The sequence below is a fragment of the Pararoseomonas sp. SCSIO 73927 genome, assembly GCF_037040815.1.
Lineage (GTDB): Bacteria > Pseudomonadota > Alphaproteobacteria > Acetobacterales > Acetobacteraceae > Roseomonas.
This window is the reverse complement of sequence record NZ_CP146232.1, coordinates 3487215-3705892: the sequence shown is the minus strand read 5'-3', so window position 1 is coordinate 3705892 and position 218678 is coordinate 3487215. Positions and strand designations below refer to the sequence as shown.

General features: G+C 72.6%; 216 protein-coding genes, 1 tRNA gene, 2 other RNA genes and 2 pseudogenes (2 of these 221 cut by a window edge). 116 read left to right on the top strand and 105 right to left on the bottom strand.

From position 1 onward, the window contains the following. The 4 genes from VQH23_RS17465 to VQH23_RS17450 all read left to right on the top strand — a co-directional run. Nucleotides 1-920: the 3' portion of a sensor histidine kinase gene (locus VQH23_RS17465; protein WP_338662006.1), read on the top strand. 793 nt of this gene lie to the left of the window's left edge; the window shows 920 of its 1713 coding nt (coding positions 794-1713); the start codon falls outside the window, past its left edge; its stop codon occupies nt 918-920. 13 nt (nt 921-933) lie between these two features. Then, on the top strand, nt 934-1527 hold the full coding sequence (locus VQH23_RS17460) for a hypothetical protein (protein WP_338662005.1): 594 nt from the start codon (nt 934-936) through the stop codon (nt 1525-1527). A 62-nt stretch (nt 1528-1589) separates the two neighbouring features. After that, the gene (locus VQH23_RS17455; RefSeq protein ID WP_338662004.1) at nt 1590-2273 is read left to right on the top strand and encodes an HAD family hydrolase; all 684 of its coding nucleotides are present in this window, start codon (nt 1590-1592) and stop codon (nt 2271-2273) included. 3 nt (nt 2274-2276) lie between these two features. Next, nucleotides 2277-2651: a hypothetical protein gene (locus VQH23_RS17450; protein WP_338662003.1), complete on the top strand. Its 375-nt coding sequence runs from the start codon at nt 2277-2279 to the stop codon at nt 2649-2651. A 114-nt stretch (nt 2652-2765) separates the two neighbouring features. Here the strand turns inward: VQH23_RS17450 and VQH23_RS17445 are convergent, their stop codons facing one another. Then, nucleotides 2766-3506, bottom strand: a complete 741-nt coding sequence (locus VQH23_RS17445; protein ID WP_338662002.1) for a choice-of-anchor K domain-containing protein — start codon at nt 3504-3506, stop codon at nt 2766-2768. 316 nt (nt 3507-3822) lie between these two features. After that, a complete protein-coding gene (pbpC, locus tag VQH23_RS17440) occupies nt 3823-5868 on the bottom strand; it encodes a penicillin-binding protein 1C (protein WP_338662001.1) in 2046 nt (681 codons plus the stop codon). 163 nt (nt 5869-6031) lie between these two features. Between pbpC and VQH23_RS17435 the strand changes: the two genes are divergently transcribed. Continuing rightward, a complete protein-coding gene (locus tag VQH23_RS17435; RefSeq protein WP_338662000.1) occupies nt 6032-6505 on the top strand; it encodes a CAP domain-containing protein in 474 nt (157 codons plus the stop codon). Between the two features lie 49 nt (nt 6506-6554). On the opposite strand, the gene VQH23_RS17430 is transcribed toward VQH23_RS17435, so the two are convergent. The 3 genes from VQH23_RS17430 to bdcA all read right to left on the bottom strand — a co-directional run bounded on the left by VQH23_RS17430 (nt 6555) and on the right by bdcA (nt 14227). Continuing rightward, nucleotides 6555-11762 carry an alpha-2-macroglobulin gene (locus VQH23_RS17430; protein ID WP_338661999.1) on the bottom strand — a complete coding sequence of 1736 codons (5208 nt, stop codon included), beginning with the start codon at nt 11760-11762 and terminating at the stop codon, nt 6555-6557. Nucleotides 11763-11894: 132 nt separating this feature from the next. Beyond that, the gene (locus tag VQH23_RS17425) at nt 11895-13364 is read right to left on the bottom strand and encodes an MFS transporter (protein ID WP_338661998.1); all 1470 of its coding nucleotides are present in this window, start codon (nt 13362-13364) and stop codon (nt 11895-11897) included. A 149-nt stretch (nt 13365-13513) separates the two neighbouring features. After that, on the bottom strand, nt 13514-14227 hold the full coding sequence (gene bdcA, locus VQH23_RS17420; protein WP_338661997.1) for an SDR family oxidoreductase: 714 nt from the start codon (nt 14225-14227) through the stop codon (nt 13514-13516). 89 nt (nt 14228-14316) lie between these two features. On the opposite strand from bdcA, the gene VQH23_RS17415 reads away from it, so the two are divergent. The 3 genes from VQH23_RS17415 to VQH23_RS17405 all read left to right on the top strand — a co-directional run bounded on the left by VQH23_RS17415 (nt 14317) and on the right by VQH23_RS17405 (nt 16491). Further along, complete coding sequence (locus VQH23_RS17415) at nt 14317-14895, top strand: helix-turn-helix domain-containing protein (protein WP_338661996.1); 579 nt, start codon at nt 14317-14319, stop codon at nt 14893-14895. A 98-nt stretch (nt 14896-14993) separates the two neighbouring features. Beyond that, nucleotides 14994-15818 carry a type I methionyl aminopeptidase gene (gene map / locus VQH23_RS17410; protein ID WP_338661995.1) on the top strand — a complete coding sequence of 275 codons (825 nt, stop codon included), beginning with the start codon at nt 14994-14996 and terminating at the stop codon, nt 15816-15818. A gap of 10 nt (nt 15819-15828) precedes the next feature. Then, nucleotides 15829-16491 carry a carbonic anhydrase gene (locus tag VQH23_RS17405; RefSeq protein ID WP_338661994.1) on the top strand — a complete coding sequence of 221 codons (663 nt, stop codon included), beginning with the start codon at nt 15829-15831 and terminating at the stop codon, nt 16489-16491. A gap of 80 nt (nt 16492-16571) precedes the next feature. On the opposite strand, the gene VQH23_RS17400 is transcribed toward VQH23_RS17405, so the two are convergent. Then, the gene (locus tag VQH23_RS17400) at nt 16572-18506 is read right to left on the bottom strand and encodes an EAL domain-containing protein (protein ID WP_338661993.1); all 1935 of its coding nucleotides are present in this window, start codon (nt 18504-18506) and stop codon (nt 16572-16574) included. A 526-nt stretch (nt 18507-19032) separates the two neighbouring features. On the opposite strand from VQH23_RS17400, the gene radC reads away from it, so the two are divergent. Then, nucleotides 19033-19782: a RadC family protein gene (gene radC, locus VQH23_RS17395; RefSeq protein WP_408904344.1), complete on the top strand. Its 750-nt coding sequence runs from the start codon at nt 19033-19035 to the stop codon at nt 19780-19782. Nucleotides 19783-19826: 44 nt separating this feature from the next. Then, nucleotides 19827-20822, top strand: a complete 996-nt coding sequence (locus VQH23_RS17390) for a serine protease (protein WP_338661991.1) — start codon at nt 19827-19829, stop codon at nt 20820-20822. A gap of 228 nt (nt 20823-21050) precedes the next feature. Here the strand turns inward: VQH23_RS17390 and VQH23_RS17385 are convergent, their stop codons facing one another. Further along, the gene (locus VQH23_RS17385; protein ID WP_338661990.1) at nt 21051-22055 is read right to left on the bottom strand and encodes a zinc-dependent alcohol dehydrogenase family protein; all 1005 of its coding nucleotides are present in this window, start codon (nt 22053-22055) and stop codon (nt 21051-21053) included. 121 nt (nt 22056-22176) lie between these two features. On the opposite strand from VQH23_RS17385, the gene VQH23_RS17380 reads away from it, so the two are divergent. After that, the gene (locus tag VQH23_RS17380) at nt 22177-22542 is read left to right on the top strand and encodes a helix-turn-helix domain-containing protein (protein ID WP_338661989.1); all 366 of its coding nucleotides are present in this window, start codon (nt 22177-22179) and stop codon (nt 22540-22542) included. A 149-nt stretch (nt 22543-22691) separates the two neighbouring features. Here the strand turns inward: VQH23_RS17380 and VQH23_RS17375 are convergent, their stop codons facing one another. The 3 genes from VQH23_RS17375 to VQH23_RS17365 form a co-directional block, all read right to left on the bottom strand. Continuing rightward, nucleotides 22692-23387: a hypothetical protein gene (locus VQH23_RS17375; protein WP_338661988.1), complete on the bottom strand. Its 696-nt coding sequence runs from the start codon at nt 23385-23387 to the stop codon at nt 22692-22694. Further along, entirely contained in the window at nt 23332-23964 is a 633-nt protein-coding gene (locus VQH23_RS17370) for a TerC family protein (protein WP_338661987.1), read from the bottom strand. Before VQH23_RS17370 ends, VQH23_RS17375 begins: the two co-directional genes overlap by 56 nt. A 239-nt stretch (nt 23965-24203) precedes the next feature. After that, nucleotides 24204-24863, bottom strand: a complete 660-nt coding sequence (locus tag VQH23_RS17365; RefSeq protein ID WP_338661986.1) for a TerC family protein — start codon at nt 24861-24863, stop codon at nt 24204-24206. 341 nt (nt 24864-25204) lie between these two features. Between VQH23_RS17365 and purB the strand changes: the two genes are divergently transcribed. The 3 genes from purB (at nt 25205) to VQH23_RS17350 (ending at nt 28195) form a co-directional block, all read left to right on the top strand. After that, nucleotides 25205-26560, top strand: coding sequence for an adenylosuccinate lyase (purB, locus tag VQH23_RS17360; protein WP_338661985.1), 1356 nt, complete (start codon nt 25205-25207; stop codon nt 26558-26560). A 190-nt stretch (nt 26561-26750) separates the two neighbouring features. Further along, the gene (locus tag VQH23_RS17355; protein ID WP_338661984.1) at nt 26751-27062 is read left to right on the top strand and encodes a hypothetical protein; all 312 of its coding nucleotides are present in this window, start codon (nt 26751-26753) and stop codon (nt 27060-27062) included. A gap of 119 nt (nt 27063-27181) precedes the next feature. Next, nucleotides 27182-28195: a peptidoglycan-binding domain-containing protein gene (locus VQH23_RS17350; RefSeq protein WP_338661983.1), complete on the top strand. Its 1014-nt coding sequence runs from the start codon at nt 27182-27184 to the stop codon at nt 28193-28195. Nucleotides 28196-28324: 129 nt separating this feature from the next. On the opposite strand, the gene VQH23_RS17345 is transcribed toward VQH23_RS17350, so the two are convergent. Both VQH23_RS17345 and VQH23_RS17340 read right to left on the bottom strand, forming a co-directional pair. Next, nucleotides 28325-29221: a general stress protein gene (locus VQH23_RS17345; protein WP_338661982.1), complete on the bottom strand. Its 897-nt coding sequence runs from the start codon at nt 29219-29221 to the stop codon at nt 28325-28327. Between the two features lie 45 nt (nt 29222-29266). Beyond that, entirely contained in the window at nt 29267-29842 is a 576-nt protein-coding gene (locus tag VQH23_RS17340) for a hypothetical protein (protein WP_338661981.1), read from the bottom strand. A 268-nt stretch (nt 29843-30110) separates the two neighbouring features. Here VQH23_RS17340 and purC point away from each other — a divergent pair, with 268 nt between their 5' ends. The 5 genes from purC to VQH23_RS17315 are packed head-to-tail and all read left to right on the top strand — an operon-like array spanning nt 30111 to nt 32701. Then, complete coding sequence (purC, locus tag VQH23_RS17335; protein WP_257717947.1) at nt 30111-30875, top strand: phosphoribosylaminoimidazolesuccinocarboxamide synthase; 765 nt, start codon at nt 30111-30113, stop codon at nt 30873-30875. A gap of 2 nt (nt 30876-30877) precedes the next feature. Next, nucleotides 30878-31117: a phosphoribosylformylglycinamidine synthase subunit PurS gene (purS, locus tag VQH23_RS17330; RefSeq protein WP_338666119.1), complete on the top strand. Its 240-nt coding sequence runs from the start codon at nt 30878-30880 to the stop codon at nt 31115-31117. A 19-nt stretch (nt 31118-31136) separates the two neighbouring features. Further along, the gene (locus tag VQH23_RS17325; protein ID WP_338661980.1) at nt 31137-31394 is read left to right on the top strand and encodes a hypothetical protein; all 258 of its coding nucleotides are present in this window, start codon (nt 31137-31139) and stop codon (nt 31392-31394) included. Beyond that, nucleotides 31391-32065, top strand: a complete 675-nt coding sequence (gene purQ, locus VQH23_RS17320) for a phosphoribosylformylglycinamidine synthase subunit PurQ (protein ID WP_338661979.1) — start codon at nt 31391-31393, stop codon at nt 32063-32065. Before VQH23_RS17325 ends, purQ begins: the two co-directional genes overlap by 4 nt. A gap of 36 nt (nt 32066-32101) precedes the next feature. Further along, the gene (locus tag VQH23_RS17315; RefSeq protein WP_338661978.1) at nt 32102-32701 is read left to right on the top strand and encodes a hypothetical protein; all 600 of its coding nucleotides are present in this window, start codon (nt 32102-32104) and stop codon (nt 32699-32701) included. A gap of 86 nt (nt 32702-32787) precedes the next feature. Here the strand turns inward: VQH23_RS17315 and VQH23_RS17310 are convergent, their stop codons facing one another. After that, nucleotides 32788-33207, bottom strand: coding sequence for a hypothetical protein (locus tag VQH23_RS17310; RefSeq protein WP_338661977.1), 420 nt, complete (start codon nt 33205-33207; stop codon nt 32788-32790). Between the two features lie 90 nt (nt 33208-33297). Here VQH23_RS17310 and VQH23_RS17305 point away from each other — a divergent pair, with 90 nt between their 5' ends. Beyond that, on the top strand, nt 33298-33861 hold the full coding sequence (locus VQH23_RS17305; RefSeq protein WP_338661976.1) for a helix-turn-helix domain-containing protein: 564 nt from the start codon (nt 33298-33300) through the stop codon (nt 33859-33861). Between the two features lie 37 nt (nt 33862-33898). On the opposite strand, the gene VQH23_RS17300 is transcribed toward VQH23_RS17305, so the two are convergent. Continuing rightward, a complete protein-coding gene (locus tag VQH23_RS17300) occupies nt 33899-35026 on the bottom strand; it encodes a class I SAM-dependent RNA methyltransferase (protein ID WP_338661975.1) in 1128 nt (375 codons plus the stop codon). Nucleotides 35027-35289: 263 nt separating this feature from the next. On the opposite strand from VQH23_RS17300, the gene VQH23_RS17295 reads away from it, so the two are divergent. Then, nucleotides 35290-35985: a hypothetical protein gene (locus VQH23_RS17295; RefSeq protein WP_338661974.1), complete on the top strand. Its 696-nt coding sequence runs from the start codon at nt 35290-35292 to the stop codon at nt 35983-35985. Between the two features lie 124 nt (nt 35986-36109). Further along, nucleotides 36110-37201, top strand: a complete 1092-nt coding sequence (locus tag VQH23_RS17290; protein WP_338661973.1) for an SMP-30/gluconolactonase/LRE family protein — start codon at nt 36110-36112, stop codon at nt 37199-37201. Nucleotides 37202-37287: 86 nt separating this feature from the next. Here the strand turns inward: VQH23_RS17290 and VQH23_RS17285 are convergent, their stop codons facing one another. The 3 genes from VQH23_RS17285 to VQH23_RS17275 all read right to left on the bottom strand — a co-directional run bounded on the left by VQH23_RS17285 (nt 37288) and on the right by VQH23_RS17275 (nt 40848). Further along, entirely contained in the window at nt 37288-38385 is a 1098-nt protein-coding gene (locus VQH23_RS17285) for a calcium-binding protein (protein ID WP_338661972.1), read from the bottom strand. 234 nt (nt 38386-38619) lie between these two features. Further along, nucleotides 38620-39633 carry an SDR family NAD(P)-dependent oxidoreductase gene (locus tag VQH23_RS17280; RefSeq protein ID WP_338661971.1) on the bottom strand — a complete coding sequence of 338 codons (1014 nt, stop codon included), beginning with the start codon at nt 39631-39633 and terminating at the stop codon, nt 38620-38622. Between the two features lie 186 nt (nt 39634-39819). Beyond that, a complete protein-coding gene (locus VQH23_RS17275) occupies nt 39820-40848 on the bottom strand; it encodes an amino acid ABC transporter substrate-binding protein (RefSeq protein WP_338661970.1) in 1029 nt (342 codons plus the stop codon). A 293-nt stretch (nt 40849-41141) separates the two neighbouring features. Between VQH23_RS17275 and VQH23_RS17270 the strand changes: the two genes are divergently transcribed. The 3 genes from VQH23_RS17270 to VQH23_RS17260 all read left to right on the top strand — a co-directional run bounded on the left by VQH23_RS17270 (nt 41142) and on the right by VQH23_RS17260 (nt 42470). Beyond that, nucleotides 41142-41348 carry a cold-shock protein gene (locus VQH23_RS17270; RefSeq protein WP_338661969.1) on the top strand — a complete coding sequence of 69 codons (207 nt, stop codon included), beginning with the start codon at nt 41142-41144 and terminating at the stop codon, nt 41346-41348. A gap of 167 nt (nt 41349-41515) precedes the next feature. Then, nucleotides 41516-41752, top strand: a complete 237-nt coding sequence (locus VQH23_RS17265; RefSeq protein WP_338661968.1) for a hypothetical protein — start codon at nt 41516-41518, stop codon at nt 41750-41752. A 16-nt stretch (nt 41753-41768) separates the two neighbouring features. Continuing rightward, the gene (locus VQH23_RS17260; RefSeq protein WP_338661967.1) at nt 41769-42470 is read left to right on the top strand and encodes a PAQR family membrane homeostasis protein TrhA; all 702 of its coding nucleotides are present in this window, start codon (nt 41769-41771) and stop codon (nt 42468-42470) included. 19 nt (nt 42471-42489) lie between these two features. On the opposite strand, the gene VQH23_RS17255 is transcribed toward VQH23_RS17260, so the two are convergent. The 3 genes from VQH23_RS17255 to VQH23_RS17245 all read right to left on the bottom strand — a co-directional run bounded on the left by VQH23_RS17255 (nt 42490) and on the right by VQH23_RS17245 (nt 45218). Further along, on the bottom strand, nt 42490-42759 hold the full coding sequence (locus tag VQH23_RS17255; RefSeq protein ID WP_338661966.1) for a hypothetical protein: 270 nt from the start codon (nt 42757-42759) through the stop codon (nt 42490-42492). 99 nt (nt 42760-42858) lie between these two features. Continuing rightward, nucleotides 42859-43926, bottom strand: coding sequence for a M20/M25/M40 family metallo-hydrolase (locus VQH23_RS17250; RefSeq protein ID WP_338661965.1), 1068 nt, complete (start codon nt 43924-43926; stop codon nt 42859-42861). Nucleotides 43927-44186: 260 nt separating this feature from the next. After that, nucleotides 44187-45218 (bottom strand): DUF4238 domain-containing protein, encoded by a 1032-nt coding sequence (locus VQH23_RS17245; protein WP_338661964.1) that lies wholly within the window; start codon nt 45216-45218, stop codon nt 44187-44189. A 103-nt stretch (nt 45219-45321) separates the two neighbouring features. On the opposite strand from VQH23_RS17245, the gene VQH23_RS17240 reads away from it, so the two are divergent. The 6 genes from VQH23_RS17240 (at nt 45322) to VQH23_RS17215 (ending at nt 51255) form a co-directional block, all read left to right on the top strand. Further along, nucleotides 45322-45933, top strand: a complete 612-nt coding sequence (locus VQH23_RS17240; protein ID WP_338661963.1) for a transposase — start codon at nt 45322-45324, stop codon at nt 45931-45933. Nucleotides 45934-46013: 80 nt separating this feature from the next. After that, nucleotides 46014-48257 (top strand): phosphoribosylformylglycinamidine synthase subunit PurL, encoded by a 2244-nt coding sequence (gene purL, locus VQH23_RS17235; RefSeq protein WP_338661962.1) that lies wholly within the window; start codon nt 46014-46016, stop codon nt 48255-48257. A 70-nt stretch (nt 48258-48327) separates the two neighbouring features. Continuing rightward, the gene (locus VQH23_RS17230; RefSeq protein WP_338661961.1) at nt 48328-48561 is read left to right on the top strand and encodes a BolA family transcriptional regulator; all 234 of its coding nucleotides are present in this window, start codon (nt 48328-48330) and stop codon (nt 48559-48561) included. A gap of 11 nt (nt 48562-48572) precedes the next feature. Beyond that, on the top strand, nt 48573-48914 hold the full coding sequence (gene grxD / locus VQH23_RS17225) for a Grx4 family monothiol glutaredoxin (RefSeq protein ID WP_338661960.1): 342 nt from the start codon (nt 48573-48575) through the stop codon (nt 48912-48914). Between the two features lie 20 nt (nt 48915-48934). Beyond that, nucleotides 48935-50209, top strand: coding sequence for an MFS transporter (locus VQH23_RS17220; RefSeq protein WP_338661959.1), 1275 nt, complete (start codon nt 48935-48937; stop codon nt 50207-50209). A 74-nt stretch (nt 50210-50283) separates the two neighbouring features. Then, the gene (locus VQH23_RS17215) at nt 50284-51255 is read left to right on the top strand and encodes a tripartite tricarboxylate transporter substrate binding protein (RefSeq protein WP_338661958.1); all 972 of its coding nucleotides are present in this window, start codon (nt 50284-50286) and stop codon (nt 51253-51255) included. Nucleotides 51256-51295: 40 nt separating this feature from the next. On the opposite strand, the gene VQH23_RS17210 is transcribed toward VQH23_RS17215, so the two are convergent. The 4 genes from VQH23_RS17210 to rpsD form a co-directional block, all read right to left on the bottom strand. After that, nucleotides 51296-52327, bottom strand: coding sequence for an amino acid ABC transporter substrate-binding protein (locus VQH23_RS17210; RefSeq protein ID WP_338661957.1), 1032 nt, complete (start codon nt 52325-52327; stop codon nt 51296-51298). Nucleotides 52328-52446: 119 nt separating this feature from the next. Continuing rightward, on the bottom strand, nt 52447-53673 hold the full coding sequence (locus tag VQH23_RS17205) for an MFS transporter (protein ID WP_338661956.1): 1227 nt from the start codon (nt 53671-53673) through the stop codon (nt 52447-52449). 99 nt (nt 53674-53772) lie between these two features. After that, a complete protein-coding gene (locus VQH23_RS17200) occupies nt 53773-54549 on the bottom strand; it encodes a hypothetical protein (protein ID WP_338661955.1) in 777 nt (258 codons plus the stop codon). A 112-nt stretch (nt 54550-54661) separates the two neighbouring features. After that, the gene (gene rpsD / locus VQH23_RS17195; RefSeq protein WP_338661954.1) at nt 54662-55279 is read right to left on the bottom strand and encodes a 30S ribosomal protein S4; all 618 of its coding nucleotides are present in this window, start codon (nt 55277-55279) and stop codon (nt 54662-54664) included. A 238-nt stretch (nt 55280-55517) separates the two neighbouring features. Between rpsD and VQH23_RS17190 the strand changes: the two genes are divergently transcribed. Beyond that, nucleotides 55518-55736: a hypothetical protein gene (locus VQH23_RS17190; protein ID WP_338661953.1), complete on the top strand. Its 219-nt coding sequence runs from the start codon at nt 55518-55520 to the stop codon at nt 55734-55736. A gap of 10 nt (nt 55737-55746) precedes the next feature. After that, nucleotides 55747-56202: a DUF3237 domain-containing protein gene (locus VQH23_RS17185; protein ID WP_338661952.1), complete on the top strand. Its 456-nt coding sequence runs from the start codon at nt 55747-55749 to the stop codon at nt 56200-56202. Between the two features lie 4 nt (nt 56203-56206). Here the strand turns inward: VQH23_RS17185 and VQH23_RS17180 are convergent, their stop codons facing one another. The 4 genes from VQH23_RS17180 to VQH23_RS17165 all read right to left on the bottom strand — a co-directional run bounded on the left by VQH23_RS17180 (nt 56207) and on the right by VQH23_RS17165 (nt 59322). Further along, nucleotides 56207-56671 (bottom strand): hypothetical protein, encoded by a 465-nt coding sequence (locus VQH23_RS17180; protein WP_338661951.1) that lies wholly within the window; start codon nt 56669-56671, stop codon nt 56207-56209. Nucleotides 56672-56705: 34 nt separating this feature from the next. After that, a complete protein-coding gene (locus tag VQH23_RS17175) occupies nt 56706-57680 on the bottom strand; it encodes a tripartite tricarboxylate transporter substrate binding protein (protein WP_338661950.1) in 975 nt (324 codons plus the stop codon). A 144-nt stretch (nt 57681-57824) separates the two neighbouring features. Continuing rightward, entirely contained in the window at nt 57825-58772 is a 948-nt protein-coding gene (locus tag VQH23_RS17170) for an amidohydrolase family protein (RefSeq protein ID WP_338661949.1), read from the bottom strand. A gap of 82 nt (nt 58773-58854) precedes the next feature. Beyond that, complete coding sequence (locus tag VQH23_RS17165; RefSeq protein WP_338661948.1) at nt 58855-59322, bottom strand: MarR family transcriptional regulator; 468 nt, start codon at nt 59320-59322, stop codon at nt 58855-58857. 56 nt (nt 59323-59378) lie between these two features. On the opposite strand from VQH23_RS17165, the gene VQH23_RS17160 reads away from it, so the two are divergent. After that, nucleotides 59379-60644 carry a flavin-dependent oxidoreductase gene (locus VQH23_RS17160; RefSeq protein WP_338661947.1) on the top strand — a complete coding sequence of 422 codons (1266 nt, stop codon included), beginning with the start codon at nt 59379-59381 and terminating at the stop codon, nt 60642-60644. Between the two features lie 28 nt (nt 60645-60672). Here the strand turns inward: VQH23_RS17160 and VQH23_RS17155 are convergent, their stop codons facing one another. Genes VQH23_RS17155 through VQH23_RS17145 form a run of 3 tightly spaced genes read right to left on the bottom strand, consistent with a single transcriptional unit; the run spans nt 60673 to nt 63055 of the window. Beyond that, complete coding sequence (locus VQH23_RS17155) at nt 60673-61389, bottom strand: lysophospholipid acyltransferase family protein (RefSeq protein ID WP_338661946.1); 717 nt, start codon at nt 61387-61389, stop codon at nt 60673-60675. Continuing rightward, nucleotides 61389-62375, bottom strand: coding sequence for a phosphatidate cytidylyltransferase (locus VQH23_RS17150; protein ID WP_338661945.1), 987 nt, complete (start codon nt 62373-62375; stop codon nt 61389-61391). The genes VQH23_RS17155 and VQH23_RS17150 overlap by 1 nt, the downstream gene beginning before the upstream one ends. Next, on the bottom strand, nt 62372-63055 hold the full coding sequence (locus tag VQH23_RS17145; protein ID WP_338661944.1) for a CDP-alcohol phosphatidyltransferase family protein: 684 nt from the start codon (nt 63053-63055) through the stop codon (nt 62372-62374). Before VQH23_RS17145 ends, VQH23_RS17150 begins: the two co-directional genes overlap by 4 nt. A gap of 102 nt (nt 63056-63157) precedes the next feature. Here VQH23_RS17145 and VQH23_RS17140 point away from each other — a divergent pair, with 102 nt between their 5' ends. After that, a complete protein-coding gene (locus VQH23_RS17140) occupies nt 63158-64126 on the top strand; it encodes a tripartite tricarboxylate transporter substrate binding protein (RefSeq protein ID WP_338661943.1) in 969 nt (322 codons plus the stop codon). Between the two features lie 19 nt (nt 64127-64145). Here VQH23_RS17140 and VQH23_RS17135 read toward each other — a convergent pair whose 3' ends face one another. The 4 genes from VQH23_RS17135 to VQH23_RS17120 all read right to left on the bottom strand — a co-directional run bounded on the left by VQH23_RS17135 (nt 64146) and on the right by VQH23_RS17120 (nt 67227). Continuing rightward, nucleotides 64146-65099, bottom strand: coding sequence for a DUF305 domain-containing protein (locus tag VQH23_RS17135; protein ID WP_338661942.1), 954 nt, complete (start codon nt 65097-65099; stop codon nt 64146-64148). A gap of 97 nt (nt 65100-65196) precedes the next feature. After that, nucleotides 65197-65943, bottom strand: coding sequence for a sulfite exporter TauE/SafE family protein (locus tag VQH23_RS17130; protein WP_338661941.1), 747 nt, complete (start codon nt 65941-65943; stop codon nt 65197-65199). Nucleotides 65944-65977: 34 nt separating this feature from the next. After that, the gene (locus tag VQH23_RS17125; RefSeq protein WP_338661940.1) at nt 65978-66811 is read right to left on the bottom strand and encodes an RNA methyltransferase; all 834 of its coding nucleotides are present in this window, start codon (nt 66809-66811) and stop codon (nt 65978-65980) included. Between the two features lie 77 nt (nt 66812-66888). Beyond that, complete coding sequence (locus VQH23_RS17120) at nt 66889-67227, bottom strand: DUF6525 family protein (RefSeq protein ID WP_338661939.1); 339 nt, start codon at nt 67225-67227, stop codon at nt 66889-66891. 68 nt (nt 67228-67295) lie between these two features. Between VQH23_RS17120 and VQH23_RS17115 the strand changes: the two genes are divergently transcribed. After that, nucleotides 67296-67901 (top strand): DUF1826 domain-containing protein, encoded by a 606-nt coding sequence (locus tag VQH23_RS17115; RefSeq protein WP_338661938.1) that lies wholly within the window; start codon nt 67296-67298, stop codon nt 67899-67901. A gap of 137 nt (nt 67902-68038) precedes the next feature. Here the strand turns inward: VQH23_RS17115 and VQH23_RS17110 are convergent, their stop codons facing one another. From VQH23_RS17110 to VQH23_RS17065, 10 genes are all read right to left on the bottom strand, one after another. Next, nucleotides 68039-68413 carry a DUF1488 family protein gene (locus VQH23_RS17110; RefSeq protein ID WP_338661937.1) on the bottom strand — a complete coding sequence of 125 codons (375 nt, stop codon included), beginning with the start codon at nt 68411-68413 and terminating at the stop codon, nt 68039-68041. Between the two features lie 74 nt (nt 68414-68487). Beyond that, a complete protein-coding gene (locus VQH23_RS17105) occupies nt 68488-69093 on the bottom strand; it encodes an exopolysaccharide biosynthesis protein (RefSeq protein ID WP_338661936.1) in 606 nt (201 codons plus the stop codon). A gap of 24 nt (nt 69094-69117) precedes the next feature. Beyond that, nucleotides 69118-69321: a hypothetical protein gene (locus VQH23_RS17100; RefSeq protein WP_338661935.1), complete on the bottom strand. Its 204-nt coding sequence runs from the start codon at nt 69319-69321 to the stop codon at nt 69118-69120. A gap of 96 nt (nt 69322-69417) precedes the next feature. After that, nucleotides 69418-69936: a GNAT family N-acetyltransferase gene (locus VQH23_RS17095; RefSeq protein ID WP_338661934.1), complete on the bottom strand. Its 519-nt coding sequence runs from the start codon at nt 69934-69936 to the stop codon at nt 69418-69420. Next, nucleotides 69921-71363, bottom strand: a complete 1443-nt coding sequence (cysS, locus tag VQH23_RS17090; protein WP_338661933.1) for a cysteine--tRNA ligase — start codon at nt 71361-71363, stop codon at nt 69921-69923. Before cysS ends, VQH23_RS17095 begins: the two co-directional genes overlap by 16 nt. Before the next feature lie 72 nt (nt 71364-71435). After that, nucleotides 71436-72140: a DJ-1/PfpI family protein gene (locus tag VQH23_RS17085; RefSeq protein ID WP_338661932.1), complete on the bottom strand. Its 705-nt coding sequence runs from the start codon at nt 72138-72140 to the stop codon at nt 71436-71438. A gap of 120 nt (nt 72141-72260) precedes the next feature. After that, nucleotides 72261-73592, bottom strand: a complete 1332-nt coding sequence (gltX, locus tag VQH23_RS17080; protein WP_338661931.1) for a glutamate--tRNA ligase — start codon at nt 73590-73592, stop codon at nt 72261-72263. Beyond that, entirely contained in the window at nt 73589-73990 is a 402-nt protein-coding gene (locus tag VQH23_RS17075) for a hypothetical protein (RefSeq protein WP_338661930.1), read from the bottom strand. Before VQH23_RS17075 ends, gltX begins: the two co-directional genes overlap by 4 nt. Continuing rightward, a complete protein-coding gene (locus VQH23_RS17070; protein ID WP_338661929.1) occupies nt 73987-75396 on the bottom strand; it encodes a nitrilase-related carbon-nitrogen hydrolase in 1410 nt (469 codons plus the stop codon). Before VQH23_RS17070 ends, VQH23_RS17075 begins: the two co-directional genes overlap by 4 nt. 112 nt (nt 75397-75508) lie before the next feature. Then, nucleotides 75509-76528: an SDR family oxidoreductase gene (locus VQH23_RS17065; protein WP_338661928.1), complete on the bottom strand. Its 1020-nt coding sequence runs from the start codon at nt 76526-76528 to the stop codon at nt 75509-75511. A 263-nt stretch (nt 76529-76791) separates the two neighbouring features. Between VQH23_RS17065 and VQH23_RS17060 the strand changes: the two genes are divergently transcribed. Next, the gene (locus VQH23_RS17060; RefSeq protein ID WP_338661927.1) at nt 76792-77244 is read left to right on the top strand and encodes a hypothetical protein; all 453 of its coding nucleotides are present in this window, start codon (nt 76792-76794) and stop codon (nt 77242-77244) included. 7 nt (nt 77245-77251) lie between these two features. On the opposite strand, the gene VQH23_RS17055 is transcribed toward VQH23_RS17060, so the two are convergent. Both VQH23_RS17055 and VQH23_RS17050 read right to left on the bottom strand, forming a co-directional pair. Then, nucleotides 77252-78406, bottom strand: coding sequence for a nicotinate phosphoribosyltransferase (locus tag VQH23_RS17055; RefSeq protein WP_338661926.1), 1155 nt, complete (start codon nt 78404-78406; stop codon nt 77252-77254). 15 nt (nt 78407-78421) lie between these two features. Further along, complete coding sequence (locus VQH23_RS17050; RefSeq protein WP_338661925.1) at nt 78422-79801, bottom strand: class II 3-deoxy-7-phosphoheptulonate synthase; 1380 nt, start codon at nt 79799-79801, stop codon at nt 78422-78424. Nucleotides 79802-79984: 183 nt separating this feature from the next. Between VQH23_RS17050 and VQH23_RS17045 the strand changes: the two genes are divergently transcribed. Both VQH23_RS17045 and VQH23_RS17040 read left to right on the top strand, forming a co-directional pair. Then, the gene (locus VQH23_RS17045; RefSeq protein WP_338661924.1) at nt 79985-80359 is read left to right on the top strand and encodes a DUF6152 family protein; all 375 of its coding nucleotides are present in this window, start codon (nt 79985-79987) and stop codon (nt 80357-80359) included. Nucleotides 80360-80365: 6 nt separating this feature from the next. Continuing rightward, nucleotides 80366-80839, top strand: a complete 474-nt coding sequence (locus tag VQH23_RS17040) for a DUF2214 domain-containing protein (RefSeq protein WP_338661923.1) — start codon at nt 80366-80368, stop codon at nt 80837-80839. 4 nt (nt 80840-80843) lie between these two features. On the opposite strand, the gene gorA is transcribed toward VQH23_RS17040, so the two are convergent. Then, complete coding sequence (gorA, locus tag VQH23_RS17035) at nt 80844-82235, bottom strand: glutathione-disulfide reductase (RefSeq protein WP_338661922.1); 1392 nt, start codon at nt 82233-82235, stop codon at nt 80844-80846. A gap of 121 nt (nt 82236-82356) precedes the next feature. After that, nucleotides 82357-83829: an NAD-dependent succinate-semialdehyde dehydrogenase gene (locus VQH23_RS17030; RefSeq protein ID WP_338661921.1), complete on the bottom strand. Its 1473-nt coding sequence runs from the start codon at nt 83827-83829 to the stop codon at nt 82357-82359. A 278-nt stretch (nt 83830-84107) separates the two neighbouring features. Between VQH23_RS17030 and VQH23_RS17025 the strand changes: the two genes are divergently transcribed. Further along, complete coding sequence (locus VQH23_RS17025; protein ID WP_338661920.1) at nt 84108-84323, top strand: hypothetical protein; 216 nt, start codon at nt 84108-84110, stop codon at nt 84321-84323. A gap of 113 nt (nt 84324-84436) precedes the next feature. On the opposite strand, the gene VQH23_RS17020 is transcribed toward VQH23_RS17025, so the two are convergent. Then, nucleotides 84437-85129, bottom strand: coding sequence for a GntR family transcriptional regulator (locus VQH23_RS17020; protein ID WP_338661919.1), 693 nt, complete (start codon nt 85127-85129; stop codon nt 84437-84439). A gap of 56 nt (nt 85130-85185) precedes the next feature. Between VQH23_RS17020 and fahA the strand changes: the two genes are divergently transcribed. The 4 genes from fahA (at nt 85186) to VQH23_RS17000 (ending at nt 89274) form a co-directional block, all read left to right on the top strand. Then, a complete protein-coding gene (gene fahA, locus VQH23_RS17015; RefSeq protein ID WP_338661918.1) occupies nt 85186-86484 on the top strand; it encodes a fumarylacetoacetase in 1299 nt (432 codons plus the stop codon). A 35-nt stretch (nt 86485-86519) separates the two neighbouring features. After that, complete coding sequence (locus tag VQH23_RS17010; RefSeq protein ID WP_338661917.1) at nt 86520-87308, top strand: cyclase family protein; 789 nt, start codon at nt 86520-86522, stop codon at nt 87306-87308. Nucleotides 87309-87310: 2 nt separating this feature from the next. Then, nucleotides 87311-88264, top strand: coding sequence for a tripartite tricarboxylate transporter substrate binding protein (locus VQH23_RS17005; protein WP_338661916.1), 954 nt, complete (start codon nt 87311-87313; stop codon nt 88262-88264). 65 nt (nt 88265-88329) lie between these two features. Next, entirely contained in the window at nt 88330-89274 is a 945-nt protein-coding gene (locus VQH23_RS17000) for a tripartite tricarboxylate transporter substrate binding protein (RefSeq protein WP_338661915.1), read from the top strand. Here the strand turns inward: VQH23_RS17000 and VQH23_RS16995 are convergent, their stop codons facing one another. The 4 genes from VQH23_RS16995 to glmU form a co-directional block, all read right to left on the bottom strand. Next, complete coding sequence (locus VQH23_RS16995) at nt 89275-89898, bottom strand: methyltransferase domain-containing protein (RefSeq protein ID WP_338661914.1); 624 nt, start codon at nt 89896-89898, stop codon at nt 89275-89277. It lies immediately after the preceding gene. Then, on the bottom strand, nt 89895-90794 hold the full coding sequence (locus VQH23_RS16990; protein ID WP_338661913.1) for an oxygenase MpaB family protein: 900 nt from the start codon (nt 90792-90794) through the stop codon (nt 89895-89897). The genes VQH23_RS16995 and VQH23_RS16990 overlap by 4 nt, the downstream gene beginning before the upstream one ends. Before the next feature lie 61 nt (nt 90795-90855). Beyond that, the gene (gene glmS / locus VQH23_RS16985) at nt 90856-92679 is read right to left on the bottom strand and encodes a glutamine--fructose-6-phosphate transaminase (isomerizing) (protein WP_338661912.1); all 1824 of its coding nucleotides are present in this window, start codon (nt 92677-92679) and stop codon (nt 90856-90858) included. A 3-nt stretch (nt 92680-92682) separates the two neighbouring features. Then, on the bottom strand, nt 92683-94002 hold the full coding sequence (gene glmU, locus VQH23_RS16980) for a bifunctional UDP-N-acetylglucosamine diphosphorylase/glucosamine-1-phosphate N-acetyltransferase GlmU (RefSeq protein ID WP_338661911.1): 1320 nt from the start codon (nt 94000-94002) through the stop codon (nt 92683-92685). A 93-nt stretch (nt 94003-94095) separates the two neighbouring features. On the opposite strand from glmU, the gene gph reads away from it, so the two are divergent. After that, nucleotides 94096-94746, top strand: a complete 651-nt coding sequence (gph, locus tag VQH23_RS16975) for a phosphoglycolate phosphatase (RefSeq protein WP_338661910.1) — start codon at nt 94096-94098, stop codon at nt 94744-94746. A gap of 40 nt (nt 94747-94786) precedes the next feature. On the opposite strand, the gene VQH23_RS16970 is transcribed toward gph, so the two are convergent. Continuing rightward, entirely contained in the window at nt 94787-95599 is an 813-nt protein-coding gene (locus VQH23_RS16970; protein WP_338661909.1) for a DUF3108 domain-containing protein, read from the bottom strand. Between the two features lie 185 nt (nt 95600-95784). On the opposite strand from VQH23_RS16970, the gene VQH23_RS16965 reads away from it, so the two are divergent. Further along, nucleotides 95785-95859: transfer RNA gene (locus VQH23_RS16965), tRNA-Val, on the top strand. Between the two features lie 109 nt (nt 95860-95968). Here the strand turns inward: VQH23_RS16965 and VQH23_RS16960 are convergent. Next, on the bottom strand, nt 95969-96493 hold the full coding sequence (locus VQH23_RS16960) for an EF-hand domain-containing protein (protein WP_338661908.1): 525 nt from the start codon (nt 96491-96493) through the stop codon (nt 95969-95971). A 226-nt stretch (nt 96494-96719) separates the two neighbouring features. On the opposite strand from VQH23_RS16960, the gene VQH23_RS16955 reads away from it, so the two are divergent. Continuing rightward, complete coding sequence (locus VQH23_RS16955; protein ID WP_338661907.1) at nt 96720-98495, top strand: solute carrier family 23 protein; 1776 nt, start codon at nt 96720-96722, stop codon at nt 98493-98495. Nucleotides 98496-98526: 31 nt separating this feature from the next. Here VQH23_RS16955 and VQH23_RS16950 read toward each other — a convergent pair whose 3' ends face one another. From VQH23_RS16950 to VQH23_RS16930, 5 genes are all read right to left on the bottom strand, one after another. Further along, a complete protein-coding gene (locus VQH23_RS16950; protein WP_338661906.1) occupies nt 98527-99924 on the bottom strand; it encodes a M20/M25/M40 family metallo-hydrolase in 1398 nt (465 codons plus the stop codon). A gap of 70 nt (nt 99925-99994) precedes the next feature. After that, a complete protein-coding gene (gene chrA, locus VQH23_RS16945; RefSeq protein ID WP_338661905.1) occupies nt 99995-101203 on the bottom strand; it encodes a chromate efflux transporter in 1209 nt (402 codons plus the stop codon). 28 nt (nt 101204-101231) lie between these two features. After that, nucleotides 101232-102257: a tripartite tricarboxylate transporter substrate binding protein gene (locus VQH23_RS16940; RefSeq protein WP_338661904.1), complete on the bottom strand. Its 1026-nt coding sequence runs from the start codon at nt 102255-102257 to the stop codon at nt 101232-101234. Nucleotides 102258-102335: 78 nt separating this feature from the next. Further along, a complete protein-coding gene (locus VQH23_RS16935) occupies nt 102336-102704 on the bottom strand; it encodes a hypothetical protein (RefSeq protein WP_338661903.1) in 369 nt (122 codons plus the stop codon). Between the two features lie 82 nt (nt 102705-102786). After that, complete coding sequence (locus VQH23_RS16930) at nt 102787-103950, bottom strand: acyl-CoA dehydrogenase family protein (RefSeq protein ID WP_338661902.1); 1164 nt, start codon at nt 103948-103950, stop codon at nt 102787-102789. Between the two features lie 16 nt (nt 103951-103966). Between VQH23_RS16930 and VQH23_RS16925 the strand changes: the two genes are divergently transcribed. Together VQH23_RS16925 and VQH23_RS16920 are read left to right on the top strand one after the other, a co-directional pair. Continuing rightward, nucleotides 103967-104581 carry an NMCC_0638 family (lipo)protein gene (locus VQH23_RS16925; RefSeq protein WP_338661901.1) on the top strand — a complete coding sequence of 205 codons (615 nt, stop codon included), beginning with the start codon at nt 103967-103969 and terminating at the stop codon, nt 104579-104581. A gap of 111 nt (nt 104582-104692) precedes the next feature. Beyond that, the gene (locus VQH23_RS16920; RefSeq protein WP_338661900.1) at nt 104693-104962 is read left to right on the top strand and encodes a hypothetical protein; all 270 of its coding nucleotides are present in this window, start codon (nt 104693-104695) and stop codon (nt 104960-104962) included. An 11-nt stretch (nt 104963-104973) separates the two neighbouring features. Here VQH23_RS16920 and VQH23_RS16915 read toward each other — a convergent pair whose 3' ends face one another. Beyond that, complete coding sequence (locus tag VQH23_RS16915; RefSeq protein ID WP_338661899.1) at nt 104974-108366, bottom strand: indolepyruvate ferredoxin oxidoreductase family protein; 3393 nt, start codon at nt 108364-108366, stop codon at nt 104974-104976. Between the two features lie 147 nt (nt 108367-108513). Here VQH23_RS16915 and VQH23_RS16910 point away from each other — a divergent pair, with 147 nt between their 5' ends. After that, nucleotides 108514-108966: an Lrp/AsnC family transcriptional regulator gene (locus VQH23_RS16910; protein WP_338661898.1), complete on the top strand. Its 453-nt coding sequence runs from the start codon at nt 108514-108516 to the stop codon at nt 108964-108966. Between the two features lie 6 nt (nt 108967-108972). Here the strand turns inward: VQH23_RS16910 and VQH23_RS16905 are convergent, their stop codons facing one another. Continuing rightward, nucleotides 108973-112461, bottom strand: coding sequence for a hypothetical protein (locus tag VQH23_RS16905; protein ID WP_338661897.1), 3489 nt, complete (start codon nt 112459-112461; stop codon nt 108973-108975). Nucleotides 112462-112569: 108 nt separating this feature from the next. After that, on the bottom strand, nt 112570-112887 hold the full coding sequence (locus VQH23_RS16900; protein ID WP_338661896.1) for a hypothetical protein: 318 nt from the start codon (nt 112885-112887) through the stop codon (nt 112570-112572). A gap of 123 nt (nt 112888-113010) precedes the next feature. Here VQH23_RS16900 and VQH23_RS16895 point away from each other — a divergent pair, with 123 nt between their 5' ends. Together VQH23_RS16895 and serA are read left to right on the top strand one after the other, a co-directional pair. Next, nucleotides 113011-113664: an SCO family protein gene (locus VQH23_RS16895; RefSeq protein ID WP_338661895.1), complete on the top strand. Its 654-nt coding sequence runs from the start codon at nt 113011-113013 to the stop codon at nt 113662-113664. A gap of 86 nt (nt 113665-113750) precedes the next feature. Then, nucleotides 113751-115013 carry a phosphoglycerate dehydrogenase gene (gene serA, locus VQH23_RS16890; protein ID WP_338661894.1) on the top strand — a complete coding sequence of 421 codons (1263 nt, stop codon included), beginning with the start codon at nt 113751-113753 and terminating at the stop codon, nt 115011-115013. A gap of 279 nt (nt 115014-115292) precedes the next feature. Here serA and VQH23_RS16885 read toward each other — a convergent pair whose 3' ends face one another. The 3 genes from VQH23_RS16885 to hflK form a co-directional block, all read right to left on the bottom strand. Further along, on the bottom strand, nt 115293-116822 hold the full coding sequence (locus VQH23_RS16885) for a Do family serine endopeptidase (RefSeq protein ID WP_338661893.1): 1530 nt from the start codon (nt 116820-116822) through the stop codon (nt 115293-115295). Between the two features lie 218 nt (nt 116823-117040). Continuing rightward, on the bottom strand, nt 117041-117916 hold the full coding sequence (hflC, locus tag VQH23_RS16880) for a protease modulator HflC (protein WP_338661892.1): 876 nt from the start codon (nt 117914-117916) through the stop codon (nt 117041-117043). After that, nucleotides 117913-119154: an FtsH protease activity modulator HflK gene (hflK, locus tag VQH23_RS16875; protein ID WP_338661891.1), complete on the bottom strand. Its 1242-nt coding sequence runs from the start codon at nt 119152-119154 to the stop codon at nt 117913-117915. Before hflK ends, hflC begins: the two co-directional genes overlap by 4 nt. Nucleotides 119155-119335: 181 nt before the next feature. Here hflK and VQH23_RS16870 point away from each other — a divergent pair, with 181 nt between their 5' ends. Beyond that, nucleotides 119336-120508: an Mrp/NBP35 family ATP-binding protein gene (locus tag VQH23_RS16870; RefSeq protein WP_338661890.1), complete on the top strand. Its 1173-nt coding sequence runs from the start codon at nt 119336-119338 to the stop codon at nt 120506-120508. Nucleotides 120509-120564: 56 nt separating this feature from the next. Beyond that, nucleotides 120565-121695, top strand: coding sequence for a hypothetical protein (locus VQH23_RS16865; protein WP_338661889.1), 1131 nt, complete (start codon nt 120565-120567; stop codon nt 121693-121695). Nucleotides 121696-121697: 2 nt separating this feature from the next. Here VQH23_RS16865 and VQH23_RS16860 read toward each other — a convergent pair whose 3' ends face one another. The 5 genes from VQH23_RS16860 to VQH23_RS16840 form a co-directional block, all read right to left on the bottom strand. Beyond that, complete coding sequence (locus VQH23_RS16860; protein ID WP_338661888.1) at nt 121698-122582, bottom strand: PfkB family carbohydrate kinase; 885 nt, start codon at nt 122580-122582, stop codon at nt 121698-121700. A 43-nt stretch (nt 122583-122625) separates the two neighbouring features. Then, nucleotides 122626-123381, bottom strand: coding sequence for an SDR family oxidoreductase (locus tag VQH23_RS16855; protein WP_338661887.1), 756 nt, complete (start codon nt 123379-123381; stop codon nt 122626-122628). 131 nt (nt 123382-123512) lie between these two features. Next, on the bottom strand, nt 123513-123830 hold the full coding sequence (locus VQH23_RS16850) for a hypothetical protein (RefSeq protein WP_338661886.1): 318 nt from the start codon (nt 123828-123830) through the stop codon (nt 123513-123515). A 19-nt stretch (nt 123831-123849) separates the two neighbouring features. Further along, complete coding sequence (gene thyX, locus VQH23_RS16845) at nt 123850-124788, bottom strand: FAD-dependent thymidylate synthase (protein ID WP_338661885.1); 939 nt, start codon at nt 124786-124788, stop codon at nt 123850-123852. 109 nt (nt 124789-124897) lie between these two features. After that, the gene (locus VQH23_RS16840) at nt 124898-125104 is read right to left on the bottom strand and encodes a hypothetical protein (protein ID WP_338661884.1); all 207 of its coding nucleotides are present in this window, start codon (nt 125102-125104) and stop codon (nt 124898-124900) included. Nucleotides 125105-125297: 193 nt separating this feature from the next. Between VQH23_RS16840 and VQH23_RS16835 the strand changes: the two genes are divergently transcribed. Both VQH23_RS16835 and VQH23_RS16830 read left to right on the top strand, forming a co-directional pair. Beyond that, nucleotides 125298-125657, top strand: a complete 360-nt coding sequence (locus VQH23_RS16835) for a hypothetical protein (RefSeq protein WP_338661883.1) — start codon at nt 125298-125300, stop codon at nt 125655-125657. Between the two features lie 122 nt (nt 125658-125779). Further along, nucleotides 125780-126283, top strand: a pseudogene (locus VQH23_RS16830) (dienelactone hydrolase family protein); the annotation flags it as partial. Nucleotides 126284-126659: 376 nt separating this feature from the next. On the opposite strand, the gene VQH23_RS16825 reads toward VQH23_RS16830, so the two are convergent. After that, nucleotides 126660-127916 (bottom strand): helix-turn-helix transcriptional regulator, encoded by a 1257-nt coding sequence (locus VQH23_RS16825; RefSeq protein WP_338661882.1) that lies wholly within the window; start codon nt 127914-127916, stop codon nt 126660-126662. Between the two features lie 205 nt (nt 127917-128121). Between VQH23_RS16825 and ssrA the strand changes: the two genes are divergently transcribed. The 3 genes from ssrA (at nt 128122) to VQH23_RS16810 (ending at nt 131130) form a co-directional block, all read left to right on the top strand. Next, nucleotides 128122-128497: a transfer-messenger RNA gene (ssrA, locus tag VQH23_RS16820) on the top strand. Nucleotides 128498-128620: 123 nt separating this feature from the next. Continuing rightward, nucleotides 128621-129145, top strand: coding sequence for a ClpXP protease specificity-enhancing factor SspB (locus tag VQH23_RS16815; protein WP_338661881.1), 525 nt, complete (start codon nt 128621-128623; stop codon nt 129143-129145). A gap of 338 nt (nt 129146-129483) precedes the next feature. Then, nucleotides 129484-131130 carry a fumarate hydratase gene (locus VQH23_RS16810; RefSeq protein ID WP_338666118.1) on the top strand — a complete coding sequence of 549 codons (1647 nt, stop codon included), beginning with the start codon at nt 129484-129486 and terminating at the stop codon, nt 131128-131130. Nucleotides 131131-131170: 40 nt separating this feature from the next. Here the strand turns inward: VQH23_RS16810 and VQH23_RS16805 are convergent, their stop codons facing one another. Then, nucleotides 131171-131923 carry a carbonic anhydrase gene (locus tag VQH23_RS16805; protein WP_338661880.1) on the bottom strand — a complete coding sequence of 251 codons (753 nt, stop codon included), beginning with the start codon at nt 131921-131923 and terminating at the stop codon, nt 131171-131173. Nucleotides 131924-132081: 158 nt separating this feature from the next. Here VQH23_RS16805 and VQH23_RS16800 point away from each other — a divergent pair, with 158 nt between their 5' ends. The 7 genes from VQH23_RS16800 (at nt 132082) to VQH23_RS16770 (ending at nt 137799) form a co-directional block, all read left to right on the top strand. Then, nucleotides 132082-132477, top strand: a complete 396-nt coding sequence (locus tag VQH23_RS16800; protein WP_338661879.1) for a RidA family protein — start codon at nt 132082-132084, stop codon at nt 132475-132477. A 52-nt stretch (nt 132478-132529) separates the two neighbouring features. Then, a complete protein-coding gene (locus VQH23_RS16795) occupies nt 132530-132934 on the top strand; it encodes a VOC family protein (RefSeq protein ID WP_338661878.1) in 405 nt (134 codons plus the stop codon). After that, entirely contained in the window at nt 132931-134070 is a 1140-nt protein-coding gene (locus VQH23_RS16790; RefSeq protein ID WP_338661877.1) for an alanine racemase, read from the top strand. The genes VQH23_RS16795 and VQH23_RS16790 overlap by 4 nt, the downstream gene beginning before the upstream one ends. Before the next feature lie 39 nt (nt 134071-134109). Beyond that, nucleotides 134110-135522 carry a class II fumarate hydratase gene (locus VQH23_RS16785; protein WP_338661876.1) on the top strand — a complete coding sequence of 471 codons (1413 nt, stop codon included), beginning with the start codon at nt 134110-134112 and terminating at the stop codon, nt 135520-135522. Nucleotides 135523-135576: 54 nt separating this feature from the next. Continuing rightward, nucleotides 135577-136227, top strand: coding sequence for a LysE family translocator (locus VQH23_RS16780; protein WP_338661875.1), 651 nt, complete (start codon nt 135577-135579; stop codon nt 136225-136227). 12 nt (nt 136228-136239) lie between these two features. After that, nucleotides 136240-136461, top strand: a complete 222-nt coding sequence (locus VQH23_RS16775) for a ribbon-helix-helix domain-containing protein (protein ID WP_338661874.1) — start codon at nt 136240-136242, stop codon at nt 136459-136461. Between the two features lie 345 nt (nt 136462-136806). After that, on the top strand, nt 136807-137799 hold the full coding sequence (locus tag VQH23_RS16770; RefSeq protein WP_338661873.1) for a 2-oxoglutarate and iron-dependent oxygenase domain-containing protein: 993 nt from the start codon (nt 136807-136809) through the stop codon (nt 137797-137799). 67 nt (nt 137800-137866) lie between these two features. On the opposite strand, the gene VQH23_RS16765 is transcribed toward VQH23_RS16770, so the two are convergent. Then, nucleotides 137867-140737: an AsmA family protein gene (locus VQH23_RS16765; protein WP_338661872.1), complete on the bottom strand. Its 2871-nt coding sequence runs from the start codon at nt 140735-140737 to the stop codon at nt 137867-137869. Nucleotides 140738-140985: 248 nt separating this feature from the next. On the opposite strand from VQH23_RS16765, the gene VQH23_RS16760 reads away from it, so the two are divergent. The 25 genes from VQH23_RS16760 (at nt 140986) to VQH23_RS16640 (ending at nt 169579) form a co-directional block, all read left to right on the top strand. Next, a complete protein-coding gene (locus VQH23_RS16760; RefSeq protein ID WP_338661871.1) occupies nt 140986-141771 on the top strand; it encodes a TerB family tellurite resistance protein in 786 nt (261 codons plus the stop codon). 130 nt (nt 141772-141901) lie between these two features. Further along, a complete protein-coding gene (locus VQH23_RS16755; protein ID WP_338666117.1) occupies nt 141902-142621 on the top strand; it encodes an N-acetylmuramoyl-L-alanine amidase in 720 nt (239 codons plus the stop codon). A gap of 45 nt (nt 142622-142666) precedes the next feature. Next, nucleotides 142667-143073, top strand: an RNA gene (gene rnpB / locus VQH23_RS16750) — RNase P RNA component class A. A 286-nt stretch (nt 143074-143359) separates the two neighbouring features. Then, the gene (gene mraZ / locus VQH23_RS16745; protein WP_338661870.1) at nt 143360-143872 is read left to right on the top strand and encodes a division/cell wall cluster transcriptional repressor MraZ; all 513 of its coding nucleotides are present in this window, start codon (nt 143360-143362) and stop codon (nt 143870-143872) included. 62 nt (nt 143873-143934) lie between these two features. Beyond that, nucleotides 143935-144846, top strand: a complete 912-nt coding sequence (gene rsmH / locus VQH23_RS16740; protein ID WP_338666116.1) for a 16S rRNA (cytosine(1402)-N(4))-methyltransferase RsmH — start codon at nt 143935-143937, stop codon at nt 144844-144846. Continuing rightward, complete coding sequence (locus tag VQH23_RS16735; RefSeq protein WP_338661869.1) at nt 144843-145862, top strand: hypothetical protein; 1020 nt, start codon at nt 144843-144845, stop codon at nt 145860-145862. Before rsmH ends, VQH23_RS16735 begins: the two co-directional genes overlap by 4 nt. After that, nucleotides 145859-147922: a penicillin-binding protein 2 gene (locus VQH23_RS16730; RefSeq protein ID WP_338661868.1), complete on the top strand. Its 2064-nt coding sequence runs from the start codon at nt 145859-145861 to the stop codon at nt 147920-147922. Before VQH23_RS16735 ends, VQH23_RS16730 begins: the two co-directional genes overlap by 4 nt. After that, nucleotides 147909-149387, top strand: coding sequence for a UDP-N-acetylmuramoyl-L-alanyl-D-glutamate--2,6-diaminopimelate ligase (locus VQH23_RS16725; RefSeq protein ID WP_338661867.1), 1479 nt, complete (start codon nt 147909-147911; stop codon nt 149385-149387). The genes VQH23_RS16730 and VQH23_RS16725 overlap by 14 nt, the downstream gene beginning before the upstream one ends. Then, nucleotides 149384-150763: a UDP-N-acetylmuramoyl-tripeptide--D-alanyl-D-alanine ligase gene (murF, locus tag VQH23_RS16720; protein ID WP_338661866.1), complete on the top strand. Its 1380-nt coding sequence runs from the start codon at nt 149384-149386 to the stop codon at nt 150761-150763. Before VQH23_RS16725 ends, murF begins: the two co-directional genes overlap by 4 nt. Next, entirely contained in the window at nt 150760-151845 is a 1086-nt protein-coding gene (gene mraY, locus VQH23_RS16715) for a phospho-N-acetylmuramoyl-pentapeptide-transferase (protein ID WP_338661865.1), read from the top strand. Before murF ends, mraY begins: the two co-directional genes overlap by 4 nt. Next, on the top strand, nt 151845-153203 hold the full coding sequence (murD, locus tag VQH23_RS16710; RefSeq protein ID WP_338661864.1) for a UDP-N-acetylmuramoyl-L-alanine--D-glutamate ligase: 1359 nt from the start codon (nt 151845-151847) through the stop codon (nt 153201-153203). The genes mraY and murD overlap by 1 nt, the downstream gene beginning before the upstream one ends. After that, complete coding sequence (locus VQH23_RS16705) at nt 153200-154345, top strand: FtsW/RodA/SpoVE family cell cycle protein (RefSeq protein ID WP_408904343.1); 1146 nt, start codon at nt 153200-153202, stop codon at nt 154343-154345. The genes murD and VQH23_RS16705 overlap by 4 nt, the downstream gene beginning before the upstream one ends. Then, nucleotides 154342-155472, top strand: coding sequence for an undecaprenyldiphospho-muramoylpentapeptide beta-N-acetylglucosaminyltransferase (gene murG, locus VQH23_RS16700; protein WP_338661862.1), 1131 nt, complete (start codon nt 154342-154344; stop codon nt 155470-155472). The genes VQH23_RS16705 and murG overlap by 4 nt, the downstream gene beginning before the upstream one ends. A 3-nt stretch (nt 155473-155475) precedes the next feature. Continuing rightward, nucleotides 155476-156918, top strand: coding sequence for a UDP-N-acetylmuramate--L-alanine ligase (gene murC, locus VQH23_RS16695; protein ID WP_338661861.1), 1443 nt, complete (start codon nt 155476-155478; stop codon nt 156916-156918). Next, entirely contained in the window at nt 156915-157820 is a 906-nt protein-coding gene (murB, locus tag VQH23_RS16690) for a UDP-N-acetylmuramate dehydrogenase (protein ID WP_338661860.1), read from the top strand. The genes murC and murB overlap by 4 nt, the downstream gene beginning before the upstream one ends. Next, nucleotides 157817-158770, top strand: a complete 954-nt coding sequence (locus tag VQH23_RS16685; protein WP_338661859.1) for a D-alanine--D-alanine ligase — start codon at nt 157817-157819, stop codon at nt 158768-158770. The genes murB and VQH23_RS16685 overlap by 4 nt, the downstream gene beginning before the upstream one ends. Continuing rightward, nucleotides 158760-159656 (top strand): cell division protein FtsQ/DivIB, encoded by an 897-nt coding sequence (locus tag VQH23_RS16680; RefSeq protein WP_338661858.1) that lies wholly within the window; start codon nt 158760-158762, stop codon nt 159654-159656. The genes VQH23_RS16685 and VQH23_RS16680 overlap by 11 nt, the downstream gene beginning before the upstream one ends. After that, nucleotides 159653-160954, top strand: coding sequence for a cell division protein FtsA (ftsA, locus tag VQH23_RS16675; protein ID WP_338661857.1), 1302 nt, complete (start codon nt 159653-159655; stop codon nt 160952-160954). Before VQH23_RS16680 ends, ftsA begins: the two co-directional genes overlap by 4 nt. Nucleotides 160955-161011: 57 nt before the next feature. Beyond that, nucleotides 161012-162610, top strand: a complete 1599-nt coding sequence (gene ftsZ, locus VQH23_RS16670; protein WP_338661856.1) for a cell division protein FtsZ — start codon at nt 161012-161014, stop codon at nt 162608-162610. Nucleotides 162611-162828: 218 nt separating this feature from the next. Further along, on the top strand, nt 162829-163782 hold the full coding sequence (gene lpxC, locus VQH23_RS16665) for a UDP-3-O-acyl-N-acetylglucosamine deacetylase (protein ID WP_338661855.1): 954 nt from the start codon (nt 162829-162831) through the stop codon (nt 163780-163782). A 79-nt stretch (nt 163783-163861) separates the two neighbouring features. Further along, a complete protein-coding gene (locus VQH23_RS16660; protein WP_338661854.1) occupies nt 163862-164710 on the top strand; it encodes an outer membrane protein assembly factor BamD in 849 nt (282 codons plus the stop codon). Between the two features lie 92 nt (nt 164711-164802). Beyond that, nucleotides 164803-166482: a DNA repair protein RecN gene (gene recN, locus VQH23_RS16655; RefSeq protein ID WP_338661853.1), complete on the top strand. Its 1680-nt coding sequence runs from the start codon at nt 164803-164805 to the stop codon at nt 166480-166482. A gap of 161 nt (nt 166483-166643) precedes the next feature. Next, nucleotides 166644-168302 (top strand): DUF2491 domain-containing protein, encoded by a 1659-nt coding sequence (locus tag VQH23_RS16650; protein WP_338661852.1) that lies wholly within the window; start codon nt 166644-166646, stop codon nt 168300-168302. A 30-nt stretch (nt 168303-168332) separates the two neighbouring features. Further along, the gene (locus VQH23_RS16645; RefSeq protein ID WP_338661851.1) at nt 168333-168746 is read left to right on the top strand and encodes a DUF350 domain-containing protein; all 414 of its coding nucleotides are present in this window, start codon (nt 168333-168335) and stop codon (nt 168744-168746) included. A gap of 35 nt (nt 168747-168781) precedes the next feature. After that, a complete protein-coding gene (locus VQH23_RS16640; protein ID WP_338661850.1) occupies nt 168782-169579 on the top strand; it encodes a hypothetical protein in 798 nt (265 codons plus the stop codon). On the opposite strand, the gene VQH23_RS16635 is transcribed toward VQH23_RS16640, so the two are convergent. Beyond that, nucleotides 169576-170307: an endonuclease V gene (locus VQH23_RS16635; RefSeq protein ID WP_338661849.1), complete on the bottom strand. Its 732-nt coding sequence runs from the start codon at nt 170305-170307 to the stop codon at nt 169576-169578. The two genes, VQH23_RS16640 and VQH23_RS16635, sit on opposite strands and share 4 nt — an antisense overlap. Before the next feature lie 88 nt (nt 170308-170395). Here VQH23_RS16635 and ligA point away from each other — a divergent pair, with 88 nt between their 5' ends. After that, complete coding sequence (ligA, locus tag VQH23_RS16630) at nt 170396-172555, top strand: NAD-dependent DNA ligase LigA (RefSeq protein ID WP_338661848.1); 2160 nt, start codon at nt 170396-170398, stop codon at nt 172553-172555. 60 nt (nt 172556-172615) lie between these two features. Here the strand turns inward: ligA and VQH23_RS16625 are convergent, their stop codons facing one another. The 4 genes from VQH23_RS16625 to VQH23_RS16610 all read right to left on the bottom strand — a co-directional run bounded on the left by VQH23_RS16625 (nt 172616) and on the right by VQH23_RS16610 (nt 178055). Next, nucleotides 172616-173620 (bottom strand): TAXI family TRAP transporter solute-binding subunit, encoded by a 1005-nt coding sequence (locus VQH23_RS16625; RefSeq protein ID WP_338661847.1) that lies wholly within the window; start codon nt 173618-173620, stop codon nt 172616-172618. Nucleotides 173621-173634: 14 nt separating this feature from the next. Further along, nucleotides 173635-175257, bottom strand: coding sequence for a hypothetical protein (locus VQH23_RS16620; protein ID WP_338661846.1), 1623 nt, complete (start codon nt 175255-175257; stop codon nt 173635-173637). Nucleotides 175258-175692: 435 nt separating this feature from the next. Then, nucleotides 175693-176631 carry a hypothetical protein gene (locus VQH23_RS16615; protein ID WP_338661845.1) on the bottom strand — a complete coding sequence of 313 codons (939 nt, stop codon included), beginning with the start codon at nt 176629-176631 and terminating at the stop codon, nt 175693-175695. A 107-nt stretch (nt 176632-176738) separates the two neighbouring features. After that, nucleotides 176739-178055, bottom strand: a complete 1317-nt coding sequence (locus VQH23_RS16610; protein WP_338661844.1) for an MFS transporter — start codon at nt 178053-178055, stop codon at nt 176739-176741. A 209-nt stretch (nt 178056-178264) separates the two neighbouring features. Here VQH23_RS16610 and VQH23_RS16605 point away from each other — a divergent pair, with 209 nt between their 5' ends. Next, nucleotides 178265-178897: a LysE family translocator gene (locus tag VQH23_RS16605; RefSeq protein ID WP_338661843.1), complete on the top strand. Its 633-nt coding sequence runs from the start codon at nt 178265-178267 to the stop codon at nt 178895-178897. Between the two features lie 3 nt (nt 178898-178900). Here the strand turns inward: VQH23_RS16605 and VQH23_RS16600 are convergent, their stop codons facing one another. From VQH23_RS16600 to VQH23_RS16585, 4 genes are all read right to left on the bottom strand, one after another. Continuing rightward, nucleotides 178901-180070, bottom strand: a complete 1170-nt coding sequence (locus tag VQH23_RS16600) for a glutathionylspermidine synthase family protein (RefSeq protein ID WP_338661842.1) — start codon at nt 180068-180070, stop codon at nt 178901-178903. Then, nucleotides 180067-180774 carry a DUF1190 domain-containing protein gene (locus tag VQH23_RS16595; protein ID WP_338661841.1) on the bottom strand — a complete coding sequence of 236 codons (708 nt, stop codon included), beginning with the start codon at nt 180772-180774 and terminating at the stop codon, nt 180067-180069. The genes VQH23_RS16600 and VQH23_RS16595 overlap by 4 nt, the downstream gene beginning before the upstream one ends. An 85-nt stretch (nt 180775-180859) precedes the next feature. Further along, the gene (locus VQH23_RS16590; RefSeq protein WP_338661840.1) at nt 180860-181831 is read right to left on the bottom strand and encodes a tripartite tricarboxylate transporter substrate-binding protein; all 972 of its coding nucleotides are present in this window, start codon (nt 181829-181831) and stop codon (nt 180860-180862) included. Between the two features lie 103 nt (nt 181832-181934). Beyond that, on the bottom strand, nt 181935-182243 hold the full coding sequence (locus VQH23_RS16585) for an EscF/YscF/HrpA family type III secretion system needle major subunit (RefSeq protein WP_338661839.1): 309 nt from the start codon (nt 182241-182243) through the stop codon (nt 181935-181937). A 286-nt stretch (nt 182244-182529) separates the two neighbouring features. Here VQH23_RS16585 and VQH23_RS16580 point away from each other — a divergent pair, with 286 nt between their 5' ends. Continuing rightward, nucleotides 182530-183276 carry an SDR family oxidoreductase gene (locus tag VQH23_RS16580; protein WP_338661838.1) on the top strand — a complete coding sequence of 249 codons (747 nt, stop codon included), beginning with the start codon at nt 182530-182532 and terminating at the stop codon, nt 183274-183276. A gap of 6 nt (nt 183277-183282) precedes the next feature. Here VQH23_RS16580 and VQH23_RS16575 read toward each other — a convergent pair whose 3' ends face one another. Next, complete coding sequence (locus tag VQH23_RS16575; RefSeq protein WP_338661837.1) at nt 183283-185070, bottom strand: aminopeptidase P family protein; 1788 nt, start codon at nt 185068-185070, stop codon at nt 183283-183285. Nucleotides 185071-185231: 161 nt separating this feature from the next. Here VQH23_RS16575 and VQH23_RS16570 point away from each other — a divergent pair, with 161 nt between their 5' ends. The 3 genes from VQH23_RS16570 to VQH23_RS16560 all read left to right on the top strand — a co-directional run bounded on the left by VQH23_RS16570 (nt 185232) and on the right by VQH23_RS16560 (nt 186747). Then, on the top strand, nt 185232-185588 hold the full coding sequence (locus tag VQH23_RS16570; RefSeq protein WP_338661836.1) for a DUF1127 domain-containing protein: 357 nt from the start codon (nt 185232-185234) through the stop codon (nt 185586-185588). Nucleotides 185589-185800: 212 nt separating this feature from the next. Next, on the top strand, nt 185801-186004 hold the full coding sequence (locus VQH23_RS16565) for a hypothetical protein (protein WP_338661835.1): 204 nt from the start codon (nt 185801-185803) through the stop codon (nt 186002-186004). A gap of 203 nt (nt 186005-186207) precedes the next feature. Next, nucleotides 186208-186747: a L,D-transpeptidase family protein gene (locus VQH23_RS16560; RefSeq protein ID WP_338661834.1), complete on the top strand. Its 540-nt coding sequence runs from the start codon at nt 186208-186210 to the stop codon at nt 186745-186747. A 150-nt stretch (nt 186748-186897) separates the two neighbouring features. Here the strand turns inward: VQH23_RS16560 and VQH23_RS16555 are convergent, their stop codons facing one another. After that, complete coding sequence (locus VQH23_RS16555) at nt 186898-187263, bottom strand: hypothetical protein (RefSeq protein WP_338661833.1); 366 nt, start codon at nt 187261-187263, stop codon at nt 186898-186900. Between the two features lie 81 nt (nt 187264-187344). Here VQH23_RS16555 and VQH23_RS16550 point away from each other — a divergent pair, with 81 nt between their 5' ends. After that, nucleotides 187345-187950: a TetR/AcrR family transcriptional regulator gene (locus tag VQH23_RS16550; protein ID WP_338661832.1), complete on the top strand. Its 606-nt coding sequence runs from the start codon at nt 187345-187347 to the stop codon at nt 187948-187950. A gap of 136 nt (nt 187951-188086) precedes the next feature. Here VQH23_RS16550 and VQH23_RS16545 read toward each other — a convergent pair whose 3' ends face one another. Both VQH23_RS16545 and VQH23_RS16540 read right to left on the bottom strand, forming a co-directional pair. Next, nucleotides 188087-188992, bottom strand: coding sequence for a 50S ribosomal protein L11 methyltransferase (locus tag VQH23_RS16545; RefSeq protein WP_338661831.1), 906 nt, complete (start codon nt 188990-188992; stop codon nt 188087-188089). A 25-nt stretch (nt 188993-189017) separates the two neighbouring features. Continuing rightward, complete coding sequence (locus VQH23_RS16540; RefSeq protein WP_338661830.1) at nt 189018-191261, bottom strand: UvrD-helicase domain-containing protein; 2244 nt, start codon at nt 191259-191261, stop codon at nt 189018-189020. Nucleotides 191262-191325: 64 nt separating this feature from the next. Here VQH23_RS16540 and VQH23_RS16535 point away from each other — a divergent pair, with 64 nt between their 5' ends. Next, entirely contained in the window at nt 191326-192264 is a 939-nt protein-coding gene (locus VQH23_RS16535) for a hypothetical protein (protein WP_338661829.1), read from the top strand. Between the two features lie 9 nt (nt 192265-192273). On the opposite strand, the gene VQH23_RS16530 is transcribed toward VQH23_RS16535, so the two are convergent. Beyond that, nucleotides 192274-192606 (bottom strand): hypothetical protein, encoded by a 333-nt coding sequence (locus tag VQH23_RS16530; protein WP_338661828.1) that lies wholly within the window; start codon nt 192604-192606, stop codon nt 192274-192276. A 280-nt stretch (nt 192607-192886) separates the two neighbouring features. On the opposite strand from VQH23_RS16530, the gene VQH23_RS16525 reads away from it, so the two are divergent. Further along, nucleotides 192887-193708, top strand: a complete 822-nt coding sequence (locus VQH23_RS16525) for a VacJ family lipoprotein (RefSeq protein ID WP_338661827.1) — start codon at nt 192887-192889, stop codon at nt 193706-193708. Nucleotides 193709-193879: 171 nt separating this feature from the next. After that, nucleotides 193880-194506, top strand: a complete 627-nt coding sequence (locus tag VQH23_RS16520) for an ABC transporter substrate-binding protein (protein ID WP_338661826.1) — start codon at nt 193880-193882, stop codon at nt 194504-194506. A 287-nt stretch (nt 194507-194793) separates the two neighbouring features. On the opposite strand, the gene VQH23_RS16515 is transcribed toward VQH23_RS16520, so the two are convergent. The 5 genes from VQH23_RS16515 to VQH23_RS16495 all read right to left on the bottom strand — a co-directional run bounded on the left by VQH23_RS16515 (nt 194794) and on the right by VQH23_RS16495 (nt 199542). Then, nucleotides 194794-195972 (bottom strand): M20 aminoacylase family protein, encoded by a 1179-nt coding sequence (locus VQH23_RS16515; RefSeq protein WP_338661825.1) that lies wholly within the window; start codon nt 195970-195972, stop codon nt 194794-194796. 181 nt (nt 195973-196153) lie between these two features. Then, complete coding sequence (locus VQH23_RS16510; RefSeq protein ID WP_338661824.1) at nt 196154-196681, bottom strand: GNAT family N-acetyltransferase; 528 nt, start codon at nt 196679-196681, stop codon at nt 196154-196156. An 8-nt stretch (nt 196682-196689) separates the two neighbouring features. Next, nucleotides 196690-198369, bottom strand: coding sequence for an energy-dependent translational throttle protein EttA (gene ettA, locus VQH23_RS16505; RefSeq protein ID WP_338661823.1), 1680 nt, complete (start codon nt 198367-198369; stop codon nt 196690-196692). A 143-nt stretch (nt 198370-198512) separates the two neighbouring features. Continuing rightward, nucleotides 198513-199070 (bottom strand): hypothetical protein, encoded by a 558-nt coding sequence (locus VQH23_RS16500; RefSeq protein WP_338661822.1) that lies wholly within the window; start codon nt 199068-199070, stop codon nt 198513-198515. Nucleotides 199071-199179: 109 nt separating this feature from the next. Then, a complete protein-coding gene (locus VQH23_RS16495) occupies nt 199180-199542 on the bottom strand; it encodes a restriction endonuclease (protein WP_338661821.1) in 363 nt (120 codons plus the stop codon). 104 nt (nt 199543-199646) lie between these two features. Here VQH23_RS16495 and VQH23_RS16490 point away from each other — a divergent pair, with 104 nt between their 5' ends. Continuing rightward, a complete protein-coding gene (locus VQH23_RS16490) occupies nt 199647-200222 on the top strand; it encodes a LysE family transporter (protein ID WP_338661820.1) in 576 nt (191 codons plus the stop codon). 42 nt (nt 200223-200264) lie between these two features. On the opposite strand, the gene VQH23_RS16485 is transcribed toward VQH23_RS16490, so the two are convergent. Beyond that, the gene (locus tag VQH23_RS16485; protein ID WP_338661819.1) at nt 200265-200951 is read right to left on the bottom strand and encodes an SH3 domain-containing protein; all 687 of its coding nucleotides are present in this window, start codon (nt 200949-200951) and stop codon (nt 200265-200267) included. A gap of 63 nt (nt 200952-201014) precedes the next feature. Then, nucleotides 201015-201470 (bottom strand): GNAT family N-acetyltransferase, encoded by a 456-nt coding sequence (locus VQH23_RS16480; RefSeq protein WP_338661818.1) that lies wholly within the window; start codon nt 201468-201470, stop codon nt 201015-201017. 55 nt (nt 201471-201525) lie between these two features. On the opposite strand from VQH23_RS16480, the gene VQH23_RS16475 reads away from it, so the two are divergent. Continuing rightward, on the top strand, nt 201526-201951 hold the full coding sequence (locus VQH23_RS16475; protein WP_338661817.1) for an OsmC family protein: 426 nt from the start codon (nt 201526-201528) through the stop codon (nt 201949-201951). Nucleotides 201952-202045: 94 nt separating this feature from the next. Next, the gene (locus VQH23_RS16470; protein WP_338661816.1) at nt 202046-203635 is read left to right on the top strand and encodes an ABC transporter substrate-binding protein; all 1590 of its coding nucleotides are present in this window, start codon (nt 202046-202048) and stop codon (nt 203633-203635) included. 80 nt (nt 203636-203715) lie between these two features. Here the strand turns inward: VQH23_RS16470 and VQH23_RS16465 are convergent, their stop codons facing one another. Beyond that, complete coding sequence (locus VQH23_RS16465) at nt 203716-204378, bottom strand: PEP-CTERM sorting domain-containing protein (RefSeq protein WP_338661815.1); 663 nt, start codon at nt 204376-204378, stop codon at nt 203716-203718. A 297-nt stretch (nt 204379-204675) separates the two neighbouring features. Between VQH23_RS16465 and VQH23_RS16460 the strand changes: the two genes are divergently transcribed. After that, nucleotides 204676-205920, top strand: a complete 1245-nt coding sequence (locus VQH23_RS16460; RefSeq protein ID WP_338661814.1) for an aminopeptidase — start codon at nt 204676-204678, stop codon at nt 205918-205920. A 55-nt stretch (nt 205921-205975) separates the two neighbouring features. Here VQH23_RS16460 and VQH23_RS16455 read toward each other — a convergent pair whose 3' ends face one another. Beyond that, nucleotides 205976-206947: a tripartite tricarboxylate transporter substrate binding protein gene (locus VQH23_RS16455; RefSeq protein WP_338661813.1), complete on the bottom strand. Its 972-nt coding sequence runs from the start codon at nt 206945-206947 to the stop codon at nt 205976-205978. A 192-nt stretch (nt 206948-207139) separates the two neighbouring features. Here VQH23_RS16455 and VQH23_RS16450 point away from each other — a divergent pair, with 192 nt between their 5' ends. Genes VQH23_RS16450 through VQH23_RS16430 form a run of 5 tightly spaced genes read left to right on the top strand, consistent with a single transcriptional unit; the run spans nt 207140 to nt 211502 of the window. After that, nucleotides 207140-207817, top strand: a complete 678-nt coding sequence (locus VQH23_RS16450; protein ID WP_338661812.1) for an RraA family protein — start codon at nt 207140-207142, stop codon at nt 207815-207817. Next, nucleotides 207814-208905 carry an Ldh family oxidoreductase gene (locus VQH23_RS16445; RefSeq protein ID WP_338661811.1) on the top strand — a complete coding sequence of 364 codons (1092 nt, stop codon included), beginning with the start codon at nt 207814-207816 and terminating at the stop codon, nt 208903-208905. Before VQH23_RS16450 ends, VQH23_RS16445 begins: the two co-directional genes overlap by 4 nt. A gap of 31 nt (nt 208906-208936) precedes the next feature. After that, the gene (locus VQH23_RS16440; RefSeq protein ID WP_338661810.1) at nt 208937-209905 is read left to right on the top strand and encodes a tripartite tricarboxylate transporter substrate binding protein; all 969 of its coding nucleotides are present in this window, start codon (nt 208937-208939) and stop codon (nt 209903-209905) included. Nucleotides 209906-209907: 2 nt separating this feature from the next. Next, the gene (locus VQH23_RS16435; protein WP_338661809.1) at nt 209908-210810 is read left to right on the top strand and encodes an NAD(P)-dependent oxidoreductase; all 903 of its coding nucleotides are present in this window, start codon (nt 209908-209910) and stop codon (nt 210808-210810) included. Next, nucleotides 210807-211502: a substrate-binding domain-containing protein gene (locus VQH23_RS16430; RefSeq protein ID WP_338661808.1), complete on the top strand. Its 696-nt coding sequence runs from the start codon at nt 210807-210809 to the stop codon at nt 211500-211502. Before VQH23_RS16435 ends, VQH23_RS16430 begins: the two co-directional genes overlap by 4 nt. 3 nt (nt 211503-211505) lie before the next feature. Here VQH23_RS16430 and VQH23_RS16425 read toward each other — a convergent pair. Further along, a pseudogene (locus VQH23_RS16425) lies at nt 211506-211724 on the bottom strand (tripartite tricarboxylate transporter substrate binding protein); the annotation flags it as partial. Nucleotides 211725-211967: 243 nt separating this feature from the next. Between VQH23_RS16425 and VQH23_RS16420 the strand changes: the two are divergent. The 4 genes from VQH23_RS16420 to VQH23_RS16405 all read left to right on the top strand — a co-directional run bounded on the left by VQH23_RS16420 (nt 211968) and on the right by VQH23_RS16405 (nt 213133). Further along, entirely contained in the window at nt 211968-212303 is a 336-nt protein-coding gene (locus VQH23_RS16420) for a hypothetical protein (protein WP_338661807.1), read from the top strand. Continuing rightward, a complete protein-coding gene (locus VQH23_RS16415; protein WP_338661806.1) occupies nt 212300-212551 on the top strand; it encodes a hypothetical protein in 252 nt (83 codons plus the stop codon). Before VQH23_RS16420 ends, VQH23_RS16415 begins: the two co-directional genes overlap by 4 nt. 88 nt (nt 212552-212639) lie before the next feature. Further along, nucleotides 212640-212840, top strand: coding sequence for a hypothetical protein (locus VQH23_RS16410; RefSeq protein WP_338661805.1), 201 nt, complete (start codon nt 212640-212642; stop codon nt 212838-212840). Next, a complete protein-coding gene (locus VQH23_RS16405; protein WP_338661804.1) occupies nt 212837-213133 on the top strand; it encodes a hypothetical protein in 297 nt (98 codons plus the stop codon). Before VQH23_RS16410 ends, VQH23_RS16405 begins: the two co-directional genes overlap by 4 nt. A gap of 37 nt (nt 213134-213170) precedes the next feature. Here the strand turns inward: VQH23_RS16405 and VQH23_RS16400 are convergent, their stop codons facing one another. From VQH23_RS16400 to VQH23_RS16385, 4 genes are all read right to left on the bottom strand, one after another. Then, on the bottom strand, nt 213171-213626 hold the full coding sequence (locus VQH23_RS16400) for a type II toxin-antitoxin system HicB family antitoxin (protein WP_338661803.1): 456 nt from the start codon (nt 213624-213626) through the stop codon (nt 213171-213173). 475 nt (nt 213627-214101) lie between these two features. Further along, on the bottom strand, nt 214102-214272 hold the full coding sequence (locus VQH23_RS16395; protein WP_338661802.1) for a hypothetical protein: 171 nt from the start codon (nt 214270-214272) through the stop codon (nt 214102-214104). Nucleotides 214273-214330: 58 nt separating this feature from the next. Then, on the bottom strand, nt 214331-214795 hold the full coding sequence (locus VQH23_RS16390) for a hypothetical protein (protein WP_338661801.1): 465 nt from the start codon (nt 214793-214795) through the stop codon (nt 214331-214333). Between the two features lie 388 nt (nt 214796-215183). Beyond that, nucleotides 215184-215420 carry a hypothetical protein gene (locus VQH23_RS16385; RefSeq protein ID WP_338661800.1) on the bottom strand — a complete coding sequence of 79 codons (237 nt, stop codon included), beginning with the start codon at nt 215418-215420 and terminating at the stop codon, nt 215184-215186. A 441-nt stretch (nt 215421-215861) separates the two neighbouring features. On the opposite strand from VQH23_RS16385, the gene VQH23_RS16380 reads away from it, so the two are divergent. Then, nucleotides 215862-216116 carry a hypothetical protein gene (locus VQH23_RS16380; protein WP_338661799.1) on the top strand — a complete coding sequence of 85 codons (255 nt, stop codon included), beginning with the start codon at nt 215862-215864 and terminating at the stop codon, nt 216114-216116. A 1702-nt stretch (nt 216117-217818) separates the two neighbouring features. Further along, nucleotides 217819-218007: a hypothetical protein gene (locus tag VQH23_RS16375; protein ID WP_338661798.1), complete on the top strand. Its 189-nt coding sequence runs from the start codon at nt 217819-217821 to the stop codon at nt 218005-218007. 189 nt (nt 218008-218196) lie between these two features. Here VQH23_RS16375 and VQH23_RS26635 read toward each other — a convergent pair whose 3' ends face one another. Both VQH23_RS26635 and VQH23_RS16370 read right to left on the bottom strand, forming a co-directional pair. Next, nucleotides 218197-218439: a helix-turn-helix transcriptional regulator gene (locus VQH23_RS26635; protein WP_408904222.1), complete on the bottom strand. Its 243-nt coding sequence runs from the start codon at nt 218437-218439 to the stop codon at nt 218197-218199. A 31-nt stretch (nt 218440-218470) separates the two neighbouring features. Further along, on the bottom strand, nt 218471-218678 hold the 3' end of the coding sequence (locus VQH23_RS16370) for a hypothetical protein (RefSeq protein WP_338661797.1). Its footprint extends 299 nt past the window's final position; only the last 208 of its 507 coding nucleotides appear in the window; the start codon falls outside the window, past its right edge; its stop codon occupies nt 218471-218473.

Sequence of the window (218678 nt, the reverse complement as noted above, 5' to 3'; positions counted from 1 at the left end):
AGGCCCGCGCGACGGACGACCTCTCCCTCGTCGCCGCCTTCCCGGAGAGCGCGATCCGCGCCGGCGCCCCGCTGGAGGTCGCGCTGCCGCCCCTCCTCCTCGCCCTCGTGCTGCTGGCCGGCATGGGCGCCCTCTTCTGGTCCGTCCAGCGCTTCGTCGTCGCCCCGCTCGAGGCCGCGACCCGCCGGCTGGAGGCCCCGGACGGCGGCCTTCCCGCCGAGGCCATCGCCGAGGCCCCCTCGGACGTCGCCGACCTCATCCGCCGCCTCGGCGCCACCCGCGCCACGCGGGACGAGGCCATCCACCTGCGCGACCTGCTCCTGCGGGAGGCGCACCACCGCATCAAGAACCACCTCGCCCTTGTCACCTCCTTCCTGCGCCTGCAGGAGCGCCAGCTCTCCGACCATGCCGCGCTGCAGGCCCTGCGGACCGCCCAGGGCCGCATGGTCGCGATCGGCATGACCTACGAGCTGCTGCATGACGGCCCCGGCCAGCGCGTCGCGCTCGACACCATGCTGGACCGCTTCGCCCGCGCCCTGGAGGCGCGCGACCTGACGGAGGGCAGCGCCTCCGCGAGGGTGGAGACCGACCTCGCGGCACTGGAGGTGCCGGCCGACGTGGCCGTGAAGATCGCCCTGGTGGTGAACGAGCTGGCGACGAACGCCCTAAAATACGCCTTCACCGGCCGCGGCCCCGGCACCGTGCGGATCACCCTTCGCCCCGCGGGCGAGGACGGCTTCACCCTCCGCGTCGCGGATGACGGCAACGGCATGGCGGAGGAGCCTCGCCGCGGCCTCGGCATGACGGTGGTGGACAGCCTTCTCCGCGGCATCGACGCGACGATCGGTCGCGAGCCCGGCCCCGGCACCGCCTTCGTCATCACCTGGCTGCCCCGCCCCGCCGCGCGTCCCACCCGCTGAGGCGCACGCCCTGATGTTCTCCCGCCTGGACGCCCGCCGCGCCGCCCTGCGCGCCCGGCTGGCGGAGCCGCACCGCGCCTACCACGCCCAGTCCCACGTGGATTCCATGCTGCGCGGCATGGCCGCCCTTCCCGGCCCCCTTGCCCACGCCGCCGCGATGGAGCTCGCGATCTGGTACCACGACGCGGTCTACGACCCCGCCGCGCGCGATAACGAGGCCCGCAGCGCCGCCCTGCTGCGCGCCGATCTCTCCGGCCTAGTCCACCCGCAGGTGATCGGCGTCGCGGCCGAGATGATCCGCCTCACCGCCACCCACGAGATCCCGCCCGACCTGCCGGAGAACTGGCACCAGGACGTCGCGCTCTTTCTCGACCTCGACCTCGCGGTCCTCGGCGCCGGCCCGGCGGAGTACGACGCCTACGAGCGCGGCATTGCCGCCGAGTACGAGCCCGTGCACGGCCGCGACGCCTACCGCACCGGCCGCGCCGCCTTCCTCCGCGCCCTGCTCGGCCGCCCCCGCCTCTTCCACACGGACGGGTTCCACGCCGCGCTGGACGGACAGGCCCGCGCCAACATCCGCCACGCCCTGGAACAGCTTTCAGCTTGAATCTTCCGGGCTGAACGAGGACCCCGGCCCCGCGTTACCCGCCGGCAGAGGGGAGTCGCCGCATGATTCAGGCCGTGATCTTCGACGTGGACGGCACGCTGATCGATTCCGTCGATCTCCACGCCCGCGCCTGGGTCGACGCCTTTCGCGAGATCGGCCACGACATCCCCCACCTCACGATGCGCGACAGGATCGGCAAGGGCGGCGACCAGCTCATCCCCGAATTCCTTCCCGCCGGGGAGCTGGAGGAGAAAGGGGAAGCGCTGGAGAAGCGCCGCGGCATCATCATGAGGGAGCGCTACACCCCCCTCATCCGCCCCTTCTCCTGCGTGCCAGAGCTCTTCCGCCGCATCCGCGCGGACGGCACCCGCCTCGTCCTCGCCTCCTCCGCCAAGGCGGAGGAGTTGCAGGTCTTCAAGCGCGTCGCCGGGATCGAGGAGCTGGTGGACGCCGAGACCTCCTCCGACGACGCGGAGCGCTCCAAGCCCCACCCCGACATCTTCGAGGCCGCCTTCGCCCTCTGCGGCACCGAGGACCGCGGCGCCGTGGTCACCGTCGGCGACACCCCCTACGACGCCGAGGCGAGCGTGAGGGCCGGCCTCCGCCCCGTCGGCGTCCGCAGCGGCGGATGGGCCGACGAGCCCCTGCGCGCCGCCGGCTGCATCGCCGTCCATGCCGGCCCAGCCGACCTCCTCGCCCGCTACGGGGACACCCCACTGGCCCCGGGGCCGGCCGGGCGCCGCTGAACGGTGGCGCCGCGCCGCGGCCCGCTGCAGCCCGGCGACGCCGCGCGCCTGGCCCGCGTCCTCGCCCTGCTCGGCTCGGAGCATGTCGGGGAGCGCGCCTCGGCCGCCCTCGCCGCCCACCGTCTGCTGAAACGCCTCGGTCTCTCCTGGCCGGAGGTCCTGGCCCCCGCCGAGCCGCGCCCCGAGCCTGCCCCGCCCGCCCTGCTGGAAGCCGCGGAATCCCGCCTGCGCCAGTCCCAGCGCGAGAACGCCGAGCTCCGCCGCCAGATCACCCTGCTGAAGCGCCGCCTGGAAGCCCTGCAGCCCCGCCCGCCCGCTGCCGGACCGGATGAGGAGGAGGCGGGCCCGCCGCAGCGCTGGCGCGACCCCACCCGCTGAGAGAGGGAAGTGCCCCGGAACGGAAAGGGGTGGATGCCGGCCCCCGGCATCCACCCCTCCCCATCACGGCCGGCGGCACGTCATGCCGCCGCCGGCCGTCCGGCGCCGCGCCGATCAGGCCGCGGCGTCAGTCCGGTCCTTCGCGCCGCGGCGCAGGCGGGTCATCCCCAGCCCGACCAGCCCCATGCCGAGGATGGCGAGGGAGGCCGGCTCCGGCACCGCCGTCTCACGGAAGTCCGCCGTGATGCGCAGCCGCGCCGTGTTGCTCTCCGGGTTGAACCAGGCCCCGGTGGCCGCGTTGTAGGTGCTGCCGCCGCTGCCAGCGAGGAGCGAGATCCGGATGTCGGAGATCGTCAGGCCGCCGAAGGAGGCGTTCAGCGGGCTCGCGGCGCTGATCAGCAGGTTGGTGACGCTGTCGCCCGGCGGGTTGGTCGGCTGAAGGATGTTCAGCACGACCGTCTGGACGAGGCTCTGCAGCGCCGGCGCGGTGAAGTTCAGGGCCAGGTTGTAGTTGGCGCTGAAGTTCTGGTCCGCGTTCGACGTCGGGTTGTTGGTCCAGTTGATCTGCCCGATCTGGTAGTCGTTCTGCGGGGTCTGGATCGTCACCGCGCCCTGATCCACGGCGGTCAGGGTGCTGTAGGGCTGCACGGGAAAGCCGAGGAACGAGCTGGTGCCCAGGGTCAGCGTGTTGCCGTTGTTGCTCACGGTGCAGGCCGGGGCCGTCGCGGAGCAGGCCGAGACGCCGGAGAAGCTCCCGTCGGAGGAGAAGGTGACGGGAATGGCCAGGCTCTGGCCGGCCGCCAGGGTCGCCGGCAGGGCCACGGTGGCCGCCAGGATCAGTTTGCGAACGTGCATCGGATTACTCCCTCAATCCCCCCGATCCACCAGACGAGGACACTCATCCGACTCGAGGACGAAATCATAAGGGCAAGTGACGTGCCAGGCTGAAATCCTTTTTGAAAGCAGCATCTTGAGTGGAGCCTTCGTAGTTTCCGTTCCGGTCTCGTAAAACCTCTCGACGCCTGCCCCGGGCGGGCTTCCCGCGCGCGCAGGCCACCGGGAGAAGCCCCGGCCCATCCGTCCCCGCCGACCTCGTCTCGACGCTCCGGAGGTGCGCGACGCACAGCACCGATGACGACGCCGCCGATAACCGGCGGCCCGCCGACCGCGCCTAGTCCGCACCCCGCACCCGGATCGGCGCGCTCACCGCCCCGCCATGCGCGTCCAGCACCGTCACCCGGTAGAAGCCCGGCCCCGGCGGAACCCACCCCGCCTCCCGCCGCGCCCCGCCCTCGGCCACCGGCACACCGTCCACCAGGAAGGTGAAGGGCCGCCGCCCGCCAGCCGCCCGGATCGTCACCGCCCCCCCGTCCATCACCGCGCCGGCGGGCGGGAAGAGCAGCCGCAGCCCGTCCACCGGCGCCGACCCGGCCGCCCGCGCCAACACCGCCCCCTCCACCGCCCGCGGCGCGGAGGGCAGCGCCGAGAAGACCCGCGCCAGCACGGGCAGCGCCAGGCTCCGCCCCGTCGCCCCGGGAATGGCCGTCCCGTCCGGCCGCCCCACCCAGACCCCGGCGGCGTGGCGCGCATCGAACCCCACCGCCAGCGCGTCCCGCCCGCCCCAGGAGGTACCGGTCTTCCACGCCACCCCCTCCGGCCCGCCGCCCGGGAAGGGCTGGGTCAGGATCGCCGCCACCGCCTCCGCCGCCGGGGCCCGCACCACCGCCTCGCCCTCAGGAAGCACACCAGGGGGCGGCCCGCCGGCCATCACCCGCAACGCACCGCCTCGCCCGCCATCGCCGAGCGCCGCGGTCACCCCCACCAGCTCCCGCAGCGTCACCCCCGCCCCGCCCAGCGCCAGCGGCAGCGCCGCCCCTGCCCCCGGCGGCATGCGCGGCGGCGCCCCCAGCCGCTTCATGGCGGAAGCGAAGCGGATCGGCCCCAGGGCCTCCATCAGCGCCACCGCCGGCAGGTTCAGGGATTGCCGCAGGGCGGAGGCCGCCGTCACCCGCCCGGAGAAGCCGCGCGCGAAGTTCTCCGGCGCCCAGTCCCCGAACAGCCGCGGCAAGTCCTCCATCACGCTGCCCGGCCGCGCCAGCCCGCGGTCGAAGGCCATGGCGTAGAGCAGCGGCTTCAGCGCGGAACCGGGGGACCGCACCGCCCGCGTCAGGTCCAGCGCCCCGGCGCGCCCCTCCGCCAGCCACTCGCCGCCCACCACCGCCCGCGCCTCGCGCGATCGTAGATCCGCCACCACGATCGCGACGGAAGCCCGCTCCGGCAGCCCCGCCATCGCCTCCCGCGCGATCCCCTCCATCGCCCGCTGCAGCCCAGCCTCCAGGGTGGTCCGCAGCACGCCCCCGGATACCCCAGTCCCGGGCGCCCCCGGCGCCGAACCTCCCGGCGCCTCCGGCACCAAACCCCCGGTCGCCCCCCGCGCCACCTCGCGCGAGAGGTGCGGCGCCAGCCCGGGCATCCGCCGCCGCGCATCCGGCGTCCCCTCCGCCAGCGCCGCCAGCCGCTCCACCTCCGGCAGCGCCGGCGCCCCGCGCCGCGTCAGCACCGCGTTCCGCGCCGCCCGCGCCGCCTCCGCGTGCCGGTCCGGCCGCAGCGCCTCCGGCCGCCGCGGCACCGCGACGAGCAGCGCCGCCTCCGCCACCGAGACCCGCTCCACCGGCCGCCCGAACCAGGCCAGCGACCCCGCCCGCACCCCTTCCAGGTTCCCGCCCATCGGCGCCAGCGTCAGCCAGGCCCGCAGCACCCCCGGCTTGCCCAGCCGCCACTCCAGCTGCACCGCCCGGAAGGCCTCGATCGCCTTGCTCCGCAGGTTGCGCGGCCGCGGCTCCAGCAGCCGTGCCGCCTGCATGGACAGGGTGGACCCGCCCGAGACCACCCGCCCCGCCCGCGCCCACTGGAAGGCCGCCCGCCCCAGCGCGATCGGGTCCACCCCGGGATGCCGCCAGAACCGCCGGTCCTCCGCGGCCACCAGCAGCTCCACCAGATGCGGCGGCACCTCCTCCGCCCCCACCGGCAGCCGCCACACCCCGCCCGGCGCCGGCAGTGCCGAGAGCGTCCGCCCCTCCCGGTCCACCACCACCCGCCCCACCGTCTCCAGGCGGGAGAGGTCCGGCGGGAACACACGGTCCAGCACCAGGAACAGCACGAGGGCGCCTGCCACGGGCCCCAGCGCCAGGCCCGCCCAGAATCCGAACCTGCTCATGCCGAACCTGCTCCTGCCGAACCGGCCCATGCCGAACCGCACGCGATACCCCCTCCGCCCGGCCGCCCCGTCAGCCCTGCCATCCTCGCACGGCCGGCTCCGCCAGCAAGCGCCCGCCGGACCCGGTGCTGCAAACCCGCCGCGCCGGCGCCACCTCCCGCCCATGCGCGCCGCCCCTCTCCTCCCGCTCCTCCTCGCCGCCTGCGCCACGGGCCCGGCGGACCTGCCCGCCCGTCTCCTCGCCGTCGACGCGGCGGAGCGCGCGGCCGTCGGCGTCCCGCCGCTCCGCTGGGATCCCGCCCTCGCCGCCGAGGCCGATCGCTGGGCCCGCCGCCTCGCCGCCACCGGCCGCCTCGCGCACGAGCCCGGGATCGGCGACGGCGAGAACCGCAGAGGAGAGAACCTCTGGACCGGCACCCGCGGCGCCTACACCGTGGAGAGCATGGCGCGGGCCTGGGCCGCGGAGGGCGCGGCCTTCCGCGCCGGCGCCCGCGACCTCGCCCGCACCGGCCACTACACCCAGATGGTCTGGCGCGGCACCGAGGCCCTGGGCTGCGCCCTCGCCTCCGGCGCCGCGGACGTCCTGGTCTGCCGCTACAGCCCGCCCGGCAACAGCGCCGGCCGCGCGCCCTTCTGACCGACTCACCCCAGGGCGCACCCCAACGCGCACCCCGGGCAGCGCCCCGTCACGGCGCCGGCGCCACGCTCACCTTCCCCGTGTTCTGCCGCGCGAAGACCGCGGGGCGGTACATGTCCCGCACCTCCGCCCCCGGCAGCTCGAACCGCCCCGCCGTCACCGCCCGCACCCGCACGGCGAAGCGCGCCACCGGGCTCTCGGGCGTCAGCGTCACGGCGGCGGCGAAGCGGTCGTCCAGCGCCGGGAAGGCGTCGGCGGCGGTCAGCTCGCCGAGGAAGTCCATCCCCGCCAGCGTCCCCTCGCCGCCCACGCGCCCGACGATCTCCCACCCCGCCGGCAGCCCCTGCTGCACCATGGCCCGGTGCGTCTCCCCGGTCTCGGCCCGCGCCTCAACCTGCATCAGGAACACCTGGTTCTGCCGCAGCGTATCCAGGTTCACCGGCGTCCCGTCCGTGTTGAAGAACCGGCGGGAGATGCGCATCCCCGCCCGCCCGGCGGGCTGCGCCTGCACGGGAAGCCCGGCCAGGGACACCGCCTGCGGCACCGCCCGGTCGCCGAAGTTCCGCACCTCCGCCCGCCCGCCCAGCACCGCCGAGACCACCGGCGACACCGCCAGCGCCCGCCCGTCGAGCGAGACCCGCACCGGCCGCCCGTCCTTGCCGAGCGAGGAGGCCAGCAGCACCCCCCATGCCGCCTCCTGGGTGGAGGCCGCCTCCGGCGTCAGCTCAGCCCCGGGCACCCGGCCCAGCGCCTCCGCCATCCGCCCCTCCAGCACGCCGCTCTCCTTCAGCAGCAGCGTCACCGCCAGCGCGTCGCGCGCCGCGCTGCCGTAATCCTCGTGCCAGGCCCGCCGCGCCGGCGCCGCCAGGGCGGCCGCGAAGGCCTCCTCCGCCCTGGCACGATCGCCCATCCGCGCGAAGGCCGCGCCCAGCTGCGCCTTCGCCAGCGGCGTCGGCAGCTGGTCCAGCCCCTCGAACAGCCGGCGCGCCGCCCCCGGCAGCCCGCGCCCCGCCAGCGCCAGCACGTACTGGCGATAGGCCATCACCGCCCGGTCCAGCGGCTCCTCCATGTAGGAGCTGTCCGCATCCTCGCGAATGCTCTTCAGCAACGCCTCCAGCGGCGCCTCCGGCACCGTCGCCCCCGCCGCCTTCGCGCGCAGAAGCGCCTCCGCGCCGTAGGAGGTCACGAACCGGTCCGCCGACCCGCTCGCCGACCACAGCCCCAGGCTCCCGTCGTAGCGCTGCTTGTCCAGGATCTGCGCGATCGCCCGCTGCATCCCCACGTCACGGTCCGGCGCCGCCTCGAATCCCACCAGCGCCATCAGACGGCTCGCCGCCTGCTCCCCGCAGGAGAAGGGGAAGTCCAGGTTCACCCGCATCAGCGCCGCCGGGTCGTAGCGCACCGGCTGCCCCCAGGTGCCGCGAACCGAGGTCGTCCCCGGCACGAAGCGCGCCAGGTCCGGCGCCACCCCCACGGTCGCCCCCGGCGCCACGGATCCCACCGCCACCTCCCGCAGCAGCGGCCGCGGGGAGCGCAGGGTGATCCGGCTCTCATGTGTCGCGGAGTAGCCACCCGGCCCCGTCACCGCCACGCGCACCACGCCCTCGCCGGCACCCGCCACACGGATCGTCGCCGCCGGCAGCGCCCGCTGCCCCTGCGCCAGGTCGCCGCCGAGATTCTGCCCGCCCTCGACCGAGAGCGGCCCCTCCACGGACACGCTCGCCCGCACCCCGCCCCCGGCCAGGTCCAGGTTGTGCAGCAGCACCGGCAGCCGGGCCTCGTCCCCCGGCGCCAGGAAGCGCGGCAGCAGCGCCTCCGCCACCACCGGGTCCCGCACCGTCACCGGCCGCGATCCGGACCCCACACGGTCCCCGGACCAGGCCACCGCCATCAGCCGCAGCTCCCCGTTGAACTCCGGCAACTCCAGCGGCACCACCGCGCGCCCATCGGCGCCCACCGCCACCACGCCGGAGAACAGCGCCACCACCCGCTGCGGCGGCTGCACCCCCGCCAGGTCCATGTCGTCGTCGCCGCCCTGACGCAGCACCGTCGGCTCGCCATCCGCGGGCGCGATCAGCCGCCCGTAATCGTCCCGGATATCCAGCCCCAGCTTCCGCCGCCCGAGGAAGTGCGCCGCCGGATCGGGCGAGGCGAAGCGCGTCAGCCGCAGGATACCCTCATCCACCGCCGCCAGCGTCAGGTACGCCGCCCCGCCGGCGTTGGAGACGCGCACCGGCACGTCCACCCGCCGCCGCGGCCGCAGCAGCGCCTCGCCCTCCACGGCCACTTCCAGCCGCCGCGCCGCGGGGTCCACCCCCACCCAGGCCAGCCCAATGGCCCGCCGGGGTGCGGCAACCCCGCCGGGCGACGGCGAAGCCGCACCGGGCGACGGCGAAGCCGCACCGAGCGACGGCGAAGCCGCACCGAGCGACGGCGAAGCCGCGCCGGGCACCGGCGTCTCGCCCGGCCGGAACACCGTCACCGCCACCCAGGCGCCCGGCCCCCAGCCCGCATCCACGGGGATCTCCACATCCGCCCCGCCCGCCGCCACGTCCACGTCCCGTACGGAGAGCACGCGGTCCGTCAGCACCGCCACGCTCGCCCGCCCGGCGAAGGGCGGCGTGATCCGCAGCCGTGCCGTGGACCCGCCCGCATAGGCCTGCCGGTCCGCCGCCACGTCCACCTTGTCCGGCACCGCCGGATCATCGGACCCCACCCAGCCCGAGCGGAACCGCAGCGTCGCGATCGCCATCCCGCCGGGCTGCGAGACCTCCAGCCGGTACCGCCCGAAGCCCAGCCGCCGCGCGAAGCGCCCGGGCCGCCCCGGCGCCACCGTGAGGTCCGCGGAATCCACCGGCTCGTCCTGCCACACCGTCGCGTAGCGCGAGACCCCGTCGATCCGCGTCAGCTTCCAGCTCGGCCGCTCCCGCACCAGCCGCGCCCGCAGCCGCCCGGACAGCGCCTGCCCGGTGGGCGAGACCAGCGCGGCCTCCACCACCGCCTCGCCGCCATCATCCACGGAACCGCCGGAAAACGCCGGCCGCAGCGCCACGAAGGGGTTGGCGGAGCGCACCCCCACCGCCGCCGTCGCCCGGCTCCCGCGCCCGCCCGGCTCCGCCATCGTCACCACCACCTCCGCCCGCAGCGGGCGGGACGTGTCCGGCAGGTTCGGCAGCGTCAGCGGCACGGAACCCTTCCCGTCCGCGTCCAGCTCCGGCACGTCGATCGTCTGCAGCCCGCCGTCGAAGGGCTCCTCCGCCAGCCCGAAGCGCCAGCCCTTCCACGCCTCGAAGGGCTCGGGATCCACGGCCAGGCGCATCTCTGCCTGCCCCGTCAGCCCCGCCCCCGGCGCGCCGTAGAGGAACCGCGCCTCCACCGGCAGCTGCAACGGCGCCCCGCCCACCAGCGGCCCCGGCGCCGGCCCCGCCGTCACCGCCAGCCGCTCCGGCACGAAGGCCTCGACCTGGATCCCGATGGAGGCGATGGGCGGCCGGTTCGGATCGAGCAGCGCCTCGATCGTCCACCCGCCCGCCGGCGCACCGGCGGAGAGAGTCGGCGCCCACAGCACCACCCCTTCCGGCCCGCGCTCCGGCACCGCCTCCGCCGCCACCTGCCCGTTGGGCCGCCGCAGCCGCAGCCGGATCGGCAGGTCCACCACGCGCCCCGCCGGATCGCGCGGCAGCAGGGAAAGCCTCACGGCCTCGCCCGGCCGGTAGATCCCCCGGTCCGTCCAGAGGAAGGCATCCACCGGCCCCGGCCACTGCCGCCCCGTCACCCCGCGGTCGGACAGGTCGAAGGAGGCCGCCTCCAGGTCCAGCGCCACCAGGTCCTCGCCCAGCTGCGCGTGGATCGCCACCGGCCCCACCGGCCCCTCGCCCCGCAGCAGCGCGCCGCCGAAGCGCGCCAGCCCGTCATCCCCGGTCGTCGCCTCCGCCAGGATGTCGTTGTTCCGCGCCATCAGCGCCACGCGCACGCCCGCCTTCGGCCGCGCATCGCCCAGCCCGCGCGCCTGCACCGCAAGCCCCTCGCCGCCGCGCCACGCCGTCAGCCCCAGATCGGTCGCCATGATCGGCAGCGCCGCCGTGTTGCCGGTCTCCCGCTCCCCGTCCTGCGCGTTCCGCGCCAGCAGAACGAAAAGACCTGGCCCGGATCCCGTCAGCGCCTCCGGCAGCGGCAGCGCCGTGCGCTGCATCGCGTTGCGCTGGTAGCGCGGCACCTCCGCCGTGCCCTCCCACACCACGCGCCCCCGGCTCTCCGGGATCTCCTCGGCCTGGTACCCGCTCAGCTCCTCGCCCAGCCGGTTGCCCTGCACCAGCGGCACGAGGTTCCGCTCGCTCACCCGCACCAGCCGCAGGTTCAGCCGCTCCACGTTCATGGTCGCCACCGTCACCCGCGGCGGCGCCCCGCGCGGCAGGATGAAGGCCTTGCTGTCAAAGCCGATCCGCTGCGCCCGGTCCGGCATCGCCACGTCCACGGGCAGGTCCGCGCGCAGATTCGCGCCCCCCTCGCCCGGCAGCCCGGCGCGCAGCACCAGCCGCGTCCGCCGCCCCCAGGGCAGCCCCGCCACGCAGAGCCGGTCGCCCTCCTTCACCACGGCCAGGCCGGAGATCGCCGGCTCGGCCCGCACCCAGTCCTCCGGCTGCCAGTTGTCGGCCCGCCGCGGCGTGACGGTGAAGGCCAGGCAGGCCCGCGCCGGCTCCGCCTCCGGCTCCGTCTGCACCCGCCGCAGCAGCATCCCCGCCTCGCGCCGCGCATCCGCCAGCGCCGCCTTCGCCCCCTGGTCCTCCGGCAGCCGCTCGACCACGGCCTCCATCACCTGGATCACCAGCGGCCAGCGCGCCTGGGCGCGCAGCGCGTCCGCCATCACCCGCAGGGAGGGAACTTCCGCCTCCCCCGCCTCCACGCTGTTGAAGTTCTGCTGCGCCGCCTGCAGCGCCTTGGCAGGGTCCGGCGGCACCCGCCGCATCGCCGCCTGCGCGAGAGAGAGCCACATCTCCGGCCGGGGCTGCGCCATGCCCAGCCGCTCCTCCCAAGCCGCGACCGCCGCCGCCCAGTCCCCGCGCCCCTCGGCCTCCCGCGCCCGCCGCTCCGCCGCGGTCCGCTGCGCGGGCGTGCCACCGGCGGGGAACCGCGCGGTGAGCGTGCTGGCGTAGCGCGACGACTCCGCCGAGAGCCCAGGCAGCTCGAACCCCTGCGCAAGGGCCCCGCCGCTCCCCATCAGAGAGGCAGCAACCATCAGGCAGCGAAGCAGGCGCATGGCGTGGACCGTGATTCTCGTTTCGCGCAGCTTGCCACAGCCGCACCGCCTGCCCAGCCGCCGCCCGCGCCCGCGCGGCTTGAACTTTCCGCTACCGCGCCGGCCGTTCCGCGGGGCGGTCCGCCACCCGGCTCAGCCCGCCTTCACCCGCCGCACATGCCCCGAGGCCGCCGCCCCCGCATCCGCCGGCAGCCGCGCCGAGATCGCCATGCTCAGCAGCGGCGGCAGCGCCGCCCCGAGGAAGGCCACCGCGAAATCCGCCACCGCCGGCTCCCCCCGCCCCGCGATCGAGGCGGAAGCCGCCAGCCACCCCGCCCCCCAGGTCACGCCCAGCGCCATGAAGAGCTGCTGCGCCGTCGCCGCGATCGCCGTCGCCCCGGAAAGCTTCCCCGGCGGCACGTCCACGTAGGAGAGCGCGTTGGAGGAGGTGAACTGCAGGCTCCGCGCCAGCCCCCCCAGCGCCAGCACGACGAACACCGCCGCCATCGGCCAGCCCGGGTGGAACAGCGCGCAGGCCGCGAAGGAAACCGCCACCAGCAGCGCGTTCCACACCAGCACGTCCCGGAACCCGAACCACCGCAGCGCCACGCTCGTCATCGGCTTCATCGCAAAGGCCCCCAGCGCGGTTGCCAGCGTGATCAGCCCGGACACCGTCGCCGAAGCTCCGAACCCCAGCTGCAGGAACAGCGGCAGCAGGAAGGGCGAGGCCCCCGCCCCGATCCGGAACAGGCTGCCCGAGGCCACCCCGATCCGGAACGACGGGACGGCGAAGAGCGAGAGGTCCAGCGCCGGGTTCGGCGCCCGCCGCACCCAGCGCAGCGCCAGCCACCCCAGCCCAGCCCCCAGCACCAGGCCCAGCACCGCCAGCCACTCCGGCAGCACCCCGCGCCCCACCGTCTCCGCCCCGAACATCAGGAGGGCCAGCGAGGCCCCGATCAGCGTCACCCCCACCACGTCCAGCCGCGGCGGCGGCCTCTCCCGGCTCGCGGGGATGAACCGCCACACTGCCAGCAGCCCGACCGCCGCGACCGGCAGGTTGATCCAGAACACCGCCCGCCAGGTCACCGTGTCCGTCAGGAACCCGCCCAGCGGCGGCCCGAGGATCGGCCCCAGCAACCCCGGCATCGTCAGCCAGGTCGTCGCCCGCACCACGTCCGCCGGCCGCACCTGCCGCATCAGCAGCAGCCGCGCGACGGGCAGCATCATCGCGCCCCCCAGCCCCTGAATCACCCGTGCCGCCACGAGCTGCCCTAGCCCCTGGGAGAGCCCACACAGCGCGGAGGCGAAGGCGAAGACCCCGATCGCGATCATGAACACGCGCTTCGCCCCGAACCGGTCCGCCACCCAGCCGGAGAGCGGGATGAACACCGTCAGCGCGACGAGGTAGGAGGTGATGGCCGCGGAAAGGTGCAGCGGCTCGCTCCCGAGGTCCCGCGCCATCGCCGGCAGCGCCGTCGCGATCACGCTCGAATCCAGGTTCTGCATGATGAGGGCGGAGGCGACGATGATCGCCGTCAGCCGCGTGTTCGGGGGCGGGCCCGGCACCGGATCACCCGAGGAGGCCGCCACACCCTCCGCCGCGTCCAACCCCGAAACAGCCAAGCCTCGTCACCCCCCGCGCGCGGCCGGGCAGGCCGCCGGGCCGCGCCCTTATTGCGCCCGCCCGCGCCCCGCGCGAAGCCCCGGAGGGGGAGGAGAAGCGACAAGGCCGGGCCGGGCGGCCGGCGCGCCTGCCTGCCGCCCGGCCGCGGTCAGGCCGCGAAGCCCCCATCGATCGTGTGCATCGACCCCGTCACGAAGCCGGCCTCCGGCCCCGCCAGCCAGGCCACCAACCCCGCGATCTCGTCCGGCCGCCCGTGCCGCTTGAGGGCCATGATCCCGTAGAGCGTTTCCTTCAGCGGCCCGTCCGCCGGGTTCATGTCCGTGTCCACCGGCCCCGGCTGCACCGCGTTCACCGTGATCCCGCGCGGCCCGAAGTCCCGCGCCAGCCCGCGCACCATCCCCTGCACCGCCGACTTCGTCATCGAGTACGCCGCGATGCCGGGGAACCCGACATGGTCCCCCACATTGGAGCCGATCACCACGATCCGTCCCCCGTCCGGCATCCGGCGGGCCGCCTCCACCGCCGCGTGGTAGGGCGCGTGGACGTTGATGCGGATCATCCGGTCCACCTCGTCCGCGTCCAGTTCCAGCGGGTCGCCCATCATGGCCACGCCGGCATTCACCACCAGCAGGTCCAGCGCCCCGCTCTCCCGCACCCGCGTGACCACGGCATCCCGGTCCGCGCTGTCAGCCAGCTCGGCCCTCGCGCCCGTCTCCCCCGCCAACCGCTCCGCCGCCTCCCGTGACCCCGCATAGGTGAACACCACCTCCGCCCCGTCCGCGGCGAGGCGCCGCACGATCGCCGCACCGATGCCCCGGCTGCCACCGAGCACGAGCGCGCGCTTACCCTTCAGTCCGGCCATGACCAGATCTCCTTGCCGTTCAATATAGCGAGCACTACATAAATCCACGTGCCAACCCGTCAAGGCTTTTTTTAGCGATGGCTACAGATATGCCGCGCCCCCGCGGACGGCCCCGCCGCTTCGACCCCGAGGCCGCCGTCGCCTCCGCCCAAGCCCTGTTCCAGGCCCGCGGCTACGACGCGGTCGGCGTCGCCGACCTCACCGCGGCGCTCGGCATCAATCCTCCATCCTTCTATGCCGCCTTCGGCAGCAAGGCCGGCCTCTACGCCCGCGTGCTGGAGCGCTACGGCCGCGCCGGCGCCCTGCCCCTGGCCGAGATCCTCAGCCCCGGCCGCCCGGTGGCGGAGGCGCTCGCCGACCTGATCGAGGAGGCCGCGCGCCGCTACGCCGCCGATCCCGCCGCCGCCGGCTGTCTCGCCCTGGAAGGCCAGCGCTGCGGCGACCCCGCCGCGCGCGACGCCGCCCGTGCCACCGCCGAGGCCGGGACCTGCGCCATCCGCGACTTCATTGCCGCCCGCCACCCCGACAGGGCCGACGCCCTGACCGACTACGTCTCGACGCTGCTCTCTGGCCTCTCCGCCATGGCCCGCGCCGGCGTGGAACAGCCCCGCCTCCTCGCCGCCGCCCGCCTGGGCGGAGCGGCCATCCGCGCCGCCCTCCCGGCCTGAGGCGCCTTGCGCCCCGTGCATCCCCGCCCCTTGCATCCCCGCCCCTTGCATCCCGGCCATGCCTTGCAACCGCCCGGTGGGGCGCGCATTTTCGCCGCATGGACCAGACCGCCGGCGAAGCGCGCCGCATCCCCATCCACGGACCGGACGACTTCGAGGGCATGCGCCGCGCCGGGCGCCTGGCGGCCGAGTGCCTGGACATGATCGCGGCCCATGTCCGCCCCGGCGTCACCACCGGCAGGCTCGACGAGCTCTGCCACAGCTTCATGCTGGACCACGGCGCAACCCCCGCCACGCTCGGCTACCGCGGCTACACCAAGTCCTCCTGCATCAGCATCAACCACGTCGTCTGCCACGGCATCCCCGGCGACCGCGTGGTGGTGGAGGGCGACGTCCTCAACATCGACGTCACCCCCATCCTCGACGGCTGGTACGGCGACAGTTCCCGCATGTACGTGGCCGGCACGCCCACCACGAAGGCGCGCCTGCTGATCGACGTGACCTACGAATCCATGATGCGCGGCATCGCCGCCGTGAAGCCCGGCAACACGCTCGGCGACATCGGCCACGCCATCCAGTCCTACGTGGAGAAGCACCGCTTCTCCGTCGTGCGGGACTTCTGCGGCCACGGCGTCGGCCGCAAGTTCCACGCCCCCCCGAACATTCTCCACTTCGGCCGCCCGGGCGAAGGCCCGGTCCTGAAGCCCGGCATGTTCTTCACGGTGGAGCCGATGGTGAATGCCGGCCGCCCCGAGGTGAAGGTGCTGGACGATGGCTGGACGGCCGTCACGCGGGACCGTTCCCTCTCCGCCCAGTTCGAGCACACGGTGGGCGTGACGGAGACGGGCTGCGAGATCTTCACCCTCTCCCCCGCCGGCCTCTCCAAGCCGCCCTACGACGCCGCGCCCGCCACCCCGGCCTGAACCCCGCCGCATGAAAATTCCCGCGCGCCTACCCCTGCGCCTCATCGAGGGCTACCAGGGCTTTCGCCACACGCGCTTCCGGCGGGAGCGCGAGAGCTACGCCCGCCTGGCCGAGAAGGGCCAGAGCCCCGAGATCCTGATGATCGCCTGCGTGGACAGCCGCGTCGCGCCCGAGGTCGTCTTCGACGCCGACCCCGGCGAGATGCTCGTCGTCCGCAACGTCGCCAACCTGGTCCCGCCCTATCAGCCGGACGGCACCTACCACGGCACCTCCGCGGCCATCGAGTTCGCCGTGCGCCAGCTGAAGGTCCGCCACATCGTCGTTTGCGGCCACGCCTCCTGCGGCGGCATCAGCGTCTTTCGCCAGAACGCCCTGCGCGGCATGGACACCACCGGCGGCGACTTCATCGCCCAGTGGATGGAGATTGCCGCCCCCGCCACCCGCCTGGCCTGCGACGGCGTGGACCCCCTTCAGGACCAGACCGCGATGGAGCTGGCCGCCATCCGCCAGTCCCTCGGCAACCTCCGCACCTTCCCCTGGCTCGCTGAGCGCGAGACCGCGGGCGACCTCCACCTCCACGGCCTCCACTTCGCCGTGATGGACGGCTCCCTCCGCGTCCTGGACGAGGCCACGGGCAGCTTCGCCCCGCTCGAGGACGCGACGCTGGCCTGACCTGCCGGACCGGTCCGTGGTCATGGCGAGGAGGAAAGTCCTCCCCCCCGGTCCCGAACAGCTGGTCCCGAGACGCGCCCCTAATGCGCCCGCCGCGCGATCCGCGGTCCCAGCGGGATCGGGTCGGGCGTTTCCTCTGCCGCCATGCCCCGCAGCCACCGCTCCAGCGCGTCCGGCGTCATCGGCCGCGCGAAGAGGAAACCCTGCACCGCGTCGCAGCCGAGGGCGCGCAGCATCGCCACCTGTCGCGGCGTCTCGATCCCCTCCGCCACGAGCCGCAGCCCGAGGCTGTGCGCGAGCGAGACGGTCGCCTTCACGATCTCCTCCGCCCGCACATCCGTCCCCAGCCGCTGGGTGAAGCGCCGGTCCAGCTTCAGCCCGTCCAGCGGCAGCCGCAGCAGCTGGGAAAGCCCGGAATTACCCGTGCCGAAATCGTCCAGCACCAGCCGCGCCCCGCGCCCGCGCAGCGCCGCCAGCCCGTCCAGCGTGCGGTCGCTCACCCGGTCCAGCAGCACCTCCTCGGTGATCTCGATCTCCACCGCGCGCAGGGACAGGCCGGCCCGCTCCACCTGCCCGGCCAGCTCCACGGCGATGTCCGCCCGCGCCACCTCGCTGGCGGAGAGGTTCAGCGCCAGCCGCGTCTCGGCCAGCCGCCCCGCGGCCAGCAGCGGGCCCTGCAGCGCGGCGAAGGCCGCCAACGCCTGCCCGCGCACCGCCCGCCCGAGAAGCGCGCCCCGCGCCGGCCCGATGATGGGGAACAGCTCCCCGGGCGGCACGTCGCCCACCTCCGGATGGCTCCAGCGCGCCAGCGCCTCCACCGCCAGCACCGCCCCGTCCGCTCCCCCCTCGCCCATCCGGTCGGGGTTCAACCTTTCGGGGCCTAACCTTTCGGTACCGAACCTGCCCCGGCCCAGCCCGAGGATCGGCTGCAGCTGCGCCGTCGCGCCGGGAAGCCCGGCCGCGGCGTCCGCGTCGAAGGCCCGCAGCACCGCCGCCGCCCGCATCAGCTGCGCGGCATCCTCCGGGCTCGCGCGGCCGATGCTGCCGCGCGCGTCCCGCTTCGCCCGCACCAGCGCCTCGTCCGCCACGCGGACCAGCATCTCCGCGTCATCGGCATGCGCGGGCGCGAGCGCGATGCCGAGCGTGGCGCCGAGCCGCAGCATCCGCTCGCCATAGGGCACCGGCCGGTGCAGGGCCGTGCTGATCCGCTGCACCACCGCATCCGCCGTCGCGTCGTCCTCCACGCCGGAGAGGAGCACGACGAACTCGTCCCCGCCGGTCCGCCCCACCGTGTCGCCGGGCCGCACCGCCTCGCGCAGCCGCGCCGCCGCCTCCTTCAGCAGCGCGTCGCCCGCGGCGTGCCCCTCCCCGTCATTCGCCTCCTTGAAGTGGTCCAGGTCCACCGTGGCAACGGCCACAGGCGTGCCGCCGGCCAGCGTCTCCGTCAGCGCGGCCATCGTCGCGCGCCGGTTCGGCAGCCCGGTCAGCGCGTCCGTCAGCGCCGCCTCGCGCGCGTCCAGCAGGGCGCGCCGCAGTTCCAGGTTCGCCACCACGGCCCGGGCCAGGGTCCGCACCGTCCCGATCGTCTCCCGGTCGAACTGCCGCGCCTCCCGGTCGATGACGCAGAGGCTGCCGAGCGCGTGCCCCTCGTGGTTCACCAGCGGCACGCCGAGATAGGCGCGGATGTCCGGCGCCCCCGTCACCAGCGGGTTCTCCCGGAAGCGCGGGTCCTTCGTCGCGTCCTCCACCGCCATGGGCCGGTCGGGGGTGAGGATGGTGTGGGCACAGAAGGCGAGGTCCCGCGGCGTCTCCGCCACCTCCAGCCCGTGCCGCGCCTTGAACCACTGCCGCTCCTCGTCGACGAGGGAGACGAGCGCGATGGGGCTGTGCGTCAGCCGCGCCGCCAGGTCCACGATCTCGTCGAAGACCTCCTCGCTCTCGGTGTCGAGCACCTCGTAGGAGCGGAGCGAGGCGACCCGGCTCCTCTCGTCTCGCGGCAGCGGGGCTGGCGGCATGGCGTCCTCCGAACCGTCAGCTCCGGTCGCCCCCGCCCCGGGAAGGAGAACAGGCGGTCAGGCGACCGAAAGCAGTTCGCCTGATTTAACAAGTCCCGGGCTCTGTCTCAACCTAAGGTTGATTAAAACAAAAATTCATCGCGTCTCCACGCTTGGAGATGTCACCCGATTAAACCAAGCCGCACCGGCCGGTCACGAGAGGAATGGCCCGCTCCCTGACCACCGTCGCTGCCCTTTGATGGAACCCGCCCCGATCGGGCCTGACGGCGTGCACCTCTGGCGCCCCCTCACCGACCCTGCACCACCGGACGCCGCATCACGCCTGCCAACCGCGCCTAAACCTGCGCCCGTCATCGCCCCCAGAACCGCGCCAAGACCGGAACCACCCCCGCGCCGCCCCCATGGCAACCCGCTGCCCCAGCCGCCAAGGGCTCGAATCGGCCCGCCCGCATGGACAAGCCGTCCCGGCGCTCCCATCTTCACGAGATACGGAGAGCAGGAGGCGTTCTTGGCCACGCGGCGCGGCATGGAGGAGGCAAGCTCCGCTTTCTCCACCCTGCTCGATCTTCCGCCCGCCCAGGCCAGCGTCCCCGAGACAACCCCTCCGCCCGGCCCCGAAGGCCACCGCAAGCGCCTCCGGGAGAAGCTGCTCCGCGCCGGCCCCGATGCCCTCGCCGATTACGAGCTGCTGGAGATGCTCCTCTTCCTCGCGCTCCCCCGCGTGGACACCAAGCCCCACGCCAAGCGCCTCATGGCCCGCTTCGGCAGCTTCGCCCGCGCCGTCACCGCCTCCGAGAACGAGCTGCGCGGCGTGGAAGGCATCGGCGACGCCGCCATCGCCGCCCTCCGCCTCGCCCGCGCCGCCGCCCTCCGCCTTCTCGTGCAGGAAGCGCGGGAACAGCCCGTCCTCAACAACTGGGAACGCCTGGTCGCCTACCTCACCGCCGCCCTCGCGCACGAGGTGGTGGAGCAGTTCCGCGTCCTCTACCTGGACAGCCGCAACCGACTCCTCGCGGACGAGGCCCAGGCCCGCGGCACCGTCAACCACACCCCCGTCTACCCGCGGGAGGTGGTCAAGCGCGCGCTGGAGCTCGGCGCCACCGCCCTCATTCTCGTGCACAACCACCCCTCCGGCGATCCCACCCCGTCGCGCGCCGACATCGACATGACGGCCGAGGTCCGGCAGGCCGCCGCCACCCTCGGCATCCTCCTGCACGACCACCTCATCATCGGCAGCGGCCGCCACCTTTCCTTCCGGCGCGAGAACCTTCTCTGACCGCGGAGATTGACCGCCCGCCGCCCCGCCCCCACCCTTCCACCATGCGCGCCCCCCTCGCCGCGACCCTCCCCGGCCTCCTCGCCGCCCCGCTGGCCGCAGCCCTGCTGCTCGCCGCCCCACCCGCCGCGGCCCAGACCCAGGTCCAGACCTTGGTCCAGAGCGGCAAGCCCCCGCCCCTGGGCGCCAGTGGCGGGAGCGGCGGCGGCTCCGCGGCCGCGCCCGATCCCTCGGGCAAGCCGCCGCCCCTCTACGACATGCCGGACCCGGCCCCCCGCCGCCCCGGCCCGCCCTCGCGCCCGGATGCCCGCGCCCAGCCCGGCGCGCCTCCCGGCGCCCCCCCTGGCGCCCCGGGGCCCGACGGCAAGCCCCCGGCGCTCGACCCGCGCAGCGCCCCGAGGCCGAGCACGCGAGAGGTCTCCTCCGGCACCGGCTTCGTGATCGGGGAGCGCCAGGCGCTCACCAACGACCACGTCGTGCGGGATTGCCGCTCCGTCCGCGCCCGCAACGCGGACGGGCGGGAGATCACCGCCACCGTCCGCGCCCGCGACAGCCGGCGCGACCTCGCCATCCTCGACCTGCAGGAGAGCGCGGGCCCGGCCCTCGCCTTCCGCAACGCCCCGGACATCCGCCGCGGCGAATCGGTGGTCACCTACGGCTTCCCCCTCGCCGGGATGCTCTCCTCCGGCCCCACCCTCACCACGGGCGACATCTCCGCGCTCGCCGGCCTCGCCGACAACCGCGCCCACTTCCAGATCAGCGCCCCCGTCCAGCCCGGCAATTCCGGCGGCCCGCTGCTGGACCTCGCCGGCAACGTGGTCGGCATCATCACCAGCAAGCTCAATGCCCAGCGCGTGGCCCAGCGCACCGGCGACATCCCGCAGAACGTGAACTTCGCGGTGAAGGCCGAACAGGCCCTGGCTTTCCTGCGGGAGAACCGGATCCAGCCCCGCACCGCCACCAGCGGTCCCACCCGCACCGCCGCGGAGGTGGGGGAGGCCGTGAACCCCTCGGTGCTCTTCCTGCGCTGCCTGGGGTAGCGCGCCCACCGGGCACTCCCCTACCTCGGGAGATCGGCCCAACCCTCCGGGGCGCCACGCTACGACACCGAGAACCGGCCGGAAGCGGCAGCTCCGCTTCCGGCCCGAACACCCGGGGCAGAGGCTGCCAGAAGGGGCGGCCCTCAGCCGCTCCCGATCGAAGCGGAGTCGCCCTGCTCCAGGAAAGGAGCGGCATCCCCGGCAGGGAACGCCACCCTCGCGGTGTCGCTATCGCGGCGTGGGAAGCTGGACCGTCCCGCCCGCCACATCGATCGCCACCTTGCCGCGAAGCCCGCGGGATCCCCCGTTCTCGAGCAGCTCATGCGCCTCGCCGATCCGGGCCAGGGGAAGCACCGCGCCGATGACGGGCCTGATCAGGCCGCGCTCGACCAGGTTCGTCAGCGCGCCGAGCTTGCCCCGGTTCTGCCGGGTGAACACGAAGTGATAAGCGGCGTTCTTCCCCCAGGCCTCAATCAGGTTCTGCGGCCGCGCGATGTCGACGATGCTGACCACCCGCCCGCCATCCGCGAGGGCGAGCGCGCTCCTCTCCAGGGTGTCGCCGCCGATCGTGTCGAACACGACGTCCACCCCCTGCCCGTTTGTCAGCTCCGCCACGGCGGAGACGTAGTCGTCGGAGGTGTGGTCGATCACCTCGTCCGCGCCGAGCGAGCGCACGAACCCGTGGTTGTCGCGGCGCGCCGTGGTGATCACCCGCGCCCCCATCGCCCTGGCGAGCTGGATCGCCACCGTGCCCACGCCGCCGGCACCGCCGTGGATCAGAACCGTCTCGTGAACGGCGAGCTGCGCGCGCGTCACCAGGGCTTCCCAAACGGTGCCGCCAACCAGCGTCAGGCTCGCGGCCTCCAGATGGCCGATGTTGCGCGGCTTGCGGGCGACCAGATCGGCATCGGCAACGTGCTGCTCCGCGTAGGAGCCGGGGCCGCCGAAGATCCTGGGCGTGTAGTAAACCTCGTCGCCGATATCGAACTCGCCGACATCCGCCCCTTTCTCCTCCACCACGCCCGACACGTCGTGGCCGATGATGGCGGGCAGCGGCACGGAGGCGGCGTAGTCGCCACGCCGGATCTGGTAATCCAGCGGATTGATGGCGGTGGCATGAACCCGCACCCGGACCTGCCGAGATCCGACCGCCGGCACGGGAACCTCGCGCAACTCGAACGCGTCGAAGCCGCCGAACCTACTGAGGACGATCGCCTTCATGGTGCCGGTCATGCTCTTGCCCTTCCTCAAACTCAGCCGCTGGCCCAGCCTCTGGCAAGAGCTCTCCTAACGGGTCCCGGTCATTCCCATAATACGCACAAATTCTTCCCTGGGTGCACCGGAGGATACCGACATGGTCAAGCGACGCCATTCCAGTCTGGACTGCAATCCCGGTTGCGCGGTGGAGGCGGCGATCAGCCTGATCGACGGAAAATGGAAGTGCGTCGCGCTCTGGTATCTTCAGGAAAGGGGCGAGGTCCGCTTCAACGAACTGATGCGCCTGATGTCCGGGGTCACGCAGAGGACCCTGACCAACCAGCTGCGCGAACTGGAAGCGGACGGGCTCATTAACCGCGTCGTCTACGCTCAGGTGCCGCCCAAGGTGGAGTACAGCCTGTCCGATCGCGGCCGGACATTCATCCCCATCCTTCTGTCCCTCTCGGCCTGGGGGGAGGCCAACATGGACCTGTTCCAGCGGACCGAAGCGGCGGCCTCGTAGCCTTCCACCGACCTGCAGGCCCGTGCCATGGCACGGGCACTCCTCATGGCGAAGCGCAGCACGCCGGCGCTCCGGCAGCGACAGACCCGGAAACCCGCACCCATCGCCGCGCGGCCGGGGCACCGCCCCGGCCGCGGACCGGCGGCGGGCTACCCGCCCCGCGCCGCCCCCGCCACCTCGGCCGCGAAGGCGCGCGCATCGGCCGCCGGCGCCGCGCTGCTCGGCATCGTCACCTGCACCCGCAGGAACCGCCCGTCCGCCACGCCGACGCAGACCTGCCTCTCCACCCGGGTGCGCCCGAAGCTTCCCTCCAGCGAGGCGCAGGACAGGTCGCCACCCCGCGCCGGCACCGTGTAGCGCCCGGCGACGGAGAGCTGCCGCCCCGTCCGGTCCGAGGGAAGCGCCGTCGCCTCCGCAACCGCCCGCTCCACCTCCGGCGGCAGCTCGGCGGCCGTCACGCGGGGCCGCCCGAGGTCGTAGAGGAAGACATGACCCACCGCGACACGCCGGGGGGTGACGTACTCCGTCACCTTCCCCGCCCCCGCGTCGCCGGGCGCCACGTCCTGCGCCGCGCCCCGCTCGAAGCCCGCCGCCGCGGCGGGCAGGCGGGCCAGCACCGCGTCGATCGCCGGCCGGTCCCGCGGCGCGGCGGCCTCGTCCTCTCCCGTGGTGGCGCAGCCGGCCAGAGCCGCCAGGGCCAGCGCCGGCACCAGGAGGCCCACTGAAGAGAGGCGGCTCGCCGCCAATGAAGAGAGGCGGCTCGCCGCCGCCATGGCCGCGGCCGTGCCCTCAATGCGCGGCCGGCGCGTGCAGCCCGAGACCGAGACCCAGAGTCGTGTCGGCAATCGCCAGCCCTTCCCAAAGCAGCTTCACGCCGATCCAGGCGATCAGCGCCACGCCCAGATAGGCGATCCACTTGTAGCGATCCAGCAGCCGCGCCAGCAGCCCGCCCAGGATGCCCATCATCACGATGGAGACGACCAGGCCGATAATCAGCAGCGTCAGGTTGTCCCGCGCCACTGCCGCCACCGCCAGCACGTTGTCCAGGCTCATGGACACGTCGGCGATCACGATCTGCCACAGCGCCGCCATCAGAGTCTTGTCGTGGTGGGAAGACCCCTCGGCATCCTCCTCCTTCTGGCCCTTCCGCAGCTCCAGCAGGAAGTTCACGGCGATGTAGAGCAGCGCCAGCCCGCCCACGATGTCGATCCACCACAGCGCCAGCAGCTGCTGCGCGATGACGGAGAAGACGACCCGCAGCACCGCCGCGGCGACGATGCCGAACATCACCGCCCTGTTGCGCTGGCTCTCCGGCAGCCCCGCCGCCGCCAGCCCGATCACCACCGCGTTGTCGCCGGAGAGGATGATGTTGAGCCACATGATCTGCAGCAGTTCCGGCAGTGCCGAGGTGATCGCGTCCATGAACGTCTCCGCTGGGCCCGGGCCGCGATCGGGCGCGCCGGGGCCGGAAAGGGCAACCGGGCCGGCCCCGGGCGAAGGCCCGGGCCCCGTGCCCGCGCGCGGAACCTAGTCGCCGCCCCGGAAACGAGAAAGCGCCGCCCGGTCTCCCGGACGGCGCCAAAGGCTTGCATGACAAGGGGTTAACCGGCCCGTCACCTCGGGCCGGCCACCCCTAGTGAGCGGCCCTCAGGGAGCGGCCATCAGTGGGCAGATGGACGCTGGAAGGGCGTGCCCATCCACCAGGCGTTCACCTCGGTCGAGCCGGTCCAGATCATCTCGACCGCCACGTAGAGGATGACCAGCAGGCCCACCCAGGCGATCCAGCGGTGCTTCTCCAGCAGCCGCGCGATGAAGGTCGCCGCCAGGCCCATCAGTACCACGGAGATGGCGAGGCCGATCACCAGAACGTCCAGGTGGTCCTTCGCCGCGCCCGCCACCGCCAGCACGTTGTCGAGCGACATGGAGACGTCCGCGACGAGGATCTGGATGATCGCCTGCCGCAGCGTCTTCTTCGGCGCGCCCTGGGCCACCGCGTCGCCGGTCGCCGCGTCCACCGTCGCCTCGGCCGCCTCGTGCTGCTCGTGCGGCTGCCGCAGCTCGCGCCACATCTTCCAGCAGACCCAGAGGAGCAGCAGCCCGCCGAACAGCGTCAGGCCGATGATCGAGAGCAGCTGCGTCGTGATGGCCGCGAAGCCGATGCGCATCAGCGTCGCCGCGCCGATGCCCCACAGGATCGCCTTGCGCCGCTGCTCGGGCGGCAGCCCTGCCGCGGCCATGCCGACCACGATGGCGTTGTCGCCCGCGAGAACCAGGTCGATCAACAGGACCTGCCCCAGGGCGAAGAACCAATCCGCTCCCATCCGTGCTCCGCCTTCCCTTCCGGCCCCGCCCGGGCGCCGGCCATGATTGATTGCCCCCCGCCAGTGCCCGCGGGGGCGCCGGCCGCGCCGTCGCGGCCTGCCGCACCACAGGGGGCAGCCGACCGCGCATAAACAATCGGCAATCGCACGGCAACCTACTTCAACAAGCCCCTTCGCCGCCCCACCGGCACGCCGCCCCGCGGGTGCCCCGGAACCGCCGCGCCGCGCGCCGAGGTTGACGCCAACCCGCCCCCCGGATACCGCCCCCGGGCCTCACGAAGCCCTCCCTGGGCCCTCCCCGGGCCCTCCTTGGGCCCCTCCCCGAGCACCGGAACGCCCCGATGGTCCCGCGCTACACCCGCCCCCAGATGGCCGCGATCTGGTCCCCCGAGACCCGGTTCCGCATCCTCTTCGAGATCGAGGCCCTCGCCGCCGAGGCCATGGCCGAGCTCGGCACCATCCCCCGCGAATCCGCCGAGGCCATCCGGCGCGAGGGCGACCGCCGCATCGCCGCCCTCTCCCCCGCCGACCTCGAGCGCATCGACGAGATCGAGCGCGTCACCCGCCACGACGTCATCGCCTTCCTCACCTGGCTCGGCGAGACGCGGGAGGACGGGTCCGGGATGGGCGAGCACGCCCGCTTCATGCACCAGGGCATGACGAGCTCCGACGTGCTGGACACCACCCTCAACCTTCAGCTCGTCGGCGCCGCCGACCTGCTGATCCAGGACCTGGACGCTCTGCTGGCCGCCCTCCGCACCCGCGCGGAGGAGCACGCCCTCACCCCCACCATCGGCCGCTCCCACGGCATCCACGCCGAACCCACCACCTTCGGCCTGAAGCTCGCCGGCCACTGGGCGGAGTTCCACCGCTGCCGCGCCCGCCTCACCGTCGCCCGCTACGAGGTGGCCACCTGCGCCATCTCCGGCCCGGTCGGCACCTTCGCCAGCGTGGACCCGCGCGTGGAGGCCGCCGTGGCGGCCAAGCTCGGCCTCCGTCCCGAGCCCGTCTCCACCCAGGTCATCCCGCGGGACCGCCACGCCGCCTTCTTCTGCGCCCTCGCCGTCACCGCCTCCGCGATCGAGCGCCTGGCGACCGAGATCCGCCATCTGCAGCGGAGCGAGGTGCGCGAGGCCGAGGAGTACTTCCACCCCGGCCAGAAGGGGTCCTCCGCCATGCCCCACAAGCGCAACCCGGTGCTGACCGAGAACCTCACCGGCCTCGCCCGCCTCGTCCGCGGCTACGCCACCCCCGCGCTGGAGAACGTCGCCCTCTGGCACGAGCGCGACATCTCCCACAGCAGCGTGGAGCGCGTAATTGGCCCGGACGCCACGATCGCGCTCGACTTCGCCCTCGCCCGCGCCGCCGGCATGATCGAGAAGCTGACAGTCTACCCCGACCGCATGAAGGCCAACCTGGAGAGCCTCGGCGGCGTGGTTCACAGCCAGAAGGTGCTGCTCGCCCTCACCCAGGCCGGGATGAGCCGGGAGGACGCCTACGCCACCGTCCAGCGCTCCGCCATGGCCACCTGGGAGAACCTCGGCACCCCGGCGGGCCGAAGCTTCCGCGACAACCTCCTGGCCGACCCGAAGGTCACCGCCCTCATCATCCCGCAGGAGCTGGACCGCGTGATGGACCCGCAGCGCGACTTCACCCATGTCCGCGCCACCCTGGACCGGGTGTTCTCGGAAGCTTGATCCCGGCCGCCGCAATGCGGCAGCCCCCCGCCTCCGTTCCGCCCTCATGGACCCCCATCTCCCGGGTGTCCCTGGCCGGCCCAGCCGGCCTACGCAGCCGGCGGGTCACGCCGGCGAACCGAACCCGGCCGGCCACGCCGGCGAACGGAACCCCGCCGGCGGCGCCGGCGAACGGAGGAGGTCCCGCGAGATGATCCCGTCCCCCACCAGCACCGTCCGGCGCGGCACACTCCGCGCCGCCCTGGCCGCGGCGGCCGTGGCGGGCGCCCTGGCCCTGGCCCCGCAGGCGGCCGAGGCCGCCCCGGCCATGCCGGGCGTCGGCACCGCCGCGGCGCTGCAGCCCGTCCAGTACTACTACGGTCCGCCGCGCTACTACGCGCCCCCGCCACCGCGGCGCTACTACCGCCGCTACTACCGGCCCTACTACCCGCCGCCGGCCTACTACGCGCCCCCGCCGCCGCGCTATTACGCGCCGCCGCCCGGCGTCTACTACCGCTACTGACGGCGCGCCGCCGCGCGGGGCACACGCCCCGCGCGCCCGGCCGCATCGTCCCGCAGGACCACCGCCCCGCCCAGGTCCCCCGGCTTGACCGGGGCCGCGCCCGCCGGGAAACTCCGGGCGTGACCCACCAGCCGCGTTCCCTTCCCGCCGCCGCGCTGGTGGCGTTCGCGGCCGCATGCTCCCCCGCCCTCGCGCAAGGACCGAGCCGGGGCGCGATCGGGGCACCCGTCGGGGTGGCATCCCAGGCAGCACCCCAGGAAGCTCCACCGGGCACCGCCACCGACTGCGCCCCGTCCCCCACCCCCGGAACCGTGGCCGCCGCCCTCTGCGCGGATCCCGCCGCCCGTGCGGCCGACCGCCGTCGCGCCCTGGCCTACGAAGCCCTCCGGCACCAGCTGCACCCCTCCCAGCGCCCGGGGCTGGAGGCCGATGCCCGCAACTTCCAGGCCTTCCTGGAAACCGGCTGCCGCCCCGGCGGCACCCCCGACCCCGCCTGCATCGCCCGCGCCACCGCCGCCAAGCGGGACGACCTCCTGCGCTGGCTCCAGCCCCCGGCGCGCGAGGAGGCGGAGCGCGACCCGGACGCCGCGGCAGCCCTCGAATCCCGCCTCCCCGCCGCACTCGAGGCCCGGCGGGAGGCGATCGCCGCCCTCCAGCGCCGCGCCGGCCTCCCCCCTACCGGCCTCCTCGATTCCCGCACCGCCGCCCTCGTTCCCAGGCCGGCCACCCCATCCGCGCAGGCGCTCCCGACGAACGGTGCGCCCACCGCCCCGCCCGCCGGCACGGTCTGGCTCCCCCGCTTCCCCTTCGCGCTGAACGCCCGCTATGCCGTCCAGGACTGCGGCGGCCCCGCCGTCACCTGGTACGGCGGCGGCCTTCACCTCGGCGGCCGCGCTGTCCCCGGCGAGACAAACTACGCCATCTTCGCCGACGAGCAGCGCTTCTACCTCTTCCCCGCCACCGGCGGCCCCGCCCGCATCCTGGAGGGCCAGCCGGATGGCGGCATGCGCCTCTCCGGCGCCATCCCCGCGGCCCTCGCCGGCCGGGGAATCACCCCCGGCATCGTCCTCCGCCGCTGCGCGGAGGAGCCCGTCCGGATCGGTCCCGCGCCCCGCCCCGCTCGCCGGCGCTGACCCGCCCGGCCCACGGGCAGAAGATTAGAGACGACGGTCCAGCCGAGGGCCCGGCAAACCGCCCCTGAATAGAGAAAGGGCGGCCCCCGAAGAGGCCGCCCCACCCTCACCCGGTCGCGAAGGCCGCGATCAGATGCCCTTGTGCGTCGGGTTCGCGCCGGTCGTGTTGGTGCCCAGCGTCTTGTCCACCGCGCGCCCGGCCGCCGTGCCCGGCGGGTTCGCGGGCGTGCCGTCGGACTGGGACGGGAAGGCGCCGGAGGTGTTGGTCCCCGCCGCGCGGTCGAAGGCCCGGCTCGCCTCGGTGCCCGGCGGGTTGGTCCCCGTCGTGGTCCCGGCGGCGTAGGTGGAGGACGTGCCGGTGCGGCCCGTCTCGTTCTCCGGATGCGCACCGGAGATGTTGGTGCCGGCCACCTGGTCGACGCCGCGACTCACCATCGTGCCCGGGGGGTTGCCCGGCGTGCCGTCCGGCGAGTTCGCCACCAGCCCCTCGTCGTAGCCATTCCAGCCGCCGGCGCGGTAGTCCGCCTCGCGGCCCGCCGTGTCCACCGGGTTGTAGCGGGCCAGGATCGCCTCGGCCTCGCTGGCGCGCATGTCGTCCGCGCGGACGGTGACGAGGCTGCCGCCCCGGTTCAGCCCCTCGGAGTAGACATGCGCGTCGCGCTCCTCGACGCCAGCGCCCACCAGGCTGCCCAGCAGGCCGCCCGTCGCGGCGCCCGCGCCGGCGCCCGTCAGCGCCGCCACCAGCCAGCCGGCCGCGACGATCGGGCCCACGCCCGGGATGGCCAGCGCGCCAATGCCGGCCAGCACGCCCGCGCCACCGCCGAGCACGGTGCCGATGGTGGCGCCGGTGCCGGCGCCGGTCGCCGCGTCATCCCCGTCCACCGCGTCGGTGGTCGTCGTCGCGGCGGTGTCGCCGTTGCGGGCCACGATGCTCACGTCGTCGCGGGAGAAGCCGGCGGCCTCCAGCGCGTTCACCGCGGAGCTCGCATCCGAGTAGTTGTCGTACAGGCGGGCAATCGTCCGCATGGGAATCTCCTATCCTTCGATGTCAGGTCTTGTCGGATACGGCGCTCAGCGGGCCGGGGCGGCGCCCGTCACCACGTTGCCCTGGAAGTCCAGGCCCACATCGGCGCTCTGGCCACCGCGCATCGCGCGGCCGCGCCACACGCCGGACTCGTCCTTCCGCAGGTCCTGCACGCCCGTGAAGCCGGCGGCCTCGATCCGGCTGCGCGCCTGGCCCTCGGTGAAGGAGTTGGCGCCCGCCGCGGGAGTCGCGGTGGTCGCCGGCGCGCTGCCGTGGTTGTCCGTGCGGACGGCGGGCTGGCCGCCATCCGTGCGGCCCGCCGTGCCCGTGCCCGCCGCGCCGGAGGCGCTGCTGCCCGCGGCCGAGCCCGTCTCGGTGCGCGTGGTGCCGGAGGTGCTGCCCATCGGCGCGCCCTGCGTCGCCGTGCCCGCGCGGGACTGGGACGCGGCAGGGCCGGAGGTGGTGCCCGGCGCGGCGGTGGTGCCGGAGGGCTGGGTGGCAGGCGCCATGCTCATCGGCGGATTGCTGGGGGAGGAGGGGTTGCTGCTGTTCTGGGCCATGGCGAGGGGGGCCAGGGCAGTGGTGGCCAGGGCCGCGGCCAGGATGGCGACGCGCGTGCGCATAACGTGGTCTCCCTTATACTTCATGATGGCGCGGTCTGGTGCCGTGCCGTGCCCGGGCTTAACGCGGGTAAAGCCTGCGCGTTGACCGCCCGCGGTCACGCAATCGTGGGTTGCCCCTTTCGCCATCCACCCGGGCAGCCGGTCCCGGCCATGCGCCCTCCGCGGTGGCCCTCCCCCCTCCCCCCTGCTATAGCCAGCCCTCAATCGCCGCCCCGGGCGCCCGAAAGGCCGCCCCCGGCGGCCATCCGAGATTCCGGGAACCCCCTCCATGGCCCGCAGGCGGCAGCTCTACGAAGGCAAGGCCAAGGTCCTCTTCGAGGGCCCCGAGCCCGGCACCCTGGTCCAGTACTTCAAGGACGACGCCACCGCCGGCAACGGCGCGAAGAAGGGCGTGATCACCGGCAAGGGCGTGCTGAACAACCGCATCAGCGAGCACCTGATGACGCGCCTCGCCGAGATCGGCGTCCCCACCCACTTCATCCGCCGCCTGAACATGCGGGAACAGCTCATCCGCGAGGTGGAGATCATCCCGCTCGAGGTGGTGATCCGCAACATCGCCGCCGGGTCGCTGGCCAAGCGCCTCGGCATCCAGGAGGGCACCCGCCTCCCCCGCAGCATCGTCGAGTACTACTACAAGAACGACGAGCTGCAGGACCCGATGGTGTCGGAGGAGCACATCACCTGCTTCGGCTGGGCCTCCACCCAGGACCTGGACGACATCGTCGCCCTCGCGCTCCGCGTGAACGACTTCCTCACCGGTCTCTTCCTCGGTGTCGGCATCAGCCTGGTGGACTTCAAGCTCGAGTTCGGCCGCCTCTACGAGAATGACGAGATGCGCATCGTCCTCGCCGACGAGATCTCCCCGGACAATTGCCGCCTCTGGGATGCCAAGACCGGCGAGAAGATGGACAAGGACCGTTTCCGCCGCGACCTCGGCAAGGTCGAGGAGGGCTACCAGGAGGTCGCCCGCCGCCTCGGCATCCTGCCGGAGGCCGGCGTGCGCGACCTCAAGGGCCCGGAGCTGATGCAGTGACCATCAAGGCCAAAGTCTACGTGATGCCGAAGAACGGCGTCCTCGACCCTCAGGGCAAGGCCATCGCCCACGCCCTCGGCACTCTCGGCTTCGAGGGCGTGGGCGAGGTCCGCACCGGCAAGGTCATCGAGCTGGAACTGGCCGAGACCGACCCCGCCGCCGCGAAGGCCGCCGCCGAGGCGATGGCGAAGAAGCTCCTCGCCAACACCGTCATCGAATCCTTCCGCGTCGAGCTGGCCTGACCCGGCAGGCGCCCGCGCCATGATCAAGACCAGCCTCCTCATCATGACCGTCCTCACGGTCCTGATCTCGATGCTCCTCTCATGGCGCGAACGCCGTATGGCGCTCGCCCGCCCCGCCGCGCCCCTCCCACGCGGCAAGCGCCCCCGCCCGCCGGGCCTCATGGCCCGCGCCAGGCTCGGCATGGACCGCTGGGTCACCGCCGCCGCCATCGCGGCCCTCCTCACCATCGCCGTCCTCGGCGGCCTCCACTGGCTCAGGGTCCTCCAAGAACCATGAACGCCACCATCCTCCTCTTCCCCGGTACGAACCGGGAGCGCGACATGGCCATCGCCCTCCAGAAGGCGACCGGCCGCAAGCCCTCCCTCACCTTCCACCGGGAAACGGAACTGCCCCAGGGCACGGACCTCGTCGTCCTCCCCGGCGGCTTCTCCCACGGCGACTACCTGCGCTGCGGCGCCATGGCCGCCCAGTCCCCCATCATGCCCGCCGTCCGCGCCTTCGCGGCGAAGGGCGGCCACGTCCTCGGCGTCTGCAACGGCTTCCAGACCCTCTGTGAGGCCGGCCTCCTCCCCGGCGCCCTCCTCCGCAACGCCGGCCTGCGCTTCCTCTCGATGGATTGCGTCCTCCGGGTGGAGCGCGCCGGCACTCCCTTCACCTCCCGCTGGGGGAAGGGCGCCACCTTCCGCGCCCCCATGGCGCACGGGGACGGCAACTACTTCGCCGACGACGAGACCCTGGACCGCCTCGATGGCGAAGGCCTCGTCGCCTTCCGCTACGCCGACGGCAACCGCAACGGCGCCGCCCGCGACATCGCCGGCATCCTCTCCCCCAACCTCCGCGTCCTCGGCCTCATGCCGCACCCCGAGGACTTGGTAGACCCGCTGATGGGCGGCGAGGACGGCCTCCCCCTCTTCACCTCCCTCGCCGAGACCCTCGTTTCGGCCTGACATCGCTGCCATGGTGCCCTCCGAAGGAGGAGCACCATGTTCACCACCCTCCGATCCCGCCTGATCGGCGGCGGTGTCGGCATCACCCTTGCCACGCTCGCCTACTGGTCCCTGGACTACCTCACCACGCCCTGGGCCAACCCTTTCTCCGCCAACGGCACCCTCACCGGCCGGTGGTCCGGCGCCACCACCACGCGCACCGGCCGCCCCCTCCGCCTCTGGATCTCGCTCTCCCTCCACGCCCGCAGCAGTTCCTGCCGCGCCGGCGCCTCCTGCCGGCCCTACGCCGAGGGCACCGCCATCACCTGCGACGAGCGCGGCACCCGCCGCAGCTACCGCATCACCGCGACCGTCCCGGACAACGACGAGTCCCGGATCCGCTTCAGCCCCACCCCGCCGCCCGAGGCCGCGCAGGAGGTCCATCTCGGCCCCCTCACCGGCAGCCGCACCGGTGACACCCTCCGCCTCGAAGGCCGCCTATTCGCCCCCGGCGGCGTCACCACCACCCTCTGGACGGATGAGAACGGCGTGGACCGCAGCACCCTCCGCGCCGGCCACCCCGACGCCGAGGTCACCACCACCTGGACCCTCGCCCGCAGCACCGCCCCCCTGCCGCGCAGCTGCCCACCGGCCTGACCGGCGGCCCCGGCCTCACCAGGGCCGGAACCCTGGACCGCCCCGACGGCAGGGACACCGCCCGGCCGATGCCGGCCCGGACACCATCACCCCGCCTGCCCTCTCGCCCGCGTGGCAATGAACCGCCAGTCCGCGATCCCGGCCAGGCGATGGGGTACAGCGCCCCGGGCATAGCTCTCGCTCGCCAAGATCGCCCGGAGGTCGGCGAAGCGCTCGTACCGCACGACCACAATATCGTCCCAACCGTCCTCCGGACCGGCCAGCAGCCCGCTCACCCAGTGGCCGGCGTAGACGAGCGTGGCCGACACCCCCAGCTCCGCCGCCGCGGCACGGAAGCCCCCGACATACCCCTCGTAATAGGCGCTCCGAGGATCGGGCCGCGCCCCCTCGAAGCCGGCCGGGTACTCCGTCCGCGCGCGGAAGCGAAGGAGATTAACCATAACCACCGGGCCGTCGCCGACAGCTCCCGCGGCCGCATCGAAAGCCTCCAGGCTCAATTCGTTCATCGCCCGCCATCTCCAACTGCTTCTGACATCTAAACACTTAATGTCAAAAAGTCGCGTTGACAACATCGCCCGACATGTCAGTTACGGGACGTGCCCCCGAAGGACTCCAAGGAGACCCTGGCGCTGGACAGCGCCACGGACGTGTTCACCCGCTACGGCTATGCGCGCACCACCATGGGCGACATCGCCGCGCGGGCGGGCATGTCGCGGCCGGCGCTCTACCTCCTCTTCCCCGATAAGCAGGCCGCCTTCGACCGGGTGATCGGGCGCATGGACCGCCTGAAGCTGGAGGAGATCGCCGCCGCCCTGCCCGCGCTGGACGGGCTGGAGGAAAGGCTCCTCCACGCCTGCCTCTCCTGGGGCCTGCACGGCGCGGAGCTCGCCGCCGCCCATCCCGACGCGGCGGACCTGTTCGACCTGCGCTTCGCCTCCGTGCGGCAGGTCTACGCCAACTTCCAGGACCTCATCGCCGGCCTCATCGCCCCGGCCCTGGCCGAGGCGGGGCTGGACGCGACGGCGGACGAGATGGCCCGCGCCTTCGTCTACGGAATGCGCGGCCTCCTCGCCACCGCCGCCGACCCGGCCGACCTGCGCCGGCTGCTCACCGTGCAGGTGAAGGTCCTGGCACGCGCGCTGAGGGACAAGCGGGGCTAACCAAGCGCAGCGCCCCCCGATCGGGCGCCACGCCCCCTCACCCCAGCACCCCCGTCCGGTACAGCGTCACCCGCAGCCCCCCATGCGGCACCGGCGCCCCCGCCGGCAGGAAGGGCAGCCCCGTCGCCCGCGCCAGCCGCGCCTCGCTCGCCACCATCCCCACCCGCCAGCCGGAGAACCGCTCCAGCATCACCCGCCCGAAGGCCTGGTACAGCGGCAGCAGCTTCCCCTTGTCCCCCAGCCGCGCCCCGTAGGGCGGGTTGACGATCACCAGCCCCCCACCCCCGATCGGCCCCCCCTCCGGCGGCACGACCTCGCTGATCGCCGCCTGTCGGAAGCTGCACAAACCCTCCACCCCCGCCCGCGCCGCGTTGGCCCGGCTCATCGCCACCGCCCCCGCGTCCCGGTCGCTGCCGTGGAACCGGAAACCCGGCTCGCGCGCGCTCCTCACCCCGCGCATCCGCTCCCACGCCTCCGCGTCGAAGCTCGCCAGGCTCTCGAAAGCGAAAGACCGGGCCCGGCCGGGGTTCAGCCGCGCCGCGATCTCCGCCGCCTCGATCACGAAGGTCCCGGACCCGCACATGGGATCCACCACCGGCTCCTCCCCGGTGAACCCGCACTCCCGCAGGAACAGCGCCGCCATCGTCTCGCGGATCGGCGCCGCGTTCACCGCCTCCTTGTACCCGCGCTTGTGCAGCGGCTCGCCGGAGGTATCGACGCTGATCGTGCAGAGGTCATCCTCGATCCGCACCATCACCGTCACGCCGTCCTCCGGCGAATGCGGCGCTCCCAGCACCTCACGGATCGCCCTCTCGACCCGCTCCGCCGCCGCCCCGCTATGATAGATCCTCGACCCCGCGCAGGACGCCTCCACCCGGAACGGCACGTCCTTCCGCAGCACGTCGCCCCAGGGCACGCGCCGCGCCCGGTCGTCCAGCTGCGCCAGGTGCACCGCCCGGAAAGCGTCCACCCGCGCCAGAACCCGCCCCGCCCCGCGCACCCAGAGATTGGCCCGCCACACCTCCGGCCACCCCCCGCGCGTCACCACGCCCCCCGGCACCGCCTTCGGCCGCTTGAACCCCTTCCCCCGTACCTCCTCGGCCAGCGCGTCCTCCAGCCCCGGCACGGCCGAAAGGAAGATCTCGAAATCCGTCTCCGCCATCATCCCGCCCACCATCCCGCCACCGCCGTTCGCGCAGCCCTTAGGGACCGGAGCGACCCTTGTGAACCGCACGGGCGAAGCGGGCGCACCCTCCCGCCACCTCCCGCGCACGGCAGCCTTCCCATCCCACAATGCGGGAGTGAGCCACCCCGAAGCCATCCTCGCAGGACGGCCGCGCGGCCCCCGGCCCGGACGCCCCCGGGACTTCCCGCCTCCACGGCCCGCGTGCAGGATGCCGTTCCGGCCACGCACCGGATAGGACATCCATGCGCCCCGCCCTACCCCGCCGCCCGATCCTCGCAGCACTTCTCTCAACCCTGGCCGGGGGCGCCCAGGCGGATGGCTACTACCCTTGGCCCAGCGCCCCGCCCGACGCCGACACCTGGCTCTGGCCCCACTACAGCGCCGCACGAGAGGCCGCCCTGCATCTCCAGTTCGAGGTAAGGGCCGCCCCGCACCCCGAAACCGCCATCTCCTGCACGGTCCCCGCGGTGGTCCGGCGCGTGTTCCGCGCCGACAGTGAGACCCTGGACCAACCGCCTCGCCCGGTGCCCCCGGTCCAGCCCGGCACGGCCCTGGTGCTGGTCATGCCCTGCGACACCACCGCCATGCCCTTCGAGCCCGCCCCGTTCAACCCCGCCCGCATGTCCCGGTCGTGGTACCAGGCTATGACAAGCCCCTACACCGGCTCGAGGCAGTGGCGCCTGCCGATCGAGCGCCGCGTGCCGCGCCCCGGCGACGTGATGGAGGCCTTCCTCTCCCCCAGCCGCTCCCCTGCCCCACCATCCCCCGGCGGACCCGCCGACCAGCCGGCCCCGGCGGAGGAAGCCCGCTGGTCCATCCCCGCCCCCCTCACCGCCATGCGGGTCACCGGCCCCGGCGACGCGCCGCGCATGGCCGACCCGCCGAGGGGGCCGCGCCCGCTGAAGCCCCTCGTCTTCCCCACCCATCCCCCGCGATGACCGGCCGCCTCCGGCGCCTTGCCGCGCCCCGCACGCGGGGCCCACCCTTGCTCCCCTAGGCCCCGCCATGCCCATCATTGCAACGACCCGCGCCCGGCAAGAGGCGCGCAGAAGGAACCCAGGAATGACGACCACCCGCCGCGCCCTGCTGCGCGCCGCCGCTGCCGCCGCCCCCGTCCTCGGCGCGGGAACCGCCGCCGCCCAGTCCTTCCCCTTCACCCCGAACCAGCGCTACCCCGACCCCGCCGTCGGGATCCTGGACCCGTCCTTCACGAAGTACCGCATCTACAGCAGCACGGTGGAGCAGCTCGCCTCCGGCTTCCGCTGGGCCGAAGGCCCCGCCTGGTTCCCCGAGGATGGCGGCTACCTCCTGTTCAGCGACATCCCGAACAACCGCATCATGAAGTTCAGCGAGAGGGACGGCAGCACCACCGTCTTCCGCAGCCCCGCCAACTACGCCAACGGCAACGCCCGCGACCGCCAGGGCCGCCTCGTGACGTGCGAGCACTCCGTCACCCGCCGCGTCACCCGCACGGAGAAGGACGGCAGCGTCACCGTCCTCGCCGACAAGTACGAGGGCAAGCGCCTGAACTCCCCCAACGACCTCGTGGTGAAGTCCGACGACACGATCTGGTTCACCGACCCCACCTTCGGCATCGCCGGCGAGTGGGAGGGCAGCCGCGCCACGCCCGAGCAACCCACCACCAACGTCTACCGCCTGACGCCCGATGGAAAACTCACCGCCGTCATCACCGACCTCGCCCTGCCCAACGGCCTCGCCTTCTCGCCGGACGAGCGCAAGCTCTACGTCGTCGGCCGCAACCCCGCCCCCGCCCGGTCCCTCTTCGCCTACGACGTCGGCGCGGACGGCACACTCTCCAACCGCGTGAAGCTCATCGACGCCACGGACAACGCCGCGCTGGACGGCTTCCGCGTGGACCGGGACGGCAACCTCTGGGTCGGCTACGGCAGCGACGGCAACCTCGAGGCCCAGCCCACCACCGTCAACGGCCGCCCCGTCTTCAACCCCCGCGGCAAGCCGGAGGAGCTGGACGGCGTGATGGTCTTCAGCCCCCAGGGCAAGCCGCTCGCCCATATCCGCCTGCCCGAGCGCTGCGCCAACCTCTGCTTCGGCGGCCCCAAGGGCAACCGCCTCTACATGACCGCCAGCCACTCCCTCTACGCCCTCTACGTGGAGGCCCACGGCGCCGTCTGAGCGCCCAGAGCGCGCCCCCTGTCGCGGGCAGCCCCGGGCCGGAGGGATCGCCCCTCCCGCCCGGAACGGCGCCGCGCCCGCGCGCCCTAGCCGAGCGGCGATCGCGCCTCGTTGGCCCCGAACTGCAGGAAGTGCTCCAGCGGGTTGATGCCGGCCGCCGCGACATCCGTGTAGGTCGCGAGGTAGGCGCCGGTGTCGAACCCGGCCGAGGGATCCCGCCCCTCCCGCCAGCCATAGAGGCCATAGTGCTCCAGCGGGTTGATGCCGGCCGCCGCCACGTCCGGGTTCGCCGCCAGGTAGGCGGAGGTGTCGAACAGCGCGTTGGGGTCGCGCCCCTCCCGCCAGCCGAACAGGGAGTAGTGCTGCTCCGCATCCGCGCCGGCGATCAGCACGTCGAGGCCCTGGCTCGCGTAGAACAGGTCGTCGACGAGCACGTTCCCGTCCCCCGTGTCGACCACCGCGTCGGAGAACTGGAACCGCTCCACGTTCGTCACCGTGTCCGTGCCCTCCGCCCGGGCAATCACCGCGCGGGTGCCGAGCGAGGCGATGGAGGTCCCGCCGAAGGTGAAGTCGAACACCACGGTGTCGCTGCCCAGCCCGCCCTCGATCTGGTCGCTGCCGACATTCCCGTTCATCACGTCGTCGCCCAGGTCGCCGACGAGAACATCGTCATCCGCGCCGCCGAACAGCGTGTCGTTCCCGAGGTCGCCGTCGACGAAGTCGCGCCCCGCATCGCCGGAGACGACGTCGTTGTCGTCGCCGCCCGTCAGGAAGTCGTCGCCCTCGTTGCCGTTCACCGTGTCGGCCCCGGCCTCGCCGACGAAGAAGTCGTTGCCGAGCCCGCCGGACATCACGTCGTTGCCGGGATTGCCGGCCGCGTAGTCGTCGCCGTCATCGCCGAAGATCGTGTCGTCCCCGGCCTCGCCGATGAGCTGGTCGGCACCGGCATCGCCGTGGATCAGGTCGTTCCCCAGGCCGGCCGCCACGTAGTCGATCCCGTCGCCGCCGAAGATCGTGTCGTTCCCGCCCTGCGCATCGATCCGGTCGAACCCGCCCCCGCCCTGGATCTGATCGTCGCCGAGCGCCGCGGCGATGATGTCGTCGCCCAGCCCTCCGTCGATCACGTCCGGGCCGTCGGTTCCCGGCAGGTTGTCGGACGCCGCTGTGCCGAAGATGGTTGCCATGGTCCTGCCCGCTCCGTTCTCTCGGGTGTTCGGCGAACACCGCTGGGACGGCCCGGCGCAAGCGCGCCAGGCCGCCGGGAAGGGTTGGGCGTCAACAGCGGATGCCAAGGCTGCTTCCCGGAAATAAAGAAGCAGCAAATACTCGAGAGAAAACACGCATGTTAAAGCCCAAGTCTTTTATCAATCGCCCGCACCGTCTTACTTCCGGCTAGCCCCTCGGCTACCGCTCCCCGGCTACCGCCCCCCGCGATCCGCCCCCATCCGCTTCCGGATCCCGCCCTCCACCCCGGTGCCCTCCGCCATCGGCCGGTGCAGGTTCCCCGAGGTGACCGGCCCCGGCGGCGCGTCGTCCATCTGGGTGCGCTGCACGAACCCGCCCGCGATCCGCTCCGCCAGCCGCGGCGCGATCCGGTCGCCCAGCACCGCCGCCCGCGCCTTCCACCCGACCTGGTAGGGTCCGTTGGGGTGCACGGAATTCCACACGATCGCGTCCACCACCTCGCGCGGGTCGTCCATCAGCCCCGTCTGCGCCAGGCGCCCCGTGTAGTTCCCGGCATGCACCCAGTAGGGCGTGTCCACCGCCCAGGGCTGGATCGTCGCCACCCGGATCACGCGCTCCAGCCCGCCTAGCCGCAGCTCCTGCCGGATCGCCCCGTCCAGCCCGAGCATCGCGTGCTTCGTCGCCGCGTAGGTCGCGTGATAGGCCAGCGGCACGTCCCCCTCGACGGAGGAGATGTTCACCAGCACCCCGTGCCCCTGCCGCCGGAACTGCCGCAGCGCCACGTGCGAGCCGTAGATCGCCCCCTTCAGGTTCACGTCCACCATCCGCGCGTGGTCCGCGATCGGAATCTCCTCGAACCGCCCGATGGAGGCCACCGCCGCGTCGTTGATCCACACGTCGATCGCGCCGAACGCGCCCAGCGCCGCCCGCGCCAGCGCCTCGACCTGCTCGGGGTCGCTCACATCCGTGGGCACCACCAGCGCCTGCCCACCGAGGGCGCGTACCCGCGCCGCCACCTCCTCCAGCACCGCCCCGCGCCGCGCCGCCAGCACCACCTTCGCGCCGTAGGACCCCAGCCGCTCCGCCGTGCCCCGCCCGAAGCCGCTGGAGGCGCCCGTCACCACATAGGTCCGCCCGGACACCATCACCCGGTCCCGGCTTCCCAGCTCGGAAGGCGCCGGGCGCCCGCCCAGCACCGCCCCCGCCACCGCGGCCATCGCCGCGGGCAACATCTGGAATGGGAACACGCGCCGCTCCTCGGCCAGTCGGCACGAAGAACATCCGGGCGCCCCGAACGTTCCATTCCGCGCGCCCCAATCCGCGGGCCCCGATCCCGCATTCAAACAGAGAGGAGCCCCGGCGCGGTATCCTCAGCCCTCCCGCCCGCAGGGAAGGCGCCACCGCCTCCCCTGCGCCCTCTCACAACCCCTGCGTCACCGCATCGGCAGCGCGTACTGCAGCCCACCCTTCGTCCAGAGATTGTTGATCCCCCGCTGCACCCCCAGCGGCGTGATGTTCCGGTCCCACATCTCCGCGAAGTTCCCGACCTGCCGCACGATCTGCACCGCCCAGTCCGGGCCCACGCCCAGCGCCCTCCCCAGGTCGCCCGTCGCCCCGATGAAGCGCTGGATCTCCGGGTTGTTGCTGTCGCGGAAGCTGTCGAGGTTCCGGCTGGTGATCCCCAGCTCCTCCGCCGTCAGCTGCGCGAAATGCGCCCACCGCACGACGTCGAAGAACTTCCAGTCCCCCTTCCGCACCATCGTCCCCAGCGGCTCCTTGGAGATGATTTCCGGCAGCAGCAGGTACTGCTCCGCATTCGCCCCCTGCGCGAAACGGAAGGAGGCGAGCGAGGAGGCGTCCGTCGTGAAGGCGTCGCACCGCCCGTTGATGAACGCCGCCCGCAGCTCCTCCAGGTTCTCGATCACCAACGGCTGGAACCGCATGCCGTGGATGCGGAAGTAGTCCGTCAGGTTCAGCTCCGTCGTGGAGCCGGGCTGCACGCACACCGTCGCCCCGTCCAGCCCCTTCACCGAGGTGACGCCCGACGCCTTCTTCACCATGAAGCCGGTGCCGTCGTAGAAATTGATGCTCGCGAACTCGAGCCCGAGCGACGCCTCGCGCCCCAGCGTCCAGGTCGTATTCCGCACGAGCATGTCCACCTCGCCGCTCTGCAGCGCCGTGAACCGGTTCTGCGTCGTCGTGTTGATGAACCGGACCCTGCTCGCATCCCCCAGGATCGCCGCCGCGACGATCCGGCACCCGTCCGCATCCAGCCCGCGCATCACGCCCTGGCTGTCCGGCAGGCTGAACCCCGCCACGCTCCCCGCCACGCCGCAGAGCACCGCCCCGCGCGCCCGGATCGCCCCGATCGTGTCCGCCGCCGGCTGCGCCCCCGCATCGCCCGCCAGCCCGGCCAATTCCAGCACCGCCGCCCCAAGGGCAGCCCAAACGCCTCGCACCATCGCAGCAGCATCCCTGTCCCGTTGTCGGATGCGCGCAACCGGCCTTCCCGCGACCATGTCCCCGGCCCTGCCCAACCCGCAAGCGAAGCCCGTGCCAGGACCGCCGAAACGGCGAAATGCCCGGCATGCCTTGCATCCCGCCCGCGACTTCCCCATCTTGGTGAGGTCAGTCTCGTCGTGCCGGCCTGCTCTCCTTGCTCTCCCGAGCGCCGAGCTCGGTGTCCGTCTCTCTCGAAGCTCGATCCGGCGTGCACGTCGCCCGCCGGTCATTCAGCATGAACGGAACACCAGTCATGGCCACCGGCACCATCAAGTGGTTCAACGCGACCAAGGGCTACGGCTTCATCCAGCCGGATGACGGCTCCAAGGACGTCTTCCTCCACATCTCGGACGTGCAGGCCGCCGGCCTCCAGTCCCCGCAGGAGGGCGACAAGCTCGAGTACGACCTGCAGCGCGGCCAGCAGGGCAAGGTCTCGGCCGGCAACCTGAAGGCCGTCTGATCAAGGCCCCGCCCGGGGCTCATACCCCGGGCGCATCGGCAGGGCATCGCCCCGCCGGACCGGAGGGCGGCCAACCCCGGCCGCCCCTCACCCCCCGCCACCCACCGATCCCGATTGGCAGCACGCCCGATCGGTCGCAGGATGGGGGCCCGGGAAGGAACCACCCCATGCAGCAGCAGCACAGGTTCCGCATCGGCGAGGATGTCGAGCTCATCCCCCGCCGTTTCTCCCCGCGCGAGGCCAGCGGGCGATACACCATCCTCCGCCTTCTCCCCAATGACTCCACGGACCGCGAGTACCGCGTGAAGAGCGGCCAGGACGGTCATGAGCGCGTCGTCCGTGAGAGCGAGATGCGCGCCAGCGCCTCCACCCTCGCCAGCCGCACCTGGCCGGGCGAGGCCTGACCACCCCGTTGCCCCCGTGACCGTCGCCCCCGTGACCGTCGCCCCCATGACCGCCGGGGCCGTCACGGGGACCACCCCGCCCCTCCCGCGGGCCGCTTCTCCGTCCGAGCGCCGTGCTGACGCCGCCATCCACGCGCTCGGCCTTCTTGCCGTGCTGGCCGGCACCGCCCTCCTTCTACACACCCTTCGCACCGCGTCGAACTCCGGCGCGGCCCCCGCCACCGGCCTGTACATCCTCGGCCTGGTCGCCACCTTCACCTTCTCCGCCGCCTACAACACGGCCCCCGAAGGCCCGCGCCGGAACGTCCTGCGCCGCCTGGACCACGCCGCCATCTTCCTCATGATCGCCGGCACCTACACCCCCGTCGCCCTGCTCGGCATCGGCGGCCCCTGGGGCACGGCCCTCTGCGCCGCGGTCTGGGCCGGCGCCCTCCCCGGCATGGCCCTGAAGCTCCTCGCCCCCGGCCGCTACGAGCGCGCGGCCCTCGCCGCCTACCTCGCCCTCGGCTGGCTCGGCGTCATCGCCCTCCCCACCATGCTCCAGGCCATGCCGCACTGGCAGACCGCCACCATCGCCGCCGGCGGCCTGCTCTACACCGCCGGCACCGCCTTCCACCTCGCGGAGCGCCTGCCCTACAGCACCGCCATCTGGCACGCCTTCGTCCTGGCCGCCGCCGCCTGCCACTTCACCGTCGTCCTGGCCCTCGCCGCCGGCTGACCGAGACCCCGAAGCGCCCCTACCGCTTCACGAACTTGAAGAACCGGCTCTCCTTCCCGTCCGCCGTCCTGTCCTGGTGCAGGAAGGCCAGCTTCCGGTCCTCGAAGGTCTTGAAGAACTCTTCCCAGGGGATCTCCTCCAGCCTGTCCTCCTTGGGCCCGAAATCGACGCGCAGGATCCCCTCCCCGTTATCCCCCTCGGTCCCGGAAACGACGCTCGGCCGCCCCTTCCGCTCCTCGATCCACGCCTGGATCACCTTGTGATCGGTCGTCGTGTTGCCCGAGCTCATCGCCGCCCTCCTGCCATGCCCCCGCCAGACGCGGGCGCATGCCCCGGGGAACACGGCGCGGAACCGCCCCGTTGCCTCACAACCCCGCGCGGCCTGCCCCTACCACGGCACGAAACTCGTCTCTCCCGACACCCGCCGGCAATACGCCGCCAGCAGCCGCGCCGCGTTCTCCAGATCCGTCAGGCTCACCACCTCGCAGGGCGTGTGCATGTAGCGCAGCGGGATCCCCACCAGCCCGGACGCCACCCCATCCCCCGCGGTCTGGATCCGGTTGGCGTCCGTCGGCGTGCTCCCCGGCGCGATCCGCAGCTGATAGGGAATCCCCTCCTCCTCCGCCGCCCGGCGCAACAGATCGAACACCACCGGGCTGGCATTCGCCCCCCGCAGCAGGCTCGGCCCCTTCCCCATCTCCAACCGGCCGAACTCCGCCCCCGTCACGCCCGGATAATCAATGGCGTGCTCCATATCCACCGCCAGCCCTGTCACGGGCCCGATCCGCGCCGCCGCCGTCCTCGCCCCGCGCCCCCCGAGCTCCTCCTGCACCGTCCCCACCGCATAAACGCCCACCTCGGGCAGGAGCCCGCCCTCCTCCCGCAGCAGCCGCACCGCCTCCGCCACCACGAACAGGCCCGCCTTGTTGTCGAAGGCCCGCGCCACCGCGCGATCGCCCAGCAACGGCTGAAAACCCCGCTGGAAGGTCACGATATCCCCCAGCCGCACCACCTCCTCCGCCTCGGCGCGAGAAGTCGCCCCGATATCAATCCACATTTCCCCCATCTTCGGCTTGCCCTGGCCCTCCCCCGGCCCGAGCAGATGGATCGCCTTCCGCCCCACCGCGCCCACCACGCGCCGGCGCCCATGCACCCACACCGTCTGCCCCAGCGGCACGGAGGCGTCGTGGTCACCCACCGCCATGAAGTGGAGCAGCCCCTCCTCGCCGATGTCGTGGATGATGAAGCCGATCTCATCCATGTGCCCGGCCAGCATGATCTTCACCGGCGCATCGGGGTTGAGGATCACCGTCACGTTGCCATGCACGTCGGTGGTGATGCCGTCGGCATAGGGCCGGGCATAGTCCCGGTACAGCCGCGCCACCTCGCCCTCATACCCACTCGGGGACGGGGCCTTGATCAGTTCCTCCAGGAAACGGAGGGATTCGTCGCGCATCTCGCATAATTCCCTGATCGGCGGCCTTCAGTGCGGCCGCCGGCTCTGAGGAGTGTCACGAGGAGGAGGAACGGGCACTGTCGAAGGATCGGCTTGCCGATCACTCTGGCGACATTGTGTATTTGTTGGCGTGCGATCATACCTCGTTAAATAAACTAGGCATTAACCTTTCTCCGACCACCCGTCCCTCAGCGGAGGGTTCTTACCTTCGAAATTAGCTCAATTCTGGAACTTGCACATAAGTAAGCAATCTTTCCTGCTCAATTCCCCAACACCGATGACAAGAATGCATTTACATCCCCGCCGATTTCGCCTAACAGATGTTGATACGGGCCTTCATCTAAGGCGACGAAATATTCCCAGCTACAACGTGCCGCTGCAAGATTTAGCATATCCGGGTCTAAAAGCGGCGAAGATGGGCCGCCGATCAACAATCGATTGTGCGATATAGGCATGATAATACGCCTTTGCTCATCTTGGCCAACAAAAAAGGCGGGTAGAATTTCACCATCTCGATTCTCGGCCAGAATCACGCAATCCGGCATTACAAATGCGCCGTTCAGTCCGGACAGAATTGACCAGTTCAGCTTCCTTAAGCTTTCAACTCTTGGAACAGGAACAAGGGTCTGAGTCAGAGCCTCCTGATGAGCTTTTCTTGCCAGTCCCGGAATACCCTTCGCGAACTCCAAAGCCAACCCTCTAAACATAGGCAGGTTCTCAAATAGCTGCTCAGAAGGCACCTTTTTTATTTCATTGTATGCAGCTCGCTCAAACGCATCCTGACTCATGCCCTGGGTGCGAATAGCTTCCTTATTTTCACGCCAATACTTTCTGAGTACGTCTCTGACGGCCTTCGCAGGAACTTTTTCGTCCAACTTCATAAATTTCGCCATACCGGACTGAGTGAGAAGATTGTTGGTGACGTTAGCCATCACCTGAGCGAAGCTCGACGAAAAAACTTCTCGCAGATGAGCAGTCCGAATGAGAAAATGGCATACGCACTCTGCCACCCGGTCAGGGTCAATTGTGTCGTGCTCGTTCAAAGACCTCAAACTGTTCACGTACCCGGCAATCTTATTCTCGTGATCGGTGATTTGGTCGTCTAAAGTTCTTACCTCTTCGGTTCCGGGCGGATCAGAGTAGAAGTCCCGCTCCGCTCCAACACCTTGCGTAGATGTGGTGTAGATTCCACGACCTTTCGAATAGACGGTGACCCGAACTGCTTTGCCAGCACTGGCCCCAAATCCACGTAGCAGAAATTGGGGAATATAATGTTGCTTTCGCCCAGCCATGAACATCCTCGGTTGCCAAGAGGTTCTGAACGTCCTCGTTCACCGCAGATTGGTAGCATGGCCCCGTACTAGTTCCTTGACATCAAGGAATTTATTCCACATCATGGCACCCATGCCCCTGCCCCACATCCCCCGCCTGACCACCCCCGCCCCCTGGTCCCCCCTCACCGACCTCCAGTTCCACGCCCTCCTCCCCTACATCCTCCCCCGTTCCCCCGCCGGCCGCCGCATTTCCGACCTTCGCGCCCGCATGAACGCCATCTTCCACGTCGCCAACACCCACGCCCCCTGGCGCGAAGCCCCGCCCGGTGCCGGCACCCCTGACACAATCGCCCGCCACTACCGCCGCCTCACCCGCGCCGGCCTATGGGAACGCCTTCTCATCGCCCCGGCCGATGCCGCCCCCAACCACCCCCTGCGGCAGATCGAACACCTCATCGTCCGTGCCTGCCGCCGCGCCCACCGCCTCCTCGGCCTGCCCTTCCTCGTCCTCATTCGCCGAATCGGCCTCCGCAGCGCCCTCCCCGCCCCGCCCTGGCTCCTGCCCGATCCCGATTTGTCCGAAATGCTCACCCGCGCCGTCCCAACCGCCGCGCCCACAACCCGCGCCGGCCTCGCCGCCCTGAAAACCCGCCTGAAAAGCCTGAAATACCTCTTCAAGGCCGCCGAGGGCCGCCGCCGCATCCCCCGCAGCGTCCGGTTAAGCTGGTCGTAACCCCACCCATGCAACAACCGCCCACCCCCACCCCGGAAAGGCCCCTCGACAACCGCCCCCCCTCTCCCCAAAACCCGCCCATGCCGAGCGCCCCCGAAACCCCCGCCAACCTCTTGGACGAAGCGAAGGCCCGCACCCTCGCCAAGGATTTCGGCCTGAAGGGCGATGAGTTCGACAACGTGCTGGCCATCCTCGGCCGCACCCCCAGCCTCACGGAGCTCGGCATCTTCTCCGTGATGTGGAGCGAGCACTGCTCCTACAAATCCAGCCGCGTCTGGCTGAAGGAACTCCCCACCAAGGCCCCCTGGGTCATCCACGGCCCGGGTGAGAACGCGGGCGTCATCGACATCGGCGACGGCCTGGCCGCCATCTTCAAGATGGAGAGCCACAACCACCCCAGCTTCATCGAGCCCTACCAGGGCGCCGCCACCGGCGTCGGCGGCATTCTCCGCGATGTCTTCACCATGGGCGCCCGCCCCATCGCCAACCTCAACGCCCTCCGCTTCGGCGCCGTGGACAACCCCAACACGAAGCGCATCCTGGATGGCGTCGTCCGCGGCATCGGCGGCTACGGCAACTGCGTCGGCGTCCCCACGGTCGGCGGAGAGGTGAACTTCCACCCCGCCTACAACGGCAACCCCCTGGTCAACGCCATGACGGTCGGCATCGCCCGCCAGGACCGCATCTTCCTCAGCGCCGCCGCCGGCATCGGCAACCCCGTCGTCTACGTCGGCAGCAAGACCGGCCGCGACGGCATCCACGGCGCCACCATGGCCAGCGCCGAATTCTCGGAGGACGCGGAGGAGAAGCGCCCCACCGTCCAGATCGGCGATCCCTTCGCCGAGAAGCTCCTCATCGAGGCCTGCCTCGAACTGATGGAGACCGACGCCATCGTCGCCATCCAGGACATGGGCGCCGCCGGCCTCACCAGCAGCAGCGTGGAGATGGCCGGCAAGGGCGGCGTCGGCATCGAGCTCGTCATGGAGAACGTCCCCCAGCGCGAGGAGGGGATGTCCGCCTACGAGATGATGCTGAGCGAGAGCCAGGAGCGCATGCTCATGGTCCTCAAGCCCGGCGAGGAGCACGTGGCCGAGGCCATCTTCCGCAAGTGGGAGCTGGACTTCGCCGTCATCGGCCACCTCACCGACACCGGCCGCATCACCCTCCGCCACAACGGCGTGCTGGAAGCCGACATCCCCCTCGCCCCCCTCGAATCCCAGGCCCCCCTCTACCGCCGCCCCACGGCCGAAACCCCCAAGCAGCCCCTGCTGGACCCGGCCACCGTCGCGGACCCGGTGGGCATCCCCGCTGCCCTGAAGACCCTCATCGCCAGCCCCGACCTCTGCTCCCGCCGCTGGATCTGGGACCAGTACGACAGCGCCGTGAACGGCCAGACCGTCCGCCGCCCCGGCCAGGCCGACGCCGCCATCGTGAAGCTGGAGGACAGCCTCAAGGCCCTGGCGATGACCACGGACTGCACCCCCCGCTACTGCGCGGCCGACCCCGAGACCGGCGGCGCCCAGGCGGTCGTCGAGACCTGGCGCAACATCACCGCCACCGGCGCCAAGCCCCTCGCGATCACGGACAACATGAACTTCGGCAACCCCGAGCGCCCGGAGATCATGGGCCAGTTCGCCGCCTGCATCCGCGGCATGAAGGCCGCGTGCGAGGCGCTGGACTACCCCGTCGTCTCCGGCAACGTCAGCCTCTACAACGAGACCCGCGGCGCCGAGCACCCGCAGGCCATCCTCCCCACCCCCGCCATTGGCGGCGTCGGCGTGATCGAGGACGCCCGCCGCGCCACCGGCATCGCCCCGCGCCCCGGCAACGAGATCATCCTCCTCGGCGAGACCCGCGGCCACCTCGGCCAGTCCCTCTGGCTCCGCGAGATCGCCGGCCGCGAGGAGGGCGCGCCCCCGCCCGTGGACCTCGCCGCCGAGCGCCGCACCGGCGACTTCGTCCGCGAAAGGATCCTGTCCGGCGCCATCACCGCCTGCCACGACTGCGCGGACGGCGGCCTCCTCGTCGCCCTCGCCGAGATGGCCCTCGCCGCCAACCTCGGCCTGGCGCTGGAAGCCCCGCCCCCCGGCATCCCCGCCCACGCCTTCTGGTTCGGCGAGGACGGGGCCCGCTACCTCTGCGCCACCCCCGACGCCCCCGCCCTGCTGGCCGCGGCAAAGGCCGCCGGCATCCCCGCCACCCGCATCGCCGGCCCCGCCGGCACCACCGGGGCCTTGGCGCTGCCCGGCCACCCCGCCATATCCATCGACGAGCTGCGCACCGCGCATGAGGGCACGCTTCCCGCCCTCATGAGGGACGCATGAGCGCGATCGCCAGGGGCCGGCAGGCCGCAGGCGTGAATCGCGCCCACAACCGCTGCTGAGGACGACGACGATGGCCATGCCCGCCGCCGAGATCGAGGCCCTGATCCGCGCCGCACTCCCCGACGCCAAGGTCACGATCGAGGACCTGGCCGGCGACGGCGACCACTACGCCGCCACCGTGGTCTCGGAAGCCTTCCGCGGCGTCCCGCGGGTGAAGCAGCATCAGATCGTCTATGCGGCCCTGCAGGGCCGCATGGGCGGCGAACTCCACGCCCTCGCCCTCCAGACCTCCGCACCGGAGTGAGAGAGACCCCGATGTCCGACAACCCCGTCTTCGCCCAGATCAAGTCCGAGGTCGAAGCCAACCCGGTCACCCTCTTCATGAAGGGCACGCCGGTCTTCCCGCAGTGCGGCTTCTCCGCCCGGGTGGTGCAGATCCTCTCCCACATGGGCGTGCCGTTCCACGGCGTGAACGTCCTCGCCGATCCGGAAATCCGCGAAGGCATCAAGGCCTTCTCCAACTGGCCGACCATCCCGCAGCTCTACGTGAAGGGCGAGTTCGTCGGCGGCTGCGACATCATCACCGAGATGTTCCAGACCGGTGAGCTGGCCACCCTCCTCACCGAGAACGGCATCCCCCACACCCAGGCCGCCTGAAACCGAAGGTTTCGGGTCGCGTGAGGGACGGCGGGCCCACCCCCCAGCAGGGTCCCGGGCCCGCCCCACCCGCCAAAGGTCCGAAAGGGCTGGAGGCCGCCTCCTGGAAGGTCGCCCTCTCCGTCACCCTGCTGATGCAGACGGTGGCGGCCTTCCTGAACCAGTGCGTCCCGGTGCTCGCCCCCCTCCTCACGGGCAGCGCCGGGCTCCCGCCGGAGGCGGCCGGCCACCTCGCCGCCCTCTCCACCACCGGCACGCTCGTCTTTCTCCTCGTCGGGATGCCCCTGCTCGCCCGGCTCGGCCCCGTCCGCACCCTCCAGGCCGGGGCGACCTTCGCGGCGGCCGGCATGGCCATCGCGGCCCTCGGCAACACCATCGCCCTGGGCATCGCCGCTTTCCTGATCGGCGTCGGCTACGGCCCCACGCCTCCCGCCGGCAGCCGCATCCTGGCGGCAACCGCCCCGGCACGGCACCGCACCCTCATCTTCTCCATCAAGCAGGCCGGCGCCCCACTGGGCGGCGTGGTGGCGGGGCTGGTGATCGCCCCCGTGGCCGCCTGGGCGGGCTGGCCCTACGGCCTCGGCCTCGCCGTCCTCATCGCCCTCGTCTCCGCCGCCCTCATCCAGCCCAGCCGCCCGATGCTGGACGTGGAGCGGGAGCCGGACCGCCCGGTCCACCCCGTGGCCCTCCTCTCCCGCCGCAACGTCACGGGTCCCTTCGCCGCGCTCGGCCTGCACCCCCTCCTGCCGCCGCTCACCCTGCTCGCCTGCTCCCTCGCCACGCTCCAGGGCTGCTTCGCCACCTTCGCCGTCACCTGGCTCACCACCACGCGCGGGCTGAGCCTCACCCAGGCGGGCGCGGTCTTCGCCGCCATGCAGGGCGGCGGCATCCTCGCGCGCATCGTCCTGGGCTGGGTCGCGGACCGCATGGCGAACGGGCCGATGAACCTCGTCGGGCAGGGCCTGGGCGCGGCCGCCCTCGTCGCGCTCTTCGTGCTGCTGCCGCCCATGGGGTTCCTGCCCACCCTCCTCCTCGGCGCCCTCGCGGGTTCGCTCGCGGCGAGCTGGAACGGCATCTACCAGTCGGAGGTGGCCCGCCTCGCGCCCCCTGGGCGCATCGCGGAGGCGACGGCGGGATCCTCCACCCTGTCCTTCCTCGGCTACCTCGTCCCGCCCGCGATCTTCGCCGCTCTCGTCAGCGCGACGGGAAGCTGGCTGCTGCCGCAGCTCCTCTCGGCCGGGCAGGTCGTGCTGGTGGCGCTGCTGGTGCTGCCGCGCCTGCGCCGGCGGGCGTGACGCGCGATTTCCCTTCCTATCGGATCGAGGCCGCGCCGATACTCAGGGGGAGGAAACGTAACGGGAAACATCCCATGCCCTTCACCCGCCGCCACGCGCTCGGGCGCTCGCTCGGCCTGGGGGTCGCCGCGCTCGCCCGCCCCGCCCTTGCGCAACGGGGCTTTCCGGACAAGGCGATCCGGATGCTCGTGCCCTGGGCGCCGGGCGGCACGACGGACGTGCAGATGCGGGCCTTCTGCGACGCCGCGAGCCGGCGGCTCGGCCAGCCCGTGGTGGTGGAGAACAAGGCGGGCGCGGGCGGCATCCTCGGCGCGCAGGCGCTGCTGAACGAGCGGCCGGACGGCTACACCCTGGCGCAGATGCCGATCAGCGTCTTCCGCATCCCCTACATGAGCAGCCGCCCGCCCTTCGACCCGCTGGTCGATTTCACCTACGTCACCCACCTCACGGGCTACCTGTTCGGCGTGGTGGTGAAGGCGGACGCGCCCTGGGCCGACTTCCCGGCCTTCCTGGCGGACGCGAAAGCGAACCCCGGGAAGTTCAACTACGGCACGCCGGGCGTCGGCACCTCGCTGCACATCACGATGGAGCAGATCGCGGGAATGCGGGACGTGCGCTACGTCCATGTCCCGTTCCGCGGCGTGGCGGAGAACATGGGGGCGCTGCTGGGCGGACAGATCCACGCCACGGCGGACAGCTCCGGCTGGGGGCCGCTGGTGGAGGAGGGGCGGCTGCGGCTGCTCGTTACCTGGGGGCCGGAGCGGGCGAAGCGCTTCCCGAACGTGCCGACGCTGAAGGAGCTGGGGATGGATATCGTCTCCACCTCGCCCTACGGCGTGGCGGGGCCGAAGGGGATGGACCCCGCCGTGGTGCGCGCGCTGGACACGGCGTTCCGGGCCGCGATCGGCGATCCGTCCCACGCGGCCGTGCTGGACCGCTACGACATGCCGGCGATGGCGATGGGGCCAGAGGAGTATACGGGTTTCGTGCGCCGGACGGTCGAGGAGGAGTCCGCGATGATCCGGCGCATGGGTCTTCGGCTCTAGGCGGGGCGGCCCGCGAGGGCCGCCCGACCAGGAGGGCCGATCAGCGCATCGGCAGGGCGTAGAGCAGCCCGCCGCGCGTCCACAGCTCGTTCGCGCCGCGCGCCAGGCCGACGGGGCTGCGCGGGCCCATGTGGCGCTCGTAGATCTCGCCGTAATTGCCGACGGCCTTGACGATGTTCACCACCCAGTTCGGGTCCAGCCGCAGGGCCTGGCCGAGCTCCGGCGTGACGCCGAGCAGGCGGCGCGTGTCGGGGTTGGTGGTGGTGCGCTTCACCTCGTCCACGTTGGCGCGGGTCACGCCGCTCTCCTCCGCCTGGATCACGGCGTTCACGTACCAGCGGACCACGTCGTACCACTCGTCGTCGCCGCGGCGGACATAGGGGCCGTAAGGCTCCTTGGAGAAGCGCTCATCGAGGATCTTCCACTCGCCGGGGTTCTGCATGGAGGAGCGGACGGCGGCGAGCTGGGAGGCGTCCGTGCCGAAGGCGTCGCAGCGGCCGGCCTGCAGCGCGTCCGTCGCCTGGTCGGTCCGGGCGAAGAGGACGGGGCTGAACTGGAGGTTGTTGGTGCGGAAGTACTCGGCCGTCACCTGCTCGTTCGTGGTGCCCTGGAGCAGGCAGATCGTGGCGCCGCCAAGCTCAGCCGCCTTCGAGATGTTGGCGTTGCCGCGCACCATGAAGCCGTGGCCGTCGTAGAAGTTCGGCGTGATGGCGCGGATGCCCAGCCCGACGTCGCGCAGCATCGTCTCCGTGCTGACGCGGAACAGCACGTCCACCTCGCCCGAGGACAGGGCGGTGAAGCGCGTCGGCGAGGAGAGCGGGGTGTAGCGGACCTTGTCCGGGTCATTGAACAGGGCCGCCGCGAGGCCGCGGCAGAAGTCCACGTCGAAGCCCTGCCAGACGCCCCGGGAATCCGGGATGGCGAAGCCGGGAAGGCCCGTGTGGATGCCGCAGTTCAGGACGCCGCGGGCCCTGATGGCGTCGTAGAGGGCACCGGCCTCCGCAGGGCGGGGCGCTGCGGTGAACAGGGCCGCGGCCGCGGCGACGGTGGCCAGGATGGCGCGCTTCAGCATGTCTTCCTCTCCGATAGGTTGGAGGGAGCCTGAGGATGGCTCACAGAGCCGTCAACATGGCAGAGGGCCGCGATCCGCTTTCCCGCGCGGGGCGGCCGCAAGGCGCCGAGGCGTGGAGCTCAGGGGCTGTCGCCCGGCCGGCCCCTCGCCCTTGCGGTGACCACGCCGCCGGCGAGGCCGAAAAGAGCCAGCTGGGCGGCCATGACGAGGAGAGCGAGGTCGTAGCTCCCGGTCCAGCCGACAAGCAGGGTGAAGGCCAGCGGCCCGAGGATCGAGCCGACGAAGCCGAAGAGGCCGACGGCCGAGGTGACGTCGCTGACGAGGTGCAGGGGTGAGACGCGCGCCAGCTCCGCCATGTGCACGCCGTTCCAGCCGATCGCCGTCACGCCCACCAGGGCGGCGCAGCCGTAGAGGGCCCAGGCTCCCTCGCCGCCGACCGCCACGAGGAGGGCGACAGCCAAGGCGGACGCGAGGGCCTGCAGGAGCAGGTGCCGGAGGGCGTGGCCCATGCGGTCCGCCAGCCCGCCCAGCGCGATCCGCCCGGCCATGCTGGCGAGCTGCATCACCGCGACGATCCGCCCGGCCTCCGCAAGGGAGGCGCCGTGGCGGGTGATGGCGTAGGTGGCGGTGAAGGCCATGAGGCAGGACTGCAGCACGGAGAAGGAGGCGCAGAGGCCCGTGAGCAGTGGCAGGGAGGGGTGCGCGCGCAGGACGCGGACGGAATGCGCCGCGGCGGCCGGGGAGAGGAGCGCGCGGGCCCAGCCGCGCCGTTCCGGGGCGCGGTCGTTATCCAGCCTTCGGCGGAAGGGCTGCACGAGGAGGATCGTGAGCAGCACGATGCCGATGATCGTCCACAGGGCGCCGGAGAGGCCCTGCGAGAGGACCAGCGGCGCGACGGCGAGGCCCGCCAGGGCGCCGCCCAGGGGAACGCCGGCCTGCTTGATGGAGAAGATGAGCGTGCGGTGCCGGGGCGGGGCGGCCCGGACGAGGATCTGGCTGCCGGCCGGCGTGTTGTGGCCGGTGCCGAAGCCGATCGCGAGCGCGCCGAGGAGCCCGAGCAGGCCCAGGGGCTGCGAGAGGGCGAGGAGGCCGAGCGCCATGCAGACGAGGCCGAGTTGCAGGGTACGGACCGGGCCGTGGTGGCCGAGCATCGGCCCGCCGCAGGCCAGGCACCAGCAGATGCCGCCCGAGGTCATGGCGGAGACGAGGCCGATGCTCTCCGGCGCGAGGCCGGCGCGGGCCATCAGCGGCGGGCCCAGCAGCGGCACGGCGAGGGAGGCGAAGGAGCTGACGGTCTGGACGAGGAGGGTCGCGACCAGGGCGCTGACCCACAGGGGCAACCTCAAATCTTGCGTTCCGCCCTCTCATCGGCCCGGTCCCCTACGCCGCCGGGGCGGGCGGGAGTGTGCCGGGGGATGGGCGCGGCGGCTAGGTGGCCGCGCGCCCTAGACCGGCAGGGGACCGGCGCGGCGGCGCTGCCAGGCCACGGCAAAGACGAGGGCCAGCATCACGCCGGCGGCCAGGGCGGCGGGGATGTTCACTTGGTTCACGCCGAGATTGGCGGCGACGACGCCGACGAAGGCCCAGAGGATGGCGCCGGCGAACCAGGAGGCGTCTCGCCGCAGCAGCCAGACGAGGGCGGCGGCAGCGCCTCCGGCCGCCAGCAGGATGATGACGGCGGCGAGCGTGGCGGCGATGCCGTGCTCCGGCAGGATGCCGGTGGCGCGGGCGGCGGAGGAAAGGTTCACGAAGCTGGCGGCGGTGAGCCAGCCCGCCAGAAGCCCGGTGAGCGGGGCGACGATCCAGCGGGCGGCGAGGCCGGGTTCGGGCGTGTTGCGGGCCGTGAACAGGGCCCAGAGGGCGCAAGCGAGGCTGGCCAGGATGATGAGGAAGAGACCGAAGCCGACCGAGGCGGTGAGCTGGGAGGTGACCTGCCAGAGGGTGTTGAGGGCGAAGCTGCCGGCGAGCGGCCAGCCCGTGCGCCGGGCCAGGGCGCTGTCGCGGTTGGCGGGCAGGAACTGCCAGATGCCGTAGGCAGCGGCGAGGGCGAAAATGAGGCTCCAGATCGAGAAGGCGTAGCCGGCGGGCACCACGGGGGTGCGGGTGGCGGCGGAGACGACGGCCATGGAGGTGCCGAGGCCGAGGGCCGGCAGGAAGGCGGTGACGATCTGCACCCAGGGCAGGATGAGGCAGAGAAGGCGGCGGAGCTGGTCCTGCGGCATGGCGATGCGATCCCCCGAAAACAGAGACGGCCGGAGGGTATCCCCTCCGGCCGTCCGGGCAACGCTTCGAAGAGCGCCCTGGTTCAGCGCGAGTAGAACTCGGACCTCAAGATCAGCGCGAGTAGAACTCGACGACCAGGTTCGGCTCCATCTGCACAGGGTAGGGCACGTCCGACAGCTTCGGGGCGCGGACGAAGGAGCCCTTCATCTGGCGGTGGTCCACCTGGATGTACTCGGGCACGTCGCGCTCGCCGGACTGGGCGGCGTCGAGCACGGCGGTGAGGCCCTTCGACTTCTCCTTCACCTCGATCAGGTCGCCGTCCTTCACGAGGTAGGAGGCGATGTTCACCTTCTGCCCGTTGACGGTGATGTGGCCGTGGTTGACGAACTGGCGGGCGGCGAAAGGCGTGACCACGAACTTCATGCGGTACACCACGCAGTCCAGGCGGCGCTCCAGCAGCTCGATCAGGTTCTCGGAGGTGTCGCCCTTACGGCGCACGGCCTCGTCGTAGTACTTGCGGAACTGCTTCTCGCCGATGTTGCCGTAGTAGCCCTTGAGCTTCTGCTTCGCCATCAGCTGGATGCCGAAGTCGGTCGGCTTGTTCTTACGGCGCTGGCCGTGCTGACCGGGGCCGTACTCGCGCTTGGCGATCGGGGACTTGGCGCGGCCCCAGAGGTTCACGCCGAGGCGGCGATTGATCTTGTACTTGCTTTCCGCGCGCTTGGTCATGCGCCGGCTCCTTCATCGCAGTCCGGGCTGGCGGCCGAGCCAGTTGATCTGGCAGCTCGTTGCCCGTGGTGTTGTCCCGGTAGTCCTTCGGCGCCCGCGGGAATGCGGGGCCGGGGCGGGCGCGCGCCACTTCGGGGCAAAGGCCCCTGGGCACGTCCACGTTCCCGGGAAGAGCGGCGGCCGATAGGGGATCGGGGGGCGCTTGTCAAACCGGATCAGGCTCCGTAACGGGCGCGGCATGGGAATCCGCGAAGACATCCTCGTTCTCGGGCTGACGGCCGGCGTCATGGGGGCGCTGGTGGGGGGGCTGATGCTCGCCCTGGGGCTGGGGCTGGTCACGCAGAGCGTGCATGCCGGCTGGGTGCTGGTGCTTCCGGCCGCGCCGGTGGCGGGGTGGATCGGGAAGATCCTGGCGAAGCGGGTGGTGAAGCGGCTCGAGGACGAGAAGCGGATCTGAGGGGCAGGCAATGGCGGAAGCGCTGGGCGAGTTCGTCGGGGAGCTGGACGTGGCGGTGGGGCCGCCGGTGCTGGTGGGCGCGACCCCGCTGGGGAAGCGGCGGATCATCCCGATCCTGGGCGGGCGGGCCTTCGGGCCGCGGATGGAGGGGGAGATCCTGCCCGGTGGGGCGGACTTCCAGCTGATCCGGCCGGACGGGGTGGCGGAGATCGAGGCGCGCTACACGCTGCGGCTGAGCGACGGGGCGCTCGTCTACGTGGTGAACCGCGGGCTGCGGACGGCGGCGCCGGAGGACATGGCGCGGCTGATGCGCGGGGAGCCGGTGCCGCCGGAGCGGGTCTATTTCCGCACCTCGCCCGTGTTCGAGACCGCGGCGGCGGACCATGCCTGGCTGGGGCGGAGCCTCTTCGTCGGCTTCGGGGAGCGGCGGCCGGAGAGCGTGCGGATCCGAGTTTTCGCGGTCTAGGAGTTCAGGCCGGCCAGAGCGTGATAGCGATGACGTCCGGCTCGACCGGCACGCTGTCGTCCCGGCTGCCCTGGAACTCCATCCAGGCGATCCGCGCCCTCACCGATGGCGTGTCCAGGAGGAAGAAGGGGCCGCACGGCAGGGGATCGGGGCTGGAAGGGCTGGAGATCGAGAAGCGGCGCGAGGGGAAGGACAGATCGGCCGTCCTGACCCGGGTCCAGGGATTGCCGGTCATCGGCTCGGCCTCGGGGTGCTCCGACTCGGCATCGTGGATGGCGAAGTCGATGCGCTGCTGCAGGCAGCCCTCGGTATAGACCACGAGGCCGGCGGGCGGGACGAAGAGGCTGCGCTCCATCATCTCCGGCGTGATCTCCTCGGGGGGCCGGAACGCCGCATCCTCGGGGTCGACGAGGTAGAACTGGCCGTAGTCGGCCTGCCACGCGAGGCTCGCCCAGCCGCGGAGTGCCAAGGTCGGTCCTTCCCTGTTCCGGTCGCGCCGGAGCCTACTCGATGGCGCGGAAGCCTGTCTTCCTCACCACCTCGGCCCAGCGGGCGGTCTCGGCGCGCATGTGGGCGCTGAAGGCCTCCCGGTTCCGGGGGGCGGCGCGAAAGCCGGCCTCCTCCATCTTCGTGCGGAGCGCGGGGGCGGCCAGGGCGCGGCCCACGGCCTCGTCCAGCGAGGCGAGGGTGCTGGCGGGGGTGGCGGCGGGGGCGACGAGGCCGAACCAGGCGTCGAAGGCGAGGGCGGGGCGGCCGAGCTCGGTGGTGGTGGGGACTTCCGGCAAGAGGGGGGAGCGGGCGGGGCCGGTGACGGCAAGGGCCTTCAGCTTGCCGGCGCGCACATGCGGGGCGACGAGGGCAACGGTGCCGAACATGCCCTGGACGTTGCCGTTCAGGATCGCCGTCATGGCATCGCCGGTGGAGCGGAAATGGACGGCCTCGGCGGGGAAGCCGGCCTCGTTCGCCAGGATGGCGGCGCCGAAATGGCCGGGGGTGCCGGCGCCGAAGGTGCCCATGAAGACCTGGTTCTGCGCCTTCGCCCAGGTGACGTAGTCGGCCAGGGAGTTGGCGGCGACGGTGATGGGGACGACGAGGGCGAAGTCGGCTGCGGCGACCTGGGAGACGGGGGCGAAGTCCTTCGCGGGGTCGTAAGGCAGGCGGGCATAGGTGCTGGGGGCCATGGCGAGCTGGCCGACCTCCCCGAAAAGGAGGGCGGTGCCGTCCGCCGGGGCGGCGCGGGCCACCTCCTGGGCGGCGATGGCGCCGGCGGCGCCGGGCTTGTTATCCACCACGACGCCGGCGGGCAGAGAGTCGCGAAGGCCCTCCGCGAGGATGCGGCCGACCACGTCCGGGCCGCTGCCGGGCGGGAAGCCGAGGACGAGGCGCATCGGGCGGTCCGGCAGGGCGGCGCGCGCGGCGAAGGGCATGAGGAGACCGGTCGCGAGGGCGGCGCGGCGGCTGATGCCGTTGGACGTCATGGAGGTTTCCTGTCCCGTCTCTCGCCTTGTCCGGCGCCCGGTCTGGTTGGATGGGCCGGCGGCGTGTGTGCCGCGATCTCGTGCATGGCGCCATCGTTGCGGTCAACGGGTGGGGAGAGGGACGCGCCCCCTCCCCTTCCCCGGTCAGGTCCTCGGGAAGTCGTAGAGCTCGGCGGGGTTGTCCACGAGGATGCGGCGGCGCGCGGTCTCGTCGGGCACCCAGTTCGTGAGGAGGTCGAAGAGCACGGCGTCGTCGGGCTTCTTGTCCGCGGCCTCCGTCGGGTGTGGCCAGTCGCTGCCCCAGACCATGCGCTGCGGCGCGGCGGCGGCGAAGGCGCGGGCGACGGCGCTCGAATCGGCGTAGGCGGGCGGGCCGGACCTGGTGTCGGCATAGGCGCCGGAGAGCTTCACCCAGGTGTTGCCCCGGTCGATCAGGGACCGGACCAGCTTGAAGGTTTCGCTCTCCACGCCGGCGGGCTGGGGGCAGTGGGCCAGGTGGTCGAAGACGAGCTTGCCGCGGACGCGGCGGAAGGTGTCGCCGGCCTCCACGATCTTCTCGCCGGGCATGTTGATCTGGCAGTGCCAGCCGAGCGCGTCCACGCGCTGCGAGAGGGGTTCCAGCATCTCCAGCGTGGTGGCGCCGAACTGGGCGAGGTTGAAGCGGATGCCGCGGATGCCCGCGGCGTGCAGGCGCTGCAGCTCCGCGTCGGTGACGGAGGTGTTGACCACGGCGACGCCGCGGAAGTTGGGGCCCAGCGCGGCCATGCCGGCCAGGGTGGGCGTGTTGTCCGTGCCGTAGAGCGAGGGCTGGACCACGACGCCGCGCGTGGTGCCGATGCGCGCCTGAAGCTTGCGGTAGTCGTCCGGCGAGGCGTCGGGCGCGGCGAGGCCGCCCGGGGCGGGCGGGGTGCGGTTGTCGTAGATGTGGAAGTGGCAGTCGCAGGCGTTCGGCGGGGCGCGGAAGCGCGGCGCTTCGGCGCCGGCGGAGAAGGGGATGGCGTGCTGGCCGAGGGCGGGGCGCGCGAGGGCGGCGGCCGAGAGGGCGGCGGCGCCGGCGAGGACGGTTCGCCGGCCGTGCTGGGGGATGGTCATCGGTTTCCTCCGTTCCGCCCTTTCCGGGCGGCTGGTGGAGGCTAGGCCCGGCGCTCGCGCGACGGCAACGTGAAGCGCCCGCTCAGCCGCCGGGAGACAGACGGTCCAGCAGAACGGGCAGCGCCTCGGCCTCCGCGGCGGAGAGGCCGGCGGTGATCCGCGCCTCGTGCTCGGCGATGACCGGCTTCAGGCGGCGCAGCGTGGCGCGGCCGGCGGCGGTGGCGTTCAGGCCGATGCTGCGGCGGTCCGGGCCCGCTAGGCGCTCCAGCATTCCCTGGGCCTGCAGGTGGTCCAGCAGCGGCGCGGCGCGGGAGCGGCCATGGCCCATGGCGGCGGCCAGCCGCGCGGGGGCGATGCCGGGGTTGGCCGCCACGATCGACAGGGCGGCCAGCAGCGGCGGGGTGAAGCCCATCGGGGCGAGCGTCGCCTCTAGGTCCCGGATCACGCGCAGGTAGGCGCGCTTGATGCCGTAGGAGACGGTGCCGGCCAGGGGGCCGAAGCCGGCCCCGAGGTTGGCAGCATCCGGGATGTCGTCGTCCGGATCGTTCAACTGTTGAACCTTTCCTCTCGCGCTGCCATCCTGCCCGGCAACAGGAGGAACGGCCAATGCATGTTGTGATTTCCGGTGGCGGGATCGGCGGGCTGACGCTGGCGATGGCGCTCCACCAGGCGGGGATTGGGGTGGAGGTCCACGAGGCGGTGGCGGCGCCGCGCGCGCTCGGCGTCGGGATCAACCTGCTGCCCCACGCAGTGCGGGAGCTGACGGAGTTGGGGCTGGGCGAGCGCGTGCTGGCCGCCGGCGTGCCGACGCGGGAGCTGCTCTACGCCACGCGGCGGGGTGAGGAGGTGTGGCGCGAGGACCGGGGGCTGGCCGCCGGATACCGCTGGCCGCAGGTGAGCATCCATCGCGGCGAACTGTTCATGCTGCTCCTGGCGGCCGCGCGGGAGCGGCTGGGCGATGCGGTGCATCTCGGCTCCCGCGGGATCGGGGCGGAGTCGGACGCCGATGGCGCGACGCTGCGGCTGGAGGGCGGCGGCGCGGCGCGGGGCGACGTGGTGGTGGCCGCGGACGGCATCCACAGCGCCATCCGGGCGGCCTGGGACCCGCATGAGGGGGCGCCGCGCTGGAACGCGAACCTGATGTGGCGGGCGGTGTCCGAGCACCCGGGCTACCTGACCGGCCGGACCATGGTGCAGGCCGGGACAGGCGACCTGAAGTTCGTCTGCTACCCGATCCGGGAAGCGACGGCGGAGCGGCCGGCCCTCATCAACTGGATCGCCGAGAAGCGGATGCCCGCGGATATGCACTGGGCGCGGGAGGACTGGAACCGGGCCGGGCGGATCGAGGACTTCCTGCCGGACTTCGCGGGGTGGGAGTGGCCGTGGCTCTCCGTGCCATCCCTGATCCGGGCGACGGAGGAGGTGTACGAGTTCCCGATGGTGGACCGCGATCCCCTGCCGGAGTGGACGCGCGGGCGGGTGACGCTGCTGGGGGATGCGGCGCACCCGATGTACCCGATCGGGTCCAACGGGGCGTCGCAGGGCATCCTGGACGCGCGCACCCTGGCCTATCACCTGGCGGTGGAGGGCAATGCCGCGGCGGGGCTGCGGGCCTACGAGGCGGCGCGGCGGCCGGCGACCTCGGCGCTGGTGGAGGCGGCGCGGGGCCAGGGGCCGGACCTCGTGCTGGACCTGGCGGATCAGCGGGCGCCGGACGGGTTCGAGGCCGTGGGCGGGCGCGAGGCGGTGCTGCCCTTCTCCGAGTTGGAGGGGATCTCGCTCGGCTACAAGCGGAAGGCGGGGTTCGACCCGGTGCTGCTGAATGCGCGGCCCAGCCTCTCGGCGCGGCTGGGCAGGACGGCCACGGCCTGATCGGGCGGGAGGGCGCCTTCCGCTTGCCTCAGGGGGCGAGGCGGCGGACGGCGTTCTCCGTGGCGGCGGCGACGGATTGCCAGCCGGCCTTGTCGTTCGCAGCCTCCGCGAAGCGGAGCGGCGGGCCGATGGTGAGCGAGAGCGGGCGGAAGGGGCGTGGGGTGGCGGATTGTGCGGGCCAGGCCTCCCGCGCGCCCTCCAGCCAGCAGGGCACGACCGGGATCTCGGTGCCGGCGACGAGCATCCCGAGGCCGGGCTGGAAGGGGGCCATGGCGCCGTCGCGGCTGCGGGTGCCCTCGGGGAAGAGGATGTAGACGAGGCGATCCTCGGCGAGGCGGTGACGCATGGCGTCGAGGTCCGCGCGGCGGGAGCGGCCGCGCCAGACCGGCAGGGCGTTGATGGCGTAGGCCGCGAAGGCGGAGACGGCGGGGTTGGCGAAGAACAGGTCGCCGGCGGCCATGGCGTGGGCGCGGCGCGCGGCGGTGCCGCGCAGGGCGGCGGCGAGGGCCAGGGCGTCCAGGTGGCTGGCGTGGTTGGCGACGAGGACGAAGGGCGGCTCCGCCGGCAGGTTCTCCCGGCCCGTGACGCGGAAGCCGTGGAGGGCGGAGAGGTAGCCGCGCACGCCGCGGCGCCAGGTGGCGTTGAGCGCGAGGCCGACGAGGCCCTGCTCCCGCGCGAGGCTCTTGAACCGATCGGCGGGGGAGAGGCCGAGGTCGCGGGCGGGGCGGAGGTGCCAGTCCTGCATCAGTGGCCCGTCAGCACGCGGGTGGGAGCCGCGAGGCCGAAGCCGACGAAGTAGCCGACGAGGTGGAAGACGGCCGGGGCGACGAGGAGGAGGGAGTTGAAGCGGTCCAGCACGCCCCCGTGCCCGGGCAGGACGGTGCCCATGTCCTTGATGCCGAGGTCGCGCTTGATGGAGGAGAGGAGGAGGTCGCCCATCTGGCCGGCGACGCTGACGAGCGCGCCCATGGCGACGAGCCAGACGGGGTTGGCCAGCGGCGTGCCGCGGAAGATGGCGGCGCCGACGAAGGCGACGAGGGTGGTGGTGACGATCACCGCGCCGAGGGAGCCGGAGACGGTCTTGTTCGGGCTGGTGGCGGGAATGAGCTTGGGCCCGCCGATGAGCTTCCCGCAGGTGAAGGCGGCGACGTCGTTCAGCGCGACGGCGGTGAGGAGGAGGAGGACGAGGGGGCGGTAGCCCGGGTCGTTCGCCATGTAGCCGAGATGGGCGAGGCCGGCGCCGAAGAGCATGAAGGCGAGGATGGCGAGCGCCGTGCGCTGGATGTAGCCGGCGGGGCGGTCCAGCGGGATCGTCACCACGGCCAGCAGGCACGCCATGAGCGGCCAGAGGGCGACGAAGAAACCGTACCAGTGGTCCAGCGCCGCGAAGTTCACGGCGAGGATGCCGATGACGATGGTGGCGCTGAGCAGGCGTTCCCGGAACAGGCCGGTGGCGCGGGCGTATTCCCGGTAGCAGAGCAGCGAGAGGATCGTGACGGCGCCGATGGTCCATTCCCGCCCGAGCAGGACAGGGCCGAGCATCAGCGGCAGGAGGACGCACCAGGAGGCCCAGCGGAGCCAGAGCTCGCGCCGGAACTCGGGCTTGGCGCGGCCGGATTTCGAGAGCCAGAGGATGGCGAGGCCCGACACCGCCAGGACGGCCAGGGTGGCGGTGATGATGCCAGTGGTGACGGGGTGGGCGAAGGCGCCGCCCTCGGGGTGCGGGATCATCTGGCGCGGAGCTTTCCGGCGATGCCGTTCAGGCGGCGGAGCGCGGTGAGCGCGGCGAGCGCGGTGATGACGACCAGCGCCCAGAAGTGCAGCGGGGCGTGCCATGCGACCGGTGTGACGGCGCAGAACACGGCGAGCGCGGTGACCAGGGCCATGCGCTGCTGCTTCGCCATGGGGCCGCGGAAATCGCTCGGCGTGCCGGCGGCCTTTCCCGTCGCGCGGACATAGGCGGTGGACATGGCGGCGAGGGCTGCGGCGAGGCCCCAGGCGGGGCTGCCGGCGGCGACCCCGAGGCCGAGCAGGGTGGCGGTGTCGGAGACGCGGTCCGGGATCTCGTTCCACAGCTCGCCGACCGGGGAGGCGACGCCGCGGCCGATGGCCACCATGCCGTCCATCAGGTTGGCCAGGAGCCGGAGCTGGACGAGGAGGGCGCCGAGGAGCCAGAGGGGGCGTGCGGCCTCCGGCAGCCACGCCGTGCCGGCCAGGGCGAGGCCGGCGAGGATCCCCGCGACCATCCCCGCGCCGGAGATGCCGTTGGGCGAGGCGCGGCGGGCGATGAGCCAGGCGGCGAGGCGGTTGGCGAAGCCGGTGTCGCGGGCGGCGATGGGGCGGCGGTCCGCCCCCTGCCCTACTCCGTCCCTCGGCCCGTCCCTCGGCCCGCCCTGTCCTGCTGTTTCCATGGCGGGGAGAGTGGCAGGGCCGGGGCGCGAGGCCAACCGCGCTCGGATTGAGCGGCCACGGCTCCGTCGATAGGCTCCCGCGCACGAACGGGAGGGACTCCGATGGCGGGCAAGGCGTGGGCGCGCGTGGGGCGGTGGTGCGCGGGTGTGCTGGCGGCGCTGGCGCTGCCGGGGATGGCCCTGGCGCAGGAGAGCTTCCCGTCCCGCCCCGTGCAGCTGATCGTGCCCTACCCGCCCGGCGGGAACACGGACCTGATGGCGCGCGCGCTGCAGCCCGCCCTCTCCCGCGCGCTGGGGCAGAGCGTGGTGATCGTGAACCGCGGCGGGGCATCGGGCACGATCGGGGACGCGGAGATCGCACGCGCCCGGCCGGACGGGTACACGATCGGGCTCTCGCCCAACACACCGCTGACGGCGCAGACGCACCTGGTGCCGCTGAGCTACTCGCTGGACAGCTTCCGCTTCCTCTGCCTCGTCTACGACAACCCGCAGGTGCTGGTGCTGGCGAAGGACGCGCCCTTCGCCGACATCGCGGGCATGGTGGCCTATGGGCGCGGGCGGCAGGAGGCGCTGGTCTACGGCTCGCCCGGGCAGGGCAGCACGCAGCACATCCTGATCGCGCGGCTGCTGAAGGCGGCGGGGGTGGAGGGGCTGCACGTGCCCTTCACCGGGGCCGCGCCGATGGCGCAGGCGGCGCTGGGCCGGCAGATCATGGGCTTCGTCGAGAGCCCGTCCATCCCGGTCTCCACCGGGCTGCCGGTGGCCGGGGTGTTCGGGGCGCAGCGGCTGGCCACCTTGCCGAACGTGCCGACGGTGACGGAGGCAGAGTATCCCATCACCGGCAGCTCGGCGGGCGGGCTGGTGGCGCCGGCGGGGCTGCCTGATTCGATCGCCGAGGCCATCCAGAAGGCCTGCAAGGAGGCGGTGGAGAGCGAGAGCTTCGCGACGGCGGCGGGGCGGCTGAACGCCGTGCCGAGCTACGCACCGGGGCCGGAGTTCCGCGCGCGCTTCGCGGCGGAGAGCGACAGCAACCGGCAGGTGCTGCGCGATCTCGGGATGGCGCGGGAGTAGCCGGGCGGCGGTCCGGCCCTCAGTGCGCGTGGTGCGCCGCCCGGCCATGGGCGGCGCGAGGCCGCGTCGCGGCGCCTCCGCCCACATCGCCGGCATGAGGCTGCGGTGCGGCGTCCCGTGCCGTTGCAGGGGTCGTCGCAGGTAGCGCCGCAGGGGCCGCCCCGGGCACAGCCGCGGCGGGCGCGGGGGCGGTGCCGTGGCTGGCATGGGCGCCGTGCGACATGCCCTGCATCCCGTGGATCATGGAGGCCGGGACGGGAACGGCATCGGCGTCGCCGGGGTAGGCGGCCGCCGCGCGCCGCATGAGCGCGATCTCCTGCGTCTGGTCGGTCACGATGTCCACGTTCAGGAGGCGCAGGAAGGTGTTCCGGGCGTCCGGATCGGCCTGGTAGGCGGCGGCCATGTCCAGCGCGGCCCGGTGGTGGATCTCCATGGCCCTGGCGAACTGCACGTCGCGCGCGGTGACGGGACCGGTCGGGGCCGTGAGCGGGGTCGGGACGGGGTACTTGAGGAAGCGGTACCGGAGGGCGAGCCCCTCCCCCTCCTCGGCGGAGGGCTGCACGGCCAGGCAGGCCTCTCCGAGGCAGAGCGTGGACGGGGGCCGGGCGAGGTTCCGGGCGACCTCGTCGAGCAGGGCGATCTCGTAGCGCTGATTGTGGATGATGGCCCGGGCGAGACCCTTCAGCAGCGGGCTGCCGGCGGCGGGGTCGCGCAGGTACTCCTGCGACATGGTCAGGGCGCCGGCATGGTGGGCGCGCATGCCCGAGACGTAGTCCCCATCGGCCTTCAGGGCCCCGGCCAGGCCCGCGGCCGGGACGACGGTGTAGCTCTGGGAGACGGTGGGCACCACGCCCTCGTCCGATCCCTCCCCCACCATGGCGCGCGCGGGGGAGGCGGCGAGGAGCGCGGTGGCGAGAAGGATTGCGAGGCGCCCGGCGAGGGGGGCGGGCCCGCGGGCATGGACCGGCGGCATCGTCGGACTCCTGTCGCTCTGCCCGGCACGGCAGCGCCCGGACTTCCGTGCTGCAAGGTGGGGCTTGCCACGGTGGGAAGGTCAAGCGTCGCCGGCATTACCCGCGGAGGGGCAGGCCGAGCACGGCCGCGAGGGCGATGAGGGCGAAGCAGGCGCGGCGGAAGGCCTGCTCGCTCGCCCGGCCGAAGAGGCGGGCGCCGGCCCAGAGGCCGAGGGCGTAGCCGGGGGCGACAAGGGCGGCGAGAAGGAGGACCTCCGCCGTGAGGAGGCCGCCGACAAGATAGACGGCCGCGCTGACAAGGCCGGAGGCGGCGAAGAAGAGGACGATGTTGGCCCGCACCCGGGCGGCGGGGATGGCGCCGCCGAGCCAGTAAGCCACCACAGGCGGGCCGCCCATCCCCGCGGCGCCGGAGAAGAGGCCGGAGGCGGCGCCCACCCCGACCGAGAGCGGCAGGGCCGGGCGGCCGTGGTAGCGCCAGCCGGAGGCGAGAAGCGCGAGCATCGCGAGCGCCAGGGCGCACATGCCCCAGCGCAGGGCCGTGGGGTCCAGGTGGAGGAGGAGCCAGGTGCCGGCCGGGGTTCCCGCCAGGGCGCCGAGGAGGAGGGATCCGACCTCCCGCCGCTCCGCGCCGCGCCAGGCGGCGGGGACCAGCGGGAAGGCGGTGATGTTGTCCACCACGAGGAGGAGTGGCACCGCGATGCGCGGGCCGAGGGCGGCGCTGGCGAGGGGAATGAAGATCAGCGCCGCCCCAAAGCCGGAGAAGCCGCGGGCCAGCCCGGCCACCGCCGCGATGGCGACCGTGGCGGCCAGGGTTCCGGCGGGGGGCAGTTCGGAGGGGGACATGGGGCTCCCGTGGGTTGCTGCCGGCCCGGGCCGGTCAGCCGTCGATCTGCGGGTCCACCGTCGGGATCGGTGCCGGATCCGGCGCGGCGGGGCCGCCGCGGGCGACGCGGCCGCGGGCGAGTTCCGTGACCACGCCGTGCAGGGTGCGCAGCTCCTGCTCCGTCACCTCGCCGCGCTCGAAGAGGTGGCGGAGATTGCGGACCATGCCCGGGCGCTTGGGCAGGTTGTCGAGGAAGCCGCAGGCGTCCAGCTCCCGCGTCAGGCGGCCGAGGAAGCCCTCCAGCTCACCTTTCGTCGCCACGCGCGTCTCGTTCGTCATCAGTGCGCGGGGCGGCGTGGTCTCCGCGGCCATCCACCACTCGTAGGAGAGGATCATCACGGCCTGGGCGAGGTTGAGGCTCATGTGGACGGGGTTGAGCGGGTAGCGCACCAGGGTGTCGGCGCGGGCCATGTCCTCGTTCTCCAGCCCGGCGCGCTCCGGCCCGAAGAGAATCGCGGCGCGCTTGCCCTCCGCGTTGACGGCGCGCAGGTCCTCGGCGGCGCTGCGGGCAGTGCGGACGGGGATGACGACGTGGCGCGGGCGCGGGCAGGTGGCGAAGACGCGGTGGCAGTCGGCCACGGCGTCGTCCACCGTCTCGTGGATCGTGGCGGCGTCCAGGATGCGGTCGGCGCCGGAGGCGGCGCGCCAGGCGGTCTCCTGCGGCCAGCCGTCGCGCGGGGCGACGATGCGGAGGTGGAACAGGCCGCCATTCGCCATGGCGCGGGCCGTGGTGCCGATGTTCTGCGCCATCTGCGGGCGGACGAGGACCACGATAGGGCTCTCGCCGGGCGGGGGTGTCAGGGCGGCGCCGCCCTCTTTGCCGGTCATGCCCGTGGGATGCCGCTTGGGGCCGGGCGCGGCAAGCGGGAAGACGCGGGGGCTGGGCTGTGCGCCGCGGGCGGAGTTCAGGCGGCGCGCCGCAGCACGCTGGCGCGGGCGGCGACGTGCGGCAGGGGAGCACCGTGCGCCTGGCGATGGGCGGCGTCGAAGATGTCGCGCTCCATCGCCTCCAATCGGTCGAGGTGGTTGAGGAGGGTGCGCTCGGCACGGGCGGAGGAGGCGTGGCGGCGGCGGAAGAGGCGCCAGAGCCGAAGGGTGTTCACCGACCAGGGATCGTAGGCGTGCTGCTGCATGCGGCGGCGGATTTGGGGCGGCAGGCTGTCGTAGCAGGCCCAGTCGTCGCCGGCATGGCGGAGCCAGGCGGCGTCGCGGGCGGTGGTGTCGTTGTGGCCGAGGCGAGGCATGCAGGCGGGTCTTGTCCATAACTTCGGTTTGTTATGTTATAACGTTCTACCTTGCTGGGTGTGAAGACGTGGGTTTTCAGCTGGAGAGTTTCGCCGGGGCCGGCGGGGCGGAGGCGGTCGCGGCGGGCGATCCGGCGGTGCTGTTTCGGGTGCTCTCCCCGGGGATGCGACTGGCCATCTGGCAGAGACGGCCGCCCCGGCACTGGGCAGGGCGGGTTACGCCCCTGCTGGCGGCCGGGCCGTTCCGCGCCGTGGCCGAGGATGAGCCGGAGGTGGCAGTGGATCGGGTCCTGGCCGCGCTGCCGGTGCCGCCCCCGGCCCTGATGGTTCAGGACATGCGGATGCTGGCCGGGCTTTTCGCCGTGATCACAGTTTGCCCCAGGGTCCGGATTCGGCTGGAAGGGGTGGAAGGTATCCCCTGCCCCCGCTGGCACGCCGACGCGGTGCCCCTGAGGCTGCTCTGCACCTACCGCGGTATCGGGACGGAATGGCTGGCCGGCGCCGGCGTCGGCGGAGTGCCGAACGGGATCGCGGCTCCAAGCGTGGCGGTGCTCAAGGGCCGCGGCTTTCCGGGGGAGCCGGATGGAGGGTGCCTGCACCGCTCGCCGCCCCGGGGCGGCAGGCGGCTGGTGCTGTGCATCGACCTGCCCGGCCATTTCCCGGACGAGGCGTGATGAAGGAGACGACGGTGGCGCGGTGCCCGTCCTGGCGGCCGGCAAAGGCAGCACCCGGAGCGCGGGCGGTGCCCCCGGGGCTGGCCACGTCGGTCGCGCCGGCCGGCTAGTCGCCGGCGCCCGGTGCGGGCCCGGCTTCAGCGCTGAGAGGTGGCCTGCGCGGCGGTGCCCGGCGGATCGGGATCCTCATCGAGATCCGCGGACCAAACATGCACCGTCCGGTCCATGGCCCCGTCGCGCTGCCGAAACTTCGTGATGGCGGCCCGCTCGATCTGCCCGCGGAGACGCAGGAACTCCGACATGATGTCGCGCGGCAGGTTGGAGTAGCGGCCGCCCGCATCCTGGATGGCCGCCTTGGAGACGGAGCAGGAAAGCGCCTCCCCGAGCATCTCCACCTCGAACAGGACGCGGTCGTGGAGCCATCGGGGCGAGCGGAGGAGGACGAGGTTCGCCGCCGCGGGCGGGGGTGTGCCGGCGGCGCCGGGCGAGGTGGTGGGCGGGTTCTGTCTCATTCGTCACCCTAGGCGTTATGGCCCCCCGCATGGGCGCACGTTTCCGGCATGGCGGATGCAGGCCGGAACGGTGCTCAGCCGCTCAGCCAGAGCGTGGTCTCGACCATGCCCCAGACCACCATTGCCGCGGCGATGACGAGTCCGGCGGCCAGGGCGATGGCGAGGGTGAGGAGCAGCCCGTCCTCCTCGAGATAGGCGATGGCCATCAGCACGATGATGAGGCCCGGAGGGATGTTGCTCAGCGGCAGGGGCACGAGCAGGCAGGCGCCGAGGAGGAGGATCGCGGCGCCCACCACGCGCTTGGTCGCCTGGAAGGGCGTGGGCCATCGCGGGCGGCTGAACCGCTCGATGAAGCGGAGCGCCGGGACGGCGCGGGCGAGGAGGGCGGCGAAGCGCTCGGCCCGGATCGGGCGCGCGGCGATGCGCTGCGGGAAGACCGGCGCGGCGCGGCCCAGCATCATCTGGAAAGCGGGAACGGCCACGAGGAGGCCGGCGACCACCGAGATGCCGGGAAGAAGGCCGGCCGTGCCGAAAAGCAGCAGGAGGATGCCGAAGGAGCGCTCGCGCAGATGCGCGAGGACCCAGGCCAGGGTGACGCCCTCCGGCGGCGCCTCCCTCCGCAGCCGTTCCATCACGGCGGAGGTGGGTTCATGCGCCGGGAGTCGGTCCCCTGGGATCATGGCGGGCCGTCCGGGGGGTGCCGGCTAGGGCTCGTCCGCGCGGTGGGAGGCCAGCGCGATCTCCAGCGCCTCCATCTCCGGGAAGGTCCTGAGCTCGCCGCTGGATACCATGGCGTGCAGGCGGCCCATGAGGGTGGCGGCGGCGTCGGAGATGCGGGCGAGATCGCGGAGGGCCGCGTCCCGCTCGCCGCAGAGGTGCTCGATATCGCTGGGCTGGTGAGTGATCACGACGCGCAAACTCCTGCCGCATGGCACGGGTGCCGGTGGGCGTCGGTCCCTGCGTGAGGCGAACGTGCCGGGGAGAAGCGGGGTTGCGGCCGGGGCTCAGCCCTGGCCGCGCATCGCCGCCCATTCCGGCCGCAGCACCGACATGACGACGAGATCGGCGCGGGTGCCGTCCCCAAGCGGGCGGGCCTGGCGCAGCCGTCCCTCCTCGATGAGGCCCTCCGACGCGTAGAGGTGGATGGCGCGGGCATTGGTGTGCAGGGCGTGCAGCCAGAAGCGGTGGGCCGGGGTGTTGGCGAAGGCCCAGTCGGTGACGGCGCGGAACAGGGGGCGGCCGAGGCCCTGGCCGGGCCTCGCGAGGGCGAGGCGCTTGAGGCAGCGGTTGCCGCGCGCCTCCGTCATCTCCGAGAGGATGGCGAAGCCGACCGGGGCACCCTCCGCCTCCGCGACGAAGTAGGCGAAGGCGGGGGAGGCGAGCTGGGCCTCGTGCTCCTCCCGCATCTGGGGATTGATGAAGGCGTCGTGGCCGGGGGTGGCCTCCACGCCCATGATGAACGGGAGGTTGGCCGAGGTGGCGCGGCGCAGGGCCACGCTCCCCATGCTCAGCTTCTGCGCCATGTGGTCGCGCCCTTGGCGTCCTCCAGCACGATGCCGCGCGCGGCGAGATCGGCGCGGATGCGGTCGGCCTCCGCCCAATCCTTGCGGGCCCGGGCGTCCAGGCGTGCCTGGATGGCGGCCTCGATCGCCGCGTCGTCCGTCTCCTCCCCGCCCGTGGTCCGGCCCTGGCGCCAGGCCTTGGGCTGGGAGGGGAGAAGGCCGATGGCGGCGGCGGCCTCGCGCAGGGCGGCGCCGGCCTGGCCGGGCTTCGGGTTCCAGCCGCGGTCGGCGCGGGCGAGGACGGTGGCCATGGAGCCGCCGACCTGCATCACGTTCTCCAGCGCGCGCAGGTCGCGCAGTCGGGCGATGACGAGGGGGGTGTTCAGGTCGTCGGCGAGCGGCTCCAGAGCCCAGGCGACCATGTCGGCCACCGTCGCGTCGTCCGCCTCGGGCTTCGGCAGGTTGCGGACGAGCAGGGCGTAGTGGTCGTCGAGCTCGGCGCGGGCCTCGTCCAGGCGCTCGGCGGTGTAGTCCAGGGCGGCGCGGTAATGCGTCTTCAGCAGCAGCAGGCGGAAGGCCTCGCCGGCCCAGGCGCCGCGGCCGAGGATGTCGCGCACGGTCAGGAAGTTGCCGACGGACTTCGACATCTTCTCGCCGTCCACCAGCAGCATGCCGTTGTGCATCCAGAGATGCGCGAAGCGGCTGCCGGGAAAGGCGCAGCAGGACTGCGCCACCTCGTTCTCGTGGTGGGGGAAGATCAGGTCGGCGCCGCCGCCGTGGATGTCGATCTCCTCGCCGAGGTTGCGCCAGGCCATGGCGGAGCACTCGATGTGCCAGCCCGGGCGGCCGCGGCCCCAGGGGGAGTCCCAGCCGGGGGTGCTCTCGTCGCTCGGCTTCCACAGCACGAAGTCGCCGGGGTCGCGCTTGTAGGGGGCGACCTCCACGCGGGCGCCGGCGAGCATCTCGTCCGGCGTGCGGCCGGAGAGGCTGCCGTAATCCGGGTAGGAGGCGACGGAGAAGAGGACGTGGCCCTCCGCCGCGTAGGCGTTGCCGTTCGCGATCAGCTTCCCGATGATCTCGATCATCTCGGGGATGCTGGCAGTGGCGCGCGGCTCCACGTCCGGCGGCAGGCAGTTCAGGGCCAGCATGTCGGCGTGGAAGTCGGCGGTGGTGCGGGCGGTGATGGCGGCAATGCTCTCGCCGCTCTCGCGGGAGCGCGCGTTGATCTTGTCGTCCACGTCCGTGATGTTCCGGACGTAGGTCACGCGCGGGAAGACGCGGCGCAGCAGGCGCGCCAGCACGTCGAAGACGACCACGGGGCGCGCATTGCCGAGATGCGCGAGGTCGTAGACGGTCGGGCCGCAGACGTAGAGGCGGATGTGCTCCGGGTCGATCGGGCGGAACTCGACCTTCTCGCGGCGGGCGCTGTCGTGGAATTGGAGCTGCATGGCGGCCCGCCTAGCATGGCCGGCGGCGGCGCGCACCCGTTCCGGCGGTGAAAGCTCGCCGCCGCGGGCGGTTCAGCCGGAGAGGCGGCCGGCCGCGCGCTCCGTCGCGGCGCGGCGGCGGGCCAGGAAGGGGGCCAGCTTGGCACGGGCGTCGCGCACGAGGTCGGGGGAGGCGGTGCGGGGCGAGCCCGCGAAGGGCGGCTCCGGGTCGTACTCCATCTGCAGCTGGACGCCCTGGGCGATTTCGGGGCCGTGGAGCTCCGCGGCGACGGCCAGGGCGAAGTCGATGCCGGAGGTCACGCCGGCCCCGGTGATGCGGTTCCGGTCGCGCACCACGCGCTCGCTCACCGGCTCCACTCCCAGCAGGGCGAGCTGGTCGATCGAGGACCAGTGGGAGGTCGCGCGATAGCCGGTGAGGAGGCCGGCGGCGGCGAGAACGAGGGAGCCGGTACAGACGGAGGTGACGAGCTGGCAGCCGGGCGCGACGCGGCGGAGGAAGTCCAGGGTCTCCTCGTCGTCCATCAGCGCGATCTGGCCGGGGCCGCCGGGGACGCAGATCATGTCCAGCTTGCCGCAGGTCTCGAAGGTGGCGGTGGGCAGGATGCTCATGCCCCGGTCGGAGGTGACGGGATCAAGCGTTTTCCAGAGCAGGAGGACCTCGGTGTCGGGGAGGCGGTAGAAGACCTCGGCCGGCCCTGTCAGGTCCAGCTGGGTCAGCTCTGGGAAGAGGACGAGACCGATCCGGGTCTTTTCCGGGACCGTGTTCCCCTGGGCCATGTTCCGCTCCGACTTGGACCGGGGACAGATAGGCTCTCGCGGCGGAGCCGCCACGGGTCGGGCCGGAGCCCGCCCTTTGGCACCGCCCGTCCCGTTCCGCGCTGCGGGACGTCCTGGGCCCTACCCCGCCGAGCGCGAGAGCCGCACCCGCGCACGCTCCGGGCCGATCAGGGGCAGGAAGGTCTTCAGGTCGGGGCCGTGGTCCTCCCCCGTCAGCGCGCGGCGGAGGGGGAGGAAGAGGAGCTTGCCCTTCTTCCCCGTGGCGGCGCCGATCGCGGCGGTCCAGCCGGGCCAGGTGGACTCGTCCCAGGGGCCGGCGGGAAGGGTCTCGATCGCCGCGCGCAGCAGGCCGGCCTCCTCCGGCTGCTCGGGCACCGTAATCTCGCCGCGGGCCGTCTCGTGCCAGTCCCGGGCCTCGTTCAGCAGGTCGAGGTTGCCGCGCACGGCCAGCCAGAAGGGCTCGTCGGCACCGTCCGGCAGCCGGTCCTTCACGGCCTCGAAGGTCAGGGCGTGCAGGTGCTTCCGGTTCAGGGCCAGCAGCTGCTTCGTGTCGAAGCGGGCGGGGGAGTGGGAGATCCGGGTGATGTCCCAGTCCGCGACCAGCTCGCGCGGGGAGGCCGCCACGGGGTCGCGGGAGCTGCCGAGGGCGGCGAGGTAGCCGGTCATCGCCGCGGGCTCGATGCCGTCCCGCCGGAACTGGCGGAGGGAGATGCTGCCGAGGCGCTTGGAGAGCGGGCCGCCCTCCGCGTCCAGCAGCAGGGGCATGTGGGCGAAGTAGACCCTGTTCGGGCGGCCGGACAGGGCCTCGATGATGTCGATCTGGATGCCGGTGTTGGTGACGTGGTCCTCGCCCCGGATGATGTGGGTGATGCCCGTCTCCAGGTCGTCCACGACGGAGGTGAAGGTGTAGAGGAAGCTGCCGTCCGCGCGGATCAGCACGGGGTCCGAGAGGCTGGGGAGCTTCACGCTGCGCTCCCCCAGCACGCCGTCGCGCCAGGCGACGGTGCGGGTGTTGAGCTTGAAGCGCCAGTAGGGCTGCTTGCCGTTGGCCAGGGCGCGCTCGTACTGCTCCGCCGTCATCTTCAGGGCGCCGCGGTCGTAGATGGGCGCGCGGCCCTGCTTGCGGCGCTGCTCGCGCTTGAAGTTCAGCTCCTCCTCGCTCTCGAAGCAGGGGTAGAGCAGGCCGGCCTTCTTCAGGCGCTCGGCGGCCGCCTCGTAGGCGGCGGTGCGGTCGGACTGGCGGAAGGACTCGTCCCAGTCGAGGCCGAGCCAGCGCAGGTCCTCCTCGATTCCCTGGGCGTATTCGGGCTTGCTGCGGCCGGTGTCCGTGTCGTCCAGGCGGAGGAGAAAGGTGCCGCCGCGCTTCCGCGCCTCCAGCCAGTTGGCGAGGGCGGGGCGCGCGTTGCCGACGTGGAGCCAGCCGGTGGGGCTGGGGGCGAAGCGGACCTTCACGCGCCGTCCCCCTCGCCCGCCGTGTCGTCGTCCTCGTTCGCCAGGTGGCGGCGGGGGTCCAGGGCGCGCCAGTCGCGCTCGGTCCGGCCGCGGGCGGGCTTCTCCGCGAAGCCGCGGATCTCGGCGGCGCTGGTCCAGTGCTCGCCGTCCAGGTCCAGGGCCTCCGCGTCCTCGCCGAAGGCGAACCACGCGGCCAGCACGGCCTCCGCACTGGCGCCGGGGGTGCGGCAGCGCTCCATGCTGTCGCGCACGTAGCGGCGGGCGAAGGTGGCGGCGTCGGCGGCGGTGGCGAAGCCGCGGATGTCCTCCACCGGCTCGTCCCCGTTGCCGCCGGAGAGGTCCTTGATGCGGACGAAGGGCCCTGTTGGGGCGGGCTTGGGGGAGTGGTGGTCGCTCATGGTGCCTGGGCCCTCTCTTTCCTGGTCTGGCCGAAGGCGCGGGGGGCGATGTTCAGGCCGGGCGGGAGCAGGCGGCGCTTGTAGTCCGCGCGCGCCAGGCTTTGCCAGAGGGTGTGGCCGGAGTCGTGGCGTTCGACGGGCGCCGGCTCGTCCGCCGGCAGGGGCAGGAAGGGGTATTCCGGGCCCAGGGCGCCGGGCGGGCGGGCGGCGTTGCGCCACTCGGCCAGGGCACGGCACCGGGCCGGGGAGAGGTGGCGCAGCGGGAAGAAGGCGGCGGAACAGGCGCTGAAGCCGCAGACCGGCTGCACCCCCTGCCCGGCCCGGGCGAGCATGTCCATCGCCAGGCGGCGCAGGGGGCCCAGCAGGTGGGGCGCGGCGGGCGGCAGGGCGTTGCTCAGGGCCTCCAGGGCCGGGCCGAGATCCAGGGTCGAGGAGGCGAGGCCGAGGCGGCTGGCCAGCGGGGCGGCGCCCTCCTGCAGTAGGAAGGCGCGGACGCGGATAGGGTCCGTGCCGAAGGCGTCCACGGCGAGGGCGGCGGTGAGGGCGGCGAAGGGGTCCTCGTCCAGCGTGATGAGGATGGGGGCCGGGGCGAAGCGGAGGGCGTGGTCGCGCAGCGCGAGGATGAGGGCCTGCCAGAGGCGCTCCTCATCGCCCATCGGGGCCGGTGGCGGGGCGGGGGCGCAGCGCCAGGCGTCGCCCTCCCGCCGCCACTCGGTGAGGGCGAGAGCTTCGGTGAAGGGGGCCGTCCGGAGGGCGGGGGCGCGGTCGGCGTTGAGGACGAGGGCGGCGCCGTCATGCGCGCTCTCCTCCTCCGCGCCGAGGCGGTTCACGAGCATCAGGGGAAGGCCGTTCTCCACCACGCGCGCGAGGGCGGCCTGGAGGGTCCGCTCCGGCCCGCCCGTCTCCTCGGGCAGGGAGTCGAGGGCGACGAGGATCTCCGCGCCGGTCTCGGCGAGGGTCTCCGGCACCGCCGGGTCGCGCCAGTCGGCGCCGGGCATGAGGCCGAGGCGGAGATCGCCGAGGACGAGTGGGCCGGGCACCGGGCCGGGATCGAAGCCCGGGCGCGGGTGGTGGGCGGTCCGGCGGCCGCGGAGGGCGCCCTCGGCCAGGAGGAGGACGGCGTCGTAGAGCCCCTCCCCCTCCCGCCAGGGCAGGCCGACGGTCATGGCCGGCCCCTCGCCGGTGGCGAGCGGGGCGAGCGCCGTCTCGCAGGCCGCGGCGAATCCGGGATCGGCGGCGAGGGCCGCGGGCACGGCGCCGGAGAGGGAGTGGGCGGGGGTGAGGAGCAGGTCCGCCCCGGCCTCGGCCGCGCGGGCGCGCAGGGCGGCAAGGTCCGCCGCGTTGGCCTCGGGCGCTGCCATGCGCGGGTTGAAGCTGGCAAGGGCGATGCGGAGTCGGTCGGGCATGAGGCAGCCGACCCTAGGGCTTTTCCCCCGCGCGCGGAAACGCCTGTTTTTAGGCCTGTTCTCGTCCGGAATACGGGGATCGACGCGCGACGCCGATCCCCGCGCGACGCGGTCAGGGCTGGCCGCTGCCGCCGGCGGCACCGTAGACCTGCCCATTGGCGTAGCTGGCATCTGCCGCGGCGAGCTGGACGTAGATCGAGGCGAGTTCCACCGGCTGGCCGGGGCGGCCGAGCGGGGTGTCGCCGCCGAAAGCCTTCAGCTTCTCCATCGTCGCGCCGCCGGAGACCTGGAGCGGGGTCCAGATCGGGCCGGGGGCCACGCCGTTGACGCGGATGCCCTGCGGGCCGAGCTGCTTCGCGAGGGACTTGGTGAAGCTCATCATCGCCGCCTTCGTCATGGCGTAGTCCACAAGATTGGCGGAGGGGTCGTAGGCCTGCTCCGAGGTGGTCTGGATGATGGAGGCGCCGGGCCTCAGGTGCGGGAGCGCGGCCTTGGTGATCCAGAACATGGCGTACAGGTTCGTGCGCATCGTCGCGTCAAAATCCTCCGACGTGATGTCGCCGAGGGCCTGGCGCTGCTGCTGGCGGGCGGCGTTGTTGACGAGGATGTCGAGGCCGCCCAGGCGTTCCACCGTGGTGGCGACCATCCTCCGGCAATGCGCCTCGTCCCGGATGTCCCCGGGGAGGGCCAGGGCGGTGCGGCCGGCCTTCTGGATGAGGTCGATCACCTCCCGCGCGTCGGGCTCCTCGTCCGGCAGGTAGCTGATGGCGACGTCCGCCCCTTCCCGCGCGTAGGCGATGGCGGCGGCGCGGCCCATCCCGGAGTCGCCGCCGGTGATGAGGGCCTTGCGGCCGGCGAGGCGGCCGGAGCCCTTGTAGCTCTCCTCCCCATGGTCGGGGCGCGGGTTCATGCGGCCGGCGAGGCCGGGGAAGGGTTGGGTCTGCTCCTGGAAGGGCGGGCGGGGGTAGCGGCTGCGAGGGTCGGGTAGCGGGGCCGCCGTCCCGGCGGCCTGGGCCTGGGGCTGCGATTGGGATTGGGGTTGGGCAGCGGCGGGGGCGGCCGCCGAGACCATCATCCCGGCCCCGGCGGCGGCCCCCACCATGCCGCGCCGCGACATCTTCGTCTCGTCCATGTTTGGTCTTCCCTGTGGTCACGCGCCGCGCCCGGCGTGGGGTGGCGCGGGACTAACGCGCGGGGGCGCGATCCATTCGGCCGCCCGGCGCGGAATCGGGTGAGACCGCCGGGCCCCGGTGCGGCCGCCGGGCGGGACCGGCATCTTTCGGACAGGAGCCAGCGGGGCGGTTCGGTGCGGCGCGAGGTCACCTCCTCTTGAGGTGCCACGACGGCGCCACATTGGCGGGCGCGCATGGCGGAAACAGTGCGGAGGTTGGCCGGATGAGGCGTGCGGTGACGCGGCGTGGCGTGATGGTTGGGCTGGCGCTTCTGCCGGCGGCCGGAATGGCGCAGCCGGCGACCTCCTCGGCGGGGGTGCAGGAGCTGCAGGGCGCGCTCACGGCGGGCAGCGCCGCGGGTTTCGGGCGCTTCGTCAGCGACAATGAGGGGAAGCTCGTCTCGCTGAAGGTGACGGCGTCGCCCGTCGAAGGGCGCGCCTTCTCCGTCTCGCTCCAAGCGCCGCTGCTGCTGGTGAACATGGACCGGCCGGAGAGGATGCAGGTGAGCCTGACCGGGGGCTACACGCTGCGAGACGGCGCCTTCGTGATGGATGGTGTGTACCGCGTGAAGGCGGAGGGAATGCAGCAGGGCATCGCCATCCTCGTGCTGGAGCCGGTGGATGGCGGCGAGGTGCGGCGCGTGCGGGATGCCGGGGTGCGGCGGGTGGCGCTGTAGCGCCGCCCTACGCCGTCGGGGTGGCGCGCAGCAGGAACTCGCGCCCGACCTTCACGCGCGGCTCGCCGTCATAGGCCACGATGTCGGCGGTGGCGTAGGTCTCGCCCCAGCTATCGGGGATGAAGCTGCCGGTGCCGATCGTGTCGATCGGGGCCTTCGCCTCCGCCATCACGCGGCACTTGGCGACGCCGAAGCCGGAGGAGGCGACGATCCGCACGCGCGGGTACCCGGCCTCGTCCAGCGCGTCGCGCATGCGCCAGATCGCGGCGGCCGAGACGCCGGTGCCGACGAGGTGGCGCAGCTCGCTCTCGCTGCGGTAGCGGCGGATGGTGCCGGGGGCGTGGCGCTCGATCACCGCGTAGGAGGTCTGGGGGTCCAGGCCTTCGAGGAAGCGGCCGCCATGGGTGTCCAGGCGGACGGCGAGGCGGCCCGCCGCGGCGATCTCGGGGAAGCGGCGGCACACCTCCAGCCCGTCCGTCACCTCGCGGCCGAAATAGTCTGTGAGGACGGTGAGGTTGGAATCCGGGAAGGTCTCGTGGAACATCTCCGCGGCGCGGAGCGTGGAGCCGGCGTAGCCGATGAGGGCGTGCGGCATGGTGCCGAGGCCGCGCAGCGCGCCGTAGTAATGCGCCGTCGCGTCGTTGGCGTTGCCGACGAAGCCGCGCGCGCCCTCCGCCTTCGCGGCCTCGCTGCCGACGCTGGCGGCGTAGGCCATGATCTCCTGCATCTCGGCGCCGGCGCAGTGGCGGGCCTCCATGGCGAGGAACTCGACGCGCGGCAGTTCCAGGCACATCTGGTAGGCGTTGTGGGCGGCGACGCAGGCGGCGCCGAGCTTCTGGAGGAGAAGCGTTTCCAGGTCCGCCAGGCCCGCGAAGGAGCCGGTGACGTAGAGAATGGGATCGCCCGCGCCGACCCAGGTGCCCTCCTTGTGCATGAGCTGGACGTCCAGCCCGACGCCGCGCTCCGCGGCGACGGTATGCAGCCAGTCCAGCATCAGCTTCGGCGCGGAGACGACGGGGCGGCGCAGGAAGATGGCGTAGGTGACGCGCACGTCGCCGAAGCGCTGCACCACGGCGCGGGTGCGCTTGAAGTACACGTCGGTGCGGGCGGCGATGTCGGATTCGAGCGGGCTCTCGGGCGGGCTCTGCGGTGTCACGTCCATGATGGCGGCCCCTGGCTACTGGGCCGCGCGAAGGCTGATAGTCGCGGCGCGGCGTGACTTCAGCTCCTCCGCCACGAGGAAGGCGAGCTCCAGCGACTGCTCGGCGTTCAGCCGGGGGTCGCAGAAGGTGGCGTAGTTCTCGCTCAGGTTCGCCTCCGTCAGACGGTGGGCGCCGCCGAGGCATTCGGTGACGTCCCGGCCCGTCATCTCCACGTGCACGCCGCCGGCGATGGTGCCCTCGGCCTCGTGCGCGTCGAAGAAGCCGCGCACCTCCTGCAGGATGGCGTCGAAGGAGCGGGTCTTGTACCCCCCCGCGCTGTGCGTGTTCCCGTGCATGGGATCGGACAGCCAGGTGACCACCCGGCCCTCCTTCTTGATGGCGCGCAGCAGCGGCGGCAGGTGGGCTTCCAGCTTTGCCGCGCCCATGCGGGTGATGAGGGTCAGGCGGCCGGGCGTGTTGTTGGGGTTCAGGATCTCGGTGAGGCGGAGGAGGTCCTCCACGCTCGTCGTCGGGCCGACCTTCAGGCCGATGGGGTTCGCCACGCCGCGCAGGAACTCGACATGCGCGCCCTCCGGCTGGCGGGTGCGGTCGCCGATCCAGAGGAAGTGGGCGGAGCAGGCGTAGTGGCGGCCCTGGTGGGTGGAGGGCTCCCGCGTCATCGCCTCCTCGAAGGGGAGGAGGAGGGATTCGTGGGAGGTGTAGAACTCCGTCTCCCGGATCTGCGGGGCGGTGATGCTGTTCATGCCGCAGGCGGCCATGAAGCGCAGGGTCTCGTCGATGCGCCCGGCGATGTCGGCGTAGCGATCGGCGAGCGGGGAGCGGGCGACGAAGCCGAGGTTCCAGCCGTGGACCTGGTGCAGGTCCGCGAAGCCGCCGGTGGCGAAGGCGCGGAGCAGGTTCAGCGTGGCGGCGGACTGGAGGTAGGCGAACTCCATCCGGGACGGGTCCGGGGTACGGTCCGCGGCGGTGAAGCCGGAGGCGTTGATGATGTCGCCGCGGTAGGAGGGCAGGGTATGATCGCCCACCGTCTCGGTGTCGCTGCTGCGGGGCTTGGCGAACTGGCCGGCCATGCGGCCGAGCTTCACCACGGGCAGGCCGCCGCCGAAGGTGAGGACCACGGCCATCTGGAGCAGCACGCGGAAGGTGTCGCGGATGGTGTTGGCGTGGAAGTCCGCGAAGCTCTCGGCGCAGTCGCCGCCCTGGAGGACGAAGGCCTTGCCCTCGCCCGCCTGGGCGAGGAGGGCGGTCAGGCGGTCGGCCTCGCCGGCGAAGACCAGGGGCGGGAAGCGGGTGAGCTTCGCCTCCATGGCGTTCAGGGCCGCGGCGTCGGGGTAGGACGGGACCTGGCGGATGGGCATGTCGCGCCAGGAGGCGGGGTGCCAGGGGTGGGCCATGAGGTGATCAGTCCGGTGTGGCGGGGCCGCCTCGCGGGGCGGTCGGGCACCATAGCGGGGGGAAGCAGGGGGGCAAGCATTTCGCGAGGTACCGGTCCGTCATGGCTGCCCCTCCCCAGGCCCCCTCCCCAGGCCGCATACCTCACCCCACATCCTCTCCTCCTCATGGAGGCGAGGTCGATCATGAACCGGCGATCCCTGCTGAGCGGAACCGCCCTGGCCCTTATCGCGTCCGGCGCACGGGCCCATCATGGATGGGGCTGGGCAGAGGGCGAGCAGACGGAACTGACCGGGACGATCCGGGAGGTCACGATCGCCCCGCCCCATCCGACGCTGCGGGTGGAGGCGGCGGACCGGGCGGTCTGGACGGTGGAGTTGGGCAACCCGGGCCAGACGAGCCGCGCCGGCTTCGTGGAGGGTGTGGCCAAGCCCGGGGACCGGATCGTGGCGCTGGGCAACCGTTCCATGAACCGCAGCGAGTTGCGGATGAAGGCGGTTCGGGTGACCGTGGGCGAGCGGAGCTTCGACATCTACCCCGAGCGCATCGGCCGCGGCTGACCGCGGTTGGAACCTCTCGCGGCGCTGTCCGAGTGGTCCGTCGCGGCGGCGATGCGGCGGTCCGAGGTGCTCTACCCGCTGGTGAACGCCGCGCATATCCTGGGGGTCGGACTTCTTCTCGGGGCGATCGCGGCGCTCGACCTTCGGGTGCTCGGGGCGTTCCGGGCGGTGCCGCTGGCCCTGTTCGGGCCGCCCCTGGTGCGGGTGGCGGCTTCGGGGGTGGCGCTGGCCCTGGGAACGGGATTTCTGCTCTTCAGCGTGCGCCCTGCGGAGTACGCGGCGAACCCCGCCTTCCTGCTGAAGCTCTGCCTCGTGGCGCTGGGGCTGCTGAACGTCCTGGCCCTGCGGCTCGGCGCCGGGTGGCGGCGGGCGCTGGCTGGCGGGCCGGTCGGCGCCCCGGTGAGGGCCGCCGCCGTCCTGTCCCTGCTGCTCTGGACCGGTGCGGTGCTGGCCGGGCGGTGGATCGCCTTCGTGGGGTGAAGGGTCAGGCGGCCTTCGCCGCCCCCTCCCCCACCCGCCGGGTCGCCACCCGCATCGTCACGAACTCCTCCGCGGCCGTCGGGTGGATGCCGATGGTGGCGTCCAGCTGCGCCTTGGTCAGCCGGTTCACCACGGCCACGGCGATGCCCTGCATGATCTCCGGCGCCTCCTCCCCCAGCATGTGGGCGCCCAGCAGGCAACCGGTCCCGGCCTCCACCACCAGCTTCATCAGGGTCTTGCGGTCCGTGCGGCGGGTGACCGTGTGGCGCATGGGGGTGAAGCGGGTGGTGTAAATTTCCACCGGGCCGCGCAGGGCGGCCTCCTCCTCCGTCAGGCCGACGCTGGCCATGGGCGGGGAGATGAAGACGGCCTTAGGCACGTTCTCGTAGCTGGCGCGGCGCGGGCGGGCACCAAAGAGGGTATCGGCCAGGGCGTGGCCGACGGCGGTGGCCATGGGGGTGAGGTTCACGCGGTCCGTCACGTCACCGATGGCGTAGATGTGCGGCACGTTGGTCGCGTGGTCGTCGTCCACGGCGATGGCGCGGCCCTCGGCGCAGTTCACCCCGGCGGCGTCGAGGCCCAGGCCCCTGGTGGAGGGGGCGCGGCCGGTGGCGAAGAAGACGGCGTCGGCCTCCACGACCTTGCCGCTGGCCATGCGGACGACCCGGGTCTCGCCATTCAGGGTAATCTCGGCGGGGGTCTCGCCGGGCAGGATCGTCAGGCCGCTGGCGGCCAGGGATGCCGCGGCCATCTCGCGCAGCTCGTGGTCGAAGCCGCGGAGGGGGAGCTGCTGGCGGTAGGCGAGCGTCACCTCGGAGCCGAGGTTGTGCAGCATGTTGGCGAACTCGAGGCCGATATAGCCGCCGCCGATCATCAGCACGCGCCGCGGGCGCTCCTGCAGGGTGAAAAGGTCGTCGGAGATCAGGGCGTGCTCGGCGCCCGGGATCTCCGGGCGGATGGGGTGGCCGCCGACGGCGATGACGATACGGTTGGCGGTGACGGTGCGGTCCCCGACCTTGACCTCGTGCGGGCCGGTGAAGCTGGCGTGGCACTCGAAGGTTTGCACGCCGACGCCGCCGAGCAGGCGGGAGTAGATGCCCGACAGGCGCGCCACCTCCATGTCCCGGGCGCGGACGAGGGTAGGCCAGTCGTGGCTGGCCTCGCCGAGGCTCCAGCCGAAGGCGGCGGCGTCCTTCGCCCACTCGCCGTACTCGGCGGCCTGGACCATCAGCTTCTTGGGCACGCAGCCCACGTTCACACAGGTGCCGCCCCAGAAGCGGCCCTCGGCGATGCCGACCTTCGCGCCGTGGCCGGCGGCGATGCGGGCCAGCCGCACGCCGGCGCTGCCGCCGCCGATGACGAAGAGGTCGAACTCGTGGGGGTGGGGGGCGCTCATACCGGTGAAAATCGGGGGCCGGGCGCTGTGGCGCAAGGGTTCCGGTGGCGCAAGGCGGCCCGGCTTTCCGCGCGGGGTGGGGGGGCGGGAGGGGGTCGGCCGGCCCCCTCCCCCCTTCCGGTCAGACGCCGCCGATGAGGAGGTACTTGATCTCCAGGTAGTCCTCGATCCCGTACTTGCTGCCCTCACGACCCAGGCCGCTCTCCTTCACGCCGCCGAAGGGGGCGACCTCGGTGGAGATGATGCCCTCGTTGATGCCGATGATGCCGCTCTCCAGCCCCTCGGCCACGCGGAAGATGCGGCCAACATCGCGGGCGTAGAAATAGGCGGCCAGGCCGAACTCCGTGTCATTGGCCAGGCGGATGGCCTCCGCCTCGTCCCTGAAGCGGATGAGCGGGGCCATGGGGCCGAAGGTCTCCTCCTTCAGCACCTTCGCGGTCACGGGCACGTCGGTCAGGATCGTCGGCTCGAAGAAGTTGCCGCCGAGGCTGTGGCGGTGGCCGCCGGTCAGCACCTTCGCGCCATGGGCGGTGGCGTCCTGAATGTGCTCCTCCACCTTGGACACGGCGTCCGCGTTGATGAGCGGCCCCTGCGTCACGCCCGGCTCCATGCCGTTGCCGACCTTCAGGTTCTCGACCGCTACCTTCAGCTTCGCGGCGAAGGCGTCGTACACGCCCTCCTGCACGAAGATGCGATTGGCGCAGACGCAGGTCTGGCCGGTGTTGCGGAACTTGGAGGCCATGGCGCCGACCACCGCCGCGTCCAGGTCCGCGTCGTCGAAGACGAGGAAGGCGGCGTTGCCGCCGAGCTCCATGCTCGTCTTCTTGATGGTGCCGGCGCACTGCGCCAGCAGGGTGCGCCCGACCTCCGTGCTGCCGGTGAAGGAGAGCTTGCGGACGAGCGGGTTGGTGGAGAGCTCCTCGCCCTGCTCGCGGGCCGAGCCGGTGACGACGTTGCAGACGCCGGCGGGCATGCCCGCGCGCTCCGCCAGCACCGCGATGGCGAGGGCGGAGAAGGGCGTCTGGGAGGCGGGGCGGATGACGCCGGTGCAGCCCGCGGCCCAGCCGGGGCCGGCCTTGCGGGTGATCATGGCGGCCGGGAAGTTCCAGGGGGTGATCGCCGCGAAGACGCCGATCGGCTCCTTCATGACGAGGATGCGGCTGCCCTGCTTGAAGGTGGGGATGGTGTCGCCATAGACGCGCTTCCCCTCCTCCGCGAACCACTCGATGAAGGAGGCGGCGTAGGCGATCTCGCCCTTGGATTCCGCGAGGGGCTTGCCCTGCTCGGCCGTCATGATGGCGGCCAGGTCGTCCACGTTCTCCATCATCAGGTTGAAGAGGCGGCGCAAGATGGCCGCGCGCTCCTTCGCCAGCAGGGCGCGCCAGGCGGGCTGCGCGTCGTAGGCGGCCTGGATGGCGCCCGCGACTTCCTCCCGCGAGAGGGAGGGGACGTGGCCGATCACCTCACCCGTGGCGGGGTTCTTCACGGCGACTGTCTTGCCGGAGGCGGCCTGGACCCAGGCGCCGCCGACGCGGTTCGCCTGCCGGAAGAGGTTGGGGTCCTTCAGGACGAGCTTGGCGGCGGTGTCGAGCATGGCGGGCCTCCTCTGGCGGGCGGGCGCAGGATGAGCCCGCCGGGGGAGGATGTCACCCGCCGCGGCGCCGGGAGGGGCGGCTGCTTGCGGCTGCGAGTAGCTATCAATCCGAATACCTGGCGAAGTTGAGAATGCATCGCGCTTCCCAAATACTAGTGAATGTATTCGGCGCCCGGAACTGAAAATTCACCTTCACTTCGGCGTTGTTGTGTTTAGAAGGAACTCGAACGGGGTCGCTCTTCCGCGGCCCATCCCGCCACCCCAGAGGAGAAACCCCCATGTCCATGACCCACTCCCCCGACGTCGCCTGCACCCGCTGCAAGTTCTTCGACGACCACGCGAACGCGCAGGCCGCCTCCGAGGGGCTCTGCCGCTTCAACCCCCCCGTGACCCAGCCGAGCCCGGAGGCCCACGGCCTGTGGCCGGTGGTGTCCCGCGAGGACTGGTGCGGCCACTTCAGCGCCGAGACGCCGGTCGCCGGCTCGGGCGACTGATCAGGCGACTGATCGGGCGGGGGTCTTCGGGCCCCGCCGACCGAGAGACGTGAAGGGCATCGCCTCCGGGCGGTGCCCTTTTCGCGTTCAGGCTTTCGTCAGGCGGGCGGAGATCAGGCGCCCGGAGGGGCCTCGCCCAGGAGGGCGAGGACGTGCTCGGCCGTGGTGCCGATATGGGCTGCCAGCAGCACCGGGGCGTCCTCGGTCCGGGCCAGCACGGCTTCGGCCAGGGCCTCGTGCACGGCCAGCATGCGCGGCCAGTCCTGGTGGGCACTCTCCATCAGGCGGCGATAGCGGGTCTTCTGCAGGTAGAGGTCGTCGCAGAAGCGCAGCAGGGAGGGCAGCGGGCAGGCGGCGATGAGCGCTCGGTGGAAGCGGTGGTGGCGGGCCTCGTACACGTCCAGCCAAGGGTCGCTGGCGGGGTCGCGGCGGGCGATCTCGTGCCGCAGGAGCGAGAGGGAGGCGACGATCCCGTCCTCCCAGGCCGCGCTGCCCGCAGCCATGGCGAGGCGCAGCGCCTCCGGCTCCACCACCTGGCGGGAGCGGGTGACGTCCAGCAGGTGAGCGCGGGTGACGGGGGGGACAGAGAACCCTTTCTGGCCTTCCAGCACCACGAAGCCCTCGGCGGCGAGGCGGGCCAGGGCCTCGCGGAGGGGCGTGGCGCCCAGGCCGTAGCGGGCCGTCAGGTCGCGCAGGCGGAGCTTCGTCGCTGGGGGAAGGCCGCCGCCGACGATATCCTGCCGCAGGCGCCGGGCGGCGGCTTCGGAGAGCGTGAGGGCGTCAGGGTCAGGCGGATTATCGATCAAGGCGGGAATTTATATTTTCTCTTGGCAGCCCGGCGCAAGCCGGACAGGATGGGCGCATGAACGTCCTAGACTTCACCCATGACCCGGAACGCCGGGCCTGGGTCGCCTCCGCCAATGTCGCCGGCTGCGACTTCCCCATCCAGAACCTTCCGCTCGGCGTCTTCTCGCGCGAGGGCGAGACGCCGCGCGGCGGCGTGGCCATCGGGGACCAGGTGCTGGACATCAGGGCGGCGCTGGATGCCGGCCTGCTCTCCGGCGCGGCGGCCGAGGCGGCGGCGGGGCCGGTGCTGAACCCGCTGATGACGATGGGGCGCGCTGCCTCGCGCGAGCTGCGCGCGGCGGTGTCGGCGCTGCTGGCGGAAGGGAGCGACGCGGCGGGGCGCGAGGGGATCCTGGTCCCGATGGCGCGGGCGCGGATGCACCTGCCGAGCGCGATCGCCAACTTCACGGACTTCATGGTTTCGCGGGACCATTCCTGGCGGCTGGGCGCGCTGAAGAACCCGCAATCCCCCCTGCCCCCGGCCTTCGACAACCTGCCCGTGGCCTACCACTCCCGCGCCTCCTCCGTGCGCGTGAGCGGAGAGGCGGTGGTGCGGCCGAACGGGCAGTGGCGAAAGAGGGAGGGCATGCATTTCGGCCCGACCGAGGCGCTGGACTACGAGCTGGAGCTGGCGGTGTGGCTGGCGGGAGAGAACGCGCTGGGCGCGCCCGTCCCGCTCTCCCGCGCGCCGGAGCGGCTCTTCGGCTACGGGCTGCTGAACGACTGGTCCGCGCGCGACATGCAGATGTGGGAGATGCCGCCGCTCGGGCCCTTCCTGGCGAAGAGCCTGTCCACCAGCGTCTCGCCCTGGATCATCACGGCGGAGGCGATGATCCCCTTCGAGATCGCCGGACGCCGCGCGGCGGAGGCGGAGCCGCTGCTGCCCTATCTCGACCATCCCGGGGACCGGGCGCGGGGCGGGCTCTCCATCGCGCTGGAGGTGTTCCTGCTGACGCCGCGCATGCGGTCGGCGGGGCAGGAGCCGGCGCGGCTGACGGCGACGGAATTCGCCCACATGGCCTGGACGCCGGCGCAGATGGTGACGCACCACGCGAGCAACGGGTGCAACCTGCTGCCGGGCGACCTGCTGGGCAGCGGCACCTGCTCCGGCCCGGAAGCGGGGTCGGAGGCCTGCATGGCGGAGATCGTGCTGCGCGGGCCGATCGAGCTGCCGGGCGGCGAGACGCGCCGGTTCCTGGAGGACGGGGACGAGGTCATTTTCCGCGGGCGCGCCCATGCGGAGGGCGCGGTGCCCATCGGCTTCGGGGAGTGCCGGGCGGAGATCCTGCCCGCCGTGCCCTGGCCGGCCGACTGACCGAACGGCGTCAGGGACAAGGAAACGGGGAAGAGATGCCAAGGAAGATCATCGACATCTCGGTCGCGCTGACGGCGGGCATCAGGAGCGACCCGCCGCACATGCTGCCGCAGATAGACTACCGCGACCACCACATGACCGCGCCCGCGATGGCCGAGTTCATGGGCGTGCCCGTGGATGCGCTGCCGAACGGCGAGTACGCGGCGGTGGAGCAGGTGAACATCTCCACCCACAACGGCACACACATGGACGCGCCCTACCACTTCTTCTCCCGCATGGACGAGGCGCTGGTGGAGGGCGGACGTCCCTCCATGCGGATCGACGAGGTGCCGCTGGAGTGGTGCCTGCAGCCCGGCGTGAAGCTGGACTTCCGCGACAAGCCGGACGGCCACGTGGTGACGCCGGAGGAGGTGGAGGCGGAGCTGCGGCGCATCGGGCATGAGTTGAAGCCGCTGGAGATCGTGCTGGTGAACACCCGCGCCGGCAGCCGCTACGGGCAGGACGACTTCGTGGACAGCGGCTGCGGCATGGGGCGCGCGGCGACGCTGTGGCTGGCCGAGCGCGGGGTGCGCGTGGTGGGGACCGATGGCTGGTCCTGGGACGCGCCCTTCAGCTTCACGAAGAAGCGCGTGCAGGAGACGGGCGATGTCTCGCTGATCTGGGAGGGGCACCGGGCCGGGCGGGAGATCGGCTATTGCCAGATGGAGAAGCTCTCCAACCTGGAGGCGCTTCCGGCGGACGGGTTCACCGTGTCCTGCTTTCCCGTGAAGATTCACGGTGCCTCCGCCGGCTGGACGCGGGCCGTGGCGATCCTGGAGGGCTGAGCGTGCGGGCTGCCCGTCTGCTCGGGGCCGTCCTGGCGGCCTCCCTCGCTCTCACCGGATCGGCGCGGGCGTTTCCGGACAGGCCGATCACCATCGTTCTTCCCTACTCTCCGGGCAGTGCGGCGGACTCCTACGGCCGCGCTCTGGGCGAGCACTTCACACGCGTGCTGGGGCAGAGCGTGGTGGTGACGAACCGGGACGGCGGCTCCGGCGTGGTCGGCATGCGTTTCGTCGCGACGAGCCCGCCGGACGGCCACACGCTCGGGCTGACGCCGATGACGGCGATCGTGGTGCAGCCGCACCTCGTGCGGAACACGGGAACGGAGCCCGCGAATTTTGCGCCGGTCTGCGGCACGAACGAGAACGTGCTCGGCGTGCTCGTGCGGCCCGACAGCGCCATCCGCGATCTGCCGGGGTTGGTGGCGGAGGGCAAGCGGCGGGCAATGAGCTACGGCAGCCCGGGGCCGAACTCCTTGCCGCAACTGGCGGTGTTCCGCGTGCAGCGGGCCGCCGGGGTGGAGTTCAACCACATTCCCTTCCGCGGGGACCCGCCGCACCTGAACGAGGTGCTGGCGGGGCGGCTGGACTTCTCGGCGGCCGTGGTGGCCTCCGCGGCAGGGCTGCTGGATTCCGGGCGGATGCGGCTGCTGGCCGTGTTCTCCGACACGCGTCACCCGGACTACCCGGACGTGCCGACGGCGCGCGAGCAGGGGATCGACGCGCTGCAGTACAGCCCCGTCGGCCTCTACGCACCGGCCGGCACGCCGGAGCCGGTGCTCGCGCGGCTGGAGGAGGCGTGCCGCAGCGGCGTGCACGAGGAGAGCTTCCAACGCATCGCGAAGCAGTTGCGGCTGGTGGTGAATTACCGGAGCCGGGCGGATTTCACCCGCCTGATCCGCAGCGAGTACGAGGCCTACGGCCCGATGATGCGGGCCCTGGGCGTGACGCCGGACTGACCGGCACGGAAACAGGGTGCCGGACCGGAAAAAACCGGCGGCGCGGTCCAGGAATGAGGTGCACCATGCGGCGTCTTCTACTCTCCGCCCTGCTGGCGCTGGGCGCCGCGCTGCCCGCGCGCGCGGAGTACCCGGACAAGCCGATCACGATGATCATGCCCTACTCGCCGGGAACGGCGGACGTGCTGATCCGGGCGATGAGCGAGCACTTCCAGAGGACGATCGGCCAGCCGTTGGTGCTGATCACCCGGGATGGCGGGTCCGGCGTGGTGGGGATGCGCGTGGTGGCAGCGAGCCAGCCGGACGGCTACACGCTCGGCCAGACGCCGATGACGGCGATCGTGGTGCAGCCGCACATGGTGCGCGGCGCCGGGACGGAGCCGACGAACTTCGAGGCGGTGTGCGGGACGAACGAGAACATCCTCGGCATCGTCGTGCGGACGGACAGCCCGATCCGCAACCTGGCCGACCTGATCGCCGAGGGGCGCAGGCGCGCGCTGAGCTACGGCAGCCCGGGGCCGAATTCCCTGCCCCAGCTGGGCGTTTGGCGCGTGCAGAAGGCGGTGGGGGTGGAGTTCAACCACGTGCCCTATCGCGGAGAGGCGCCGCACCTGAACGACACGCTGGGCGGGCGGCTGGATTTCTCGGCGGCCGTGGTGTCCTCGGCGGCGGAGATGGTGCAGGCCGGGCGGATGCGGCTGATCACGGTCTTCTCCAGCCGCCGCCACCCGGACTTCCCGGACGTGCCGACGGCGCGGGAGCAGGGCGTGGACGCGCTGCAGCTGAGCCAGGTGGGGATCTACGCGCCGCGCGGCACGCCGGCGCCGGTGCTGGACCGGCTTGAGGAGGCCTGCCGGACGGCACTGGAGACGCCGGCAGTGAAGCAGGTGCTGGCGACCACGCGCGCGCCGGCGGCCTTCATGCCGCGGGCGGCGCTGAACGCCATGCTGCGGGAGGAGTTCGTGACCTACGGGCGCATCCTGAAGGAGCTGGGCGTCCAGCCGGAGTGATCAGGCCGCGTGGCCGATGACGGCCCAGAGGGGGTCGCTTCTCCGGCCGTCGAGAAGCGTGCGGGCCTCCACGGTGCCGAAGCCCGCGCGTTCCAGGAGGAGGGCGACGTAGCGCGCATGGTCGCCGGGCCGCAGGGCCTGCCAGATCGCGACGGCCTTGTCGGGGAAGCAGCGGTTCGAGAAGGTGATGGCCAGGGGCACGCCGGGGCGCAGGGCGCGGGCCACCTCCCGCAGCACGGGCACGGGGTCCTGCAGGTACTGGACGGAGACGCAGATGGCGGCACCGTCCAGGGTGTCCGTCTCCAGCGGCAGGGTGGCTTCCCGGTTCAGGTCCTGCACGAAGAATCGGGACAGGCGTGGGTTGGCGGCCAGCTCCGCCCTGTTCATGCCGTGGCCGATCACCTCGCGGTACTCGACCTCCGGCGGCAGGTGGCTGACCCAGCTGCTCATCAGGTCGAGGATCGTGCCGCCCGCTGGCAGCACCTCCCGGTACAGGGCGGTGACGGCGGCAACGGCCGCGTCGTCGATATGGGTGACGAAGCGGGGCTGGGCGTAGAACAGGGCGTCGGGCGACGGGTCCGCCTTGCGGAAGGCGCCGGGCGGCAGCTCGGGCAGGTCGCTCAACGGGCGAAGGCCCAGCGCAGCGTGCGGGCGATGCCGAGCGTGCCCGCGCGGACCAGCGGGCGCGCCAGCAGCGGCGCGGGCAGGCCGTGCATCCGACGCGCCCAGTCCGGCAGGAGGTCCACCCCGGCGCCGAGGGTGAGGCGCAGGACCGGCTCTGCGGCGGGGTGCGGGGCCTCGCGGCTCAGGACCAGGCGCGCCACCTCGCGCGTGCGGGCATCTACGCGAAGCTGCGGGCGGGTGGCGCGGATCAGGCCTTCCGCCTCCGCGCGGCTGCGGGGGACGGGAGAGGCGCCGAGGGCCTCGCCGATCCGGGCCATCTCGGCGAAATAGCGGTCCTGGTCGGCTATTGTCATGCGCGGCTCGGCGTAGCGGATCCAGCCGTCGAGGAAGCTGATCGCCTCCGTCACATGCACCCAGGCGAGGAGGGCGGGGTCGTCGGCGGAGTAGGGCGTGCCATCGGGCAGGGTGCCGCGGACCTTGCCGTGGATGCCGCGGACCCTCGCCATCACCGCCTCCGCCTCCTCCCTGTCGCCATAGGTGGTGAGGGCGATGAAGCGGGCGGTGCGGCGCAGGCGGCCGTGCATGTCGGCGCGGAAGTTGGAGTGGTCCCATACGCCGGCCAGCACGGCGGGGTGCAGCATCTGGAGCAGCAGGCCGGCGATGCCGCCGACCATCATGCCCGTCACGTCACCGTGCACGCGCCAGACGACGGAGCGCGGGCCGAAGAGGCCGTCCGGGCGGCGCTGCACGGGGGCCTCGCCCCGGCCCTTGTCATTGAAGAAAGCAGCGACCTGGGACGCGATCGCCCCCTTCAGCGGCGCAGCGATAGCTTCGGAGAGCGGGGGGATGGCGGGGCGGGGCCGAGATCGGCCCGCCGCCATGGGGGGTGTGGCCATGCCCGCGAGTTGGGGTGGGTCGGCGCCGTTGCAACCGGCGCCGAGGATCACTCGTCCCGGATCACTCGACCGTCACGGCCTTGGCGAGGTTGCGGGGCTGGTCCACGTCCGTGCCCTTCAGCACGGCCACGTGGTAGGCCAGCATCTGCACGGGGATGGCGTGCAGGATGGGGGCGACGAAGGGATCGACCTTCGGCAGCACCACCACGCGGCTGGCGAAGCGGCGGAGCGCGGGGGCGCCGTCCTCGTCCGTGAAGGCGATGATGCGGCCGCCGCGCGCCGCGGCCTCCTGCAGGTTGGAGGCGGTCTTCTCGAAGAGCGGGCCGGAGGGGCAGAGGGCGATCACGGGCACGCTGGAATCGATCAGCGCGATGGGGCCGTGCTTCATCTCGCCGGCGGCGTAGCCCTCGGCGTGGATGTAGGAGAGCTCCTTCAGCTTCAGCGCCCCCTCCATCGCGATGGGGAAGAGGCTGCCGCGGGCGAGGTAGAGGACGTCGCGCGCGTCCTTCACCTCGGCGGCCACGGCCTCGATCTCGGCGCTGGAGTCCAGCAGCTTCGCCGCGTGCTCCGGCACCTCCAGAAGGGCGGCGGTCAGGCGCGCCTCCTCGGCGGCGTCGATGGTGCCGCGGCTGCGGGCGAAGTTGATGGCAAGGCAGGCCATGACGGAGAGCTGGGCGGTGAAGGCCTTGGTGGAAGCCACGCTGATCTCCGGCCCCGCCACCGTCATCAGCGTCGTGTCGCTCTCCCGCGCCATGGTGCTCTCCGGCACGTTGACGACGGAGACGAGGGACTGGCCGCCGTTGCGCAGAAGCTTCATGGCGGCGAGGTTGTCCGCCGTCTCGCCGGACTGGGAGACGAACATGGCGGCGCCGCCCTCCGTCAGCGGCGGGTCGCGGTAGCGCAGCTCGCTCGCCACGTCGCAGTCCACGGGCAGGCGGGCGAGGGTCTCGAACCAGTAGCGGGCGGTGTTGCACACCAGGAAGGCGGAACCGCAGCCGGAGAGCCACAGGCGCGGCAGGGCCGCGGGATCGAAGGGCAGCGCGGGGCGGGCCACCGCGCGGGTGGTGGGGTCCACGTACTGGCGGAGCGTGTCGCCGATCACCGCGGGGTGCTCGTGCAGCTCCTTCTCCATGAAGTGGCGGTAGTTGCCCTTGCCGATGGCGGCGCCGGAGAAGGCGGTGGTCTTCACCGCGCGCTCCACGGGCGCGTCGTTGGCGTCGAAGAACTGCGCGTCGCGGTCGCTGACGATGGCCCAGTCGCCCTCATCCAGGTAGGCGATGCGGCGGGTCAGCGGGGCGAGGGCCAGGGCGTCGGAGCCGATGAACATCTCCTCCTCGCCGAAGCCGATGGCGAGCGGGGCGCCCTGGCGGGCGGCCAGCAGCTTGCGGGGATGGCCGGCGAAGATGGCGGCCAGGGCGAAGGCGCCGTGGACGCGCTTCAGGGCGCCGGAGAAGGCGTCCTCCGGGCTGTCGCCGCGCGCGAGGTGGTGGTCCACGAGGCGGGCGAAGGTCTCGGTGTCCGTTTCCGTCTCGAACTCGGCGCCCTCAGCCTCCAGCTCGGCGCGGAGCTCGGCGTGGTTCTCGATGATGCCGTTATGGACGATGGAGACGCGGGCGGTGCCGTGCGGGTGGGCGTTGCGCGTGGTGGGGGCGCCGTGGGTGGCCCAGCGGGTGTGGCCGATGCCGGTGGTGCCGGGAAGCGGGTCGTGCGTCAGCACTTCCGCCAGATTGCCCAACTTGCCCTCGGCGCGGCGGCGCTCCACGTGGCCGTTCACCAGGGTGGCGATGCCCGCGCTGTCGTAGCCGCGGTATTCCAGGCGGCGCAGGGCTTCCAGCAGGCGCGGCGCGGCCTCCTCACGACCGACGACGCCGACGATTCCGCACATCGCTTACTTCTCCTTCCGGCGGGCCGCGCGGAACGCGGCGGCGCGGCCTTCCTTCTGTTCCTGGCGGGCGCGGCCGAAGGCCATGGCGTCGGGCGCGACCGTTTCGGTGATGGTAGAACCCGCCGCGACGAAGGCGCCATCACCGAGTGCGACGGGCGCCACCAGTGTCGCGTTGGAGCCGATGAAAACACCCTCTCCGATATTGGTCTTGTGCTTGGCGTAACCGTCGTAGTTGCAGGTGATGGTGCCGGCGCCGATGTTGGTGCGCGCGCCCACGGTGGCGTCGCCGATGTAGGAAAGGTGGTTGGCCTTCGCCCCCTCCCCCAGCACCGCGGCCTTGAGCTCCACGAAGTTGCCGACATGGGCGCCGGGGCCGACTTCCGTGCCCGGGCGCAGGCGGGCGAAGGGGCCGATGACGGCGCCGCGCCGCACGGTGCAGGCCTCCAGGTGGGAGAAGGCGCGGATCTCCACGCCGTCCTCGATCGTGACGCCGGGGGCGAAGACGACGTCCGGGCCGATCGTCACGTCCTGGCCGATTTGGGTGTCGAAGGAGAGGGTGACGCTCTCCGGCCGGGTCAGGGTGGCGCCGCCCTCCATGGCCCGGCGGCGCAGCGCGGCCTGCACGGCGGCCTCCGCCTCAGCGAGCTCCAGGCGGGAGTTGATGCCGCGGCACTCGGCCTCGGCGGCCTCCACGGCCACGGCGCGGAAGCCCTCCGCGCGGGCGGCGGCGACCACGTCGGTCAGGTAGTACTCGCCGGCGGCGTTGTCGTTCCGCAGCGCGCGCAGCCAGCCGAACAGGCGGGGCGCGGCGGCGCAGATCACGCCGACGTTGCAGAGCGGGATGGCGCGCTGCTCCTCCGTCGCGTCCTTCCACTCCACCACGCCGGCGATGCCGCCATCCCCGTGCGGCACCACGCGGCCGTAGCGGCCGGGGTCGGCGGGGCGCATGGCGAGCAGGGCGAGGTCGGAGGAGGCGCGGGCCAGCAGCAGGCGGCGCAGCGTCTCCTCCGTGATCAGGGGGTTGTCGGCGTAGAGGACGGCGACGTCGCCCTCGAAGCCCTCCAGCGCGGGGGCGGCCTGCAGGGCCGCGTGGCCGGTGCCCAGGCGGTCCCTCTGCACCACCGTGGCGTGGGGCGCGGCCGCCTTCTCCAGCGCCGGCATGTCCGGGCCGGTGACGACGACGATGCGGTCGAACACCCTCTCGCAGGCGGCGATGAGGTGGTTGAGCATGGGGCGCCCGGCGACGGCGTGCATGGCCTTCGGCATGGCCGAGCGCATGCGGGTGCCGAGCCCGGCGGCGAGGAGGATGGCGGCCCTTTGCATGGGCCGGATAAGCCCTGTCCGCGCGGGTTCCGCAAGGGCGGGCCGCGTCAAGCTTCATTGCGGGCGGTAATGCGGGGTGGCATGGGGGCGGGCATGGACCGCATCGCCCTCTTCGACCTCGACGGCACGCTGCTGGACAGCGCCCCGGACCTGCACGCCGCCCTGGACCGGCTGATGGCCGGCCAGGGGCGGCCGGGATTCACCCGGGAGGAGGTGTGGCGGATGATCGGGGACGGCGTGGCCGTGCTCGTGCAACGCGCCTGCGCGGCGCGGGGGCTGGAGAGCACGCCGATGCTGGTGGCGGAGTTCCTGGCCGATTACGAGGCCCATGCGGCGGAGGAGACGCGGCCCTTCCCCGGCATCCCGGAGGCGCTGGCGGCCCTGAAGGCCGCCGGATGGCGGTTGGCGGTCTGCACGAACAAGCCGGAGAAGGCGGCGCGGATCGTGCTGGGCGAGCTGGGGCTGGCGGCGCTGCTGGACGACATCGGCGGGGGCGACAGCTTTCCCGTGCGCAAGCCCCACCCCGGCCACCCCCTGGCCCTGCTGAAGCGGATGGGGGCGGAGCCGGGCCGCGCGGTGCTGATCGGGGACCACCAGAACGACACGCGGGCGGCCAAGGCGGCGGGGATCGCGCCGGTCTTCGCCGCCTGGGGCTACGGACCGCCGGAGATGGCCGAGGGAGCGCCCGTCGCGTCGGCGCCGGGGGACCTCGCCGGGCTATTGGAAGGCGTGCTGCCGGGCTGAGGTCTCGTCCGCCCGCGGCACGCCGGACGCAGCCGGCGGCTCAGTTCCCCGCCCGCGCCTGGCCGGGCGGGCCGCTGCTGGCGAGGCGGGCGGTAACGGTGCCGAACCAGCGGGTCACGGAATCGATCCTCACGGGGATCATGGGGCGGCCCGGGGAGGCCTCTCCCAGCCAGGCGGTGCCGGTCTGCGGGCGCCGGGCGGCCTCCAGGTCCTCGCCCTTGCGGAAGCCGGCGAGGAGGCGGCCCTCGAAGTCGCAGCGCAGGGCGGTGCCGGACCACTCGTCGCGGGCGGGCGCGAAGCTCTCCCGCCCGCGGGTTCGGGCGGCGGTCTCGCTCAGGCGGCGGCCGTCATAGGCGCGCAGGCTGCCGTCGCAGCTGCCGCTGCGGCGGACCTGCCGGACGAGCTGGGCGACGGCGGAAAGGTTGTCCACGGTGTTGCGCTGGGCATCCGCCGGAACCTCCTCCCGCTCGTCGTTGTTGGGCGGGACCATGACGCGGATGGCGGGCTGGTTTCCCGGCCACTCGATCACCGTGCGCCGGTTCTCGCCGCGCCAGACGCCCTCGGAGACGTAGCGGCGCGGGCGGGCGCGGTCGCCGTCCCACACGCCCTCCACGCGGGTGACGTTGCTGCCGCTGGAGAAGGCCGCCGCCACGCCGCGGGTGCGGGTGCGGAACTCCACCGTGTAGCCGGCATCGGTGATGTCGAGGGTGGCGTCCACCTCCATGACCGTCATGCCGACGGCCTGGACCGTGTAGGTGGCGGCCATCGGCTGCGCCCCGGCCGGGACGGCCGAGAGGGCCAGCAGGGCCGGAAGGGCGAGCAGGGCGAGGCGAGCTGGCCGGACCGGGATCATGCGGTGTCCTTCGACAATGCCCTGCAGATCGTGTCGGACCCGCGGGTTGAACAGGGGGTGCCCGGGCCGGCAGGCACGCCCCGTCTACCCGCCGGAGGAGCCTGGCGGGGCTCCGGGCGCCGGGACAAGAGCCGACCGGCCGGCTTGACAGGCCCGCCCGGGTGGAGGATATGCCCCGCCACTCCGGGCGCGTAGCTCAGCGGGAGAGCATTCGCTTCACACGCGAAGGGTCACAGGTTCAATCCCTGTCGCGCCCACCACTTCCCCTTCCCGTGGGGAAATCCAAGCCGATCCATCTCTTCCCGCGTCGCCGCGCGGGCGTTTCGCGTCCTCATCCGGCCGCGCCCTCGCGCGGCCGGACGGGATGCCCTACTGCGCCCGCGCCGGCGCGTGGGGGCGGCCGTGGGGACGCCGCAGCTCGTCGCGCGTGAGGGCGGTGTCCCCGTTCCGGTCGCGGGAGCGGAACATCGCCTCGGCGAAGGGGCGCAGCTCCGTGGTCGTCACGCGGCCGTCGCGATCGGCGTCCACGGCGCGAAACATGGCCCCGCCACGCGCCTCCATCCGCTCCTGCCGCGCCGGGGTCATGCCGCGGCGGGCCGGCATCTCCGCCACGACGTAGCCGCGGAGCTCCTCCCAGGTGAGGCCGCCATCCTTGTTCGCGTCGGCGGCGGCGAAGCGGGCGGTGAGGGCGTCCCAAGCCTCGGCCTCGGTCACGCGGCCGTCGCGGTTCGCGTCGGCCTCCCGCAGCATGCGCTCGGCGCCCGGGCCCATGGGCACGGCCTGGGCCGGTGGCGCCGGGGGTGCTGCGGGCTGGGCGAGGGCGGGCCCGGCCAGCGCGCCGATCCCAAGGGCGACGGCGAGGGCGGAAAGGGTGGTCTTGCGGTCACGGCTCAATGTCTGATCCTCCTTGGGGATGTCCCGAAGATGGAACGTGCCGTGTAACGCCGCGAGGCAGGGTTGGTGATGAAGCGTGACGACGCCTTCCGGCGCTCCGTGAGGCGGCGCGCCCTGGCGCAGCGGGGAGCGGCGCGGCCTGACGCTCCACAAAGCCCTGCGGGAATGGCCTAATCCCCGGCCGGCCCCTACCGGCCCTTCCCCCGTTCCTGCCCGGAGCCCTGGATTGCCCTCACCCCTGGACCGCCTCCTTCCCCCGCCGGCCCCGTCCTCGCGCAAGCGTCCCGAGGAACTGCTCTACGCGGTGGATGAGAGGCCGCCGGTCGGCGTCCTGCTCGGCATGGGGGCGCAGCACGCGGCGCTGTCGCTGATGTTTGTCCTCTACGCGGTGGTGGCGGCGCAGGGGATCGGGCTGGACGCGGAGGCGACCGGCCGCTTCGTCTCCGTCACCACCTTCCTCGTCGGCCTCGCCACCCTGGTCCAGGCGGTGCCGAGCCGCATCGGGCCGGGGCTGATCCTCGTCGCGCTGCCCGCCCCGGCGCGGCTCCCGATCTTCGTGGCGGTGACAGCGGCCTACGGGCTGGGGGCCACGATGGGGGCGACGATCGTGGCCGCGGTGGCCGCGATACTCCTCGCGCGGGTGATCCCGCGACTGCGGGCCTTCTTCCCGCCCGAGGTGATCGGCGTCGTGGTGCTGATGCTCGGCCTCTCCCTCGTGGCGGGCGGGCTGACGCGCGGGGTGGGGCTGACGCCGGCGGGCGATGCCTCGCCCGCCGCCCTCGCGGTGGCGGCGGTGACACTGGCCGTGATCGTCGGTGCCTCCCTCTGGGGCGGGCCGGGGCTGCGGCGCATGGCGGTGCTGGCCGGGGCGCTGGCGGGCACGGCCCTGGCGGTCGCGCTCGGCACCACGGCGGAGGGCGGGCTGCAGGCGCTGGCCGCGCTGCCGGCCGTGGCGGTGCCCCTGCCCGGGCATGGCCTGCCGGCGCCGGAGTTCCTGCTGGTGCCGATCGCCATCTTCCTCGTCATCGAGCTGATCGGGGTGATGGACCTGTTCGGGACGGTCCTGTCCATGGACAGGATGGACGATGCCCGGTGGCGGCGGGTGGACATGGGGCTGGTGGCCCGCAGCGTGACGGGACAGGGGCTGATGCACGTGCTGCAGGCCCTCGCGGGCGTGCTGACCACGGCCAGCTCCTCGGCCAATCTCGGCCTGGCGGCGGCCACCGGGATCACGGCCTGGCGCGTGGGGGCGGCCGCGGGCGCGATCCTGATGGCCACAGCCTTCTTCCCCGCGATCTCCGGGCTGGTGGCGCTGACGCCGGGGCCGGTGATCGGGGGCATCCTGGTCTACACCGCCTCCTACCTCATCGTGGCGGGGATGGGGCTGGCCACCTCCCGCCTGATGGATGCGCGGCGGGGCTTTATCGTGGGGCTGGCGGCCGTGTGCGGCACGGGGGTCATGCTGCTGCCGGCCCTGGCCCAGGCCTCGCCGGACTGGAGCCGGATCGTCGTCTCCTCGGGCCTCACCATGGGCTCGATCGCAGCGGTGGCGCTGAACGCGCTGCTGCGGATCGGGGTGCGGCAGACCGCCGGGACGGTGCTGGACCCCGAGGGCGAGGGGCAGCAGGCCGCCGAGTTCCTGGAGCAGAGGGGCCGGGCCTGGGGCGCGCGGGCGGACGTAGTGGCGCGCGCCGGCGTCGTGATGGGCGAGGCGCTGGAGGCCCTGCGGCAGGCGGGCACGGAGGGCCCGGTGACGCTCTCCGCCAGCTTCGACGAGTTCAACCTGCGCTGCCGGCTGCTCCATGCCGGGCCACCCCTTCCGCTTCCCGCAGGCCATTCCGCGGTGCCGGACGCGCAGGCGCTGATGGAGGGGGACGAGGACGCGCTGGACGCCGCCATGCGCCGCGTCTCCGGCGCGCTGATCGCGCGGATGGCGGACCGGGTGCGGGCCGCGGCGCGGCCGGGCGGGACGGCGGAGCTGGCCTTCGAGTTCGAGCACTGAGGGCCGGGACTTCCCCGGCCCCCCTATCGGTTCAACGCGCCGGCGTGCCGGGCTCGCCGAGGTCCCACCAGATGCCGGCGAAGGCGGCCAGGCCCTCGCGCATCATGGCGGGAATGACGTGCTCGTCCGGGCCGTGCTGCTTGCAGCCGTTGTAGGAATGCGGGACCCAGACCAGCGGCGTGCCGAGCAGGTCCACAAAGACGTCGCCGGGCAGGCCGCCGGAGGCGTTGGGCGTGACCTGCACGCGGGTGCCCAGCGACCTCTCCATGCTCGCCTTCGTCCAGAGCACCCAAGGGCTGTCCGGCGGGGTGCGGCTGGCGGGCATGCGAATGCCGGTCTTCTCGATGGCGACCTTCCCGAACCCGTGCGCGTCCAGGTGGGCGCGCAGGGCGGGGGCAAACTTGGCCGGGTCGGAGTCCCCGGTGTAGCGGATCTGGCAGACGGCGCGGGCGTCCGGCGCGACGGCGTTCACCGGGGCTTCGGGGCGGCCGGAGATCATGGCGAGGACGATGAAGCTCGCCCAGCCGTAGATCTTCTCGGCGGGGGTCAGGCCGGGCTCGCCCCAGCCCTCGTCGATGGTGGCTGCCCCCTCCCCTCCCCCGACCGGGCAGCCCTGGAGCGCGGCGCGGATGTTGGCGGGCACGGTCTCCCCGGGCAGCCAGTCGCGGACGAGGATCTTGCCGTGCTGGTCCGCGATGCTGGCGATGGCGTGGGAGAGGAGGATGGCGGGGTCCGTCGTCAGCCCGCCCCAGTGGCCGGAATGGACGCCGCCGCCGCGCAGCTTCACCACGAGGTCGAACATGAAGCTGCCGCGGGAGCCGGCGGCGATGGTGGGGAGCGCGGGCTCGACGCGCGGGCCGTCGGAGGCGATAAGGGCGTCGGCGGCAAGTGCCTCGCGATGCGCCTCCACGAAGGGGCGGAGGCCGCGGGAGCCCAGCTCCTCCGACATCTCCAGCACCAGCTTCACGTTGGCGCCAAGCACCCCGCCCCGCTCGGCCAGCACGGCCTCCAGCGCGGCGAGGTTAATGATGTGCTGGCCCTTGTTGTCGGCGGTGCCGCGCCCGTACCAGAGCCCATCCCTCTCCGTGACGGCCCAGGGCTTGATGCCGTCGCTCCACTGGTCATCCAGCCCGCGCACCGTGTCGCCGTGGCCGTAAAGGAGGATGGTCGGGCGGGACGGGTCCTCGACGCGCTCCGCGATCAGGATGGGGCCGCAGCCGGCCTCGGGGTTGGGGTGGATGGAGGAGGTGAAGCCGAGGCGGGCGATCCAGGGCTGGATTCCCTCCTCCAAGTAGCGCTGGCACTCGGCCGCCGCTGCCGGGTCCTGCGAGGTGGAGGGGATGGCAATGAGCGCGGCGAGGCGCTCGCGGAAGGCGCCGCTGTCGAACTCGGCGCGGGCGCGGGCAATGGCGGCTTCGCGGCTGGACATGGCGGACGGCTCCTCGCGGTTCTCCGGGCGGGAATAGGACGGAACCGCCAGGACAGCGAGGGGGCGGGCGCTATCCGAGCGCGGCCACGCCGATCCCGGCGAGGGCGCCGAGGGCCACGAGGGCGAGCGGCGGCAGCTTCCACAGCGTCAGCAGCAGGAACCCCGTGATGGCGAGGACGAAGTCGGCGGGGCGCTGCACGGTCGCGGTCCAGACCGGATCGTAGAGCGCCGCGCCGAGCAGGCCGACCACGGCGGCGTTGGCGCCCCGCATCGCCGCCCGCGCGGCCGGGCGGGCGCGGAGCGCGTTCCAGAAGGGCAGCGCGCCGACCAGAAGCAGGAGGCCGGGCAGGAAGACGGCGGCCAGCGGGACCGCCGCCCCGAGCAGGCCGCCCGGGCCGGGGCGCAGCGCGGCGCCGAGATAGGCGGCGAAGGTGAAGAGCGGGCCCGGCACCGCTTGGGCCGCGCCGTAGCCGGCGAGGAAGGCATCCTCCGACACCCAGCCCGGTGCCACGACGGCGTCGCGCAGCAGGGGCAGGACCACGTGGCCGCCGCCGAAGACGAGGGCGCCGGAGCGGTAGAAGGCGTCGAACACCGCGGCCGCCGGGCCGAGCAGCGGCGGGAGGAGGAGCAGCGCGGCGAAGAGCGCGAGGCAGGCGAGGCCGACCCGGCGGGGGATCCCGAAGGCCAGGGGTTCCGGCGCCCCCGCCTCCTCCTCCCGGCAGAGGAGAAGCCCGGCGGCGGCGCCGAGAAGGATGGCGGCAACCTGCCCGATCGCGGGTGGCGCCAGCGCGGCGAGGGCCGTGGCGAGGAGCGCGATGGCGGCGCGCGGCCGGTCCGGGGTGAGCGTGCGCGCCATGCCCCAGACAGCCTGCGCGACGACGGCGACGGCGACGAGCTTCAGCCCGTGCAGCAGCCCCGCGCCGAGGGGCGAGGCGCCCAGGCTTCCGGCCCAGGTCGCGAAGAGGACGAGGAGGAGGGCCGAGGGCAGGGTGAAGCCGGCCCAGGCCGCGAGGCCGCCCCAGGGGCCGCCGCGAAGAAGGCCGAGGGCGAAGCCGACCTGGCTGGAGGCCGGGCCGGGCAGGAAGCCGCAGAGGGCGACGAGCTCCGCATAGGCGGCCTCCCCCAGCCAGCGCCGGCGCGCGACGAACTCGGCGCGGAAGTAGCCGAGGTGCGCGACGGGGCCGCCGAAGGAAGTGAGGCCCAGCCGGAGGAAGGCTAGGAAGACCTCCCCCGGCGTGCCGGCCGGGCGCGCGCCCGTGCCGGGAGGATCGGTGCTCAATCGCGTCTCCTCCCGGCCGGTCGGGTGCTCAGGCGGCGGTGATGTTGTTCTCCTTCACCACCTGGCCCCAGCGCGCGTGGTCGCGGCGGACCATGTTGGCGAAGTCCTCGGTGGAGCCGCCGCCGGGCTCGTCGCCCTGGCCGGTGATCTTCTCCCGCACGGCCGGATCCTTCAGCGCGGCGTCCTGGGCGGCGTGGACGCGGCGGATCACCTCATCCGGCGTGCCCTTCGGCGCAAACAGGCCGATCCAGGCGGTGAAGACGAAGTCCGGCAGGCCCTGCTCCGCGGCGGTCGGCACGTCCGGCAGCGCGGGCGCACGGGCCGCGCCGCTGACGAGGATGGGCTTGAGCTGGCCGGACTTGATGAAGGGGGAGAGGACGGAGGCGGCGTCGAACATCGCGGAGAAGCGGTTGGCCACGAAGTCCTGGATGGCGGGGCCCGAGCCGCGATAGGGCACGCTCACCATCTCCGGCTTGCCGATGCGGTCGCGGAACAGCTCCATCGCGCAGTGGGAGAGGCTGCCGGCGGTGGGAGAGCCGTAGTTCACGCCGCCGGACTGCGCCTTGATCCAGGCGGCCAGCTCGCGGACGTTGCTCGCGGGCACGGAGGGGTGCACGCAAAGGACCATGGAGCTCTGCAGCGTCAGCCCGATCGGCATGAGGTCGAGCGGGTTGATCGTCATGTTCGGGAAGGTGTGCGGGTTGATCGCCATGGGCGAGGAGTTGCCCGCGAGCAGGGTGTAGCCATCGGGGCGGGCGCGCAGCACGGCCTCGGTGCCGATATTGCCGCCGGCGCCGCCGCGGTTGTCGATCACGACGGACTGGCCGAGGTTCTGGGCGAGGCCGGGCTGGACGATGCGCGCGGCGAAATCGGTCTGCCCGCCCGGCGGGAAGCCGACGATCATATTGATGGGGCGGTTCGGGTAGGCCCCGCCGCCGGTCTGGGTCTGGGTCTGGGTCTGGGCGCGCGCGCCGGGCGCGAGGCCGGCGGCGAGGGTGCCGAGGCCGGCGCCGAGCGCCAGGCGCCGGGTGAGGGTGTGGTCACGGTTGGACATGGTCGTTGCCTCCTCGGCGCGTTCGATTCGCCGCTTCCGCACATAATGCGAAACCGGACAGGCTCCTAGGGAGGAGACCTAGCGCGTGCGCGCGGGGGCGGAGCTGCCGCCCTTCGACCCGGCGAGGGTGCCGCCGAGCAGCGCGCCGGCGATGACCGGCAGGGCGAGGCCGAGCACGGGGGCGGCGAGTCCGGTCCCGGTGTCTGGCAGGACCACCGGGCCGCGGGCGGTGCCGCCGGGCGGGATGGGCACGCCGGCGCCGGTGCCGGCCGGGCGGGCCGCGAGCCGCGGGGCGCCGCGGGGCGGGATCACCACCGCGCCCTCCGCCGGGACGACGACGCTGCGGATCTCGCCCTGGGCGCGGGCCGCTGGGACCAGGGGCGGGAGGAGGAGGGCCAGGGCCAGCGGCGCGGCCAGGCCGGACCGCATCAGGGACCCTCGGGGCATGAGCTCTCCTCTCACCATCCTGGCGCGGGGCGCGCGCGGGAGGGCCTTCGTTGCGGAAGATGGCGGCTCACGGTTCCGCGAGTCAACGCGAGTCGCGTCGGCCGAGAAGGTGGCGCGCGACGATGACGCGCATGATCTCGTTCGTGCCCTCGAGGATGCGGTGCACGCGCAGGTCGCGCACCAGCTTCTCCACCCCGTAATCGTGCAGGTAGCCGTAGCCGCCGAGGAGCTGCAGCGCCTCGTCCGCCACGCGGTGGCCGGTGTCGGAGGCGAATCGCTTGGCCATCGCGCAGAAGGGGCCGGCATCGGGCGCCTTGCTGTCCAGCTTCGCGCAGGCGCGCCAGAGGAGGGAGCGGGCGGCCTCCAGCTCCGTCGCCATGTCGGCGAGGCGGAACTGCGTGGCCTGGAAGTCGGAGACGGGCTTGCCGAATGCGCGGCGCTCCCGCACGTAGTCCAGCGCGATGTCGAGCGCGCGCTGGGCGCCGCCGATGGAGCAGGCGGCGATGTTCAGGCGGCCGCCGTCGAGGCCCGCCATGGCCATGCGGAAGCCCTGGCCCTCCTCGCCCAGCAGGGTATCGGCGGGAAGGCGCGCGTCCTGAAAGGTCATCAGCCGCGTGGGCTGGGCGTTCCAGCCCATCTTCCTCTCGTTGGCGCCGAAGGAGAGGCCTTCCGTCTCCTTCGGGACGAGCAGGGCGGAGATGCCGTCCGGCCCCTCCCCGCCCGTGCGGACCATGGTGAGGTAGAGGTCCGAGGCGCCGGCGCCGGAGATGAACTGCTTGGAGCCGTTGAGGACGTAGCCGCTGTTGTCGCGCAGGGCGCGGGTGCGCAGCGCGGCGGCGTCGCTGCCGGAACCGGGCTCCGTCAGGCAGTAGGAGGCGATGCGCTCCATGGTGACGAGGGCGGGCAGGTGCTCCGCGCGCTGGGCCTCGCTGCCCCAGCGGTCGATCATCCAGGCGACCATGTTGTGGATGGAGAGGAAGGCGGCGGTGACGGGGCAGCCGGTGGACAGGGCCTCGAACACCACCGCCGCGTCCAGCCGGGTGAGGCCGGAGCCGCCCGACTCCTCCCGCACGTAGAGGGCGGCCATGCCGAGGGCGGCGGCCTGGCGCATCTCCTCCACCGGGAAGTGACGGGCGGAATCCCATTCCAGGGCGCGCGGCGCCAGGATGTCCCGCGCGAAATCGCGGGCCACCTCCTGCAGGGCGCGGGTGTCCTCGGGCAGGTCGAAGGCGTTATCCAGGGGCATGGTATCGTTTCCTCGGTTGCCCTATCGGGGTTTTCCCCATCCCACCGCGCGCGCGGCGCGGCGTCCAGTTCTGCTGGCCCTGCTGGCGCTCACCCCCTTGCCCTTCCCTTCCGCCGCCCGGGCCGCCGCGCCGCTGACGGAGGAGACGGCGGCGGCCATGGGCAGCTTCATGCAGATCTGCGCCCGCTTGCTGACGGGCGGCGATGCCGGGGCCGCGGCGCGGGAAGCGGGCTTCGCGGCGCTGCCGGCGGACAGGGCCGCCACCCTGCTGCGCGGGGGCGAGGGGCAGGTTCTGGTGGCGCGCGGCGCCCATGTCGGGGCGATGGTGCTGGTGCTGACGCGGCGGCCGGTGGCCTGTTCCCTGCGGCTGCAGCGGATGGACGTGGAGACGGCGGAGCCGCTCTTCGTGCGGCTGGCGGAGCGCACGGCGCGGCCGGGGCTGAGCGTGACGCGCGCCTTCGACGGCAGCGTGCCCGTGCCGGGCGCCGGGGCGGCGCGGCAGATCACCTACCGCCTCTCCTCCGGCCAGCCGGGGCGGGCGGACCTCGCCCTGGCCTTCACGGGGGATGCCGATCCGAGGGCCGGGACGCAGGGCGTGCTGACCTTCGGGACCTTGGCGCCGCGGCGTTAGGGCATAACGGAAGCAGGAGAAGGCGGGAGCCGGGGACGGGCGAAGGCAGGCGGGCTCGATTACCTGACGAGTGACCCGGCGCCGCAGCTTTCCGAGAGCGCGAAACACGCTATGGCCTATGAAGCCGACAGGTACGGCATGGGCATGGTGATGGTGCCGATCTTCGGCCTCGTCGCATGGGGCGTGTACGAAATGACCGAGTGGGGGCAGCGCCTGACAGGTGGCGGCGTGCCGCGCATCGTCATCGTCTTCGCCTACATGTTCCTGCCGGTCGGGGCCGCGCTGGGGATCGGCCTTCCCCTGCTGAAACGGCTCGGCCACCCATTCACGCCGCCGCCTCCGCCACTGCCCTGGTCGCCGCCCCCGACCCGGGAGGAGTGACGGACCCGCCCTCACTCCGCCGCCAGAGCCGGCATGGGCGGCGCCGCAAGGCGGGCCTCGATGGCGGCGAGGGCCTCGCGGGTCCTGCCGATGTTGGCGTGCTTGATTGGGCCGAAGCCCTTGATGCCGCCCCAGGCATTCACCCAGTCCCGCAGCGCCGCCGCCGGATGCTCCACGAGGAGGGCGTCCAGCCGGGTGCGGAACTCGGCGATCAGGGCGCGCTCCGTGCGGCGCTCCTCCGTATAGCCGAAGGGGTCCAGGGCGGTGCCGCGCAGGACCTTGCCGTGGCGCAGCAGGCCCATGGCGCTGATCATCCAGGGGCCGAAGCTGCGCTTCTCCGGGCGGCCCGTCTCGGGGTTGGTGCGGGAGAGGAAGGGCGGGGCAAGGTGCAGCACCTTCCGCTTCGTGCCGGTGAAGCCTGCGTCCAGGGAGGCCTGCCAGGCGGTATCGGCGTGCAGGCGGGCCACCTCGTACTCGTCCTTGTAAGCCATCAGGCGGTGCAGCTGCATGGCGACGGCGCGTCCCAGCCCTTCGTCCAGGGCACGGATTCGGGCGACGGTGGCAGCATAGTCCCGCGCGTAGGCGGCGTTCTGGTAAGCCGTGAGGTCCGCGACGCGGCGGGCAATCAGCTCGTCGGGCGCCTCCGGCGCGCGCGGGCCGGCGGGGGCCTCCAGCGCGGCGGCGCGGCCTAGGGCGAAAGCGGCCTTGTTGCGCTCCACGGCCGTGCCGTTCAGCTCCAGAGCGCGCTCGATCGCGGCGAGGGAGAGCGGGAGGAGGCCGCGCTGGTACGCGGTGCCGAGGAGGAAGACGTTGAGGAAAATGGCGTCGCCTAGCGCCTCCTCCACGCGGTGCGCGGCGGGGAGCGCGAGAAGGTCGCGCGAAGTGGCGCGCAGGTTGTCGAGGATGGCGGGCGCATCAGCGCGCGGGGTGCCGAGAAGATAGCCGGCGGTGGCGGCGACGTCCGCGTTCACGACGGTGGCGGTGCGATCCTTCGAGAGCAGAGGACGGACATTCACGCCGTGCGCGCCGATGGCGTCGGCGGCGATCAGCAGGTCTGCTTGGCCGGTGCCGATGCGCGGGCCGGCGAGGGTCTCGGGCGCCGCGCCCTCCGCGCCGATGCGGATCTGCGCCTGCACGCCGCCGCCCTTCTGGGCGAGGCCGAGCTGGTCCATGCTGCGGACAGGACGGCCGTCGATATGCGCGGCGGTGGCGAGGATGGCGGCGAGCGCGGTGACGCCCTGCCCGCCGATGCCGGCGAGGACGACGTTCCAGGCCTCGTCGCGCAGGGCGGGCGGCGCGGGTTCGGGCAGGTTCTCCGGCGCGGCGGCGGCCTGCGGATGGGCGGCGGGCTCCGCCCCTTCCAGCGTGACGAAGGAGGGGCAGAAGCCCTTCAGGCAGGAGAAGTCCTGGTTGCAGGCGGATTGGTCCACATGCCGCTTCTGGCCGAACTCCGTCTGCACGGGCTGCACGGCGAGGCAGTTGGACTGCACGCCGCAGTCGCCGCAATCCTCGCAGACGCGCGGGTTGATGACGACGCGCTTCGTGGCGGCCGCGGCGGTGCCGCGCTTGCGGTGGCGGCGGCGCTCCGTCGCGCATTCCTGGTCGTAGATGAGAACCGTCACGCCCGGGCGCTCGCGCAGGTCCTTCTGCACGGCGTCCAGGCTGTCGCGGTGGTGGTACGCCACGCCGCGGGGCATCATCGGATCGTGCTGATGGCGCTCGGGATCGTCGGAGACGACGGCGATGTGCGCGGCGCCCTCTGCCGCCATCTGGGCGGCGATGCGGGGCACGGTCATCTCGGCTTCCGGGGTCTGGCCGCCGGTCATCGCCACGGCGCCGTTCACCAGGATCTTGTAGGTGATGTTCGCCTTCGCCGCGATGGCGGCGCGGATCGCGAGGCTGCCGGAGTGGGAATAGGTGCCGTCGCCGAGGTTGGCGAAGACGTGCTGCGTCCTCACGAAATCCCGCTGGCCGAGCCAGGGCATTCCCTCCCCGCCCATATGGGTGAAGACCTCGGTGTCGCGGTCCATCCACGTCACCATGTAGTGGCAGCCGATGCCCGCCATGGCGCGGGAGCCCTCCGGCACCTTCGTGGAGGAGTTGTGCGGGCAGCCCGGGCAGAACCAGGGCTGGCGCAGCGCGATGGGCTGGCGGGCGGCTTCCGCAAGGGCGCTGAGCGCGGCGAGGCGGGCGGCCATGCTCTCCGGGCGCGGCTCGCGCGGCAGGCGGGCATCGAGGGCGCGCGCGATGCCGGCGGCGTCCAGCTCCGAGAGGTCGGAGAGGAGCGGCGCGCCGGTCTCGTCGCGCTTGCCGGTGATGCGGGGCGGGTTCGGCGTGCCGTAGAGGGCGTCGCGGAGCTGGGCCTCGAGGAAGGAGCGGCGGTCCTCGACGACGAGAACCTCCTCCAGGCCTGAAGCGAAGGCGCGGGCGGCCACCTCGTCGAGCGGCCATGCCAGGCCGACCTTCCAGATTCGGAGGCCGAGGAGCCGCGCGGCGGTGTCGTCGATGCCGAGGTCCAGCATGGCCTGGCGCAGCGTGGCGTAGGCCTTGCCGCGGGCCGCGATGCCGAAGCGGGCGCGCGGGGAATCCAGCACCACGCGGTCCAGCCCGTTGGCGCGGGCGAAGGCGACCGCGGCGGGCAGGCGCGTGCGGCGCAGGCGGCGTTCCTGCGCCAGGACGAGGTCGCGCAGACGGATGTGGCGGCCGTCCTCGCCCTCGAAATCGCCCTCCGGGATGATCGGGGCCCAGGGGTGGATACGGAAGCTGGCGCTGGCATCCATCGTGTCCGCCACGCACTTCATCGCGGCCCAGGTGCCAGCGAAGCGCGAGAGGGCGATGCCCTTCAGGCCGAACTCCAGGATCTCGTGCACCCCCGCCGGATCGAGGAAGGGGATCTCCAGGTCCATGAAGGCGTGGTCGGAGGCGTTGGCGACGGTGGAGGACTTGGCGGAGGGATCGTCGCCCGCCAGGGCCAGCACGCCGCCCAATGGCGCGGTGCCGGCCATGTTGGCGTGGCGCAGCGCGTCGCCGCTGCGGTCCACGCCCGGGCCCTTGCCGTACCAGATGCCGAAGACGCCGTCCTTCGTGCCGTCGTTGAACAGCCCGGCCTGCTGCGTGCCCCAGGCGGCGGTGGCGGCAAGGTCCTCGTTCAGGCCGGGCTGGAAAACGACCCCGGCCTCGGCCAGGCGCTTGGCCTGCTTCTGCAGCTCCTTGTCGTAGCCGCCCAGCGGGCTGCCGCGATAGCCGGTGACGAAGCCCGCGGTGCTGTGGCCGGCCGCGCGGTCCAGCGCGCGCTGTTCCAGCGGCAGGCGGACCAGGGCCTGGATGCCGGTCATCAGCACCGGCTCCTCGCCGGACTCCCAGCGATCCTCGAGGCGCATCGTCGCCCGTTGCACGCTTCCCATCGACGTCACTCCGGCCGGGCCCTCTGCGGGGGCTCGTTCTTCCCTGGGATATGGGGGAGGATGGACCGGAAATCCCGGCGGTTCTCTCCTGAATTTCGTTGTGCGCCGCCGAAGGGACAGAAGAAGCTTCTGCGTCAAGGGGGAAACATGGACGCAACCGACCGGCGCATCCTCCGGGCCCTGGCGCGCCGGGGGCGGCTCTCCAACGCGGAGCTGGCGGAGGAGGTGGGGCTCTCCGCCTCGCCCTGCTGGACGCGGGTGAAGCGGTTGGAGTCGGCGGGGGTGATCAAGGGCTACGCCGCCCTGCTGGACCAGGCGGCGCTGGGGATGCCGGACACGGTGTTCCTGGAGGTGATGATGGAGAAGCACGACGAGAGCGCGCTGCGCCGTTTCGAGGAGGCGGTGCACGGCATCCCCGAGATCCTGGAATGCCATCTCGTCACCGGGGAGTACGACTACATCATCAAGGCCGCGGTGGGCGGCACGGCGGGGTACGAGACGCTGCTGCGGGAGAAGATCTACCGCCTGCCCGGCGTGCGCCACACGCGCAGCGCCTTCACGCTGCGCTGCCTAAAGCGCGAGGTGTCGGTGGTGCCGTAAGCGGCGTCACAGCAGGTCCACGCTGCTCGAGGTGACGTGGCGGATCGGCTCCACCAGCGGCTGCAGCTCACCGATGGCGACCGCCATGCCGAGGCGGGAAACGAGGCCGCTCTCGACCAGTCCCGCCGAGTGGTTCACCGCCCCCGCGAGCACGCCGTCCTCGAGCGCGGCCCGGTAGGTTGCGGCGACCCAGGCCCGGTCGTCCAGGCCGTCGTAGAGCGCCCCGTACATGTCGGTTTCGAGTAGCGTCTGATAGAGGAGCGTGAGGTTCCCGGCCTGCGGCACGGCCGCCTTCCAGATCAGGAGGCTGACCGGATCGGGCGCGATGTCGAGCGTGGCATCGTAGGCCCGGACCACCGCCGAGGCCGCCTTGTCCGGCACCCAGATGCCCTTCGGGTGGCTCCGCCCGAAGACGGCCGCGGCATCGGGCAGCCCCGCCAGCCAGGCCACGGTCTCCGGCAGCCCGATCAGCGGCACGACGCCCCTGAGGTAGGACAGCGTCTCCGCGCCCGGGGCGATGCCGAAAAGTCCTTTGTAGACTAAGCCGATCTGCCCTGCCGTATCGAGGCCGGCCATCCTGGCGAGGGCCGGCTCCGTATGGAGGAAGGAGGCGGCGATCGCGCCGAGCGAGACGCCGGCGTTCAGCAGGCCGGCGAAATCCGCGGCACTGGCGCCAGGCAGGTTCCACCCGATGGTCGCCTCGTAGAGGCGGGTGATGACGGCCAGGGGTGAGGTGCTGTCCAGTTCCAGCCTGCCATCCGCGAAGGTGATGTCCCGCACGGCCTCGAGGCGCACCGAGGTGCCGTCCAGCCAGTGCAGGGCGACGCCGTTCGGCGCCAGGTCGATGTCCTCCAGCTCCGAGGCGCTGCGGGTGGCGACGGCGTGCCCCGTCTTGGAGTTCGCGACGGTGGCGAGGGACTGGCCGCGGCGCAGCACCTCCCCGCCGGCCTGCTCGTCCAGATAGGTGGTCTGCTCCACATGGCCGCTGCCGGGGGCCTGACCGATCTCCGCCTGCAGGCCGCCGAGGTGCTGCAGCATGTCCAGCCGCGTGAGGTGGCCCAGGTCAAGCATGCTCTGCCACCACCCCTGCTCCGGCAGCGTCGGAGTCCGTTCCAGCGCCTGCTCGAAGGCGATGGTGACGAACTCTGCGTTCGGCCTGCCCTCGAAACGGGCCGTGAACAGGTCCGTCGAGGCCAGGTAGGCGTAAAGGGTGGAGGTGGAGACGTGGCCGGCCTCCAGCAGAAGGGTCCAACGCGCGAGGGCGGCGGAGTCAGGCGTCTGGTCCAGCACCGCGTCGTAGGCGCGCACGATCTCTCGCTCGCTCTGCTGCGCCACCCAGATCCCGGCGGGGTTCTGCGCCCGGCTGAACGCGGCCGCCTCGGGCGTGTCGATCAGCATCGCGGCGATCTGGGCGAGGTTGGCGCCGACCGCGGACGCGGTCCTGAGGTAATCCATGGCCGCGGGCGGCGCGCTGTAGCCGATCACGTCCTGATAGATGAGCTGGATCTTCTGCTCGAGGCTGAGCCAGGCGCTGCGCTGCGCCCATGCCTGCGTGCCCAGGAGCGAGTCGGTGACGGCGAACATGGAGACGCCCTTCTCCAGCAGGGCCGCGGTATGGGCGAGCGACTCGGCCGCGGGGTCTGCCCCCAGGATGGCCTGGTAGGCGCGCAGGGCCCGCGCGCCGGCCGAGCTGCCGTCGAGGGTCAGATGGCCGTCGGAGAAGGCGATGCTGGTCGCGCCCGTCAGGAGGGTGCTTGTGCCGTCGCGCCAGGCGATGAGGATCCCGTCCGCCCGGCTCACGACGCCGGCCACCTCCCCGGCCGCATGCATCAGCACCGCCTCGCCCGCGCCGGACATGGCGGCCGTATCCGTCTTGCTGCCGGGCGCGAGAACCGTGGTGGGGTCCGGTGGTACGGGCGGCGTGGGAGGAGCGGGCGATCCCGGCGCGTCGACGACCACCACCGGCAGCCCGGCGACGGGCAGGCGGTTGTAGGCCGGATCGGCGCTGGCGAGGGAGAAGGAGATCCCGGCGATCTCCGCCCCTTCCACGGTCCTGTCATCCACGGCGCTGACGAAGACCGCGCGGACCATGGCCCAGTCCTCGCTCGTGAAGGTGATGGTGATAGAGGACCCGATCCCGCCGCCGCTCGTCGCGAGCAGGAGGTCCGGCCCGGCGAGGAGGGTGACGGTCACCGGCGCGACCGGGCGGGAGGCGAGGGCGACCGTGAAGCTGTCCCCCGCCCCGCGCTCGGCGACGGCGGTGCTGCTGCCGGTCTGGACGACCACGATGCCCGGCGGCGGGCCGGGCGGCGGCACGGGCGGGGGCGGCGGTGGGGCGGGCGGCAGGTCGTTGTCCGTGATCGTCACGTCCACCCCGCGGCCGGTCAGGCCGGCGTAGTTCCGGTCCGCGCTGGCGAAGCCGATGGAGATGCGCCCGCTGTGCGGGCCCTCGTGGACGGCGTCGTCCACCGCGGAGACGATGACGGTCCGGGGCCTCGCCCAGTCCGCCGGCACGATCGTGAAGCTGACGGTCTTGGTGAGGACGCCGCTCGCGGCGCGCTGGAGGTTGAGCGAGCCGTCCACGGTGAAGGTGACGGTGACCGGCGCGGTGGGAATGGTGGCGAGGGTGACGGAGAAGGTGTCGCTCGCGCCGCCCTCGCCCACGGCGGCGGCGCTGCCGGTATGGGTGATGACAATGTCCGGCGCCGGCGGCGGAGGCGGCGGGGAGGCGGGCGGCGACACGGGGGGTGAGACCGGTGGGGACACGGGCGGAGAGGCCGGCGGAGAGGCCGGCGGAGAGACCGGAGGGGATACGGGCGGTGACACCGGCGGCGAGACCGGCGTCGACACGGGTGGTGATACGGGAGGCGGGCCGTCCTGGTTGGTGACGTTCAGCACGTTCACGCCGACGCTGAAGGCGGCCTCGTTCCGCCCGTCGGAGACGGCGATCATGACCTCGCGCGTGGTGCCGCCCTGCCGCAGCAGGTCCACGCCGTCTTTCAACTTCAGGGTCGTGCCGACGATCTCGAACCATGCCGAATCCGGCCAGAGAACACGGTACTCCAGGCTCCCGGCGGGGCTGTCCGGGTCGTCCGCCGCGAGGCTGCCGATCTCGGCCCCTACGTCGTTCTCCAGCACCGCCCCGCCGCCGCTGAAGCGCAGCCCGGACGGCGGGGTGTCGTCCACCCCGAGCAGGGTGACGGACCAGCTTCCGGCCGCATCGAGCCAGACACCGCCGGACCGGACGGAGAGGCCGAGTCGCAGCACAGGATCCGCGCCGGCGGCGAAGGCCTCGCGGTCGATGGCGCCGAGAGGGGTGGCGATGACCCGGCTGCCGGAGTCGAGCGCGGCGGAGAAGAGGGACGCCCCGCTCCCCGTCAGCGCGACGTCCGTGACGCCGGACACGCCGGAGAGGGTGAAGGTCGCGGACCAATCATCCGCGCCCTCGGTCTCGAGGATGGTGGCGGGCATCGTGCCCGTGGCCACGACGGGCATTCTTCGCTCCGCTCGCGTCTTTCTGACGCGGCGGAGTGTCCGTCGGACCGGGTTAAGGCCGGCTTAAAGGGCGCCCTGTCCGCGAGACCGCGGCGGGCGCCCGCACGGTCAGGCCGCGGCGGCGCCCGAGGCCGGGGTCTCGACGAGGTCGCGCATCGCCCGGGCCCAGCGCGGAGCAGCGGCCAGCAGCCCGTCCAGCACGCGCACCGGCATCGACTCCGCGTATTCCAGCGCGGTCAGGCTACGGGGGTCCCAGCCGGAGGCCAGGCTGTCCACGAGATGCTCCCCGCCGCGACGGTCCAGCATGGTGTGGATCCGGCGCGCGGCGACGAGGATCCGCGCCGCGGCCTCATGGCGCATCCGCTCGGCCAGGTTGTCGTTGGCGATCTCCGCCAGGGTCTCGAGGGCAGGGTCCCGGTCGGGCATCGTCCAATGTTTCCTTTCTGGCCTGAGGATTCCGTTCGTCTGGGAATGGGGAAGGCGGAACAACAGGTCGGTTAACGCGTGTACCCCGTCCCCCGTTGCGGTTGCTGCGCTATATGACGGGCCATGACCCGCGCTGTCCGCATCGCCGTCCTCGTTCTCATCCTCGGCCTCGGCGCCGTCTGGGGGGCCGCGTTCCTGGCCAGGAAACCCGGCGAGGACCTCGGGGCGGCCTTCGCCCGCCTGGCCGGTGGCGCTTCGGCCCCCAGCGCGGGCGGCGTGGCGCTGCCGGGCGGGGTTTCCGTGGGCGGGCCCTTCACGCTGGTGGACGGGGATGGGAGGACGGTGACGGAAGCCGACCTCCGCGGGAAGCTGGCTCTGGTCTTCTTCGGCTACACCTTCTGCCCGGATGTCTGCCCGACCGAGCTGCAGGCCGTGGCGCAGGCCATGGACCTGCTGGGCCCGCAGGCCGAGGCGGTGCGGCCGGTCTTCGTCAGCATCGACCCGGAGCGGGACACGCCGGCCAAGATCAAGGACTACGTCGCCCTGTTCCACCCCTCCATCCTCGGACTGACGGGGACGCAGGCCCAGGTGGCGGCCGCGGCGCGGGCCTGGCGGGTGTACTACGCCAAGGTCACGCCGCCCGGGGCCTCCGAGTACCTGATGGACCACTCCTCCTTCACCTACCTCATGGGGCGGGACGGGTCCCTGCGGAACCTGTTCCGGCCGGGGGTGAGCCCGGAGGAGATGGCGACGGCGATCCGGGCGCAGCTGGGCTAGGGGGCCGGGCATAGGCGGCGGGCGCCCCTGCCCCGCTCTCAGCGCGGTTGCGCCGGGGTGCGGGAATGCGGCAATCCTGCGGCGCCATGCCCGATGCCCTGCCCGTCCCCGCCCCTCTCTCCCTGGCCAAGGACAAGATCCGCATCCTGCTGCTGGAGGGCATCTCCGACAGCGCGGTGGCGACCCTCCATGCGGCCGGCTACTCCAACATCCGGCGCGAGAAGAAGGCGCTGGACGAGGCGGCGCTGAAGGAGGCCATCAAGGGCGTCCACCTGCTGGGCATCCGCAGCCGCACCCAGGTGACGGAGGCGGTGCTGGACGTGGCGGACCGGCTGATCGCCGTGGGCTGCTTCTGCATCGGGACGGACCAGGTGGACCTGGCCGCCGCCCGCCGCCGCGGCATCCCCGTGTTCAACGCCCCCTTCTCCAACACCCGCTCCGTCGCGGAGCTGGTGATGGGGGAGATCGTGATGCTGCTGCGGGGCATCCCCGTGCGCTCCAACGCCGCGCACCAGGGCGTGTGGGACAAGTCCGCGGCGGACAGCCGTGAGGTGCGGGGCAAGACCCTGGGCATCGTCGGCTACGGCAACATCGGCGCGCAGGTCTCCGTGATGGCCGAGGCCTTCGGTATGCGCGTGACCTACTACGACCCGATCCCGAAGCTGCCGCACGGCAACGCGCAGTCCATGCCCTCCCTCCGCGCGCTGCTGGCGGGCGCGGACGTGGTGACGCTGCACGTGCCGGACACGCACGAGACGCAGAACCTCATCGGGGCGGAGGAGATCGGGCTGATGAAGCCCTCCGCCGTGCTCATCAACAACGCCCGCGGGCGCGTGGTGGACCTGGAGGCGGCGAAGGCGGGCGTGGAGTCCGGCCACCTGCACGGCCTGGCCATCGACGTCTTCCCCGAGGAGCCGGCGAAGAACGACGACCCCTTCGTTTCCCCGCTCCAAGGGCTGAAGAACGTGATCCTGACGCCGCATATCGGCGGCAGCACGGTGGAGGCGCAGTCCCGCATCGGCGAGGAGACCGGGCGCAAGCTGGCGGAGTACTCCGACACCGGCGCGACGCTGGGCGCGGTGAACTTCCCCGAGGCGATCCTGCCCGCCCGCGCGCGGGGCGCCCGCTTCCTGCACGTGCATCGCAACCATCCCGGCACGCTGGTCGCCCTCAACGAGGTGTTCACGCGCCACGGCGCCAACATCGCCGGCCAGTACCTGCAGACCGATCCGGAGATCGGCTACGTGGTGGTGGATGCGGAGGGCCTGGCGGACGCGCATGCCGTGCTGCTGGAGCTGCGCGCACTGCCCGGGACCGTGCGGGCTCGGCTACTCTACGAGCGGGTCTGATCCTTCGCTGACGAGATGTCCCGGGGAGAGGAAGAAAGAATTCTTCCTCTCCCCGGACCCCTCACCATCATCTTCTTCTTCGAGTTGGTCCCACCTTCGCTGATGGTGCGCCTCGACTCGTGGAGGCGACTGCAAGGGCAGGTTCAGGTGCTGATCGTAGAGGGCTGACACGTCCCGTCAGTTCCGCGGCAGCCCCATGCAGGTCCAGGGTTGGACATATATGTCCAACCAGGCTCCTGGCTGGGGTTCAGGGGGCGGAGCCCCCTGGCCCTGCCTCCCTTAGTTACGCCGCTGGTTCCCTTCCTCGCGGATGCGGAGCGGCACGAACCGCTGGCCCTGCTGGCCCTCCACGAGCAGCAGCGCGGTGGAGCGGTTCTGGCGCCGCAGCGCCTCCACGCGGTTCTGCACGTCCTGCGGGGTGTTCACCCGCTCCTGCTGGACTTCCACGATCACGTCGCCCGGGCGCAGATCGCGCTCGGCAGCGGGGCCGTTCTGGTCCACCTCGGTGATGAGGACGCCGCGCTGCTCCGCGCGCAGGCTGAAGCGCTCCCGCGCCTCGCCGGTGATGGGGCCGACCTTCAGGCCGAGACCGGCCAGGTCCACCACCTCGCTGCGGGGGCGGCCGGACTGGTTCCCGGCCTGCGCCTCCTCCGCCGGCAGCTCGGCGATGGTCACGGTGACCGTCTCCTCCTTGCCGTCGCGCCACAGCACCACCGGGGCGGCGGTGCCGACGCGGGTCTCGGCCACGATGCGGGGCAGGTTGCGCATCTCCCGCACATCCTGGTTGTTGAAGCGCAGGATCACGTCGCCGTTGCGGATGCCGCCCTTGGCGGCCGGCCCGTCCTCCTGCGCGCGGGCGACGAGGGCACCGCGGGCGGGGCGCAGGCCGAGGCTCTCGCCGATCTCGTCCGTCACCTGCTGGATGTTCACGCCGAGCCAGCCGCGGCGCACCCGCCCGCCATCCTCGAGCTGGGCGACGATGCCGCGCGCGAGGTTGGAGGGGATGGCGAAGCCGATGCCGATGGAGCCGCCGGAGGGCGAGTAGATGGCGGTGTTGATGCCGACCACCTTGCCCTGCATGTCGAACAGCGGGCCGCCGGAGTTGCCGCGGTTGATGGCGGCGTCGGTCTGGATGAAGTCGTCGTAGAGGCCCTGGCGGATGTCGCGCGAGCGGGCGGAGACGATGCCGACGGAGACGGAGGAGGCGAGGCCGAAGGGATTGCCGATGGCGAGCACCCAGTCACCGACCTGCGCCTCGTCCGAGTTGCCGAACTGCACGGCGGTGAGCTGGCGGTCGGTCTTCAGGCGCAACAGGGCGATGTCGGTGCGCGGGTCGGTGCCGACGACCTCGGCCTGGATCGTGGTGTTGTCGCTCAGCACCACGTTGATCTCGGTGCCGCCGTCCACGACGTGGTTGTTGGTGACGACGAACTTCTTCTCGGCGTCGATGATGAAGCCGGAGCCGAGGGACTGGCCGCGGCGCTGCGGCTGCTGGCGGGGGCCGCCCTGGCCGCCCTGCCCGCCGCCGGGGGGACGGTTCCGCTCCAGGAAGTCGCGGAAGAACTCCTCGAAGGGGCTGCCCGGCGGCGCCTGCGGGGCGTCCGGCGCGTCGGGGCGCTGGGCGTTGCGGGCGGCGGGGCTGGTGGAGACCTGTACGCTGACCACGGCGGGCAGGAGCTGCTGGGCCAGCGGGCGGAAGGAGGTCGGCGCGTTCTGCATCGGCACTTGCGCGAGAACGGGCGTGATCGGCGCCGCGGCCATCGCCCCGATCAGGGCGAGGGTGGCGGCGATCGGGGTGCGGAGGCGCACTGGCGGTGTCCCTTCGGGCTTCATGGCATCGGGACGCGGCGCCCGGCGGCGGAAACGGGCCGGGGAGCGTCTCGATGCGCAGATTGGACCATTCCCCGCTGGGCGGAAGGGCCAGCCTGTTACAAAGGGCGACCGGATCGATCACCTCTGGGTGCGAAAAGCGGAACGGCCCGCCCCCGGGATGGGGGCGGGCCGTCCTGGTCCGGTTTCCCGGGCGGCTAGCGGGAGGTCCCGGGCAGCTCGCGGAAGAAGCGGAAGAACTCGCTCTCGGGGGAGAGGAGCAGGCGCGTCTCCCCGCCCTCGGCAAAGGCCTCGCGATAGGCCTGCATGCTCCGCCAGAAGCCGAAGAACTCCGGGTCGCGCTGGAAGGCGTCCGCGAAGGTGCGGATGCTCTCCTGCTCGCCCTGGCCGCGCAGCACGTCGGCCTGGGCCGTGGCCTCGGCCAGCAGCACGGTGCGGTCGCGGTCGGCGGCCGCGCGGATGCGGGCCCCCTGCTCCGCGCCCTCCGCGCGCTGCTCGCGGGCCACGCGCTCGCGCTCGGACTGCATGCGGGACAGGATGGCCTGGGTGTTCTCCTCCGGCAGGTCGGCGCGGCGGACGCGCACGTCGGCCACCTCGATCCCGAAGCTCTTTGCCTCGCGGTTCACCTGGTCCCGGATCTCGTTCATGATCCGCAGGCGGCCCGCCGAGAGGACGTTGAGCAGGGACTCGCTGCCGAGCACGCGGCGCAGCGAGGAGGAGACGATGGAGGCCAGGCGGCCGCGGATGCCGTTCTCCTGCACGCCCACCGTCTGGAAGAAGAGCAGCGGGTCGGTGATGCGGAAGCGCGTGAAGCTGTCCACGATCAGGCGGCGCTGGTCGCTCAGGATCAGCTCCTCGCCCGGCGCCTCGTAGTCCAGCAGGCGGCGGTCCAGCGCGATCACGCTCTGGATGAAGGGCACCTTCACGTGCAGGCCGGGGGTCTGGATGACGCGGCGCGGCTCGCCGAACTGCGTGATCAGCACCTGCTGCGTCTGGTGCACGGTGAAGAGGCTGGAGGCGGCGGTCACGACCACGATCGCGGCCGCGACGAGCGCGATGGTCAGGCGGTTCATCGGGCGGCTCCCTGCACGCTCGGGCTCGGGGCGGCAGGCGTGGGCGCCGCCGGGCGGGGCGGCTGCGGTACCGCGCCGTTGCGGGCCGGAGGCGGCGCGCGGCCGGCATCGAGGTTCAGCAGAGGCACGAGACCCTGGAGCCGGTCATCCACGATGATCTTCGGATTCTTCCGGAGGATCTCCTCCATCGTCTCCAGGTAGATGCGACGCATCGTTACGTCCTGCGCCACTTGGTAGGACGAGAGGACGGAAATGAAGCGCTGCGCTTCGCCCCGGGCGCGGGCGATCTGGCTGTCCTTCTGGCCCTGGGCCTCCTGCACCATCCGCTCCGCCTCGCCGCGCGCGCGGGGGATGATGTCGTTGCGGTAGGCCTCGGCCTCGTTGCGGGCGCGCTCGCGGTCGGCCGCGGCGCGCTGCACGTCGCGGAACGCCTCGATCACGGCCTGGGGCGGGTCCACCTTCTGCAGCTGCACCTGGGTGATCTCAACGCCCGCGCCGTACTGGTCGAGGATGGCCTGGGTGCCCTGGCGGACCTGCTGCTCGATCTGCGCGCGCGCCTCGGTCAGCGCGGGCTGGATCGGCGTGCGGCCGATCACCTCGCGCATCATGCTCTCGGCGGCGGACTTCACGGTGATCTCGGGGTTGCGGGTGTTGAACAGGTACTCGCCGGCGTTGCGGATGCGCCAGAACACGGCGAAGTCGATGTCGATGATGTTCTCGTCCCCGGTGAGCATCATGCTCTCCTCCAGCACATCGCGGCTGGGGGTGGGGCGCTGGGCGACGACGGCGGTGTCGACGGCGCTGCGGAAGCCGACATCCACGCGGTTGATCCGCGTGACGCGGGGCGTCGTGACGCTCTCGACCGGCCAGGGAATGCGGTAGTTCAGGCCCGGCCCGGTCCAGCGGTTGTAGGCGCCGAAGCGCATGACGATGCCCTGCTCGTCCGGCTGCACCCTGTAGATGCCGGAGGCGCCCCAGGCGGCGAGCGCGAGCACGGCGAGGACGGCGATCCCCTTGCCGCCGGAGGCGCCGCCCCCGCCGGGGAAGCGGCGCGGCATCCAGCGGCGCACCGCGTCCTGCGCTTGGCGGATAGCGTCGTCCAGGTCCGGGCCGCGGCCGCCCTGGCCCCCGCTGTTCCCGCCATTCGGCGGCGGGCTGCCCCAGGGACCCTGCGGGCGGTTGTTGCCGCCGCCGGGGGAACCCCAGGGATTCGGTCCGCCGCTGTTGTTCCACGGCATCGGGTGGTCACTCTCCCCTCAGTAACGCGACGGCCCCGCCCGCCTGGCCCTCGATGGGTCGCCCCATGTGGGTTGAACGGGGTGGGGGCCGCCCATATGGCATTCGCGGCCCTCTCCCCCTTGATCCGGGGGCGGGCCGGGCAGGTCGCCATGTTGGCGGGGATGCGGGGGTTTTCAAGCGATGGTGAGCGGGCTGGAGGCGGCGGTTCGGTCCGCGATGGCGGGGGTGCGGGATCCGGCGACGGGGCGGGACATCGCCTCGGCCGGGCTGCTCGGCGGGATCGCCGTGCGGGACGGGATGGTGCAGGTGGAGATCGCCGTGCCGCGGGAGCGGGCGCGGGAGTACGAGGCGGTGCGTGCCGCCGCCGAAGCGGCGGCGCGGGCGGTGCCCGGCGTGCGGGCGGCGACGGCGGTGCTGACGGCGCACCGGGGAGGCCCGGCCGGCGCCCCCTCCTCCGGCCCGGCGCAAGGGCAGGGCCAAGGGCCCGGGCATGGACACGCGCACGGTCCCAACCCTGGCGGCGGCCCTGGCCCCCAGGGCGGCCCGCGCGGGGCCATGCTGCTGCAGGAGGCGGGGGCGGTGATCGCCGTGGCCTCCGGCAAGGGCGGGGTGGGGAAGAGCACGACGGCGGTGAACCTCGCCGTCTCCCTGGCGCAGAAAGGCCTCCGGATCGGGCTGCTGGACGCGGATATCTACGGGCCTTCCCTGCCGATGATGCTGGGCGCCAATGAGCGGCCGCGGACCGACGGGAACCGGATCATGCCGGTGGAGGCCTGGGGGCTGAAGGCGATGTCGATCGGCTTCCTGGTGGACCAGGAGCAGCCGATGATCTGGCGCGGCCCGATGGTGATGGGCGCGCTGGAGCAGATGATGTCCCAGGTGGAGTGGGGCCCGCTGGACGCCATGGTGATCGACATGCCGCCGGGCACGGGCGACGCGCAGCTCACCCTCTCCCAGAGGGTCGCGCTGCGGGGGGCCGTGATCGTCTCCACCCCGCAGGACGTGGCGCTGCTGGATGCCCGGCGGGGCATCCGCATGTTCGAGAAGGTGAGCGTTCCCGTGCTCGGGCTGGTGGAGAACATGAGCTATTTCTGCTGCCCCAACTGCAACCACCGCAGCGACGTGTTCGGCCACGGCGGCGCGCGGGCGGAGGCGGAGCGGCTGGGGGTGGAGTTCCTGGGCGAGCTGCCCCTCACCCTCTCCATCCGGGAGCACGCGGATGCCGGGCGGCCGGTGGTGCTGGCGGCACCGGAGAGCCACGAGGCGGGCCTTTACCGGAGCATCGCGGACCGGGTCTGGGCCAAGGCGGGCGGGGCGCGAGGGACCGCGGGGCCACGAATCGTTGTGGACTAAACGATCCCCGGGCGAGGATCGTTACGGGGCCCGGGCGGGGCGAAGCTGGACCACGAATGGACGATGAAGCGGCGTGGGATGCGCTGGTCGGCGACATCTACCTCTCGGCCACGGACGCCGAGGCCCGGAGCCGCCTGCCCGGCGCGCTGGCGCGGATGGCCGGTGGCGCGACCTCGTCGCTGTGGAGGGTCGATCCGAGGACGGGGCGGCCCGTCACCGATCTGCTGACGAACCTGCCCCGGGAGGCGTCGCCGCTCTACCAGGCGTATTTCCACCGGCTCGATCCCTGGATGGGTCCGGCCAGCCGGATCGAGACGGGCCGGGTGGCGCGCGGGGCGGAGCTGATCGCCGACGAGGAGCTGGCGCGCACCGAGTACTACAACGACTTCGGGCGCCACCTCGACACCTTCCACGTGGTCGGGGCCTGCATGACGCTCGGCAACGACCCTTCCGGGACGGTCGGCACGGTCTCGGTGCTCAAGCCGCGGAACCACGGGGCCTTCTCCGCGCAGGATGCGGCGCGGCTGCAGCGGCTGGTCCCGCATCTCCGGCGGTCCTGGCAGATCTGGCAGCAGATCTTCGTCCCCGGCGGGCCCGTCATGTCCTTCGCCTGGGACCGGGGCGTGGCGGCGGTGCTGGACGGGCTCGGCACGGCGGCCGTGGTGACGGACGGCCACGGGCGCGTCCGCCAGGCCAACGCCGCCGCGGAGCGGCTGGACACGGCCGGCGCGCTGCGCCTGCACGGGGCCGCGCCCGACCGGGTGCTGCGCCTGGGGAGCGAGGGGGAGACGCGCCGGCTGCACGCCGCGATCGCCGATGCGGCACGGGGAGGCGCGGGGATGGAGGGCCTTCTCCCTCTCGGCCCGGCGGGGCCCTGCCGCCTCACGGTCTCGCCGCTGCAGGCGCACCTCGCGGGCGGGACGGGCTGGGTGCTGGTGCTCATCACCCCCGAGGTGATGACGCCGGACGAGGCAAGGCTGCGCCGGGCGCAGCGGCTCTTCGGCTTCACCCGCAAGGAGGCGGAGGTGGCGATCGCCCTGGCCGCCGGGAAGTCCCCGGCCGAGATCGCGGAGGAGCGGGGGGTGCGGATCTCCACCATCCGCACCCAGCTGGTGAGCGCGCAGGAGAAGGCGGGCGCCGGGGACCTGCGCGGGCTCGCGATCCGGGTGACGCTGCTGCGGGACTGAGCTCAGCCCGCGCGGAGCAGCGCCTCCGTCTCGGCCGCCGTCGGCATGGCTTCCGCGGCGCCCGGGCGGGTGCAGGCGATGGAAGCAGCGGCCGCGGCGCGGCGCATCGCCGCCTCAAGCGGTGCCCCGCGGGACAGGGCGGCGGCCAGGACGCCGCACCAGGCATCGCCGGCGCCGGTCGTGTCCACCGCCCGGACCGGGAAGGCGGGAATGCGCCAGCGCGCCCCCTCCCCCGCCGCTTCCGCCCCGGCCTCCCCGAGGGTGACGGCCACCGTGACGCCGAGGGCGGCGTGCAATCCGGCGGCGGAGGTGGCGCAGCCGAAATGGGCCGCCAGCCAGGCGGCCTCGTGCTCGTTCACCACCAGCAGGTGCAGGGCGCGGAGGGCATCCGGTTCCACCGGCACCGCCGGGGCGAGGTTGAGGATCGCGCGGGCCCCCTCCGCACGGGCGCGGCGGATAAGGGCGGCGTTCTCCGCGGCCGGGACCTCCATCTGCAACAGCACCACCTCGCCGGGGGCGAGCGGCGGCACCTGCGCGGCCCTCGCCAGGGCATTGGCGCCGAGCGAGACGGCGATCCCGTTGCGGCCTGCCGCGTCCACGCAGATGCAGGCGGCGCCGGTGGGCGCATCCGTCACCGCCACGGCCGAGAGGTCGGCCCCGGCGGCGCGCAGGGCGGAGAGTGCGGTCTCCGCCATCGTGTCGCGGCCCACGGCGCCGGCGAAGCGCACGGCCGCGCCGTCCCGCGCCGCCGCCACGGCCTGGTTGGCGCCCTTGCCACCCGGCAGCGCCCGCCAGGGGCCGGCCAGCACCGTGTGGCCCGGCCCGGGCAGGGTCTCCACGGGGAAGACGAGATCGGCGTTGGCGGAGCCGAAGACGGTGACGCGCATGCGCGCTTGTCGGGCGGCCGGGCAGCGCTCGCAAGCCGCGCCGCTATGCCTGGGGCGGCTGGCCGTTGGAGGCCGAGAGGCCGCCATCCACGGGCAGGTTCACGCCGGTGACGTAGCGGGCGTCATGGCCCGCGAGGAAGGCGATGACGTCGGCGATGTCGGCCGGGTCGGCGGGGCGGCCGAGCGGCGTGCGCTCCCGGAACTTTGCCAGCAGCCCCTCGTCGCCCTTCATGCCCTCCGTCATGTCCGTCAGGGTCAGGGCGGGGTTCACGGCGTTCACGCGCACGCCCTTGGGGCCTAGCTCCATCGCCACGGCGCGGGTGAAGTTCGTCACGGCGCCCTTGGCGGCGTTGTAGATGCTCATGTCCCAATCCCCGCCGAGGCCGGAGACGGAGGAGACATTGACGATGTTCCCCCGCGTGCTCACGAGGTGTGGCACGGCGGCGCGGGTAAGGAAGAAGACGCCGTCCAGGTTCGTGCCCATGACCTTGCGCCAGTCGGCGGTGCTGGCCTCCGCCACCGGGCCGCTGGCGTGGACGCCGGCATTGTTCACCAGCACGTCGAGCCGGCCGAAGCGCTCCACCGCGCGGTTGACCAGGAAAATGCACCCCTCCTCATCGGAGACGTCGGCCTCCTCCACCAGGGTGCGTTCGGCGGGCAGATCGCCGGCCACGCGATCCAGCTTCGACCGCGTGCGGCCGGCCAGCACCACCGCGTAGCCGTCGCGCGAGAATCGCCGCACCGTCGCCTCGCCGATGCCGGAGCCCGCGCCCGTCACCAGAACTACCTTCTCCGCCATCACCGCCTCCGCTGCGCGCCGTGCGGACAACGCGCGGAGGAGGCGCGGGTGGCGCACCCAGTGCTGGCAGCAGGGGTGCGGGCGGCAGGGGCGCGGGCGCTAGGGATGCGCCCGCCGCCGGTGCCGCGACGTCAGCGCGCGGTGGCGCGGCCGAGGGCGAAGCCGCCGATGACGGCGCCGAGGATGACGGCCCAGATGTCGCCCAGCACGGCGGCGGCGATGGGCAGGAGCACGAGGACGGAGAGCACGATCACCGCGACCCCGAGCCAGGAGGCGCCGCCGAAGAGGCGCGGCAGCCAGCCTCCGCCCGCCGGGGGAAAGGCGGCGGCCCTCGGCCTGGCGGCCGCCTTTGCCTTCGCCGGGGGTTTGGCGCGCGGGCGCGCGGGCCTCACCGGCCCCGGCGGGGCCTTGGCGGGTGCGCCGCCGGCGCGGGCGGGGGGCTTGCCCATGGGGAGCTCCGGGGCGGGATCAGGCCTCGCGGCCGAGCACCGTCATCAGCTCGCGCCACTCGCGCTTGGACAGGCCGCTGCCCTCCTGCTGCGGGTCGCGCCCGTCCAGCATGCCCCGCACGGTGGCGAGCATCTGGGCGGAGAGGGTGACGGCGCCCTGGCGGTAGTCGCGGAAGGCCTCGTAGGTCAGGGGAACCCAGGCGCGCACCGTGTCCAGCATCGCCTCCGCGTAGACGCGGATCTCGTACTGCGCGTGGGCGTCGGCGCGCAGGGAGAGGAAGTTCAGGAGGTTGTGGAGGTCCGTCTTCCAGTACCACTGGGTGTAGGCGTTGAGGGTGAGGTTCATGCGGGCGAGCTCCCGCGCCAGGCCGCGCCGGCCCTCGTCGATCACGCGGCCCTCCGCGTCCTCGTTCAGCATGTCCAGGTAGTGGTCGTAATTGCGGGTCGCGTCCTCCCGCAGCAGGTCCAGCACGCGGGCGGCCTCATCGCCCTGCAGCACGCTGCCGCGGCCCTGGCGGTTCACGGCGGACTGGGCGGCGAGCTGCTCCGGGGCGGGCAGGTAGAACTCGCGGTCCAGGATGGAGTAGCGGGCGGAGTACTCGTTCACGTTGGACATGCGGTGGCGGATCCACTGCCGCGCCACGAAGATCGGCAGCTTCACGTGGTACTTGATCTCGCACATCTCGAAGGGCGTGGAGTGGCGGTGGCGCATGAGGTAGCGGATCAGGCCGCGATCCTCGTTCGCCGCCTTGGTGCCGCGCCCGTAGGAGACGCGGGCGGCCTGCACCACGGCGGTGTCGTCGCCCATGTAGTCCACCACCCGGATGAAGCCGTGGTCCAGCAGCGGGAGGGGGCGGAAGAGCATCGCCTCCAGCCCCGGGGAGACGGGGCGGCGGGTCTCGTGGCGCTGCGCCTCGGCCTCGGCCAGCTCCTGTCGCTGCGTCTCGGTGAGTTCCATCCGCATCCCCCTGCCCAGGGCAGGGGGTTTACCGGGGCGCGGGGCGGATCGCCAGCGGGGCGGGCCAGCGGGGCGGGCCAGCGAGGCCAGGCAGCGGGGCTGGAAGATGTCAGCGGGTGTTCGCGGAGGTGGCGGGAGCGGTGCTGTTGCCCGCGGGCAGCGTTCCCGCGCGCTGCTCCGGCGGCTGCGGGGTGTTGAGGCCCGGCGGGGGCGGCGCGGCGGCGCGGCCCGGCGCGGGATCGTTCGAGCAGGCGGCCAGGACACCGAGGAGCAGGAGGGCCGGGGCGGCGCGCCGGAGTGAGAGGGGGGCTGTCATCGGGGGGCCTCGCTGGCTGTGGGGCGGCGGGGGGATCCGTGGCGCCGATCTCCGAAACGCCGCGGCCGGGCGCGGGTTTGAGGCGCCCCGCGGAGGGAGGCGCCTCCTCCGATCGGAGGATGTGGGGCGGGGCCGGAGCCCGGCAGCCTCGGCCCGGCCGGGCGAAACGGTCCCGGCCGCCGGGAGAGCCCTCATGACCACCATCGCCACGCTTCGCGCCCCCTGGAGGGGGGCGGCCCTCGTCCTCCTCCTCGCAGCACCCGGCTGGGCGGCGCCCGGCTGGGCCCAGTCGCCAGGGCCTTCCGCCGCGTCGCCCGGCATCCTCGATGGAACCCCCTACGCAAGCTTGGGCAACCCCGGCCCCGTCGGTGCCGTCACCGGCCAGCCGGAGCACGACACCTTCGGCTACCTCGTCAGCCAGGCCTGCACGCCCCGCCCAGTGCTGTCGCCAGCGCCGCAGGTGGTGGGAGAGGTGACGGGCCTCGACGAGCGCGACACCTACGGCTTCGTGGTGCTGGGCGAGGCGCCCTGCCCCCCGCAGGGCGGGCGGTAAGCCTCGCCCCCGCCGCGCTCCTCCGGCCGGAGGAGGCGCGGACCCCGGCGGGGCGCCGAGGCTCCGCCGCCCCCTCCCGCCGGAGAACCTTCCGGGCGGGCGCAACGGCCGGAGATCCGCGCATGCCACGCCATCGTCGCCAACTTTCCTTCCTCCTCCCGCTCCTCGCCATCGGGGCCATCGGGGCCATCGGGGCGCTTGCCGCCGCGCCGGGCGCGCGCGCGGAGATGAACCAGTCCGTCCTGGTGCTCAGCCTCGCCCAGGCGGCGGACCCGCCGCGGCTGGTCCCCGCCCTGCTCACCCTGCCGCCCGGCGGGGCAGAGCGCCCGCCCCTCCCCGCCGTCGTCCTGGTCACCGACGCCTACGCGCTGGACGGGCGCGTGTCCGAACTCTCCGAGGTGCTGGTGGAGGAGGGATGGGCCACGCTCCAGATCGACCTCGACGGCAATTCCCCGGACGGCGACATCGCCTCCGGCCGGGCCCCCGGCATGATGTCGGACGATGCCTGGGACGGCGCGCGGCACCTGGCGGACGTGCTGGCGCACCTTGCCGAGCGGCGGGAGGTCGATGCCGGGCGCGTGGCCGTCGTCGGGCTCGGCTCCGGCGGGCGCCTCGCCCTCCTGGCCGGGTCGGAGGAGGTCTCCTTTCCCGTGCTCGGCCCCTACGGCCCGCGCTACGCCGCCCACGCCGCCCTCTACCCCGGCTGCGCGGCGCTGCGGGAGGACGGGTATGCCCTGCCCCAGCCCTGGTCCCGGGCGCCTGCCGCCCTCTTCGTGCCCGGCCAGGACACGCGCGAACCGCCCGGCAGCTGCGAGGCGCTGCGGCAGGAGCTGGTGGCCGCGGGGCGGCCCGCCGACCGCTGGCACGACTACCCGACGGCCAGCTACGGCTGGGACATCGGCGCGGCATATGGCGCCCGCCCGGTCCTCCTCCCCCTGCCCGGCGGAGGACGCATCCGGACGGAGGCGGATCCCAGCATCGCGGCCGACGCGGCCGGGCGGCTCATCGATTTCCTCCGCCCCCTGCTGGGCCGCCCCCGGAACCTTCCGGTGAACCTGGATTGGAGCCTCCCCGGGAGGCTCCCTGGGAACCTGCCGGGGAACTTGCCGGTGAACGTCCCGGGAATCCGTTGACGAGGCGGGCCAACGCCATCTGGGAGCGCAGCCCCGTCTTGTCGAAGCAGCTCGAGAGCTGCGTCTTGACGGTGGTGGGGGAGACGCCGAGCGCTGCGGCCACCTGGGGCACGCCGGCGCCGGCAGCGATGAGGGCGGCCACCCGCGCCTCGGCGCGGGTGATGCCGAGCGCCGCGGAAAGGGCGTCGCCATCCACCTCGCGCGCGGCGTCCGGATCCGTCACCAGGACCAGGGCGCGCGGGTTGCGGCCCATCTGCCAGATCGGGAAGGCCGCGGGCGGCAGGGGGATGATCGTGACGAGGAGCGGCGGCCGGCCGGAGGGGCGGGAGAGGAGGAAGGGGCCGGACAGCGCCGCCCCGGCATCCGACGAGACGGCCAGCGCCTCCGCGATCCGGCTGGAGAGGCGGCGGGTCTCGGCCGGCAGGGAGGCGACGAGCCGGAGGCCGCCATCGGCGCCGGCCGCCAGCCCGTCCGCGGCGCGCAGCACGGCCTCGGCGGGCGGGTTCGCGAGAAGAAGCCGGCCCGCCGCATCCAGCAGCAGGGCCGGGCCGGACATGGCCAGCAGCACCGCGTCCAGCTGCGCCCGGCCCTCCGCGTGGGGCGCCATGCGGAGCGAGATGTCCAGGCAGCGGTAGAAATGAGGCGCGAGGCGCCCGAGGCGGTGCGCGGCTTCCTCCGCCCTCTCCGCCCCGCGCCGGGAGAGGGTGATCCCAACACCGCCAGAGGCCCTGCCTCGCGCCATGGCGGGGTGGGTGAGCACGACCAAATCCTCGATCTTCTGGGGCAGGAGGAGGTCCGCGTGGACGACGGTCCGCCGCAGCATGGCGGGATCGACGTAGCGGCTGGCGATCGCCGGGCGCCCGGCCGGCGCCCCGGCTAGGCGCGTGGTCCAGGGATTGTCGATGTAGCGGGCGTCTCGCATGTAGAGGTCCGTGAGGTCCGGCCTCAGCCGCCCCGTGACGATCGCGGCGCGCCCCTCCTCCGGCGCGTTGAAGACGAGCATGCCGCCCGTGCCGCCGACATGGTCGGCGAGGAGGGCGAGGGCCTCGGACCACCGGTCCGGGCTCGCGGCGGCGGCGTAGAGGCTGTCCACCACCTGCCGGAGCGGGGGCTTCGCGGTAGCCATGGCGGGACGGTCCACGCTGCGTTGCGATGGCGGTACGATATCGCGGCCGGCGGCTGAGGGCGCGCCAGAGCCGCACGCATCACCTTGATGTGCTTGTAAGGGATCCTGACAGAGACCGTTCGGCGGCCGGCTGGGGCAGTGCTGCGCGCCGGGACTCCCGCGGCGCGCCCGGGCCGTGTCCGGGGCGGGCCGCCCGGCGCCCGCGCCCCTGTTCAAAGGGCGGGCGGGCGCCTATATCGGGTGTGCCGCCTTCGGGCGACTATGGTGATAAACGGCACGTGGAATAAGCGTTGTGGACCCGGGGGCAGTGCCCGGCGCCTCCACCATCCTGAACCGGGCTTATCGGCCCGGACCCCGAGAGGGGCCTTTCCGGCACGGGTTCTCCCGGCATGGGAAGCGGGGCACGGGGGCGAAACAGGCTCGACGCGCGCGGTAAAGACGTGTCCTTTGCCCGGCATTGTACCGCCGTTATCGGGCTAAATCACAAGTGCCAACGATAATGGTCGCGAGACCATGGCGCTCGCTGCCTAGAGATAGGTAAGCGCCGTCCGGGGGGAACGGGGCAACAGAATCCCCCCACTTTTTCCTGCTGCTTTCCACCTCTTGCGCTCTCGTGTCGCGCAACTAGGCCGCGCGCGCGCGTTGCCTTATGTTGCGGGCGACCGACCGATGATGACCGGACCAGCTTTGGACAAGACCAGCGCATGAGCGATTCCGCGCCGCCCCCCGAGAGCCTCCTGCCCTATGATCGCTGGACCGAGGAGGCCATGCGGAACGTGGCGCTCCGGGCGCTGGAGTTCGCGGCCAGGAACGGGCTGCCGGGCGAGCACCACTTCTACCTCACCTTTCGCACGGACCACCCGGAGACGAAGGTGCCGGGCCACCTGAAGGCCCGCTACCCGCAGGAGATGACGATCGTCCTGCAGCACCAGTTCTGGGACTTGAAGGTGGACCGGGGGGAGCAGAAGGTCTCGGTCGGGCTCTCCTTCGGCGGGGTGGCGGCGACGCTGGTGATCCCCTTCGCGGCGCTGGTGGCCTTCTGGGACCCGCATGTCCGGGTTGGGCTGCGCTTCGGCGACGCCGTGATCCCGGAAGCGGAGGCCGAGGCGGTGCCGGAGCCGGTGGAGCCGGAGAGCCCGCCCGCCCCGGAGGATTCCGCGGGCCGGGGCGACGCCCCGGCCCAGGTGGTGAGCCTGGACGCCTTCCGCCGGCGCCCGACCAAGGAATAGGATCCGGCGCCTCTTCCCGCCGACCGCGGGCGTTTCCATTTACGTTCTATCTGCTGGCGCGCCCGACAGGGCCGCGCTAACACCCGCTTCTCCTCCCGCCGCGCGACCGCCTGGCCGCGCGCGGCCCTTCGCCCCACGGGCGACCGGCCGCCGGGCCTGTCCCCCGCCGAACCCCAGAGGCCTCGATCTGGGGAGATCCTGTTGGAGCGCGCTTCGTGACCTCCCCCATTACCTCCTCCCCCGACCAGACGCTGGACGCCAACGCGCCGATTCCGCCCGGCCCGAGCAGCGCGGCCACGCCCGTGGCCACCCCTGACGGCGCCGAGGCGGATTCCGGCATGCCGGTGTCCCAGCGCAGCGCGGGTTTCCTGTTCAGCCCGATGTTCCCGCTGGCCGAGGACACCACGCCCTACCGCAAGCTGGAGATTGGCGGCGTCTCCACGATCGAGGTGGACGGCAAGACGATCCTGAAGGTGAAGCCGGAGACGCTGGAGGGGCTGGCCTTCCAGGCCTGCAAGGACGTGTCCCACCTGCTGCGCCCCGGCCACCTGCAGCAGCTGGCGAACATTCTGAAGGACCCGGAAGCCTCGGCCAACGACCGCTTCGTGGCGCTGGACCTGCTGAAGAACGCGAGCATCGCGGCCGGCGGCAAGCTGCCCATGTGCCAGGACACGGGCACGGCGATCGTGTTCGGCAAGAAGGGCCAGCGCGTCTGGGTGGAGGGCGACGAGGAGGAGGCCCTCTCCTACGGCGTGCACCGCACCTACACCGAGACGAACCTGCGCTATTCCCAAATGGCGCCGCTGACGATGTATGACGAGGTGAACACCGGCAACAACCTGCCGGTGCAGTTCGACATCTACGCTTCCCCCGGCGACTACCACGCGGACGAGTTCTTCCTGCAGTTCATCCTCAAGGGCGGCGGCAGCGCCAACAAGACCTTCCTGTACCAGCAGACGCGCGCCGTGCTGAACAAGCCGAAGCTGCTCGCCTTCCTAGAGGAGAAGATCAAGACGCTGGGGACCAGCGCCTGCCCGCCCTACCACCTCTCCATCGTCATCGGCGGCACCTCCGCCGAGACGAACCTGAAGACGGTGAAGATGGGCTCCACCCGCTACTACGACACGCTGCCGGACAAGGGCAGCAAGGCCGGCCACGCCTTCCGCGACCGCGAGCTGGAGGCCGAGATCCACAAGCTGACGCAGAATATCGGCATCGGCGCGCAGTTCGGCGGCAAGTACTTCTGCCACGACGTGCGGGTGATCCGCCTGCCCCGGCACGGCGCCTCGCTCCCCATCGGCATCGGCGTGTCCTGCTCGGCCGATCGTCAGATCAAGGCGAAGATCACGCCGGAGGGCGTGTTCCTGGAGCAGCTGGAGCACGATCCCGCCCGCTTCCTGCCCGACCAGACCGAAGGGCTGGAGGAGAGCGGGGAGGTCGTGAGGATCGACCTGCAGCAGCCGATGGAGGCGATCCGGGCGGAGCTGTCGAAGCACCCCGTGAAGACCCGCGTCTCGCTGAATGGCACCATCGTGGTGGCGCGTGACATCGCGCACGCCAAGCTGAAGGAGCGGCTGGATTCCGGCCAGGGCCTGCCGGAGTACATCAAGAACCACCCTGTCTATTACGCCGGCCCGGCGAAGACGCCGGAGGGGATGCCCACCGGTTCCTTCGGGCCGACCACGGCGGGGCGCATGGACAGCTATGTGGCGGAGTTCCAGGCCGCAGGCGGGTCTCTGGTGATGTTGGCCAAGGGCAACCGCTCCAAGGCCGTGACCAACGCCTGCAAGCAGTTCGGCGGGTTCTACCTCGGCTCCGTCGGCGGGCCGGCGGCGCGGCTGGCGCAGGACTGCATCCGCAAGGTCGAGGTGCTGGAGTACCCCGAGCTCGGCATGGAGGCCGTGTGGCGGATCGAGGTGGAGGACTTCCCCGCCTTCATCGTGGTGGACGACAAGGGCAACGACTTCTACGACGGGCTGGAGTGATCCAGCCCTCCGCGGCGCCCTTCCCGGGCGCCGCGGGCCTTCAGCCCTCGCCCAGCCAGCTCACGTCGCCCGTGCCGAGCTCGTAGCGGGCGGCGACCACCTTCAGCCTTCCGGCTCGGATCGCGTCCTGCAGGACCACGCTCTGGGTCTTGATCCGGCCGGCCACGCGGCGGGCATTCGCCGTCACGGCGTCGTCCAGGGCGATCGTGCCGTTCGGGCGCCGGGCGGAGAGGACGGCGGGGAGGATGGGCTGTACCATCTCCCCGATCACGCCGGGGAAGCTCGCCCCGCGCTCCACCACATCCAGCGCCGCCGCCACGGCGCCGCAGCTCTGGTGGCCCATCACCACCACCAGCGGGCAGCCCAGCACGCCCACCCCGTACTCGATGCTGCCCAGCGCGGCCGTGTCCACGGTGTTGCCGGCGTTGCGGACGATGAACATCTCGCCCAGTCCCCGCCCGAAGAGCAGTTCCGGCGCCACGCGGCTGTCGGAGCAGCCGACGAGCACGACGAAGGGCGCCTGCCCGCGGGAGAGGTCCTCCAGCGTCTTGTGGCCGTGCGGGAAGCTGAAGGGCTCCTCGTGCCGGAAGTCATCATTGCCCTTCTTCAGCAGGGCCAGGGCCTCGTCCGGGGTCAGGCGGGTGTGGGGCACCGGGTCCGCGGCGCGGGCAGGGGCTCGGGGGCCCAGCGCCGCGGCGAGCCCGCCGAGCCCGGCGCAGAGGAGGCCGCGCCGGCCCCCGGCCGCGTGCCGCGGAAGAGCCGGGCCGCAGCACTGGCAATTCGGTTCCGGCATCGCTTGGCTCCTACGGCCCCTACCTGATTCGCTAAGGTAAACCCTTGGCCGACGCGGCGCCATGCCGGCCATTGACCGCCCCGTTCCGCCCTGTCATCTGCCCGGGCACCTCTGACTCGCCGGGCACCCCTGCCAGGCCATCGCGACGGGAGGGCGACGTGCGACGCCTGATCTCCTCCGGTTCACGCTTCGAGCGCGAGATCGGCTATTCCCGCGCCGTGGTGGACGGGGATCTCGTCTTCGTCTCCGGCACCACCGGCTACGACTACGACACGATGACGATATCGGACGACGTGCAGGTGCAGTGCGAGCGGGCGCTGAAGAACGTCGCCTCCGCCCTCGCCCAGGCCGGGGCGACGCTGGAGGACGTGGTCCGCCTGATGTTCATCGTGCCGAACCGGGCGGACTGGGAGCCGTGCTGGCCGGTGCTGCGCCTGTACCTCGGGGAGATCCGCCCCGCCTCCACCCTCATCCATGCCGGGCTGCAGACGCCCGAGATGAAGATCGAGATCGAGGCCACGGCGCGACTGCGCCCCCGCCACCGCACCCCCTGATCCGCGGCCCCTGCCCCACGCCCACTGCCCCACGCCTAGAAGGACGAGAACGATGCGCTTCGCCGTGGACCGCCTGGACCACCTGGTCATCACCTGCCGCGACGTGGAGACCATGGCGAGCTGGTACCAGCGGGTGCTGGGGATGGAGCGGGAGAGCTTCGGCCCGCACAACCGCACCTCGCTCCGCTTCGGTGGGCAGAAGATCAACCTGCGGCCGGAGGGCGCCTCGCAGGAGGAGTGGTTCACCGGGGAATCCGCCCTGCCCGGCAGCCAGGACCTGTGCTTCATCGTGACCGTGACGGGCGATGACGTGGCGGCCCACCTGAAGGATTGCGGCGTCACCATCGAGCAGGGGCCGGTGGAGAAGATGGGGGCACTGGGCACGATCACCTCCGTCTACTGCCGCGACCCCGACGGGAACCTGATCGAGATCTCCTCCTACGGAGAGCCGCGTTGAGCGGGCCCTCGCCGGGAGGCAGCGTGGCGGACACGCCGCGGCTGCTGCTGGACCTGGCAAGGCTGGAGGCGAACGCGGCCCGGATGCGGGCGCGGGCGGAGGCGCTGGGGGTGGGCTTCCGGCCGCATTTCAAAACGGCGAAGTCCGTGGAGGTGCACCGCGTGGCCCATGGCGGCGGCACCGGGCCCGCCACCGTCTCCACGATGAGGGAGGCGGAGGTGCTGGCCGCCTCCGGCCAGGCGATGGACATCCTGCTGGCGGCCACGGCCGTGCCGGCCCGGCTGCCGCGGGCGGAGGCGCTGGCGCGGCATCACGGGACGCGGCTGATTCTCGTGGTGGACAGCCCGGAGATGGCGGGGCTGCTGGATGCTGCCGCCGGGGCGCCGCACGAGGTGCTGGTGGAGGTGGATTCCGGCGAGCACCGGGCCGGGGTGCCGCCGGAGAAGGCGCTGGCCGTGGCGCGGGCGGTCCATGGCTCCGGGAACCTGCGGATGGCGGGGGTGATGACCCATGGCGGCCATTCCTACGGCAAGGCCGACGAGGCCTCGATCGCGGAGGTGGCGGAGCAGGAGCGGGTGGCCACCGTCACAGCGGCCGAGGCCATCCGGGGCGCGGGGATGCCGGCGCCGATCGTCTCCGTCGGCTCCTCCCCCACCCTGCTGCACGCGCGGCACCTGGAGGGGGTGACGGAGATCCGGGCGGGGGTGGGGCTGTTCTGGGACCTGGCGCAGATGTCGCGCGGACAGTGCGGGTGGGAGGACCTGGCGCTCTCCGTCCTCTCCACCGTCATCGGGCACAATCGGGCCTCCATGTCGCTGGTGCTGGATGCGGGGGCGCTGGCGCTCTCCAAGGACATGACGGCCAACGCCTTCGCGCCCGGCACCGCTTACGGCACGCTGGGTGAGGCGGAGACGGGGGCGGCGCTGCCGCTGCACGTCCTGCACGCCTACCAGGAGCACGGGATGGTGCCGGTGCCGGACGAGTCCTGGTTCGCGCGGCTTCCGGTCGGTTCCCTGGTGCGGGTCTACCCCAACCATGCCTGCCTGACGGCGGCGGGGGGCTACGGCAGCTACGAGGTGCTGGACGGAACGGGTAACACGGTTGCGCGCTGGCCGCGTATCGACGGGTGGCACTAGGGGCTCGACGCGCGGGGGGCGATCCCCCAAGTGCCGGGCATGGCTGACAGCACCCGCACCGAAACCGATTCCCTCGGCACGATCGAGATCGCGGCCGACCGCCTCTGGGGGCCGCAGACGGAGCGCGCCCGGCGATTGTTCCGCATCGGCTCAGAGGTCTTCCCGCCGACGCTGATCCGGGCCGTGGGGCTGCAGAAGCAGGCCGCAGCGGAGGCGAACCTGGCGTTGGGGGAGCTGCCGCGCGACATCGCGGAGCCGGTGATCGCGGCGGCGAAGGAGGTCGCCGCGAACGAGCGGGATGCCGACTTCCCCCTGCCGGTTTGGCAGACCGGGTCCGGCACCCAGACGAACATGAACGCGAACGAGGTCATCTCCAACCGCGCGAACCAGATGCTGGGCCAGGAACTGGGCAGCCGGAAGCCGGTGCATCCCAATGACCACGTGAACCGCGGCCAGTCCTCCAACGACAGCTTCCCCACTGTAATGCATGTGGCGGCCGCCGAGGCCGTGACGAAGCATCTGGTGCCCGGGCTGGAGGTGCTGCGCGCGGCCCTGGCGAGGCGCGGGGAGGAGTGGGACGGGATCGTCAAGCTCGGCCGCACCCACCTGATGGACGCGGTGCCCGTGACGCTCGGCCAGGAGTTCCGGGCCTGGGCGATGATGGTGGAGGCGGGGATCGCGCGCGTGCAGGCGGCGCTGCCGGACATCCTCGCCCTGCCCCAGGGTGGCACGGCGGCGGGCACGGGGCTGAACACGCATCCCGACTTCGCCAGGATCTTCGCGGAGCGGATGGCGGCCCTTACCGGGCTGCCCTTCGTTGCCCATCCCAACCCCTTCGTCGGCATGGGCGCGCATGACGCCTTCGTGGCGCTTCAGGGGGCGATGAACAGCGTCGCCGCCTCGCTGAACAAGATCGCCAACGACGTGCGGCTGCTGGGCTCCGGGCCGCGCTCGGGCTTTTCGGAGCTGGTGATCCCGGCGGACGGCCTCTCCTCCTCCATCATGCCGGGGAAGACGAACCCGACGCAGTCGGAGGCGCTGACGATGGTCTGCGCGCAGGTGATGGGGAACACCACCACCGTGACGGTCGCGGGCACGCAGGGACACCTGGAGCTGAACGTCTTCAAGCCCGTGATCATCCAGGCCGTGCTGCAATCCGCCACCCTTCTGGCGGATGCGGCGGAGAGCTTCGCCCACAACATGGTGGAGAAGCTGGAGCCGAACCGGGAGCGCATCGCGGAGAACGTGGCGAAATCCCTGATGCTGGTGACGGCGCTGAACCCGAAGATCGGCTACGACAAGGCCGTGAAGATCGGGAAGACGGCGCTGGCGGAGAACCTGACCCTGCGTGACGCCGCGGAGAAGCTGGGCTTCGTGACGCCGGAGGACTTCGACCGCTGGGTGCGGCCGGAGGAGATGACGCGGCCGGGCGCCTCGCTCGCCGGGGGCTAGTCGCTCCCCTGCGCGGGGCTGGAACCGGGAGCGCGGGCTGGTAGGTTATCGGCCATGCCCGATCTCAGCCAGCTCGCCCTCTTCTCCGCCGCCGCCTTCCTCCTCGCCCTGACACCCGGGCCTGGGATCTTCTACGTTGCCGCCCGCACGCTCTCCGGCGGCCGCGCCGAGGGCATCGCCTCCAGCTTCGGCACGGGGCTGGGCGGCATGGTGCATGTGCTGGCGGGAAGCCTCGGCGTCTCCGCGATCGTGCTGGCGAGCGCGGAGCTGTTCACGGCGCTGAAGATGCTGGGCGCCGCCTATCTCGTCTGGATCGGCCTGCGTACCGTCTGGTCGGCGCGCCGGGATGCACAGGCGGTGCCCGGCGGTGGCGGCGCGCCCGTCGGAACCCGGCGAGCCTTCCGGGAGGGCGCGCTGGTGGAAGCGCTGAACCCGAAGACGGCCGCCTTCTTCCTCGCCTTCGTGCCGCAGTTCGTCGATCCGGCCGCCGGCGGGGTGGCGGTGCAGTTCGCGGTGCTGGGCCTCATCTCGGTGGCGCTGAACACGCTCGTGGATGTGGTGGTGGCCGTGCTGGCCGCGCGGGTCCGCAGCGGGGCGCTGGGGCGCCCGGGCCTGGTGCGCCGCCTGCGGGAGGCTTCGGGGGTCGCCATGGTGGCGCTGGGCGTCGGGCTTGCCCTGACCCGCCGCCCCGTTCCGGCCGGCTGATCCGGGGCCGCGATGGCCGGCCACCTCGTCAAGCGGTCCTTCACCCTCGCCGGGCACCGCACCTCCATCGCGCTGGAGCCCGAGTTCTGGGCGGCGCTGGAGGCGGAGGCGGCGCGGCGGGGGGAGAACCTGCTGCGCCTCGTGCTGGCGGCCGATGCGGCGCGGGACGATCCTGCGCTGCCCCTCGCCTCGGCATTGAGGGTGCTGGCCCTGCGGATCGCGCAGCGGGGCTGAGGCGGCCCTATTTTTGCTTGCGGCCCATGCGTGCAGCCCCCTATTTCTCGTCTCGCGAGTAGAAGCGGCCAAGGTCCTTCGGGACCCCGGGCATTGCTCCGACAGACGACCTGTCGAGGTGCCACATGCCCGCTTCCCTTCCGTACCCTCCGATGAACAAGCGGGCCGGACTTCATCCGGCACCGCGGCCGATGCACGGCCGCGGAGGACAGGGCGCCTGACACACGTTTCCCGCCCGCCATCCCGGCCGGCGGTTCACGGAGTAGAAGCGGCGGCCGCCCCCATGGGTGCCTGACATTGCTCCATCACACCGGCGGCCCGAGCGCCGCCCGATAGGAGAACCACATGTCCTACGCACTGAAGGAGCTGAACCGGGAGACGGGCTTCGGCGGGATGGGCACCACGAAGGAGCGGGAGGTCCTCGTCATCAGCCTCGCGAACTTCGAGGCCCGCAAGGCGGAGATCGCGGACGCGCTCTGGAAAGCCTCCACGGAGATCGGCTTCTTCCAGCTCTCAGACCACGGCATCCCGCTGGAGCAGATCGACGAGGCCTTTGAGATGACGGCCCGCTTCTTCGCGCTGCCGCAGGAGGTGAAGGCGAAGTACCCGATGGCCAAGGGGACCAACTACGGCTGGGAGTACAAGGCCCAGGTCCGCCCCTCCACCGGCACGGCGGACAACAAGGAATCCTTCCAGGTCACCGTGCCGAAGATGGCCGGCCTCTGGCCCTCGGGTGAGGAGCTGCCGGGCTTCAAGGCCTGCATGCTGGCCTTCGAGCGGGCGAACTGGGCGGTGGGCATGAAGGTGCTGTCCTGCTTCGCCGACAAGCTGGGCTTCCCCGCGGACTTCTTCACCGAGGCGCACGACCCGACCTCGCCCGAGTACCAGTCCACCCAGCGCCTGATCCACTACCTGCCGATGGTGGACGCGAAGCCGGAGGACTTCACGGGCTGGCGCGCCGGGGCGCACACGGACTACGACTGCCTGACGCTGCTGCACCAGCGCACGGGCCAGGGCGGGCTGCAGCTCTGCCCCGGCAGGGAGGCGGATGGCGGCGAGCTGGCCTGGACGGACGTGCCGCCCGTGACCGGCCTCATCACCTGCAACATCGGCGACATGCTGGCGCGCTGGAGTGACGGGAAGCTGCAGTCCAACCTGCACCGCGTGCGGATGCCGCGGGCGGACGAGTATCTGGGCCCGCGCTACTCCCTGCCCTTCTTCTGCCAGGCCAACCGCGACGCGCTGATCCAGGCGCCGACGGGGTCCGAGCCGCCGATCACGGCGAAGGACTTCCTGGACATGCGGATCGCCGCGAACTTCGCGAAGATCGGGATGTGAGCGGCGGGACATGAAGCCCGGGGGGGGGCCGGAGGGGAACGCCCCCTCCGGCCCTTTCCGTTTCAGGTCACTGCTGTGCCCGCCACCGCAGCCAGGCCGCCAGTTCCGGCAAACGCCGGGGCGCGGCGGCGGGGCCGGTCAGGCGGATGCCGACCTCCGGCACGGGGTCGGCCGGCTTCTGCGTCGCGGTAAGGTCGAGGGCGGCGCGGGCCAGGTCCAGCTCGCCGCGCAGGGTGAGGGCCACGCCATCCCCGCCCGCCGCGCCCTCGGAGAGGGTGGCGCGGCCGGCTTCCAGCGCGGCGCGGAGGGAGAGGGTGGCGAAGCCCGTGCTGCCGGAGGCGAGGGCGGCGCGCAGGGCGGCCTCGTCCCCCGCCGCGGCAGCGCGGCCGGCTGCTGCGGCGTCGAGCCCGGAGAGGGTGCCGCGGCGGATCGTCGCGGCCGCCTCGCCGCCGAGGGTGGCGAGAAGGGTGGCGGGGCTGCTGCCCGTGGCGGAGAGGCGGAGTTCCGCATCCGCCTCCCCCGCCGCCAGGTCCAGCGGCAGGCCGAGGAGCGGCCCCGTGATGCCGGCGCCGCGCAGGGTGGCCGCGGCCGAGAGGCGTGGCGCGTCGCCGGCCGCGTCCAGGGCGGCGCTGCCGCGCAGCGTGCCCCGGTCCAGGGCTGCCTCGACCTCGTCCAGGGCCAGGGCGCCCTCCCTCAGGCGCAGCCGGGCGCGCAGCTCCCGCGCGGCGGGCAGGCCGGGCAGTTCCAGCCGGGCGACGGAGAGGGCGAGCTCGGCATCGGCGCCGCGCAGGGCGGCGAAGGGAATGGGATCGCTGCCGCGCCAGGGGGCCTCGGGCAGGGCCACGGCCTCGGCGGCGACGCGGCCGGTCAGGCGTGGGCGGGCCCCTTCGAGGGCGAGGGCGAGGGCACCGCCGGCCCGCAGGGCGCCGGCCACGAGGTCGAAGCGCTCCGCCGAGACGCCCCCCGCCCCGGCCGTGCCGGAGGCGACGAGGGAGAGGGAGCCCTCCCCGATCCAAGGCGCCACCCCCTCGCCTCGCAGGCCCAGCGCGTCGTCCAGCAGCCGGGGCGCGCCGGGATGGCGGAGGGTGATACTCCCCGTCGCGCGGCGGCCGGGCAGGTCCAGGATTCCGGCGGTCTCCAGCCGCGCCTCACCCAGCTCGGCGCCCGCCTGCAGCGCCAGGGCTTCCGGCGGGCCGCCCCCGGTGGCGCGGAGGGTGACCGGCTCCCCCGCCAGCCGGGTGCCGTCCGGCCAGGCGCCGGGCAGTAGGGCGAGGAGGGCGCGGGCGTCGCGGGCGGAGAAGTCCAGCACGGCATCCGACAGGCGCGGGCTGGGGCCGAGCAGGGCGGTGCCGGAGGCGGACAGGTCGCCGCCGGCCAGGGCCCCGGCGAGGCGGCGAAGGGTGAGGCGCCCGTTCTCCAGCGCGGCGTCCAGCGAAGCGCGCTCCAGCACCGCGCCGCGCCAGCGGGCGCGCTCTGTCGCCAGGCGGAGGTTCGCGTCGATCCCGCCGAGGAGGCGGCTGGCGGTGGGCCAGTCCAGCCCCGGGCGCAGCCAGCCCTCCAACTCCAGCGCGTCCAGCGTGAGGCCGAGGCCGAGGGCGGGGCGGGCGCCGAAGCGCAGCACGCCGGCGCCGGAAATGCGGGTGCCGTCCAGCGTCGCGGAGAGCTCCGGCACGGCGATGGAGCCGGGCTCCAGCACCAGCCGCGCCCTTCCCTCCCCCTCGCGCAGGCGGCCGGGGGCGAGCCAGGCGGTCCAGCCCTCGCCGGAGGGGGCGATGAGGGGGGCCACCGCCTCCACCGTGCCGCGCAGGTCGGTGCCGGAGAAGCGCAGCGCGGCCTCCAGCCTCTCCCCGGCCGTGGCCCCGTTCAGCTCCACGCTCGTCCCGCCCGGCAGGATCGCGGAGACGTCGGAGAGGGTGAGGCGGCCGCCGGCCGCGCCCCCATCCCGGAAGACGGCGGCGCGCAAGCGGCGCAGGGCCACGCCGCGGAAGTTCGCCGCCTCCGCCGAGAGGTCCAGCCCCAGCGGCAGGGCGGAGGGGCGGGTGCGGAGCGCAGCGAGCCAGGGGTCCAGGTCCAGCCGGCTGGCGAGCAGCGCCGCGTCCAACCGCGGCCGGGGCGAGAGGCGGAGGGTGAGCGCGCCGCGCGCCGGGCTGCCGCCGATGTTGAGGGTGAGGTCGTCCGCCGCCAGCAGGTCCGCCGCCACCGTCAGCCGGCCGCGGGCGCGGAAGGCGCCAGGCGGGCCGGGGACGAGGGCGCTGAGGTCGGGGCCGGAGGCCTCCACGCTTCCCTCCACCGTGCCCTCCGGCGTCAGCACGCCGCGGGCGGCGATGGCGGCGTTGCCCATGGAGAGGCTCAGGTCGGCGGGGGTGTAGCCGTCGTAGCCCGGGCGGCCGATCCCGGCCTCGAAGCGCCATTCCAGCCCGCCCCAGGCGAAGCGGCCCTCGGCGCGCGTGCCCTGGGTGGCGTCCCCGGCGGTCAGCCGGGCCTGCACGTTCTCCAGCCGCATGCCGCCGATGACGACGCGGCTGTCCACGAGCTGGGCGGAAAGGGCGGAGAGGCTGCCTGGCAGGTTCGCGGCATCGGCGGGGGGCCAGGGCAGGCGCAGCTCCGCGCCGACGATCGCGATCTCCCGCGGGGCGATCCGGCCGAGGAGCAGGGCGCCGCCATCCACCCGCAGCCGGAGGGAGGCGGCGGCGAAGCCCAGCCCGTCCCCGGCATCGCCGAGGGTAACGCCCTGCGCTTCCACCACCGGATAGGGAAGGAGGCGCAGGCGGACGGGGCCGTGCAGGAGGACCGGGCGGCCGATGCGGGCGGCCGCCAGCTCGGCGAGCTGGGCGCGCCGCGCGGTCCAGTCCGTGAAGAGGGGGGCGGCCCAGAGGGTGCCGAGGAGTGCGGCGAGGAGGAGGACGAGGCCCGCGCCGGCCAGGAGGGGGCGGCGCATGCTAGGCCGGCCGGGCTCTGTCCGAGGCTGGACGGGCTCTGCCCGGGGCCGGCCAGGCCGTGCCCGGTTCCGCCCCGCCCATGCCCGCCGCTCCTGACACCCTGCCTCCGCCCTGCCGGGACCTCGATTCCCTGTTGCCGGACCATGCTTGACGCGGGGGCGGGGGGCAAGGAAGCGCGCTTCCGCCCCGGCGGGTTTCCGGGCATAGGCTTAGGCGACTCGGTGGACGAGGTGCGTTCGGGCGACCCATGGGGTTCTGGGGCAAGATCATCGGCGGCGCGGTGGGTTTCGCCATGGGCGGCCCGGTGGGCGCCGTTCTCGGCAGCGCGCTGGGCCATGCGGCGGATGAGGGCACGCTGGGGCGCGGCCTCAACATGGGGCTGCCGGGCCTGGACGGGGCGCGGGTCGCGGCCATGCTGGGTTCGCGGGAGAGCCTTTTCGCGGTTTCCGTCGTCGTGCTCTCGGCAAAGCTCGCCAAGGCGGACGGGCCGGTGAAGCGCGAGGAGATCGACGCCTTCAAGCGCGTCTTCCACGTGCCGCCGGAGAACATGCGGGAGGTGGCGCAGCTCTTCGACCGGGCGCGGGAGAGCGCGGAGGGCGCGGAGCCCTACGCCGATCGGCTGGGATCCGCCTTCGCAGGGGAGCGGCCGGTTCTGGAGGACGTGCTCGGCGCGCTGTTCCGCATCGCGGAGGCGGACGGGGCGGCGAACCGGGCGGAGCTGGCCTTCCTCGGCGGGGTGCATGCCCGCTTCGGGCTGGACGCCGCGTCCTGGGAACGGGTGCGACTGGGCCGGCCCAACCCGAACTCCCCTGCCCTGGCCCCGGAGGGGCCGGACCCCTACGCCGTGATGGGCATCCCCCGCGGTGCCACGGACGAGGAGGTGCGCGCGACCTGGAAGCGGCTGATGCGGGAGAACCACCCGGACAGCATGGCCGCGCGCGGGGTGCCGGCGGACCTCGCCCGCAAGGCGACGGAGAAGGTGGCGGAGATCAACGCCGCCTGGGACCGGATCAAGCGGGAGCGCGGGATATGAGGTGCCCCCCGTGACCACCCGGCGCGGCCCCCTCCCCGGCAACCGGCCGGGCAGACAGCCCATCGGGCGCGAGGGCAGGACCGGCGGGCTGCCGCTGGTGCCGACCGAGGGCGGGCTGGCGATCAAGGAGCTGCCGAGCCCGAACCAGGAGGACCGCCCGCCCGGCGTTCCGATCGATACGCTGATCCTGCACTACACGGACATGGAGAGCGGCGCGGCGGCAATCGAGCGGCTGCGCGACCCGGCGGCCAAGGTCTCCGCCCACTACGTGGTGGAGGAGGACGGGGGGGTCTTCCGGCTGGTGCCGGAGGCGCGTCGGGCGGCCCATGCCGGCATCTCCCACTGGCGGGGGAACACGGGGCTGAACGCCCGCAGCATCGGGATCGAGGTGGTGAACCCCGGCCATTCCTGCGGCTACCGCCCCTTCCCCGCCCTGCAGATGGCGGCGCTGGCCGACCTGTGCCTGGAGATCCTGTCCCGCCATCCCATCCCCGCACGGAACGTGGTGGCGCACAGCGACGTGGCGCCGGACCGCAAGCGCGACCCGGGCGAGCTGTTCGACTGGCGGGGGCTGGCCTCGATCGGCGTGGGGCTGTGGCCGGAAGGCGTCGAGGGCGGCGACCTCTCCGCCGTGCCCGGCGGCTTGGTGCGGGCGGCGGAGCTGCTGCGGCGGATCGGCTACCCCGTGGACCCGGCCAGGCCGGACGTGGCGCTGGTGGCCTTCCAGCGGCACTGGCGGCAGGAGGAATGGGGCGGGCGGGCCGATGCGGGAACCCTGGCCCGGCTAGAGGCGGTGGCCGCGCTGGCGGAGGCGGATGGGGTCGTGGCGGAGCCGGCCGAGAAAGGCTGACCAGGTGGGTTGACCCTCTTGCCCCCGAGTCGCATACCCCGCCGGCCAGACGGCCGGACGACCGCTGCCGACCCCTTTTCGGGGTGGTGGAGGAAAGTCCGGGCTCCATGGGAAAACGGTGCCGGCTAACGGCCGGCGGGGGCGACCCCAGGGACAGTGCCACAGAGAAGAGACCGCCCCATCGCCGCAAGGCCGCGGGGCAAGGGTGAAACGGTGGGGTAAGAGCCCACCGCGCCCCTGGCGACAGGGGCGGCACGGCAAACCCCACCGGGAGCAAGGCCGAATAGGGATGGCCGGCGGGAATCCCCGGATTCGCCGCCAGGGGCTTCCCGCCCCGCCATCCGGGTTGGCCGCGAGAAGCCCCTGGCAACAGGGGTTCCAGAGGAATGGTCGTCCGGTTCCCGGGGCAACCCAGGGGCTGACAGAACCCGGCTTACAGGCCGTCTGGCCTCTTTTTCTTAATCAAACCTTCCAATTCATCCGCATAACCAATTGAATTGGTCGGATTTCGGCTGCGTTGCTCACCAGCAACAGTTTGTCGTGCGCACGCAATCGCGCTTGTTGACCCATCACGGCCCATGTTATCCCAAGTCATCCCGCAAGGGCCCGGACCTGAGGGGGGCGAGGGGCTGGCGGGATGGTCGGGTGAGCCGGCGGGGTCGGGGGGCCTCGCCGGCCATCTGATAGGGGAAAACACCAGTCGCCCAGTGCGGCCGCGAGGGGGCGGACGTCCAGCGGATGACCCAGTTCATGGGCACCTTCACGGGCAAGCTGGATCGGAAGGGGCGGGTCTCCGTTCCCGCCGCTTTCCGCGCCGCCCTGGAGCGCCTGGGCACGCAGGACGTCATCCTCCGTCTTTCCCACCGCGATCCCTGCGTCGAGGCCTGGCCGCAGCCGGCCTTCGAGGCGATGGCGGGCGGGCTGGAAGGGATGGACGCCTTCTCCGAGAACCTCGACGACCTCTCGCTCAGCCTCTTCGCCGATGCCTATCCGCTGCGGCCCGATGGCGAGGGGCGCGTGGTGCTGCCCGAGGACCTGATCACCCATGCCGGGCTGACGGAGGCGGTGAGCTTCGTCGGCAACGGGCGCTTCTTCCAGCTTTGGGAACCTGAGGCGGCCCGCAAGCGCGTGGAGCTGGCGCGCCAGCGGGCGCGCGACCGCGCCTTGACCGTGCCGGCCCGCCCCGGCGCGGCCGCGCCTGCCCCCCAGGCACCTTCCCCCATGCCTTTCCCTGGGGGAGGCCGCGCGTGAGCGACGCCCCCCTCCCTTCCCTCGTCGCGCCGGACCCCACCGGGGGTGGCCATGTCCCGGTCATGCTGGCCGAGGTGCTGGCGGCGCTCGCCCCGCGCGATGGCGCCATCCTGCTGGACGGCACCTTCGGCGGCGGCGGCTACAGCGCCGCCATCCTCTCCTCCGCCGCCTGCACCCTCTACGCCGTGGATCGCGACCCTGACGCGATCGCCCGCGGCGCCTCCCTCGTCGCCCGCTTCCCCGGCCGGCTGCACCTGGTGGAGGGGCGGTTCGGCGACATGCACGCCCTGATGGCGGATCGCGGCGTGGCGGCGCTGGACGGGGTGGTGCTCGACCTCGGCGTCTCCTCCTACCAGATCGACGAGGCCGATCGCGGCTTCTCCCTCCGCGCCGACGGGCCGCTGGACATGCGAATGGAGAGGTCCGGCCCCAGCGCGGCGGACCTGGTGAACACCCTGCCGGAGCGCGAGCTGGCCGACCTGCTGTGGGAGTTGGGCGAGGAGCGCCATTCCCGCCGGATCGCCCGCAAGATCGTGGCCGCGCGCGGCGACGCCCCCTTCGAGACGACACTGCAGCTCGCCGAGGCCATCCACATGGTCATGCCGCGCGACCCCTCGGGCATGGACAGCGCGACGCGGTCCTTCCAGGCGCTGCGGCTGCGCGTAAACGACGAGCTGGGCGAGGTGGAGCGCGGGCTGGAGGCGGCCATGGGGCTGCTGGCCCCCGGCGGGCGCCTCGTCGTCGTCTCCTTCCATTCGCTGGAGGACCGGATCGTGAAGCGCTTCATGCGCGACGCGGCGGGCCGCGCCCCTGGCGCGTCCCGCTTCGACCCGGCATCCCTCCTGCATGCCCAGAAGCCGGCGGGATTCCGCCTGCTCACCAACACCGCCCTGCGGCCATCATCCGCAGAGACAGACACGAATCCCCGCGCGCGATCCGCAAGGCTCCGCGCCATCGAGAGGCTGGCCGCATGATTCGACCGCTCACTTTCCTCTCGCTCGTCGCGGCCGCGGGGGCCGGGCTGCACCTCTACTCGGTGAAGCACGAGGTCTCGCAGCTGGAGAAGGTGCTGCGCGAGACGGTGCGCCAGACCGAGGCGGCACGGGAGCGCACGGCGGTGCTGCGGGCCGAGTGGGCGATGCTGAACGAGCCGGAGCGCCTGCGCGCCGCCACCCTGCGGGTGCTGCCGCTGGAGGTGATGCAGACCGCGCAGTTCGTGCGGCCGGCCGAGCTGGACCGGCGCCTGCCGGCCGCAGTGGCCTTCGCCGGCGCGCCGAGCCTCTTCACGCCCGCCCCGGGCGAGCGGGGCGGGGCCGCGGGCGACGTGGCGGTGGCCGCGGCGATGCCGGCGGCGGCTGCCGCGGCGGTGGCGATGGCCGGAGCGGCCCTGGCGGCCCCAGCCGCGGGGGCGACGGCGGCGCCCGTGGCGGATCTTAGCCTTCTCGCCGCCCTGCCCCTGCCCCCCGAGGCGCCCCCGCCGCCGCCTGCGCCCGTGCGCGCCGCGCCCGCCGAGCGGGCGGCCGCGCCGGTGGTCGTCGCGGAGCGCGCCCCGGTTGAGCGGGCCCCGGTGGAACGGGCAGTGGTGGAGCGGGCGGTGGCGGAGCGCCCGGCGCGGGTGGCGCCGCCGCACCTGCCGCAGGTGGCCTCGGCGCGCCTGCCTGAGCCTCGCGAGGTCGCGCCGCGCGACGCCGCCCCCCGTTTGGCCGAGCCCGTCCGCCGCCCCCGCCCGATTGACGCCCGCCCGCTCGAGCCCCGCGTGGCGGAGCGCGAGGTGGATCGCGGCATGAACCTGGCGGCGCCGCCGCAGCCGGCCGCCCTGCTGCGCACGGCGCTCCACATGCGCCCGAGCGCCCCGCCGCCCCCTGCCCCGGTGGCGCCGCCCATGGCCTCGTCCATGGGCTCCATGCTCGGGGGCGCGGCCCGGCCGATGCTCGCGCCGCCGGTGCCGGTTGCCAGTGCCAGCGCCGCCACGCTGGGCGCGGTGCGGTGAACGACCCCGCCGCCCCCGACCCGAACGCCGCCATCGCCTACCAGCTGCGCGAGCCCGTCCGGGCCGAGCGGGTGGGGGATGGGCGCAACGCCGCGCGGCTGGGTCAACCGGACCTGGCGCGCCGCGCGGTGCTGGAGAAGAGCCGCGGCCGGCTGGTGATCGCCGCCGCGGGCTTCGGCCTGCTCTACGGCGCCGTGGCGCTGAAGGCGACGGTCGCGACGGTGATCGACCCGCGCGAGCCGCGGCGCATGCCGACGGAGACGGCGTCGATCCCCCGGCCGGAGCCGGTGACGGGGCGCGCCCCGATCACGGACCGCAACGGGGAGATCCTCGCGGTCTCGCTGCCCGTCACGGCGCTCTACGCCAATCCCCGGCAGATCGAGAATCCGGCGGAGGTGGCCGCGCGGCTGGCCCGCGTGCTGCCGCAGCTGGACCGGGAGAGGCTGGTCGGGCGCCTGATGGGGGAGCGGCAGTTCTCCTACCTCGCCCGCGCGCTCACGCCGCGCGAGAAGCAGGCGGTGAACGACCTCGGCATCGCCGGGCTGCACTTCGAGGAGGGCGAGCGCCGCTACTACCCGCAGGGGCGGGCGGCGGTGCACGTGCTGGGCAACGTGGACGTGGACGGCGCGGGCCTCTCCGGCATGGAACGCTACCACGACGAGCGACTGCGGGCCCGCCCGCACGACCCGCTGCGGACCGCCATCGACATCCGCGTGCAGCTGGCGCTGCGCGACGGCGTGGCGAAGGCGATCGAGGACTTCTCCGGCATCGGCGGCGCCGGCGTGGTGCTGGATATCCACACGGGCGAAGTGCTGGCGATGGTGTCCCTGCCGGACTACGACGCGGGCGGCATCGGCGAGGCCTCGCCCGAGCAGCGCTTCAACCGCGTGACGGTCGGCACCTACGAGCCGGGCTCCACCTTCAAGCTGTTCACCGCCGCGGCCGCGCTGGAGTACGGCACCTCCAACGTCTACTCCAGCACCTTCAACGCGGCGCAGCCGATCCGCTTCGGGCGGTTCACCATCACGGACTACAAGGGCAAGAACCGCGTCATCACCTTCCCGGAGATGCTGGCCTACTCCTCCAACCTTGGCGCCGCGCACATGGCGCAGGGCTTCGGGCCGCAGCGGCAGCGCGAGTTCCTGGGGCGGATGGGCATGCTCTCCCGCCCGCAGATCGAGCTGACGGAGACGGCGGTGCCGATGGTGCCGCCGGCCAATGGCTGGCGCGAGATCAACATGCTGACCATCTCCTACGGCCACGGCATCGCCGTGACGCCGCTGCAGGTGGTGACCGGCGTCTCCGCCCTCGCCAATGGCGGCATCCTGCGCTCCCCCACCCTGCTGGCGCAGCCGCCGGGCACGCAGCGGGAGGGGACGCGCGTGATCAGCGAGCGCAACTCGGAGACGATGCGCCGGCTGATGCGGCTGGTGGTGACGGACGGCTCCGCCAAGGGCGCGGAGGTGGCGGGCTACTTCGTGGGCGGCAAGACCGGCACGGCGCAGAAGACCGGGCCGCGTGGCGGCTACCTGCCGAACAAGCGCATCGCGGCCTTCGTCGGCGCCTTCCCCATGCAGGCCCCGCGCTACGCCATCTACGTGATGGTGGACGAGCCGAACCCGAACGCGCGGTCTCACGGCTACGCGACGGCGGGCTGGGTGGCGGCGCCGGCGGCGGGCACCGTGATCTCCCGCATCGCGCCGGTGCTGGGGCTGGTGCCGGAGAACCCGCAGGACCCGGGCATCGTGCAGGCCGTCAGCATCCCGTTGCAGCCCGGGCGCGGGGGACCGCGCCCCGCCACCGCGGCCGCGCCCGCCGCGCGCCCCGCGGCGCCGCCCGCCGTGCCGGGGCGCCCGATGACAACGCCCGCGATCGCGCCGCGGCCGGCCGTGCCGCAGCCCGTGCCGTCCTCCCCCACCCTGGCGCCGCCCGTGCCGCTGCGGGTGACGGAGCTGGACGCGATGCGGGAGCAGGGCGTCAGCCGGATCCGCTTCACCATGGCCGCGCAGGCCGCCACCCTCACCGGCCCCGGGGCGGTGACGAGCCATGAGGCTCGATGACCTGATGGCCCGGCTGGACTCCGTCGCGATCCGCTTCGAGGGCCGGCCCGAGGTGACGGCGCTGACGGCGGACAGCCGGCAGGTGGTGCCGGGCGCCCTCTTCGCCGCGCTGCCGGGCGCGCGCACGGATGGCCGCGCGCATATCGAGGAGGCGGTGCGCCGCGGCGCCGCGGCGGTGCTGGCGCCGGAGGGGACGGAGTGGCCGCCCGGGGTGCCGCCGCGCCCGCTGGTGACGGCCGCCGACGCGCGGCGCGCGCTGGCGCTGATGGCCGCGCGCTTCCACGGCGCGCAGCCCCGCACGGTGGTGGCCGTGACGGGGACGAACGGCAAGACGAGCACGGCCGACTTCCTGCGCCAGATCTGGGCCGATGGCGGGGAGCGCGCGGCGTCCATGGGGACACTGGGCCTGGTGGCGGACGGCTTCCCGCCCGGACCTTCGCTGACGACGCCCGACCCCGTCTCGCTGCACGCGACGCTGGCCGCGGTGGCGCGCGCCGGGGTGACGCACGCGGCGATGGAGGCCTCCTCCCACGGGCTGGAACAGCGGCGGCTGGACGGGGTGATGCTGGCGGGTGCCGGCTTCTCCAACCTGACGCGCGACCACCTGGACTACCACGGCACGATCGAGGAGTACCGCGCGGCGAAGCTGCGACTGCTCGACACGCTGCTGGAGGCGGGGCGCCCGGCGGTGGCGAACGCGGACATGGACGGGGCGACGCTGGCCGCCATCCGCTCCATCGCGGCCCGGCGCCGGCTGCGGCTGATGACGGTGGGCGAGGCGGGGGCCGACCTGCGCCTGCTGCGCCACGCGCCGCTGGCGGACGGGCAGGAGATGGAGGTCAGCCTCTTCGGCATGCGGCAGGTGCTGCACCTGCCGCTGGTCGGGCGCTACCAGGCGGACAACGTGATGCTGGCGGCGGCGCTGGCCGTGGCGACGGGGCTTCCGGCGGACCGCGTGCTGCGCGCCCTGCCCCGCCTTTCCGGCGTGCGCGGGCGGATGGAGCTGGCGGCCCGGCTGCCGAACGGGGCGGCGGTCTACGTGGACTACGCCCACACGCCGGACGCGCTGGAGCGGCTGCTGACCGCGCTGCGGCCGCATGCCGCGCGCTTGCACGTGGTGTTCGGCGCCGGCGGGGACCGGGATCCCGGCAAGCGGCCGCTGATGGGTGCGGCGGCGGCGCGGCTGGCCGACCGGGTGGTGGTGACGGACGACAATCCCCGCAGCGAGGACCCGGCCGCGATCCGGGCAGCGGTGCTGGCGGGCTGCAACAGCGTGAGTGCAGGGGGCGGCATCGACATCGGCGGGCGGGAGGCGGCGATCGCGGAGGCGATGGCGGCGCTCGGGCCCGGGGACGTGCTGGCGGTGGCCGGCAAGGGGCATGAGAGCGGGCAGACGGTCGGCGGGGTGACGCATCCCTTCGACGACGTTTCCGTGGTGCGGGCGCTGGCGGGAAGTGCGGCGTGAGCGCGGCGCTGTGGGACACGGCCGCGCTGCGCGCGGCGACGGGCGGCGACGTGCCGGAGGGCGTGGCGGTGACCGGCGTGTCCATCGACAGCCGGAGCGCCAGTCCGGGCGATCTTTTCGTCGCGCTGCGGGACGCGCGCGACGGCCATGATTTCGTGCCGGACGCGCTGGCGCGCGGCGCGGCCTGCGCGATGGTGGACCGTGACGTGCCCGGCGTGGGGCCGCTGCTGCGCGTGGGGGACACGCTGGCAGGGCTGACGGCGCTGGGTGCCGCAGGGCGGGCACGGTCCGCCGCGCGCTTCGTCGCCGTGACGGGCAGCGTGGGCAAGACGACCACGAAGGAGATGCTGGCGGCCGGACTCTCCGCCTGCGGGTCCGTGCACGCGGCGGTGGCGAGCTACAACAATCACTGGGGCGTGCCGCTGACCCTGGCGCGGATGCCGCTCGGTGCCGGGTTCGGTGTGATCGAGCTGGGGATGAACAACCGGGGCGAGATCGCGCCCCTCTCCCGCCTCGCGCGGCCGCATGTGGCGGTCATCACCACCATCGCGCCGGCCCATCTCGGGCGGCTGGGCTCCATGGAGGCGATCGCGGAGGAGAAGGCCGACATTGTCCTGGGCCTGGAGCCCGGCGGGGTGGCGGTGATTCCGGCGGAGGGGCCCTGCGCCGATCTGCTGCGCCGGCGCGCGGAGGAGGCGGGCGTGCGCGCCGTGCCCTTCGGCGAGGGCGGCGCGGCAAGTTTGCTGGAGTGGGAGGGCGGGGCCGAGAGTCAGTCCTTCCGCGTCTCGCTCGGCGGTGAGAGCTACGACGTGTCCCTGCCCGTTCCCGGCCGGCACATGGCGATGAACGCGGTGGCCTGCCTGGCCGCCGCGCGGGCGCTTGGGGCCGATGTCCGGCGCTTCGCGGAAGGGCTGGCGGGCTTCGCGCCGCTGGCCGGGCGGGGAGCGCGCGTCACGATCCCCGTGGCGGGCGGCTCGGTGCTGCTGCTCGACGAATCCTACAATGCCAATACGACCTCCATGCGTGCGGCCCTTGCCGTGCTGGCGGCACAGGAAGGAACGCGGCGCGTGGCCGTGATGGGTGATATGCTGGAACTTGGTAACGAGGGCGCGGCGATGCACGCCGGCCTGGCCGCGGATGCGGCGGCAAGCGCGGATATCGTGTTCACCTGCGGCCCGCAGATGGCGGCGCTGCACGATGCGCTGCCGGCGGACAAGCGCGGCGCGCACGCGGCGGACAGCGCGGCGCTGGCGCCGATCGTGGCGGATGCGCTGCGGGCGCGGGATTCCGTGCTGGTGAAGGGCTCGCTCGGCAGCCGCATGGCGGTGGTGGTGCGCGCGATCAAGGCCGTTGGCGCGCAGGGAGCGGCGGCATGATCCCCGCCCTGCTCGCCGGCCCCGGCGACCTCATCATTTTCAACCTGCTGCGCTACGTCACCTTCCGCGCGGGCGCGGCCTGCCTGACGGCGCTGGTGCTCTCCATGGTCTTCGGCCCGATGGTGATCCGCTGGCTGCGCGGCTTCCAGCGCGGAGGCCAGCCGATCCGGGCGGACGGGCCGGAGCGGCACCTGATCGAGAAGAAGGGCACGCCCACCATGGGCGGCGTGCTGATCCTGCTGGCGCTCTCCATCTCCACCCTGCTCTGGGCGGATCTGCGGAACGGATTGGTCTGGGCGGTGCTGGCCGTCACCCTCGGCTTCGGGCTGCTGGGCTTCGCGGATGACTGGCTGAAGGTGACGAAGCGGAACACCAAGGGCGTCTCCGCCCGCGGCAAGCTGGTGGTGCAGTTCGGGCTGGCGCTGGTGATCGCCATCGCCATCCTCTACCTGCTGCCGCCCGGGCTGAACGACGGGCTGACGGTGCCGGTGTTCAAGGACATCATCATCCCCTTCGGCATCTTCTTCCCACTGGTGGGGATGCTGGTGATGGTCGGCGCCTCCAACGCCGTGAACCTGACGGACGGGCTGGACGGGCTGGCGATCGTGCCCGTCATGATCGCGGCCGGCGTCTTCGCCATCATCGCCTACCTTGTCGGCAACCGCGTCTTCGCGGACTACCTGCAGGTGGTCTTCGTGCCCGGCACCGGAGAGCTGGCCGTGTTCCTCTCCGCGCTCATCGGGGCGGGGCTGGGCTTCCTGTGGTTCAACGCGCCGCCGGCGGCGGTGTTCATGGGCGATACGGGCAGCCTGGCGCTGGGCGGCGCGCTCGGCGCCGTGGCGGTGGCGACGAAGCACGAGGTGGTGCTGGCCATCGTCGGCGGCGTCTTCGTGGTGGAGACCCTCTCGGTGGTCATCCAGGTCTTCTGGTTCAAGCGCACGGGGCGCCGCGTGTTCCTGATGGCGCCGCTGCACCACCACTACGAGAAGAAGGGATGGTCGGAGCCGACCATCGTGATCCGGTTCTGGATCATCTCCATGATCCTGGCCCTCATCGGCCTTTCCACGCTGAAGATCCGGTGATGGAGCCCGTCGCCCCTCCTTTCGCAGGACAGCGCGTCGCGGTTCTCGGGCTGGGGCGGGCCGGGCTTCCGGCCGCGCGCCGCCTGCGCGAATGGGGCGCGGACGTCACGGCCTGGGACGACGGCGAGGCGGCGCGGGCCGCGGCGGAGGCGGCGGGGATCGCCACCGGGCAGCCGGAGGGTTTCGACCTGCTTATGATCTCCCCGGGGATCCCGCACCGGGGGCCGAAGGCGCACCCGCTCGCGCGGCGGGCGGCGGAGATCGGCGCGCCGGTGCTGTGCGACGTGGAGTTCCTCTACCGGGCCGTGCGTGCCGCCAGCAGCAGGGCGCGCTTCGTCGGAATCACCGGCACGAACGGCAAGTCCACCACCACGGCGCTTCTGGACCACGTCGCGCGCGCGGCGGGGATGACGGTGGCAACGGGCGGCAATCTCGGCCCGCCGGCGCTGGACATGCCGGTGCTACCGGATGACGGCGTGTACATCCTGGAGATGTCCTCCTACTCGGCGGAGCGGCTGGACCGGGCGCGCTTCGAGCTCGGGGCCTTGCTGAATCTCTCCCCGGACCACCTGGACCGACACGGCGACATGGCCGGCTACGCCGCCGCGAAGGCGCGGGTGATGCTCGGCAACGAGATCGCGGTCTTCGGGATGGACGATGCGGAGACGCGCGCGGTGGCCGCGGCGCATGGCGGGCGGGTGGTGCCGGTCTCCGGTCACGCGCCGCAGCCCGGCGGGATCTGGGGCGAGGGCGCGCTGCTGCGGGACGATGCCGGCGTAATCGCTGATCTCTCGGGCGCGCTGGCCCTGCCCGGGCCGCACAACGCGCAGAACGCGGCCGCCGCGGCGGCGCTGGCCTTCGGGCTCGGCATCGCGCGGGAGACCGTGGCGCAGGCGTTGCTCACCTATCCCGGCCTGCCGCACCGGCAGGAGCGGGTGGGCGAGGTGGACGGGATCGTCTTCCTCAACGACAGCAAGGCGACGAACGCGGACAGCACCGCCTATGCCCTGGCCTGCCATGAGCGCGTGGTCTGGATCGCCGGCGGCGTGCCGAAGGCGGGCGGGATCGTGCCGCTGGCGCCCCTCTTCCCCCGCGTGGCGGAGGCGCTGCTGATCGGGCAGGCGGCGGAGGAGTTCGCGACCACCCTGGCCGAGCACGGCGTGCCGCACCGGATCGCCGGCACGCTGGACGCCGCGGTCCTCCAGGGTCTGGAGGCGGCGCGGCGGACGGGCAGCGGCGCGGTGCTGCTCTCCCCGGCCTGCGCCTCCTTCGACCAGTTCCGTTCCTTCGAGGCGCGGGGCGATGCCTTCCGCGACCTTGTCCGCAACCTTGCCCACCGTGAAGCGGAGGCCGCCTGATGGCACTCTCCCGCGCCGATACCTCCACCCTCGGCCGCTGGTGGTGGAGCGTGGACCGCTGGACGCTGGCGGCCCTCCTCACCCTCGTGGGCTTCGGCTACGTCATGGTGCTGGCGGCGGCGCCAGCGGTGGCTGAGCGCATCGGCGCGGCCTCCCGCAACATGTTCTTCGCCAAGCAGGTGTTCTTCCTGGCCGGCGCCTCCGCGGTGATGGCGGGCGTCTCCCTGCTCTCGCCGAAGGGGGTCAGGCGGCTGGCGATGCTCGGCTTCTTCGGCGCGCTGCTGCTGACGATCGCGACGCTGTTCATCGGCGCGGAGGTGAAGGGCGCGCGGCGCTGGCTGAACCTGCCGCTGCTCGGCTCGCTGCAGCCGTCCGAGTTCCTGAAGCCCTGCTTCGCCGTCTTCGCCGCCTGGCTGATCTCCGAGGCGAAGCTGGCGGGGCGGCGCGGGGCGGCGATGTGGGCCGTGGCGCTGGCCGCCTACCTCTTCGTGGCGCTGGTGCTGCAGCGCCAGCCGGATATCGGCATGCTGCTCGTCGTCACCGCGGTGTTCTTCGCGCAGGTCTTCGTGGCCGGGATCAACCTCGCCCTCGTCGGCGGGCTGGGGCTGCTGGGGGCCTCCGGCGTGGTCGGCGCCTACTTCCTGTTTGACCACGTCCACAAGCGCGTGAACCAGTTCCTCTTCGGGGAGGGCGGGAACAGCTACCAGGTGGACGTGGCGCTGGAGGCCTTCGGCGCCGGCGGGATGATGGGCGTGGGCCCGGGCGAGGGCCGGATGAAGAACGTGCTGCCGGACGCGCACGCCGACTTCGTCTTCGCCGTGGTGGGGGAGGAGTTCGGGCTGATGATCTGCCTTCTCATCCTCGGCCTCTTCGCGTTCGTCGTGGTGCGGGGGATGATGCGGCTGCTGGCGGAGACGGACCTCTTCGTCATCCTTGCCGCTGCCGGGCTGCTGACCCAGTTCGGGCTCCAGGCCTTCATAAATATGGCCTCCTCCCTGCACCTCATCCCCACCAAGGGGATGACGCTGCCCTTCGTCTCCTACGGCGGCTCCTCCGTCATCGCCATCGCGCTCGGCATGGGGTTCCTGCTGGCCCTCACCCGCAAGCGGATGAGCCGGGCCGAGGAGGGGGCGAACTCGTGAGGGGTCCTGTCGCCCGCCCCATCGTCGTCGCGGCCGGCGGCACGGGCGGGCACTTCTTCCCGGCCGAGGCGCTTGCGGCGGCCCTGATCGGGCGCGGGGAGCGGGTGGCGCTGATGACCGACGCGCGCTCCTCCTCCCTCAACAGCCCGACCTTCGCCAATTCGGAGCGCTTCGTGCTGCAGGGCTCCGGCCTGGCAGGGCACGGGGTGCTAGGCGCGGCGAAGGGCGCGCTGGCGCTGATGCGCGGCACGGTGGAGGCGCGGCGGCTGCTGCTGGACCTCAACCCGGCGGCGGTGGTCGGCTTCGGCGGATACCCCTCCGTGCCGCCGCTGCTGGCGGCGCGTCTGGTCCCGGCCTCCCGCCGGCCGATGACGGTGCTGCACGAGCAGAACGCGGTGCTCGGCCGCGCCAACCGCGCGCTGTCCCGCGGGGCGGACCTGCTGGCACTCCCCTTCGAGGGCACGGCCCGCGTGCCGGCGGGGGTGCGGGCGGAGGTGCTGGGCAACCCTGTGCGCCCGGCGATCGCGGCGCTGCACGGCGGGGGCTACGCGCCGCCGCTCGACGAGGTGCGGATCCTCGTGCTCGGCGGTTCGCTCGGCGCGCGGGTCTTCTCCGACGTGGTACCGGCCGCCATCGCCGCCCTGCCGGAGGCGGATCGCCGCCGGCTGCGAGTGGTGCAGCAGTGCCGCCAGGAGGACATGGACCGCACCCGCACTGCCTATGCCGCGACCGGAGTGAAGGCGGAGCTGGCGCCCTTCTTCGGCGACGTCGCGGCGCGGCTCTCCGCCGCCCATCTGGTGATCGCGCGCGCAGGCGCCTCGACGGTGGCGGAGATCGCCTGCGCCGGGCGGCCGAGCCTTCTCGTGCCCCTTCCCCACGCCATCGACGACCACCAGACCGGGAACGCCCGTTCCCTTTCGGAGCGCGGGGCGGCCGAATTGATCCCGCAGGCGAGCTTCACGCCCCAATCCCTTGCCGCCGCGCTGAAAAAATTTCTGCAGGCGCCGGAAACCCTGGACGGAATGGCCCGTGCTGCGGCACTTCTCGGAAGACCGGACGCGGCCGAGAGGCTGGCCGACCGGGTCCTCTCACTCGTGGCGGCGACGCCCATCGGGAAAGTGCCCTAGCCCATGCGCGCGCTGCCGCTGAACATCGGCCCCATTCACTTCGTCGGGATCGGCGGCATCGGCATGTCGGGTATCGCCGAGGTGCTGCACAACCTCGGCTACCAGGTCCAGGGCAGCGACATCGCGGAGGGCTACAACGTCACCCGCCTGCGCGAGGCCGGCATCACGGTGGCGATCGGGCATGACGCGGCGAACCTGGGCCAGGCGCAGGTCGTCGTCATCTCCTCCGCCGTGAAGCGCGACAACCCCGAGGTGCAGGAGGCCCGGAAGCGCTTCCTGCCCGTGGTGCGCCGCGCGGAGATGCTGGCGGAGCTGATGCGGCTGAAGTGGTCCATCGCCGTCGGCGGCACGCACGGGAAGACGACCACCACCTCCCTCGTCGCCTGCGTGCTGGAGGCGGCGAAGATCGACCCCACCGTGATCAACGGCGGCATCATCAATGCCTACGGCACCAACACGCGGCTGGGCGCCGGCGAGTGGATGGTGGTGGAGGCCGACGAGAGCGACGGGTCCTTCCTGAAGCTCCCGGCCGTGGTCGCCGTGGTGACGAACATGGACCCCGAGCACCTGGACCACTGGGGGACGGCGGATGCGATGAAGGAGGGCTACGCCAACTTCGTCGGCAACATCCCCTTCTACGGCTTCGCCGTGCTCTGCGCCGACCATCCGGAGGTGCAGGCGATGATCCCGCGCCTGTCGGACCGCCGCCTGATCACCTACGGCTTCTCCCCCCAGGCGGATGTGCGGGCGGAGCGGGTGATCACGGACCGCATGGGCGCCACCTTCGACGTGGTGGTGCAGGACCGGCTTTCCCGCCGCACGCGGCACCTGAAGCCCTTCCGCCTGCCGATGCTCGGCCAGCACAACGTGCTGAACGCGCTGGCGGCCATCGCCATCGGTGTGGAGATGGAGGTGCCGGAGGAGACGATCCGCATGGCGCTGGCCGGGTTCAAGGGCGTGAAGCGCCGCTTCACCCTGGCCGGGCAGGTCGGCAACATCACGGTGATCGACGATTACGGCCACCACCCCGTGGAGATCGCGGCGGTGCTGAAGGCCGCGCGGCAGGCCGGGGCAAAGGACGTGATCGCGGTGGTTCAGCCGCACCGCTACTCCCGGCTCGACGCGCTGTTCGACGAGTTCTGCACCTGCATGAACGACGCGGGCACGGTGATCGTGGCCGATGTCTACGCGGCCGGGGAGCAGCCGATCGAGGGGCGGGACAAGGACGGGCTGGTCGAGGGGCTGCGTGCGCACGGCCACCGCTCCGTGGTGCCCCTACCCTCCCCCGACCATCTCGCGGAGATGGTGCACGCCATCGCGCGGCCGGGGGACTACGTGGTCTGCCTCGGCGCAGGGAACATCACGAACTGGGCGCACGCGCTGCCGGCGCAGCTGACGGAGCTGCAGGCGAAGAGTGGCCCGCGCCGGATCAAGGGCGCGGCATGAGCGCTTCCGTCCACATGACGGAGGCCCCGCTTCCCGGCCTGCGCGGCCGCGTTCAGAAGGACGCGCCGCTGGGGCCGGGCACGTGGTTCCGCGTGGGCGGCCCTGCGGACTGGCTGGTGCGCCCGGCCGACCTGGACGACCTGCTGCGCCTGCTGCGGCGGGCAGAGGCGCCGGTCACGGTGATGAGCGCGGCTTCCAACCTCATCGTGCGGGATGGCGGGGTGCGCGGGATCGTGCTGCGCCTCGCTCGCGGCTTCGGCGAAGTGGAGATGGAGGCCGACGGCATCGTGGCGGGCGCCGCGGCGCTGGACGCGAACGTGGCGGAGCACGCGGCGGCCGCCGGGCTCTCCGGGCTGGAGTTCCTCTCCGGCATCCCCGGCAGCATCGGCGGCGCGGTGGCGATGAATGCCGGCGCCTACGGCGCCGAGGTGGCGGAGGTGCTGGACTGGGCGGAGATCGCCACGGTGGACGGGCTGCTGCGCGTGCGCGCGGCCGATCTGCGGCTCTCCTACCGCCGGTCCCAGCTGCCGCCGGGCGGGATCGTGGTGCGCGCGCGCTTCCGCGCCACCCCGGGCGACAAGGACGCGATCGCGGCGCGGATGGCGGAGATCCGCGAGAGCCGGGAGGCGACGCAGCCCGTGCGGGCGCGCACCGGCGGCTCCACCTTCGCCAACCCGCCGGGCCACAAGGCCTGGGCACTGGTCGACGCCGCAGGCTGCCGGGGCAAGGTCCTGGGCGGCGCGCAGGTGAGCGAGAAGCACTGCAACTTCCTCCTCAACACCGGTGACGCTACGGCGGCCGATCTCGAGGACCTGGGCGAGGCGGTGCGCGCCGCCGTCCTCGCGCATTCCGGCATCGCGCTGGAGTGGGAGATCAAGCGCATCGGGGAGCGCGCGGCATGACCCGTGTCACGGTCCTTCTGGGCGGCCTGTCCAGCGAGCGGGAGGTCTCCCTCTCCTCCGGGCGGGAGATCGCGGCGGCGCTGCGGACGGCGGGGTTCGAGGTCTCGACCCTCGACCCCGGCCCGGACCTCGGCGCTGTGGTGGCGGGCATCGCGGCCACCAGGCCGGAGGTGGTGTTCAACGCGCTGCACGGCCGCTTCGGCGAGGACGGCTCCATCCAGGGCGTGCTGGACTGGATGAGCATCCCCTACACCCATTCCGGGCTGCGCGCCTCGGCGATCGCGATGGACAAGGCGGCGGCCAAGGGTGCCTTCGCCGCGGCCGGGTTGCCGGTCGCGCCGCACCGGTTGCTGGAGGCTTCCGCCCTGGCGGAGGCGGACCCCCTGCCCTTCCCATACGTAGTGAAGCCGGTGCGGGAGGGATCCTCCGTCGGCGTGCACATCCTGCGCGGCGGCGACAACCGGCGGGCAGAGATCGCGGCCACCTGGCAATGGGGCGAGATCATCGCCGAGCCCTACATCCCTGGCCGCGAGCTGACCGTGGCCGTGATGGAGGATCGCGCGCTGGCGGTGACGGAAATCGACACCAGCCGCACCTTCTACGACTACGACGCGAAGTACGCCGATGGCGGTTCCGCCCACACGATCCCGGCGCGCGTGCCGGACGAGGTTGCCGCGCGCGCGATGCAGGTGGCCGTGGCCGCGCACGCGGCGCTGGGCTGCCGGGGCGTGAGCCGCAGCGACTTCCGCTGGGACGACAGCCGCCCCGGCGCGGATGGGCTGGTGCTGCTGGAGGTGAACACCCAGCCGGGCATGACGCCCACCTCCCTGGTGCCGGAGCAGGCGGCGTATCGGGGCATCACCTTCCCCGAGCTCTGCGCCTGGATGGTGAAGCAGGCCCGGCACGACGGGCTGGAGCGCGGGCCGAAGGGGATGCGCGATGCCGCGTAAGCTCCAGGCCGGCATCCGCGCCCGCCCGGCCCCGCCGGAGCCGGTGCGGCCGAGCGCGCTGCGCCTCTGGCTGCGCCGGAAGCGCCCGATGCTGCGCCCGGCGGCGAAGGCCGGCGCAGTGCTCGCCCTGTGCGGCGTCGCGGCGCTCGGCGTCGCGCAGCTCGATCCGGCCAGCCGGTTCTCGGCCGCCGTGGAGGGCGCGACGGCCAGCCTCGGCGAGCGCGTCAGCGGGTTGGTGGTCAGCGCCGTGCGGGTGGAGGGCGCGCGCAACACGCCCGCGGGGCAGCTCCGCCAGGCGCTGGCCGTGCGCGTCGGCGACTCCGTTCTCGGCTTCTCCCCGGATCGCGCGCGGGAGCGGCTGGAGGCGATTCCCTGGATCGAGGAGGCGGAGGTGCAGCGCCACCTCTCCGGCCTCGTGCTGGTGCGGGTGAAGGAGCGGCAGCCCTTCGCGATCTGGCAGAACAACGGCCGCTTCGCGATCGTGGACCGGGAGGGCCGCACGGTCGCGACGGACCGGCTGGACGCCTTCGGCCCCCTGCCTCTGATCGTCGGCGCGGGCGCGGAGAAGGGCGCGGCGCCCCTCTACGACCTGTTGGGCGACGCGCCGGACGTGAAGGCCCGCACCCAGGCCCTGGTCCGCATCGGGGAGCGCCGCTGGAACCTGCGCCTGCACAGCGGCACGGACGTCCTGCTGCCGGAAGGGCATGAGGAGGCGGCGATCCAGCGCCTGGCGGAGCTGCAGCGGCAGAACCAGCTGCTGGACCGCCCGATGCAGGTCGTGGACCTGCGCCTGCCGGACCGGATGGTGCTGCGCCCCATCGCTTCTCCGGCGGCGGAGCCCGCGGCCACCCCGGCCGCGGCCCGCGCCCGCGGGAGGAACGGGTGAACGCCGTGGCGCGCGTGCCCGACGGCGCCGGGCCCGGCCTTCCACCGGCCCGCCCGCGCCATCCCCGCGCGCGCAGCGGCAACTTCGGCGTGCTGGACATCGGCAGCACGAAGATCGTCTGCGTCATCGCCCGGATCGAGCCGGACGGGCTGCCCCGCGCTCTCGGCTACGGCTGGCAGCGCAGCCACGGGGTGAAGGGCGGCAACATCACCGACCTGGCCGCGGCCGAGCGCGCCATCCGCGCCGCCGTGGCCCACGCGGAGGACATGGCGCACACGAAGCTCTCGGGCGTCATCGTCAACCTCTCCTGCGGGCAGCCCGGCAGCCGCCAGCGCCACGTGCAGTGGACCATCGGCGGCCGCGCCGTGACCGAGGCCGACCTGCGCGCCATGGTGAACGAGGGGCGCCGCCGCATGGCGGAGGAAGGGCGGGAGGCGATCCACGCCCTGCCCCTGAACTTCACGCTCGATGCCACCCCCGGCGTCTCCGACCCGCGCGGCATGCTCGGCGAGAGCCTCGGCGTGCGGTTGCACATCGTGGACGCCGCCTCCGCCTCGCTCCGCAACCTCGGCAACGGGCTGCTGCGCTGCGATCTGGAGGTGGAGGAGCCGGTCTCCGCGCCCTACGCCGCCGCCCTCTCGGCCCTGGGCGAGGATGAGCGGGAGCTGGGCGCGACGGTGATCGACATGGGCGGCGGCACCACCACGCTGGCCGTGGTGCATGAGGGATTGCTGCTGCACACGGCCCAGGTGCCCGTGGGCGGCTGGCAGGTCACGAACGACCTCGCCCGCGGCCTCTCTACCCCGCTGGACCAGGCGGAGCGGCTGAAGACGATGTTCGGCAGCCTCTTCGGCACGATCGAGGACGAGCGGGAGATGCTCTCCCTCTCCCAGATCGGGGAGGACGGGGAGAGCCTCGCCCGCGTGCCCCGCGCCCAGATGCTCTCCATCATCCGCCCGCGGGTGGAGGAAACGCTGGAGCTCGTGCGGGACCGACTGGCCGAGGCCCATCTGGGGCCGGAGGCCGGGCAGCGCGTGGTGCTGACCGGCGGCGCCAGCCAGCTGGTGGGCATGCGGGAAACGGCCGCGCGGATCCTCGGGCGGCAGGTGCGGCTGGGGCGCCCTGCCCCGGTCCGCGGCCTGCCGGAGGCCTTCCACGCGCCCGGATTCGCGACCACGCTGGGCCTTGTCGCCTGGGGCGGCGGCGAGGGGCGGCCGGCGCTGGATTTCGATGACGTTTCGCAGGGATCGCGGGGCGTTTTCGCGCGTTTCGTCAATTGGCTCCGGGACCGGGTGTGATGCATAAGGGCCTGGGGGCGATTCGTTTTCATCGCGTCTTCGAAGGGGGCTAGAACGATGACGCTGAACTTGACCATTCCGCGGCAGCAACACACGGATTTCACGCCGCGTATCACGGTCATCGGCGTGGGCGGCGCGGGCTGCAACGCGGTGAACAACATGATCGGCATGGGGCTGGACGGGGTCGAGTTCCTCGTCGCCAACACCGATGCCCAGCAGCTGGTGAACAGCCGCGCGGAGCGCCGCGTGCAGCTCGGCCCGCACCTGACGCAGGGCCTGGGCGCCGGCGCCAAGCCCGAGATCGGCCGCGCGGCGGCGGAGGAGGCCACCGAGGACCTCGCCCGCCACCTCGAGGGCGTGCACATGATCTTCATCACCGCCGGCATGGGCGGCGGCACCGGCACGGGGGCGGCGCCGGTGATCGCCCGCATGGCGCGCGAGCGCGGCGTGCTGACCGTGGGCGTGGTGACGAAGCCCTTCGACTTCGAGGGCCCGAAGCGCCGCCGCTCCGCCGAGCAGGGGCTGGAGGAGCTGCAGCAGTACGTTGATACGCTGATCATCGTCCCCAACCAGAATCTGTTCCGTAAGGCCAATGAGCGGACGACCTTCGCCGAGGCCTTCAAGATGGCCGACGACGTCCTCTACATGGGCGTGCGCGGCGTCTCCGACCTGATGACGAACCCGGGGCTCGTGAACCTCGACTTCGCCGATATCCGCACCGTGATGGCGGAGATGGGCAAGGCGATGATGGGCACGGGCGAGGCCGAGGGCGACGACCGCGCCGTGAAGGCCGCCGAGGCCGCCATCAGCAACCCGCTGCTGGAGGACACCTCCATGCGCGGCGCGCGTGGCGTGCTGATCAACATCACCGGCGGCTACGACATGACGCTGTTCGAGGTCGACGAGGCCGCGAACCGCATCCGCCGCGAGGTGGACGAGGACGCGAACATCATCTTCGGCACCAGCGTGGACGAGACGCTGAACGGCCGGCTCCGCCTCTCCGTGGTCGCCACGGGCATCGACGCGGTGTCCGAGGCGAAGCAGGAGGTGCAGGCCGAGGCGCCGCGCGTGGTGGCGATCGGCGGCGGCGCGCCCGTCTCCATGGCCCCGCAGGCCCCGGGCGGCTTCGTGCCCGGCGCGCAGCACGCCCCGGCCATGCGCCCGGCCGTGGTGCAGCCCGGCGCCGGCCGGCCCGCCCCGGTGATCGGTGCCCCGCGCGTGGCCGCCGTGTCCCCAACCCCCACCGCCCCGATGGGCTCCCCCATCGGTGCCCCGGTGATCGCCCCTGCGCCGAGTGCCGGCCCGCGCATGCCCATGGCGATGCGCCGCGCGACGGTGGAGACCGGGAACGTCCCGATGGAGCCGGTGGCCGAGGCCCCGGCCCCCGCGCCGATGGCCCCGGTGGCCGCCCCGCCCCTGAACGCCACTCCGGTCTCCCGCGTGGCGCCCGCCCCGCAGGCCCCGTCGGCCGCCCCGACCGGCGGGCTGGGCGGCATCTTCCGCCGCGCCACCGGGATCGGCGGCATGCGCCGCACCCTGCCGGAGCAGGCGGAGGCCCCGCCGGCGGCCCCCGCCGCCGCCCCCCAGCGCCCCCAGGCGCAGGAGGACGGGATGGGTCTGGACATCCCCACCTTCCTTCGCCGCCAGGGCAACTGAACCGCCCACTCCGGCGCAGGCCGGGGGTGAAACGGTTTCGGAAGGGCCTCGCCGGGATATCGGCGGGGCCCTTCTCCGTTCAAGAAAAATGCATTAGAACAGTACCTTACGGCGAAACATGGAGAAACAACGCTTGACTGGCACTGGCCGTGCTGCGGTGCGAATTTCCATCTTGCCGGAGCGTTGATGCCGGCACGGAACGGTATCCGGGGTCCCAGATGGACGGTTTCTTCCCGATCGGCACGGCGCGGGCGCGGACGCTGAAGTCCGCGATCGGCTGCGTGGGCGTCGGCCTGCACTCCGGCGCGCGCGCCGCCCTGATGCTGCGCCCGGCGGAGGCCGGCGCGGGCATCGTCTTCCGCCGCACGGACCTCGGCGTCGAGATCCCCGCCCGGCACGACCTGGTGAGCGACACCCGCCTCTGCACCGCCATCGGCGAGGGCCAGGCCCGCATCGGCACGATCGAGCACGTGATGGCCGCGCTGGCCGCGCTCGGCGTGACGGACGCCGTCGTCGAGGTGGACGGTCCGGAGATCCCCATCCTGGACGGTTCCGCCGCCCCCTTCATCTTCCTTCTGGACTGCGCCGGGCTGGTGGAGCTGGACGCGCCCCTGCGCGCCATCGAGATCCTTCGGACCGTGCGCGTGCAGGAGGGCGAGGGCCCGGACGCCGCCTGGGCCGAGCTCTCCCCCGGCGAGGGGCCGGGCTTCGAGGCGGAGCTGAGCATCGACTTTGGCGCCACCGCCATCGGCCGCCAGTCCCTCTCCATGCCGGTGACGGAGGACGGGTTCCGCGCCGTGCTCGCCGATGCCCGCACCTTTACCATGGCGGAGGACATCGCCCGCCTCCGCTCCGTGGGCCTGGCCCGCGGCGGGTCGCTGGCGAACGCGGTGGTGGTGGACGGGCCGCTGGTGGTGAACCCCGGCGGGCTGCGCCACGCGGACGAGTTCGTGCGGCACAAGATGCTGGACGTGGTGGGGGACCTGGCCCTGGCCGGCGCCCCGCTGCGCGGCCGCTTCCGCGGCCACCGCTCCGGCCACGCCCTGAACAACCGGGTGCTGCGCGCCCTGCTCGCCGATCCCCGCGCCTGGCGCTGGGCGGGCGAGGCGGCGCCGGTAACGGCCCTCGCGGGCGCCACCGCCCGCCTGCCCATGGCGGCCGCGCCGGCCTGAGCGGCCGGTGCCCGCATCCTCCCCCGGGCCCCGCGGGAGGTGTCGCGCGGGGCGGGGCCCATGCTATAGAGCCGCCGCCATGACCATCCGCCGCCTCGCGATCCTGCCCGCCCTTCTCGCCCCCCTCGCCCTGGGCGGGTGCGAGAGCCTCAACTTCTGGGACGGCCGGGACAGCTCCCTCCGCCCGCAGGGCGCGAGCTACGCCGACATGTCGCCGGAGGCCCTCTACGCCGCCGGGCTGGAGGCCCTGAAGGCCGAGCGCTACGCCCAGGCCGTGCAGCTCTTCGAGGCGGTGGAGCGCGACCACCCCTATTCCAGCTGGGCCGCCAATGCCCGGCTGATGAGCGGCTACGCCGAGTACTCCCGCAACCGCTACACGGAGGCGCTGGCGCAGCTGGACCGCTTCATCCAGCTCTCCCCCGCCCACCGGGACATCGCCTACGCCTACTACCTGCGCGGCCTCTGCTACTACGAGCAGATTGCCGACGCGCAGCGCGACCAGCAGGGCACGGAGACGGCCATGGTCGCGCTGCAGGACGTGGTCAACCGCTTCCCCAACTCCACCTACGCCCGCGACGCCCGGCTGAAGATCGACCTGGCCCGCGATCACCTCGCGGGCAAGGAGATGAACATCGGCCGCTTCTACGAGCAGCGCCGCCTCTACGCCGCCGCCATCGGGCGCTTCCGCAGCGTGGTGGAGAACTACCAGACCACCAACCACACGCCGGAGGCCCTGTACCGGCTGACGGAGATCTACCTCGCCCTCGGCCTGCCGGAGGAGGCGAAGAAGACGGCCTCCGTGCTCGGCCACAACTACCCGGGCAGCCCCTGGTACCAGGACAGCTACGCGCTGCTGGTGGATGGCGCCCCTTCCGCCGAGGGCAACCGCCCGGGCTTCCTGCGGCGCGCGGCCAACACCATCTTCTGAGCATGCGCTCAGGCCCGATGCCCGACCCTTTCCGTAGCAGAGCGGACTCACGCCTCCGGGCGTGTCCGCCCTCCGGTGGTCAGCCCTAAGGCGTGCTCGCCTCCCTCTCCATCCGCGACGTGGTGCTGATCGAGCGCCTGGACCTCTCCTTCGCTGGGGGGCTCTCGGTGCTCACCGGCGAGACGGGCGCGGGCAAGTCCATCCTGCTGGACAGCCTCGGCCTCGCGCTCGGCCAGCGGGCCGAGGCGGGCATGGTGCGCGCCGGACAGGCCCAGGCCGGGGTGGTGGCGGTGTTCCACCCGCCCGCCGGTCATCCCGCCCACGCGCTGCTGGCGGACCAGGGCATCGAGTCCGAGGACGAGATCGTCGTCCGCCGCATCGTGACGGCCGATGGCCGGTCCCGCGCCTTCGTCAACGACGAGCCGGTGGGGGTGGCGATGCTGCGCCGCCTCGGCGCGCTGCTGGTGGAGGTGCAGGGCCAGCACGATCAGGTGGGGCTGGCCGATCCGGCCACCCATGCCGGGCTGCTGGACGCCTTCGGCGGGCTGGAGCCGCGCCGTGGCGCCGTGGCCGAGGCCTACCGCACCTGGAAGGGTGCGGAGCGGGCGCTGCGGGACGCGCAGGAGGCCATCGCCGCCGCCCAGCGCGACGAGGAGTGGCTGCGCCACGCGGTGGAGGAGCTCTCCGACCTAGCCCCGCAGGAGGGCGAGGAGGACGCGCTCGCCTCCGAGCGGCAGGCGCTGCAGGGCGGGGAGCGGCGGGCCGAGGCGCTCGCCGCGGCGCTTTCCGAATTGCAGCCGCGGGATCGCCGCGGCGGCGGGGCGCCGGCCGCCGCCCTGCGGAACGCCGCGCGGGCGCTGGAGCGGCTGACCCCGGCCTCCGAGGAGGTGGGCAACGCCCTCGCCGCCCTCGCGGCCGCGCAGGACGCGCTGGCCGAGGCGGAGAACGTGCTAGAGCGGCTGGCGGACGACGCCGGCTCCGACCCTCGGCGGCTCGAAGGGGTGGAGGAGCGGCTCTTCGCCCTTCGCGCCGCCGCGCGGAAGCACCTCGTGGCGGTGGTGGACCTGCCGGGGCACCTGGCGTCCCTGAAGGACCGGCTGGCGAACCTGGACGCGGGCACGGGCCGCGTGGCGGCGCTGGACGCGGCGGCGAAGGAGGCGCGCGCGGCCTATGCGGCGGCGGCCGACGCCCTGACCGGCGCCCGGCGGGACCACGCGGCGAAGCTGGAGAAGGCGGTGGCGAAGGAGCTGGCGCCGCTGAAGCTGGACCGCGCCCGGCTGCACATCGAGATCGCGGCGCGCGAGGAGACGGGCTGGGGCCCGGACGGGCAGGACCGTGTGACCTTCCTCGTCACCACCAACCCCGGGCAAAAGCCGGGGATGCTGGCGAAGATCGCTTCGGGCGGCGAGCTCTCCCGCCTGATGCTGGCGCTGAAGGTGGTGCTGGCGCGGGGATCGCCCGTGCCGACCCTGGTGTTCGACGAGGTGGACAGCGGCATCGGCGGCGCCACGGCGGCGGCGGTGGGGGACCGGCTGGCGCGGGTGGCGGAGCGGCTGCAGGTGCTGGTGGTGACCCATTCCCCCCAGGTGGCGGCGCGCGGCAACCGGCACTTCCAGGTGGCCAAGGGCGTGCGGGGGGAGCGGGCGGAGACGCGGGTGACGCCGCTGGAGCCCGGCGCCCGGCGCGAGGAGATCGCGCGGATGCTGGCCGGGGAGCGGGTGACGGAAGCGGCGCGGGCGGCGGCGGACGAGCTGCTGGCGGGGGCGGCGTGACCGGCCCGCCGGCCGCGCGGGATGACGGCCGGGCGGGCGGAAAAATCAACCGCTGACGCAAAGGCGATCGGCGGAGGTCCCCTCGCCCGCTGGCGCCATCGGCATCCCGACCTATGATCCGCCCGACTCGTCGCGGGCAGGAAGGGTCGGGCCGGAGGACCATGCGAGCATCAGCGTTCCGCCTGCTGGTCCTGCTCTGCGCCGCCGCGCCGGCGGTGCCCGCCCTGCTGCTGCCCGGCCTTGCCCTGGTGAGCGCGGAGGCGGAGGCAAGGCCGCGCTCCGGCTCCAGCGGCGGGTACTCCCGGCCCAGTGGCGGCTCGCGGACCCCCTCCTTCAGCGGTGGCTCGTCCCGCTCATCTTCATCCTCGGGGGGCTATTCCCGGCCGGGCTCTTCCGGCGGATCCTCGGGTTCCATCTTCGGTGGATCGTCGGCGGACCGGGCCTACGGCCGCAGCCAGTCCGGCGACGCGCTGCGCCGCATGCGGGAAGCGGAGGCGGCGCGCTCTGCCCCCTCGGGCCCCGGCGGGGGATACGCGGCTCCGGTGCCACGGAGCCGCACGCCCCCGGGTGGCTGGTCGGGTGGCTGGTCGGGCGGCGGCTCGACGGGTGGCGGGTGGCCGGGTGGCGGTGGATGGGGCGGCGGCTGGTCCGGCCGCGGCTCTCCTGCCGGGGACTGGTACGGGAACCGCGGCTGGAGCGTGCCGGGCAGCGTGCTGGCCGGTCCCCGCTCCTTCGGCATCTGGGATGCCGCCTTCCTCTGGTTCATGTTCTCCAACCTGTCGCGGCCGGGCTACGCCGACTTCTTCCACAACCACCGGGAGGATCCCGGCTACCAGTCCTGGCGGCAGGAAGCGGAGCGGCGCGCCCAGGGTGACGAGGAGACCCGTCGCCGACTGGACGACCTGGACCGCCGCCTCGCCGAGAGCCAGGGCCAGCCCCGCGACCCGAACTACCTGCCGCCCGATGTACCGGCGGAGGTGGCGACGGGGCGCGAGGCCCCGCAGCCCGAGGCGCGCACTCCCAGCACGGAGGATGATGGAGGCAACGGACTTATCGGCACGCTCCTGCTGCTGTTCCTGGGCGGTGCCTTCGCGCTCTGGTTGGTGCAGCAGTTGCGGAAGCCGCGGAATGGCGGAACGGGAGGCACGGGAATGGGCACGGGTGACACGCTGCGTAGCGCCGGAGCCATGCTCGGGCAGAGCCTCTCGGGCGCCGCCTACGCGCCGTCCCGCTTCCGGCTGGGCGGCACGGTGACGATCGATCCCACCCCCTTCCTGCTCGCCGCCGGCAACACGCACCTCACGCCCCCACCCGGCGCGGGGGAACGGGTGAGCGTCGCCAGGGTCGGGCGGATCCGGGACGGGGCCGGCACCATGATGCGCCTCTACCTGCCGGAGGGCGGCGCCATGCTGCAACTCCAGCTGGATACCGGTGGCGATGCCGCGGAGTGCCGCTATCTCACCCTCCTGGACGAGATCACCCCCGCCGACGCCACCGAGTGGGCCGCCTGGCTGGACCCGGCCGAGGGCATGATCGGCTGGCCGGAGTTCCAGACGAGGGACGGCAAGCTCTACGCCCGTGCCTGGGCGCCCGGCTCCTCCCGCGTGCCGCCGCGCGCGCTGGAGGAGGAGCTGGAGACCCCGGAGGGCCGCCGCATGCTGCGGTGCCAGGCAATGCTCTACGCCGCCCCGACGGGCGCCCCCGCCCCCGCGCCGCAGACGGAGTACATCCTGGTGCAGGCGGTGGAGGACGGCACCCAGGCCTGGGTGGAGGTCCGCGCCGGGCTGGACATCAACCCCTCCTCCCTCTCCCCCACCTGAAGCCAGCCATCCGGAGCGCGAACCGCCGCCATGGACGTCATTCTGGAAACCCTGCGCGCCGGCCTGCCCCTGCTGGCCCTGCAGTTCGCCGTCACCCTGGCCCTCCTCGGCGTCGGCATCGCGATCTACATGGCCGTCACGCCCTTCCACGAGGCGCGGCTGATTCGGAGCGGCAACGTGGCCGCGGGGATGGTGCTCGGCGGCGCGCTGGTATCGCTCGCCATGCCGCTGGCGGCCACGCTGGCCACGAGCCACGTGACGCTCGACATCCTGCTCTGGGGCATCGTGGCGGTGGTGGTGCAGCTTCTCGCCTTCCTGCTGCTCTCCGCCCTGCTGAGCGGGCTGCGCCACATGATCGAGGAGGGCAACGCCGCGGCGGCGACGGTGTTGGTGGGCCTGCAGCTCGCGGTCGGCCTCCTCAACGCCGGCGCCATGGCCGGCTGACCCGTTCCGCACGCACCACACACGGAGATACGACCATGCTCGCATTCATCCGCAACCTCGTCGGCGTGAAGACGGATCAGGCCGTGAACAGCGCGGTCGAGGCGATCGTCCGCTGGGACCCGAAATCGGCGACGGAGGCCGAGCTCCGGACCATGGAGCAGCACCTCGACCAGCTCGGCCTCCAGGTGGCCCAGGCGCGCCAGGTCTATGACAAGGAGCGCAAGGAGGCGGAGGCCATCCAGGCCCTTTCCCAGCAGCGCATGGCCGCGGCGGAGCAGCTCAACGGCCGGATGGAGGCCGAGGCGGACCCGGCGCGCAAGGCGGAGCTGGAGCGCTCCCTCGGGACGCTTCTCGGCATGCTGGAGGAGATGGCGCCCGAGTTGGAGCGGGAGAAGCAGGACGCGGTCGACGCGCAGGAGTTCCTGCAAACCCTGCAGCAGACCTATGACGGGGCCGGCCAGAAGCTTCGCGCCGCCCGCACCGAGCTGACCCGCGCGCAGCGCGACATGCAGCGCGCCGGGGCACAGCGCGAGGCGGCGGACCGCCGTGCCGAGGCGGCGAGGCAGGCCGCCGGCCTCTCCGGCGCGACGAGCGGGCTGAGCGTGGCGCTGAAGGCCATGCAGGACGCCGCCGCCAAAGACCTTGCCGGTGCCGAGGCCGCGAACGCCAAGGCGAAGCTGCTGACGCCCACCCGCCCGGAGCAGGAGGACCCCAACATCGCCGCCGCCCTGGCCAGCGCCTCGGGCAAGGGGGCGACGCCGGTCAGCCTGTCGGACCGCCTCGCCGCGCTGCGCGGCACCGGGGGCCAGAAGCAGCTCGCCGGGCCGCGCTAGCCCGGGAAGAGTTCCCCACCAAACAGGCCCGCCCGCCCTTCGATGGCGCGGCGGGCCTCGCCGGCCAGCCTGTCGGCCAGTCGCGTCGGCTCCGGCAGGCGGTAGCCGGCGCACCACGCCAGAACCGACCGCACCGCGCTCTCCTGCGAGACGCGGTGGCCGGTGGAGACAAAGAGCGGCTGCACGCCGCGCTTGCTCCGCAGCGCCGTCGCGATCCGCCGGCCCTTCCAGACCAGGGGCGCGGTGCTGCCCGCCTCCATCCCCAGCTCACCCTCCACCCGGCCGACGAGGATCGACTTCGCCACCCCGATCGTCGGCAGGTCCAGCACCACGCCGAGATGGGTGGCGATACCGCAGCCGCGCGGGTGGCTGACGCCGTGGCCGTCCACGAGGATGAGGTCCGGCCGTTGCGGCAGTCCCCTCACCGCCTCCAGCACGAAAGGGATTTCCCGGAAGCCGAGAAAGCCGGGGATGTAGGGAAAGGCGGGCTCCCCCTCGGCCAGGCCGGTGGCGAGGGGGCGGGACCGGGCCTCCGCCGAGAGCAGTACGGCCATGGCGCGCACCCGGTCCGGCGCGCCGCGGGCGGCGCCGGCGCAGTCCACCCCGGCGACCAGGAAGGGCGCATCGGGCAGGCGGTCCTCGGCCTCGGCGCGGGTCGCGATCTCCCGCTGCGCGGCGCGGGCGGCGTCGAGGTTCGCAGGGCGGATCCAGTCTTCGGGCGGGGTCATGCACGGGTGAACGCGGCAGGGACCCTTCGGCGGCAAGTTGACCGGGGGCCGCGTTCCGCGCCGGGGCAGCCCCTGCTATCCCTCGCCCATGGCCGAGAAGACCCCCTCCCCTGCCCTACCAGCCGAGGAGCTGAGCGAGGCGGAAGCTGCACGGGAACTCGAGGCCCTGGCCGCCCGGCTGAACGAGGCCAGCCGCGCCTACCACGTGAGCGACGCGCCGATCATGCCGGACGCGGAGTACGACGCGCTCTACCGCCGCAACCAGGCGATCGAGGCGCGCTTCCCGGATCTGGTGCGGCCGGACTCCCCCTCCCGCAAGGTGGGCGAGGAGGCGGCGGCGGGCTTCGCCAAGGCGCGGCACGGCACGCCGATGCTCTCGCTCGACAACGCCTTCGCGCCGGAGGACTTCGCGGAGTTCGCGGCGCGCATCCGCCGCTTCCTCGGGCTCTCCGCGGAGGAGGTCCTGCGCTTCGTCGCGGAGCCGAAGATCGACGGGCTCTCCGTGAACCTCACCTACGAGAACGGCCGCTTCCTGCGCGGCGCCACCCGCGGCGACGGCACGGTGGGCGAGGACATCACGGAGAACCTGCTGACCCTCGATCAGCTGCCCCGGGAGCTGAAGGCCCCCTTCCCCGAGCGGATCGAGGTGCGGGGCGAGGTGTTCATGACGAAGGCCGACTTCCTGGCCTTCCACGCCGAGCAGACCCGCCTGTTCGAGGAGCGCGAGCGGCGGCGCGAGGCGGGGGAGAAGGTGGGCGAGGCCGTCCGCATTCCCGTGAACCCGCGCAACGCGGCGGCGGGGTCGCTCCGGCAACTCGATGCCAGGGTCACGGCGGGCCGTCCGCTGCGGCTCTTCGCCTACGCGCAGGGCACGTCATCGGCGCCGGTCGCCGAGACGCATTCGGGATACCTGGACGTGCTGCGGGGCTGGGGGTTCCAGGTGAACCCGCTCTCCACCCCCCTGGACGACGAGAACGCCTCCGCCGACTTCCAGGCGCAGATGGCGGAGCGCCGGGCGGGGCTGGACTACGACATCGACGGCGTCGTCTACAAGCTCGACCGGCTGGACTGGCAGACGCGGCTCGGCTTCGTCGGCCGCGCGCCGCGCTGGGCCATCGCCTGGAAATTCCCGGCGGAGCGGGCGGTGACGAAGCTGCTCGACATCCAGATCCAGGTCGGCCGCACCGGCGCGCTCACGCCGCGCGCCATCATGCAGCCCGTGAACGTGGGCGGCGTGATGGTGCAGCACGCCACCCTGCACAACGAGGACGAGGTGGCCCGCCGCGACGCGCGCGTGGGCGACACGGTGGAGCTGCAGCGCGCGGGCGACGTCATCCCCCAGATCATCCGCGTGGTGGACCCGGAGCGGGAAGGCCGCGGCGAGCCCTGGGTGCCGCCCACCCACTGCCCGGAATGCGGCAGCCCCGCCGTGCGGCCGGAGGGCGAGGTGGTGCGCCGCTGCACGGGCGGGCTGATCTGCCCGGCGCAGCAGGTGGAGCGCCTCATCCACTTCGCCTCCCGCAACGCGATGGATATCGAGGGGCTGGGGATCGAGAACATCGTGCTGCTGCACGAGGCCGGCCTGGTGAAGACGCCGGCCGACATCTTCCGGGTAAAGAACCACGCCGCCACACTGCGCGGGTGGAAGGGCTGGGGCGGCTCGGCCAAGGGCGAGTCCAGGAAGGTGCAGAACCTTCTCGCCGCCATCGAGGCGCGGCGGAGCGTGAGCCTGGAGCGCTTCATCTTCGCGCTCGGCATCCGCCGCATCGGCGAGCAGAACGCACGGCTTCTCGCGCGCCACTATCACACGGCAGGGGCCTGGCGGAACGCGATGCTGGCCGCGCAGATCATCGGCAGCGAGGCGCGCGAGGACCTGGGCGGCATCATCGGCATCGGCCCGGCCATCGCGCAGGAGCTGGTGGGCTTCTTCTCCGAGACGCGGAACGTGGAGGCGCTGGACGACCTGCTGCGCGAGGTCTCGCCCGAGGCCGCGGAGGCGGTGGCGGAAGGCGCGCTCTCCGGCAAGTCGGTCGTCTTCACCGGGGGCCTGGAGACAATGACGCGGCAGGAGGCGGAGGCGCGGGCGGAGGCGCTGGGGGCGAAGGTGGTGAAATCCGTCTCCAAGAGGACGGATTTCGTGGTGATCGGCACCGATGCCGGGTCCAAGGCGAAGAAGGCGGCGGAGCTGGAGTTGCGGACGCTGACGGAGGCGGAGTGGCGGGATCTGGCGGGCTTCGGGCCGGCCTGAGGCCTTATCGGGTCCGCCGCATGGCGGACCCGGGCGGAACGCCCTGGCCCGTCGCCGCGCCTACCGCCTGTAGGATGGCGGCGCTTCCCGTGCCGGATCGAAGCGGACCCATCCCGGCACCTGCGCCTCCAGGTTCACCTCGCGCCATTTCGGGTGGCGCGGAGGGCGCAGGAAGCGCTCGAAGCGGTCGCGGAAGACCTGGACGAAGCCCGCCACCTTGCGGAAGCGCTCCGTCCCCGGCGCCCAGGCGTAGACCGCCATGACCGCCCCGACGGCGAGCGTCTCGACCGGAGCGCCCTCGGGGACAAGGCCGGGATAGGCCTCGTGCCCGAGTCCCGCGGGCAGGTAGGTCTCGATCAGCGCGGGCGTCATCGGCAGGCGCAGGAAGTGCAGCCCGGATTCCGCGGGGATGCCGGAGAAGAGCCGGGCGGGCTTTCCCGCGACATAGACCAGCGCCGCGATCTCCCCCCGCCGGAGCCGGTCCAGCGCCACGTCCTGCGGGTCGTTGACGAGCCTCGGCGCGACGCCGAGCGCGTCGAAGATCAGGGAGGCGGTCATCGAGGTGCCGCTTCCCGCCACGTCCACGTTCACCGGCCGGCCCGCCAGCTCCTGCACGCTCCCGATCTCCGCGCGGGCCAGGAGGTGGACCTCCTCGTCGTAGAGCTTGGCGATGTACTGGATCATCTGGTCCACGCCGGGCAGCAGGCGCCGGGCGCGCACATAGGCGAGCGCGTCCGACTGCACGATGCCGATGTCCACGCCGCGCACGAACATGATGTCCGCGATGTTCTGCACGGAGCCCCGCCCGATCATGGGCAGGACGCGCAGGCGGTCCCCGTCGTCCAGCACGGCGGCCAGGTCGGCGGCGATGCGGATGTAGGTCCCGTCCACGCCGCCCGAGACGATGCCGACGGTGCCGGCATTCGCGCGCGCGGTCATCGCGGCGAGGCCGCCGCCCTGCGGCACCGGCGCCGCGATCCCCTGCGCCGATGCGCGCGGCGGCGGAAAGGGCGCCAGCGCCGCCCCGATCAGCAGGCCGCGCCGCGCCAAGCCTGTCCGGTTCATTCCTCCCTCCTCCCTCATCGCGCCCTGCCCCCGGCCTCGAGGCGCTCCAGCGGCCCGCTCGCCCCGGCGCCGCCCAGGGCCACGGCCCGGCGATACCAGGCGATCGCGGCGTCCCGCTCCGGCCGGAGCCCGCGCACGCCGAGCTCTCCGAGGATTGCGGGGTCGTAGGTGCGGGCCATGGCGATCGCCGCGGGGGCGCTGCCCGCCGCCGCCGCCCGCTCGTAGAAGAGCCGCGCCGCGGAGACGTCGCCCAGGGCCAGCAACGCGTCCCCCCGCCGCAGCAGGAGCAGCAGCAGCGCCGGATCGGCGGTGGGCGGGGCGGGTGCGGCCTGGGGCCGGGGCGGTTCCTGGGGCCGGGCCGGTTCCTCCTCCGGCGCCTCTGCCCTGACGGCCTCGTCGGGCGGCAAGGGGGGAGCGGGCGCCGGTGGAAGGGCTGCCACGACGATCTCTCCCGATGGCGCCGCTCCGCCCGGTAGCGGCGGAAGGGGCATGGGGACGAGGGCCTCCGGCAATGGCGGAGTGTCCGGCCACGGCGCCGGCGCCAGCACCGGGATGCCCGGGGGCTGCAGCGCGGCCAGCACGGAGGGCCCGACGGCGGTGCCATCCCGGAACAGGTCCGGCGACGGCGGCAGGGCCAGCCCGCTCGCCCCGGAAGACATGGGCGCTGCGGCTACCTCGAAGGCCGGTGTTTCCAACGCCGCCGGCGGGCCGGCCGGCTGCCGCGGCACGGGCTCCAGTGCGGGCAGGAGCCGGGATGGCGGGGCGGCGACCGCCTGCAGCGCGGCGATCAGGGGGAGGTGTTGGGGGATCGCATCCGGGCCGGTCTCCGGACCGGCCTCCTGCGCGTCGTCCTGGACCAGGCCTGTCAGCTGCGTCGTGCCGGGTGCCGGTGCTGCGCTCTCCTTCGGCTCCTCGCCGCCCCCGCGCATCCCTTGCGGAACGGAGAGCGGCGCCTCCACGGCCAGTTGCTGCACCGGGTCGCCGAGTGTCGGCGCGACGGACATGGCTGGCACGCCGCCCCCCGTCCCGGGCTGCGGCGGGCGGAGCAGGGGAAGGGCGACCGCGATCGCGATACCCGCCAGGACGGGCAGCAGGAGCAGCGGCGAGAGGCGTCGGCGCGGATCGGCCGGCGCAGCGGGCGGCCGCGCCGGCGCTTCCGCCGGAGCAACGGCCGCGTCCGGCCCGGGCGCGGCCGCTTCGATCGGGACGGGCGCCGCCGGAGGAGGTGGTTCCGGCTCCCCGCCAAGGATCTCGCGGGCGCGGTCCATCCAGTCCGCGCCGCTCTCTGCCAGGGGCGGCTCCAGCGCGAAGGCGGAGTCCAGGATGATCGTGAGCCGCCAGAGATCAGTCGGAGCGAGCGAGCAGTACACGACCGGCGGCAGGGGCTGGCGCGGATACAGGAACTGGTGGAGGCGGCGGAACCGCTCTGCGGCATCCGGCCGGGCCTCGGGGGCGAGATCGAGTAGCGCGACGCCGTAATCCCGGTGCAGCAGCGCGCAGTGGAGGCGCTCGGAGGGCGCCCCATCCTCGCTCCGCAACCGGGCGGAAGGAAGAACCTCGCCGCCCCACGCTTCGAGCAGCGGATCAGGAAGCAGAGTATCGGGGCGCACCTCGTCGGGGAGGCCGTGGAAGGTCATCGCCGGGTCTCCCTTCCGGCCGTCCTGCATCGACCCGAGGGAGGCGTGCTCTCGGGCAGATCGGATCGCGGGAGCAGGGCAGCGCCGTCGGTCATGCGCGAGGGGAACATGTTGCAATGATCCCGTAACCTATCGCTCGCCGTTTCGGGATCGCAACCCGATCGACTCGCGCATCGCGGCAGCAGCCCTATGTCGCGATGACCTCCGGTTAATCGATCCGGAAGAACGTGACCCAGGTGCGTCGGCGCTACTACCGATCCTGCGCACGCCTTCAATCTTTGCGCGGAAGGAAATGCGTCATGTGCGTTCGTCGCGGCGTTCCGCCGACGGCTCTCGGCGTGCGTCACCCGTCCTTCGACGAGGCAGGAGCGATCGGGCGGTGGGACTCGGAACGGGCAGGTCGCAGGGGCTGACCGGGCGCGGTGCCCGATGGCGTCAGGGCGGTTCCGTCGCGGGCCCTGCGCCGGTAAGCGGCTCCGCCTCGATCCGGGCGAAGGCGATGAGGTCGTCGTCGGCCGGGCGCCGCACGGCGGGGTGCGCCGTCTCGGCGCCGGGCGGAGGCGCGGGCCAGAGGCGCGTCTGCACCGCCCGCGTCGCGAAGCCCGCCTCCGCGAAGGCGGCGCGGAGCTGGGACAGGCCGAGGCGGTTCACATAAAGGCCGCTGCGGCCCACCAGCGCCCCTTCCCAGAAGCGCGGCGCGAAGCGGCGCGTGTTGAGGGCGCCGCCGACGTGGTCGTGGAAGTCCACGGCGTGCGCGCCGAGCGATACGGGGGCGGAGACCCGGCGCAGGGCGAGGAGGAGGCCGGGCAGCGCGTCCCGCCGCACATGCTCCAGCACCACGTCGGAGAGCACGAGCTCCACCGCGCCGTCGGGGATGGCGAGCAGCGCCTCGGTGCCGCCGATGAGGTAGTGCGCGCCGCAGGCGGCCAGGGCGGCCTCCCGGTCCCGGGCGGCAGAGAGGTTGGGCGCGGGCAGTCCGGCGGCGCGGGCCATCGCGGCCGCGGCGGCGTAGGGGGCGGCCTCGCGCGGCGCGTCCTCCTCCACGTCGGCGAACCAGACGGGGCCGCAGCCCAGCGCGGCGTAGGTGGCGGCGCGCGTCACCAGCCGGCCGGGGCCGAGTTCCAGCACGCCGCGGGGCGGGCGGCCGTGCAGGGCCGTGAAGCGGGCGACGTGGTTCACCGGCTCCCGCACCAGGCGGTCCTCGGCGTCCGTGACGAAGCTGTGGCGGTTCACCCCGGCCCGGCGCAGGGCGCCGGCCGGCAGGCGAAGCGCGCCGATGGCCAGCTTGAGGGCCAGCTTCGCCCGCCAGGGCAGTCGGCTCCCCGCCGCGTAGCCGGGCGGCACCACGGTCTGGTCGGGCTGGTGGTCCTGCATCTCCGGCCCCTTCTCACGGGGCGGGGCCGTCGCGCAATCCGGCACCCGGAACGAGGAAGGGCCGGAGCCCCTCGGCCCCGGCCCTTCCCGCCCCTTGGCCGGACGGATCAGCGCAGCGCGGGCCGTGCCTCGGCGGGCGCCTCGGCCGGGCGGGCGGCGCGGGCAGCCCACATCAGCGCCCCCATGCCGATCACCACCACCGCGGCCACGTAATGCGCCGCCGCGTGCCGGTTCGCCGCCATCATCACGGAGACGAGCAGCGGCGTGATCCCGCCGAACACCGCGTAGGCCACGTTGTAGGAGAAGGAGACGCCGGTGAAGCGCGTGGCGGCCGGGAAGGCGTTGACCATCACGTAGGGCACCACGGTGATGATGCCGACGGTGGCGCCGGCCAGCGCGTAGAGCGGCAGCAGGTTCGCCGGGTTCGCCTCCACCCCGTAGTAGAGCGCGTAGGTGGCGGCGATCAGCGCCAGGCTGCCGACCATGCCGACGCGCAGCGTGCCGAAGCGGTCCAGCAGCGCGCCCACCACCACGGCCATGACCGTCAGGGTGAAGGTCGCCGCCACGTTCGCCTCCAGCGTCGTCGCCGGGGCGAGATTGTGCAGCCTCTGGAACAGCGCGGGCGTCATCAGGATCACCACCACGATGGCGGCGGTCAGCATCCAGGTGACGAGCATGGAGACGATCACGCCGGCGCCCTGCCCGCGCAGCACCGCCTTCAGCGGCATCTCCCGGCTCTCCTCCCCGATGCGGGCGCGCATGGCCTCGAACACCGGGGTCTCGTGCAGCCAGCGGCGGAGATACATGGCCAGCAGGCCGAAGACGCCGCCGGTGATGAAGGGAATGCGCCAGGCCCAGTCCGCGACCTCGGCCGGGGTGTAAGCGGTGTTGATGGCGGTGGCCATCAGCGAGCCGAGCAGGATGCCGCCCGTCAGGCCGCCGGTGAGCATGCCCGTGGCGACGCCCACGCGGTTGGCTGGCACGTGCTCCGCCACAAAGACCCAGGCGCCCGGGGCCTCGCCGCCGATCGCCGCGCCCTGCAGCACGCGCATCAGCAGGAGCAGTAGCGGGGCGGCGATGCCGACGCTCGCGTAGGTGGGCAGCAGGCCCATGATCAGCGTCGGCACGGCCATGAGGAAGACGGAGAAGGTGAAGACGCGCTTGCGGCCGAACAGGTCGCCGAAATGCGCCATGACGATTCCGCCCAGCGGGCGGGCAAGGTACCCAGCGGCGAAGATGCCGAAGGCCTGGATCTGCTGCAGCCAGTCCGGCATTCCCGGCGGGAAGAACAGCGTCGCGATCACCGTCGCGAAGAAGACGAAGATGATGAAATCGTAGAACTCCAGCGCCCCGCCGAGGGAGGCGAGAAAGAGGGTGCGGGCGTCCTGGCGGGTCAGTCGTCTCGTGGCGCTGGGCTCTTGCATCGAAGTCTTCCGTGAACTCTGGGGCGCCGGGCGGAAGCTTTCGCGCGGCGGGTCTGCCACGCAATATTGCGTCGCAGCATGGGGGCTACCATCACGGATACGGAAGCCTTGCCATGCCCAATCGGCGGGCCGGGGGCATCACGGGCGCTGATGCCGGGCTTCAGGATTAGTCGTTCGACGCCGGGGTGGGGCGGTGCCAACGATCGCCCATGCCCGTCGATCCCGCCCTCCTCCTCGCCTGTACCCTGGCCGGCATCGTGGTGGTGCTCTCGCCGGGGCCGGACATGATGTTCGTGCTTGGGCAGACCCTCGCGGGCGGCAGGCGCCAGGGCTGGGCCGCCACGGTCGGGATCTGGTGCGGGGCCATGGTGCACATCCTGCTGGCCGCGCTCGGCGTGGCGGCGCTGCTGGCGGCGGAGCCGGCGCTGTTCACGGTGCTGCGGCTGGCGGGCGGCGCCTACCTGCTGTGGCTGGGGGTGGCATCGCTCCGCGCGGCATGGGCCGGCACGCCGGTCGCGGGGCCCGCCTCGGCCGCACGGCGCGTGGTGCTGCAGGGCATGCTGACGAACCTCACAAACCCGAAGGTGGCCCTGTTCTTCCTCGCCTTCCTGCCGCAATTCGTGGACGCCTCGCCGGGGCGGGCGCCGGAATGGGTGCAGATGCTCCTCCTCGGGCCGATCCTGCCCCTGCTCTCCGTGCCGGTCTTCGCGGCGGTGATCGCGGGCGCGGCCGGGGCCGCCGCGCGCCTTTCCCGCTCCGCCCGCGCGGCGCGATGGCTGCACGGGGCGGCTGGGGTGATCTTCCTCGGGCTCGGCGCGCGGCTCGTGGCCGGACGGAGCTGAGCCCTACCGGAACAGGTGGGGCAGGACCCGGCTGTTCTCCCGCACCACCGCGCTGCGCGCCTCGCGGAAGATGATCCCGCAGGCGCGGTCCGCCGCAATCCAGGAACCGATGACGGTGTTCCACCCCTCCTGAGCGTAGAGGGGCGCGCGGCGCTGGCTGATCACCGGCCCGTCCCCGTAGGTGCCGCCGGTCATGTTCGTGACCGTGCCGTCGCGCTTCATGCGGATGTTCGCGCCTTCCCGGCCCAGGGCGGGCTTCTCCACCCATTCCCCGGTGGCGGGGGCGGGGCCATTATAGGCTTCCAGCAGGTTGGGATGGCCGGGGTTCAGCCTCCATAGCAGGGGCAGGATCGCCTTGTGGCTGAGGATCGCCTTCCAGGGCGGCTCGACCACGGCCGCCGTGTCGCGGGCGAAGAAGGGGCCGAACTCGTCGGTGGCCACCCACTCCCATGGGTAGAGCTTGTGGAGGAAGAGGATGCGGTTCTCCTCCTCGTCCCGGAACTCGCCCGCCGCGTCGTTCCAGCGGATTTCCGGGATGGGGATAGGGCGGGTCGGGATGCCCGCCTGCTCCGCCACGTCCCGGAAGTAGGTAGAGTGGGCCCATTCCTCCGGCGCGTCGGGGAAGGCGGCGAAGTGCATGCCCCGGCCGCCCATGCGCGGGGCCAGGGCGCGGAAGCCGTCCAGCAGGGCCTCGTGCAGGGAGTTGAACTGGTCCGCGCCGGACCCCGTCTCCTCCAGCCAGAACCACTGGGCCAGGGCCGTCTCGATCGCCAGCGTCGGGGTGTCGGCGTTGTACTCCAGCATCTTGGGCGGGCCGGCGGCGGGGTCCCAGGCCAGGTCCATGCGGCCCATCAGCGCCGGGTCGCCGCGCAGCCAGGACCGGGCGGCGTAGTCCGCCATCCAGTCGGACATGCCGAACTCGGCCGTCAGGCGGTGGGGCTCCCGCCGTACCAGGTGGTCGACGGCGGCGAGGCAAAGGGCGTGCAGGGCGGCAGTGGCGTCGTCCAGCGCGTCCACCTCGGCCTCGGTCAGCTCGTAGTGGTCGGCCTCATGCCACCAGAGGCCGCCCTCCCCGCCCGGCACCGGCTCCCTGCCGTCCGAGTGGTAGTCCAGACCGATGGAGGCGAGGCGGTCCCGCCAGTCCGGCCGCTCCCGGCCGGGCCGCCGGATCAAGAGCCGCTGCTCGAGTGCGCCGAGGCGGAGAAGCCCAACCCGCCGGAGCGGCTGGCGGTGCGCCCGCCGTAATAGGCGGAGGTGCCCGAGGCCGTGCCCGCGCTGCGGGCCAGCATGGTGCCGCCTTCCGTGGTGGCGGAGGCGGCGCGGAAGCCGCCGCGCCCCGCGGCCTCGCTGGTGCCCGCATAGCTCGTGCCGGAGTACCAGTAGGCGCGGCCGCCGCCGCCGCTGCTGGTGCCGGAGCCGCGCGAGGACTGGGCCGGTGGGCACCCCGGCTGCCCCGCCACGCCCGGTGGGCAGGCGCCGGGCGGGGGTGCCGCGCCGGCATAGACGGGCATGGCGCCGCGCGTGCCATCCGCCATCATGCGCCCGATCATCACCCCGGCCATGGCGGGGATGAAGAGGGAGGCGGCGGTGGCCCCGGCCGATTTGGAGCCGCCGATGCCCGTGCAATCCCCGCCCGTGGCCTGTTGGCACTCCTCCGCGGAGGCGTAGCGCGGGGCGGTGCGGGCGTGCTCGTAAACGGCGCTGCGGAAGACCTCGCCGCACTCGGCCGCAGCGTTGCCGCCCAGCCGTTCGACGCAGGCGGCCTCGGAGGTGAGGACACCCTCCTCGTCGGAGTTACCCGAGAGGGCAGCGAAGGCACCGGCACCCAGGCCGGCTCCGACGACCAGGGTGAGAGCGATCTTGCTGGAGCGTCTCATGCCACCAGGGATAGCCGTTCCCTCCCCGGAAGTAACGCGCCCGCCCGGCCGGGTAACGGGTTCGTGACAGAGAGCGTTTCGCTGCTCAGCGCGCGCGCCCCAGCACCTTCTCCCGCAGGTCGTCCACGAAGCCGACGAACCAGCGGGTATAGTCCTGCGCCTCCGCCACGGAGCCGCCGACCGTCTCCAGGGAGAGGTCGCCCAGGCGGGACCGCACGGCGGGCGCCGCCGCGGCGCGGGCATAGGCGGCGTTCACCTGCCCCACGATGTCGGGCGGGGTGCCGCCCGGGGCCCAGAGGATGATGCCCATGTTGAAGCCGAGGTCGGGGTAGCCCGCCTCCGCCACCGTCGGCACGTCCGGCATCTGCGGCAGGCGCCCGGGGGACAGGGTGGCCAGGGCCTTAAGCTTGCCCGCCTGCACGTGCGGCAGCAGCAGGGCCGAGGGCTGGACGAGGTAGGAGATGCGGCCGGCCAGCACGTCCGAGGTGTAGTCGCCGCGATAGGGCACGTGGACCGCCTCGAAGCCGAGGCGCTGGGCCAGGCGGGACTGCACGAGGTGGAAGACGGTGCCCGGGCCGAAGGAGGCGTGGTTCAGCTCCCCTGCCCTGCTCTTCCCCGCGGCGGCCAGCTCGCCGAGCGTGCTCACGCCGAGGGAGGGGGTGGCGACGACGAGCCAGTGGTCCTTCGTGGCGCGGGAGACGGGGGTGAAGTCCCTGAACGGGTCCAGCGGCTGCCGGTCCGCGAGCAGGAAGGCGTGCACCACCGTGTCCGCTCCGCCGAGGAAAAGGGTGTGGCCATCGGGCGCGGCGCGCGCCGCTGCCTCCGCCGCGATGATGCCGCCGGCGCCGGGGCGGTTCTCCACCACCACGGGCTGGCCCAGCGCCTCCGCCATCGGTTCCGCCACGGCGCGGCCGGTGAGGTCGATGGTGCCGATGCCCGGCGCGACGCCGACGATGATGCGGATCGGGCGGGTGGCGAAGCTGCGTTGTGCCTGAACGGCGGGCGCGGCGAGGATCGCCGGCAGTGCCGCGGCGCGGAGGATGGTCCGCCTCTGCATGGTCGTTTCTCCCGGGGCGTCTTTCGCGGCGCCCTCGGGTGGGATGCTACAGCACTTCTTCGCGTCACCCAGGCCGGAGATGCGGTGCTGCCATGGCAAGCGATCAGCCGATCTTGCTCACGATGCCCTTCAGCGAGTCACCGATCATCTTGATCGTGTTCGACTGCAGGTCCACGGCCATGTTCCACTGCTGCGTCATGTTCTGCAGCTTTATCATGTCCGCGGCGGAACCAGTGTCCATGGTCTGGGAGAAGGCGTGCAGCGAGGCCTCGGTCGTGGCCGTGCCCTGTCCCATCGTGTCCGCGAGCTGCTGGTAGTTGAAGCCGCTTCCCGCGATCCCCGAGCCTCCGCCCGTGACCTGGTTCAGCTCGTCCGGGCCGAGCCGCTGCGGGCCTTCCTTCTTGTCCGACATCATCGCCTCCGGGTGTGCGTGGTGGCCGCGCCGAACGGCGGACGACGGGACTTTCGTACCGGGTCATGCCTTTCCGCCGCAACAACGATGATTCGGGGCGGCGCCGCCGGCCGGGCAGGCGCCAGAGACAGGCCCAGGGCCGGCCCGGGCGGAGTGCGGCAGGGTGCGCGCCTCGCCCCCGCCCCCTGCCTGCTACCCCCTGCCTGCTACCGGCCGCCGCCGTGCCAGGCTGGCCGGCCGGTGCTAGGGATGGAGTCCGCGAAGAAGAACCAGAGGACGACCGGGAATGAACACGATTGCCCGCAGGACCGCGCTCATCACCGGCGCGGGGCGCAATATCGGGCGCGCCATCGCCATCGGGTTGGCGGCGGACGGCTTCGACATTGTCGTCAACGGCTCCTCCGACCGCGCGGCGGCCGAAGCGGTGGCGGAGGAGGTGCGGGGTTTCGGCGTGCGGGCGCTGGTGGCCATGGGCGATGTGGGCCGGCGCGAGGAGTGCGCGCGCATCGCCGCCGAGGCGCTGGCCGGGATGGGCTCCGTGGACGTGCTGGTGAACAACGCCGCGCTGCGCCCCCTCAAGCCCTTCCTGGAGATCACGGCGGAGGACTGGGCCCGCGTGATGGCGGTGGACCTGGAGGCCTCCGTCTGGCTCGCCCAGGCCGTGCTGCCGGGAATGGTGGAGCGCGGCTGGGGCCGCATCGTCAGCTTCACGGGGATGAACGCCATTCACGGCTATGCCGGCCGCGCGCCCGTCTCCGTCGCCAAGCACGGGGTCTGGGGGCTGACCAAGGCGCTGGCGAAGGAGTTCGGGCCGAAGGGGATCGCGGTGAACGCCATCTCCCCCGGCCCGATCGCGGCGGATGACGACGAGCCGGGCGTGCAGACCAACCGCCACGGCTACGTCGCCAAGGTGCCGCTCGGCCGCATGGGCACCCCCGCCGAGGTGGCGGCGGTGGTGCGGATGCTCGTCGGCGAGGGCGGCGGCTACGTCAACGGCCAGATGCTGGCGGTGAACGGCGGCGGGGAGACCTAGCGCCCCTCACAGCGGCGCGCAGGCCGCCCGCAGCCATTCCGCCGTCGGCCCGTCGAGCGTCGGGCCGACCTCCACCAGGATGCGGGCGTGATAGGCGTCCAGCCAGGCGCGCTCCGTGCGGTCGAGCGCGCCGGCGTCGATCAGATCGCGGTCGAAGGGAACGAGGGTGAGAGTCTCGAAGTGCAGCCAGCGCTTCGGGCCGGCGGCGGCGGCCACGGGGCGCACCAGCAGCAGGTTCTCCAGCCGGATGCCGTAGGCGCCGGGCAGGTAGAAGCCTGGTTCGTCGGAGAGGATCATCCCTTCCTTCAGCGGGACGACCGCGGCGCTGCGGGAGAAGGCGGCCGGCCCCTCATGCACGGAGAGGAAGGCGCCGACGCCGTGGCCGGTGCCGTGGTCGTAGTCCAGCCCTGCCTCCCAGAGCGGGCGGCGGGCGATGGCGTCGAGGTGCGGGCCGGCCACGCCCTCCGGGAAGCGGGTGGCGGCGAGGGCGATCATGCCGCGCAGCACCAGGGTGTAGCGGGTGCGCAGCTCCGCCGGCGGTGTGCCCGGGCCGGTCCAGAGGGTGCGGGTAATGTCCGTCGTGCCGTCCAGGTACTGGGCGCCGCTGTCGATCAGGAAGGGCTCGTCCGGGTGGATCGTCCGGTTGCTGGCCTCGGTGGCGCGGTAGTGGATGATCGCGCCGTGGTCCCCCGCGCCGGCGATGGCGGGGAAGGACTCCGCCCGGAATCGGTCCTCCATGCGGCGGAAGGCGAGGAGCTGGTCGGCGGCCGCCATTTCCGTCAGCTCGCCGTGCCGGGCCCCGCGCGCGAACCAGGCGAGGAAGCGGATCATCGGCCTTGCGTCGCGGCGATGCGCGGCGCGGGCGCCGGTCCGCTCCGCTTCCGTCTTGCAGGCGCGGGGCAGGCGGACGGGGTCGGTGCCGGGGGAGACGGTGGCGCCGGCCCCCGCGAGCGCCTGCCCGAACCATGCGGGCGTCGCCTCCGGGTCCAGGCGGACGGTCGTGCCCTTCAACGCGGCCAGCGCCGCGGGCAGGGTGTCACGCGGCCGAATGGTGACGGCATTGCCCAGGGCCTCCCGCAGGGCGGGGCCGGCCTTGGCGGGGTCCATGAAGAGAGTGACGGCCCCTTCCGCGTCCAGGATTGCGAAGGCGAGCGCCAGCGGCGTGTGGTCCAGGTCGCCGCCGCGCATGTTCAGCAGCCAAGCGACGGAATGAGCATCGGCGAGCACCACCGCGTCCTGCCCGGCTTCCCGCAGGGCGGCGGCGACGGTCTCGCGCTTCTCCGCGGAGGAGCGGCCGGCGAATTCCTCCGGCCAGGGCTCGGCGGGCGCGGTGGGGGCGGCGGGGCGGTCCTTCCAGATCACGTCCAGCGGGTTGGCGGGAAGCGGGACGAGGGTGGCGCCAGAAGCGGCGAGGCGGTCCAGCGCGGCCCCCGGGTGCAGCCATGGGTCGTAGCCGATGCGCTTGCCGGCGGCGTGCGCCTTCAGCCAGGCGGCCGGGGGCTCCTCGATCAAATGGCGCCGTTCCCAGAGGGTGGGGTCGGTCTGTTGCGCGACCTGCGTGGTGTAGCGGCCGTCGGTGAAGACGGCGGCGCGATCCGGCAGGACGATCGCGAGGCCGGCCGAGCCGGTGAAGCCGGTGATCCACGCCAGGCGCTCGCCTGAAGGGGGAACGTACTCGCCCAGGAACTCGTCCGCGCGTGGGATAATGAGGCCGTCCACCCCGGCGCGCGCGATCTCGGCGCGCAACTCACCGAGGCGATTTTGCGGCAGGTTTGTCACCAGTTCGTTAACCACGACATGTTTCCCCAGATTTCCATGCGTTAGGCGCATGGCTCAGCCACATGAACAACGCGCCATTTGCCCGCTTCCTAAGCCCATATTGCCTCCACCGAAGGCATTCCGGGGCTGGGTCGCAAGGGCGACCTGCCGGTGCCATCGATCAACGGACGACAATCATGAACCCCCGCATCTCCCAGGTGCAGCACCCCGCGCCGATGATGCCCTACCCCGCCAACATCCGTCAGCTGAGCGACATCGAGCTTCTGCGTCAGGCCAACGAGGCCCGGAACGCCGTCCTCGCTTCCGGGCTGCAGCGCCTGCTCGCCGGCTTCGCCGGCTGGATGCAGCGCCGCCGTGCCGAGGCGGAGCTGCGCGCCCTGACGGACCGCGAGCTGGCCGATATCGGCCTGACCCGCGCCGAGATCCCCTTCGTGCTGGCCGGCGACATGCCCGCGCGCGGCGTGGAGGCCCCGAAGGCCGCGGCGGCCCCGGCCGCTGCGAACGACCGTTTCCGGAAGCGCGCCGCCGCCTGACGGCCGCTTCCAACGAGTACCGGGACGGCGATTTCCCCCCGACCGCGCCGTTCCGATGCCCGGCCCGCCCGGCGCTGCCTCCCCCCTCGAGGCGCCGCGGCGGGCCGGCGCTGTTTTCGGGGTCCTGCGCCCTGCAAGCCCGCTCCGCATCTCGCCGGGAACAGGTAGGCTGCCACTCCGAATCCCAGAGGAGGCGGAGAGGATCGATGCGCTTGAGGATCGGTGCGGTGCTGCTGGTGGCCGCGACGCTCGGCGCGTGTGCCGGGCAGGGGCTGGGCGGCCTCTCTCTCGACACGCCCTATGGCCGGGGCACGGCGAACCGGATCGACTCCAATCGCGAGGAGAGCCCCTCACGGCTCTACGGCTGGGACCCTGCGAATCGTCAGGTCGGGTACTCCATCCCCACCGGGCGCTGACTTCGGCGAGCCGGGCAGGACGTGGCGACGGGACCGTGATCCGGGCAGGGGCAAGGCCGTTTCTAGCCTCGTGCCCGGCGGGGTATCCGCTCGAGGGAGTGCGCAGCGTGGAACTCGGCAGGGCGGAAAGCGAAGGGGCCTCGTACCGCGAAATGTCGCGACACGGGCGCCGCCAGTTCGTTCTCGGCGCCGGTGCGGCCGGGTTGGCGCTTCCGTTCCTTGCCCGGGCGGCTGCAGGGCTGGAGAGGCTGGTGGTGCCGGATCGCGGGCAGCTTGTTGCCGGTGATCTCGCCCTGCGCTGCGCGATCGGCGCGGCCGGTGCCCGCGCGGAGAAGCGCGAGGGCGACAAGGCCTCCCCCGCCGGGGTCTTTCCGTTGCGCGAGGTGTTGTACCGGCCCGATCGCGTGGCGCCCGTGCAGACCGCCCTGCCCTGCCGCGCGCTGCGGCCAAGTGACGGCTGGTGCGACGATGCGGGGCGGCCGGAGTACAACCGCCCTGTCACCCTGCCCTTCGACGGCAGCCACGAGGAGCTGTGGCGGGAGGACGGCCTCTACGACGTGATCGCGGTGATCGGGTACAATGACTCGCCGCCCGTGCCAGGGCTGGGCAGCGCCATCTTCCTGCACGTGGCCGCGCCGGATTGGGGGCCGACGTTGGGCTGCGTCTCGATCGAGCGCCCGGCGCTCGTCGATCTGCTGGCGCGCTGCGGGCCGGGCACGACGATCGAGATCGCGCCTTCCTAGGGGCCTGTCAGCGCCTGAACTGGAAGCATGAGCCGGGGTGCTCCGGCGCCACGTGACGAGCGGTGGGCGGTGCTGGAGCCTTTGGTCGGAGGCTGCCACCCTTATGCCAAGGTTCTGCCCCAGCACCGTATCGCGGCACGCCGCGATTCCTCATGGTCTGAAGAGCTCGAGTTCCGCCGCCGGATAGTAGTTCTGCGTCGCTGCGGTGATGCGCACGAGGTATCTCTGGCCGCTGTCGTCCTTCCAGACGACCGTTCCGACGTTGCCCCGCATGACGGGACCGGTGATCCTCACGGTGTCACCGATCTTGAACTCGCTCATCCGTTCGTTGCCTTGCTGTGCGGAAAGAAGCGCAGGCCGTATCCATTGCCTACCCGGCGATTCCGGGTGCGGTCGCACCCGCGACGACGCGACAGAGGTCGTCGTCATCACAGGAGCTCCGACCGAAATAACGACCATGACGAAGCCCAGCAGGCGCTTGCGCCACGCCGATGACGGCGGCTCAGACAGGGACACAGGCCTCTCCGATGCTTCCGATCAGCGCTCTAGCACAGTGTGCGGATTGACAATAGCACGCTGTGCGAGCCCTGTCCGTCTATGACCCGGAAGGATCCTCAAGCGCCAACCACCCGGGACCGGATCCTCCACGCCTCGATAGCGCTCGTTCAGGAGGGAAAGGAGAGGCGCCTGAGCGTCCGTGCCGTCGCCGCGCGGGCGGGCGTCGGCATGGGGACCCTGCGCTATCATTTCCCCACTCAGCGGGAGCTGCTCGATGCGGTGTTCTCGTCCCTCTACGAGGAGGCTCTGCCGGACGGGCGGATCCGCGACGCCACGGTTCCAGCGGATGAGCGACTGCTCGAGTGCTGCCGGCACATGCTCAACCCCATCGATGTCGGCGACCGAGCTCGGGATGTGTGGTCGGACCTCTACCACGCCTTCATCGCTCCGGGCGCGGCGGCCGACCACAGGGCAGGCTATGTCGAGCTGAGGCGGCAGGCCCTCCGTCGCGTTCAGTCCTGGCTGTCGGTCCTCGTCGAGGAGGGCGCACTCTCCCGCGGCGACAATATCGCCCGCTCACAGTTCCTGCTCACCGTTCTCGACGGACTGGCGTTGCAGCGAGCCCTGCCATCCGAGTCCGCGCTGCTCGATCTGGAGACGGCCGTGCTCAAGGCGGCGATCGCCTCACTCTCGACCATCCGCTGACAGAGCCAATGACCCGCGAGGGTCGGTGATGGGGTTGAGGCAAGCGCTGCCCTGAGGCGGGTGGGGTAGCAGGGTGCGCCCGTTGGGATGGATGGCAGGCAGCGCCCCAGCGCCAGGCAAGAGGGGCGCCATGGGATCAGCCCCGCTTCCGCAGGACCAGCGTCGTCCAGGGGCCGATGTTCAGGCGGCGCTCCAGCACCAGCCCGCCGCGGCGATGCGCGGCCAGCACCCAGTTCGCCTGCTTGCCGAGGAGCCCGGCCAGGATCGCGGTGCCGCCCGGGCGCAGGTGGCGCGCCATGTCGCCGGCCATGGCGCAGAGCGGGCGAGCGAGGATGTTGGCGAAGACGAGGTCGTAGCTCCCCTTCGAGACGGCGGGGTTCTTCCAGCCATCTGCCAGGATGGAGCGGACCTGCGTGCGCAGGCCGTTCATACCGGCGTTCCCGTTCGCCACGCGGACGGACCAGGGCTCGATGTCGGTCGCCAGCACGCGGCGGTGCAGGGCGGAGGCAGCGGCCATGGCGAGGATGCCGGAGCCGGCGCCGAGATCCAGCATCCGCAGCCGGTCCTTCGGCAGCTTGGCCATGCGGCGCGCCACGCCCTCAAAGGCGATGAGGCAGCCCTGGGTGGAGGCGTGCTCCCCGCTGCCGAAGGCGATCCCGGCGTCCAGCTTCAGCACCGTGCGGCCCCAGAGCTTGCGATCCGGTAGGTGGGTGGGGCGGATGACCACGCGGCCGCCGATGGCCTGCTCCGGGAAGGACTGGGCGGTGCGGGCGAGCCAACCCTCCGATTCCACCGGGGCGCGCTGGGGCGTGAGGTCCAGACCAGTGGTCAGGGAGGCTAGGGCCAGGGCGGCGGTGAGGTCGTCGTCCTTCGTCCCCTCCTCACGCACGCCCTCCACGCGCCAAGTGTCGGTCTCCTCGTTCAGGAACAGGGCGACGCTGCGGCAGGCGCGCTCGAAGGCGGCCTCGACGGCGGGCACGGCCTCCTCCGGCAGGTCCTCGATCCAGACCGTCTCCAGGTTCTGGGGATGGTGTCGCGACATCAGGCGCGCCCGTCAGTGTGCGACATCAGGCCTTCTCCACGAAGCTGTCGAGGACGCGCTTCGTGCCCGCCTTCTCGAAATCGACCTCCAGGCGGTTGTCCTCGACCGCCGTCACCCGCCCATAGCCGAACTTCTGGTGGAAGACGCGCTGGCCGACCTGCATGGCATCCGCGCGCGCGGGGCGTTCCTTCACCTCCCAGGCGCCCGCCTCGATAACGCGGGGGCGGTAGGAGGAGATGCCGCCGCCGGCGAAGACGCTCGGCGCATCCGCCAGCCGTGCGCGCTGGGCGCCGCCGCCGCCCTCGCGCTCGATCTGGTCGGGCGGGAGCTCGTCGAGGAAGCGGGAGGGGATGGCGGCGGACCAGTTGCCGTAAACCCGGCGGTTCGCGGCGTGGCTGATCACCGCCATCTTCCGCGCGCGGGTGATGCCGACATAGGCGAGGCGACGCTCCTCCTCGAGCGACTTGGTGCCGCCCTCGTCCAGCGCGCGCTGGTGGGGGAACAGCCCCTCCTCCCAGCCCGGCAGGAAGACGAGGTCGAATTCCAGGCCCTTGGCGGCATGCAGCGTCATGAGGGAGACGCGCTCGGCATCCGCGTTCTCGTCGTTCTCCATCACCAGCGCGACGTGCTCGAGGAAACCCTCCAGCGTCGGGAACTCGCCGATCGCGCGCACCAGCTCCTTCAGGTTCTCCAGCCGGCCGGGCGCCTCGGCCGACTTGTCCTGCTTCCACATCTCCGTGTAGCCGGACTCGTCGAGCATGGTGGCGACCGCCACCACATGCCCATCCTTCTGCATCAGCGCGCGCCAGCGGGCGAAGCCGTCGAACAGCTCGCGCATCGCGGCGCGCGGCTTGGCGCGCAGGGCTTCCGTGCGAGAGAGGCGCTCGGCGGCGATGGCCAGCGGGATGGACTGCTCCCGCGCGCCCATGTGCATCTGCTGCAGCGCGCCGTCGCCGATGCCGCGCTTGGGGGTGTTCACGATGCGCTCGAAGGCCAGGTCGTCGCTGGGCTGGTGCATCACGCGCATGTAGGCCATGGCGTCGCGGATCTCCGCGCGCTCGTAGAACTTCAGGCCGCCGACGACGCGGTAGGGGATGCCGAGGGTGATCAGCCGTTCCTCAAACGAACGCGTCTGGAAGCCGGCGCGGACGAGGATGGCGGTCTCGGCCAGCGAAACGCCCTTGCGCTGCGCCTGCTCGATCCGTTCCCCGACCATGCGGGCCTCCTCCTCGGAGTCCCAGAGGGAGACGACGCGGACCTTCTCGCCCTCCGCGTCGTTGCGGCCGGAGCGCAGGGTCTTGCCCAGCCGCCCCTCGTTCTTGGCGATGAGGTGCGCGGCGGTGGCGAGGATGGGCTTCGTGGAGCGGTAGTTGGATTCCAGCCGCACGATGCGCGCGCCGGGAAAGTCCTTCTCGAAGCGCAGGATGTTCTCCACCTCCGCCCCGCGCCAGGAGTAGATGGACTGGTCGTCGTCGCCCACGCAGCAGATGTTGTGGTGGCTCTGCGCCAGCAGGCGCAGCCACAGGTACTGCACGGTGTTCGTGTCCTGGTACTCGTCCACCAGGATGTAGCGGAAGGCGCGGTGGTACTGCGCCAGCACGTCGGGCTGGGTCCGCAGGATCTCCGCCATGTGCAGCATCAGGTCGCCGAAATCGGCAGTGTTCAGGTCCTTCAGGCGGGACTGGTAGGCCTCGTAGATCTGGCGGGCCTTGTTGTTGGCGTAGTCGCTGTCCTCGGCGGGCGTCACGCGGGCGGGGGTCAGGCCGCGATCCTTCCAGCGCTGGATCACCGCCATCATGCCCTGGGCCGGCCAGCGCTTGATGTCCACCACGGCGGCATCCATCACCTGCTTCAGCAGGCGCATCTGGTCATCCGTGTCGAGGATGGTGAAGGAACTCGTCAGCCCGACATATTCCGCGTGCCGCCGCAGCATGCGCGCGCAGAGCGCGTGGAATGTGCCGAGCCAGAGGCCTTCGGCGGGGCGGCCAAGGATGGTGGAGACGCGCTCCCGCATCTCCTTCGCCGCCTTGTTGGTGAAAGTGACGGCCAGCACCTGGTTGGGGAAGGCGCGGCGGGTCATCAGGATATGGGCGAAGCGGGTGGTCAGCACCCGGGTCTTGCCCGTGCCGGCGCCGGCGAGAACCAGCAGGGGGCCGTCCACGGTCTCCACCGCCTCGCGCTGCTCCGGGTTGAGCTTGGCGAGGTAGTCGGTCCCGGAATCGGGGAAAGGGCCAGAGGACGGGGATGGGGGCTGGGCTGGCGGGAACACGGGGGCGGCTATAGAACGGGACGCGAACCCGCGCCACCGGAGAAGGGCGCGGAGGGAGTTCCGCTTGCCGCTGCGCCCTGCCCTGGAATGGTCCGCCCGGAACGGAGGCACGCTCCTGGCAATCGGCATCTTCGCGGCCCTTCTCACCCCCGCCCCGGTCACCGCCGCCCTGCGGGACGTGGTGACGCCCGTCGTCGCCTCCCTGATGACGCTCGTTCTGCTGCGGGTCGATCCCGCCCAGGTCCTGGCCTATCTGCGCCGGCCCGTCCTGGTGGCGGGGCTGCTGGCCTGGCTGCTGCTGGCCTGCCCGGTCCTGGCCTTCGCCGCGGCGTGGTTGGCGGGGATGGACGGGCCCCTGGGGGCGGCACTGGTCATCATGGCCACGGGCTGCGCCGCCACCTCCTCCCCCGCCTTCGCGCGGCTGGTGGGGTTGGACGGGGAGATCTCCCTCGTCGTGGCGGTGCTCTCCACGCTCCTCATCCCCTTCACGGCCCCTCCCCTCGCCCTCGGGCTGCTGGGCATCGACCTCGCCATCTCCATCCCCGCGCTCATGGGGCGGCTGATGCTGGTGGTCGGGCTGCCGCTGGTCCTCTCCGTCCTCATCCGCCGGATCGTGGCGCCGGCGGTGCTGGACCGCTGGGGGCGGGCGGTGGACGGGACGGTGGTCCTGCTCGTCGTGCTCTACGGCTTCGGGATCATGGACGGGGTGCTGGCGCGGCTGCTGGCGGCGCCGGGATTCGTGCTGGGCGGGCTGGCGCTGGCCTTCGCGGGGTCCTTCGGGCTGAACGCGGCGACGGCGCTGGCATTCCGGCCGGCGGGACAGAGGGTGGCGCTCTCGGCCGGGCTGCTCTCCGGCAACCGGAACATGGCGCTGTACTTCGCGGTGCTGCCGGCGGCGACGGACCCGCAGGTGCTGCTCTTCTTCGCGCTGTGCCAGTTTCCGCTGTTCCTGAGCCCGTTCCTGTTGCGGCCTGTCTACCGGCGGCTGCGTGTCGAGGCCTGAAGAGTCCACCTATCCCTCGACTGGGGTGACGGTCAGCCGGATGGCCGCGAAGCCGGCCATGACCGCGAAGAGGAAGCTGCCGATCACCACAATGGAGATCTGCCGGCCGGTCAGTCCCAGCCCCCATCGGCCGCCGACGAGGCCCGCCGCGACAAGGTAGAGGAGGGAGACGAGGACGATCCCCTCAAGGTCCAGCGCTGAAGCGACGGCGAACTGCAGGATGGTGGCGAGGCCCGCGATGAGGCCGCCCTTCCAGGCCGCGGCGGCCGCGAGCCGGGCGCCGATTGCCCCACCCGCCACGCCCCCGACGAAGCCGGCTGCCAGGATCCACGCCTCCGTCACCCTGCTGTCCTTTCCATCAACCGGGCCATCATCCGAGAGTCAGAATTTTCTCCGCCGCTTCCGCGCGGGAAAGCTCCTCCCCGGACGCCCTCTAACGCGGACGGCCGGCAGCGGCGATGCGCGATGGCCGCGGCAGACCAGGAGATCGCCGCTACCCGCTGCGCAGGGCGCGAACAGCCGATCACGCGACGGTGCGTACAGCAGAACCGCCATACTGAACCGGGCAGTTCACTCGCCCTGCCGCGGGTGCTAAGTGGAGGCTGAACCGAGCCCTGGAATCATGCGCCCCTTCATCCTGCCCCGCCTGGCACCGGCCGCCCTCGCCCTCGTTCTGACCGGCGCCGCCCTGTCCGGCTGCGCCACGCGCCCCCCGGCGGATGACCGGGAGGCGGTGGAGGAGTTCCGGGCCACCAACGACCCGATCGAGCCCTTCAACCGCGCGATGTACGACGTGCACCAGGCGATCGACACGGTCGTGCTGCGCCCGGTGGCGATCGGCTACCGCGCCGTGCTGCCCCAGCCCGTCCGCACCGGCATCTCCAATTTCCTGAGCAACCTGCGCAGCCCCGTGGTGGCGATGAACGACGCGCTGCAGGGCGAGACGCAGCGCTTCGGGGAGACGCTGGGGCGCTTCCTGCTGAACTCCACCCTCGGGGTCGGCGGCTTCATCGACGTGGCCCGGGAATTCGGCCTGCCGCCGCACACGGAGGATTTCGGCCAGACCTTCGCCGTGGCGGGAATCGAGGAAGGACCCTACCTCTTCATCCCTCTCCTCGGCCCGAGCAACCCGCGCGACCTGCTGGGCTTCGCGGCCGGGATCGCCGCCGATCCCCTCACCTGGCTCACCTTCGGCCACCCGGACGCCATGGACATCGCCAACGGCGTCCGCGCGGGCGTGACGGTGGTGAGCACCCGCGAATCCCTGCTGGACCCGCTGGACGACGTCCAGCGCACCAGCCTGGATCCCTACGCCACGCTGCGCAGCGCCTATCGCCAGCAGCGGGCGCGGGAGATCGCCAATACCCCGGCCGCCACCCCCGCCGCGCCGCAGGGGCTTGGTACCGGGCTGCCGGACACCACGCCCCGTTCGCCGCAGCCCTGAGCGCGGAGCCACGCCGGGCTGAGCCGCGCAGCGGGCGGCGGGTCGCACGGAACGGAACCCGCCCGCTCGCGTTCAGGGGGCGTTGAGGCGGCGACGCCAGCGCACCACCTGCGGACGGGCGGCCCTGAAGGGCCGGCCGGTGCCGCACAGCAGAACGAGATCCCGGACGAGATGATCGCACGACGCACCCTCCTCGCCGCCGGCGCCGCCCTGGTGGCGGCGCGGGCCTTTCCCGCCTTTGCCCAGCCGGTGGACACGGCCCGCGCGGCCGCCTTCATCCAGTCCACGGGCCAGGAGCTCGTGGCCGCCATCAACGGTCGCGGCGCCGTGGCGCAGCGGCGGGAGCAGGTGGCGGCGGTGCTGCGCCGCGCGGTGGACGTGGAGGGGGTCGGCCGCTTCATCCTCGGGCGCTACCTGCGCCAGGCGACCCCGGACGAGCAGGCCCAGTACATGCGGCTGTTCGAGGAGGTGCTGATCCGCAACCTCTCCGCCCGCTTCGGCGAGTACCAGGGGGTGCGCTTCTCCCTCGGCCGCAGCCAGCAGCGGACGGAGGACGACGCGCTGGTGAACACCATCGTGGAGCGGCCCAATGGCGGCCCCGTCTCCCTGGACTGGCGCGTGAGCGAGGTGGGCGGGCAGCCCCGGATCGTGGACCTGATCGCCGAGGGCACCTCCCTGCGCCTGACCACGCGCAGCGAGTACGCCTCCGTCATCGGGCGCAACGGTGGCCGCGTCTCCGCCCTGCTGGACGCGATGCGCCAGCAGGTATCGCAGCTCTCCTCCCGCGAAGGGGGCTGATCGGCCCCAGGGGGCTCCGCCCCCTGCCTCCTTGGCAACCGCGAAGCGTTTGTCCCGATCCAAGGGCCTGAGGCCCTTGCATCCCCTTCCAGCTGCCGCCGCGCGGCCCTGAGATTGGGTCTCTGCTCGACGGGGCTGATTCTGCCCTTACAGTCGCCTCGGGTCTTGGACCCGAGGCGCACCGGCAGCCGGGCAAAACCAACTACCAGATGAAGATGATGGTGAGAGGTGCGGGAAGAGGAAGAATTCCTTCTTCCTCTTCCCGGCCACAGGCCGGAGGCGAAGAACTAGCTCTCCGCCAGTTCCCGCTGCACCAGCCGCACCAGCGTGCTGGCTCCGATCGGCAGCAGGTCGTCGTTGAAGTCGTAGCGGCCGTTATGGACCGGGGTGCTCGTGTGCTCGTCGGCCCCGGCCTGGCCCATCAGGATGAAGGCGCCCGGCGCCTCGTGCAGCATGTAGGCGAAGTCCTCTCCGGCGGTGAGGGAGGGCAGGTCCGCCTTGATGCGCTCCGCCCCGACCACGTCGGCCACGGCCTCCGCCGCCAGCGCGGCCTGGGCGGGCGTGTTGATGGTGGGCGGGTAGGAGTAGTTGTGCTCCAGCTCCAGCCGGACACCATGGGCCTTGGCGGTGTTCTCCACGATCTCGCGGAACAGCGTGGCCAAGCGGTCATGCGTCTCCGGGAGGAGGGTGCGGATGGTGCCGCGCATCTCAACCGCCTGCGGCAGCACGATATCGGAGGTGCCGGCGTGGAATTGGCCGACGCTCACCACCGCCGTGTCGTGCGGGGAGGTGCGGCGGGAGACGAGGGTCTGGAGGGCGTTGTAGATCTGCACCGCGCAGGGCAGCGGATCGAGACCGTTCTGCGGCTCCGCGCCGTGGCTGCTGCGGCCGATCAGGCGGATCACGAAGTAGTCCACCGCGGCCAGCACCGTGCCGGGGCGGACGGCGACGGTGCCCAGCGGCATGCTGGGGTGGTTGTGCAGGCCGTAGACCGTGTCGCAGGGGAAGCGAGTGAAGAGGCCGTCCTTCACCATGGAGAGGGCGCCGGTCAGCCCTTCCTCGGCGGGCTGGAAGATGAAGTGGACGGTGCCCGGGAAATCCCGCTTGGCGGCCAGGTGCTTCGCGGCGCCGAGCAGCATGGTGGTGTGGCCGTCATGCCCGCAGGCGTGCATGGCGGCGGGGTTGGTGCTGCGGTGGGCGAAGCTGTTCAGCTCCGGCATGGGCAGGGCGTCCATGTCGGCGCGCAGGCCGATGGCGCGGTTGCCCGGGCGGTTGCCGCGCAGCACGCCGACCACGCCTGTCCTCCCAAGGCCGCGATGGACCTCGATGCCCCAGGATTCCAGCTTCTCCGCCACGATGCCGGAGGTGCGGACCTCCTCGTAGCCGATCTCGGGATGGGCGTGGAAGTCGCGGCGCCACGCCGTCATCTCCTCGTGCAGGGCGTCGATCTCGGGGAGGGTCGGCATGGCGCGGGTCCTTCGCTGGCGTGGCGAGGATGCGGCGGCGGCGGGGCGGGATCAACGGTTGCACGGGGTGGCCGCGCGCCGCTACAGCGGGCCATGCCCATCGAGCGCGCCCTGCAATGGATTGCCGAGAACCGCGTCGGGGTGACGATCATGATCGCGGTCATGTTCGTCACCCTCTGGATCAGGCGGCGCTGAGGCTCTCGAACACGATCATCGGGTTCCCCTGGTGCTGGAACCCGCCGGCCTCGGCCATGCCGATATCCTCCATCACCGCGCGGGATGAGAGATTGCTCTCCCGCGCGATGCCGATAATCCGGCGCAGCCCGGCGGCGTGGCCGAACTCCAGCGCGGCCCTCGCCGCCTCCCGCGCGTAGCCCTTGCCGCGGCAGTGCGGCCACAGCGCGTAGCGCAGGGCGATTCCGCGGCCGTCAGGCCGCTCCATCAGCCCGGTGATGCCGAGGAACTCGCCATCCTCCGTGCGGTGGACGGCCCAGGTGCCGTAGCCCCGCACCTCCCAGAAGGCGATGTCGTCCTCCAGCTCCTCCCGCGCGCGCTCGGGCGTGCGGGTGCCATGAAGCATAAGGCCGAAGGCCTCGTCGTCGCCTTTCAGGCGGATGAGGTCGGGAAGGTTCTCCTTCCCGACCGGAAGCAGCGTGAGCCGCGGTGTGCGGACAACGCGGGAGAGGAGGAGCCTCGCCGCAGGTTGCATCCTGCCTCTTACCGGGTCAGGGGACGGTACTTGATCCGGTGCGGCTCGTCCGCCGCGGCGCCCATGCGTCGCTTCTTGTCCGCCTCATAGGCTTGGTAGTTGCCCTCGAACCACTCCACGTGGCTGTCGCCCTCGAAGGCGAGGATGTGGGTGGCCAGGCGGTCCAGAAACCAGCGGTCGTGCGAGATGATCACCGCGCAGCCCGCGAAATCCTGCAGCGCCTCCTCCAGCGCGCGGAGCGTGTCGACGTCCAGGTCGTTCGTCGGCTCGTCCAGCAGCAGGACGTTGTGCGGGTTCTTCAGCATCTTCGCGAGGTGGACGCGGTTGCGCTCACCGCCCGAGAGGACGCCGACGGGCTTCTGCTGGTCGCCGCCCTTGAAGTTGAAGGCGGCGGCGTAGGCGCGCGAGGGCACCTGCCGCTTGCCCATGGTGATCAGCTCCTGCCCGTCCGAGATCTCCTGCCAGACGGTCTTCTTGTCGTTCAGCGTGTCGCGGCTCTGGTCCACGTAGCCGAGCTGGACGCTGTCGCCGACCGTCATGGTGCCGCTGTCCGGCTCCTCGCGCTTCGTGATCATCTTGAACAGCGTGGTCTTGCCGGCGCCGTTCGGGCCGATGACGCCGACGATGCCGCCCGGCGGCAGCTTGAAGGACAGGTCGTCGATCAGCAGGCGGTTGCCGAACGCCTTGCGGATATTCTCCGCGGTGATGACGATGTTCCCCAGGCGCGGGGCGGGCGGGATCTGGATCTCGGTGGGGTCCGGGGCCTTGTCGAGGCTCTTCTGCAGGAGCTCCTCGTAGGCCTGGATGCGCGCCTTGCTCTTGGACTGGCGGGCGGCGGGGCTGCGGCCGATCCACTCCTGCTCCTCGGCCAGCTGGCGCTGGCGGGTGCTCTCCTCCTTCTCCTCCTGGGCCAGGCGCTTGCGCTTGGCGGCGAGGTAGGCGGAGTAGTTGCCCTCGTAGGGGATGCCCCGGCCGCGATCGACCTCGAGGATCCAGTTCGTCACGTTGTCCAGGAAGTAGCGGTCGTGGGTGACGATCAGCACCGCGCCCTCGTAGTCGCGCAGCGTCTTCTCCAGCCAGGACACGCTCTCGGCGTCCAGGTGGTTCGTCGGCTCGTCCAGCAGCAGCAGGTCGGGCTTCTCCAGAAGGAGCTTGCAGAGCGCCACGCGGCGACGCTCACCGCCCGAGAGGTGGGTCACGGCGCTCTCGGCGGGTGGGCAGCGCAGGGCGTCCAGCGCGATATCCACCGTGCGGTCGATTTCCCAGCCGTTGGCGGCGTCGATCCGCTCCTGCAGCTCGGCCTGCTCGGTCAGCAGGGTGTTCATCTCGTCCTCGGACATCTCCTCGGCGAACTTCATGGAGATCTCGTTGAAGCGCTCGAGGTCGGCCATGAGGGTGCCGAAGGCGTCCCGCACATTCTCGCCCACGGTCTTGGTGGGATCGAGGTGCGGCTCCTGGGAGAGATAGCCGACGCGCACGCCCTCGGCCGCCCAGGCCTCGCCGCCGAACTCCTTGTCCTGGCCCGCCATGATCCGCATCAGCGTGGACTTGCCGGCGCCGTTGGGGCCGAGCACGCCGATCTTCACGGTGGGCAGGAAGGAGAGGGTGATTCCCTTGAAGACCTCGCGGCCGCCCGGGTAGGACTTGGTGAGATCCTTCATGACGTAGACGTACTGGTAGGCGGGCATGGGCGATCTTCCGGTGGAACGGGCGGGGGTTGGGGCGGTTCTATCGGCTCGGCCCCAGGGCGTCGAGCGCGGCCGGGGCATGGGCCGCGGCGCGCCCGCGGCGCCGGGCCGGATTCAAGGGTGAAGCCGGCCCCTGGACGCGCTCAGTTCAGGGGAACGCCGTTCATGATGAGCCGGCGGGCGGTGAGCTGCAGCACCATCTGGCTCGCGCCCGGCGTACCGGAATGGCTGATGGAGAAGGCGAGCACCCTGCCCCCTTCCACCCCGTAGCGCGTGGTGGCGGCCGGGCCGGAGGCCTGGGGCGTGCTGACGTTGATGGCCAGCTCGCCGTAGGAGGCCGCGCCCGCCTCGTCCTGCCGCAGCCATTCCAGCAGGGCTGCGTCCAGGGGGCGCAGCCCGATGAGGGAGATGCCGATATCCGCCCCGCCGGCATCGCCGCGCGGATCGCCGGCACGGGAAAGGGAGATGGAGATGTCCTCCACCGTGTAGGACCGCGCCTCGCCGCCTCCGGGCTGGGGAAGTGTCAGGACGATGCTGGACTGGGCCCGCTCCTCCTGCACCGCGTCCGGCGCAAGGGTGGCGGCGGGCGCCGCCGGCGCCTGGGTGGCGGCAGGCGCCGCCGGGGCCTGTGCGGCGGCCGGGCCGGACGCGGCGGCGAGCAGCAGTCCGAGGGCGGGGAGGAGTGCGCGGCGCAGCGTCATGGGTCTCTCCGGAAGGGGTTCGGCGCGAAGCTGGTAACGCCGGGCGGATCTGCCAACACGCTGGCAAGACGCCGGCAACCCGCCGGCAACACGGCGGCCGGGCACCGGATCAGCGCCACTTCGGCGTGCGGTCCCGCGCGGCGCGGGTGGGCGCGTGGAACTCCGGCGGCTTGCCCGCCACCCAGGACAGGAAGCCGGCCATGCGCGGCTCCGCGCGCAGGGCGGCGGGGTCGGCAAGGTCCCGAGCGAGCTCCGCCTCGGTGAAGCGGGCGTGGACCGCCTGATGGCAGATGTGGTGCAGCAGCACCGTGCCCTGGTGCGTGCCGCCCTTCAGCCGGGGCACCAGGTGGTGGCGGCTGGCGCGGGCGCCGGGCGGGATGGGGCGCAGGCACAGGGGACAGGGCGGCACCTCCGCCGGCGGCGCGCCTTGGCGCTCCTGGCGGGCGGCGCGCCTCTCGTGGCGGCGGGACACGCGGTGTATATGGGGTGCGGGACCGTTCCGGTGAAGGGCGGGTCCTCCTGGCCTGCGTGGCGGAGAGGGGTTAGGAGGGCGCGACGGCCTCTCGCGGAGCCCCCATGCACGACCCGACCCTCTTCGCCCTGACCGTGCTGCTCATCCTCGGCACCCCCGGCCCCACGAACACGCTGCTGGCCACGGGCGGCGGCACGGTGGGGTTCCGCCGCGCGCTGCCGCTCGTCCCGGCGGAGGCGGCGGGCTACTCGATCTCCATCCTGCTGGTGGGCCTGCTGCTGGGGCCGCTGATCGCCGAGGTGCCGGCCGTGGCACTGGGGCTGAGGCTGGCGGTGGGCGCTTACCTCGCCTGGCTGGCCGTGCGGCTCTGGCAGCGGGGGGCGGTGGATCCCTCCGTGGCGCCCGTCGCGCCGCGCCAGGTCTTCGTGACGACGCTGCTGAACCCGAAGGCGCTGGTCTTCGCCCTCGGCGTCATCCCTTTCGGCGCGCCGGGCTGGCCGGCCTATTTCCTGGCCTTCCTGGCGCTGCTCGTCTCCGTGGCGCTGGGATGGATCGGGGTCGGGGCCGCGCTGGGCCATGCGGCCGGCGCGGCGGGGCGGCAGGGGCTGGTGCCGCGGCTCGGCGCGGCAGTGGTGGGCGGCTTCGCCGTGGTGCTGATGGTCGGGCCGCTGCTGCGCTGAGGCCCGCAGCAACGTGGATGGGGGGCCGAAGCCCCCTTCCCGTCAGTCCGGTCGGCCCGGCCGGTCGTCCCTTCGCTCGTCCCGGCGCTCCTGACGATCCTCGCGGCGATCCCGGACCTCCTCGCGGCGGTTCTCCCGCCAGTCCTGCCTTTCCTGCCTGTCCTCCCGCCGTTCGCGCTCCATGTCCTGCCGGGCCTCGCGTCGCTGGTCCCGCCAGTCCTCACGGGCCTCGCGGCGCTCACGCCGGAAGTCCTCGCGCTCCCGCCAGTCGGGGCCGGGAGGTGGGCCGGGGCGCCAGCCCGGGCCGGGCGGCGGCGGGGCGTAGGCGGCGCGCGGCGGCGGGCCGCCCCAGCGGTCGCGCTCCGTGTACCAGGAGCGGTCGCGGTAGTTGTCCCGCCAGTAGTCGCCGAAGCTGAAGGTGACGATCGGCACGCCGCTCTGCGGGGCGTAGCGCGGCAGGGGCACGCGGCGTGCCTCGTAGGTGTACTGCAGGTAGTTGGAGGAGACCCAGCCGCGCACGCCGCCGAAGCCGACATCGCACCAGCTGTAGCCCTGCAGGCAGCCGAAGATCTCCACGCCGGCGCCGGTGGGAACCACCACCACCTTCGGATAGGTGGTGCCAGGGCCGGCGCGCAGGTTCACGTTCCCCGTCGCGAAGCCTGGGGCGGCGGAGGCGGGTGCGGCGAGGCCGATAAGAAGAGCCGCCGCAGGGATCAGGGCGTAGCGCATCGGGTGGGTCTCCCGTCAGGTTCGGCAAGAACGCCCGATGAAGGGATGCGATGCGGGGCGGAACTAGGGCATTTCCTGGGCACGCTTGCGGAGCGGCCGCGCAAGGTTGAGCCCCGCCGGGACGAAGCCGAGCGCGCCGAGGAAGGCCGCCGCCGCCCCCTCTCCTTCCGGCGCGGCCTCCAGCAGGTCGCAGCCGGCGGTGCGGGCGGCCTGGGATCCGGCCTTGATGAGCAGGCGGCCGATGCCGTTTCGCCGCTCCTCCTCCGCCACCGCCAGGGCGGAGATGCGCGCGACGGGACGATCGGCCGTCAGCGCCGGGTGCCAGTGCAGGGCGATCACCCCGATGGCCGCGCCGTTCCAGCCGGTGGCGACGAGCACGGCCGAGCCGGGATCGCGCGAGAGGGCCTCGAGCCGCAGCGCCATGGCCCGGGGCGTGCCGCCGAGCAGAACCGAAAGATCCGCGGAATCGGCGGGCAGCGCGGCGCGGATATCCACGCCGTAGCGGTTTCCCGTGGCCATTCTAAGTTAGCCGCCGCGGGGCTGATCCAGGCCCCCCGATGACGGGACGAGAACGATGAAGAGAAGCGCTTCCGCCAGCTGGCAGGGCGGGTTCAAGGACGGCCGCGGCACCATCTCCACCGAGAGCGGGGCGATGAACGCGCACCCCTACGGCTACGCCATGCGCTTCGAGGGGGTGAAGGGCACCAACCCCGAGGAGCTGATCGGCGCGGCTCATGCCGGCTGCTTCACCATGGCGCTCTCCGCCGTGCTGGGCGGCGCGGGGCTGACGGCGGAGCGGATGGAGACGAAGGCGGATGTCACCTTCGACAAGGTGGGTGAGGGCTGGGAGATCTCCAAGATTCACCTCTCCCTGACGGCGAAGGTTCCCGGCACGGACGACGCCACCTTTCAGGAGCTGGCGGCGAAGGCGAAGGCCAACTGCCCGGTCTCCAAGGTGCTGAAGGCGGAGATCAGCCTGGACGCGACGCTGGAGGCGTGATCCGCCCGGCGGCGCCCCCGCTGGAAGGCAGGGGCGCCGCCATGCGAGGCTGCGCGGCGCCAAGGATGCGGCGCCAGGGATGGAGAACCGCCCGATGATCGCTCGCCGCGCCCTGCTGGGCACCGCCGCCACCGCGCCCCTCCTCCGGGGTGCCCCGGCCATCGCGCAGGGGGATGCGGCGCACGTGCTGCGCTTCGTGCCGCAGGCGGACGTGACGAGCCTCGATCCGCTCGCCACCACCTCCTACGCCGTGCGGAACCACGCGCACCTGTGCTGGGACACGCTCTACGGGCTGGACGATGCCTTCCGGCCGCAGCGGCAGCTCGCGGAAGGGCACGCGGTGGAGGATGACGGGAAGCGCTGGACCTTCACCCTGCGGGAGGGCCCGACCTTCCACGACGGGGAGCGGATCCGCGCCGCCGATGCCGTGGCCTCCATCCGCCGCTGGATGACCAGGGACACGCACGGGCAGACCCTGGCGGGGCGGCTGGACTCCATCGAGCCGCTGGACGACAGGCGCTTCGCCATCCGCCTGCGCCGCCCCTTCGGCGTGATGCTGGAGGCGCTGGGCAAGTCCTCCTCCTATCCCTGCTTCATCATGCCGGAGCGCTTCGCGAACCTGCCCGCCACGGCGCCGCTGACGGAGATCGTCGGCTCCGGCCCCTACCGCTTCGTGGCGGAGGAGCGGCGCGCGGGATCCCTGGCTGTGTACCGGCGCTACGACCGCTACTCGCCCGCGCCGGGCGGGCCGGTGGCGGTCACCTCCGGCCCGAAGATCGCGGGGTTCGAGCGGCTGGAGTGGCGGATGATCGGCGATCCCTCCACCATCGGCGCCGCGCTGCAGGCGGGCGAGGTGGACTGGTGGGAGCGGATGGCGCCGGACCTGCGCCCGCTGCTCGCCCGCCGGCGCGACGTGGTGGTGGACCGGGTGGAGACGCAGGGCACGGTGGCCATGCTGCGCCCCAACCACCTGCACCCGCCTTTCGACGACCCGGCCGTGCGCCGCGCCCTGCTGATGGCGATCAGCCAGACCGACGTGATGTCCGGCATCATGGGCGATGACCGCAGCCGGTTCCGGGACGGGATGGGCCCTTTCCCGCCGGGTTCCGTCCTGGCCTCGGAGGAAGGACTCTCCGCCGTGACGGGACCGAGGGACCTGGCCGCGGCGCAGGCGGCGCTGCAGGCCGCGGGCAAGCTCGGGGCGAAGGTGGTGGTCCTCAACCCCGGCGATCAGGTGAACAACAATGCGGGCACGCTGATCTGCGCGGACGCGATGACGCGCATGGGCCTGGACGTGGAGGTGGCGACCACGGACTGGGGCACGATGCTGGCCCGGCGGGCGAAGAAAGAGCCGCCGGCGCAGGGCGGGTGGAACGCCGTCTACGTCGCCTTCGGGGGCGAGGACCTGACCAACCCCGGCGGCCATCCGCTGCTGCGCGGGAACGGAGGGGACGCCTGGTTCGGCTGGCCGAGCAGCCCGGGGCTGGAGGCGCTGCGGGAGGAGTGGCTGGAGGCCCCGGACCTGGAGGCGCAGAAGCGCGTGGGCCGGGCGGTTCAGGCACGGTTCTTCCAGGACGTGCCCTTCGTCCCGCTGGGGCAGTACTTCCTCGACAGCGCCTATCGCAGGGGGCTGAAGGTGGAGCGGCGGGGCATGACGGTGCCGCTGAACGTGCGGCGGGACTGAGCCGGCGGAACGTGGCGCCTTTCCTGCCCCGGGTCCCCGGGTGCAGTGACCGGGCGCGTTTCCGGGCCGAGAACGGCGGCTCAGGCCGCCCTGCGCCATCCCAGGACCAGCAGGCCCAGGAGGCCGATGCCGAACAGCGCGGCGGCAGCCGGTTCCGGCACCGCCAAGACCGGGCCGGAGTTCAGTCTCAGAGAGGCTGCCCCCCCAAAGTAAGTGGCTAAGCCGGCCTGGCCGGTGTAGCGGGACTCCGCGGAGCCAACGGCTGGCATGGCGGTCGTGCTGGTCAGGGTGAAGCTCAGGTCGTTGAAGTTGTACGCGCCGTAGAGAAGGTCCTCGAAGCTGACGAGCGTGCGGCCGGGCGCGTAATCCGCCTGAACCCTCGCATGGGCGCTTCCGTCGGGATTGCTGCTCCCCGAGCCGGAGTAGAAATCCTCCCCCGTCGTCAGCGTCGCGAGCCGGAAGACCAGCTCCGTGCCGATCGCGAAGGAGCCGAGGTTGAAGCTGCTCCCGAGCGGGCTGGTCTGGTTGTTGAAGATGACGCCCGAGTTGTTCGTCACGAGGTGGAGCTGGCTCGTGTAGTCGGCGCTCGTGCCCTCGTAGGTCGCGATCACGGGGTCGGTGCTGGTCACGATCACCGAGAGGCCTTCGGTCCCGGCAACCGCGATCGGCGCGGCGCGCGCGACGGAGTTCGCCCCGACGAGGAGGGCACCGCAAACACCCAGTGCCAGAAGTGACGCCTTCATGCCCGACATGGGATGCCCTCGCGTGCCATGAGTGCCGGTTCAGCAATCAACATGCCAGGATAGTTTACACCGCGAATCCAGCGGCTTGGCCGATCCCTGAACGGCCTCGCCGGTCGCGGCGTAAGATTTGCGGACAGGATGGCGCGGCCGCCAACCCGGCCCGTCCGTGATCGGCCGAGCGTCGGCAGGCCGGGGATCGGGGCGGTCCCGCGCCGGTCGGGCTCGCGAGAGGGCTGGAGCCCCCTTGTCCATCCCTGCCCCGGTCTCGATCTTGGCCGGGACAGGAGTTTTCGTTCGATGGACTTTTCCCCCTCCCCCACCACCGCCGACACCCGCATGGACAGGCTGGCGGAGTTGGCCGTGCATGTTGGCCTCGGGCTCGTGCCGGGGCAGGAGCTGGTGATGACGGCGCCGGTGGAGGCGCTGCCGCTGGCCCGGCTGATCACCGAGCACGCCTACAAGGCCGGCGCCACGCTGGTGACGACGATCTTCTCCGACGAGCGGTCCGCCCTGCTGCGCTACCAGCACGCGCGGGACGAGAGCTTCGACGTCTCCGCCCCCTGGCTCTTCGAGGGCATGGCGGCCGCCTTCCGGGGCGGCGCGGCCCGGCTGGCCATCGTGGGCGCCGATCCGGCCCTTCTCTCCGGCCAGGACCCGGCGAAGGTGGCGCGGGCCAACCGGGCGCAGTCCATCGCCTATCGCCCGGCGCTGGACCTGATCGTGGACAGCCACATCAACTGGACGCTGGTCCCCTTCGCCCACCCGGCCTGGGCGCGCGCTGTCTTCCCGGACGCGACGCCGGAGGACGCGGTGCGGCAGCTCTGGGACGCGATCTACGCCACCACCCGCGTGGACGCGCCGGACCCCATCGCTGCCTGGGCCGTCCACAATGCGAAGCTGAAGGCGCGGCAGGACCGGTTGAACGAGCAGCGCTTCCACGCCCTGCACTTCCGCGGCCCGGGCACGGACCTGATCGTGGGACTGGCGGAGGGCCATGCCTGGATGGGCGGGGCCAGCCGCGCGAAGAACGGGATCTACGGCAACCCGAACATCCCGACGGAGGAGGTCTTCACCACCCCCCACCGGGCGATGACGCGGGGCACCGTTTCCGCCACCAAGCCGCTCTCGCACCAGGGCACGCTGATCGAGGGCATCCAGGTGCGTTTCGAGGCGGGCGCGATCGTGGAGGCGAAAGCCACGCGCGGGCAGGCGGTGCTGGAGCAGATGATCTCCACCGATTCGGGCGCGCGGATGCTGGGCGAGGTGGCGCTGGTGCCCTCCTCCAACCCCATCTCGCGCAGCGGCATCCTGTTCCTGAACACGCTGTTCGACGAGAACGCGGCGAGCCACATCGCGCTCGGCCAGGCCTACTCCAAGTGCTTCGTGGACACCTTCTCCGAGGAGGAGCTGGTGCGGCGCGGGGCCAACCGCAGCCTGATCCACGTGGACTGGATGATCGGCTCGCCGGAGGTGGAGGTGGACGGGCTGGACACCGCCGGGAACCGCACGCCCGTGATGCGCGACGGCGAGTGGGTGGACTGAGAAGCGCGCGGGGGATCCGCCGGGGGAGGACCGCCTCCCCCGGCGGTTCCCTGCCCTACTCCTTCCAGGGATGGGCCTTCCAGAGATCCGTCAACTGTCCGCGCAGGGTGAGCAGGGAGGCGCGGTACTCCTCAGGCCCCAGGAACCGCAGCGGCAGGGCCTGCTGCGAGGCGATCTGGCGGAACTCCGGGTCCTCCATCGCGGCCTTCGCGGCCTCGGCGATGCGGGTGAGGACGGCGCCAGGCACGCCGGCCGGGGCGGCCAGGCCGCGCATCGAGCCCTGGACCACGTCGAAGCCCTGCTCGCGGAAGGTCGGGGTGTCCTGGGCCTCCGCCCAGCGCGCCTCGCCCATCTGGCCGAGGCAGCGGAGTTGGCCCTGGCGCATGTCGGTGATGCCCTCGCCGATGTTCATGCTGGCCATGGCGACCTGCCGGCCGATGAGGGCGTTGCGCACGGGCGCCGCGCCGGCGAAGGGCACGTGGGTGAGGCTGATGCCGGCCTGGCGCGCGAAGGCCAGGGCGGCGAGGTGATCGTCCGAGCCGATGCCGGTGGTGGCATAGGTCACCTCGTCCGGCTTCCCCTTCGCGAAGGCGACGAGGTCGCTCAGCGTCCGGAAGGGGCTGTTGGGGGGCACGAGGAAGGCGCCGGGATCGTCGACCACGTTGGCGACCGGCGCGAAGTCCTCCAGCTTGTAGCGCGCCTGCCGCTCGATCGGGATGCTGACGATGTTGGGCGTGTTGATGAAGCCGATCGTGTAGCCGTCCGGCGCGGCGCGGGCCATCTCGGACCAGCCGATTTCCCCGCCCGCGCCGCCGCGGTTCAGCACCACGATGGATTGGCCGAGCTGCTTCTCCATGAAGCGGGCCAGGGTGCGCGCGGCCACGTCCGTGCCGCCCCCGGCGGGAAAGGCCACGATGAGGGTGACCGGGCGCTCCGGCCAGGCGGCGCGGGCGGGGCGCGCGGCGGAAAGGCCGGCGAGGGCGGCCGCGGCGCCGAGGCGGCGGCGCGTCAGGATGGGCTGCGTCACGGACGTTCTCCTCGGCCGTCCATCTTCTCGGGATGGCGGCTTGCCAAGCCGGGCGATCGTGCCGATCCTCCGCGCCGCCGCCAAGACGGCCCGGAGAGAAACGCCCGACTTGCACGCCTACCCCGCATCACGAGGGCGCGTTCTCTCCCCCATTCCCGCCGGCGGGGCCGGCGCTGCAGGAGTGCGTACCGCATGACCATCGGGCTACGGATCGCGGAGTCTCGCCCCGAGGCCGACGCCGCGCTGATCGCGCGCGCGGCGAAGCTGCCGGTGGCGAATATCGGCGACGTGATGAACCGGCTGCAGGCAATGCGCGGCGGCTTCCTCGCCTATGGCGGGCGCCGGACCATCGTGGGCGCGGCGCTGACGGTGAAGGCGCGGCCGGGCGACAACCTGTTCCTGCACCGGGCGATCGACCTGGCGCGGCCGGGCGAGGTGATCGTCTGCGACGGGGCTGGGGACCTGAACATCGCCCTCGCGGGCGACCTGATGATCGGCCACGCGGAAAAGCGCGGCGTTGGCGCCCTGGTGATCGACGGCGCGGTGCGCGACCTGGACGGCATTCGCAAGATGGACATCGGGGTCTGGGCGCGGGGCGCGACGCCGGCCGGCCCCTACAAGGACGGGCCGGGCGAGATCGGCTACCCCGTGGCCTGCGGCGGGCAGGTGGTGATGCCGGGCGACCTGATCGCGGCGGACGAGGACGGGGTGGTGGTGATCCCCCGCGCCGAGGCGGCGGCGGTGCTGGACGCGGCCGAGAAGCACGCGGCGAAGGAGGGGGAGACCACCGCGGCCATCCGGGGCGGCGGCTGGGTTCGCGGCTGGGTCGAGGAGACGCTGGCCGGCAAGGGCGTGGCCGTCTCCAAGTGAGGCTGGTTCCGGCCGAGCGGGTCCGGCGCCAGATCCTCAACGTCCTCCATGCCTGGGGCATGGCGGAGGACATGGCCGCCACCACCGCGGAAGCGATGGTGGAGACGGACCTCATGGGCATCGACAGCCACGGGCTGTCGATGCTGATGATGTACGAGACCTTCCGCAACGCCGGGCAGCTCGACCTCGCCGCGCGGCCGAAGGTGCTGCTGGACGCGGCGGCGACGGCGCTGGTGGATGGCGGCGCCAATCTCGGCCACCCCAACGCCGATTTCGCGATGCGGCTGGCAGTGGAGAAGGCGAAGGCGGCCGGGATCGGCGCGGTGGGCGTGCGCAACTCCCACCATTTCGGCGCGGCCGGGCACTATGCGCGCATCGCGACGGATGCGGGGGTGATCGGCATGATCACCTCCTCCGCGCGCACGGTGCTGATGGTGCCCACGCGCGGCACGCTGCCGCTGCTGGGCGCGAACCCCATCGCCTTCGCGGCGCCGGCGCTGCGGAACCGGCCCTTCGTGCTGGACATCTCCTCCACCACCGTCGCGGCGAACAAGGTGAAGGTCTACGACCTGAACGGGAAGCCGATCCCGGAGGGATGGGTGGTGGACGAGGCGGGGAACCCCATCACCGATTCCGCCCGCGCCATGGAGATCATCTTCAAGGAGCCGGGTGGCGGCGTAACGCCGCTGGGCGGGGCGGAGGTGACGGGCGGGCACAAGGGCTACGGCCTGGGCGTGATGGTGCAGGTCCTCTCCGGCACGCTGACGGGCGCGGCATTCGGGCCGATCCGCAACCCCCAGCGCAAGCCGGGCGACCCGGACGATGTGGGCCACTTTTTCCTGGCGATCGACCCTCGCGCCTTCCGGCCGGAGGGCGGGTTCGAGGACGACATGGACGCGATGATCGACGTGCTGCGCACCACGCCGCCCGCCGATCCCGCGAAGCCCGTGCTGGTGGGCGGCGACCCGGAGGCGCATGAGCGCGAGCGGCGCCTGCAGGACGGCATCCCCGTGCCGCCGACGCTGGAGAGGCACGTCCGCGACATCTGCGCGCGCTCGGGCGCGGAATACGCGCTCAGCGACGACTGACACGCACAGGACGACCAGGAGGAGGCACAAGATGGAGCGGATCAACCGCCGGAGTTTGCTTGGGGCAGCGGGCGCGGCGCTCGCCGCCCCGGCCTATGCGCAGCAGATCGGCGCCTGGCAGCCCAGCCGGCCGATCCAGCTCATCGTCGGCTACGCGCCGGGCGGGGGCAGCGACATCATCGCCCGCACCATCGCCGAGGCGTGCTCCGGCATCATCCCCGTGCCGATGGTGGTGGTGAACCGCCCCGGCGCGGGCGGGGCGCTGGGGGCGGAGTTCGTGGCGCGCGCGGCGCCGGACGGGCACACGCTGGTGATGCATGGCGGCAGCGAGAGCACCTCCCTCCCCGCCTTCCGCGACGTGCCCTACGACCCGAAGAAGTCCTTCCGTGCGGTGATCCGGCTGACGCGGAACGGGCACGTGCTGTCCTGCAAGGGCGGGGCAAATCCGACCTACGCCGATTTCGCGGCGGCCATGGCGGCGGCCAAGGCGAAGCCGGGCGAGGTGGCGCACGGCTCGGCCGGCATCGGCACGCTGTCGCACTCCATTTTCATCCTGCTGGAGCGCGCGGTGGGCGTGGAGTTCCTGCACGTGCCCTACAATGGCGGCGGACCGGCCCTGCAGGCGCTGATCCAGGGGCTGACGCAGCTGAACATCAACGCGACCGACGAGCTGGGCGACCAGGTGAGCTCCGGCGCGCTGAAGGCGCTCGCCGTCGCCTCCGAGGCGCGGGCCAAGGCCTATCCGGACGTGCCCACGCTGCGGGAACTCGGCTACGACATCGTGGCGGACAACATGAAGGGCTGGGTCGGCCCCGCCGGCATGGCGGACGAGATGGTCACCTACCTGCACGACCGCTTCCGCCAGGGGATGCAGACCCCGACCTGGCAGCGCTTCATGGAGCGCCTGGGCGAGGCCGACGGCTATGCCAACGGCGCGGACTTCCAGCTCTCCATGGACCGGCTGCTCGACTCCGTCCGCGCCGCCATCAAGAGGACCTGACTTTGGACACCATCTCTCCGCCCGCACAGGTCGCCTTCGTCGGGCTCGGCGTCATGGGGGCCTCCATGGCCGCCAACATCGCCAAAGCCGGGTTCAGGCTGTCGGTGGGCAACCGCAGCCGCGGCAAGGCGGAGGCGCTGGAGGCCGTGGGCGCGACATGGGCGGCCAGCCCGGCCGAGGCCGCGCGCGGCGCTGTTTGCGTCGGGCTCTGCCTTCCCGACACGCCGGATGTGGAGGCCGTTCTCTTTGGCCCGGGCGGCGTGGCGGAGGGCGTGGCGCCGGGCACGGTGGTGATCGACTTCAGCACGATCGCGGCGGCGCCCACGGCGGGCTTCGCGAAGCGGCTGCTGGAGGAGCGCGGCGCGCACCTGCTGGACAGCCCCGTGAGCGGCGGTCCGGCCGGCGCGCGGGACGGCACGCTGACCCTCATGATCGGCGGCGACGCGGCCGCCTTCGAGGCGGCACGACCTTTCCTGGAGGCGGTGGGGAAGACGCTGACCCATCTCGGTCCGCCCGGCGCCGGGCAGGTCTGCAAGTCGGCCAACCAGCTCCTCGTCGCGGCCGGTGTGCTGGCGGTTTCGGAGGCGTTGGCGCTGGGGCGCAAGGCGGGGCTGGACCCGGCGGCGATGCGCCAGGCGCTGATGGGCGGCTCCGCCCGCTCCTTCGTGCTGGAGAACCACGCGAAGCGCATCATTGAGGGCACCTTTCAGCCGGGCTTCCGGGCGGAGCTGATGCGCAAGGACACGCGGCTTTCCCTCTCCGCCATGCGGGACCACGGGGTCTTCGCGCCCACCACCGCCGTGGTGGCGCAGATGCTGGAGGCGCTGGTGAACAGCGGCCGCGGGGGAATGGATTCCGCTTCCCTCGGCGCGCTGGTGGCGGAGCTGTCGGGCGTGGAGGGGTGACCCTGCGCGTCCTCTCCACCCTGGCCGTCGCGGGCGCCATGCGGGCGCTGCTGCCACGCTGCGAGGCGGCGGCGGGGATGGAGGTGTCGATCGACTTCTCCCCCACCCAGGGCCTGCTGGCGCGGGTGCGCGCGGGGGAGAGGGCGGAGGCCGCCATCCTGACGGCGGAGGGGCTGGACGCGCTGGTAGCGGAGGGCGTGCTGGACGCGGGGGGCCGCGTGGACCTCGTCCACTCGCATATCGGCCTCGCCGTTCGGGCGGGGGCGCCGCGCTCGCCGATCGGGACGGTGGAGGCGCTGCGGGCGGCGCTGCTGGACGCGCCCTCCCTCGTCTACTCCCGCAGCGGGGCGAGCGGGATCGCCTTCGCGGCGCTGATCGAGACGCTCGGGATCGCCGCCGAGGTGAACGCGAAGGCGCGGGTGATCCCCGCCGGCTTCACCGCGGAGCCCGTTGCGCGCGGGGAGGCCGCGCTAGCCGTGCAGCAGGTGAGCGAGCTTCTGGCCGTGCCGGGGATCGAGGTGATCGGACGCCTGCCGGAGGAGGTGGGCACCGTCGCCGTGTTCGGCGCCGCGCCGTTCAGCGGGCTTCCGGCGGATCGCGCCGGGGCCGCAGGGCGGCTGATCCGCTTCCTCGCCTCCGGGGAGGCAGCGCCGGCCCTGGTGGCGGCGGGGCTGGAGCCGCTGGCGGGGTAGCGCCTACTGCCGCTCGATCTTCGCGCGCTCGATCACCTCGGCCCAGCGGCCGATCTCCTGGTGCACCGCCGCCTTCACCACCCCCGGCGCCATGGGCGGGCGTGGAGCGAGGCCGAGCTCGCCCAGGCGGGCGCGCAGGGCCGGGTCGGCCAGCACCGCCCGCGTCGCCTCGGCGATACGCGCCACCACATCGGGCGGCGTGCCGCCAGGGGCGGCAATGGCGTACCAGGTCTGGCTATACCATGCGGCGCCTTAATACGCTGAAATCATTTAGGCATTAAGCCGCTTCGCCACGATCCTACCCGGCCAGCTACCCGGTTCGGCATCGTGCTTCCGAATGCCACCGCGCAGGGCTGTCGTGCCGCCACCTTCTAGAAATCGAAGTGGAACAGTTAGAGAACATTGGTTAGGATGCCCGCCGCTCCCCCGGCGACCTCTCCCCGGCCCCAACCGAGGATCTGACCCATGGCCAAGCAGCCCCAGCGCCCCTCCGTCCAGCAGGAGGTGGCAACGCGCATCACCCGTCTCATGCAAAAGGAGCCGTCGCCCCAGCGCTGCGTGCTGGAGGTGGAGAACATCGTCGCCGGTCTCCGCCGCGATGAGGACCCTGAGCAGGTGCAGACTTGGCTGGAGGAGCTGCGCGACGGCTTCGCCGAGGCGACGGAGCAGGCGACCGAGGCGGTGGACGAGGTAGAGAGCGGCCAGAAGGCCGAAAAGCGTAAGGCCGAGAACGCCGTGGTCTGTCTGCGCGAGATCAGCGCGGCGTTCGGACGCGCCTTGGAGGAGCCCGTCGCGGCATGAGCGCCACGAAGGATCCGCCCGACGAGTGGCAGTACTGCCCATCCCTGGCCAAGATGACGATGACGGCCGTCGGTCCGTCGGGTGTTGTGCTGACGATGGAGTACCCGCCGGACGAGGCCGCGGCTCTGGACGGGCGCCGCAAGGTGCTGAGCCTAGCACTCAGCCGGCAGCAGATGGAGACGATCGGGGAGGCGCTGGTGCGTGGCGCGGCCCATCTCGGTGCCTCGGCGGTCGCTGGTCATGCCTGACCTAGGCAGTGGGGCGGCGACCCCGGACGGCCCCTTTGCGGAGCGCCATTCCCGCCCAAGTGCACCGCACCAACGCGAAAGCCCCTCGATGCTGCAGCTTAACCCTCCGCTTCCCATGGAGACGCCGAAGGGGCCCGGTCTCGCGCCATTCCTGATCGACTACGGGCCCGAGACCCACCTGATGTGGGTGGTCTTCCTGGACGCGGACGGTGCCTGCTGGACGGTCCCCAACCCGGAGGTGCGGATGTCGACCAACTGGTCGCTTGGCCGGGGAAGACGGGCGACATGATCCGCTGGCGCTCGCGCTGGTCCACCGCCCTGCGTGAGGCGGTGGGAGTGGCCTATCGGGAGGCCGGCGGCCGCGGCGCGGACGAGAACGGGCGGATGAACGCTGGGGTGGAGGCCTTTCTCGACGCCGGCGGCGTGGCCGCCGTCCCGCGCGTGACGGTCGAGGCCATCATCCGGGACCTCTCGCACAACCGGCTGGACTGGCTGCTGGGACCGGCCGAGGAGTGGGCGCTGCGCCAGCACCGCCGCCCGCAGGACGGGCGCTTACGGTGGCGGCGTAGGATGCAGGAGTAAGCACCGTCGCCCCCTCAACAGCGAGCCTTTGGGCAGCCTAATTGGGCAGGCGGGACGAACGCCTGCGAGGACGCATTGCCACATGGCCGGGTACTGCGGCGCCCCAGCTGAGCAGATATGCCTTGTCGGTTTTCTTATCGCCTTCAAGGAAAGTAGCGACCTGCTCTGTAAGTGCCTCGATCTGAGCGCGGGCTGAATTGAGGCTCTCCTGCTGCTCCTTGATCATGGAGCGCTGCGCGGAGATCAGCTTCCTAATCCTCTTCATATCTCGGTCGAAGTCGTCGCCAGTGCAGCCAGGCGCCGGCACATCCCTCCCAAGACGCGCAGCCTCGTCCAGCCACTCCAGAACGGCGGCGTTAAGATCCGCCATAGCAGCTTCAGCAGTATCCCCGTCACCAGTGCAGCCATGAAGATCAGGGGCAAAAGCCACGAAGCCGCCCCCCTCATCCTCAGGGACAGGGCAGACCACCACCGGGTAACGATGATCAGCCATGATCTTCCTCACTCTCCTCGCATGCTTGAATGTGAGCTTCAGCGAGACCTATGAACGATTTGATGTAGATCAGTTTGATTGGCCGCTTATGAGGCACCGTCAAAATGCCGTGCAGATGCGGGCTGGAAACCTTGTAGTGTGATCCCCGAGAGGGAGGCGCACACGTCAGTCCCAGCTGTGAGCACGCTGTCTCGATGTTCGAGATAGTCCAACCTCCAGATGGACTGGCCTTCATCTTCGCCAACATCTTGGAAGCAGGGCGGCGCGTTAGCGCCCGGGTGAGCTCCTGAGGGGCTTCGGTACGGGGCTGAGGCGGCACAGATGGTTCCGTGTTTGGCTCGCATTTATATGCAAGCATTTTTGCTGCCGTCTAGGCCCGCCAACATTACAACGCCCCCTCCCGTACCGCCTGGAGCCGCGCCAGCCGGTCAGCTATGCCCGCCCAGAGCGTCGGGGACGCAACTGCATGGACGCCTCAGGTTGTGATGTGCCCGACTAGCAGCCCCGCTTCGATCATAGACTTGCGCAGCTCGGCCAGATCGGCGGAGGTGGGGCTTTTGCCTGGGTGACGCTCCTGCTCGCGTTCCAGCGCAGCGAGCAGCTCGTGCGCCATTCGCTGGAGTAGGGCACGCTCCTGCTCGGTCATGTCGCTCTCCCCTTGGACTTAGTGAGGGGTAAGTCACCCTGGGGGCTTTGGCCACCCGTCACCTGTCGCTGATCAGCAGTTCCCCGCGCGCGGCGCCGCCACCCTGCCGCGATCCGACCACGTACGTGCCGGGCACCTCCTCCATGGCGAAGCCCTCGAAGATGCGCCGGACCTCCGGGTGGTCGTTGAGCGAGAGCAGGAAGCGCCCTTTCAGCCGGCGCAGGATCTCCGCCAGCGTGGCGAAGTCGTCCCGTTTGGGATTGGTGTATCCGTCCCCCTCAGGCCATATTGGGCAATGCAAGAGGCAGACTTCCGCGCAGGCATCAGGGCCGGCGGCCGCATCGAGAACGTAGTGATTGTGGCCCGGCGCGACGAAGCTGATGGTGTGGAGCACGCCCCCTACCTGCTGGCGAGCTGGCGCCGGAGCTACGTCGCCATCGGCCTGTTCCGCGGTGCCGGTGTGCGCGCCTACCGCGACCTCAATCGACTGGTCCGCTTCCTCCGTGACGACCTTGGCTACCATGGGGCGATTACACTGCATGAGGAAGGCAGTTCGGGCCTCTTGAAGCTGCGGTCCTTCTCTAAGCGGCCGGATGAGCCAGAGCCTACTTCTCCGCCACCCCTGCCGCCCGAAGCCACGCCAGCCTAGGTAGGCACACGATCTGGTTGCGCCTCAGCCACGATGTGCGCCACCTTTGTCGTGGCGGCCGTAAGCTTTCCCAAGGTGGGCCGCCGTCGAGAGGGCCATACTTCTGGTTCGTTCCTTGGACGCTGGTAGTTGCAACACAGGCCTGGGCCGGCACCACTGTGCCGGTCCCCCTCGGCCATGGCAGCGTGCCCGCCTACCCGCCCAGGGCGCATCCCTGTCCGCTGATCCACGCCTGCCACGAGCCTCATCGAACGGAGTGGGACTACAGCACTTCTCCACCATCTTCCTGTAAGGGCTTGCCCTTCTCGTAATCCAAATGCCACTGGCTCGCCCGCTGAAGCTCGCGCATTTGCTCCAACAGCTCCCGCGCCTCCGGCAGCAAGACTTCGTCCCCATCCCCCTCCAACTGCCGGATCAGGGCATCTTGCTTGGCGATCCGCTTTGCCCCCTCTCCGAGGTGGCGTTCGGCCGTCTGCACCGGATTTTCTTCGTCGCTCATGTCAATCAGGACGAGGGCCAGGGCCCTGCCTCGCAATGGCGAACCGCTCGATTGCCAAGTACGATGTGCTGCCAGCTCCATCCTGGGAAGACTTCAGCCCCGGAGAAGAGGCGCAACCTCCGGGGCCTACTTCCCCACCAGCGCCCATGGTGGGGTCAGGTCCGGAACGGGCAGATGTTGGAGCGGTTGCCTTTCGAGTTCCGGCCAGCCCCAGCGGGTGCCCAACAAAGCAAGACGGCCGACAGAGGTCACCCTGTCGGCCGCCGCACTTCAGCCCTGGACAGGCTGAACGCCCCCTTGGGCCTACTTACCCGCCTGGACGGCGGGGTCGAGTTAACGAACGGCAAGGTGGATGACGAGTTGCCCACACCCGGCCACGTCGAACACAGACACCCAGGGCAGAGAAGCATCCCAGCGTCATGTAACAGCGTTTGTCGCACCATGGACCGACAGCCGCACTTCACCGATATCTTCGCCCACGAAGGGCACGCCTTCCGCGCGGTGGCCTACGAGGCGGGAGATCGCTGGGAACTGGCCATCATTGATGAGGATGGACTGATCCGCTGTTTCTGGCGTCCGGATCCGGACATGTTGCAGGAGCGCCCTGCGGAGATGGTTCCGTCCGTGTTGAAGATGATAATCATCATGGTCAAGCAGGGGGTACTGCCACTTCAGGCGGCACAGCGGGCCGACTAAGAGGGGCGCCGTGGCTGCGTCGTACTGGGGAGTGCTCCCATGGGGACGGGATTAATGGGCCAGCCTCCTGACCCACCACGGCGCCGAGAAAGACAAACATTAGGTCGGCTCATTTCCAAACGTCACAAGATGACAATGTTCTGTGAAGTTGCTTCTGTTGTCTTTGCCTTGCACTCTTCACTTGCCGCTGCCCGTGGCATCAGCCCAGTCTTGCCGCGGCGGCCCGATGGAACCTGGCGGGCCGCTGTCGAGAGGGCCGATCCACCGACCACCTCCAGCTGCAACACAGGCCTGGGCCGGCGCGAGAATGCCGGCCCTCCTCGGCCCTGCAACTTCGCCCAGGAATGTGCCAATGCGAGTGAGGCTTTGCCTACCGTCTCCGCATGGAAAGGAGCCCTCCCTACTGGGAACGGCCGACCTCGAAGAGGAGGTCGTGGGCTATCTCCGACGTGTGAAGCACCCGGAGGGTTGCCTTATCAGCTTCTCGGTGCCGGGAGTTGGGATGTGCACTGCCCGCTGGGTCGGAGACGATATCCAGACTGTGACTGTTCCCCATGCAGAAGCAGCCACGAGGTGGTTAGGGTTCGAGCCGATCGGTTCGTAGACTGTGCGCCTGCGGAAACAGCGGCGGTTCCGGCCGGGGTGTTCGACTACCAAGACCGGACAGTTCAGCTGCAGCGCCTCGCGGGATCGGATAGTGCCCCTCCTGCCGCACTCCGGTTGCCACTTCCACCTAGCTCAGCTTGCGCGATCAGTTGTACCGGCCGAGCCTAGGCTCGGATCGGCCTGCTCAAGCTGATCGGCGAGCTGTTGATAGGCAGCCCGTTCGGTTAGTGAGTAGGTAGGCTCGGCCGCTCCACGACGCATCGCCCTCCACGCCGCACTGACCTGAATGGGCGGCTTCCTCGGTGCTTGCAGGAGGGCCCTGACTGCCTCCCTCCTTCGGCGCCGTGCGTCCGGGTGATTAGGCGAGCGAGAAATCTGACGATCCATCGGCCCCAGTCTCTTCTCGCGTGATCGGGTCCAATAATCTTGCGAAGCGTCAAAAATTGCAAAAAAGGAATGACGTCTGCGCACTCAAGAGTTCGCGACTGTTTACAGGTTCAAAGAACCTCGACCTGTCCCGACACGGCCCTCGCGGCCTGGAACCGCGCCAAACGCTCCCCGGAACCGTCGAGCGTGCCTCCACTACCACCTACAGCACCTGCTCTCACCGGCTAGCCAAGCTCCAACGTTGCAGCTTCTCCGGGCAGCAGTGGGCGCAGCAGTCCGGCTACTCGTCTCCTTCCGGAACCCCGAGATGCCTGCTGAAACTCGCGGCGAGTTGGGAGCGCAACGTAATTTGCGCCACCGCGTTGCCGGTCACCGGCGCCTCCACAAGGCAGCGCTCCAGCTCCACCCGCATCCGCGCCAAGGCCTCACTTCGCAGGTGATCAGGCACGTCCCGCAACACTCGGCTCACTGCTGCACTAACGGCGGCGTCAAGGTCGGAAGCAGTGAAAAGTGTAGCCTCGGGTTTGCTGGGCACGTGACTTTCAACCTTTTCAATGATCTTGTCGACAGACTTACCGGCAGGAGCGAAGTTGGTCAGCCGTATTTCTACCGAAGGTTGAACAATCGGCCGTGATGCCCAGACTACTCAGTGGCCGTTTTAACCGCCGGGACCACTTCGGCCACAAAGATGGGCGGGTCAGGGGACATCATGAACACGGAAGAAGGTGATGGTCGACCACCCTATCGGTCGCGCCTCGGACAGGGGCAAGCGGCCTCGAAAGCAGACTTTGAGAAGGTGATGTCCGACTTGATCAAGTTTGCCGGGGACGAGCGCAGCGAGGCGCTGCCGCTGCTCGTGAGCATCCTGATCATCATCGATGAACGTACGCGAGAATAGCTGACCTTCTCAGAGGCGCTCCTATCCCGCCACCCGGTTCAGCTGCCAGCCTCAGGCGAAATCCTTTTGCGTTGGGTTCGACTCGGTGATTTCCATGTAGCGGACGGACTGCTGGGCGGTGACCATCGCGAACGGCACAGGGCTGGTGTCCAGCGTTCCGCAAAGCTGAGAACCACGTCAGCCAGCCAATTAGTCAGGCCAGCTATCTTTCTTTGTTCGCTTCACCACGTTGTCGCCGCCAGGAGCGGTCCGGAGTTCAAGGCCGGCTCGCCTGAACGCACTGCTGATGGCCGAGCAGGTCAGATCCGAGGGTCTGTGCCTGCCCTCCTCCAAGTTGATGACGGTCTGCCTCGAAACAAGAGCGGCAACGGCGAGATCCATCCTAGTCCAGCCGAGCAGTTGTCTCCCAGCCCGGCATAACTCTGGCGACACAATAATCGTCCCTGGCAGACTTAAAACTAACTTATGTTGGATTTCGAGCTCGCGCCACAGCTTCCAGCGCCGCCTCCCATCTGGCGCCCCAGGTCTGCGGGTGCGGCTTCCCCGGGTGCCAGCGGGAGACGTAGTAGCGCCAGCCAGCGTCCGGCTGGTCCATGCCCGGCAGCGGTGCCGGGTGGCCGAGCAGCAGCAGCCGGGCGAAAGCGCAGGCCAGCAGGTCATTGTGCTCCAGG

Excerpts from the sequence above, each read along its gene's own strand:
- murC (WP_338661861.1), top strand. The coding sequence starts at position 155,476 with ATGCGCGCGCTGCCGCTGAACATCGGCCCCATTCACTTCGTCGGGATC.
- VQH23_RS16595 (WP_338661841.1), bottom strand. The coding sequence starts at position 180,774 with ATGAGACGCTCCAGCAAGATCGCTCTCACCCTGGTCGTCGGAGCCGGC.
- ligA (WP_338661848.1), top strand. The coding sequence starts at position 170,396 with ATGGCCGAGAAGACCCCCTCCCCTGCCCTACCAGCCGAGGAGCTGAGC.
- VQH23_RS16935 (WP_338661903.1), bottom strand. The coding sequence starts at position 102,704 with ATGCCCCGAGGGTCCCTGATGCGGTCCGGCCTGGCCGCGCCGCTGGCC.
- VQH23_RS16380 (WP_338661799.1), top strand. The coding sequence starts at position 215,862 with ATGGACCGACAGCCGCACTTCACCGATATCTTCGCCCACGAAGGGCAC.
- VQH23_RS17155 (WP_338661946.1), bottom strand. The coding sequence starts at position 61,389 with ATGCAGGACTGGCACCTCCGCCCCGCCCGCGACCTCGGCCTCTCCCCC.
- VQH23_RS17355 (WP_338661984.1), top strand. The coding sequence starts at position 26,751 with ATGATCCCGTCCCCCACCAGCACCGTCCGGCGCGGCACACTCCGCGCC.
- VQH23_RS16940 (WP_338661904.1), bottom strand. The coding sequence starts at position 102,257 with ATGTCCAACCGTGACCACACCCTCACCCGGCGCCTGGCGCTCGGCGCC.
- pbpC (WP_338662001.1), bottom strand. The coding sequence starts at position 5,868 with ATGAGCAGGTTCGGATTCTGGGCGGGCCTGGCGCTGGGGCCCGTGGCA.
- VQH23_RS17120 (WP_338661939.1), bottom strand. The coding sequence starts at position 67,227 with ATGCCTCGCCTCGGCCACAACGACACCACCGCCCGCGACGCCGCCTGG.
- mraZ (WP_338661870.1), top strand. The coding sequence starts at position 143,360 with ATGACCCAGTTCATGGGCACCTTCACGGGCAAGCTGGATCGGAAGGGG.
- VQH23_RS16460 (WP_338661814.1), top strand. The coding sequence starts at position 204,676 with ATGGACTTTTCCCCCTCCCCCACCACCGCCGACACCCGCATGGACAGG.
- bdcA (WP_338661997.1), bottom strand. The coding sequence starts at position 14,227 with ATGGCCGGACTGAAGGGTAAGCGCGCGCTCGTGCTCGGTGGCAGCCGG.
- VQH23_RS17255 (WP_338661966.1), bottom strand. The coding sequence starts at position 42,759 with ATGAGCTCGGGCAACACGACGACCGATCACAAGGTGATCCAGGCGTGG.
- VQH23_RS17300 (WP_338661975.1), bottom strand. The coding sequence starts at position 35,026 with ATGATGGCGGAGACGGATTTCGAGATCTTCCTTTCGGCCGTGCCGGGG.
- VQH23_RS17290 (WP_338661973.1), top strand. The coding sequence starts at position 36,110 with ATGACGACCACCCGCCGCGCCCTGCTGCGCGCCGCCGCTGCCGCCGCC.
- VQH23_RS17190 (WP_338661953.1), top strand. The coding sequence starts at position 55,518 with ATGGGAATCCGCGAAGACATCCTCGTTCTCGGGCTGACGGCCGGCGTC.
- lpxC (WP_338661855.1), top strand. The coding sequence starts at position 162,829 with ATGGACGGTTTCTTCCCGATCGGCACGGCGCGGGCGCGGACGCTGAAG.
- purQ (WP_338661979.1), top strand. The coding sequence starts at position 31,391 with ATGAACGCCACCATCCTCCTCTTCCCCGGTACGAACCGGGAGCGCGAC.
- gorA (WP_338661922.1), bottom strand. The coding sequence starts at position 82,235 with ATGAGCGCCCCCCACCCCCACGAGTTCGACCTCTTCGTCATCGGCGGC.
- VQH23_RS17275 (WP_338661970.1), bottom strand. The coding sequence starts at position 40,848 with ATGGTGCGAGGCGTTTGGGCTGCCCTTGGGGCGGCGGTGCTGGAATTG.
- VQH23_RS16735 (WP_338661869.1), top strand. The coding sequence starts at position 144,843 with ATGATTCGACCGCTCACTTTCCTCTCGCTCGTCGCGGCCGCGGGGGCC.
- VQH23_RS17345 (WP_338661982.1), bottom strand. The coding sequence starts at position 29,221 with ATGCGGACGATTGCCCGCCTGTACGACAACTACTCGGATGCGAGCTCC.
- glmS (WP_338661912.1), bottom strand. The coding sequence starts at position 92,679 with ATGTGCGGAATCGTCGGCGTCGTCGGTCGTGAGGAGGCCGCGCCGCGC.
- VQH23_RS16385 (WP_338661800.1), bottom strand. The coding sequence starts at position 215,420 with ATGAGCGACGAAGAAAATCCGGTGCAGACGGCCGAACGCCACCTCGGA.
- VQH23_RS17045 (WP_338661924.1), top strand. The coding sequence starts at position 79,985 with ATGAACCGGCGATCCCTGCTGAGCGGAACCGCCCTGGCCCTTATCGCG.
- VQH23_RS16660 (WP_338661854.1), top strand. The coding sequence starts at position 163,862 with ATGACCATCCGCCGCCTCGCGATCCTGCCCGCCCTTCTCGCCCCCCTC.
- VQH23_RS16375 (WP_338661798.1), top strand. The coding sequence starts at position 217,819 with ATGAACACGGAAGAAGGTGATGGTCGACCACCCTATCGGTCGCGCCTC.
- VQH23_RS16785 (WP_338661876.1), top strand. The coding sequence starts at position 134,110 with ATGGCTGACAGCACCCGCACCGAAACCGATTCCCTCGGCACGATCGAG.
- VQH23_RS17390 (WP_338661991.1), top strand. The coding sequence starts at position 19,827 with ATGCGCGCCCCCCTCGCCGCGACCCTCCCCGGCCTCCTCGCCGCCCCG.
- VQH23_RS16855 (WP_338661887.1), bottom strand. The coding sequence starts at position 123,381 with ATGGCGGAGAAGGTAGTTCTGGTGACGGGCGCGGGCTCCGGCATCGGC.
- VQH23_RS17105 (WP_338661936.1), bottom strand. The coding sequence starts at position 69,093 with ATGATCCCAGGGGACCGACTCCCGGCGCATGAACCCACCTCCGCCGTG.
- VQH23_RS17055 (WP_338661926.1), bottom strand. The coding sequence starts at position 78,406 with ATGGACGTGACACCGCAGAGCCCGCCCGAGAGCCCGCTCGAATCCGAC.
- VQH23_RS17295 (WP_338661974.1), top strand. The coding sequence starts at position 35,290 with ATGCGCCCCGCCCTACCCCGCCGCCCGATCCTCGCAGCACTTCTCTCA.
- VQH23_RS17095 (WP_338661934.1), bottom strand. The coding sequence starts at position 69,936 with ATGGCGCAGAAGCTGAGCATGGGGAGCGTGGCCCTGCGCCGCGCCACC.
- VQH23_RS16765 (WP_338661872.1), bottom strand. The coding sequence starts at position 140,737 with ATGCGCCGCCCCCTCCTGGCCGGCGCGGGCCTCGTCCTCCTCCTCGCC.
- VQH23_RS16570 (WP_338661836.1), top strand. The coding sequence starts at position 185,232 with ATGAACCCCCGCATCTCCCAGGTGCAGCACCCCGCGCCGATGATGCCC.
- VQH23_RS16780 (WP_338661875.1), top strand. The coding sequence starts at position 135,577 with ATGCCCGATCTCAGCCAGCTCGCCCTCTTCTCCGCCGCCGCCTTCCTC.
- VQH23_RS16850 (WP_338661886.1), bottom strand. The coding sequence starts at position 123,830 with ATGGGCAAGCCCCCCGCCCGCGCCGGCGGCGCACCCGCCAAGGCCCCG.
- VQH23_RS17085 (WP_338661932.1), bottom strand. The coding sequence starts at position 72,140 with ATGGCCCAGGGGAACACGGTCCCGGAAAAGACCCGGATCGGTCTCGTC.
- VQH23_RS16895 (WP_338661895.1), top strand. The coding sequence starts at position 113,011 with ATGACCCGCGCTGTCCGCATCGCCGTCCTCGTTCTCATCCTCGGCCTC.
- VQH23_RS16470 (WP_338661816.1), top strand. The coding sequence starts at position 202,046 with ATGATCGCTCGCCGCGCCCTGCTGGGCACCGCCGCCACCGCGCCCCTC.
- VQH23_RS17460 (WP_338662005.1), top strand. The coding sequence starts at position 934 with ATGTTCTCCCGCCTGGACGCCCGCCGCGCCGCCCTGCGCGCCCGGCTG.
- VQH23_RS16510 (WP_338661824.1), bottom strand. The coding sequence starts at position 196,681 with ATGCAACCTGCGGCGAGGCTCCTCCTCTCCCGCGTTGTCCGCACACCG.
- VQH23_RS17445 (WP_338662002.1), bottom strand. The coding sequence starts at position 3,506 with ATGCACGTTCGCAAACTGATCCTGGCGGCCACCGTGGCCCTGCCGGCG.
- VQH23_RS16415 (WP_338661806.1), top strand. The coding sequence starts at position 212,300 with ATGAGCGCCACGAAGGATCCGCCCGACGAGTGGCAGTACTGCCCATCC.
- VQH23_RS17000 (WP_338661915.1), top strand. The coding sequence starts at position 88,330 with ATGCGGCGTCTTCTACTCTCCGCCCTGCTGGCGCTGGGCGCCGCGCTG.
- VQH23_RS16475 (WP_338661817.1), top strand. The coding sequence starts at position 201,526 with ATGAAGAGAAGCGCTTCCGCCAGCTGGCAGGGCGGGTTCAAGGACGGC.
- VQH23_RS16905 (WP_338661897.1), bottom strand. The coding sequence starts at position 112,461 with ATGCCCGTCGTGGCCACGGGCACGATGCCCGCCACCATCCTCGAGACC.
- VQH23_RS16770 (WP_338661873.1), top strand. The coding sequence starts at position 136,807 with ATGTCCTACGCACTGAAGGAGCTGAACCGGGAGACGGGCTTCGGCGGG.
- fahA (WP_338661918.1), top strand. The coding sequence starts at position 85,186 with ATGAACGTCCTAGACTTCACCCATGACCCGGAACGCCGGGCCTGGGTC.
- VQH23_RS16920 (WP_338661900.1), top strand. The coding sequence starts at position 104,693 with ATGGCCTATGAAGCCGACAGGTACGGCATGGGCATGGTGATGGTGCCG.
- radC (WP_408904344.1), top strand. The coding sequence starts at position 19,033 with ATGGAGGAGGCAAGCTCCGCTTTCTCCACCCTGCTCGATCTTCCGCCC.
- cysS (WP_338661933.1), bottom strand. The coding sequence starts at position 71,363 with ATGCAGCTCCAATTCCACGACAGCGCCCGCCGCGAGAAGGTCGAGTTC.
- VQH23_RS16615 (WP_338661845.1), bottom strand. The coding sequence starts at position 176,631 with ATGCAGGACCACCAGCCCGACCAGACCGTGGTGCCGCCCGGCTACGCG.
- ftsZ (WP_338661856.1), top strand. The coding sequence starts at position 161,012 with ATGACGCTGAACTTGACCATTCCGCGGCAGCAACACACGGATTTCACG.
- VQH23_RS16395 (WP_338661802.1), bottom strand. The coding sequence starts at position 214,272 with ATGACCGAGCAGGAGCGTGCCCTACTCCAGCGAATGGCGCACGAGCTG.
- VQH23_RS16930 (WP_338661902.1), bottom strand. The coding sequence starts at position 103,950 with ATGCCCCTGGATAACGCCTTCGACCTGCCCGAGGACACCCGCGCCCTG.
- VQH23_RS17175 (WP_338661950.1), bottom strand. The coding sequence starts at position 57,680 with ATGACGTCCAACGGCATCAGCCGCCGCGCCGCCCTCGCGACCGGTCTC.
- rpsD (WP_338661954.1), bottom strand. The coding sequence starts at position 55,279 with ATGACCAAGCGCGCGGAAAGCAAGTACAAGATCAATCGCCGCCTCGGC.
- purC (WP_257717947.1), top strand. The coding sequence starts at position 30,111 with ATGGCCCGCAGGCGGCAGCTCTACGAAGGCAAGGCCAAGGTCCTCTTC.
- VQH23_RS16590 (WP_338661840.1), bottom strand. The coding sequence starts at position 181,831 with ATGCAGAGGCGGACCATCCTCCGCGCCGCGGCACTGCCGGCGATCCTC.
- VQH23_RS16840 (WP_338661884.1), bottom strand. The coding sequence starts at position 125,104 with ATGACAGCCCCCCTCTCACTCCGGCGCGCCGCCCCGGCCCTCCTGCTC.
- VQH23_RS17170 (WP_338661949.1), bottom strand. The coding sequence starts at position 58,772 with ATGACCATCCCCCAGCACGGCCGGCGAACCGTCCTCGCCGGCGCCGCC.
- VQH23_RS17315 (WP_338661978.1), top strand. The coding sequence starts at position 32,102 with ATGTTCACCACCCTCCGATCCCGCCTGATCGGCGGCGGTGTCGGCATC.
- VQH23_RS16725 (WP_338661867.1), top strand. The coding sequence starts at position 147,909 with ATGAGGCTCGATGACCTGATGGCCCGGCTGGACTCCGTCGCGATCCGC.
- VQH23_RS17380 (WP_338661989.1), top strand. The coding sequence starts at position 22,177 with ATGGTCAAGCGACGCCATTCCAGTCTGGACTGCAATCCCGGTTGCGCG.
- murD (WP_338661864.1), top strand. The coding sequence starts at position 151,845 with ATGGAGCCCGTCGCCCCTCCTTTCGCAGGACAGCGCGTCGCGGTTCTC.
- VQH23_RS17430 (WP_338661999.1), bottom strand. The coding sequence starts at position 11,762 with ATGCGCCTGCTTCGCTGCCTGATGGTTGCTGCCTCTCTGATGGGGAGC.
- VQH23_RS17075 (WP_338661930.1), bottom strand. The coding sequence starts at position 73,990 with ATGAGCGACCACCACTCCCCCAAGCCCGCCCCAACAGGGCCCTTCGTC.
- VQH23_RS16625 (WP_338661847.1), bottom strand. The coding sequence starts at position 173,620 with ATGAACCGGACAGGCTTGGCGCGGCGCGGCCTGCTGATCGGGGCGGCG.
- VQH23_RS17385 (WP_338661990.1), bottom strand. The coding sequence starts at position 22,055 with ATGACCGGCACCATGAAGGCGATCGTCCTCAGTAGGTTCGGCGGCTTC.
- VQH23_RS16500 (WP_338661822.1), bottom strand. The coding sequence starts at position 199,070 with ATGACGCTGCGCCGCGCACTCCTCCCCGCCCTCGGACTGCTGCTCGCC.
- VQH23_RS16825 (WP_338661882.1), bottom strand. The coding sequence starts at position 127,916 with ATGGCTACCGCGAAGCCCCCGCTCCGGCAGGTGGTGGACAGCCTCTAC.
- VQH23_RS16915 (WP_338661899.1), bottom strand. The coding sequence starts at position 108,366 with ATGGGAAGCGTGCAACGGGCGACGATGCGCCTCGAGGATCGCTGGGAG.
- VQH23_RS17025 (WP_338661920.1), top strand. The coding sequence starts at position 84,108 with ATGTCCATGACCCACTCCCCCGACGTCGCCTGCACCCGCTGCAAGTTC.
- VQH23_RS16805 (WP_338661880.1), bottom strand. The coding sequence starts at position 131,923 with ATGCCGGAACCGAATTGCCAGTGCTGCGGCCCGGCTCTTCCGCGGCAC.
- VQH23_RS16605 (WP_338661843.1), top strand. The coding sequence starts at position 178,265 with ATGCCCGTCGATCCCGCCCTCCTCCTCGCCTGTACCCTGGCCGGCATC.
- VQH23_RS17245 (WP_338661964.1), bottom strand. The coding sequence starts at position 45,218 with ATGGCTGGGCGAAAGCAACATTATATTCCCCAATTTCTGCTACGTGGA.
- purL (WP_338661962.1), top strand. The coding sequence starts at position 46,014 with ATGCCGAGCGCCCCCGAAACCCCCGCCAACCTCTTGGACGAAGCGAAG.
- VQH23_RS17030 (WP_338661921.1), bottom strand. The coding sequence starts at position 83,829 with ATGCTCGACACCGCCGCCAAGCTCGTCCTGAAGGACCCCAACCTCTTC.
- VQH23_RS16870 (WP_338661890.1), top strand. The coding sequence starts at position 119,336 with ATGGTGAGCGGGCTGGAGGCGGCGGTTCGGTCCGCGATGGCGGGGGTG.
- VQH23_RS16685 (WP_338661859.1), top strand. The coding sequence starts at position 157,817 with ATGACCCGTGTCACGGTCCTTCTGGGCGGCCTGTCCAGCGAGCGGGAG.
- VQH23_RS16910 (WP_338661898.1), top strand. The coding sequence starts at position 108,514 with ATGGACGCAACCGACCGGCGCATCCTCCGGGCCCTGGCGCGCCGGGGG.
- VQH23_RS16610 (WP_338661844.1), bottom strand. The coding sequence starts at position 178,055 with ATGCAAGAGCCCAGCGCCACGAGACGACTGACCCGCCAGGACGCCCGC.
- VQH23_RS16680 (WP_338661858.1), top strand. The coding sequence starts at position 158,760 with ATGCCGCGTAAGCTCCAGGCCGGCATCCGCGCCCGCCCGGCCCCGCCG.
- purB (WP_338661985.1), top strand. The coding sequence starts at position 25,205 with ATGGTCCCGCGCTACACCCGCCCCCAGATGGCCGCGATCTGGTCCCCC.
- VQH23_RS16815 (WP_338661881.1), top strand. The coding sequence starts at position 128,621 with ATGAGCGATTCCGCGCCGCCCCCCGAGAGCCTCCTGCCCTATGATCGC.
- VQH23_RS17435 (WP_338662000.1), top strand. The coding sequence starts at position 6,032 with ATGCGCGCCGCCCCTCTCCTCCCGCTCCTCCTCGCCGCCTGCGCCACG.
- VQH23_RS17400 (WP_338661993.1), bottom strand. The coding sequence starts at position 18,506 with ATGCCGCCAGCCCCGCTGCCGCGAGACGAGAGGAGCCGGGTCGCCTCG.
- VQH23_RS17135 (WP_338661942.1), bottom strand. The coding sequence starts at position 65,099 with ATGCCGCCGGTCCATGCCCGCGGGCCCGCCCCCCTCGCCGGGCGCCTC.
- VQH23_RS17240 (WP_338661963.1), top strand. The coding sequence starts at position 45,322 with ATGGCACCCATGCCCCTGCCCCACATCCCCCGCCTGACCACCCCCGCC.
- VQH23_RS17325 (WP_338661980.1), top strand. The coding sequence starts at position 31,137 with ATGATCAAGACCAGCCTCCTCATCATGACCGTCCTCACGGTCCTGATC.
- VQH23_RS16990 (WP_338661913.1), bottom strand. The coding sequence starts at position 90,794 with ATGGCCACACCCCCCATGGCGGCGGGCCGATCTCGGCCCCGCCCCGCC.
- VQH23_RS17285 (WP_338661972.1), bottom strand. The coding sequence starts at position 38,385 with ATGGCAACCATCTTCGGCACAGCGGCGTCCGACAACCTGCCGGGAACC.
- VQH23_RS16520 (WP_338661826.1), top strand. The coding sequence starts at position 193,880 with ATGATCGCACGACGCACCCTCCTCGCCGCCGGCGCCGCCCTGGTGGCG.
- VQH23_RS16775 (WP_338661874.1), top strand. The coding sequence starts at position 136,240 with ATGGCCGGCCACCTCGTCAAGCGGTCCTTCACCCTCGCCGGGCACCGC.
- VQH23_RS17070 (WP_338661929.1), bottom strand. The coding sequence starts at position 75,396 with ATGCCCGACCGACTCCGCATCGCCCTTGCCAGCTTCAACCCGCGCATG.
- VQH23_RS16860 (WP_338661888.1), bottom strand. The coding sequence starts at position 122,582 with ATGCGCGTCACCGTCTTCGGCTCCGCCAACGCCGATCTCGTCTTCCCC.
- VQH23_RS16410 (WP_338661805.1), top strand. The coding sequence starts at position 212,640 with ATGCTGCAGCTTAACCCTCCGCTTCCCATGGAGACGCCGAAGGGGCCC.
- VQH23_RS17060 (WP_338661927.1), top strand. The coding sequence starts at position 76,792 with ATGAGGCGTGCGGTGACGCGGCGTGGCGTGATGGTTGGGCTGGCGCTT.
- VQH23_RS17310 (WP_338661977.1), bottom strand. The coding sequence starts at position 33,207 with ATGAACGAATTGAGCCTGGAGGCTTTCGATGCGGCCGCGGGAGCTGTC.
- grxD (WP_338661960.1), top strand. The coding sequence starts at position 48,573 with ATGTCCGACAACCCCGTCTTCGCCCAGATCAAGTCCGAGGTCGAAGCC.
- glmU (WP_338661911.1), bottom strand. The coding sequence starts at position 94,002 with ATGCAAAGGGCCGCCATCCTCCTCGCCGCCGGGCTCGGCACCCGCATG.
- VQH23_RS16450 (WP_338661812.1), top strand. The coding sequence starts at position 207,140 with ATGACCATCGGGCTACGGATCGCGGAGTCTCGCCCCGAGGCCGACGCC.
- VQH23_RS17415 (WP_338661996.1), top strand. The coding sequence starts at position 14,317 with ATGCCGCGCCCCCGCGGACGGCCCCGCCGCTTCGACCCCGAGGCCGCC.
- VQH23_RS17230 (WP_338661961.1), top strand. The coding sequence starts at position 48,328 with ATGGCCATGCCCGCCGCCGAGATCGAGGCCCTGATCCGCGCCGCACTC.
- thyX (WP_338661885.1), bottom strand. The coding sequence starts at position 124,788 with ATGGAACTCACCGAGACGCAGCGACAGGAGCTGGCCGAGGCCGAGGCG.
- VQH23_RS17150 (WP_338661945.1), bottom strand. The coding sequence starts at position 62,375 with ATGATCCCGCACCCCGAGGGCGGCGCCTTCGCCCACCCCGTCACCACT.
- VQH23_RS17160 (WP_338661947.1), top strand. The coding sequence starts at position 59,379 with ATGCATGTTGTGATTTCCGGTGGCGGGATCGGCGGGCTGACGCTGGCG.
- VQH23_RS17340 (WP_338661981.1), bottom strand. The coding sequence starts at position 29,842 with ATGCGCACGCGCGTCGCCATCCTGGCCGCGGCCCTGGCCACCACTGCC.
- VQH23_RS17250 (WP_338661965.1), bottom strand. The coding sequence starts at position 43,926 with ATGCGCGACGAATCCCTCCGTTTCCTGGAGGAACTGATCAAGGCCCCG.
- VQH23_RS16390 (WP_338661801.1), bottom strand. The coding sequence starts at position 214,795 with ATGGTAGCCAAGGTCGTCACGGAGGAAGCGGACCAGTCGATTGAGGTC.
- mraY (WP_338661865.1), top strand. The coding sequence starts at position 150,760 with ATGATCCCCGCCCTGCTCGCCGGCCCCGGCGACCTCATCATTTTCAAC.
- VQH23_RS16490 (WP_338661820.1), top strand. The coding sequence starts at position 199,647 with ATGCACGACCCGACCCTCTTCGCCCTGACCGTGCTGCTCATCCTCGGC.
- VQH23_RS17185 (WP_338661952.1), top strand. The coding sequence starts at position 55,747 with ATGGCGGAAGCGCTGGGCGAGTTCGTCGGGGAGCTGGACGTGGCGGTG.
- VQH23_RS17145 (WP_338661944.1), bottom strand. The coding sequence starts at position 63,055 with ATGGAAACAGCAGGACAGGGCGGGCCGAGGGACGGGCCGAGGGACGGA.
- VQH23_RS16405 (WP_338661804.1), top strand. The coding sequence starts at position 212,837 with ATGATCCGCTGGCGCTCGCGCTGGTCCACCGCCCTGCGTGAGGCGGTG.
- VQH23_RS17215 (WP_338661958.1), top strand. The coding sequence starts at position 50,284 with ATGCCCTTCACCCGCCGCCACGCGCTCGGGCGCTCGCTCGGCCTGGGG.
- VQH23_RS17125 (WP_338661940.1), bottom strand. The coding sequence starts at position 66,811 with ATGACCGGCAAAGAGGGCGGCGCCGCCCTGACACCCCCGCCCGGCGAG.
- VQH23_RS16480 (WP_338661818.1), bottom strand. The coding sequence starts at position 201,470 with ATGGCCACGGGAAACCGCTACGGCGTGGATATCCGCGCCGCGCTGCCC.
- VQH23_RS16440 (WP_338661810.1), top strand. The coding sequence starts at position 208,937 with ATGGAGCGGATCAACCGCCGGAGTTTGCTTGGGGCAGCGGGCGCGGCG.
- VQH23_RS17270 (WP_338661969.1), top strand. The coding sequence starts at position 41,142 with ATGGCCACCGGCACCATCAAGTGGTTCAACGCGACCAAGGGCTACGGC.
- rsmH (WP_338666116.1), top strand. The coding sequence starts at position 143,935 with ATGCTGGCCGAGGTGCTGGCGGCGCTCGCCCCGCGCGATGGCGCCATC.
- VQH23_RS17200 (WP_338661955.1), bottom strand. The coding sequence starts at position 54,549 with ATGCCGCAGGACCAGCTCCGCCGCCTTCTCTGCCTCATCCTGCCCTGG.
- VQH23_RS16810 (WP_338666118.1), top strand. The coding sequence starts at position 129,484 with ATGCCGGTGTCCCAGCGCAGCGCGGGTTTCCTGTTCAGCCCGATGTTC.
- VQH23_RS16465 (WP_338661815.1), bottom strand. The coding sequence starts at position 204,378 with ATGAAGGCGTCACTTCTGGCACTGGGTGTTTGCGGTGCCCTCCTCGTC.
- ettA (WP_338661823.1), bottom strand. The coding sequence starts at position 198,369 with ATGCCCGCCTACCAGTACGTCTACGTCATGAAGGATCTCACCAAGTCC.
- VQH23_RS16795 (WP_338661878.1), top strand. The coding sequence starts at position 132,530 with ATGCGCTTCGCCGTGGACCGCCTGGACCACCTGGTCATCACCTGCCGC.
- VQH23_RS17010 (WP_338661917.1), top strand. The coding sequence starts at position 86,520 with ATGCCAAGGAAGATCATCGACATCTCGGTCGCGCTGACGGCGGGCATC.
- VQH23_RS16585 (WP_338661839.1), bottom strand. The coding sequence starts at position 182,243 with ATGTCGGACAAGAAGGAAGGCCCGCAGCGGCTCGGCCCGGACGAGCTG.
- VQH23_RS16645 (WP_338661851.1), top strand. The coding sequence starts at position 168,333 with ATGGACGTCATTCTGGAAACCCTGCGCGCCGGCCTGCCCCTGCTGGCC.
- VQH23_RS16620 (WP_338661846.1), bottom strand. The coding sequence starts at position 175,257 with ATGACCTTCCACGGCCTCCCCGACGAGGTGCGCCCCGATACTCTGCTT.
- VQH23_RS17210 (WP_338661957.1), bottom strand. The coding sequence starts at position 52,327 with ATGCTGAAGCGCGCCATCCTGGCCACCGTCGCCGCGGCCGCGGCCCTG.
- VQH23_RS16515 (WP_338661825.1), bottom strand. The coding sequence starts at position 195,972 with ATGCCGACCCTCCCCGAGATCGACGCCCTGCACGAGGAGATGACGGCG.
- VQH23_RS17365 (WP_338661986.1), bottom strand. The coding sequence starts at position 24,863 with ATGGGAGCGGATTGGTTCTTCGCCCTGGGGCAGGTCCTGTTGATCGAC.
- VQH23_RS16970 (WP_338661909.1), bottom strand. The coding sequence starts at position 95,599 with ATGATCCCGGTCCGGCCAGCTCGCCTCGCCCTGCTCGCCCTTCCGGCC.
- VQH23_RS17130 (WP_338661941.1), bottom strand. The coding sequence starts at position 65,943 with ATGTCCCCCTCCGAACTGCCCCCCGCCGGAACCCTGGCCGCCACGGTC.
- VQH23_RS17370 (WP_338661987.1), bottom strand. The coding sequence starts at position 23,964 with ATGGACGCGATCACCTCGGCACTGCCGGAACTGCTGCAGATCATGTGG.
- VQH23_RS17110 (WP_338661937.1), bottom strand. The coding sequence starts at position 68,413 with ATGAGACAGAACCCGCCCACCACCTCGCCCGGCGCCGCCGGCACACCC.
- VQH23_RS16485 (WP_338661819.1), bottom strand. The coding sequence starts at position 200,951 with ATGCGCTACGCCCTGATCCCTGCGGCGGCTCTTCTTATCGGCCTCGCC.
- VQH23_RS16525 (WP_338661827.1), top strand. The coding sequence starts at position 192,887 with ATGCGCCCCTTCATCCTGCCCCGCCTGGCACCGGCCGCCCTCGCCCTC.
- map (WP_338661995.1), top strand. The coding sequence starts at position 14,994 with ATGGACCAGACCGCCGGCGAAGCGCGCCGCATCCCCATCCACGGACCG.
- VQH23_RS17065 (WP_338661928.1), bottom strand. The coding sequence starts at position 76,528 with ATGGACGAGACGAAGATGTCGCGGCGCGGCATGGTGGGGGCCGCCGCC.
- VQH23_RS16760 (WP_338661871.1), top strand. The coding sequence starts at position 140,986 with ATGGGGTTCTGGGGCAAGATCATCGGCGGCGCGGTGGGTTTCGCCATG.
- VQH23_RS16635 (WP_338661849.1), bottom strand. The coding sequence starts at position 170,307 with ATGACCCCGCCCGAAGACTGGATCCGCCCTGCGAACCTCGACGCCGCC.
- VQH23_RS17050 (WP_338661925.1), bottom strand. The coding sequence starts at position 79,801 with ATGGCCCACCCCTGGCACCCCGCCTCCTGGCGCGACATGCCCATCCGC.
- VQH23_RS16550 (WP_338661832.1), top strand. The coding sequence starts at position 187,345 with ATGACCCGGAAGGATCCTCAAGCGCCAACCACCCGGGACCGGATCCTC.
- VQH23_RS16400 (WP_338661803.1), bottom strand. The coding sequence starts at position 213,626 with ATGGCTGATCATCGTTACCCGGTGGTGGTCTGCCCTGTCCCTGAGGAT.
- VQH23_RS16900 (WP_338661896.1), bottom strand. The coding sequence starts at position 112,887 with ATGCCCGACCGGGACCCTGCCCTCGAGACCCTGGCGGAGATCGCCAAC.
- VQH23_RS16545 (WP_338661831.1), bottom strand. The coding sequence starts at position 188,992 with ATGTCGCGACACCATCCCCAGAACCTGGAGACGGTCTGGATCGAGGAC.
- VQH23_RS16865 (WP_338661889.1), top strand. The coding sequence starts at position 120,565 with ATGGACGATGAAGCGGCGTGGGATGCGCTGGTCGGCGACATCTACCTC.
- VQH23_RS16650 (WP_338661852.1), top strand. The coding sequence starts at position 166,644 with ATGCGAGCATCAGCGTTCCGCCTGCTGGTCCTGCTCTGCGCCGCCGCG.
- VQH23_RS16580 (WP_338661838.1), top strand. The coding sequence starts at position 182,530 with ATGAACACGATTGCCCGCAGGACCGCGCTCATCACCGGCGCGGGGCGC.
- VQH23_RS17140 (WP_338661943.1), top strand. The coding sequence starts at position 63,158 with ATGGCGGGCAAGGCGTGGGCGCGCGTGGGGCGGTGGTGCGCGGGTGTG.
- hflK (WP_338661891.1), bottom strand. The coding sequence starts at position 119,154 with ATGCCGTGGAACAACAGCGGCGGACCGAATCCCTGGGGTTCCCCCGGC.
- gph (WP_338661910.1), top strand. The coding sequence starts at position 94,096 with ATGGACCGCATCGCCCTCTTCGACCTCGACGGCACGCTGCTGGACAGC.
- VQH23_RS17405 (WP_338661994.1), top strand. The coding sequence starts at position 15,829 with ATGAAAATTCCCGCGCGCCTACCCCTGCGCCTCATCGAGGGCTACCAG.
- VQH23_RS16835 (WP_338661883.1), top strand. The coding sequence starts at position 125,298 with ATGACCACCATCGCCACGCTTCGCGCCCCCTGGAGGGGGGCGGCCCTC.
- serA (WP_338661894.1), top strand. The coding sequence starts at position 113,751 with ATGCCCGATGCCCTGCCCGTCCCCGCCCCTCTCTCCCTGGCCAAGGAC.
- hflC (WP_338661892.1), bottom strand. The coding sequence starts at position 117,916 with ATGAACCGCCTGACCATCGCGCTCGTCGCGGCCGCGATCGTGGTCGTG.
- VQH23_RS17455 (WP_338662004.1), top strand. The coding sequence starts at position 1,590 with ATGATTCAGGCCGTGATCTTCGACGTGGACGGCACGCTGATCGATTCC.
- VQH23_RS17265 (WP_338661968.1), top strand. The coding sequence starts at position 41,516 with ATGCAGCAGCAGCACAGGTTCCGCATCGGCGAGGATGTCGAGCTCATC.
- VQH23_RS16950 (WP_338661906.1), bottom strand. The coding sequence starts at position 99,924 with ATGTCCAGCCGCGAAGCCGCCATTGCCCGCGCCCGCGCCGAGTTCGAC.
- VQH23_RS16420 (WP_338661807.1), top strand. The coding sequence starts at position 211,968 with ATGGCCAAGCAGCCCCAGCGCCCCTCCGTCCAGCAGGAGGTGGCAACG.
- murB (WP_338661860.1), top strand. The coding sequence starts at position 156,915 with ATGAGCGCTTCCGTCCACATGACGGAGGCCCCGCTTCCCGGCCTGCGC.
- VQH23_RS16640 (WP_338661850.1), top strand. The coding sequence starts at position 168,782 with ATGCTCGCATTCATCCGCAACCTCGTCGGCGTGAAGACGGATCAGGCC.